Below are 230,686 nucleotides of genomic sequence, written 5' to 3' on the forward strand. Positions count from 1 at the left end.
GTTCTCCGTCGCGGCCATCAAGCCGAAGCGCGCAGGCATCACTTCAGGCGACACCTGAGCCTCCAGATGATCAAGATCTAGCTATGTAGTACTAGGTCGTGGCAGGCTGAGGTGGCAGGCTGAGGGAGTGCCGAAGCTTCCGCCGGACGAGGCGCGCCGGCTGCTGGCGACCGCCCGCGTCGCGCGCCTGGCGACCGTGGGCGAGGACGGCCGCCCGCACCTGGTCCCGGTGACCTTCGCCGTCCACCGGGGCGCCGTCTACACGGCGGTCGACCACAAGCCGAAGAGCCGCCGCGACCTGCGGCGGCTCGCCAACATCCGCGCCAACCCGCGCGTCGCGCTGCTCGCGGACCACTACGAGGACGACTGGGACCGCCTCTGGTGGGTCCGCGTGGACGGCCGCGCGGCCGTCGTCGACGACCCGGCGCGCATGGCCGAGCCCGTCGCGCTCCTCGCGGACCGCTACGCCCAGTACCGCGACCGCCCGCCCGAGGGCCCGGTCATCGCCGTCACCATCGACGCCTGGACGGGCTGGTCGGCGTCCTGAGCCGGCGGGGTCAGTCCCACGCTCCGCCGATCCGCGCCAGATCCGCCGCGTACTCGATGCGGGCCCGCCACTCGTCCGGCCAGGCGTCCAGGCCGAGGTGCGCGCCCGCGAAGGCGCCGGCCAGGCAGGCGATCGAGTCGGAGTCGCCGGAGCTGGCGGCGCCGCGCCGGATCGCCTCGACCGGCTCGTCCGGGAACAGCAGGAAGCACAGCAGCCCCGACGCGAGCGCCTCCTCCGCGACCCAGCCCGCGCCGGTGATCTCGCAGGGGTCGGACGCCCGGTCGCCCCGCGCGACGGCCTCGTCCAGGCGGTCGAGGACGGCCAGGCACTCGTCCCAGCCGCGGGCGATGAACGTCTCGGGGGCGTCCATCCCCGGCCGCTGCCACAGGTCGCCGAGCCAGCGCCCGTGGTACACCGTGCGCTGCTCGTGGCAGCGGGCCCGGAGTGCGGCGGGCAGGTCGGCGGGGGCCATGCCGTCGGCCAGCCACCGGACGGCGAACGCGGTCAGCTCGCTCGCCGCCAGCCCGGTCGGGTGGCCGTGGGTGAGGGCGGCCTGGAGCTGGGACGCTGCGGCGCGGGTCTCGTCGGTCAGTCCGGGCGCCAGGCCCACCGGAGCGACGCGCATGTTGGCGCCGCAGCCCTTGGAGCCCGCCACGGTGGCGTCCACCCAGGGCTTCCCGGCCTCCAGATCGCGGCACGCGCGCAGGCACGTGTTGCCGGGCGCGCGGTTGTTGTCGGGGCTGTTGAGCCAGTCGACGAAGCGGCGCCGCCACATCGGGGTGATCAGGTCGGGGGTGAAGGGAGGGTTCGCCAGGGCGTCGAGCAGGGCCAGGCCGACCGCGATGGCCATCTGCGTGTCGTCGGTGACGAGCGCGGGATCGCCGGTGAGCTCCGCGGGGCCGCGGTCCCCAAAGCGCCGGTGGATCTGCTTCATGGTGAGGAACTCGGTCGGCGCTCCCAGGGAGTCGCCGTACGCCAGCCCGAACATCGCCCCGCTCGCCCGCTTCATGGCGGGCATTCTTCCTCAACCAGGCTCAACCGGCACGCTGGAAGCGGCCCGGCGTCATCCCGTAGCAGCGGACGAACCACCGCGTCAGATGGCTCTGGTCGGCGAAGCCGGTGCGGGCCGCGACCTCCCCGGCCGCGACGCCCCGGGCGAGCAGCCGCCGCGCGGCGCGCAGCCGGAGCTGCCGCTGGTAGTCGCTCGGCGCCATCCCGTACGCACGCCGGAACGCCCGGTACAGCGCGAACCGGCTGCAGCCCGCCGCCTCGGCCAGCTCGTCGGCGCCGACGTCGTCCAGGTACGCCTCCTCCAGCCGCCGCCGCGCCCGCTCGGCGGCGCCGCCGGCCTCTCGCACGCCCGGACGCCGGGTGGCGGCCCGCGCGACCATCGCGCCGACCGTCGCGGTCAGCAGCTCGTCCCGCCGCAGCGCCGTCGCGCCGCCGAGGAGCGCCGCGTGCAGGCCGCGCAGGTTCCGCGCCAGCACGGGGTCGTCGACGACGGGGGAGCCGAACAGCGGGAGGCCGGCGGGCCGTCCCGCCATGTCGGCCAGGACGTCCGCGACCAGCCCGGGGCCGATGTGGACGATCCGGTACGTGAAGCCCAGCTCGTCGGCGGCGTGGCCGTCGTGCGGGTCGTCGGGGTTGAACGCGATGACCATCCCGGCCGCGCTGGTGTGCGCGCCGCCCCGGCAGCGGAACGCCTGGTAGCCGTCCTCGGTCACGCCGAAGGAGTACGTCTCGTGGCTGTGCCGGTGGTACACGTGCCGCTCGAAGTGGGCGTGCATCGCCTCCAGGGGGCGGTCGGGCGACCGCCAGTACCGGCTCCAGTCCACGTTTCCAGTGTCGCGCACGAGCGTTCAAGACGGGGACCGGTCCGCCGGGGCACCCTGTCCGGCATGCGTTTCGACACCAAGATCGGGATCGTGGTCCGGGACGACCTCGCCGCGTGGCAGCGGCTCAACGTGACCGCGTTCCTGGCCAGCGCCGTGGCGGGCGGCGTTCCCGGCGTGATCGGCGAGCCGTACGAGGACGGCTCCGGCAACCGGTACCTGGCGATGTTCCGGCAGCCCGTGCTGGTCTACGAGGCGGACACGGCCGCGATCGCGCAGGCCCACGCGCGCGCCCTCGCCCGCGGGATGGACATCGCCGTCTACATCGAGGACATGTTCAAGACCGGCCACGACGAGGCCAACCGCGCGACCGTCCGCGCCGTCACCGCCGAGGACATGCCCCTTGTCGGGTTCGCCCTGCACGGGCCGAAGAACGGAGTGGACAAGGTGCTCAAGGGGTTGCGGCTGCACCCGTGAGCCCGGCGAGGGCGGCGAGCCGCTCGCGGTGCCGGTCCGGCGCGCCGAACAGCTGCCGCGACCCCTGCGCGCGCTTGAAGTACAGGTGCGCGTCGTGCTCCCAGGTGAAGCCGATGCCGCCGTGCAGCTGGATCGCCTCGCCCGCCGTGTGGAAGTAGGCGTCCGAGCAGTACGCCTTCGCCAGCGCGGCCGCCGCCGGCAGCTCCTCCGGGCTCTCGTCGGCGGCGGCCGCCGCGTTCAGCACCGCCGACCGCGCCGACTCCACCAGCACGAACATGTCCGCGCACCGGTGCTTGACCGCCTGGAACGACCCGATCGGGCGGCCGAACTGGTGCCGGACCTTCACGTACTCCACCGTCATGTCCAGGGTCCGCTGCGCGCCGCCGAGCTGCTCGGCCGCCAGCGCGACGGCCGCGACGTCCAGCGCCCTGAGCAGCGCCTCCCGCCCGCCGACCTTCCGCGCGGGCACCGCGTCGAACTCGATCCGGGCCAGCTTCCGCGTCTGGTCGAGCGTCACGGCGGGCGTCCGGACGAGCCGCGAGACGTCCTCCACGGCGTAGAGCCCGACGCCGTCCCCGTCCCGCGCCGCGACCAGGACCACGTCGGCGATGTGCCCGTCCAGGACGAAGTCCTTGCTCCCGCTCACCGCGCCGTCCCGGTACACGGCCTTCACGTCGCCGGGGTCCCACGACCCGTCCTCGGCCACCGCCAGCGTCGCGATGGTCGAACCGTCCGCGATGCCGGGCAGCAGGTCGTGCCCGCCCTCACCGGCCTCCAGCGCCGCAGCCGCGATGATCGTCGAGAGGAAGGGAGCGCACATGACGGCCCGTCCCATCTCCTCGAACACGACGGCGAGCTCCCGCACCCCGAACCCGGCGCCGCCGTGCTCCTCGGCGATCGCGAGGCCCTGCAGCCCGAGCTGCTCGGCCATCTGCGCCCACACCTTCGGGTCGTAGCCCTCGGCCGTCTCCATGAGGCGCCGCACCTCGGCGGAGGGGGACCGGTCGGCGAAGAAGCGCCGCAAGGCGTCCCGCAGCTCCCGCTGTTCCTCGGTGACGACGAGCTTCATTCCGGCGGCCTCCCACGCGCGTCCAGTCGTACCCGGGCCATGGTGCCGCGCGCCGCCGGGCCGCCTCACCGGCGTTCCCATCCAGCGGGACGGTCAGGGCGCCCAGTCGTGCGGCCCGAGCACGTACCCCTCGCTGGTCGAGTGCAGGTGGTTGATCGACACCAGGTGGCCGAGCGCGGCCCACAGGTCCTCCTCGGGCGCCTCGACCAGCGCCCCGATCGTGTCGAAGTCGGCCGCGCCGCGCTCCTTGTCGATCTCCGCCACGGTCTCGTACACGACCAGCTCGAAGTCCGACAGCTCCTGGACGTCCCCACGTCCGACATCTCGCTCATCCATAAAGAAACCGTGCCCACTCCCACCCGCGTTCTATCTGCCGGTCGAGCTGCGCGAGCCGGAGGAACCACGATCCGTATGTGAAAGGTGGCGCTCCGCTCATAGACTCGCCCGCGAGGAAGGGAGCATAGGGAGCAGAGCATGACTGCGATGGTTCGTGAGTCTCCAGCATGTGGAGAAGGCGTTCTCCTGCAAGGTTTCCTCGCCCTCGGTACCCCGGAGGGCTTCCGAGCCCAGCTGATCGACGGAGAGATCGTCGTGACCCCACCCCCCAGAGGCGACCATGAGGCGTGGATCGCCGAAATCTCCCTGCAGATCGTGCGGGAGTCCCCTCGGCGGTTCCACTGGGCCGGCCGGAAGGGCCTGATCATCCCAGGCGGCGAGGACTGCCCGGAGATGCGCGTGGTCCCGGACATGGTCGTAGCACCTGCCGAGCGACGGATCTTCCGAGGTGCTCGCCAGTGGATGGAGGTCGAGTCCGATCAGGTCTCCATGGTCGTCGAAGTCACCTGTTCTCGGCCGGAGCTTGATCGAAGCAGCAAGCGGACCGGGTACGCGCGGGCGGGCATCCCGCTCTACCTCCTGGTGGACCGCGAGGAGGAGGCGGTGACGCTGTTCAGCGGGACGGACGGCGAGGACTACCGCCACACGGACCAGGCGCCGTTCGGCAAGTCCCTGCCCCTGCCGGAGCCGATCGGGATCGAACTGGACACCTCCGGCTTCGCCTGAGCCGCGGGTTGTCACACGGGCCGGTGGATCGTCGTCCTCCTGGGGAAGCCATCTTCGAGGAGGTCAACCATGAGAGCTGTACGCATACACAAGCGCCCTGACGTTGAGGGTGAGGGGCTGGTCCTGGAGGACGCGCCGCGCCCGTACGCGGCCACCGGTGACGTGATCGTGGAGGTGCGCGCTGCGGGGTTCGTCCCCGACGAGCTCGACTGGCCCGGAACGTGGGTCGACCGGGCCGGGCGCGACCGGACGCCCACGATCCCCGCCCACGACGTGGCGGGGGTGGTCAGCGAGGTCGCCTACGGCACCGCCGGGTTCGCCGTCGGCGACCGCGTGTTCGGCCTGACCGACTGGCACCGCGACGGCGCGGCGGCCGAGTACGTCGCCGTCGAGGCGCGCAACCTCGCGCCGATCCCCCCGTCGCTGTCCTTCACCGAGGCGGCCGCCCTGCCGCTCGCCGGGCTGACCTGCTGGCAGGCGCTGTTCGTCCACGGCGGCCTGCGCGAGGGCCAGACGGTCGTCGTGCACGGCGGGGGCGGCGGCGTGGGGAGCCTGGCCGTCCGGCTGGCCGCCGACGCGGGCGCGCACGTCATCGCCACCGGCCGGGCCCGCGCCGCCGACGTCGCGCGGCAGATGGGCGCACACGAGTTCGTCGACCTGGAGAGCGAGCGCTTCGAGGACGCCGTCGAGCCCGCCGACGTCATCTTCGACACCATCGGCGGCGACCTGCTCGCCGCCTCGGCGAGCCGGGTGAAGCCGGGCGGCGCGCTGGTCTCGGTCGCGGAGCCGCCGCGGGTCGAGCCGCCGGACGGGCGCGCCGTCTACTTCATCGTCGAACCCGACCGCGGCCAGCTCGCCGAGATCGCCGAGCGCGCGGAGGCGGGCCGGGTCCGCGCCCACGTCGGCGCCGTGTACCCGCTGGCCGAGACCCGCGAGGCGTTCGCGGCCAAGCGGCGGGGCGTCCCCGGCAAGGTGGTGATCGAGGTCTGACGCGCGGCCGGCCGCGAGCCCCGCGGCTCGCGGCCGGCGGGCGCCCGTCAGGCGTCCAGCGCGAGGAAGAAGTCCCGGACGTCGGCGGCGAACGGCTCCGGCACCTCCATCGCGGCGAAGTGGCCGCCGCGGTCGAACTCCGACCAGTGCCGGATGTCGTAGAGCCGCTCGGCCAGCGGACGCACCGACTGCGTGATGTCGTGCGCGAACACCGCCACGCCGACCGGCACCCGGCAGGGCGCGGCCTGGCCCCGCGGCGCGTCGTGGTGCAGCCGCGCCGAGGACGCCGCCGTCGCGGTCAGCCAGTACAGCGAGACGTCGGTCAGCATCCGGTCGTCGGCGACGGGGGTGGCCGGGTCGGTCCACTGCGCGAAGCGCTCGGCGATCCAGACGAGCTGGCCGACCGGCGAGTCGGTCAGCGCGTAGCCGATGGTCTGCGGGGTGAGGGCCTGCAGCGCCTGGTAGGGCGGGCGGTTCGCCATCAGCTCCCGGACCCGGTCGAGCCGGGTCTCGTCGGTCTCGGACAGCGTGACCCCGGCGTCCGGGTCGGGCCGGGTCGGCAGGTAGTTGACGTGCACGCCGGCGACGTGCTCGGGCGCCGCCGCGCCGAGCGACAGCGAGATCCCGGCCCCGAAGTCGCCGCCCTGCGCGCCGTAGCGCTCGTACCCGAGCCGGCGCATGAGCTCGGCCCAGGCCCGCGCGATGCGGGGGGCGCCCCAGCCGCGCTCGCGGGTCGGCCCGGAGAACCCGTAGCCCGGGATGGACGGGATCACCAGGTGGAAGTCGCGCGACAGCGGCTCGATCACGTCCAGGAACTCCAGGAACGACCCGGGCCAGCCGTGCGTGAGGATCAGCGCGAGCGCGTCCGGCTTCGCCGACCGGACGTGCACGAAGTGGATGTTCTGCCCGTCGATCTCGGTGGTGAAGTGCGGCAGCTCGTTGAGCTCCGCCTCGTGCTCGCGCCAGTCGTAGTCGGTGCGCCAGTACTCCGCCAGCTCCTTCGCGCGTGCCAGCGGGAAACCGTAGTCCCACCCGGCGCCCTCGACCTCGTTCGGCCACCGGGTGCGGGCGAGCCGGTCGGCCAGGTCGTCGAGGTCGGCCTGCGGGACGTCGATACGGAAGGGCTTGATCATGATCGCGGCTCCACGGATGCGAACGGTGTTATGTTGGCGTCGCCAACGTTGGTAGCGCCAACGCTAACATAACTCGTTGGGTGGGCCAACAGTTCGCTGGGCAGCCGTCATCTGGCTGAGGTCACTGAGCCGTCCAGCCGCCGTCCACGGCGAGCAGGGCACCGGTGACGAAGGCCGCCGCGTCGGAGGCGAGGAACGCCACGGCCTCGGCGACCTCCTCGGGGCGGCCGATCCGGCCGATCGGGTGGGACGGGCCGAAGGACGCGAGCATCTCGCGGCCGTTCTCCACGACGCCCTCCATGATGTCGGTGTCGATGACGCCCGGCAGGACGGCGTTCGAGCGGATGCCCTTGGGCCCGCCCTCGATGGCGAGGACGCGGGTCATCTGCGCCAGCGCGCCCTTGGAGGCGGCGTAGGCGGTCTGCGTCTCGAACGCGACGACGGAGGAGACCGACGCGATCGACACGATGGCGCCTCCGCCCGCGTCCTCCATCACGCGGAACGCCTCGCGGGCCTGGACGAAGTTCCCGCGCGCGTTGACCCGCAGGATGTCCTCGAAGTCCTCGACGGTCGTCTCGGTGACGGGCTTGTTGAGGGTGCGCCCCGCGTTGTTGACGAGGACGTCGAGGCGCCCGAACCGGTCGAGCGCCAGCCGCATGGTCGAACGGGCGAGGTCCTCGTCGGCGACGTCGCCGACCAGTACCGCCACGTCGTCGGCGGCCAGTTCCTTCACGGCGGGGGACCGGTCGGTGACGACCAGCCGGGCGCCGCGGTCGCGCAGCAGCAGGGCGGTGGCGCGGCCGATGCCGCGGGCGGCGCCGGTGACGACGGCGACGCGGCCGGTGAGATTCCAGGTTGCAGGGAGCGTCATGGCTCCGACGATGGCGGACGGGGCCGCGAACGGGCAGGCCGCGGTGTTCCTGGGAGCGGTGCACCCGGGAACGGGGCGCGCCCGCCGCCTAGCATGGCGGCATGCGTTCCGAGCTAGGCGCCTACCTCATGGCCCGGCGGGCCCAGGTCACGCCGGGCGAGGTGGGCCTGCCCGCCACCGGCCTGCGCCGGGTCCCCGGCCTGCGGCGCGAGGAGGTCGCGATGCTCGCCGGGGTCAGCGCCGACTACTACGTCCGCCTGGAGCAGGGGCGGGAGAGGTCGCCGTCGGCCCAGGTCGTCGACGCGCTCGCGGTCGCGCTGCGGCTGGCCGAGGACGGCCGGGCGCACCTGTTCCGGCTGGCCGGGCTCAGCCCGCGCGCGGGGGCCGCCGCCGCCACCGGCCACGTCGATCCGAGCCTGCTCCAGCTGATGGACGCCTGGCCCGGCAACCCGGCGATCGTCTACAACCGGGCCTACGACGTGCTCGCGTCCAACGCGCTCGCCGACGCCCTGTTCCACGACTGGGCGCACTCGCGCAACCTGATGCACGTGGTCTTCACCGACCCGGCCGCGCGCACCTTCTACCGCGACTGGCACGAGGTCGCGCGCAACAGCACGGCCGGTTTCCGGCTCGGGCACGGCGAGGCGCCCGGCGATCCGCGGATCCGCCGGGTCCTCGCCGAGCTGCTGGAGGGCAGCCCCGAGTTCGCCGCGCTGTGGGCGCGGCACGACGCGCGCGGCAAGGCGCTGGAGCGCAAGCGGTTCCATCACCATGCGGTCGGGCCGCTGACGCTGACCATGCAGACGTTCGACGTCCGGTCGAGCCCGGGGCAGGAGCTCGTCGTCTACCACGCCGAGCCCGGGTCGGCGAGCGCCGAGGCCCTCGCCCTGCTCGGGTCGCTCGCCGCGACCGGGCGTCAGCCGTAGCGCTTCAGTTCGTGGAAGAAGCCGGGGACGGTGTGCAGCGCGCCCGATGCGGCGACCTGGTCGTAGACGTACTTGGCCACCGCCAGGTCGAGGACGCCCAGGCCGAACGGCGAGAAGACCACCGGCTTGTCGGCGGGCGGGGCCGTCCGCTCCGTGAGCACGTCGTAGAGGGTGCCCGCCACGAAGTCGCGGTCGCCGACCTTCTGCTCGGCCAGGTGCGGCGACGTGTTGGCCTTCATGCAGTGCTCGACGTCGTCCACGATGTTGTACGACGACAGGATGATCTCGGGGGAGAGGTCGCGCAGCGACACGTGCAGCACGAGCGGGTTGTGCGCGAACCAGGCCGGGTCGTGGACGTGCGGCTCGCCCGCCACGGTGGCGAAGACGATCAGGTCGGACGCGCGGATCAGCGACTCGGCCGAGTCGTGGATCGTGATCTCGCCCTTCTCCGACCGCCCCAGGTACTCCTTGAACCCCTCCGCATGCTCCGCCGAGAGGTCGTGGACGCCCAGCTCGTCGAAGGTGAAGCCGTTGCCCGCCAGGTAGGTGTGGATGTAGCGGGCGATGAGGCCGGCGCCGACGAACCCGACGCGCCGGGGCCGGTCGCCGCGGGCGTCGGCGAGGGTGGCGGCGGCGAGCGCGGCGGACGCGGCGGTGCGCGCCGCGGAGATGATCGAGCTCTCCAGGCACGCGAACGGGTAGCCGGTGTCGGCGTCGTTCAGGATCAGCACGGCCGAGGCGCGCGGGATGCCGCCCGCGACGTTGCCCGGGAAGCTGGAGATCCACTTGATGCCGTGCACGCCGACGTCGCCCTTGACCGAGGCGGGCAGGGCGATGATCCGGTCGGACGGGCGGTCGGGGAACCGCAGGAAGTAGGAGTCGGGGTTGACGGTCAGCCCCTCGCCGTGCAGCCGGTAGGCCGCCTCGACCATCCGGGTGACCTGCTCCTCGCGCCCGGCGACGGCCTCGTGGACCTGCGCGCCGGAGACCACGGCGAATGCCGGAACCTGCGTCATGGTGGGAAAATCCGCCTTTTCTCGATGATCAGTCGCCGGGGAGTCCGGCCGGGCCGTCGGAGAGCAGGTCGCCGAAGTGCTCGCGCACCCAGCCCTCCGCGTAGATGGAGTCCAGGTAGCGCTCGCCGAGGTCGGGGGCGATCGCCACGGCGACCGGGTCCTCGCCGGGGTACTTGGCGTCCAGCCAGCGGGACGCGCCGGACACGACGGTGCCGGTGGAGCCGCCGAACAGGAACCCCCGGGCGGCGAGCGCGTGCACGGTCCGGATCGTGTCCGTCTCGGGGACGTGCACGACGTCGTCGATGAACGACTCGTCGATGAGGGCGGGCCTGCTGCTGGTGCCGAGGCCCGGCACCATGCGCCGCTCCGGGAGGCCGCCGAAGGTGACGGAGCCGACCGCGTCGACCGCCACGATCGTGACCGGGCGGCCGCGCTCGCGGAAGTAGCGGGCGCAGCCCATCAGGGTGCCCGTGGTGCCGGCGCCGACGAAGAGAACCTCCAGGTCAGGGAACTCGCGGTCGATCGCCGGGGCGGTCTCGCGGTAGTGCGCCATCCAGTTGTTGCGGTTGGCGTACTGGTTCAGCCAGACGTACCGCTCGTCGGACTCGCACAGGTTCCGGACGTAGGCGATCCGGCCGCCGAGGTAGCCGCCGTTGGCGTCCCGGTCGGAGACCACCCGGACCTCCGCGCCGAGCGCCCGCATGACCCGCATCGACGCGGGGTTGCAGCGCGGGTCGGTGACGCAGACGAACCGCAGGCCGCGGCTCGCGGCGATGAGGCTGAGCGCGATCCCGAGGTTGCCCGACGACGACTCGACGATCACCGACCCGGCGGTGAGCGCGCCGTCGCGCTCGGCCGCCTCGACCATCGCGGCGGCCGCCTTCAGTTTGACCGATCCGGCGAAATTGAAGCCCTCGCATTTGAGGTAGAGCGGCCGTTCGATGACATGCCGCAAATCGACGTAAAGGTCGTCGACATTGAATTCCTGCGGCGAGGTGATTATCGGCACGCGTCCACCCTCAAATGAAGAGGCAATTTCCCTCAACTTCCCCCGAGTTCGCCGCCGGGCCTCACGCCAGAGCCATGCGGAGCCTCACCGTACCCGCGAGCAAGTTGCCGTCGCAACCCCCCGATTACTCGTTGGTAGGTTGGAATGCGAGATGCTTCTGGCAGGTGCCGGACATAAGCTATGGCTCCGCTTGTATTGCTGTTACAGCGGAGTGGTTCTACATCACGGAGCGTAATGATGACTGCTCGCGGACCCGCCGCGGACCGGCTGCTGCCCACGGCCGGGCTGCCCGCCCTGGACGTGCCCGCGGCCGAGGCCGCGCGGGCCCGGGAGCTGGCCGCCCGGCACGGGATGGTCCGGGAGCTGGAGGTCGACCTGGGCGACCCGGTCGTCACGCGGGTCGAGCGGTTCGCCGCCGAGCGGGACCGCCCGGCGGTCACCGACGGGGACCGCACGCTCTCCTATGCCGAGCTGGCCGCCGAGGCCCGCCGGCTCGCCGCGCTGCTGGAGGCGGAGGGCGTGGAGCCCGGCACCGTCGTCGGCGTCGGCGGCGGCCGCCGCGCCGAGGTCATCGCCGCGTTCCTGGCGATCGAGCTGGTCGGCGCCCTGTACGTGCCGGCAGACGAGACCTGGCCCGCCGGGCGCGTCCGCGACGTCCTCGGGCAGGCGGGCGCGTCCGTGCTGGTCGCGGTGGACGGCGAGCGCGGCGCCCCGGCCCTGGCGGCGGGCGCGGCCGAGGCCGGCTGCCGGGTCGTGGACGCGGCGCGGGCGCGCGGGCTCGCGCCGTGGCCGGGCGAGCCCCGCCTGACCGGCCCCGACCAGCCCCGGTACGTGCTGTTCACCTCGGGTTCGACGGGCCGGCCGAAGGGCGCCGTGGTCGAGCACCGGGGCATGCTGAACCACCTCTGGGCGAAGATCGTCGATCTGGAGCTGACCGGCGCGGACGCCGTCGCGTTCACCGCCCCGCTCGGGTTCGACATCTCGATCTGGCAGATGCTGTGCCCGCTGCTGACCGGCGGCCGGGTCGAGGTGATCGGCGACGAGGTCGGGCACGACTCCGCCGCCTTCGCCCGCGCCGTGGACGACCGGGGCATCACGGTCGTCGAGCTCGTCCCCACCATGGTCAGGCACCTGCTCGACGACCTCGCGCCCGGCGCGTCCGGCCCCGGCGGGACGGCCCCCGGAGGGCGTCCGCTGGCCGGCCTGCGGTGGATGATCGCGACCGGCGAGGAGCTGCCGGCCGAGCTGTCGCGCCGCTGGCTGGAGGCCGTGCCGCACGCGCGGCTGCTGAACGCCTACGGCCCCACCGAGTGCTCCGACGACGTCACCCACCACACCGTGACGGCCGGCGACCTGGAGCTCCTGCGCCTCCCGATCGGCACGCCCATCGTCAACGCGCGCCTGTACGTCCTGCGCGAGGACGGGGGGTCCTGGGCGGCCTGCGACATCGGGGAGACGGGCGAGCTGTTCGTCGGCGGGGTCGTCGTCGGGCGCGGCTACCTGGGCAACGACGAGCGGACCCGCGAGGCGTTCTACCGCGACCCGTTCGACCCGGAGTCCCCGACGGGCCGCCTCTACCGGACGGGCGACGCGGTCCGGCTGCTCCCCGCGGGCGCGGGCGGCGAGGACCGGCCCACCCTGCAGTACCTCGGGCGCGTCGACCGGCAGGTCAAGATCGCCGGGGTGCGGATGGAGCTGGGCGAGATCGAGGCGGTGCTCCAGCGGCACCCCGGGGTGCGCGCCGCCGCCGTGGTCGTCCACGAGTACCCGTCCCGCTGATGGCCGCCCGGGCCGATGGCCGCCCGGTTGATGATCACGCTGGGTGACCGGTGTGGGCCGTTCCGGTTGTCAACCTTTGTCATCGGATGAGCGTCGCGACCGCCGTGGCGCGCGGCGCGGGCCCGTCGTTTTGTCACTCCCGTTAGCAACCGGACCGGTCAACTTCTACTTATGAGGGGATTGCGAGGCATGTGACAGGCTGGTTGACTGTGACCTCGCTACTCCTGAGTAGAACACGGGTCGAGGGCGGTTCCGGTCGAGCGCGGAAAGCGGCGGCGCTCTGTATTGGCGGGAACACAGGGCGTTGACTCCGGGAAAGTGCGGGCCGATCGCGTTCCCGGCGCAGGCTCGGGGTGAAAGGGGACGGGGCAAGCCCGATCAGTTCTGTGGTCATTTGTTTTGAATTTCTGCCCGCCGGCGCCCTGCCGGTTCCGGTGCCGGGCGTAAAGGAAACCCCCTTCGACCGGGAAAGTGCCGCTTGATGTCCACCGAGTACGTCCCCCTTTCGGCCGCTCAGCAGAGCGTCTGGTACGCGCAGCAGCTGGCGCCGGAAACGCCGATTCACATCGCGCAGTACATCGAGATCGAGGGACCGCTCGACCACGCCCTGTTCGACCGCGTGGCACGGCTCGGCGCGCACGAGGTGCTCGCGATGAACGCCCGGCTGGCGGAGGTCGACGGCACCGTCCGCCAGGTCCTCGACCCGGACGCCTCGGTGTCGATCCCGCTCGTGGACCTGTCCGGCGAGCCCGACCCGGACGCCGCCGCGCGCGCGTGGATCCGCGCGCGGATGGCCGAGCCGCTGCCGCTGGACGGCGAGCGGCTGTTCCGCACGGCCCTGCTGCGCCTCGCGCCGGACCTGCACCGCTGGTTCATCCGCGCGCACCACATCATCCAGGACGGCTTCTGCGGCCCGATGATCAGCCGCCGCGCCGCCGAGGTCTATACGACGCTCGCGGCCGGCGGCGAGTACGTCCCGGCCGAGCACGGCGACTACCGGGCGCTGCTCGCCGAGGAGGCGGCCTACCGGGAGTCGGAGGCGTTCGAGCGGGACCGCGCCTACTGGACCGAGCGGTTCGCCGACCGTCCGGTGGCGGTGTCGCTGGCGGACGGGACCGCCGAGCCCACCGCCGACTACCTCAGCACGACCGGTCTCGTCCCGCCGGAGGAGACCGCCGCGCTCGCCGCCGGGGCCCGGCGGCTGCGCACCGCCACGCCGGGCCTGGCGATCGCCGCGACCGCCGCGTACGTGGCGCGGATGACCGGCGCCGAGGACGTGATCCTCGGGCTCGCCGTCACCGGCCGCACGACCCGGCTGGCGAAGGAGACGCCGGCGATGATGTCGACGATCCTGCCGCTGCGGGTCCGCGTCGACCCGGGGATGACCGTGGACGGGCTGGTGCGCGCCGCGACCCGGGCGACCGCGCGGGCGCTGCGGCACCAGCGCTACCGCCGCGACGACCTCGTGCGCGACCTGAAGCTGCTCGGCGAGCGGCACCGGCTGTACGGGCCCGTCATCAACATCATGGCGTTCGACTACCGGCTGGACTTCGCGGGCCTGCCGGCGCGGATGCACGCCGTCACGACCGGACCGGTCGACGACCTGTCCATCAACGTCTACGACAACTTCGACGGCGCCGGGCTGCGCGTCGACTTCGACGCGCACCCGGACCTCTATACCGGGGACGAGGTCACCGCGCACCTGCACCGCTACCTCCGGTTCCTGCGCGAGCTCGGGGCGGCCGACCCGGCGACGCCGCTGCGCGACGTGGAACTGCTGGACGGCGCCGAGCGGGACCGCGTCCTGCGCGAGTGGAACGACACGGCGCTGCCGGTCCCGCCCGCCGCCGTCCCGGAGCTGTTCGAGGCGCAGGCCGCCCGCACCCCGGACGCGCCCGCCGTCGCGCACGCCGGCACGACCCTCACCTACCGGGAGCTGGACGAGCGCGCCGGCCGCCTCGCCCGCCGGCTGATCGCCCGCGGCGCCGGCCCCGGCGACTTCGTCGCCCTCGCCCTGCCGCGCGACGAGAACCTCGTCGTCGCGGCGCTCGCGGTGCTGAAGGCGGGCGCGGCCTACCAGCCGGTCGACCTCGCCTACCCGGCCGACCGCATCGCGTTCATGCTGGAGGACGCGTCCCCGGCGTGCGTCATCACGACCCCGGGCACCGACCTGCCCGGCGCGACGCCGCGCCTGGAACTCGACCCGTCCGCCCTCGACGCCCCGCCCGGCGGGGACACCGCGGGCGCGGCCGTGACCGACGCCGACCGGGTCCGGCCGCTGCGGCCCGGCGACGCCGCCTACGTCATCTACACCTCGGGCTCCACGGGACGCCCGAAGGGCGTCGTCGTCTCGCACGCCAGCGCCGCCGACCTGTGCGCGTGGGCGAAGCGGGACTTCGGCCCCGAGCGGCTCGCCCGCGTGCTGTTCTCCACGTCGCTGAACTTCGACGTGTCGGTGTTCGAGTGGCTGGCGCCGCTCACCATGGGCGGCTGTATAGAGGTCGTCCGCGACCTGCTGGAGGTCGCCGAGCGCGGCGGCTGGTCCGGGACGCTCGTCAGCGGCGTGCCGTCGGCGGTGTCGGCGCTGCTCGCCAACGGCGCCCCGAAGCTGGAGGCGGGCGACGTCGTCCTCGCCGGGGAGGCGCTGCCCGCCAGGCTCGTCCACGACCTGCGGGCCCTCCTGCCGGACGCCCGCATCGCCAACATCTACGGCCCGACCGAGGCGACCGTCTACGCGACGGCCTGGTTCGACGACGGCAACACCGCCGGGCACGCCCCGATCGGCCGCCCGATCGCCAACACCCGCGCCTACGTGCTGGACGCCTCGCTCCGGCCCGTCCCCGCCGGTGCGCCCGGCGAGCTGTACCTGGCCGGGGCGGGCCTGGCCCGCGGCTACCTGGACCGGTCCGCGCTCACCGCCGAGCGGTTCGTGGCCTGCCCGTTCGGGGCGCCCGGCGAGCGGATGTACCGCACCGGCGACCTCGCCCGCTGGAACGGCGCCGGGGAGCTGGAGTACCTCGGGCGCCTCGACCACCAGGTGAAGATCCGCGGGTTCCGCATCGAGCCGGGCGAGATCGAGGCGGCGCTCACCCGGCACCCCGCGGTGGGCCAGGCCGTCGTGGTGGACCGCGAGGACCAGCCGGGCGTGCCGCGGCTGATCGCGTACGCGGTCCCGGCGGGCCCCGGTGGCCGTGTCGACCCCGACGAGCTGCGCCGGTTCGCCGCCGAGACGCTGCCCGCGTACATGGTCCCGGCGGCGGTGGTGCCGCTGGACGCGCTGCCGCTGAACCCGAGCGGCAAGCTCGACCGGGCGGCGCTGCCCGCCCCCGACTTCGCGGCGCGGGCGTCGGGCCGCGCGCCGCGCACCCCCGCCGAGAAGCTGCTGGCGGACCTGTTCGCCGAGGTGCTGGGCGTCGCCCGGGTCGGCGCCGACGACGGCTTCTTCGACCTCGGCGGCGACTCGATCATCGCGATGCGGCTGGTGTCGCGGGCGCGGCGGGCGGGCCTGCTGCTGTCGCCGCGCGAGGTGTTCCGGTACCCGACCGTGGAGGCCCTCGCCCAGGTGGCGCGGCCCGCGGACGCCGAGGCGGCGGACGGCGCCGATGCCGCCGAGGAGCCCGGCGCGGGCGTGGGCGAGTTCCCCGCCACCCCGATCATGCGGTGGCTGCGGGACCTCGGCGGCCCGACCGGCGGCTTCAGCCAGAGCATCCTGCTGCGCACCCCGCCCGGTCTCGGCACCGGCCATCTGGCCCGCGCGCTGCAGGCCGTCCTCGACCACCACGACGCACTCCGGATGAGCGTCCCCGCGGGCGGAGACCCGCGGATCACTCCGCCGGGCACTGTGGACGCCGCCGCGTGCGTCCACCGGGTCGACGTCGCCGGAGCCGGCGACGCGGCCCTCGCGGACATCGTCGCGGAGCAGGCCGCCCTCGCGCGGGGGCGGCTGGACCCCGCCTCCGGGACGATGGCGCAGCTCGTCTGGTTCGACGCGGGCGAGGAGGCGCCGGGCCGGCTGCTGGTCGTGCTGCACCACCTGGTGGTGGACGGGGTGTCGTGGCGGATCCTGCTGCCCGACCTGGTCACCGCGTGGGCGGCGAGCACCACCGGAGAGCCCGTCCGGCTCGACGCTCCCGGCACGTCGTTCCGGCGCTGGGCGCTCGCGCTCGCCGAGGAGGCCGCCACCGAGCGGCGGACCGCCGAACTCGCCCTGTGGACCGAGATGCTGCGGACCGAGGACCCGCTCCTCGGCGACCGCCCCCTCGACCCCGCCCGGGACACCCGGGCCACCGCAGGCAGCCTCACCCTCGAACTGGACGAGGCGACCACCTCGGCACTGCTCACCGGCGTGCCCGCCGCGTTCCACGGCCGCGTCAACGACGTCCTGCTCGCGGGACTGGCCCTCGCCGTGGCCGAATGGCGCCGCCGCCGGGGCGCCGCCGGCTCGTCCGTCCTGGTGGACCTCGAAGGCCACGGCCGCGAGGAGCTTCCCGCCGCCCCCGGCGCCGCGGCCCTCGATGTGTCGCGCACGGTCGGCTGGTTCACCAGCATGTTCCCCGTCCGGCTCGACGCGGGCGGCGCCTCGTGGGACGAGGTCCGCGCGGGCGGCCCGGTCGCGGGCGAGGCCGTCCGCGAGGCCAAGGAGCGGCTCCGGACGCTGCCGGACAACGGCCTCGGCTACGGCCTGCTCCGCCACCTGAACGAGGAGACCGGGCGGGAGCTCGCCGCACTGCCCGCGCCGCAGATCGTGCTCAACTACCTCGGCCGGGTCGAGGACGCGGACGGCGACTGGAGCATCGCCGCCGAGGCGGGCGCCCTGGACGGCGGCGGCGACGCCGCGATGCCGCTCGCCCACACCGTGGAGGTCGACGCGGTCGCCCGCGACTCGGCCGCCGGGCCCCGGCTCTCGGCCACCTGGACGTGGGCCGGGCGGATCCTGGACGACGCGGACGCCCGCGAGCTGGCGGACGCCTGGTTCGAAGCGCTCCGGGGCATCGCCGCGCACGTCGCCGCGGGCGGGGGCGGGCACACCCCGTCCGACTTCCCGCTGATCGAGCTGACCCGGGACGAGGTCGCCGAGGTCGCCGCCGCCCATCCCGGGCTGGCCGACCTCTGGCCGCTCTCACCGCTCCAGCAGGGCTTCTACTTCCATGCGCTGCTCGACTCCGGTTCCGACGTCTATACCGCGCAGCTCGTCCTCGACTTCGAGGGCCCGCTCGACACCGCCGCCCTGCGCGCGGCGGGGCAGGGCCTCGTCGACCGGCATCCCGGGCTGAGGGCCGCGTTCGCGCAGACCGGCGACGGCACCCCGGTGCAGATCGTCCTCGGCGCTGCCGAGGCGCCCTTCACCGAGACCGACCTGTCCGGCGCGCCGGACGCGGAGGTCCAGGAGGCCATGACGGCCGAGCGGTCCCGCCCGTTCGACCTCGGACGCCCGCCGCTGCTGCGCTTCGCGCTGCTCCGGCTCGGCCCCGGCCGCCACCGGTTCCTGCTCACCGCCCACCACATCGTGCTGGACGGCTGGTCCATCCCGCTGCTGGCCGGCGAGCTCCTCGCCCTCTACACCGGGCAGGAGCCGCCGCGCACCGCCCCCTACGACGAGCACCTCGCCTGGCTGGACGCCCAGGACGGCGACGCCGCCCGCGACGCGTGGCGGACGGCCCTGGAGGGCCTCGCCGAACCGACCGTGCTGGCCCCGGCCGCCGCCGACCGGGCGCCCGTCCTGCCCGAGCACGTCGTCCTCGACCTGCCCGAGGACCTGTCGGACGGCCTGTCCGCGCAGGCCCGGCGGCACGGCCTGACCCCGAACACCGTCGTGCAGGGCCTGTGGGGGCTGCTGCTCGCGCGGCTCACCGGCCGCGACGACGTGGTGTTCGGCGCCACCGTCTCCGGACGGCCGCCCGAACTGCCCGGATCCGAGCAGATGATCGGGCTGTTCATCAACACGCTGCCGGTCCGGGTCCGCCTCGACGCCGACGAGACCCTGGTCGAGGGCCTCGGCCGCCTCCAGGACGAGCAGTCCCGGCTGTTCGCCCACCACCATCTCGGGCTGGGCGAGATCCAGCGGGCCGCGGGCACCGGCCCGCTGTTCGACACCATGACGGTGTTCGAGAACTACCCGCTCGACGCCGCGCTGCTGGAGGCGGCGTTCGACGGGGTCCGGCTGGCGGGCGCCGACCTGGTCGACGCCACCCACTACCCGCTGACCCTGCTCGCCGTGCCGGGCGAGCGGCTCCGGCTCCGGCTGGAGTACCGGCCCGACGTCTTCGAGCGCGCCACCGCCGAGCGGCTGACCGCGCTGCTGGGCGAGCTCGTCCGGACCCTCGTCACCGAGCCGGACCGCCCGGTCGGCGAGATCCAGCCGGACGGCGCCGACGAGGTGCGCGAGGTGCTGGCCGCGCTCGCCGGCACGGGAGCGCCCGCCGCGGCCCGGCGGGCCGCCGCACCCGGCGCCGCCCGCCTGGTCGCCTACGTCGTCGCCGCACCCGGCGCCGACCTCGACCCCGAGGAGCTGCGCGCCCACGTCCGGGAGAGCCTGCCGGAGTCGATGGTGCCCGCCGTGGTGGTCGTCCTGGACGAGCTGCCGCTCACCCCCAACGGGAAGGTCGACACCAAGGCGCTGCCGAAGCCGGACCTGACCGGCCCCGGCACCGCCTACCGGGCCCCGCGCGACGCCCGCGAGGCCGCCGTCGCCGAGATCGTCGGCGACCTGCTCGGGATCGCCGCGCCCGGCATCGACGACGACTTCTTCGAGCTGGGCGGGGACTCGCTCGTCGCCATGCGCGTCGCGACCCGGATCCGGCGGGCCCTCGGCGTCGAGCTGCCCGTCCGGGCCCTGTTCGAGGCGCCCACCGTCGCCGGCCTCGCCGCGCGGGTCGCCGAGCTGGAGGGCGCGGCCACCGGCCGCCCCCGGCTGGAGCCCCGCGAGCGGCCCGCCGTGCTGCCGCTGTCGTACGCGCAGCAGCGGCAGTGGTTCCTCAACCGGTTCGAGGGGCCGTCCGCGACCTACAACATGCCGGTCGCGCTGCGCATCCGCGGCCCCCTGGACGCGGACGCGCTCCGCGCCGCGATCGGCGACCTGGTGGAGCGGCACGAGACGCTCCGCACCGTCCTGCCGGACGCCGGGGGAGTACCGCGCCAGGTCGTCCTGGACCCGGCCGCCGCCCGCCCCGAGCTGGAGGTCGCCGAGACCACCGCCGCCGAGCTCCCGGCCCGGCTCGCCATGGCCGCCGGGTACGCGTTCGACATCACCGCCGAGCCGCCGCTGCGCACCCACCTGTTCCGGATCGCCGAGGACGAGCACGTCGCGCTGCTCCTCCTGCACCACGTCGGCGGCGACGGCTGGTCGATGGCGCCGCTCGCCCGCGACCTGCTCACCGCCTACGCGGCCCGCACCGGCGGCACCGCGCCGGACTGGGCGCCGCTGCCCGTCCAGTACGCCGACTACACGCTCTGGCAGCGGGACCTGCTCGGCTCGGAGGACGACCCGGACAGCCTGATCTCGCGGCAGATCGCCTACTGGCGGGACGCCCTGGCGGGGCTGCCGGAGGAACTCCCGCTGCCGACCGACCGGCCTCGCCCGGCCGAGGCGTCCTACCGGGGCGGGACGGAGCGGTTCCGGCTCGGCGGCGACGTGCGAGACGCCCTCCTCGGCATCGCACGGGAGACCGGAGCGAGCCCGTTCATGGTCGCCCAGGCGGCGTTCGCCGCACTGCTGACGCGGCTCGGCGCGGGGACGGACGTGCCGATCGGCTCGCCGATCGCGGGGCGGACGGACGAGGCGCTGGACGACCTGGTCGGCATGTTCGTGAACATGCTCGTCTTCCGCACCGACACCTCCGGGGACCCGTCGTTCCGGGAGCTGATCGGGCGCGTCAAGGAGACCGACCTCGCCGCCTACGCGCACCAGGACGTCCCGTTCGAGCGGCTCGTCGAGGTGCTGAACCCGCCGCGCCACCTGGCCCGCCACCCGCTGTTCCAGGTCGGCCTGACGTTCCAGAACAACCCCGAGGCGCGGCTGGAGATGCCCGGCTTCACCGCCGAACCGGAGCCCCTCGCGGCCGGCGCGTCCCGGTTCGACCTGCTGATGGTCCTCACCGAGCGGGAGGACGGGTTCGACGGCGAGCTGGAGTACGCCCTCGACCTGTACGACCCGGCCACCGCGCGGCGGCTCGCCGAGCGGTTCGAGCGGTACCTGTCCGCGCTGCTCGCCGACCCGGACGCGCCCATCGGCCGCGCGGACGTCCTGGCGGCGGAGGAGCGGGCGGCGATCCTCGGCGAATGGGCCGGGGGCCGCGCCGCGGCCGCGGAGCGGGCGACGATCCCGGCGCTGTTCGAGGCGCGGGCGGCGGCGCGTCCGGATGCTCCGGCGGTCACGTTCGAGGGTGTGACATGGACGTACGGCGAGGTGAACGCGAAGGCGAACCGCCTGGCGCGCAAGCTGGCCGAGCGCGGTGTCGGTCCTGAGCAGTTCGTGGCGCTGGCGCTGCCGCGTTCGGCGGATCTCGTCGTGGCGATCCTGGCGGTCTTGAAGGCGGGCGCGGCGTACGTGCCGATCGACCCGGACTATCCGGAAGACCGCATCGCGTACATGGTCGATGACGCGCGCCCCGTCCTGGCCCTCCGCCCGGAAGATCTGGACGCCGACGGCTACGACGACGCCAACCTCGATGTGGCGGTCTCACCGGACCATCCGGCGTACGTCATCTACACGTCGGGTTCGACGGGCCGTCCGAAGGGCGTGGTGATCCCGCACCAGAACGTCGTGCGGTTGCTGCGTTCGACGGAGGGGTGGTTCGGGTTCGGCCCCGACGACGTGTGGACGCTGTTCCACTCGTACGCGTTCGACTTCTCGGTCTGGGAGCTGTGGGGTTCGCTGCTCTACGGCGGGCGTCTCGTCGTCGTGCCGTACCTGACGTCGCGTTCGCCGGAGGAGTTCCTGGCGCTGCTGGCCACCGAGAAGGTGACCGTCCTCAACCAGACGCCGTCGGCGTTCTACCAGCTGATGGCCGCCGACCGGGACAACCCGGGCACCGATCTGGCGCTCCGCTACATCGTGTTCGGCGGCGAGGCACTGGAACTGGGGCGCCTTGAGGACTGGTACTCGCGGCACCCCGAGGACGCGCCGACGCTGGTCAACATGTACGGCATCACCGAGACCACGGTGCACGTCTCGTACATCGCGCTCGACCGCGCCTACGCGGCGACCGCGCCCGGCAGCGTCATCGGGACCGGCATCCCCGACCTGCGCGTCTACGTCCTCGATGAGCGCCTCCAGCCCGTCCCGCCCGGCGTGGTCGGGGAGCTGTACGTGGCGGGCGCGGGCCTGGCGCGCGGTTACCTGCACCGGCCCGGCCTGTCGGCGGAGCGGTTCGTCGCCGACCCGTACGGGGCGCCCGGCACCCGCATGTACCGGACGGGCGACGTCGGGCGGTGGCTGGACGGCGGCCGCCTCGAATACCTCGGCCGCAGCGACCAGCAGGTGCAGCTGCGCGGCTTCCGGATCGAGCTGGGCGAGGTCGAGTCGGTCCTCGCCCGCCACGACGCCGTCTCCGACGTCGCCGTGGCCGTCCGCGACGAGCGCCTCGTCGCCTACGTCGCCGGCTCGGGCGTCGACCCGTCCGACCTGCGCCGCTTCGCGGGCCGGGAGCTGCCCGACTACATGCTCCCCGCCGTGGTCGTCGAGCTGGACGCCCTCCCGCTCACCGTCAACGGCAAGCTCGACCGGGCGGCGCTGCCCGCGCCCGACTTCGCGGCGAAGGTGTCGTCCCGCACCGCGCGCACTCCGGAGGAGGAGACACTTTCCCGGTTGTTCGCGGAGGTGCTGGGTCTGGAGCGGGTCGGGATCGACGACGGGTTCTTCGATCTGGGCGGTGACTCGATCATCGCGATCCAGCTCGTCTCGCGCGCCCGCCAGTCGGGCCTGGTGATCACGCCTCGCGACGTGTTCCAGCACCAGACCGTCGAGGAGCTGGCCGCCGTCGCGCGCCCCACGGGCGAAGGCGAGCAGGTCGAGGCCGAGGCCCCCGGCAGCGGCGTCGGCCCGGTCCCGATCACGCCGATCGTGGCGTGGCTGCGCGAGCGGGTCGGCGGCGACACCGCGCTGATCCGGCGCTTCCACCAGTCGGCGCTGCTGCGCACCCCGCCGGACCTCGGCGCCGAACGGCTGACCGCCGCGCTCCAGACCCTCCTGGACCACCACGACATGCTCCGCCTCCGCCTGGACGGCTGGCAGCCCGTCGTCCGACCGCCCGGCTCGTGCGACGCGGCCGCCCTGGTCACCCGGGTGGACGTCGCGGGGATGGACGCCGACAAGCTCCAGTCCGTCATCACCGAGCAGGCCACCGCCGCCCGCGACCGCCTCGACCCGGCCGCCGGGACGGTGGCGCAGCTCGTCTGGTTCGACGCGGGCCGGGAGCAGGGCCGGCTCCTCCTCGTCCTGCACCACCTGGTCGTGGACGGGGTGTCGTGGCGGATCCTGCTGCCCGACCTGGTCACCGCGTGGGCCGGGGGAGACCTCGACCCCGTCCCGACCTCGTTCCGCCGCTGGGCGCAGAAGCTCACCGCGGCCGAGCGGGACGAGGACGAGCTGGAGGACTGGCTCGACATCGTCGACGGCCCGCCGCAGAACATCGCGAAGCGGCCGCTCGACCCCCGCGCGGACACCGCGGCCCGCGCCCGCTCGGTCACCCTCGACCTGCCCGCCGACGTCACCGGGCCGCTGCTCACCGACGTCCCGGCGTCGGTCCACGGGCGCGTCAACGACGTGCTGCTCACCGGCCTCGCGCTCGCCGTCGCGCGGTGGCGCCGGCACCGGGGCGGGCGCGGCACCGGCGTCCTGGTCGACCTGGAGGGCCACGGCCGCGAGGACGTCGTCCCCGGCGCCGACGTCTCCCGCACCGCCGGCTGGTTCACCTCCATCCACCCCGTCCGGCTGGACGCGGGCAACGCGACCGGGACCGCCGCGCTCAAGGCGGTGAAGGAGCAGCTCCGGGCCGTCCCGGACGGCGGCATCGGGTACGGCCTGCTGCGCCACGGCGGCGGCGAGGCCGCCGAGGAGCTGGCCGCCGCCCCGCCCGCGCAGATCGCCTTCAACTACCTCGGCCGCGTCGACGCCGGGGACGAGGGCGGCGACTGGACGCTCGCCGCCGAGGAGCTGCCCGCCGGGGAGGACCCCGCGATGCCGCTCGCCCACGTCCTGGAGATCAACGCCGTCACCCGCGACCGGCCCGGCGGGCCGGTGCTGTCGGCGACGTGGACGTGGCCGGGCGGGCTGCTGGAGGCGGCCGACGTCCGGGAGCTGGCCGAGGGCTGGTTCGCCGCGCTGCGCGGCCTCGCCGAGGCCGCCGCCGGGGACGCGGCCGGCTTCACCCCGTCCGACCTGCTCGTCGACCTGGACCAGGCCGAGATCGACAAGCTGCAGACCGCGTGGAGGCAGAATCGTGAACAGGGGTGACCTCGAGGACATCCTGCCGCTGTCGCCGTTGCAGCAGGGTTTCTTCTTCCACGCCCTCTTCGACGCGGGCGACGCCGACGTCTACACGGCCCAGCTCGTCCTCGACCTGGAGGGGCCCCTGGACGCGGGCGCGCTGCGCACCGCCGCCGGGACGCTGCTGCGCCGGCACGCGAACCTGCGCGCCGCGTTCTGGCACGAGGACCTGTCGCGCCCCGTCCAGGTGATCCCGCGCACGGTCGAGCTGCCGTGGGAGGAGGTCACCGCGTCCGGCGCGGAGGCCGACGCCGTCGTGGCGCGGGAGCGCGCGCGGGGCTTCGACATGACCGCGCCGCCGCTGCTGCGGTTCGTGCTCGTCCGGATGGGCCCCGAACGGTCCCGGCTGATCCTGACGAACCACCACATCCTGCTGGACGGCTGGTCGACGCCGGTCCTCGCGACCGAGCTGTTCCTGCTCTACATGCAGGGCGGCCACGACACGGGGATGCCGCGCGTCACCCCGTACAAGAACTACCTGGCGTGGCTCGCGAAGCAGGACCGCGCCGCCGCCGAGGAGGCGTGGCGCCGCGCCCTCGCCGGGGTGGACGAGCCCAGCCTCGTCGCCCCGGAGGCCGCCGGGCGGGCGCCCGAGCCCCCGCGGCCGACCGCCACCGAACTCGACGAGCGGACGACCCGCCGCCTCACCCGCGCGGCGCGCCGCCACGGCGCCACGCTGAGCACCGTCCTGCAGGGCGCCTGGGGCCTCGTCCTGGGCCGCCTGCTCGGCCGGGACGACGTCGTGTTCGGCTCGACCGTGTCCGGCCGGCCGCCGGAGCTGCCCGGCGTCGAGCAGATGATCGGCCTGTTCATCAACACGCTGCCCGTCCGCGTCCGCTACCGGATGGACGAGCCGCTCGGCGCCCTCATGGAGCGCCTGCAGGACGAGCAGACCGAACTCCTCGCCCACCACCACCTCGGCCTCACCGACATCCAGCGCGCGGCGGGCCACGGCGGGGGCGCCCTGTTCGACACGATGACGGTGCTGGAGAACTACCCGTTCGACCCGTCCTCGATGGACGGCTCCCTCAACGGCGTCCGCATCACCGGGGTCGACTCCTACGACGCGACCCACTTCCCCCTGTCGTTCGTCGCCCTGCCCGGGGAGCGGCTGTCGCTGCGCCTGCACTACCGGCCCGACGTCTACGAGCAGGCGGCGGTGGAGGCGATCCTCGCCCGGATCCGCCGCGTCCTGGAGGCGTTCGCCGAGGACTCCGGCCGCCTGATCGGCGCCGTGGACCTCGCGGGGGAGGGCGTGCGGTCCCGGCTGGAGCGCTGGAACGACACGGCGGGCGACGTCCCGTCCGGCACCCTCCCGGCGCTGTTCGAGACGCGGGCCGCCCGCACGCCGTCCGACGTGGCGCTCGTCTGCGGCGACGCGCGGCTGACCTACGCGGAGCTGAACGAGCGCGCCAACCGGCTCGCCCACGAGCTGATCGCGCGGGGGATCGGGCCGGAGGACCGCGTCGCGCTCGTCCTGCCGCGCACGCCCGAGATCGTCGTGGCGATCCTCGGCGTGCTCAAGGCGGGCGCCGCGTACGTTCCGATCGACCCCGAGTACCCGTCCGACCGCATCGACCACATGCTGTCCGACGCCCGTCCCGCCCTCACCATCACCGCCGGGGGCTTCCCGGACACGAGCGGGCGGCCCGCGCACGACCCGTCCGACGCCGAGCGGGTCCGGGCGCTGCGCCGGGACAACGCCGCCTACGTCATCTACACGTCGGGGTCCACCGGGCGGCCCAAGGGCGTGACCGTCCCGCACCTGGGCGTGCTCAACTACTTCGAGGCGCACCGGGACGCGTTCATCGACCCGGCGGTGCGGGACGCCGGCGGGCGGCGGATGCGGTTCGCGCACCTGGCGTCGTTCTCGTTCGACACGTCCTGGATGGGCCTGCTCTGGATGATGTACGGCCACGAGCTGCACCTCATCGGCGACGAGACCCGCCGCGACGTCGAGGCGTTCGCCGACTATGTGGCGCGCGCGCAGATCGACCTGGTGAACACCACCCCGTCGCACTTCACCTCGCTCCGCGAAGCGGGGCTGCTGGACGCCGACGGGCGGCACGTGCCCTCGCATCTCCTCCTCGGCGGCGAGGCCGTCGGTGAGAACCTGTGGGCCGAACTCCGCGCGACCCCCGGCGTCACCGCCCGCAACTTCTACGGGCCCACCGAGTCGACCGTCGACACCATGAACCAGCTCGTCGCGCTCAGCGAGCACCCGTCGATCGGCGGCCCCTACCGCAACACCCGCGCCTACGTGCTGGACGCCGCGCTCCAGCCCGTCCCGGCGGGGCTGCCCGGCGAGCTGTACCTGGCGGGCGCCCAGCTCGCCCGCGGCTACCTCGGCCGTCCCGCGCTGACCGCCGAGCGGTTCGTCGCCGACCCGTTCGGCGCGCCCGGCGACCGCATGTACCGGACCGGCGACCTGGCCCGGTGGCGCCCGGACGGCACCGTCGAGTACCTCGGCCGCGCCGACGACCAGGTGAAGATCCGCGGGTTCCGGGTGGAGCCCGGCGAGATCGAGAACGTCATCGCCGGATGCGCGGGCGTCGTGCACGCGGCCGTCGTCGTCCGCGAGGACCGGCCCGGCGACAAGCGCCTCGCCGCCTACGTCGTGGGACCGGACGCCGACGCCGCCGCCGTCCGCCGGTACGCGGCCGAGCGGCTCCCCGGCCACATGGTCCCGGCCGTCACCGTCCTGGACGCGCTGCCGCTGACCGTGAACGGCAAGCTCGACCGCGCCGCGCTGCCCGCCCCGGGAACCGGTACCGGCACCGGCGGGAGCCGCGCCCCGCGGACGCCGCGCGAGGAGATCCTCTGCGGGCTGTTCGCCGAGGTCCTCGGCGTGCCGCGGGTCGGCGTGGACGACGGCTTCTTCGAGCTCGGCGGCGACTCGCTCACCGCGACCCGGCTGGCCGGCCGGATCCGCTCCGCGCTCGGCGCCGAACTGCCGGTCCGGGCGCTGTTCGAGGCGCCGACCCCGGCCGGCCTCGCCGAGCGCCTCGCCGCCGCCGGGAGCGGCGGCGTCCGGCCGCCGCTGGTGCGGGCCGAGCGTCCCGAGGTCGTGCCGCTGTCGTACGCGCAGCAGCGGCTCTGGTTCCTCAACCGGTTCGAGGGGCCGTCCGCGACGTTCAACCTGCCGGTCGCGCTGCGCCTCGACGGCGCGCTCGACGTGGACGCGCTCCGCGCCGCCCTCGCCGACGTGGTGGCCCGGCACGAGCCGCTCCGCACGATCTTCCCGGACGGGTCCGGGACGGCCCGGCAGCTCGTCCTCGAACCGGCCGCCGCGCGCCCCCGCCTCGACGTCACCGAGACCTCCGAGGCGGCGCTCCCGGCGGCGCTGGCCGCCGAGGCCGGGCGCGGCTTCGACCTGTCGGTGGAACCGCCGCTGCGCGCCCGGCTGTTCGCCCTCGGCGGCGACGCGCACGTCCTGATGCTCGTCCTGCACCACATCGCCTCGGACGGCTGGTCGATGGCGCCGCTCGCCCGCGACGTGATCCTCGCCTACGCCGCCCGCGCGGAGGGCCGGGAGCCGGACTGGGCGCCGCTGCCCGTCCAGTACGCCGACTACACGCTCTGGCAGCGCGAGCTGTTCGGCTCGGAGGAGGACCCGGACAGCCTGATCTCGCGGCAGATCGCCTACTGGCGGGACGCTCTGGCGGGGCTGCCGGAGGAACTCCCGCTGCCGTCCGACCGGCCGCGCCCGGCGGAGGCGTCCTACCGCGGCGGGACGCACGCCTTCGAGCTGGACGCCGACCTGCACGCCGCGCTCCTGGCCCTCGCCCGCGAGAACGGCGCGACCCTGTTCATGGTCATGCAGGCCGCCTACGCCGCGCTGCTGACGCGCCTCGGCGCGGGGACGGACGTGCCGATCGGCTCGCCGATCGCGGGCCGGACGGACGAGGCCCTGGACGACCTGGTCGGCATGTTCGTGAACATGCTCGTCCTGCGCACCGACACCTCCGGGGACCCGTCGTTCCGGGAGCTGATCGGGCGGGTCAAGGAGACCGACCTCGCCGCCTACGCGCACCAGGACCTGCCGTTCGAGCGGCTCGTCGAGGTGCTGAACCCGGCGCGGTCGATGGCGCGGCACCCGCTGTTCCAGGTCGCCCTGTCGTTCCAGAACAACCCCGAGGCGCGGCTGGAGATGGACGGGCTCACCGGCGGCCCCGAACCCCTCGTCTCGGGCGCCGCCAAGTACGACCTGTCCCTCTACCTGGAGGAGCGGCACGGCGACGGCGGCGCGCCCGGCGGCATCGACGCCGGGCTCGAATACGCCCTCGACCTCTTCGACCCCGCCACGGCCGTCTCCATCGCGGACCGCTTCGAGCGGCTCCTCCGCGAGCTGGTCGCCGACCCCGACGCGCCCGTCACCACCGCCGAGATCCTCGACCGGGGCGAGCGCCGCACGCTGCTGCGCCGCTGGGCCGGAGGCAAGGGCGGAGACGTGGAGCGGGCGACGATCCCGGCGCTGTTCGAGGCGCGGGCGGCGGCGCGTCCGGATGCTCCGGCGGTCACGTTCGAGGGTGTGACGTGGACGTACGGCGAGGTGAACGCGAGGGCGAACCGCCTGGCGCACCGGCTCGTCGAGCGGGGCGTCGGTCCTGAGCAGTTCGTGGCGCTGGCGCTGCCGCGCTCGGCCGATCTCGTCGTGGCGATCCTGGCGGTGCTGAAGGCGGGCGCGGCGTACGTGCCGATCGACCCGGACTACCCGGAAGACCGCATCGCCTACATGGTGGAGGACGCCCGCCCCGTCCTCACCCTCGGCCCGGACGACCTCGATGCCCCCGGACGACCGGAGACGAACCCCGGCGTCGCCATCGACCCCGACCACCCGGCGTACGTCATCTACACGTCGGGTTCGACGGGCCGTCCGAAGGGCGTGGTGATCCCGCACCAGAACGTCGTGCGGTTGCTGCGTTCGACGGAGGGGTGGTTCGGGTTCGGTCCCGACGACGTGTGGACGCTGTTCCACTCGTACGCGTTCGACTTCTCAGTCTGGGAGCTGTGGGGCTCGCTGCTCTATGGCGGGCGTCTCGTCGTCGTTCCCTACCTGACCTCGCGCTCGCCTGACGACTTCCTCCGCCTGCTGGCGGCGGAGCGAGTGACCGTCCTCAACCAGACGCCGTCGGCGTTCTACCAGCTGATGGCCGCCGACCGGGACAACCCCGCAACCGATCTGGCGCTCCGCTACATCGTGTTCGGCGGCGAGGCCCTCGACCTCGGCCGCCTTGAGGACTGGTACTCCCGGCACCCCGAGGACGCGCCGACGCTGGTCAACATGTACGGCATCACCGAGACCACGGTGCACGTCTCGTACATCGCGCTCGACCGCGTCCACGCCGCCACCGCACCCGGCAGCATCATCGGCACAGGCATCCCCGACCTGCGCGTCTACGTCCTCGACCACCGCCTCCAGCCCGTCCCGCCCGGCGTGGTCGGGGAGCTGTACGTGGCGGGCGCCGGCCTGGCGCGCGGCTACCTGAACCGGCCCGGCCTGTCGGCGGAGCGGTTCGTCGCCGACCCGTACGGGGCGCCCGGCACCCGCATGTACCGGACAGGCGACCTCGGCCGCTGGCGCCGCGACGGCGTCCTGGAGTACCTCGGCCGGGCAGACCAGCAGGTGCAGTTGCGCGGCTTCAGGATCGAGCTGGGCGAGGTCCAGGCCGTCCTGACCAAGCACGAAGCGGTCAAGGACGCGGCCGTGGTGGTCCGCGACGAGCGCCTCGTCGCCTACGTCGCCGGTGACGGCATCGACGCCGCCGACCTGCGCCGCTTCGCCGGCCGGGACCTCCCCGACTACATGGTCCCGGCGGCCGTCGTCGAGCTGGACGCCCTCCCGCTGACGTCGAACGGGAAACTCGACCGGGCGGCGCTGCCCGCGCCCGATTTCTCCGCGAAGGTGTCGTCCCGCACGCCGCGCACTCCGGAGGAGGAGACCCTCTCCCGGTTGTTCGCGGAGGTGCTCGGTCTGGAGCGGGTCGGGATCGACGACGGGTTCTTCGATCTGGGCGGTGACTCGATCATCGCGATCCAGCTCGTCTCGCGCGCCCGCCAGTCCGGCCTGGTCATCACGCCTCGCGACGTGTTCCAGCACCAGACCGTCGAGGAGCTGGCCGCCGTCGCGCGCCCCACGGGCGAAGGCGAGCAGGTCGAGGCCGAGGCGCCCGGCGCGGGCATCGGACGCGTCCCCGCGACCCCGATCATGCGCTGGTTCCAGGAGCTGAACGGGCCTGTCGACGGGTACAGCCAGCGGATGCTCCTCCAGGTCCCGCCGGGCCTCGGCGTGGACGAGCTGGCCAGGGCGCTCCAGACCCTCCTCGACCACCACGACATGCTCCGCCTCCGCGTGGACGGCACCGAGTTCGAGGTCGCCGAGCCCGGCGCGGTCGACGCCGCGCCGCTCGTCCGCCGCGTGGACGTGGCGGGCCTGGACACCGGGGCGCTCCGCGCCGTCCTCGCCGAGGAGGCCGAGGAGGCGCGCCGCCGCCTCGACCCGGCCGCCGGGACGATGGCGCAGCTCGTCTGGTTCGACGCGGGCCCCGCCGCCTCCGGACGCCTCCTGCTCACCCTCCACCACCTGGTCGTGGACGGGGTGTCGTGGCGGATCCTGCTGCCCGACCTGGTCACCGCGTGGGCCGGGGGAGACCTCGACCCCGTACCGACCTCGTTCCGCCGCTGGGCGCAGCGCCTCGCCGCCGAGGCGTCCGACCCCGCCCGCACCGCCGAGCTGCCGCTCTGGGAGGACGTCCTCGCCACCCCCGACCCGGTCCTCGGCACCCGACCGCTCGACCCGGCCGCCGACACGTTCGGGACGGCGCGGCACCTCACCCTCGGCCTGCCCGCCGACGTGACCGGGCCCCTGCTCACCGAGGTCCCCGCCGCGTTCCACGGGCGCGTCAACGACGTGCTGCTCACCGGCCTCGCCCTCGCCGTCGCCGAATGGCGGCGCGAGCGCGGCACCTGCGAGGAGACCGCCGTGCTCATCGACCTCGAAGGGCACGGGCGCGAGGAGGTCGTCCCCGGCGTCGACCTGTCCCGCACCGCCGGCTGGTTCACCTCCGTCTACCCGGTGCGCCTGGACGCCGGATGGGTCGAGCCCGCCGACGTCCGCGAGGGCGGCCAGGCCGTGGGCACCGCCCTCAAGCGGGTCAAGGAGCAGCTCCGCGAGATCCCCGACAACGGCATCGGGTTCGGGCTGCTCCGCCACCTCAACCCCGCGGCGGGCGAGCGGCTGCGCGGCGCGCACCCGCAGATCGCGTTCAACTACCTCGGGCGGACCGCCGTGCCCGAGGCCACCGACTGGGGCCCGGCCGGGCCCGCCGACAACGACGCCCTCGGCACCGGGCAGGACGCGGCGCTCGGCCTCGTCCACGCCATCGAGGTCAACGCGCACACCCGCGACCTGCCGGGCGGGCCCGAGCTGTCCGCGACGTGGACGTGGGCCGGGGACCTGTTCGACGCCGCCGCGGTCGAGGACCTCGCCGGCCGCTGGTACGCGGCCCTGCGCGGCCTCGTCGCGCACGTCGTCGACGGCGCCGCCGAGGGGCCCGTCGGCGGGTTCACCCCGTCCGACCTGTCCCTGGTCGACGTCAGCCAGGACGAGATCGACGAGCTCGCCGCCGAGCTCGACGGTGAATGGGAGCTGGATTGAGCAAGTCGCAGCTTGAGGACATCCTCCCGCTGTCCCCGTTGCAGCAGGGCCTGTTCTTCCACGCCCTGTACGACTCCGGCCACGACGTGTACACCGCGCAGATCGTGCTCGACCTGCGCGGCCCCCTCGACGCCGACGCGCTCAAGGCCGCCGCGCGGACCCTGCTGCGGCGGCACGCGAACCTGCGCGCCGGGTTCCGGCAGCGCAAGGAGGGGTCGCCGGTCCAGGTCGTCCACCGCGCGGTGCGGCTGCCCTGGCAGGACGAGGACCTGTCCGCCCTGGCCTTGCCCGACCGCGAGGCCAGGGCCCGCGAACTCGCCGGCGCCGAGCGCACCCGGCCGTTCGACATGGCGAAGCCGCCGCTGCTGCGGTTCATGCTCATCAAGATGGCGGACGACCTGCACCGCATGGTGTTCACCAACCACCACATCCTGCTGGACGGCTGGTCCACGCCCGTCCTGCAGACCGAGCTGTTCGCGCTGTACCTCGCCAAGGGCGACGACACCGGCATGCCGCGCGTCGCCCCCTACAAGAACTACCTGGCGTGGCTCGCCGCCCAGGACCGGGCCGCCGCCGAGGACGCCTGGCGCCGCTCCCTCCACGGCGTCGAGGAACCCACCCTCGTCGCGCCCGGCGCGCCCGAGCCCGCCCCTGGCGACGGCACTCCCGGGCGCATCCGGACCCGTCTCACCGAGGAGCTGACCAGCGCACTCAGCGCGCGCGCCCGCGCCGAAGGCGTCACCCTCAACACGGTCTTGCAGCTTGCCTGGGGCACGCTGCTCAGCACCCTCACCGGCTCCACCGATGTCGTGTTCGGCGCCGCCGTGTCCGGCCGCCCGCCCGAGCTGCCCGGCGTCGAGCAGATGATCGGCCTGTTCATCAACACGCTGCCGATCCGCGTCCGCGTGCGCCCCGCCGACACCGTCGCCGAGGCCCTCGCCCGCCTCCAGGACGAGCAGGCCGCGCTGATGCCGCACCACCACCTCGGCCTCGCCGACATCCAGCGGCTCACCGGCGCCGGGACGCTGTTCGACACGATGACCGTCCTGGAGAACTACCCGTTCGACCCCGACGCCGCCGGCGCCGACCTCGGCGGCCTCACCCTCCACGACGTGGACGGCTACGACGCCACCCACTACCCGCTGACGTTCGCCGCCGTCCCCGGCCGCGGCCTGTCGCTGCGCATCGACCACCGGCCCGACCTGTTCACCGCCGAGGACGCCGAGCGGCTGATGCGGCGCCTGCTGCGCGTCCTGGAGGCCGTCGCGCACCGGCCCGGCCTGCCCCTCGGCCGCCTCGGCGTCCTCGACGACGAGGAGCGCGCCGACCTCCTGGAGAACTGGCAGGGCCCCCGCACCGGCCGCGCGCCCGGCACCCTCACCGGCCGCTTCGCCGAGCAGTGCGCGCGGACCCCGGACGCCGCCGCCGTCCGCGCGGGCGGCGCGTCCCTCACCTACGCCGAGCTGGACGCCCGCGCGAACCGGCTCGCGAACCGGCTGATCGCGCTCGGCGTCCGCCGCGAGTCCCGCGTCGCGATGCTGCTCGAACGGTCCGCGGACGTCGCCGTCGCGTCCCTGGCGGTGCTCAAGGCGGGCGGCGCCTACGCGCCGCTGCACCCCGACCAGCCCGCCGACCGGATCGCGTGGGCGATCGGCGAGGTCGGCGCGCCCGTCCTGCTCGTCGACGGCGCGATGCGCGACCGCGCCGCCGCCCTCGGCACCGGCGCCCGGATCATCGCCGTGGACGACCCCGAGACCGCCGCCGCGCCCGCCGCCGACCCGGCCGTGCCGTGCCACCCGGACCAGCTCGCCTGCGTGTTCTTCACCTCCGGCTCCACCGGCCTGCCCAAGGGCGTCATGGTCGTGCACCGCGACGCCGTCGACCTCGCCACGGACGGCCGGCTCCGCGGCGGCGCCCACGAGCGCGTCCTCGTCCACTCCTCGCACGCCTTCGACGCCTCCACCTACGAGCTGTGGACGCCCCTGCTGAACGGCGGCACCGCCGTCTTCGCGCCGCCCGGCCCGCTGGACGGCGCCGCCCTCGAAGAGCTCATCGCCGGCGAGGACCTCACCGCCGCCTTCCTCACCACCACCCTGTTCAACCTCGTCGCCGAGGAGCGGCCGCACGCCTTCGCGCGGCTCCGCGAGGTGCTGACCGGCGGGGAGGCGGGGTCGCCCGCCGCGATGCGCAAGGTCCTCTCCGCCTGCCCGGACACCGAGGTCGTCCACATGTACGGGCCCACCGAGGCCACCACGTACGCGACCGCCGCGCCGCAGCGCGCGCCCCTCGCCGACCCCGCCGAGCGGACGCCCGTGCTCGGCCGCCCCTACGACGATATGCGCGTGTACGTGCTGGACCAGGGGCTGCGGCCCGTCCCGCCCGGCGTCGTCGGCGAGGCGTACATCGCCGGGTCCGGGGTGGCCCGCGGCTACCTGGGGCGGCCCGCGCTCACCGCCGAGCGGTTCGTGCCCGACCCGTTCGCCGCGCCCGGCGAGCGCATGTACCGCACCGGCGACCTCGTCCGGTGGCGGCCGGACGGGAACCTGGAGTACGTCGACCGCGCCGACTTCCAGGTCAAGATCCGCGGGTTCCGGATCGAGCTGGGCGAGGTGGAGGCGGCGATCGCCGCGCACCCCGACGTCGCCAACGTCGCCGTCGTCGCCCGCGAGGAGGCCCCCGGCCACAAGGCCCTCGTCGCCTACGTCATCGCGCCCGCGCTGCCGTCCGGCGACTCCCCGAACGCCGCCGGCGCCGTGCGGGCGGCCGACGCGCTCCGCGCGTTCGTCCGGGAGCGGCTGCCGGAGTACATGGTGCCCGCCGCGTTCGTCCTGATGGACACCTTCCCGGTCGGCCCGACCGGCAAGCTCGACCGGCGGGCGCTGCCCGCCCCCGACTACTCCGGCGCCGCCGCCGGGCGCGCGCCGCGCACCCCCGACGAGGAGCGGCTGTGCGCGGTCTTCGCCGAGGTGCTCGGCCTCGACCGGGTCGCGGCCGACGCCAGCTTCTTCGACCTCGGCGGCGACAGCATCGCCGCGCTGAAGCTCGTCACCCGCGCCCGCCAGGCCGGGGTCGAGCTGACGCCCCGCGACGTGTTCACCCACCAGACCGTCGAAGCGCTCGTCAGGGCGGGCGACCCCGGCGACCGCATCGGTTTCGAGGTGCTGCTGCCGATCCGGACGACCGGGTCGCGCCCGCCGGTGTTCTTCGTCCACCCCGCGGGCGGCCTCGCCTGGCCGTACCTGCAGTTCCAGCGGTACCTCGGCCCCGACCAGCCCGCCTACGGCCTCCAGGCGCGCGCGTTCACGCGGTCCGACCTGCCCGGCTCCGTCGCGGAGATGGCCGCGGACTATCTGGAGCAGATCCGCTCCGTGCGTCCCTCGGGGCCCTACCACCTGGTCGGCTGGTCCCTCGGCGGGCTCGTCGCCTACGAGATGGCCGTCCGGCTCCAGGCCGCCGGCGAGGACGTCGGACTGCTCGCGCTCATCGACTCCTACCACGGCCAGGACCTCGCGGGCGACCAGCGGGAGATCCTGCACGAACTGCTGCAGGGCATCGGCGTCGACGCGCGGGCGCTCGCGCCGGACGGCAACCCCGACATGAAGCAGATCATGGAGATCCTCGCCGAGCGCGACGACGCCCTCGCCACCCTCGGCGAGGACGACCTGGTCAACGTCTACCGCAACTACGAGAACGGCCTCAGCCAGGCCGAGGAGTACCGGCCGGGCCGGTTCCGCGGCGACCTCGTGTTCTTCACCGCGCTCCGGGGCCGCACCGCGGAATCGCCCACCGGGCGGTCCAACTGGGGCCCCCTCGTCGACGGGGAGATCGAGGACTACCCGGTCGACGTCGAGCACCACCTGCTCCTGGAACCGGAACCGGCCGCCGAGATGGGCGCCGTCCTGGCCGCCAAGCTCGACAAACTGCACAGCGGAACGCGGGAGCACTGAAAGGAAACCCCATGTCGAATCCCTTCGAGGACCCGGACGGCACCTACCTCGTGCTCGTCAACGGCGAGGGCCAGCACTCGCTGTGGCCGTCCTTCGCCGACGTCCCCGCCGGCTGGACCGTGGCCAAGGACGCCGACACCCGGCAGGCGTGCCTGGACTACATCACCGAGAACTGGACGGACATGCGGCCGAAGAGCCTGATCGAGGCCATGGGTGAGTGACCGGGCCGGAGGGCCGCCGCCGGACGGCGCGGAACTGCGGGTCGCCTCGGTCACCGAATGGACCATGGAGATGCGGGACGCGGCCGACCTGCGCCCCGCGCCGCTGCCCGGTGTCGAGATGACGTTCACGCTGGCCGCGGTGCCGTCCGCGGACGTCAACCGCGCCCTGTACGCGGCGGTCGGCGCCCGCGTGTGCTGGACGGACCGCTTCCCGTGGTCCTACGAGCGGTGGCGCGACTGGGTGGAGCGGCCCGAGCTGTCCACGTGGATCGCGATGGCCGAGGGGACCATCGCGGGCTTCTTCGAGATCGAGGCGCAGCCGGACGGCGACACCGAGATCCACCTGGTCGGCCTCACCCCCGCGTTCGTCGGCCGCGGCTACGGCGGCTACCTCGTGGAGCAGTGCACCCGCCGCGCCTGGCAGCGCGGCGAGCTGTGGGCGCGGCACGCGGGCCCCGCCGCGCGGGTGTGGCTGCGCACCAGCAGCCTCGACCACCCGAACGCGATCGCGAACTACCGGCGCCGGGGCTTTAAGGTGGCGGCGGAGACCACCGCGCCCAAGCTCGTGCCGGATCCGCGGATCGCGCCGTGGCCGCTGCCGCACGACCCCCGGACGGCCACCCGGCGGCACGAGGAGGAGGAGTTGATCACGTGACCTGGTTCCGCTGCGCCGAGACGCGGCCGTGGGCGTCGATGCGGCTGTTCTGCCTGCCGCACGCCGGCGGGTCGGCGGTGTTCTACCGGCCGTGGGCCAAGGAGGTCAGCCCGGCCGTCGAGGTGCACGCCGTGCAGTACCCGGGCCGGGCCGACCGGATGGGGGACGCGCTCGTCACCGACGCGCACCAGCTCGCCCGCCTGATCGCGGGCGCGATGGCGCCGCTGATGGACCGGCCCGCCGCGCTGTTCGGGCACAGCATGGGCGCCGTGCTGGCCTACGAGGTGGCGCGGCTGCTCCAGGAGCGCGGCAGCGCGCCGGTGCACCTGTTCGCGTCCGGTGCGCGCCCGCCGGACGACCGCGGCGACGGCCGCCGCGTGTCCGGCCTCGACGACGACGGCGTGGTCGCCGAGATGGTCGAGCTGGGCGGCACCGACGCCGAGGCGCTGCAGGACCCGGAGCTCCGCGAGCTGGTGCTGCCGTACGTGCGCAACGACTTCGCGCTGATCGAGGACTACGCGCACCGGCCGGGGACGCGGCTCACGGTCCCGGTCACCGCGCTCGTCGGGGACTCCGACGCGCACGTCTCGCCGGAGCAGGCGCGGGGCTGGGCGCGGGCCACCGGCGGGCGCTTCGAGTTGAAGGTGCTGCCGGGCGGCCACTTCTACCTGGCCGACCAGCAGTCCGCCGTCATCGCCGAGGTGCTGCGGGCCCTGGAGGTGCCCGCGGGCTGAGGCCCGGACACTGCGGGCGGGACACGGCGGACCGGGCAGGTATGGCCGGGACACGGCGGACGGGCCGCCCCCACGGAGTCCGGGTGGGGACGGCCCGCCCTCTCACGGGAGCCGCGGGATCAGTAGACGCTCAGGCCGTAGCGGCTGAGCGGCTCGGTGACCGGCTGGAAGAAGGTCGTCCCGCCGACGGAGCAGTTGCCGCTGCCGCCGGAGGTCAGGCCGAGCGCGGTGGACCCGGAGAACAGGGAGCCGCCGCTGTCGCCGGGCTCGGCGCACACGGTGGTCCGGATGAGGCCGCTGACGCTGCCCTCCTGGTAGTTCACCGTCTGGTTGAGGGCGGTGACCCGCCCGCTGCGCAGGCCGGTGGTGCTGCCGCTGCGGTACACGGTCTGCCCCACCGCGGCGTTGCCGGCGCTGGTGATGTCGCGGGTGCCGGAGCCGTAGAGGCTGACGGTGCCCTGGGTGTCGGTCGGCGTCGAGGTGTACTGCACGACCCCGTAGTCGTTGCCCGGGAAGCTGCTGGCCACGGTGCGGCCCAGCGTCCGGCCCGAGCTGTCGGTCCAGGTCGTGCCGATGTTGGTGCAGTGCCCGGCGGTGACGAAGTAGTACGTGCTGCCGGACCGGACGTTGAAGCCCAGCGAGCAGCGCGCGCCGCCGGTGTAGATGGCCTCGCCGCCGCGGGTGAACTTCTGGAACTTCCCGGCGACCCGCTCGGTGCGGACGGCCGCGCCCTGCTTGGCGGCGGCGGCCTTCACCTTGGCGAGCTTCGCGCCCGTGACCGTGCTGTCGATGCTGAGGACGACCTGGTTGGACGCCGGCTCGACGGCCCAGGCGGTGCCCGGGACGGTCGCGTCGCGCTTGAGCGCCGCCATGACCTCGCCCAGGTCGGTGCCGCTGCGCGCCACGGTCTGCGGCACCGCGCCCGCGGCGCGGACGGACTGCGCGGCCTGCGCGGTCGTGACCGTGACGACCAGCTTGCCGCCCTTGACGTAGGAGCCGGCGGACTGGGCGCCGAGCTGGTGCGCGAGCGAGGCGGCCAGCGTGCCGGGCGCCGGGGGAGCGGCGGGCGCGGCGGGGCTGGCGGACGCGGCGGGAGCGGCCGCGAGGGTGGCGGCCACCATGCCGGCCGCGGCCGTGGTGACGGCGGCGGCGGTGACGCGCCTGTGACGGTTGTTCACTGTGCCTCCAGCGGGGGGTTTGGCGCACCCTTGTGGTGCGCCGGAGGTGTTGGACATGGTGTAAGACCGTCAAGGCGGACGAAAGACGCAGAAGGTGACTAATTACAACCGCGCGCGTTGTCACCCTGGTGGCGTGCGCGTGGTCAGTCGGGCAACGTCCGCACGCGTCCCCCGAAACCGAACGCGATTATGTTTCGGGACGGGCCGCCGCTCTGGGCCTCCCCGGCGCGGCGTTCCGCACGTACAGTCGGGATGACGGGGGATCGGGCCGACGACGCGGATCCCCCGCCCCCGGTTCCCCGGCACGGGAGTGCCCCATGGGTGTCGAGATCCGGGTGGAAGGGCTGCGCAAGTCGTTCGGCCGGCAGGTCATCTGGGAGGACGTGTCGTTCACGATCCCGGCGGGCGAGATCTCCGCGCTCCTCGGGCCGTCCGGCACCGGCAAGTCGGTGTTCCTGAAGAACCTCGTCGGGCTGCTGCGCCCCGACCGCGGCCACGTCTACGTCGGCGGCGGCGACGTGCCGCGGCTGCGCGAGCACGAGCTCTACGAGATGCGCCGCCAGTTCGGCGTGCTCTTCCAGGACGGCGCCCTGTTCGGCTCGATGAACATCTACGACAACATCGCCTTCCCGCTGCGCGAGCACACCAAGAAGGGCGAGTCGGAGATCCGCCGCATCGTGCTGGAGAAGATGGACATGGTGGGCCTCACCGGGTCGGAGGCCAAGCTGCCCGGCGAGATCTCCGGCGGCATGAAGAAGCGCGCCGGGCTCGCCCGCGCCCTCGTCCTCGACCCGCAGATCATCCTGGCGGACGAGCCGGACTCCGGCCTCGACCCCGTCCGCACCGCCTACCTCAACCAGCTGTTCGTCGACCTCAACGCCGAGCTCGGCGCCACCTTCCTCATCGTCACCCACGACATCGGCACCGCCCGCGTCCTGCCGGACAACCTCGGCCTGCTCTTCCGCCGCGGCCTGGTCATGTTCGGGCCGCGCGAGATGGTGCTGTCGAGCACGCACCCGGCGGTCCACCAGTTCTTCAACGCGCGCCGCGAGGGTCCCATCGGGATGGCGGAGGAGAAGGACGTCGCCGACGTCGCCGCCGAGCCGTACTCGCCGCCGATGCCGGCGCCGATCCAGCCGCAGCTCATGCCGAGCGACGGCCGGATGCGCCCCGCGATGCGGCGCCCCGGCGCGTGGCTGCGCGAGCACGGCATCACCCCGCCGCCGGGCTCGTTCATCGACGAGCAGGGCCGCGACTGGCTCAACGACTGGGACGCCCTGGTGGCCCAGCGCCAGTGGCACCGCTAGCGGGCCGCCGGGACCGGGTCAGCCGGAGAAGGTCCTGAGGACGACCGGGCCGAACAGCCCGGACGCGCGCTGGCCGGGGAAGACGAAGTGGGTGGGGCTCGTCTCGTCCAGGAGCGGGGCGAGGGTGCCGTAGACGGTGACCTCGACCTCGTTGCGTCCGGCGCGCAGCGCGGTGCCCAGGTCGAAGACGTACGGGGAGCAGATCCGCACGCCCGCCGCGCGCCCGTTCACCGTGACCTCGGCGGTGCCGCGGACCCGGCCGAGGTCGAGTTCGGCCGCGCCGGGCGGCGCCGGCAGGTCCAGGACGCGCCGGTGGCGGACGCCGCCGCTGTACCCGGCGAGGCCCGCGTCCTCCCAGTCGCCCAGCTCGATCGTGCCCGTCCCGGCGGTGAACGCGACCGGTCCGGCGAGCGCCGCGCCCTCGCGGTGCTCCGGGCGGGTCCGCAGCCGCAGTTCGGCGGTCCGGGCCGGCCGCGCGCCGCCCGGGAGTTCGAGGTCGAACCGCCCGGTGCCGCCGTGCGCGGCCGGGAGCGGGACGCCGTCGAGGAGGACGGCGGTGACCTCCGCCCGCGCGGTGAAGCGCATCCGCGTCGCGCCCGGCGGCACGGCGAAGCGCAGCCGCTCCGCCCTCGGCGCGGCGTCGGGGTCGGCGAAGCCCACGGGCAGGACGGTGCCGTCGGAGTCGTCGTCCTCCAGCCAGTGCGCGCCGGGCAGCGGGTGCGGGCGGCGCCGCAGGTGGAAGGCGGCGGGGTCGCCGGTCTGCGCCCGCCTGGGCACGACCGGCGCCGCGGCGCCGTCACGGGTCGCGGTCCATCCGGCGGTGCCGGACACGACCGGGCCGTCCACCAGGACCGCCGCCGCGCTCCCGCCCTCGGTGAGGACGAGGGTGAGGCGGGCGCCGGGCGCGTCCGGCAGGTCGTAGCGGGCGACGCGGGGCGCCGCCTGCTCGGCGTAGGGGTCGAAACCGCCCTGCCGGCCGATCTCCGCCCCGTCGAGCAGCACGCGGCACGGTGACGCCGACGCCACCTGGAGGACCGCCGGGCCGGTGCCGTCCGGCAATTCGGCGGCGAAGACGACCCGCGCGCCGGGACGCGCGGTCCCGCCCGCGGTGATCCACTCGGGCCGGGCGCAGCGCGCCGGGGCGGTCGCGACGGACAGGTGCCCGCGCAGCCGCACGTCCTCGTCGGGGACCAGCCGGACCTCCAGCAGGTGCTCGCCCGGCGGGAGCGGGTCGGCGGCCACCGCGAGGTAGCCGCGGTCGTCGATCGGGACCTCGGCTCCGCCGACCAGGAGCGTCTTGGCGGCGGCGAAGCCGAGCACGGGGAAGCCGCCCGGGGCGGGCACGGTCGCGCGGGTGCGCAGGACGATCTCCTGCCCGGCCGCCGCGTCGCCGAAGTCGAGGAACTCCTCGGGCACGTGCCCCTTCGGGCCGAGCACCGGCCGGTGGACGGCATCCTTGCGGATGCCGCGCGTGTCGGAGTAGACGGCGGGACGCCACTCGCCACCGGACGACCAGCGCGCGTGCGGGCCGAACGTCGCGTGTGCCGGAGCCCAGCCGGGGTCGTCGTCCGCCCGGTGCCAGAGCCGCCAGCGCTCCACGGGCGGCATCTCACCGGCGGGACGGGCGAAGTCGCCCCAGGTGTTGTCGAGCGTCGGCACCAGGTCCATGTCCCAGGTGCGGCCCAGGTCCTGCTCGGTCGCGGGACGGCGCGGGACGGCCGGCGCCGCCGGCGGCGCATCCTGCGGACGGGCCGTGCCCGGGAACACCAGCAGCGCGGCGGGCCCGTCGTCGAACGGCACGACGACCCGCGTGTCCGGGCCCGCCGAGGTCGCGGGCAGCTCCCGGGGCGGGCCGCCGAACGGGCTCACCAGGTACGCGGGGCCCGAGACGCCGCGCACCCGGACCGGCATGTCGCGGTGGTAGCGGCCCGGGTCGAAGTCGTAGGCGACGTCCAGCCAGCCGAGGTCGATGCCGCGCTCGTCGGGGCGGCCGACCGAGACGCGGGACGCCATCGACTCCGCCGCCGTCAGGAATACCACCGTCGCGCCGTCGACCTCGCGGACCAGGGCGGGGACCGGCGCCTCGACGCGCCGCGCGGGCTCCAGCACCGGGCCGAGCGCGCCGGCGTCCGGCACGGTCTCCAGCAGCGCGGCCAGCCGGGCGACGGCCTCGCCGGCCGCCGGGTCGCCGACCCCGTGCCGGGGCGGCGGGCCGACGGCCACCACCCGGCCGCCCGCCTCGATCAGCGCGACCAGCCGCCGGGCGGTCTCCCCTTCGAGGACGGTGCAGGCGGGGAGCAGGACCGTCCCGTAGGACTCGTCCGCGACGTTCAGCCGGCCGTCCGCGACGACGGCGCGCCGGACGGAGTCGTCGTCGATGACGTCGGCGTCCACGCGGAGCCGGTCGAGGGCGCCGGGCACCATCCGGAACCACGCCATGTCGCCGGTCAGCGCCCGGTACGTCTCCTGGGCGAGCGCGGCGGAGTCGTCGGCGCCGTCGAGCCGCGCGCCCGCCTGAGCGGTCGCGGTCGGGAACAGCACGGCCACGTCGCAGACGTGGCGGCCCAGCGACAGGGCCGCGCACAGCCGCGCGACCGCGTCGGCGAAGACCCGGTGGTGCCGCCAGTAGGGCTGCCGCCAGTCGGTCGAGGGCGGCGCCCACTCCCACCAGCCCGCCTTGGTCGAGTAGTAGACGGCGTGCGGGTTGTAGAGGGTCGCGCCCGCGCGCAGCCACGGCAGCAGCCAGTCGAAGGTCTCCTCCAGCGTCCCGCCCCACCCGCTGGAGTGGAACGCCTCGATCCACACCCGGTCCCGGCCGTAGAGGTGGGCCAGGGACGCGTGGATCCGGGCGTCGCCGTGGTGGTCGGAGCCGGGCGCGCCGAACCACCGGTGGGTGCGGGCGTAGTCGGCGTACAGCCGCACGCCGTCCACCGGGTGCCCGGCGCGGGCCGGGTCCTGCTGGTCGCAGCCGTGCAGCAGCCCGTGCCGCTCGTGCCACTCGGCCAGCGGCCGGAAGAACGCCTCCTCGGCCAGCTCCGCGCGGGTGAGGTGGTAGTCGCGGCGCACCTCGCCCGCCTCCGCGCCGCCGCCGTCCTTCCACAGCGCCGGCAGGTGCGGGGCCAGGTCGTAGCCGCGGCGCGCCGCGAACTCCGCCGCGAACCCCTCGGTCCAGGTCGGCAGCGCGGGCAGCTCGTCCTGGAAGGACCCGGCGATGACGCCGCCGAAGCGGTGCCCGAGCCGCCGCTCGAACTCCCCGTGGACGCGGTCGAGCAGCATCCCGCACGCCCGCGCCGACAGGTAGTCGAAGCCCCGGACGGACGTGGTGCCGTCCGGCTCCAGCCACCGCCCGGCGAACTCGGGCACCTCCCGCACCAGCCGCGCCTGGAGGTCGGCGCCGGAGAAGCCGAGCTGGTCGTAGAACCACAGCGACGTCCCGAGCCGGGCCGCGTCCTCGCACACCCCGTCGAGCAGCTCCCACCAGGCGTCGGTGAAGAACGCGGGCGCGTCGGCGTCCGAGCCGAACATCGGGCCGGACGGCGCCAGGTTGAGGATCACCAGGTTGTGCACGCCGCCCGCGGCGAAGCGCTCCAGCTGGTCGCGCAGCCGCCGCCGGTCGAGCCGCTCGCCGCTCCACCACCAGATGGGCGCGGGGGAGTACGCGCGGGGCGGCGCGTCCAGCACCGCCCGGAGCCGCTCGGGGATCACCGGGCTCATCCCTTCAGCCCGCTCGCGAAGCCCTTGATGACGTAGCGCTGCAGCACCAGGAACACCGCCAGGATCGGCAGCGAGGCCAGCACCAGGCCGGCGAACACGAGCCCGTTGTCCGAGACGTACTGGCCGACGAAGGAGAAGATCTTCACCGGCACCGTCTCGCGGGTCGAGCCGCCGAGGTACAGCAGCGGCGTGAAGAAGTCGTTCCAGATGAACACCGCGTTGAGGATCAGCACGGTGCCGGTGATCGGGCGCAGCAGCGGGAACACCACCCGGGTGAACGCCCGGACGTGGCCGGCGCCGTCGATCAGCGCGGCGTGCGCGTAGTCGGCCGGCAGCGCCCGGATGAACCCCGTGTAGAGGAAGATCGTGAAGGGCAGCTGGATCCCGGTGTAGAAGATGATCATCGCCGGGTAGGAGCCGAGCAGCCCGGCCCCGTCCACCAGCTTGAACAGCGGGATCATGCCGAGCTGGAACGGCAGCACGATGCCGAGCAGGAACAGCACGTACAGCCCGTACCCCAGCCGGGACGCCCGCCGCGACAGGAAGTAGGCGGCGAACGAGCCGATCGCGATCAGCGCCACCAGGCTCGCCACCGTGATCACCGTGCTGTTGAACAGCGCCGGGCCGAGCTCCGCGCGCGTCCAGGCCGCGGAGTAGTTGTCCAGCGCCGGGTCCGACGGCAGGGACAGCGGCGACTCGGCGACCGCCCGCTGGTCCTTGAGCGACAGCGTGACGAGGGCGTACACGGGGAACAGGAAGGCGACGGCGACCGCGATCATCACCAGTTCCAGCCCGAACGTCCGCAGCCCGTACCGCACGTTCACGCGCTCACCTCCCGGCCCCTCAGGTAGTGGATCTGCACCATCGACACGGCCGCGACGAACAGGGCCAGCACCAGCGCGATCGAGGTGCTGTAGCCGTAGTTGCCGAAGACGAACGCCTGCTTGTACAGGACGGTCGACAGCGTCTCGCTGGCGTGCCCGGGACCGCCGCTGGTGGCGGCGTAGACCTGGTCGAACAGCTTGAGGCCGCCGATCGTCGACAGCATCAGGTTGATCGTGACGGCGGGCGCGAGCATCGGCCACGTCACGTTGCGGAACCGCTGGAAGCGGCCCGCGCCGTCGATCATGGCGGCCTCGTGCAGCTCGGCGGGCACGCCCTCCAGCCCGGCCAGGAAGATCACCATGGAGTACCCGGCGAACTGCCAGATCACCATGCCCGCGACCGACCACAGCGCCAGCGACGGGTCGCCCAGCCAGTCCTGCCGCAGGGCGCCGAGCCCGACCGCGCCGAGGACGCCGTTGAGCCCCGCGCCGGGCGCCGGGTTGTAGATGTACTTCCACAGGAACGCCACCATCACCGGGCTGACCACGGCCGGGGCGAAGAACACCACGCGCAGCACGGTCCGCGACTTGATCCGCGCGTGCACGCCGAGCGCGAGCAGCAGCCCGATCCCGTTCTGGACGAACACGATCGCCACGGTCAGCAGCAGCGTGTTGACCAGGGAGCCGCGCGCGGCCTCGTCGCGGAACAGCCGCGTGAAGTTGTCCAGCCCGTTGAAGCCGCGCTCGCCGAGGCCGTTCCAGTCGGTGAAGGCGTACACGACGCCGCTGGCGCTCGGGTACAGCACCACCAGCGCGTACACGGCGAGGGCGGGCGCCGCGAACCACCACGGCGGGGACAGGAAGCGGGCGCCCCGCCGCCGGCGGCGGCCGGCCGTGCCGGGCGGCGCGGGCGGCTTCACCGGGGCGGGGCGAGTGGTCGACGTCACGGGTCAGTTCTTCCGGTAGGTCTCGTCCAGCTTCTTCAGCGCCGCGTCCACCGTCGTCTTGCCGCCCAGCAGCTCCTGGACCACCGCGAAGTGGGCGGGCTGGACCTCGGCGTTCGGCCACGCCTGGTCCATGAACGGCACGGCCTTGTTGCCGTCGATGAACGGCAGGAACGGCTCCAGCACCGGGTCGATCTTCGACGTGGAGTCGCGGCTGAGCGGCACGCACGCGACGGCCTCCGACCACCGGTTCATGTTCCGCTGCTCGCCGAGGAACTCGATGAACGCCTTGGCCTCGTCCACGTTCTTGCCGCGCGCGCTGACCCCGAGGCCGACGACGACGCCCGCCGGGATCCACACCTGGCCCGCGTCGTCGGCCCCGGGCACCGGGAACATGCCGAGGTCGGCGGCGTCGGCGGCGGACTTGCGGAAGTCGGGCAGCACGGCCGACACCTGGATCGCCATCGCGGCCTTGCCGGTGGCGACCATGGCGGTCTGCTGCTCGAACGTCGTGCCGTTGGGGTTGTCGTTGAAGTACCCGCGCTTCTGCAGCTCCAGGTACATCTCGAAGGCGTCCGCCCAGCCCGACCCGGCGAAGCTCGCCGACCCCGCCTTCATCTGCTCGTCGAACTGCGGGTTCTCGGCGTACACGGTCGACGGGACCAGCGCGTAGGTGATGAGCTGGGTGACCCACTGGGTCTGCGCGCCCAGCGCGATCGGCACCTTGCCCTTCTTCTTGATCTTCTCGCAGACGTCCAGGAACCCCGACCAGGTGGTGGGCGGCTCGACCCCGGCCTCCTGGAAGACCTTCTTGTTGTAGACGGCGCCGATGACGCTGGACCCGGCGGAGTAGATGTAGGTCTTGCCACCGTTCTGGAACGCCGGCTTCAGCCCGGCCGGGATCCGCTGCGTCCACGACTGGCCGCTCAGGTCGGCCAGCAGGCCCGCCTGGGAGATCTGCGCCATGCTCATCGCCGAGCCGTTGCCGGGGTACACCACGTGCACGTCGGGGGCGTTGCCCGCGCCGAGCTGGGTGCGCACCGAGGTCTGCACCTGGTCGGTGGGCGCGTAGGACGCGTTGAACTTGCTCTTGGTGTACTCCTTGATCAGCAGGTCGAGCGGCTTCTGCTGGTCGGCGACCCCGACCAGCCGCAGCGAGCCGCCGCCTCCGCCCGAACCGGACGTCCCGCCGCAGGCCGCCAGCGCGCCCATGGCGGCGACGCCGCCGGTCAGCCCCAGGAAGCCGCGGCGGCTGAGCCCCGTAGACGATGTCATGTGTCCTCCTCGAATCGCGGCCCTGCGCCGCGATGGATGTGCGCGGCCGGTGCCGCCGCGCGGAGCGCGGCCGCCGGATCCGCGGCGGTGAAGCGGTAGTCCCCCGAGGACACCCGGCAGCGGAGTGCTCCGGGCTCGGTGCCGAGGACCTCGACCCCGGCGGCCTCGGCCACCGGGACCCCGCCCTCGCGGACGCCGCCGGGATCGCCGGCGGGCACGTGCACGATCGCGGTGGCCCCCGGCGGCACGGCGACCTCCAGCCGCAGCTCGCCGTCCGCGCGCGCCCACGCGGTCCGGACGGTGCCGCGCACCGACTCGTAGGCGGCGCGCGCCCAGTCCAGCTCGCCGGGCCGGGGGCGGATCAGCAGCTCGCGGTAGCCGGCGGAGCCGGGTGCCTGGCCCAGCCCGGCGACGCCCTGGTAGAGCCATTCGCCGATGGAGCCGAGCGCGTAGTGGTTGAAGGAGTTCATCGCCGCGGCCTGGAAGCCGCGCTCCTCGGTGTAGCCGTCCCAGCGCTCCCAGATCGTGGTGGCGCCGTGCCGCAGCGGGTGCAGCCAGGACGGCGGGTCGGTCCGGCGCAGCAGCGCGTGCGCGAGGTCCGGCCGGCCGCACTCGTCCAGCACCGGGGCGAGCAGCCCCACGCCGAGGAACCCGGTGGTGATGCCGGGCCCCGCCGCCTCGACCAGCTCGGCCAGCCGGTGGGCGGCGGGCCTCACCAGGCCCTCCGGCAGCAGGCCGAACGCCAGCGCCAGCAGGTAGCCGGTCTGGGTGTCGCCCGCGACCCGGCCGTCCGGCGTGACGAAGTGCTCAGCGAACGCCGCGCGGACGTCGCGGGCGAGCGCGCCGTACCGCTCCTCGGCGTCGCGGCGGCCGAGGACCCCGGCCGCGCGGGCGGTGAGGCCGGCGCTGCGCGCGAAGTAGGCGGTGGCGACGACCTCGCGCGGCGTCGGCTCGGGGGCGAGCCAGTCGGCGAAGTGCGGGCCGACGCGGTGCCGCCACACCAGGTCCGGGTTGTGCCGGTGGACGTGGTCGACCCAGGCGCGCATCGCGTCGAGGTTGTCGGCGAGGAAGCGCTCGTCCCCGTACACGCGGTACAGGTGCCAGGGGACGATGACGCCGGCGTCGCCCCAGCCGGGCGCGCCCTCGTCGGCGACGCCCGCGAGCCGCGGCGCCACGTTCGGGAACGCCCCGCCGGGCGACTGCGCGCCGCGGACCTCCCGCAGCCAGCCGGCGAAGAAGGCCGCGACGTCGGCGTTGAGGCAGGCGGTCGGCAGGAACACCTGCGCGTCGGCGAGCCAGCCGAGCCGCTCGTCGCGCTGCGGGCAGTCGGTGGGGACGCTGACGAAGTTGGAGCGCTGCCCCCAGCGGATGGCCTGGTACAGGCGCTCGACGTCCGGGTCGGAGCAGGCGAACTCGCCCGCCCACGGGGTGTCGTTGTGCAGGACGACGCCGGTGATGTCGGCGGCGTCCAGTTCGGCGAGTCCGGTGACCTCTGCGTAGCGGAACCCGTGGTAGGTGAAGCGCGGCTCGAACACCGCCTCGGGGTCGTCCCCCGCGATGAGGACGTCGGTCGCGTCGGCGGTGCGCAGGTTGTCGGTGTAGAGGCCGCCGTCGTCGTCCAGGGCCTCGGCGTGCCGGATCACCACACGCGCGCCCGGGGTCAGGCCGCGGGCGTGGAGGCGGACGCGGCCGGCGAAGTTCTGGCCGAAGTCCACCAGGTGCCGGTCGGCGCCGGTGCGGGTGACGGCGCGCGCGGGCAGTTCCTCGACGGCGCGGACCGGCGGCGCCACCGCGGCGGTGAGCAGGCCGTGGTCGGTGCCGGTCACCTGCGCGGGCAGCCAACCGGTGCCACTGAACGCGGTGCCACTGGACGCGGTGCCGCCGGACGCGGGGCGGTCCCAGCCGGGGGTCTCGCGGCGCAGGTCGTGGCACTCGCCCTTCAGCAGGTCGGCGTACCGGACGGGGGAGCGGCGGGTGAGCCAGTCCCCGCCGGTGGCGACGACCTCGTGGGCGCCGTCGGCGTAGTCGAGGTGCAGCTCGGCCAGCAGCTCGGGGAAGTCCCCGTAGTGCGCGCCGAGGCGGCGCGGGTCGAAGCCGACGAAGCCGCTCCACCAGCCGTCCGCGAGCGTGCCGGCGAGGACGTTCTCGCCGGCGGTGACGAGCGCGGTCACGTCGTACACCTGGTAGTCGACGCGGTCGCGGTAGTCGGTCCAGCCCGGCGCGAGCTCGGCGTCGCCGGCGCGGCGGCCGTTCAGCCGCATCTCGTACAGGCCGCGGGCGGTGACGTAGAGGCGCGCGCGGACGGGCGCGGCGGCGGTGCGGAACGCGCGCCGCAGCCGGATCGCGGGCTGCAGGCCGTGGTCGGCGAGGGCCAGCTCGCCCTCCTCGGGCGCGTCCACCACGTCGAGGTCGCCGGTGTCGTGGGTGATCCAGGACGCCCGCCACTCCGCCGGGCCGAGCATCCCGGTCTCGAACCAGGAGGCCGCGGCGGCGGTCGCGCCGTCCGCGCCGGTGACGGCGACCTCCCAGCGGTAGCGGGTGCGCGGGCGCAGCGGCGCGCCCGCGTAGCGGACCGACACCGCGTCCGGGTCGGCGACCTCGCCGGTGTCCCACACCTGCTCCTCGCCCTCCGCGGGGCGGGCGGGGACGGTCCAGACCCGCACCCGGTACCGGGCCTGCGCGGCGCCGCGGCGGGACGAGGAGAGCCGCCACGCCAGCAGCGGCGCGGGGTCGCCGATGCCCAGCGGCTCGGCCAGGTGCGCGCAGCGAAGGCCGTGGGGCGCGAGTGCCGGGGTCGGGTCGCCGCTCATGCCTTCGCCTCCGTTCGTTTCGTTGTCATGCGGATTTAACACTTATTGATGTGAGATGGAGCGTAGAGATACCGGGATTGGGTGTCAAGATGTCAGGTAGATCACATTGCGGCACCCGCTGAGTTCCGGCGTCTGCCACGGTCAAACCGCTTGCGACAAGGGATGATCAGCTCAGTTGAGCCGCTCGCGCCTGCGGTAGATCCGGGTGCGATAACAACGTGAACGAGTGTTATAAGCCGGCGCGCCAGCGCTCGCGGGCGGTCTGCACCCGCGCGAGGTAGTCCCGGTACTCGGCCTCGTGGAACGCGGCCCGGCCCGGGTCCGGGTCGCGGACCGACGCGGGCCGCGTCCACGCCGCCGCGTCGAGCCCGTGGCCGCCCGCGAGCACCGCGCCGCGCGCCCCGGCCTCCTCCGCCGCGACCCGCAGCGGACGGCCGAGCACGTCGGCGAACAGCTCCAGCCAGCGCGCGCTGCGGGTGCCGCCGCCCGCGACCGACAGCGCGCCGCGCAGCCCGGCGGCCTCCAGGCAGTGCCGCGCCGCGTAGGCGATGCCCTCGCACGTCGCCCGCACCAGGTCGGCGGTGGTGGTCTCCAGGCTCACCCCGGTGATCTCCGCCCGCGCCGCCGGCTCGACGAACGGCGCGCGCTCCCCGGACGGGGAGAAGAACGGCAGCACCCGCACGCCGCGCGCCCCCGGCGGCGAGGCGGCCAGCAGGGCGTCCAGCTCGCGGTGGGACGCGCCCACCCGCGCCAGCACCCATTCCAGCGCCGCCGTGCCGACCATCGCGGGCATGCCGCGCAGCCACCGGTCCGGGCGGCCGGTGGCGAAGTGGAACCCGGTCGGCGCGCCGTCCAGGTCCGGTTCGTCCACCACGGCCAGGCAGGCCAGCGTCGTGCCGATGATGAGCAGCCCGTCGCCGGGCTCGGTCACCCCCGCCCCGAGCGCGCAGGCGGGCACGTCGAACGGGCCGGACGTGACCGGCGTACCGGTCGGCAGCGGGACCCCGTCGAGGGGGACGCCCCGCGGCAGCGGCGCGGCGACCGGAGCGAGCAGGCCCGCCCGGTGCGACAGCCCGCAGGCCGCGAGGGCGCCGGGATCGTAGTCGCGGGCGCGGGGGTCCAGGAACGGCACCGAGGCGTCGCTCGCGTCGGTGGCGCGCACCCCGGTGAACCGCTGGAAGACGACGTCCTTGCAGTAGGCCGCGGTGGCGGCGGAGTCGAGGGCGGCGGGCTCGTGCCGGTCCAGCCAGGCCAGCAGCGGGGCCGGGCAGCCGGGGAACAGCGCGTTGCCGGTGCGCGAGAACACCTCCGCCGCCACCCCGCTCGCCGTCCATTCGGTGACGATCGAGGCGGCGCGGCCGTCCATCCAGGAGATCGCGGGGCGGACCGGCCGGGCCCGCCCGTCCACCAGCCACACGCCGTCGCCCTGGCCGGTCACGCCGGCCGCCGCGGGCCGCCGCCGCGCGGTGAGCGCGCCGAGCACCTCGGCGGCCGCCGCGACGACCTCCTCGGTGTCCTGCTCGACCCGGGCGCCGCCGCCGCGCAGCGTGCGGGCCGGGCGCGACTCGACGGCGAGCGCGCGGCCGTCCTCGCCGAACGCCGCGGCCTTCACCACGGACGTGCCGACGTCGATCCCGACGAACATCCTCGACCTCCTCCTCTCCTCGCTCCTCCGCTCGCGGCGGGGGCCGCCCCGGGGCGGTGCGTCCCGGTCAGCCCGGGTTGAGGCAGTGCGCGAGCGGCTCGCCCCGGTGCAGCCGCCCCACCTCGGCGGCGACGATGCGGGCCGCCCGCTCGGCGACCGCGCGGGACGCGCCGCCGAGGTGCGGGGTCATCACGACGCCCGGCAGGCCGAACAGGCGCGACCCGGCGGGCGGCGGCTCGACGGCGAAGGTGTCGAGGCCGGCGCCCATGAGGTGGCCCGACTCCAGCGCGTCGCACAGCGCGTCCTCGTCCACCAGCGGGCCCCGGGCGCAGTTGACCAGCACCGAGCCGGGCGGCATCAGCGCCAGCTCGCGGGCGCCGATCATGCCGCGGTTCTCCGCGGTGAGCCGGGCGTGCAGGGAGACCACCCGGGACCGGCGGAGCAGTTCCTCCAGCCCGATGTCGCCGCCGCCCGGCAGGTACGGGTCGTAGACGCGGACGTCGGCGCCGAAGCCCGCCAGGATGCGGGCCACCCGGCCGCCGACGGCGCCGCCGCCGATCAGCCCGACGGGCGTCCCCTCCAGTTCGAGGCCGGTGGCCTCGTAGCTGTAGTAGCGCCCGCCCCATTCGCGGCGGCCCGCCAGCGCGGCGTGCGTCTCGGGGATGCGGCGCAGCACGGCGAGCATCAGCCCGACGGTGTACTCGGCGGTCGCGGTCGCGTTGCGGCCCGGCGCGTAGCAGACCCGCACGCCGCGCGCGGTGGCCGCCGCCAGGTCGACGTTGACGGGCCCGCCCCGCGCGACGGCGACGAGGCGCAGGCCGGGGGCGTTGTCGAGGACCTTCGCGGTGACGGGGGCCATCTGGGTGACGCAGGCGTCCATGCCCTCGAGCGCGCCGATCATGGTGTCCTCGTCGCCGGACGCCTCGTCCACCTCGGCCACCGGGCCGAACGGCACCTCCGGCCACGGCAGCTCCAGCCGGCGGACCTCGGCGGCTCGGCCGAGCTCGGCGTCCAGCGCGCCGGCCAGCAGGTCCGGCAGGACGAAGCGGTCTCCCGCGGCAAGAACTCTCATCGCGTCACTCTCATGGGGGGCGCTCCCGTCGGGGTCTCGGGTGTCCGGGGCGGGCCCGGGGCTGTCAGGTGGCGGCCACCTCGTAGGCGACCTTGTGCTCGTCCAGGTCGCGCAGGACCTCGGCGCTCGCGCCGTCGTCGACGATGACGCGCTCGAACGCCGACAGCGGCGCCACCCGGTGCAGCGCGACGCGGCCGAGCTTGGAGTGGTCGACGAGCAGGACGTTGCGCGCGGCGGCGTCGAGCATGGCCCGCTTGACCGACACGATGTGCTGCTCCTGGTGGTAGGCGAACCCGCCGGAGACCGCGGACGTCGACACGAAGCACAGGTCGACGTGCAGCGACGTCACGGCGTCCACGCACGGGACGCCGAGGAAGGAGTCGTGCAGCGGGTCGTACTCCCCGCCGAGCGCCATCAGCCGGATGCCGCGCTCGCGGGCGAGCAGGTTGGTGGTCTCCAGGAAGTTGGTGACGACCGTCAGCGGGGTGATGCCGCCGAGCCGGCGGGCCAGCGCCAGGGTGGTGGTGGAGTCGTCGAGCATCACCGCCATGCCGGGCTCGACCAGTTCGGCGGCCTTGGCGGCGATCGCGTCCTTGGCGGGCCGCATCGACTTCATGCGGTAGGCGACGTTGCTCTCGAACACCCCGGAGGGCTGCGCGGTGACGCCGCCCCGGTACTTGCGGACGATGCCCTGCCGCTCCAGGTCGTCGAGGTCGCGGTGGATCGTCATGAGGCTGACGCCGAACCGCTCGGCCAGGTCGCCGGCGGTGACCGAGCCCGCGGACAGCACATGGTCGGCGATGGCCCGACGGCGCGCGTCGGGGCCGCGCCGGCCGTTGATCTCCTTCGTCATGCCGCGATCCTCTCGCGGCGGCCCGCCGGGGACCGGCGATCCGCCGCCCGCATGGGCGATATCTCTGCTCGTGATCTTAACAATCACCAGCTCGGGCCGGATGAGCTTGCCGCACCGGAACCCGCCACGTCAACCCTGTCGCGACGCATCCGGACGCCCTTCAGAGTGATATCAAGCAGTTGTTACGCTGCTCTGGCGCTATAAGTTAACATCCCAGAACGATAAAAATAGGGGGAGTGCTGTGCGAAGTGGCCCGTCCGGACCGGTGTGGGTCGGCGTGGACGTCGGAACCCAGGGGGTGCGCGCGCTCGCCGTCACCGCCGAGGGGCGGGTGGCCGGCCGCGGGTCGGCCCCGCTCGCCGGGCGGCGCGACGGGGCGCGGCACGAGCAGCGGCCCGGCGACTGGTGGACCGCCGTCACCCAGGCCGTCCGGGCGGCGCTGCGCGACCGCGCCCGGGCGCGGGTGCGGGGCGTGGCGGTGTGCTCCACCTCCGGCACCGTGCTCCTCACCGACGCGGACGGGCGCCCGCTGACCGACGGCCTCATGTACGACGACGCGCGGGCGTCCGCGGAGGCCCGCGACGCGCAGGAGGCCGGGGCGGAGCTGTGGGAGCGGCTCGGGCACCGCGTCCAGCCGTCCTGGGCGCTGGCGAAGGTGCTCTGGCTGGCGCGCGACCGGCCCGGCGGCCTGGCCGGCGCCCGCCTCGCCCACCAGGCCGACCTGGTCACCGCCCGGCTGGTCGGGACGCCGGTGGCCACCGACTCCAGCCACGCCCTCAAGACCGGCTACGACCTGCTCGGCGAGCGGTGGCCGCGCGACCTGCACGAGCGGCTCGGGCTGCCCGCCGCCCTGTTCCCCGAGGTCGTCCGGCCCGGGACGGTCCTCGGCGAGGTCGGGGCGCGGGCCGCCGCCGAGACCGGGCTCGCGGCGGGCACGCCGGTGGTCGCGGGCATGACCGACGGCTGCGCCGCGCAGCTCGGCTCGGGCGCGCTGCGGGTCGGCCGGTGGAACTCGGTGCTCGGCACCACCCTGGTCCTCAAGGGCGTGTCGGACGCGCCCGTCCGCGACCCGGCCGGCGTGATGTACAGCCACCGGGCGCCGGACGGGGCCTGGCTGCCCGGCGGCGCGTCCAGCGTGGGCGGCGGCGTCCTCGCGGGCGTCGCGGACCTGCCCCGGCTGGACGCCCTCGCCGCGCGCCACGAGCCGTCGAGCGCGGTCGCCTACCCGCTGGTCTCGCAGGGCGAGCGGTTCCCGTTCCTCGCGCCGCAGGCCGCGGGCTTCATGCTCGGCACGCCCCGCGACGAGGGCGACCGGCACGCGGCGCTGCTCCAGGGCGTCGCCCTGGTCGAGCGGCTGGCGCTCGCCTACGTGCGCGGCCTCGGCGCCGCCGTCGAGGGACCGGTGACCTTCACCGGCGGCGCGGTGCGCAGCGACTACTGGAGCCGGCTGCGCGCGGACGTCCTCGGCCGCCCGGCCCGGATCCCCGAGCACGCCGACGCCGCGCTCGGCATGGCGGTCCTCGCCGCCTACGGCACCGAGCCGGGGCGCTCCCCGGCCGAGGTCGCCGAGTCGATGGTGCGGATCCGCACGGTCGTCGAGCCGCGCCCCGGCATGGCCGAGCGGTTCGCCGTCCCGTTCCGGCGGCTCGTGGACGAACTGGAGCGCCGCGGCTGGCTACCCTCCGAGTCGGCCGCCTACGCACGGGAGCACGGGTAGCGGGCATGGGGGAGAGCGGAGCATTGGGGGAGAAGGCCGTGAGCACCACCTTGTACCTCGTCCGGCACGGCGAGACCGAATGGCACGCGGAGAACCGGTACGCGGGCGTCAGCGACGTCGCGCTCACCGACACCGGCCGGGAGCAGGCCGAGCGGCTCGGCCGGTGGGCGGCCGGGGCCGGGGTGGACGTCGTGTGGGCGTCGCCGCTGCGCCGGGCGCGGGCGACGGCGGCCCCGGCGGCGGCCGCGCTCGGGCGGGCGCTCGCGATCGACGGCGACCTGGCCGAGGTCGACTTCGGCGCCGCCGAGGGCCGCACCCTCGCCGAGCTGGCGCCCGCCGAGGCGGCCGCCTTCCGCGCCGACCCGGTGCGCGGCGCGTTCCCGGGCGCCGAGGACCCGCGCAAGGCCGTGGAGCGCGGGACGGCGGTGCTGCGCCGCATCGCGTCCCGGCACTCCGGCGAGCGGGTCCTCGTCGTGACGCACAACACGCTGCTGCGGCTGACCCTGTGCGGGCTGCTCGGCATCGCGCCGTCCACCTACCGGACGGTGTTCCCGCAGGTCCGCAACTGCGCCGTCACCGAGCTGCGGGTGACCGGCGGCACCGCGGCCCTCATGTCCTACAACGTGCCCACCGGCTAGCGGTACCGGGTGGCGGACGGGAAGATGGTCCGGTGACGCTCCTTTTGACCCGTTCCGACCTCGAGGCGCTGCTCGACCCCGCCGCGTGCCTCGCCGCCCTGCGCCGCGGCTTCACCGCCGAGGCGGACGGGACGGCCGCCCACCGGACGATCGCGCGGCTGCCGGGCCAGGGCACCGCGACGGCGCTGCTGCCGGGCGTGGTCGACGGCATCCCCGCCTACACGGTGAAGGTCAACGCGAAGTTCCCCGGCAGCCGCCCCGCGCTGCGCGGCGTCGTCTGCCTGCACGACCTCGGCACGGGCGAGCTGCTGGCGCAGCTCGACTCGGCCACCGTGACCGCGTGGCGCACCGGCCTCGCCGCCGCGCTCGGCACCCACGCGCTGGCCCGCCCGGAGGCCGGGGCCGTCGCGGTCATCGGCGCGGGCGCGCAGGCCGAGCTGGTCATGCGCGGCCTGGGGGAGCTGCGGGAGGTGAGCGCCCTGACGGTGTGCGACCTGGACGCCGGCCGTGCCGCCGCCTTCGCCGAGCGGCACGGCGCCCGGCTCGGCGTCCCGGCGGGCGTGGCCGCCGACCCGCGCGACGCCGTCCGCGACGCCGGGATCGTCGTCATGGCGACCTGGGCGCGCCGCCCGATCCTGCACGCCGCCGACGTGGCGCGCGGCACCCACCTCACCTCGCTCGGCGCGGACGAGCCCGGCAAGGCCGAGCTGGGCGCCGACCTGCTGGAGGCCGCCCGGGTGGTCGTCGACGACGTCCCGCTCGCCGTCGAGATGGGCGTGCTCGCCGGAGCGGGCCTCGACGTCAAGCACGCCGCCGGGACGCTCCGCGACCTCCTGCGCGGGCAGGTGCCCGGCCGGGTGAGGAACGGCGAGGTCACCGTGTACGCGCCGGTCGGCCTGCCCTGGCAGGACCTCGCGCTGAGCTGGACGGCCTACCGCGCGGCCCGGGCCGCCGGCGCCGGCACGGAGTTCGACTTCCTCGCCTGACGGGGCGAGCACCCGCCACCGGAAGTTATTGAAACACGTTCTACTTTCTGCGTAGGCTGGGGCCGCAGTGACGCGACGGCCCGGAGGTGACGCCGGTGATCGGGGACAGGTTCCGCATCGACGGCCGGGCCGCGGTCGTCACCGGCGCGGGCCGCGGCATCGGCGCGGCCACCGCGCTCGCGCTCGCCCAGGCCGGCGCCGATGTGGCGATCTCCGCCCGCACCGAGGACCAGCTCCGCGAGGTCGCCGCCGGGATCGAGGCGGCGGGGCGCCGCGCGCTGGTCGTCCCGGCCGACCTGAGCGACCCCGAGACCGCCGCCGGCCTCGCCGGACGCGCCGCGGCGGAGTTCGGCCGCCTCGACATCGTGGTGAACAACATGGGCGGCGCCATGCCCGCGCCCTTCATGGACACCGAGCCCCGGCACCTGGAGAAGGCGTTCCGGTTCAACGTCGCCACCGCGCACGCGCTGACCCGCGCCGCCGTCCCGCACCTGCTGGAGTCGGAGGGCGGCAGCGTCGTCAACATCTCCTCCGCCGTCGGGCGGATCGCCGGCCGCGGCTACCTCGCCTACGGCAGCGCCAAGGCCGCGCTCGCCCACTACACCCGGCTCGCCGCGTTCGACCTGGCCCCGCGCGTCCGCGTCAACGCGATCGCCGTCGGCTCCGTCGCCACGTCCGCGCTCGACATCGTCATGACCGACGACGGGCTGCGCGCCGAGATGGAGCGCATGACCCCGCTGCGCCGCGTCGGCGACCCCGAGGACGTCGCCGCCGCCGTCGTCTACCTCGCCTCACCCGCCTCCGCCTACGTCACCGGCAGCCTGCTGCGCGTGGACGGCGGCATCGACGCCCCCAACCTCGACCTCCGCCTGGAGGACCTGTGACCCACCGCGTCGTCCTCCGGAGTGACCGGCGCCGGTCTCCGGCCGGCGCCGGCCCTAGAGGCCGGCCGTGTCGAGCAGCGGGACGAGCTGCTCCTCCTCCCGGTCGAGGTGCGCCTCCAGCGCGGCGGTGAGCCGCTCGACCTCGGCGAGGAGCGTCCCGGGGTCGCCGCCGTCGAGGGCGCGGCGCAGCTCCGCCAGGAGTCCCTTGATCGCCTCGTGCTCGCCGCCGAGCCGCGCCAGCACCGGCGCCAGCTCCGGGTGCCGCCGCGCCACCAGCGGGAAAAGCTGCTGATCCTCGCCCATGTGGTGGTTGCCGAGGCCCTCGCACAGCGTCAGGCAGTTGATCCGCAGCTGCGCCCCGACCCCGGCCGCTCCGGTGCCGGCGACCTCCCGGCGGATCAGCCGGAGCTCCCGCCGGAACGCGTCGTGCACCGCGACGAGCATCGCGCTCGGCGACGCCGGCCCTCCGGGCGGGCCGGCCACCGTCGCGACGAGGGCGACGACGGGCAGCGTCCGCCCCGACTTCGCCTCGTACTCCGCCCATCCGGGGTCGGCCTCGGCGGCCCGCGCGAACGCGGCGTCCCGCTCGGCGCCCTCCAGGACCACGGCGTCCGCCTCGTAGGTGAAGTCGCCGCTCTCGACCGTCACGCGCGGGTTCGCGACCAGGTTGCGGAACCACGCCGGGTGCCTCGGCGCGCCCCCGGCGGACGCGATGACGAGGACGCGCCCGTCCCCGTCCGGCAGGTAGCCGAGCGGTGTCGTGCGCCGCAGGCCCGTCCGGGCCCCGGTCGTGGTCAGCAGGAGCAGCCGCCCGTGCTCGAACATCCCGCCGACGCGGCCGCCGTTGGCGCGGAACTCCTCGATGACCTGACCATTGAAATCCATGTGTCTCCTGAACTGTTTCCGGGCATGGCGAATTCGCCATGGAAACGCCATGCGCCATGGCTGGAAGAATGGTGGATGAGGGCATGCCGGAAGCACGGGCATGCCCGTTGACGTCACGCTGCGCGCGTGCGAAAGAAGAAGGGGAGACGCGAAGAACGGAGGCGGGCCGCGTGCCCGCACCGGCCTCACTCGGAGGCCGGGAACCTCACTCGCTCGTGGCCCAAGGCCGACCCGGCAGTCACGGGCCGCACATTACCGCCACCGCCATTCCCGCGCAAGATCGCCCCAATTCGGGTGCGGAAGCGAAGCGGTCAGAGCCCTTCGCGGTGGGCGACGGCGGCGGCCTGGGTGCGGCTCGTGACGTCCAGCTTCGCGAGGATGTTGGAGACGTGCACGCTCGCCGTCTTCGGCGAGATGAACAGCTCCGCCGCGATCTCGCGGTTGTTGCGCCCCTCCGCGACGAGCTTCAGGACCTCGCGCTCGCGGGCGGTGAGGGCGGAGAGCGGCCCGCCCCCGCCGGGCCGGTCCCGCGCGGCGGGGCGGCCCGGGCCGAGCCGGGCGCGGGTGCCGAGGTCGCGCAGCGCCGCGAGCAGCGGCCGCGCCTCCAGGCGCTCGGCGGTCGCGACGGCCCTGCGCCACTCCTCGGCGGCGGCCTCGCGGTCGCCGTTCTCGGCCAGCGCCTCCGCCAGCCGCCAGCGGGAGCGCGCCACCTCGTAGACGAAGCCGCCGTCCGGGGCGCCGTAGGTGAACAGGTCGGCGGACTTCCGCCACAGGCCGGCGTCGTGGACGCCGTCCACGCGGCGCCGCTCGGCCTCGGCGCGGGCCACCCACGCCAGGCCCTCGAACCCGAGCCAGTGGCGGGGCTCTCCCTCTTCGGTGAACTCGGCGGCCCGCCGCGCCCGCCGCAGCAGGTCGTCGGCGGCCTCGGCCGACCGCCGGACGGCGTCGCCGTCGCCGGCGGCGCGGGCCCGCGCCGCCAGTTCGGCGTGGGCCCACAGGCCCGTCGCGGCGATGCGGATGAACGGCGCGCCGCCGCCGTACAGCGTGTCGGAGATGGCGTCGACATGGGCGAGGGCGTCCCGCGGTTCGCCCCGCCACAGGGCGTGCTCGGCGGCGAGGCCCCGCGCGATGTAGTTGGCCAGCTGGTCCTCGTGCCACAGCGGCGCGATCCAGGCCAGCCGCTCGTCGGCGACGGGCAGCCCCCGCGCGACCTCGACGAATAGCGCGTACGCCGAGACCTGCGCCTCGTGCGGCCGCACCACCTGGAGCGGGAACCCGGCCGCGATCCGGCCGGCCTCCGCCCAGTCCCCGGTCGTGTACCGGACGAGGTACCGCAGGGTCCGCAGGGCGCTGCCGTACATGCTCCATTCGACGCCGCCGTCCAGCGCGACCCGGACGCCCTCGTCGGTCGCCGCGGCGGCGCCCGCGAGGTCGCCGCGATCGAACACCGCGCGGGCGTACTGGAACCGGGCGCGCAGCGCCGCCTGCGGGCTGTCGCCGGCGGCGTCGGCGAGGTCGCGGGCCCGCGCGAACAGCTCGGCGACGCCGCTGTCGGCCTCGCGCGACTCCCGGTAGAGGCCGAGCGTGACCAGCAGGGCCGCCTCGGCGCCGAGCGAGCCGGCCTCGCGCGCGTACGCGGCGCCCTTCTCCGCCAGTTCCGGCATCTCGCCGTCCGGGTCGATGTAGAGCAGCGCGCGGGCGTAGGCGGACAGGGCCCAGGCGTGCTCGGTGCTCGGCGGGTGGGCGGGCAGCATCCGCACCGCCTCCCGCGCCATGCGCACCCCGTCCTCCAGCTCGTCGAGGTCGAGCATGTACCCGGCGAGGTGCTCGCGGATCACCGAGCCGAGGGCCCGGTCGTCGGGGCCCGTGGCGTCCAGGAGGCGGCGCAGCCGGTGCGCCGCGCGCCGCACCTCGCCGGCCCGCGCGGACGCCTGCGCCGCCGCCAGCGACAGCCGGACCCGGTCGGTGCCCGCGGCCTCCGCCGCCCCGGGGACGGCGTCCCACAGCTCCAGCGCCCGCTCGTAGTGCTCGAACGCCTCGGCGGGCGCGCCGAGCCGGTCGGCCTCCCGGCCCGCCCGGACGGACGCGGCGAACGCGGCGGGCAGGTCGTGCGCGGCGAGGCTGTGGTGGGCCAGCTCCGCCGCCGAGCCGCGCGTCCCGTCGGGGAGGCCGGCGAGCAGGCGGGCGAAATCGGCGTGCAGCCGGGTCCGCTCGCCCGGCAGCAGGTCGGCGTAGACGGCCTCGCGCAGCAGCGCGTGCCGGAAGGTGTAGCCCGTCCCGGACGGGAGGAGCAGCTGGTGCGACACGACCTCGCGCAGCGCCTCGCCGGCCTCCGCCTCGTCCAGCCCGGACACCCGCCGCACCAGCTCGTCGTCGATCCGCCGGCCGGCGACCGCCGCGACCCGCACGACCCGCCGCCCGCCCTCCGACAGCCGCTCCACCCGCGACAGCAGCAGGTCGGCGAGGCCGGACGGCAGCTCCGCCGAGGCGTCCCGCAGCTCCGGGCCGGCCGAGTACAGCTCGCCCGCGTAGAACGGGTTGCCCTCCGAGCGCCGGTGGACCCGCTCCACGACCTCCGCGGTCACCGGCGCCGACCCGCGCGACAGCTCCGCCAGGTACGCGGCGGTCTCGCCGGGGCCGAACGGCGGCACCTCGACGCCGGTCACGTTCGGCAGCCGCAGCAGCTCCGCCACCACCGGCCGCAGCGGGTGCCGCCGGTGCAGGTCGTCCGACCGGTAGGTGCCGACCAGGCAGACCCGCTCGTGCTGCAGGACGCGGCTGAGGAACGTCAGCAGGTGCCGGGTGGACCGGTCGGCCCAGTGCAGGTCCTCGAGGACGAGCAGCACGGGCCGCTCCCGCCCCAGCTCGCCGAGCAGCCCGAGCACCGCGCCGAACAGCCGCTGCTGGCCGAGCTCCGAGGCCGCGCCGGGGTCGCCGTCGCCGTCCGGCAGCAGGCTCTTCAGCACCGGCCGGGCGTCGAGCGCCGCGCGGACCTGCTCGGACTCCGGCGAGCCCGGCTGCGCGGCCGTCCACAGCGCGTCCGCGAGCGGCAGGTACGGCATGCTCTCGCCCAGCTCCGCGCACTGCCCGACGAGCACCGCGCGGTCCCCGGCGCGCGCGGCCCGGACCAGCGCGGACACCAGGTGCGTCTTGCCCACGCCCGCGTCGCCGCTGACCAGCACGACCCCGGCGCCGCCCGCGTCCGCGCGCTCCAGCGCGGCGGTCAGCTCCGCGAGCTCCGCCGCCCGGCCGATCAGCACCCCGCTCATACCGTCGAGTATCGCAGCGGACCGGACGTGCACGGGCCCCGGTTCCGGGGAGGGATACCGGGGCCCGCGTGACAGGGGGCTGGAGGGCGGTCAGCCGACCAGCGCCGGGGTCTTGCCGGTCTCGTGCTCGGTCTCGTCCTCGTCCACCGGCTCCGGCTCGGGCACGGGGAGCACCTTCAGGTAGGCGCGCAGCGTCTCGGCGGCGATCCGCTCCAGCGAGTAGCGGGAGCGGGCGCGGTCGGCGGCGGCGATCGAGTAGCCGTGCAGCGTCGTCTCCTCGGACAGCAGGTGCCGGACGGCGCGGCCGATCACGACCGGGCGCCCCGCCGGGACGTGCAGCCCGGTGATGTGGTCGAGGACCTCGTCGGCGTTCCCGCCGGCCGGGGTGGCGACGACGGGCACGCCGCACGCCATGGCCGCGAGCGGCACCGACGGGCACGGCTCGTGCGGCGCCAGGCAGAGCACCAGGCTCGCGGTCCGCAGCAGCTTCGGCAGGTTCTTGTGCGGCAGCCGGCCGAGGAAGATCACCCGGTCGGCGACGTGCAGCTCCTTGGCGAGCAGGCGCAGCCGGTGCACCCCCTGGTCGCTCTCCAGGTCCTCGCGCTGCGGCCCGCCGGCGACGGCGAGCTCGGCGTCCGGGACGTGCACGAGGGCGCGCAGCGCGGTGGCGACGTCCCCGGTCTCCAGGTCGTCGCACACCATCACCAGGCGCGGCCGGCCGCCGTGCGGCATGGCCGGGCCGACCTGGGAGAACAGGTCGCCGTCCACGCCGTAGGGGACGACCGAGACCGACGGGCGCGGCACGCCCATCCGCACGATCTGCCCGGCCTCCTCGGCGTGCCCGGCGAGGACGATGTCGGCGTCGCGCCCGATGGCCTTCTCCAGCCGGTCGCGGTGCGGGTGCACGCGGCGCCCGGCGCGGCGGTCGGACGCGGCCACCCCGTGGTAGCTCTGCGCGAACGGGATGCCGAGCTCGCGGGCGACGGCGCAGGCGGCGAGGCCGCCGATCCAGCCGTGCGCGTGCACGATGTCGGGGCGCCCGGCCCCGGACCAGCGGCGGCGCAGCCCGTCGGCGAAGTCGCGGAGGTGCGCGAGCAGCTCCTCGTCCGGCAGCGGGCGGGCCGGCCCGGCGTCGAGGTGGACGAGGGCGGCGCCCGGGGCGAGCCGGGTGCGGCCGCGGGCGGACGGGTCCTGCCGCCGCGCGTAGACCGTGACCTGGTTCGGCTCCCCGTCCGAGACGAGCGGGCGGGTGAGCGAACGAGCGAGATCCCGGACGTGGATGGACTGCTGGTGTTCGCCGTCGAGGTCGGAGGCGGACACCAGAGCGATGTTGAGCGTGCGATGCATGACGGATCCTCCGGGACAACACAGGGGAAGCACGGAGGTATCTGCGTCGTAGACACCTGCTCGGCCAGTTTCATTTCCACCGGCACTCACTGTCAAACCTGGCGAAACGGCACCCGGCCCGGTCCGACCCCATGAAACCACCACCGACCTGCGGCGATACTGGACCAGATGGCGGTGATACTGGACCAGATGAGTGACGAACCGATCTGGTATGTGGCCTACGGCTCGAACCTCTACCGGGAGAGGTTCCGCTGCTACCTCGCTGGCGGCCGGCCGCGCGGCGCCGCCCGCGGCTACGCCGGCTGCCGCGACCCGCGGCCCGCCCGCGCCGAGCAGTCGATCACGATCCCGGGCGGGATCTACTTCGCGCACACGTCCGTGACCTGGGGCGGCGGGATGGCCTTCTACGACCCCGCCCTGCCCGGACGCGCCGCCGCCCGCGCCTACCTGCTCACCCGCGCCCAGTTCTGCGACGTCCTGTCCCAGGAGATGCACGGCGACGCGGGCACCGACCACGACCTCACCGAGGTCCTGGCGACCGGGCGCCAGTGCCTCGGGCCCGGCCGCTACGAGACCGTCCTGAAGGTGGGCGAGCGGGCGGGCCGCCCCATGCTGACCTTCACCGCGCCCCACCCGGCGCCGCCGACCGCGCCGACCGCCGCGTACCTGGCCATGCTCGGCAACGGGCTGCGCGAGGCGCACGGCTGGCCCGCCGCCCGCGCCGCGTCCTACCTGGCCGGACGGCCCGGCGCCCGCGGCGCCTGGGCCCCCGGAGCCATCGCGGAGCTGCTCCGCCAGGTTCCCGGCGCGTAGCTCCCCGCGTGCAGGTTCCGGGCGTGCGTGTAGGTTCCGGGCATGAACGTCGGTGACATCGTTGACGATTTCGAGCTGCCCGACGAGATGGGCGAGCCCCGCACCCTGACCGGCCTGCTGGAGAAGGGCCCGGTGGTCCTGTTCTTCTATCCGGCCGCGATGACCCCCGGCTGCACCGCCGAGGCGTGCCACTTCCGCGACCTGGTCGCCGAACTCGCCGCGGCGGGCGGCCATCCGGTCGGCATCAGCGCCGACCCGGTCGGCAAGCAGAAGGAGTTCGCCGACCGGCACTCCCTCGGCTACCCGCTGCTGTCGGACCCGTCCGGCGAGGTCCGCGCCCGCTTCGGCGTCAAGCGCGGCGTGGCGCTGCTGCCCACCCGGCGCCGGACCTTCGTCATCGGGACCGACCGGCGCGTCCGCGCCGTGGTCAAGAGCGAGGTGCGGATGAACGTGCACGCCGACAAGGCCCTCGCCGCCCTCCGCGCCCTCTAGGGGCCGCGCCCTCCAAGGCCCGTAGCAGCGCCCGCTAGGCGGCCGGGTGCCGTGGGACGACCGGGAGGACGACGGCGGACGGACGGCCGGGGTCGTGGAAGATCTCCTGGTCGGCGGTGAGCATCTCGGTGGCGGTGCCGATGGGGGCGCCGGTGCCGGGGTTGCGGGCGACGCGCGGGTAGGCGCCGCTCGCGACCTGGACGCGGACGCGGTGGCCGCGGCGGAAGCGGTGCCCGGCGGGCCACAGCTCGACGGCGACCCGCCGCACCCCGTCGGCCCCGGCCTCCGGGGTGCCGGGGACGAGCCGCCGCATGCCCTCGCAGAGGTTGAGCGACACGCCGTCCGGGTCGACGTCGCAGAGCCGGACGACGAAGTCGGTGTGCTCCCGGTTCGAGCGGATGTGCAGGTCGGCGGTGACCGGGCCGATGATCTCCAGGTCGTCGTCCAGGACCTCGGAGGTGTAGGTGAGCACGTCGCGCCGGCGCTCCAGCCGCCGCTGGTCGGTGGACGGCCGGGTCTCGCCGAGCAGCGTGGGCCCGCCGAGGAACGGCGTCGGGTGGTTCGGGTCGTACCGGTAGGCGTCGGGCTCGGACTCGGGCGGGGCGGCGGTGGACAGCGCCCCGCCCGGCCGCAGGTGCCAGCGCTCCTCGCGCATGCCGGGGACGGGCCAGTCGGGGAACTCGCGCCACTCGTCCGCGCCGGTGATGTAGAGCCGGACGGGGTTCTCCCGCAGCCCGGACGGGTCGTCGAGGAGGTGGGCGCGGAACCAGGCGATGGAGTCGGCGACCGAGCCGCGCATCATCCGCTGGTCGGCGTGGAACCAGGGGCCGATCGTCAGGTAGGGGCGGCGGCCGGCGGCGCGCAGGGCCGCGTAGTCCTTCATCTGCCAGGGCAGGAAGATGTCGTACCAGCCGCCCGTCATATTCACCGGCGCCGTGACCTTCGACACGGTCGGGCTGAAGTCGCGCTTGTCCCAGAACGGGGTGTCGGGCCCGTTGACCAGGAGGTCCTGGAAGAAGCGCTGCTGGGCGCCGGTCGCGAGCCGGTCGAGCTCGGCGATCGGGCGCCCGGACAGGGTGGCGCGGCGGGCTCGGCGCGGCGACATGATGCCGGTGGTGATGCCGGACAGGGAGTTCTTCATCCGCGCGGTCAGGTCGACCCAGATCAGCGCCGACTCCAGCGCGAAGGTGCCGCCGACGTTGACCGCGTCGCGGAAGGTGGAGGCGGTGACCTGCATCGACAGGGCCTTCAGCTCGGGCCCGGCGTCGGCGGCGACGGCCCACTGCACGTAGCCGAGGTAGCTCGGGCCGTGCATGGCGAACGTCCCGCCGAACCAGGGCTGCGAGCGCAGCCACTCGATGGTGGCGAGGCCGTCCTCGCGCTCGTCGAGCGCCTCGAACACGCCGCCGGACCCGAAGCCGCCGCGGACGCTCTGCACCACCGCCTGGAAGCCGTGCGAGGCGAACGCCTGCCCGCACATCAGCCCGAACGGCCCGCGCCTGCCGTACGGGGACCGGACGAGCACGACGGGCGCCCCGTCGACGTCCACCGGGGCGTACCGGTCGGCCAGCAGCGTGACCCCGTCGGCGGCGGGGACGGCGAGGTCGCGCTCGACCGTCACCCGGTGGGGGCCGTTGCGCAGTCCCAGCGCCGTGACCCCCAGCCGGCGCATCATTCCCACCGCTACCACGCGATCGATCGTATCCGCCACATCGGCCGACCCCGCGGCCACATGTCCCCGCGATACGCCCCGGAGCCCGCCGCGCCTTCACTACGATCAAGACTCACAACTCGGCAAATCGGGATCTTACGGGCCGCATGCGGCCGGCGCGGCCGGCCCCGGCCCCGGTTGGGAGAGTTTCACACGTCATGGCTGACCTGGGCGATCTGAGCTGGACGCGCGTCATCGCCGCCGCCGTCGTGATGGCGGCGGCGCTGGCGATCGCCGTCCTCCTGCGGCTGCTGACCGGGCGGCTGACCCGGCGGGCGGGCGACACCCGGTGGGCCTGGGACGACCTCGCCGCCCGCCTGATCCGCGACCTGGCGATGCCGCTCGCGGTGCTGATCGGGCTGTGGACGGCGGCGAAGGTGCTGGAGCTGCCGCGCGGCACCCTGGACGTCATCGCCAGGATCCTCACCGCGGTGACGATCCTCGTGGTCTCGCTGGCGATGGCCCGGCTGATCGCCGCGTCGGTGACCTCGATCGCGATGGCCCGGCAGGGCGTCGCCGCGAACGTCACGATCTTCGCCAACATCACCCGGGTGATCGTGCTCGGCATCGGCGTGCTGGTGATGCTGCAGAGCATCGGGGTGTCGATCACGCCGCTGCTCGGCGCCCTGGGCGTCGGCGGTCTCGCGGTCGCGCTGGCCCTGCAGGACACGCTCGCCAACCTGTTCGCGGGCGTGCACGTCCTCGCGTCCAAGACGATCGAGCCCGGCGACTACATCAAGCTGGCCACCGGCCAGGAGGGCTACGTCGTCGACATCAACTGGCGCAACACCTCCATCCGGACGCTGTCGGACAACATCGAGGTCATCCCGAACCAGCGCTTCTCCGACACGATCCTCACCAACTACCACCGGCCCGCGCAGGACATGTCGGTCCTGGTGTACGCCAAGGTGCCCTACGAGGTCGACCTGGACGCGGTGGAGGAGATGCTGGTCAGGGTCGGCCACGAGGTCATGAACGACGTGCAGGGCGGCGTCGCCGACTCCAACGTCCTCGTGCGGTTCGACGACTTCAACGACTCCTCGGTGGGCTTCCACGTGATCCTGCGGTCCAGCGAGTTCGGCGACCAGTTCGCGATCAAGCACGAGTTCCTCAAGCGCCTGCACCGCACGCTCCGCGAGGAGGGCATCGCGCCGCCGTACTGGCACCACCGCGTGGTCGTGGACGAGCCGTCGTCCGCCCCCGCCGCGACCCGCGCCAACGGGATGGCGCGCTGACGCGTCAGGGCCGGACGATCGGCATCAGCACCTCGTCCACGACCGACGCCACGTAGGCGTCGGTGAGGGGCCCGCCGCCGATCAGGTTGTTGTAGACGATCACCGCCGGCCCGACGTTGGCGATCTGCCGGGTCGCCGCGCCGGGCCGGATCTCGCCGCGCTCGGCGGCCTCCACCAGCGCCTCGTAGAGCAGCTCCCGGACGGGCCGGGACAGCCGCTCGTGGACGACCTCGTGCACGAGCCCCTTGCCCGTGTCCGCGTCCTCCTTGAGGATCATGAACGCGGCGCCCCGGCAGGCGACCAGGGTGTCACGCGTGCAGGTCAGGATCGCGACCATGTCCTCGCGCACGCTGCCGGTGCGCGGCGCGGTCGGCGGCTCGGGCAGCACGTGCTTGAGCGCGTCGGTGATCAGCTCGTCCTTGGACTTCCACCGCCGGTACAGCGCGGCCTTGCCGGTGCGGGCGGCCGCCGCGACGCCCTCCATCGTCAGCCGCCGGTAGCCGGCCCGCTCCAGTTCGGCGAACACGGCGTCGTAGATCGCCGCTTCCAGGTCGGTGCCGCGGCGGCGGGTGGCAGGGGTCACGACCCGCTCCCCACAATAGTGAACGCAACCGTTCTCTTTTGCGCGCATCGGTGGTAGGTTCCCCACATAGTGTACGTCGCCGTTCCTTAATTCTCGGGAAGGACCGCTGTGACCGCGTCCAACGAGCGGACGGCCGCGCCCCCGGAGACCGCAACTCCGGGAAAGGCCGCCGCCTCCCATCATCGCCCAGGAGCCGTCCTCGCCGTGATCGCGGGCTGCCAGCTCATGATCGGCGTGGACAGCTCCGTCGTCACCATCGCGCTGCCGGAGGTGCAGCGCGGCCTCGGCCTGTCGACCGGGGGCCTCGCCTGGGTCCAGAACGCCTACATGCTCGCCTTCGGCGGCCTGCTGCTGCTCGGCGGCCGCGCCGGCGACGTGTTCGGCCGCCGCCGCGCGTTCACCGCCGGGATCGCGCTGTTCACCGCCGCGTCCCTGCTCGGCGGGCTGGCGGGCGCGGGCTGGTGGCTGATCGCCGCCCGCGCCGGCCAGGGCGTCGCCGCCGCCGTCGCCGCGCCGAGCGCGATGGCGCTGATCGCGCAGCACTTCAGCGGCCAGGCCCGGGTACGGGCGCTGAGCGTCTTCTCCGCCGTGACCGGAGCCGGCGCCGCGGTGGGCATGGTCGCGGGCGGGCTGCTGACCGAGGCCGGCTCCTGGCGGTGGGTGTTCTTCGTGAACGTCCCCGCCGGGCTCGTCCTGCTGCCGGCCGCGCTGCGCGTCCTCGGCGGGACCCGGCGCCGCCCCGGCCGCGCCGAATCCGGCCGCGCCGGCCATCCCGGTCTCGCCCGTCCCGGTCTCGCCCGTCCCGGTCTCGCCCGTCCCGGTCTCGCCCGTCCCGGTCTCGCCCGTCCCGGTCTCGGCCGTTTCGACCTGGGCGGGGCCGTCACGTCCACCGGCGGCCTCACCGCGCTCGTCTACGCGCTGATCCGGGCCGGGTCGGACGGGTGGGGCGACCGGCGCGCGCTCGCCGCGTTCGGCGCCGCCGCCGTGCTGCTGGCCGCCTTCGTGCTGACCGAGCGGCGCGCCCGCCGCCCGGTGATGCCGCTGTGGCTGCTGACCGGCCGCGACCGCGCCGCGTCCTACCTCGCCCAGCTCCTGCTGACCGCCGCGATGTTCGGCTCGTTCTTCTTCCTCACCCAGTACCTGCAGCAGGTCCTGCACTACGGCCCGCTGCGCGCCGGAGCGGCGTTCCTGCCGATGGTCGGCACGCAGTTCGCGGTCGTCCGGCTGGCGCCGCGGCTGATGGCGCGCGTCGGCGCCCGGCCGGTCGTCATCGCGGGCGCGCTGCTGATCGCCACCGGGCTGCTGTGGCTGTCCCGGCTGTCGCCCGGCGACGGCTACGCCGCCGGGGTGCTGGTGCCGTTCCTGCTGATGGGCGCGGGCGGCGGGATGTCGGTCATGCCGCTGAACGCGGTGATCCTCGCCAGCGTGGAGCCCGAGCACGCGGGGTCGGCGTCCGGCATCGCCCAGACGATGCTGTGGACGGGCGGCTCGCTGGGGTCGGCCGCCATGGTCACCGCCTACGGCGCGGCGTCCGGCCACGGCGTCGCGCAGGGCATGGACGCCGCGTTCGCCGCCGGCGGGCTGTTCGCCGCCGCGGCGCTCGCCGTGGCGGTGCTGGTGCTGCGCGTGCCTCCGGTGAGTCCCGGCCGGTGACTCCCGGCGCCGGTCACGCGGGCGGGGGAGCGACCTCGTCGAACCAGGCGAGGATCTCGGTGTCGCCGAACATCCGCGCCGTCTCGGCGGCCGACGGCGACCCCGCCCGCGGGTCGGCGCCCGCGTCCAGCAGGGCCCGCACGACCGCCGTCTCCCGCTTGAACACCGCGCCCGCGAGGGGCCGCTGCCCGCGGTCGTTGGCGCGCTCGGGGTCGGCGCCGCGCGCGGCGAGGGCCCGGACCGTCTCCGCATGGCCGTGGTAGGCCGCGAGCATGAGGAGCGTGTCGCCCCGCTCGTTGCACAGGTTCACCGGCGTCCCCGCGTCCACGTAGCCGATGAGCCGCCCGGTGTCACCGGCCCGCGCCAGGTCGAACATCCGGTCGGCGAACCCGTCCGCCTCCGGGAATGCGTCGGCGAGGATGCTCTCCGCCGTGAGCAGCCCGCCGAGGCTGTTCTCGCCGTAGGAGAGCCGCTTCTCCAGCGAGACCAGCGCGCCGTCCTCGGGGAACGAGGCGAACCGCACCTCGTCCGCCAGCGACTGCATGATCAGCAGCCCGCGGCCGTGCTCGGCCGACAGGTCGGGCAGCGGGACGCGCCCGGCGTCGAACCCGGTGCCCGAATCGATCACCTTGATGGTGCAGCGGCGGTCCTGGATGGTGGCGCGCACCGTGTAGCGGGCGCCGTGGTCGGCGTGCTGGATGACGTTGCTGCACGCCTCGGTCAGCATCATCTCGATGTCGTCCCGGATGTGCTCCTCGACCCCGAGTGCGGCGAGCGCCGCGTCCAGGAGCCTCCGCGTGGCCGGGACGCTCGCGGCGTCCCGGGGAAGCAGGAGATCCAGGCTGATTTCCACATCAACTCCGTCCGTCCCCCTGGATCGTGCCCTTTCGGCCACGCTCAAACATCCGGGCGGGACGGCGCGGCGGTCACTTCTGCGCGGTGGGGCGGGGCGCGTACTCGTCCACGTACTCCTGGCCCGACAGCGCCTGGATCGCGTCCATGATCTCGTCGGTGACCTGCCGGGCGGCCTTGCCGCGCGGGACGCCCTCGTCCCGGCCCCGGAAGTCCATCGGCGGGCCGACGCGCAGCGCGATCCGGCCGGGCCGGGGGACGGCCCGCCCCAGCGGCTGCACCCGGTCGGTGCCGATGATCCCGACCGGGACGACGGGCGCGCCGGTCCGCATCGCCAGCCGCGCCACCCCCGTGCGGCCCCGGTAGAGCCGCCCGTCGGGGGAGCGGGTGCCCTCGGGGTGGATCGCGAACACCCCGCCGCGCGCCAGCACCGCCGCCGCCGTGTCGAGCGCGTCCAGCGCCGCCCGCCCGCCAGACCGGTCGACCGCGATCGCCCCGACGCCGCGGAAGAACGTCGCCGTGGCGCGCCCCTTCAGCCCCTGCCCGGTGAAGTACTCGTGCTTGCCGAGGAAGTGGACCCGGCGCGGCAGGATCAGCGGCACCGCGAACGAGTCGAGGAACGCCAGGTGGTTCGCCGCGATGATCACCGGGCCCGTGCGCGGGACGTGCCGCAGGCCGCTCACCCGGGGCAGGAACGCGACGCGCATGGCGGGTCCCATGACGACGTACTTCATCAGCGGATAGACGAGGCGCTCGGGGTCCATGTCGCAGAAGGCTATGGGCCGCGCGGCCCCCGCCGCCGGTGGGTCGCGATACAAACCGGGACCCCCGGATCTTGTAGGAAACCGCAATGGCGCGCCGGTCAGCCTTCGGCGGCCGACGCGTCCAGGGCCCGGATCAGCCGGCCGACGGCCGGGGCCGCCGGGCCGCTGCGCGCGGTCAGCTCCTCGATCCGCCGCCGGTGCCGCCGCCGGTCGGTCCGCGGCAGCACCGAGCCGAGCTCGCCCGCCGCCGCGAGCGCCACCGCCGCCGCGTCGTAGCTGTTCACGTGCGCGACCGGGCGCCCCCGCAGGGCCGACGAGGCGCCGCCCCACAGCTGCTTCACCACCCGAGGGTCCTTCACGGTGATCTCCTGGCGCGGGACGAGGCCGAGCACCCGGGTGCGGCGCACCCGGATCCAGCCGTCCCGCTCCAGCTCGTCCCGGACCGCCGCGACGATCGCCTTGGCGTCCGTGCGCACCCAGTGCCGCCAGGGCCGGGGCCGGGACGCCGCGATCTGCGCCGCCACCCCGTACGGGTCGTCCCCCGGCGTCCCCGGGACGGGGCGGCGCCGCTCCTCCTGCAGCCGCCCGTCCAGGTACAGCTCGGTCAGCGCGGCGCCGCGCAGCAGGTAGCCGAGCCGCACGCCGCCGCTGGTCATCTTCCGCTTCCGCAGGTCGTACGCCAGCAGGTACATCCGCGCCGGCAGCGTCTCCGGAACCTCGACCATGGCTAGTCCTCGCTCCCGCCGCCCGGCGGGTCGTCCTCGTCCTCGTCCCCGTGCCCGGGGCCGTCCCCGGGCGTGTCCCCCTCGGGGGGTTCCGGCCGCCTGCGCGGGCGGCCGGGCCCCCGCATCCGCTGCGCCGACCCCGGCATCCGGCCCGCGTCGGCGAGCGCCCGCCGCAGCAGGAACTCGATCTGCGCGTTGGTGCTGCGCAGCTCGTCCGCCGCCCAGCGGGCCAGCGCGTCGTGCACGGCCGGGTCGAGCCGCAGCAGGATCTTCTTCCGCTCCGCCACTGCTACGCGCGGTCACTGGTAGAGGCTGCCGGTGTTGACCACCGGCTGGGCGTCCCGGTCGGCGCACAGGACGACCAGCAGGTTGCTGACCATGGCCGCCTTGCGCTCCTCGTCCAGGTCCACCACGTTCTCCTCGTCCAGCCGGTCGAGCGCGAGCTGCACCATGCCGACCGCGCCCTCCACGATCCGCTGCCGCGCCGCCACGACCGCGCCCGCCTGCTGCCGGCGCAGCATCGCCTGCGCGATCTCCGGCGCGTACGCCAGCCGGGTGATCCGGGACTCGATGATGTCCACCCCGGCGGAGGCGACCCGCTGCGCGAGCTCCTCCGACAGCTGCGCGGTGATCTCGTCGGCGTTGTCGCGCAGCGAGGTGCGGTCGGCGGCGTCGTAGGGGAAGCTGCCCGCGATGTGCCGGACGGCCGCCTCGGTCTGGAACGCGACGAACTCCACGAAGTCGTCCACCTCGAACACCGCCCGCGCGGTATCGGCGACCTGCCACACCACCACGGCCGAGATCTCGATCGGGTTCCCGTCCAGGTCGTTGACCTTGGCGAGCCCGGTCTCGTGGTTGCGGATCCGGGTGGAGACCCGGCGCCGCTCGGTCAGCGGGTTCACCCACCGCAGCCCGTCGGTGCGGACCGTCCCGGAGTAGCGCCCGAGCAGTTGGAGCACCCGCGCCTCGCCCGGCGCGACGGGCGTCAGCCCGGCCGTGAGGACCAGCCCCGCGAGCACCAGCAGGCCGCCCACGGTGCCGCCGACGGCGATGGCGGCGGCACCGCCGGCCGCCACCCCGACGGCGATCGACGCGCCGCCCACGGCCATCCACAGCAGGGCGACGCCCAGCATCAGCCAGCCGCCGCGGTCGCGCGCCGGCCGCTCCTCGATCTTCGGCCTCGGCATCTCCACCTGCGTCACCACGTCCGCCATCCCGTCCTCCTGCATCCCGTCCTCCTGCATCCCGTCCACGTGCGTCCCGCCCGCGTGCGTTCCGCTTGCACGCATTCCGCCCGCTTACCGTTCGGTTATCACCAGCATAGCAAAGTGATATCACATTTCCAGTGGACGGGGCGGCGGGGCCGCCCCGCCCCGCTCAGGGGAGCGGGACGAGGTCGGGCTCCTCGGCGTCCTCGATGACCTTGGGGACGCCCCGCAGCGTCACCAGCGCGAACACGGCCACCGCGGCGGCGAAGCCCGCGCTGCACACCAGCGCGGCGTGCATGCCGTCCACGAACGCCTCGCGGGCCGCGGTGGCGACCTGCGCGCCGAGCGCGGACGGGAGGTGCGCGGCGGCCTGCAGGGCGGCGGCCAGCGAGTCCCGCGCGGCGGCCGCGGCGGGCGCCGGGACGCCGCCGGGCAGGTCAAGGACGTTGCGGTACACGGCGGTCAGCACGCTGCCGAGGACCGCCATGCCGAGCGCGCCGCCCAGCTCGGTCGCCGTCTCGGCGATCGCCGAGGCGGAGCCCGAGCGCTCCTTCGGCACCGAGGCGAGCACGGTGTCGGCGGTGACCGTCATCGCCAGGCCCATCCCGAGGCCGGCCAGCAGCATGGACGGGAGCATCAGCCAGTACGAGGTGTGCAGGCCGATCACCAGGTAGAGGGAGAACCCGACGGCCGACAGCAGCATGCCGGCGGCGACGACGCGGGCGCGGCCGAGCGCGCCGATCAGCGGCGGGGCGAGCAGGGCGCCGCCAATCATTGCCCCGGCCGCGCCGGGCAGCCCGGCCAGGCCCGCCTTCAGCGGCGACCAGCCGAGCGCGAGCTGGAAGAACAGCGAGAAGATCAGCGACTGGGCGACCAGGGTGAACATCGCGAACATGTTGGTGGCCACGGACCCGGCGAACGCGGCGCGGCGGAACAGCCGGACGTCGATCAGCGGGTGGGCCGTCCGGGTCTGCCGGACGAGGAACGCGGCCAGCGCCGCCACCCCGATCGCCAGCGCGACGTAGACGCGGGTCTCGTCCAGGCCGTGCGCGGCGGCCTCCTTGATCGCGTACACCGCGCCGAGCACGCCGGCGACCGACAGCGGCACGCTCACCAGGTCCAGCCGGCCCGGGGCGGGGTTGCGCGACTCCGGCAGCACGACCAGCCCGGCGACCAGCACCACGGCCATGATCGGCACGTTGATCATGAAGACCGAGCCCCACCAGAAGTGGTCGAGCAGCGCGCCCGCCACGACCGGGCCGAGGCCGACGGCGAGGCCCGCGACGCCGCTGAACGCGCCGACGACCGCCGTCCGCTCCTTCGGGTCGGGGAAGGCCCGGCGGATCAGCGACAGGCCGGACGGCATCAGCGTCGCCCCCGCGACGCCGAGCAGCGCGCGGGCCGCGATCAGCAGTTCGGCGCTCGGCGCGTAGGCGGTCACCGCGGACGCCGCGGCGAACAGCGCGGTGCCCATCAGCAGCAGCTTCTTGTGCCCGATCCGGTCGCCGACGCCGCCCATGGTGATCAGCAGGCCGGCGAGGGTGAAGCCGTAGGCGTCGGCGATCCACAGGATCTGGGTGGCCGAGGGGTCCAGGTCGGCGCTGAGGTGCGGGACGGCCTGGTTCAGCGCGGTCAGGTCGATGTTCGGCACGAGCGCCGCCAGCAGGCAGATCGCGAACGTGCCCCATTTGCGGGCCGAGGTGTTCATGCCCGCAACGGTCGCGGGCGGCGCTGACCGTTCCCGCACCGTCCGCTGACGGCGGGGTGCGCGGGCCGTCAGCGCTCACCGGTCGGGCCGTCAGCGCTCACCGGTCGGGCCGTCAGCGCCGCGCCCGGCGGGCCGTCAGCGCCCGTCCGGCGTCACGTCCGCCCGGCTCCCGCGCCCGCCGGGTCCGGGCCCGCCGGGTCCGCGCCCGCCGGGTCCGGGCCGGCGAGGATCGCGGCGGCCCGGTCGCGGGGGAGGGCGGCGGCCTCCGCGAAGGCGCGCTCGAAGGCGGTGTCGCCGATCAGGCCGCGGGCCGCGGCGGCGACGCGCTCGGCGTCGGGCCCGCCCGCGGTGTGGACGCCGCGCAGCGCCTCCGCCACGCCGAGCAGCAGGGCCGCGCGCTCCCCGTCCCCGTCCGCGGCGGCCGCCCCCGCCAGCCCGGCCGCCAGGGCCGTCCGGTAGACGAAGACGGGGTGGTCGAGCGACATGTCGAGGGCCTCGCGGAACAGCGCGCGGGCCCGCCCGGTGTCGCCCTCCTCGACCGCCAGCCAGCCCAGCCCGACGAGCGCCGCGCCCCGCGCCGCGGCGGCGATGAACCGCTCCGACGCGAGGCCGGTCAGGGCCTGCTCGTACAGCCGCCGCGCCTCGGCGAGGTCGCCGCGCAGCCGCGCCACCTCGCCGAGCCCGTGGTGGCCGGCGGCGACCTTGTCGGGCGCGCCGGCCCGGCGGGCGAGCTCGATGCCGCGCTCCAGGTCGGCCCGCGCGGCCTCCGGCGTCCCGTCCTCGATCAGCACCCGCGCCCGCTGGTAGAGCAGGTCGGCGGTGTCCTCCAGCGCGCCGAGCGGCGCGAGGATCCCCAGCGCCTCGTCCAGCATCGCGAGGGCGCGGTCATGGTCGCCGCGCCAGCCGGCCGCCTGCGCGAGGGTGTCGAGCACGTTGGCGATGCCCCACTGGTCGCCGCACTCCCGGAAGAGCCGCAGCGCCTCGCCGCACCGCTCCTCCATGGTGGCGACGTCCCCGTCGTGCTGGGCGACGAACCCGTCGCTCATCGCGACCAGCGCGCGCGTCCACGGGTCGTCCCCGATCTGCCGGGTGAACACCGCGTAGTCGGTGCGCTCGGGCCCGGCGGTCAGCGCCCACAGGACGATCACGACCGGATACCGCACCGCCCGGTCGATGCCTCGCAGCAGCACCGCGGCGCGGTCGAGCCACGCCACGGCCCGCTCGCCGGAGATCCCGCCGGCGACCGCGTTGGTGACGCAGAGGACGTACTCCTCCTCCATCCCCTCCGGCGGTTCGTCGCCGAGCGCGTCGAGCAGGCCGGCCGCCAGCGCCGCGCCCTCCACCCGGCCGCGCAGCCACCAGTACCAGGACAGGGACGCCACCGTCCGCAGCGCGAGCGCGGGGTCGGCGCGCACGCTCCACCGCAGCGCCGCGTGCAGGTTCGCGTGGTCGGCGGCGAGACGCTCCAGCCACTCGCGCTGCCCGGCCCCGCGCAGGTGCGGCTCGGCGCGCCGGGCCAGCTCCGCGAAGTACCCGGCGTGCGCGCGCTCGAACCGCTCCCTCTCGCCCGCCTCGGCGAGGCGCTCGGCGCAGAACGCCCGGACCGTGTCGAGCATCCGGTACCGCGACCCGTCGCTCTGCACCAGCGACTTGTCGGCCAGCTCGACCAGCAGCTCGTCGGCGTCGTCGAGGCCGCAGACCCCGGCCGCCGCCTCCAGCGTCATTCCGCCGGAGAACACCGTCAGCCGCCGGGCGAGGGCGCGCTCGGCCCCGTCGAGGAGGTCCCAGCTCCACTCGACGACCGCGCGCAGCGTCTGGTGGCGCGGCACCGCCGCCCGGTCCCCGCGCGACAGCAGCCGGAACCGGTCGTCCAGCCGCGTCGCGACCTCGGCGACCGGCAGGGACCGCAGCCGCGCCGCCGCCAGCTCGATCGCCAGCGGAAGCCCGTCCAGCGCCCGGCAGATCCGCAGGACGTCCGCGGCGTTGCCCCCGTCCACCGAGAACCCGGGACGGACCGCCTCGGCCCGGTCGAGGAACAGCCGCACCGCCGGGTAGTCCCGCACCGCCCCGGCCGGGGCGCCGTCCGGCGGCAGCTCCAGCGGCGGCACCGGCCGCAGCGCCTCGCCGGTGATCGCGAGCGCCTCCCGGCTCGTCGCCAGCACCCGCAACCGCGGGCACGCGCTCAGCAGCCGCCGCGCGATCGGCGCGACGGCGGCCACGACGTGCTCGCAGTTGTCCAGGATGAGCAGCACGCGCCGCCCCTCCAGGGCCGTGACGAGGCGCTCCAGCGCGTCCGGCTGCGGCTCGCCGGGGGCGGGCAGCATCCCGCCCTCGCGCAGCCCGAGCGCGCCGAGCAGTGCCTTCGGCACCTCGGCCGCGACGGCCGGCGCCAGGTCGACGAAGCGGACCTCGCCGCCCTCCCGCGCCGCCGCCTCGATCGCCAGCCGCGTCTTGCCCGCGCCGCCCGGCCCGAGCAGCGTGACGAGCCGCCCGTGCGCGAGCATCTTGCGGACGCGCCGCAGCTCCTCCTCGCGCCCGACGAAGCTGGTGAGCTGCGCGGGCAGGTTCGAGCGGACCGGCTCGGGGCCGGCGGCCCCGCCGCGCAGCACGGCGAGGTGCGCCTCGGCCAGCTCCTTCGACGGGTCGGCGCCCAGCTCCTCGGCGAGCGCGCGCCGCCCGTCCTCGAACACCGCGAGCGCCTCGGCCTGCCGCCCGCCCGCGTGCAGCGCCCTGATCAGCAGCGCCCGCGCCCGCTCGCGCAGCGGCTGCGCGGCCACCAGGTCGCGCAGTGCCGCGACCACCGCCTCGGCGTCGCCGCCCTCCAGCCGCGCCTCGGCGAGGCCCTCGACGGCCGACGCCCGCGCCTCCTCCAGCCGCGCCGCCTGCGCCGCGGCGAACGGCGCGTCCACGTCCGCCAGGGCCGGGCCGCGCCACAGCCCGAGCGCCTCCTCCAGCAGCGCGGCCCGCTCCCCGGCCGCCGCCGCGCGCCGCGCGTCGGCGGTGAGCCGCTCGAACCGGTGGACGTCGACGTCCTCGCGCTCGACGGCGATCCGGTACCCGGCGGCGAGCCCCTCGACCGGCGCCGCGTCGCCGAGCGCGCGGCGCAGCCGCGACACCTGCGACTGGAGCGCGTTCGCCGCGCCGCTCGGCGGATCCTCCCCGTAGAGGCCGTCGATGAGCCGCTCCGCCGGGACGGCGCGCCCGGCGTCCAGGAGCAGCATCGCGAGCAGCGCCCGGACCCGGGGCCCGCCGATCGGCACGGCATCCCCGCCCGTCCGGGCCCCGGCATCCCCGCCCGTCCGGACCCCGGCATCCCCGCCCGTCCGGACCCCGGCATCCCCGCCCGTCCGGGCCTCGACCGCTCCAAGGATGGCGAACTGCATGCCCGGATTCTCCCGCACTACCGTGGTACTCCCGACTCTGGAGGAACGCCATGACCGAGATCCAGATCGTCACCGACTTCCTCTCCGCGCTCGAGGACTTGGACGTCGACCGCGCCCTGTCGCACGCGGCGCCCGGCATGGTCTACCAGAACGTCCCGCTGCCGCCCGCCCGCGGCCTGCCCGCCGTCGAGAAGACGCTCCGCTCCATGACCCGCTACGGGACGGGGTTCGAGGCCCGCGTCCACAACATCGCCGCGAACGGCCCGGTGGTGCTCACCGAGCGCACCGACGTCCTGGAGTGCAAGGCGTGGCGCGCCGAGTTCTGGGTCTGCGGCACCTTCGAGGTGCACGACGGCCGCATCACCCTGTGGCGCGACTACTTCGACTGGACGACGTTCCTGGCCGCGTCCGCCAAGGGCCTCGGCGGCGTCCTGCGCTCCGCCCTCGGCGCCCGCCCGCGTCCGCGCCCCACGCCGCGCTGACGCGGTTCCGGGGGAGCGGCGGCCCGGGTCGCGCACCCTAGCGCAAACTTGCCAGCATTTCCTGTCACGGTTGCTACAAGCCCTGGTCCCGTACCGTTCGCCATCATCCTCGGCATGAGACGCGCATGGACGATCGGAGCGGTGGCGGCCCTCGTCGCCGGGCTGGCCGCCGCGCCCGCCCGCGCGGACGAGAGCCCCTGGCGGACGGCGGACGCGCCGTGGGGGCTGTGGCCCGAGAGCGGCCTGAACCAGGTGGCCGCGCTTGGGCCGGGGGACGTCTGGGCGGCCGGGTTCGAGGGCCTGGCCTGCATCGACTGGTCCATCCCCGGCTTCGGCGCGGGCTCGGTGTGCAGTTCCAACGCGGTCGTCCGCCACTGGAACGGCTCCCGGTGGGAGAACCGCAACCCGCCCGGCGCCTGGAACCTGGAGATCGGGGACGTCGACGCCTCCTCTCCCGGCAACGTCTGGATCGCCGGCCGCAACGGGAACGGCGGGTACGTCGCCCGCTGGGACGGATCCCGCTGGACGCAGATCACGCTGCCCGAGGCGTGCAGGCGCGCGGAGTACCTCCAGCTCGAAGCCGTGGACGACGGCGTCTGGGCCACCAACGGCTGCATCGCCCGCTGGAAGGACGGCGCGTGGACGACGTATGACAGCACCATCGGATTCGTCCACCAGACCTTCGCGGTGAGCGACACCGAGCTGTGGGCCGGCGGCAGCCGCCTCGGCCCCTACCGGCCCATCGTCGTCCGCTGGGACGGCAAGGAGTGGGTCGACGCGGATGTCCCGGAGGGTTACACCACCCTGCTGGTGGCCGGCCCCGGCCACGTCTGGGTGCAGGGCCCGGGCAAGAGCGAGCTGATGCACCGCACCGCCGCGGGCTGGACCGCCGCCCCCAAGCCTCCGTCCGCCTACCTCCCGTACCGCCTCGGTGAGGACGGCTCCCTCTGGACCGGGACGGACCCGAGCAAACCCGGAGCCGTCTTCTACCGCTTCGACGGCGCGCAGTGGCAGACGATCCCGATGCCCGCGCGGACCGGAACCGGCTCGCGCGAGCGGGGCGGCTTCGACTACACCGCCGTCCCCGGCACGGGCACCGGCATGATCGGCGCCGGGACGGCCCCCGGCGGCGGCCCCCTGATCATGACGAACCGGCCCGCTTCCTGACGTGCGCGGGGGTACTGCGCGCGCGGTAGCCGGGCTTTCGTCCGCGCGCAGGAGTCGCGCGCGGCGGTACCCGGCTAGCGTGCGCGTATGAGCACAGCCATGTCCGGCGTCTGGCGCCGGACCAGAGGGTGGGTGGGCGCGGCCGGGCTGGCCGCGGTGCTGCTGATCAGCGCGCTGGCCGAGGAGCCGCCCGGCACCGGCCTCGACGCGCTCGGGTACGCGCTGGTCGTGGTGAGCGGCCTGGTGCCGGCCGCCGGGCGCCGCGCCCCGATCGCCGTCTTGGCCGTCACCGGACTCTGCGCCGTGGGCTACAAGGCGGTCGGCTTCGACGTGCCCGCCGTCGCGTACCTGGTCGCCGTCTACACCGCCGTGCGCTCCGGGCACCGGCTCGTCACCCTCGCGGCGAGCGTCGCGCTGCTGCTCGCGCTGCCCGTCGCGGCCATGGCCTCCCCGGCGGACGGGCCGATGAGCGAGGCGTTCGCGCAGGCGCGGGGCGTCCTGGAACTGGCCTGGCTGATCGCCGCCGGCGCCGCGGGGGAGGCGCTGCGGCAGGCCGAGCTGCGGGCCGACGAGGCCGAGCGCACCCGCGAGGAGGCCGCCCGGCTGCGCGCCACCCAGGAGCGCCTGCACATCGCGCGGGAGCTGCACGACTCCCTCACCCACCAGATCTCGGTCATCAAGGTGCAGGCCGGCGTCGCCGTCCACCTGGCCCGCAAGAACGGCGAGGAGGTGCCGGAGGCCCTGCTCGCGATCCAGGACGCGGGCCGCGAGGCGACCCGCGAGCTGCGCGCCACCCTGGAGACGCTGCGGGGCGACGCCGAGCCCGCCGCGCACGGCCTCGACCGCGTCCCGGACCTGGTCGAGCGCGCGCGGACGACGGGCCTGCGGGCGACGCTGACGATCGAGGGCCGGCGGCACGAGGTGCCCGCCGCGGTCGACCGGACCGCCTACCGGATCGTCCAGGAGTCGCTCACCAACACCGTCCGGCACGCCTCCGCCGAGACCGCGGCGGTCCGGATCGACTACCGGCCCGGCACCCTCGCCGTCCGCGTCGACGACGACGGCAAGGCCCGGCCGGGCACGGCCCCGGTGCCGGGCGTCGGGCTGCTCGGGATGCGCGAGCGCGTCACCGCCCTCGGCGGCCGGCTCCGCGCCGAGCCGCGCGACGAGGGCGGCTTCAGCGTCCAGGCCGAGTTCCCCGTGGGACGGCCGTCGTGATCCGCGTCGTGCTGTGCGACGACCAGTCGCTGCTGCGCCGGGGCTTCCGCGCGCTGCTCGACGCCGAGGACGACATCGAGGTGGTCGCCGAGGCCGCCGACGGCGCGGAGGGCCTGGAGCAGATCGCCAGGCACCTGCCCGACATCGCCCTCGTCGACATCCAGATGCCCGTCATGGACGGCATCGAGACGACCCGCCGCATCGCCGCCGACCCGGCGCTGTCCGGCGTGCACGTCGTCATCCTGACCAACTACGGCCTCCACGAGTACGTCTTCAACGCGCTCCGCGCCGGGGCGGCGGGGTTCCTCGTCAAGGACATCGAGCCGGAGGACCTCCTGCACGCGGTGCGCGTCGCCGCGCGGGGCGACGCGCTGCTCGCGCCGTCCATCACCCGGATGCTGATCAGCCGCTACGTCGCCCGGCCGCTCGACGCGGACGCCGGCACCGGGCTGGCGGAGCTGACCAACCGCGAGCGGGAGGCCGTCGCCCTGGCCGCGCACGGCCTCAGCAACGACGAGATCGCCCGGAACATGGTGATCAGCCCGCTGACCGCCAAGACCCACATCAACCGGGCGATGACGAAGCTGGGCGCGCGCGACCGCGCCCAGCTCGTCGTCCTCGCCTACGAATCCGGCCTGGTGGCCCCCGGCGGGCGCTGAGGGCTCAGACCGGCACCTCCTCACCGGCCCGCTCGGTCGGCGCCGGCACCGCCGCGCGCCGGCCCGGCATCCACCAGTTCGCCTTGCCGCACAGCTCCATCACCGCCGGGACGAGCACCATCCGGACCACGGTGGCGTCGATGAGCACCGCGACCGCCATGCCCAGGCCGATCTGCTTGACCGACACGTCCGGGCCGAGCAGCGAGGTCGTGAACACCGCGACCATGATGGCGGCCGCCGCGGTGATGACCTTGGCGGTCCGGGCCAGCCCCCGCGTCACGGCCGTGCGGGTGTCGCCGCACCGCTCGTACTCCTCCCGGATCCGCGACACCAGGAAGACCTCGTAGTCCATGGACAGCCCGAACAGCAGCGGGAACATCATCATCGGCACCCACGTCGTGACCGGCATCTCGGTCGGGAACCCGATGACCGCGCCGAGCCACCCCCACTGCACCACCGCGACCAGCACGCCGTAGGCGGCACCGATCGACAGCAGGTTCAGCACGGCCGCCTGGAGGGCGATCGTGACCGACCGGACCAGCGCGACCAGCAGCACCAGCGACAGCGCGATGACGACGCCGATCATCAGCGGCAGCCGCGCGCCGACGTCGTCGGAGAAGTCGATCGCGCCCGCGTTCGGCCCGCCGAGGTAGACCCCGTCCGGCAGGACCTCTTCCCGCAGCTCGTGCACCAGGTCCGCCGTGGCCTCGTCCTGGTAGCCGGTCTTGGGGAAGGCGATGAAGGTGGCGGCCTTCCCGTCCCGGCTGACCTCCGGCGGCGTGACGTAGGCGATGCCCTCCCGCGCGCGGACGGCCCCGGCGACGGGACCCAGGTCCGCGTTCCCGGACGCGAAGACCAGCGGCGCACCGAAGCCCGGCCCGAACCCCTCGGTGAGGATCTCGTGCGCCGCGTAGCTGCTCCGGTCGTGCGGCTGGACGCTGGCGTCCGGCAGGCTCAGCCGCATCGACAGCGCCGGAGCCGCCAGCACCAGCAGCCCCGCGCCGGCCAGCACCGCGGCGGCCAGCGGCCTGCGCTGCACCGCGCCCGCCCACCGCTCGGCGAGCGGCCGCCGCTCCCGGACCTTGCGCACCGCGCCGATCCGGCGCCCGGTGAAGCCGAGGAACGCCGGCGTCAGCGTCACCGCCGCGGCCATCGTGACCAGCACGGTCACCGACGCCGCCACGGCCACGCCGGTCATCAGCCGCTGCCCCATGGCGGTCAGCCCCAGCAGCGCGATCACGACGGTCAGCCCGGCGAACAGCACCGCGTGCCCCGCCGTGGTGATGGCCTTGACCACGGCCCCCTCCGGCTCGGCGCCGTCCGCCAAAGCCTCCTTGTAGCGGGTCACGATGAACAGCGCGTAGTCGATGCCGATGCCGAGCCCGACGAGCGCCGCGACGAGCACCGTGAAGTCCGGCGACGGCACCAGGTGCCCCACCAGCTTCATCAGGGCGATGCCGCCGGTGATCGCCATCAGCGCGGTCACGATCGGCAGGCCCATCGCGACCAGCGACCCGAACGCGATGAACAGGATCACCGCCGCCGCCACCACTCCCACGCTCTCCGCGGGCCCCTGCGGCGGCGTCTCGGCCTTCTCCGCCATGTCCCCGGCCAGCCCGAGCGCCACACCGCCGCCGGACGCGTCCTTGACCGCGTCCACCAGCGGCTTCACGTCCGACTTCGCCGGGTCGACGTCCGTCAACGGGACGGTCGTCCGCGCGATCCGCCGGTCCTCGGTCACCAGGCTCGGGTCGTCGTAGGGCGACACGACCGGGCCGGTGACGGGCGATGCGTCCAGCTTCGCGACGACCTCCTCCACCGTCCTGCGCGCGGCCGGGTCGTCGATCCCCTTCTCCGCCTTGACCGCCAGCGTGAGCGTGTCGCCCTGCCGCTCGGGGAAGTGCTTCTCGATCAGCGCCTGCGCCTTGGCGGACCCGGAGTCCCCGCCGGAGAAGTCGTTGTCGGACTGCGCCCCGTACCCGAACCCGGCGACCGCCGTGGCGATCACCCCGGCCACCCACATCAGCAGCACCAGCCGGCGGCGCCGGTAGCAGAACCGGGCGAGCCTCGCCAGAGCCCCGCCCGGGGCGGAAGCCTCGATCGGCATCATCGTCTCCTTGAGTCATCGGACGTCCAGTCCAATGCTCGAGAGCGGACGCCTCCGCGTCGTCGTCCCAGAGCGGTCACTATGCGGCTCGCCGTACTGCGCCCGATGTACTCCCGTCGCGGTACGCGCAGGACCCGGACTCAGAAAAAGACCGCACATCCAGCCGTCTGCGGCGTCAGCGCAGGACGATGCGATCGGGAAGACCGTCGATCAAACCCTCCGTCTGAAGCTTCACCAGGTCCTCCGAGAAGGCGCGGGTGATGTCGGGCCCCCTGCGGTTCCAGCCGAAGAACCGGGCGGTGTGGGTGGTCAGTTCGGTCTCGGTCATGCCGGGGGATTCGCCGATGACGCCGAGCAGCGCCAGCCGCCGTTCCCGGGGCGGCACCTCGGCGACTCTGCGGAGGACGCCGTCACCGGGTTCGCGGGGAACGGTCTCGCGTCCTCGCAAGGTGATGGTCTCGCCGTCCTGTTCGACGGCCGGATCGTGCCTCAGCAGGTCACCGAGCGCCTTGTCGAGGTTGGCGCGGATGCGCGCGCCGAGCCGTTCGACGCCCCAGACCGTCGCCGCCCTCCGGTAGAGGACGTCGCGCTGGACGGGCGCCTCGACGTCGAGTACCTCGCGGAAGATGCGCTGGAGCAGGCCGCGCGACTCCGGGACGTGCATCTCGTAGTAGTAGAGGTGCCCCTCCACACGGGCTCGGCGGTAGCGGGCCGCCCAGCCGCGTTCCTGCTCCTCGGCGGCGGGTTCCATGGTGACCCGGGGTTGCTCCGCCTCCCACGGCGGCTCGGGGCCGCTCTCGGCCGTGCTCTGCCCATCGCCGGGCTCCGGCTTCTCCGTCATCAGGGCGATGGCCGATTCGACGGCTTCGCGCAGCCGTGCCTCGGCCTCGGGCCGGTTGCGGTACCAGTCGGTCCCCCAGATGCGGTACAGCTTCCACCCGAGGCCGCGCAGCACTTCCTCCCGCAGGCGGTCGCGGTCCCTCGCCGCCTTGGACGAGTGGTACATGGCGCCGTCGCACTCGATGCCCAGGGCGAACCGGCCCGGCAGGGCTGGGTGGCGCACCGCCATGTCGATCCGGTAGCCGCCGACGCCCACCTGCGGCTGGACGTCGTATCCCCAGTCCCTCAGCACGTCGAGCACCGACTCTTCGAACGGGCTCTCGGGCGCCGCGTCGTCGGCGAGCGGTCCCTGCTCCAGGACGGCGGGTCCGTGCTCGGCGTAGTCGAGGTAGCGCTTGAAATGGTCGAGGCTCCGGTTGGTGCCCTCGCGGATCTCGGAACCGGAGATCGAGGAGATGACCTCGACACGGCGGCGGGCGCGGGTCACGGCGACGTTGAGCCGCCGCCAGCCGTTCTCCCGGTTGAGGGGCCCGAACGCCATGGTGAGCCGCCCGTCCGGGCCGCGCCCGTATCCGACGGAGATGATGACGACGTCCCGCTCGTCGCCCTGGACGGTCTCCAGATTCTTGACGAAGAACCCGTTGAGGCGATCCTCGGCGAAGAATCGTTCGAGTTCGGGATGGCCGGCGCGGGCCCGTTCCACCGCGTCCTCGATGGCGTGCGCCTGGGCGTCCGACATCGCCACCACGCCGAGGCTCAGGTGGGGCCGGGTCCGGTAGTGGTGCAGGACGCGTTCGGCGACGGCGTCCGCCTCGATGGGGTTGCGGCGGCTGCGCCCGCGCTCGTAGACGCCAGGGACCTTGGTGAAGGTGACCCCGACGTCGTCACCGGACTCGAACGCCCCGGGGAAGGTCACCAGGCCGCCGCCGTAGAACCGGCGGTTGCTGAAGGCGATGAGCCCTTCGTGCCGGCTGCGGTAGTGCCAGGACAGCGGCAGGCTGCGGATGAGGCCGCTGCCCTTGCACATGTCGAGGAGCGAATCGAAGGAGTCGGGGACGTCCTCGTCGTACTCGTCGTCGCCCGAGTCGTCGCTCTGGGCGAAGAAGTCCGTCGGTGGCAGCTGCTTCTGGTCGCCGGCCACGATGAGCGAGTCGCCGCGGTAGACGCAGTTGACCGCGTCCTGGGGGAGCACCTGCGACGCCTCGTCGAAGATGACGACGTCGAAGCGGTATCCGGGCGGCAGGAACTGGCTGACCGTCAGCGGGCTCATCATGAAGCAGGGCTTCACCAGCGGGACGATGTCGGGCGTCCGGTCGAGCAGCGTCCGCACGGGCATGTGCCTGCTCTTCTTCTCCGCCTCCCGCTGGATGACGGCGGCCTGCCCGACGTTGGGCCGGGGGCGGCGCGCGTTGCATGCCTCGATCACCTGGGCGTGGGCGTTGGCGACCAGGGCCCGGTCCAGGTCGCGGAACAGCTCGACCAGCTTGTCGCGCTCGACGGCCCGGACGGGCGTGAGCCGCGAGTCGGCGGCCATGGTCTGCTCCGCCCACGCTTCGAGGACGGCCCGTTCGGTGGCCCGCGAGAAGACCGCGCCGTCCAGCCCCTTCTCGGCGGCCCTGACGATCAGCCCGTCGAGCCCGTGGCGGCGGAGGACTTCGCGGGCGTCGCGGAAGGAGCGCCACTCGTCGGGGCCGGACCGGTCCGCGGCGAACCGGTCGGTGAGTTCGGCGAAGGCCTCGGGGGTGCCGGTGAGCCCGGCCTGCAGGGCGGGGCGCCGCGAGGCGCCGAAGAGCTGGACGAAGTCCGTGGCTGCGGCGCGGAACGCGCTCCACGCCGTGCGCAGTTCTTCATCTGGACCCGACGAAAGGAGCGCGCGGGCCGCCCGCTCCGGCATGGGCTCGTCAGATGACCGCACGCCAGCGACCCAGTCGAGCGCAGCGCCGAGAGCCGTCGGGTCCGTGTCCAGTCCGGCGTAGAGAGGGCCGAGCAGCTGCTCGTCGCCGGCCCTGCGGGCCAGGAACGCCTCGCGTTCGGCGCGCACCGCCTCCACCCGGGCGGCTATGCGGCGCGCCTGGCCGAACGTGAGCGGTCCGGAGGCGGCGAGCACCGGCTGCACGGCGGCGATGAGATCCGCTCCCACCGCCAGCGGCCCGAGGTGGGCCGTGTACCAGGCCGCGGCGTCGGCGAGGGTCCCGGTGGCGAGTCGCGGCCGCCCGCCGGGCTGGGGCGCCGGGACGAGTGTCCGCCGCCACCGGTCGAGCCGTTCGCGGACCTGATCGGCGGCGGCATGGACACCGGCGTCGGGTCGGCCGTCGGCGCAGACCTGGCGGGCGAGGGCCGGTGGGACGGAAGAGCCGCCCGCGATGTGGGCGATCTCCTCAGCGCTGTTCAGCAGCCCGCGGATGCGTGGGAAGTCGGTGTGCTCGCCTTGCCAGTAGCGGCCGAGAACCGGGCCCTTCGAGGCGGCCGCGCTGTTCAGGGCCGCCGCGGCCTCGTACCAGGCGAGGGCTTGCGGCAGCCGTTCGGCTGCCTCCTTGCTCCACTCGCCGCGGACGGTCATCCCTGCCAGAAGCCGTTTGTCATCGCGGTGGGAAGCGGAGATCTTCGCGATGCCACGGGTCTCGATGAATCGTCGGACGATGGCGGGGAAGTCCGCGACGCCGAGGATGTTCTCGGTGAACACCCGGTCGGCCGCGGCTCTGGCCCGGACGAGGGCCGTGACGTGGTGCTCGAGTTCGGCGGCCGCGCCGGCCGCGGCGATTCTGCCGTCCCGGGTCAGCCAGGCCGCCTCCGGGCGGTCCTGCTGCCGCGCGAAGTCGGTGAGCCTGCACAACGCGAGTGCCTGATCGGTGGTGTCGGGGGTCGGCATGCCGTAGACGGCGGCGATGTCCGCCAGAGGCGCCTGGACGTCGCGGAGCATGAGCGCCGTTTCCTGGAACTGAGTGGCGAGTCCGCGAAGTCGCCCCTCCGTGAGGCCGGACAGATCGAGCCCCTCGACCGGCAGTTCGGCGAGCGCCGCCTCATCAACGGTCGGCGAGATCACGAGATCGGCCGGCAGGCGGTCCCAAGCGGCGCCGATCCCGTCGGCCGCGGCTCTGAACGAGGCACGGAGACCGGCGAGGCGGGTGGTGAAGTCGGCGACCTCGATCCGCAACGCCGCCAGGTCGGGCGCGGTGAGCCACGCCTCCGGGACGTCTGGGCGGTCGGCCGTCGCGTCGAGGAGGGCGAGCAGGCGTTCGGCGGCGCCCAGTTCCGCGAGCCCCAGCGGCTCGGTGAGTCCGGTGTGCGCGGCGAGGCGGCGCTGGAGCGTTTCGGCGCGCTCGCGCAGCAGCTCGAGTCGCGTTTGCGGGTGCCCGCCTCCGGTGAGGTCCCGCCACATGAACGCGGTGCCTTCGGCGACCGGCCGCCATGCGTCGCCCAGCCGTTCGGCGGCGGTGCGGATGTCCCGGAGCCCCTCGGCGGTCAGGCCGTCCGGAAGGGCGGTCGGCAGCGGCGGGACGTCGGCCAGCGCGCTCAGCCGCCCGATCACCTCGTGCAGGGTCAGTCCGAGCGGCGGCCGGGTCTCGTTCATCGCCGCCGCGTAGGCGGACAGCTCCCTGCGGGTGCGCAGAAGGCGCTGCCGGTCCTCATTCGCCCCGGCGCGGACGGCCTTGGGACGCCGCGCGAGGGCGTCTCCGAGTGTCCTGGCGACCTCCTTGCGGCTCGCGTGGTGGCTGTGCAGCGCCAGGACGAACGCGCCGAGGCCCACGGAGTCCAGGCGGTTGCGGACCACGTCCAGCGCGGCGGCCTTCTCACTGACGAACAGGACGCTGCGCCCCTGGTGCATGAGCGCCGCGATCATGTTGGCGATGGTCTGGCTCTTCCCGGTGCCCGGCGGGCCGTCCATGATGAACGACCGGCCGTCGAGCGCCGCCGCGACGCACTGGCGCTGCGACGAGTCGGCGTCCAGGACCAGCGGCGTCAGCTCGGGCGGCTGGAGCTCGTCGATCCTGTCGGCGTCGAGGGGGTCGAAGTACAGCGCGTCGTCGGGCAGCCGTGCGGCCTCACCGAGCCCGATGGCCTGTACAAGGGGGTGGGCCAGGATCTGGTCCTCGTGGTCCAGCAGGTCCCGGTACATCGCCTCCTTGTGGGAGCGGAACGTGGCGAGCACGACGTCCTCGGTGACCTCCCAGTCCCGGTGGCCCGCGACGGCGGCGCGGACGGCGGCGAGGGTGCCGGGCAGGTCCTTCATGCCGTCGGGGTCGGGCCAGTCGAGGCCCAGCTGCCCCATCTTGACGGCCAGTGCGGGGTTGGGGGCCGCGTCCTCGCTCTGTTCCGTGACCAGCCGGAACAAGCCCGGGCCGAGCCGGTCGAGCCGCACCGGGACGAGCAGCAACGGCGCCTGGTTGAAGCCCTCCGCGCCGGGCTCGCGCCATTTGAGGAACGCCACGCCGAGCTGGAGGGTCCACAGCCCGGTGTCGTTGAACATCTGGTTGGAGTCGCGGTAGAGCCTGCGGAGCGCGGAGTCGAGTGCGGGCTGCGTGCGCTTCTGGGTGACGATGCCGGTCGTGTCCGCCGGCGTGACGAGGCCCTCGTCCTCGGTGCCGTCCTCGGTGTTGTCCTCCGGCAGCGGGGCGAACCGCAGCCCGGCGTCGAGGCTGGTGATAAGCAGCCCGGCCTGCGGGGACCGGATGGCGAGTGTGGCCGTGCGGGTGTGCCGGAAGTTCAGCAGCCGGTTCCGCCCGGTGAGGTCGATCAGGTCGTTGCGCCACTTACCCAGCACGTTCCGCAACTGGGTGCGCGGCAGCTCGTCCATCACGGAGCCCCCCATGGTCGTCCTTCTCCCCTTCGGCGGGGCCCACCGGCGAGGTCTCTGCCGGGGACCGGAGCGATTCCGGCAGCGCGCTTCCCACGACCCCTGGTTCGGGTGGTAGGCGTGAGGCCCCCTCGCGAACAGTGTGACGCTCAGGCCCGCTGAGCGGTTGACCGCTGCCGGTCAGCACGGCTGGTCTTGTGAATCTAATCGACCATCAGACTATGTGTTGAGGGCCGATCACTTGTAGAGTGAGCGCCGGTAATGGCGGTCGTCTTGTGGAGGAGGTCCCCGTGAAGCAGGGCGCCGGCCTCGCTCGACGCTCCGCCGGCCTGGTTGACCGGAGACGCTGTCCGATTACGGTCAGTCGTGTCAGGCCCCGCGCCGGGGCAGGGCCGACATCGCCTCCTGACCAGGGATATCCCTCCTTGAACCCCCTCCGACCTGGGATGACGGCACAGCGCAAGCCGTGCCTCCCGGTTCAGTGGCGAGAAACCCGCTGGGGGACCCGCATCAATTCCGCGGCGCGGCCGCCCGAGAACGCTGCCCTCGCCTCGTGCGCCCGCCTATCCTGGCCACCCGGCCGGACGTCCGGCCGGATGCCCCCGGTCAGCGTCGTCCTGGGAAGGCGGATGCCGATGAAGCCGCTCGAACCGTCCGATCCACGGATGATCGGCGGCATCGAGGTGCACGGCAGGCTCGGCCAGGGCGGGATGGGCACCGTCTACTTCGGGGTGACGCCGGACGCCGAGCAGGTCGCCGTCAAGGTGATCCGCGACGGCCTGACGGGCGACGGCATCCGGGAGAGGTTCGACCGCGAGGTGCTCGCGCTGGGGATGGTGCAGGGCCCGCGCGTCGCGGGCCTGGTGGCGGCGTCCGAGCCGGGCGCCGAGCCCCCGTGGCTGGCGATGGAGTACGTGCGGGGCGCGACCCTCAAGGAGTACCTGGACGGCCGCCCCCTGCTCACGGCGGAGATGGGCGCGGTACTGGGCGTCCTGATGGCCGAGGCGCTCACCGAGATCCACGGGGCCCGCATCCTGCACCGCGACGTGAAGCCGGGCAACGTCCTGCTCGGCCCGGACGGGCCCAAGCTCATCGACTTCGGCCTCGTCGACCTGGCGGAGGCGGAGGACGGCCTAACCCAGACCGGCATGCGGCTCGGCACGCCCGTCTTCATGCCGCCCGAGCAGGTCGAGTCGGCGAAGGGCCTCACCCCGGCGGCCGATGTGTACTCGACGGGCGCCACGCTGCTCTACGCGCTGACCGGGCACTACCCCTACGCGCTGAAGGGCGGGCACGCCCTCTACAGCGCGATCATGAACCCCGAGCAGCGGCCGGACGTGTCGGGGCTGCCCGCGTCGCTGGCGCCGGCGATCGAGGCGATGCTGGAGCACGCCCCGGAGTCCCGGCCGACCCCGGCGGAGGCGTCCGCCGAGTTCTGCCGCGTGCTGGACGCCGCCGGCCTGTCGGTGAACGACGCCCGCGTCCATTTCGCGACGCTCACCTATATCGCGCGGCCCGACGACCCGCCGTCCGACATCGATCCGCCCCGGCGCCCCGCCCGCCCGCGGCATCGGGAGCACTCGGTGCCCCGCCCGGTCGTCGCCTCGCTCGCGGACCGGCTGGCCCTCGCCTACGCCCCCGGCCCCACACTCTGACCGGCGGCCCGCACCACCGCCCGTACGCCCTCTCGTGAACGACCCGTTAGGAGCCCGCCGAGTGACCTCCTCCGCAGAGACCGCGACCCCGTACGCGCCGGGCGCGCGCATCGAGGTCCGCGACGCGGAGTGGATGGTGCGCACCTGCACCCCCACACCCCGTGACGGCTACAAGATCACCGCCGTGGGGGTCTCGGAGTTCGTCCGGGACGAGGACGCGGTCTTCTTCACCGGGATCGACGACGTCGTCCAGCTCCGTCCCGAGGACACCCAGCTCGTCGCCGACACGTCCTCGGCGTTCGCGCGCAGCCGCCTCTACCTGGAGTCGGTGCTGCGCCGCACGCCGCTGCCGCAATCCGAGCGGGGCCTGGCGCTCGCCGACCGGTTCCTCCTCGACCCGCTCACCTACCAGCAGCGGCCGGCGGAACTCGCGCTCCAGGGGCTGCGGCCGCGCATCCTGCTCGCGGACGTCGTCGGCCTCGGCAAGACCCTGGAGATCGGACTGATCCTGGCGGAGCTGATCCGCCGGGGCCGCGGCGAGCGCATCCTGGTCGTGACGCCGCAGCAGGTCCTGGAGCAGTTCCAGCACGAGCTGTGGACGCGGTTCGCGATCCCGCTCGTGCGGCTCGACTCGGTCGGCATCGAGCGGATCCAGCGCGACATCCCGGCCGGTCGCAACCCGTTCCTGTACTACAAGCGCGTCATCATCTCCGTCGACACCCTCAAGAACCAGGGCCGGTACGGGCAGCACCTGGAGAACATGCACTGGGACGCCGTCGTGATCGACGAGTCCCACAACCTCATCAACGAGGGCAACCTCCGCAACAAGCTGGCCCGCCTCCTCGCCCGCCGCACCGACGCGCTGCTGCTGGCGAGCGCGACCCCGCACAACGGCGACGCCACGTCGTTCGCCGAGCTGATCGGGCTGCTCGACCCGGCAGCCATCGCGGACCCGAAGAAGTACTCGGCGTCCGACATCGACCACCTCTACATCCGCCGGACGAAGATCAGCGACGAGGTCCGCGACCGGATCCGCGGCCGGTGGCCCGACCGCGGCCCGTCCATCTCGCTGCGAACCCCGGCAACGCCCAAGGAAGAGGCGGTCTTCGCGGAGCTGGCCGAGGTCTGGCTGCCCGGCCCCGACCGCGACGGGGGCTCCGTGGTCGACACCGACCGCCGCCTGTTCCCCTACACCCTGGCCAAGGCGTTCCTGTCGTCGCACGTGGCGCTCGGCACGACCGTCGCCAAGCGGCTGAAGAACGCGACCGAGCCGCGCGAGATCGATGCGCTGAACAACCTGGCGTTCCTGGTCGACCAGATGGGCGACGGCGACTCCGCCAAGCTCAAGGCCCTCGTGGACGAGCTGAAGAGCATCGGCGTGAAGGCCAAGGGCACGATGCGGGCGGTCGTGTTCTCCGAGAGCATCCCGACCCTGGAGTGGCTCGCCCGGACGGTCCCCGCCGAACTCGGGCTCGCCGCCGACCAGGTGCGGATCATGCACGGCGGCTTCTCCGACCAGCGGCAGCAGGAGATCGTCGAGGAGTTCTCCCTATCCGACAGCAAGGTCCGGCTGCTGTTCACCGGGGACGTGGCGTCCGAGGGCGTGAACCTGCACCGCCAGTGCCACCACCTGATCCACTACGACCTGCCGTGGAGCCTGATCCGGATCGAGCAGCGCAACGGCCGCATCGACCGGTACGGGCAGCGGCACGAGCCGCAGTTCCGCGCGATCGTCCTGACCTCGGCGACCGAGGGCGCGCTGGACGACACGACCGTCGCCGAGAAGCTCCTCAAGCGGGAGGAGGAGGCGCACCGCAGCATCGGGACGGCGGAGGCCGTCACCCGCGAGTTCACGGCGAAGAAGGAGGAGGACCGGCTCATCAAGGACCTCCTCAAGGGCAAGTCGGTGGAGGAGTCCCTCGCGGAGGCGCCGCCGGTCGACTTCATGGCCGAGCTGTTCGGCGCCGTGGAGCAGGGCGAGGCGCGCGCGGAGGTGAAGCGCGCCCGCGTCCCGAAGCTGTTCGGGTCGACGGAGGAGTTCGTCCGGGAGGCGCTGCGCACCGTCTGCCCGGCCCTGCGCGTCGACGACGACGGCGGGCTGCTGGCGTTCGAGCCGCCCTCCGACCTCGTGCACCGGCTGTCCGCGCTGCCGGCGTCCTACCTGCGCACCCACAAGATCACCGAGCGGATGAAGGTCACCTTCGACCGGGACCTCGCGCAGCGCAAGCTGGACGAGGCCCGCCGCACCAAGACCATGTGGCCGGACATCGCGTACCTGTCCGACCTGCATCCGATGGTGGAGTGGCTGGTCGACAAGGTGCAGGTGCAGCTCGTCCGCAGGCAGGCGCCCGTCATCGCCGCGAAGGTGGACGAGCCGACGTTCCTCGTCCAGGGCATCTACTCCAACGCGCTCGGCCAGCCCACGGTGGTCGACTGGATGGCGGTCAGCGGCCTGCCCGGCGCACCGGTCGTCCGGGACATGACCGAGGTCCTCACCGAGGCCGGGGTCGGCCCCACGATGATCAACACGAACCGGGCGCCGGACTTCGAGCGCCTGACGCCCCTCATCGAGCCGGCGATCCAGGCCGCGCGCCGCCACCTGGACGAGCATCGCGACCGGCACGACGACGAGGTGGCGCGGCCGCTGCGGGAGTACGACGGGCAGCTCGAACTGTGGGAGCGGGAGAGCTTGAAGAGCCTGGACGGGACGTCGCACGGCGCGAGGAAGCGGAGCCAGGTGTTCGACACCGTCGCCGATCAGAAGCGGTTGCTGGAAAGTCTGGAGACGACGGGGGAGCCCTTGCTGCGCATCCTCGCCGTGCTTGAGGGGGACTCGTGACGTACGACTCGATCGTCAACCGCGGCGACTACTTCTCGGCCCACTACCTGGCCGAGGTTCTCCCCAAGGACCTGAAGAAGAAGGACGGGCTGCTCGCCCGCTGGGCCGACGCCGAGAAGGACGGGAAGCCGACCCCGCGCACCGGCCTGCGCGGCCTCAAGCGCAGCTACTTCAAGGACCGTCCGTTCTTCGCGGACGTCCTGGAGACCGTCCGCGAGGGCAAGGACGTCCCGAAGATCGAGGAGTGGAAGAAGGCCCTCCACGAGCTGCACGGCGACATCCTCCGCGCCCTGGGCTTCAACGCCGAGCCCCGCGTCCTTACGGTCGAGCGGTCGGACAAGCAGTACGAGGTCGCCGTCGCGCACGCCGAACCGGCCGACCGTCCGAGCGTCGTCGCGATCGAGTGTGGATGGGCTCCCGACGTCGACGCCGCCCTCGACATCACCGACGCCGGACGGCTCCTCACCCCCGTCGAACTCGACCACCCGCACATGCTCCGCACGGGGGACAAGCTGGCGTCGTGGCTGTTCGCCGCCGACGAGCCGCCCCGCTACGTGCTGATCCTCGCGGGCGGCGTGGTCGTCCTGGCGGACCGGATGACCTGGGGCGAGGGACGCTACCTCGCCGTCAGCCTGGACGTCGCGCTCGGCCGCAGCACCGCCGCGACCGCCGAGATCGAGACCATCGCCGCCCTGTTCAGCGCGGACTCGCTGCTCCCGCCCGAGGAGGGCGGGTCCGAGCCCCTCGCCGAACTGCTCTCCGGCTCCCGCCAGCACGCCGTCGGCGTGTCCAAGGAGCTTCGAGAAGGACTCCGCGAATCCGTCGAGATCATCGCCAACGAGGTCCTCGACCGGATGCGGGAACAAGGCGTCCGCCCCGAAGACGTCATGGAACCGGCGGCCTTCGCCAAGGAACTCGGCCGCGAAGCCCTCCGCTACCTGTACCGGATCCTGTTCCTGCTGTACGCCGAGGCCCGCCCGGAACTCGGCATCCTCCCCACCGACGACGAGGCGTACGTCAGGGGCTACAGCATGGCCCGCCTCGGCGACCTCATCGTCCGCGACCTGGTGTCGGAGGAGTCGCGCCGCAGCGTCCACCTCTACGAGTCACTCGACCTGCTGTTCCGCATGGTCAACGAGGGCCACAACCCGCGCGGCGCGGGCCGCACGCTCGACTCCGAGGGCGAAGGACTCCGCTTCGAACCCTTGAAGTCGGACCTGTTCGACCCCGACCGCACCCGCTTCATCGGCAAGGCCGCGATCGACCTGGACGAGGACGACCCCGACTCCACACCCATCGACACCCGCCTCCGCAACGAGGCTCTGTATAAAGTGCTGCGCCTCCTCATGCTCGCCAAGGGCAAGCGAAAGGAACGCGGCGGCTTCATCTCGTACGCGCAGCTCGGCATCAATCAGTTGGGTGCGGTGTACGAGGGGCTGATGTCGTACACGGGGTTCATCGCGAAGGAGGAGCTGTACGAGGTCGCCAAGAACGGTGACCCGAAGGACGGCTCCTGGATGATTCCCGCCTCCAAGGTCGACGACTACGAGGACGCCGTCTTCGTCCGCCGCGTGGACGAGAACGGCTTCAAGACCGACGAGCGCGTCCGCTACAAGCCCGGTGCGTTCGTCTACCGGCTCGCCGGCCGTGACCGCCAGACCAGTGCGTCCTACTACACGCCTGAGTCACTGACGCAGGTCACCGTGCAGCTCGCGCTTCGCGAACGCCTCGACCAGGACGGGACGGTCACCAAGGCTCGCGAGATCCTCGACTGGACGATCTGCGAGCCCGCCCTCGGGTCCGGCGCGTTCCTCAACGAGGCCATCAACCAGGTCGCCGCCGAGTACCTCAAGAGGCGCCAGGCCGAGAAGAACCAGAGCCTCGAACCCGACCGCTACGCGGAAGAACTCCAGAAGGTCAAGGCGTACATCGCCTTGCACAACTCGTATGGGGTGGACCTCAACGAGACGGCCGTCGAACTGGCCGAGGTCTCGCTGTGGCTGAACGTTATGCACCAGGGGCTTCAAGCACCGTGGTTCGGCCTCCACCTGCGCCGGGGCAACTCGCTCATCGGCGCGGGCCGCCGCCTGTACGAGCCGCAGCATCTGAAGAAGAGGGCGTGGCTCACCACCGCTCCGAAGGACCACCCGTTCCGCGATGGCCCGATCCCCGACGGCCACATCCACCACTTCCTGCTGCCCGCCCAGGGCTGGGGAGCGGTGGCGAGCGAGAAAGAGGCCAAGAACCTCGCGCCCGAGGACGCCAAGCGCCTCGCCGACTGGCGCAAGGGGATGCTCAAGGACCCGTCCACCAAGAAGAGGCAGGGACAGAAGCTCACCCAGGTTCAGCGCCTCCAGGGCCTCGCCCGCCGCGCGGAGTACCTGTGGGAGTTGGTCATCAAGCGGTTGGAGCTGTCGGAGAGGGACATCAGCCGCCGCATCCACGTCTGGGGAGCGGACGACCTCCGCGAGCCGGGGGAGGAGATCGTCTCCCGCGAGCGGATCCTTGAAGACCTGAAGTCCCCGGGCACGCCCTTCTGGCGGCTCAAAACGTTGATGGACGCGTGGTGCGCCCTGTGGTTCTGGCCCCTGGACAAGGCCTGCGTGTTGGACGGTTCGGACGGCATCTACGAGCGGTTGAAGGGCAATGTCCTCGACAGCATGCCCCCTGCAGCCGTCGAGGTTGAGGCACCGGACCCCGACCCGGCCGGGTTCCCGCAAAACTGGGAAGCGGCATCACTCTTCGGGGAAACTCCTGTTCAGATCCCGATCAACCAGCCGAAGCCGCGGCCCAAGTCACCCCGCAAGCCTGCTCGCGTCGAGCGCCGCTCAGTGATCCCGCTCGCCGACCTGGACGACTGGCTCGACTTCGCCGAGGCCCTCCTCGGCGCACATGACATCCCGGGAGACTCCCTCGGCGCCCACTTCGCCTCACTGGGGGAGCTGGGCGAGCATGAAGACCAGCTCCCTGCCTGGATGGGCATGGACAACGAATTCAAGCTCAACGAACGCTTCCCGTGGATGAGAACCGTCGAGGAGATCGCCAGTCAGCAAGGCTTCTTCCACTGGGAACTACAGTTCGCCCAGGTCTTCAACAGGGGCGGCTTTGACCTCCAAGTAGGTAATCCTCCGTGGGTTCGCCCTCGTTGGGTAGAGGCGCCCATATTGGCTGAACTGGAACCCTGGTTCATGCTGGCAGAAAAAGCGTCTACGAGTCTATCGCAGGAGCGGAAAAATGCTTGTCTTGCGGACGATGGCGCTCGCCCGTTCTATCTAGACGAACTTACCAAAGTCGCTGCAACGCTCGACTTCCTTGGAATGGAGGCGACATATCCGCTATTGGATGGCACCCAGCCGGATTACTATCGCGCGTTTATGATCCGCACATGGGCTAATCTGCGGAGAGGTGGCAGCGCTGGACTGATTCACCCTGACACACACTTCGGAGGCATTAAAGAGGGGAGGCTTCGAGCGGCCTCCTATCGACACCTCCGCATTCATGGAAGCTTTGTTAATGCTGCTAATTGGGCCTTTGATGCGGGTAGAACACTCGAATTTGGTGTTCACATTTATGGTGACAGTCGATCCATTGGGTTCTACCACCTAAGTCAACTGTATGCGGCGAACGTGCTGTCGGAATCGCTTGATCACGATGGCGCCGGCCCGAGTCCACGCCAGAAATTTCAGGGCACTTGGGATAGGCGTCCTCACCTAGACCGCGTAATCTGGGTGGATGCGGATCTTTTGGGTCGATGGAAAAAGTTGACTGGTGCGGCGAAGCTCCCTATAGAGGAGACGCACCTGCTCTACCCTATTACGGGTTCGGAAAACGAAGCGATCCAGGTGATCGCAAGTTACCGTTGCCGACTTGCTGACCTGTCACCTTCTATTAGCCGCGGTCATGATGAGGCTCGGGCGCGCACTGCCGGAGTCATTCGCCATTGGGTTGGGCGACCAGAATCGCTGGACGAACTTGTGTTGCAAGGATCGCATATCGGTATCGCCAATCCATTCTACAAAGAACCAAAGGAGTCGTTCAAGAATGGGAAGGATTGGCGCGCATGGGATCTGCTAGAATTGCCGGAACATGCTATCCCTCGGGCTGTGTATCGACGTGCCTGCGATACGGATAGGTATCTCGCCTTGCAGGATACTTGGAACGGTCGACGCTATGCCGAGTATTATCGAGTCGCTTGGCGGCGTATGATCGATCCGAAAAGCACTGAAAGGTCTCTTTTTTCCGCTCTAATCCCGCCAGGGCCTACCCATGTGCATGTGGTACATTCCCTGGCAATTCCAGGAAATGTCGTAGCTACTGCCTTGACTGCAGGTTTCTGGGCATCTTTGCCGATTGACTATATTCTACGCATAACAGGTCGGTCGGAGCTCCAATACGCTGAGGCTAACTCGATGCCTGCAGCTAACGCAGACCATCCACTCGCCTCAGCGTTGCTTCTGCGCACGCTTCGATTGAACTGCCTAACTTCGGCCTACCGACCACTATGGGAAGAGTTGTACGACCCGCGCTGGGCTGAAGAATCATGGGCTGTGGCGTGGCCGGGACTGCCCCGTCTGTCGGTCGCTGATAATGAATGGAGCACGGCCACCGCCCTTAGGACGGAACGCGCCCGAAGGGCTGCCTTGGTCGAAATTGATGCGCTAGTCGCTGTCTGGCTGGGTATATCCGCAGAACAACTGTCCGCAATATACCAGTCACGGTATCCAATTCTGGCTGACCGAGAGGCGAATATGTGGTTCGACGCGGCTGGTCGCAGGATAGCAGCTGATCCATACGCGTACGGGGCTGGGCAAATTGGAGATGCATATCAAAAGCTAATGGCCTTTATGGATGGATCCCAAGAGGTAAGCCTTCCCGAAGGTTATGAGGAGCCGTTTCACAAGGCGGATCGAGAGACTGAGTATCGGCAGGCACACGCTGCATTCTCGGAGCGGCTGGAGCGGGCAAAGCGTGAGGGGTGGACCCCCGACAAGGGACTTGTCGGGCATGATGCAGGTTCGTGAGCTTCGAAAGGCCAACGTGCGTACGAGAGTCGCTCGACGTTGATGGTGAAATGAGTCCTTCTAAGCCGTGCGTGATACGGTCGCTCCCAGCAGTCGAAGTAGTGCCGAAACTCCATGACGAGGTCAAATGATATCGCAGCAGGCGGTTGTCAAGCTCCAAGAACTGAGAAAAGAAGCTCAGGAACAAGGTGTCCAACTCAATCGATCAGGAACCTTTGCTTCCTGGAAAGGGCGAGTGCAGTCTGTTCTGACGAGGTCGCTTGGGGTTGACCACCATCTGGTCATCGCCTTTAGCGCGGTTAAATACACTCCGGGAATGTGGACTGAAGGCAGTACGCAAACCTATTTCGACAGGAGCTTTGAAATAGGTTTGCGAGAGGCTTGCGGGTTGATTGATGCGGCCATATTTGAACTTGAAGATGCTGGCACGAGTGACGAGGCGGTGGATGAAACAGCCTTTGATCCCGATCTTTGGGCTCACGTGCAAAGGCATGTGCAGAATGAGGATTGGCAGACGGTGGCTAGTCAGACTGCGATTTTTGTCGAAGACCGTGTTCGTCAATGGTGCGGCAACCCTATGAAACCAAATGGTCAATCGCTAGTCGGAAAGGGTCTTTTTGGCAAGGTGTTCGCTGACGACGCTCAATTCAGGCTGGGCAAAGAGTCCGGTGAATGGGAGGGGTGGCGGATGCTTGGAATGGGATTCGCACAAGCTCTAGGTAATGTTGATCGACACAATATCCAGAAGCGTGATGATGCCAAGCGCTACGCTTTTGGGGTGCTGGGTACTGGAAGCCTTATCCTCACCCAGTTAAGGCACCAGCACGGCGATGACTTGAGCATATAGGTGGCGGGTGAAGGCTGTGTTATCACAGTACTTCGGGCGAAGCGGGGTAGGACTGTGGCTGGGACACGCTTGCGTCTTCGCGGGCCAAAGCATCCTGCCGAAGTTCGATGCGGGACGACGTTGCAAGTCGACCTCGGCCCGGTCGCCCTTATGGTCCAGTTCGTAAGGACGACCGTCCGCAGGTTGGAGTGCAGGTCAGGGTTTGAGGCGGGCCCAAACCCACTTGCCGCCGGACGGGTCGGGGGTGTGGCCGCACTCGGTAGCGAGGGCGGTGACGATCGGGAGTCCCCGGCCGCCGTTGTCGTCCCAGTTCTCCTCGGAGACATCCAGCGTGTCGAGCGTCAGCTCGATCAGCGGATGCACTCGTGGAACGGTCGGGCTCGCGTCCCATACGGCGATGAGGACGCCGGCGGTGTCGCGGCTGCACTGGTAGCGGATCTCCTTGCCGGGCGTTGCCGCCACGGCGTTGGTGATCAATTCCGAGGCGATTAGGAATGCATCGTCCGATATGTGGACGTAGCCCCATTTGTCGAGTCTCGGTCGCGTCAGCGTGCGAGCCAGGCCCGGTGCAGCGTTCGACGCCAACATGGGAACCAGCAGGCAGTCCGGCGTTGTGATCATTTTCGCCCGGTCCTTCCTGGGGGAGTTCACGAATCGTCCCTCCAGGATCACCGTTTGTGGCTAAGGTGGGTTGTATACGTAAACTCTCTAAACAATGGGAGGTCCTCGGTGACCGCCGCTGATGAGATCGACCCCACGTCCTCCCTGCATGCTTGGATAGCCTACGACCTGCGGGTTTACCGAAAAAGGCATGGTATGACCGGTACCCAGGTCGGGCAGATCATCGGGTACGTTCGTTCTCATGTTTCGAACCTGGAAGCGGGCCGGGTCCAGCTAGAGATGAAGCAGGCTCGGCTGCTCGACGAGGCATGGGATACCGGCGGTCATTTCGAGCGTCTGGTTACATTTGCCCGCAAAGGGCATGATCCGAACTGGTTTTTGCAGCACGGCCAGTATGAGGCTGCGTCGAGCGTCATCCGGATCTACCAGGGGCAGATCATCCCGCCGCCCCTCCAGACCGTGGACTACATGCGTGCTCTCCTTGCGGAGAGCGATGCGGAGGACGTCGAACAGGCCGTCCGGTCCCGCATGGCGCGGCAAGACGCCATCCTGTCGCGGCCGTCCCCGCCCTATGTTTGGGTGTTGATAGACGAGGACGCCGTGACTTCCGAGATCGGTGGCCGGGACGTGATGTGTGGCCAGCTCGGGCACCTGCTTGAACTTGGGAAACTGCCCAACGTGTCGGTACGGCTGATCCTCAAGGCGGTTGGTGCGCACCTGGGGCTGGATGGTCCGTTCCGCCTCATCACCGTGAAGAACCGCCAGGTCGCCTACGTCGGTGCTCGGCGGGGCGGGCGGCTGATCGAGGACGCAGCGGAAGTACAGGAACTCGCCGTAGATTACGAACGAATCGGGTTCAAGGCCCTATCTGAGGACGCCTCCCGGACCCGTATCGCTGAGATCTTGGAGGTGGCGAGTGCAGACCAATTGGCGGAAGAGCTCCCGAAGCGGGGCGATTAACGATGAGGCGTGTGTCGAGGTGGCAGGAGTGATCAGTGGTGTCGCTATCCGGGATTCGAAGGATCCCGATGGTGGGCGGCTGACCGTGAGCAGCGACCGGTTCGGATACCTGCTCCAGCAGATCAAGGCGGGAGCACTCGACCGGACCTGATGAGAACGCGGGCCGGTCTTGGAGCGACTCGCTCGCTTCAAGACCGGCCAGCTCGGGCGGGGAGCGACGGATGGAGAGGGGCGCGGGATGAGGCCGGCGTTGGCGGCCGATGAGGTTCGGGGAATCTGACGCAGTAACTCACGACGACGTTGGCGCTGGCGGACAAGTACCGGATGGGCAGTCCGCCGCCCGCACGGCCTGGGCGACCTTCGTTAGGACGGGGACCGCCTCCCGCCGAACCCGCGACGGAACGCTCCGCGCTGTCCGACGGGTACGGGTGGTCAGGTCTCCGGCGGTCGGCGGTGCCAGACCACCGCCATGCCCGCCTTGGGCAGGATCCAGTCGTCCACGCTGACACTGATGACCCGCGTGCGGTCGAGCCCCGGGGCGTAGCTGATGGACGCGGGACGAGTCGCGCCGAAGTAGTCCAGGGCGCGGATCCGCTCGATGCCGGGGACGGCCACGCTGATCGAGTACGTGGCGCCGAACGTCGGCTTCGGAACCTCGAAACTCAGCAGGTTGCCGTTGGCGAGCACCTTGGCGCTGAACGAGTACTGGACCAGGATCTGCTGGCCGTCGTCGAAATCCTCGGTCGGGATGTGGCCGACGTACTCGCGTTCGATGTCGCTGCGGGCGAAGGAGACCGGCCGCCCGCCGAATGTGGCGTCGATGAAGGTGAACCCGGCGCTCCAGTCGTCGTCGAACTCCCCCGTCGAGGGGAGCCGCCAGACCGCGCCCATGTCCTGCGCCCTCAACGCCACGTCGTACTCGTCCTTCCATCTGGCGACACGGAAGGCGAAACGCGTCCTGCGCACGTTGGTCGTGTAGTAGGCGAACTGGAAGAAGACCTCGTAGTAGTCGTGCTCCCGGCCGCCGGAGCCGCCGGGCACGAGTTCTAGGATCTCGGCGCGGACGACCAGGCTCCGCCATATCTCTTCGGACTCGAACACCCCGGTACGGAGCTTGCGGGAGATGACCCGTCCCAGTTCGGGGTTCCCCGAGCGCAGCCGCGAGGCGGTCTCGATCACGTGGTCGAGTTCCTCGGGGGACAGGCGTAGGGTCTCCACGTTCTCGCTCGCCGCCATCGACTGGGCGACCGCCAGTTTCACGTCCTCCTGCTGCTCGTCCAGCACGGTGCGCACGTGCTCGACGAACCTGTCCTCGGCGATCTGGTTCAGCAGTACCTGGAACAGGGTCAGCGTGATCCCGACCTGGAAGATCGCCACACCGACATCGGTGATGCGCAGCTTGGTCCACAGGTCGTCCTGGCCACCGCCGATGACGAGATGGTCACCGCGGACCGCGACCTCGGTCGCGTTGTGGGGCGCGAGCAGGATGAGGAGTAACCCCACCGCCGTGGCGAGCAGCCCGAGCAGCAGGCCCCGGCTGCGATAGAGATCGCCCAGTGCGTTGACCAGGTTCCTGCGCACCGGATCCTCCCGGCGCTCCCGCACTTCGCTTTCGGCACTCATGGGCGGTTCGCCTTTCGTCGGCTCCGTCGGGACCCTCGTCAGTCCGCGAGCGGCAGGTAGCGGATGACCGCGACTCCGCTCGTACGCTCCAGCTCCAGGTACCGGCCGACGTTGGAGTATCCGATGCGCTCGCCGTCCTGGACGAACAGCGCGGACTTCGCGCCGAGCCGTTCCAGGACGGGCCGTCCGCAATCCGGGTCGACACCTGCGCGCCGGCACACCTCCACGGCCGTCAGGCCCGCCTCCGCGTTGATGGCCAGCAGGCACTCCAGCGGGGAGAAGACATGTGAGGGCGGGAAGCCCAGGGTGGTGAACTCCACCAGCCGGGTCGTCTCCTCATCCCAGTTCCCTCGCGGGAGGTCAAGGTCGCGATGGGTCCCCGTCACCACGTGCCTTTCGGCGTCGTGGACGGCCGCCCGCCCCCGCCCGACCAGCTCAACGAGCCCGTCGACGCCGAACTCCCGGTAGAGGAGAGCGGCCTGCCGCGTGTGGTCGAGGTACACCGACCAGAGCTTGTCGCGTTCGGCTCCGTGCCTGCCGTAGACGAGCAGATTGCGGATCACCGGCTCCGGCAGCACGGCGAGAGAGCCGTAACAGGTGCCGAGTATCTCCGCGATCCCCTCCTCGAGTCCCATCGCGAAGACCTCGGGGTCGGTCTGCCCCGTCACCGTGTGGACGACCTCGTGCGCGAAGAGGGCCTCGCTGTACAGCGGCCGCAACCGGTCTCGGCGGAAGTAGACGCCGGTGGGGATGCCGAAGTTCTCCTCGTCCTCCCGGTCCGGGGAGAAGGCCGACCAGGTGAACCTGTTGAACGGCTCGGGGAACTCGTCGACCACCCGGAGCGGCGCGTCCGTGACCGCGAGCCCGGCCGCCGTCAGCCGCCGCTGGATGAGCGGGCTCCGGTCGTCGAGGCGCCGGGTCACCGTCTCCCACCTGCCGATCTCCGACAGATCCACCGTGGCCAGCGACTCGAGGTCGCGGGCGGCCAGCTCTGCGACGGCCTCGGCGTCGGAGCGGATGACGGCGTCGCCGCGAAGCGACGCCGCCGCGGCCTTGACCCGGCGCTGGGCGGTGTCCGCGTCGGCGGACCCGGTCAGGTCCATGACCCGCCCCAGCAGGTCGACGAAGCGTTCGACGTTGGCGAAGCGGCACTGCCGCTGGTAGATGGCCCCGTAGAGGAAGTCGGAAACTGCCGGCATCGCTGCATCGCCTCCTGGCCCCTGGGCGCCGCAGGCGCCGTACGGAAAGTCAATTGCGCGTCTCGCGGGCGACTTGCCCGGTCAGGACCTTCGCCGGTCCTCACCAAGCAAGTCGCGCCCGCTCAGCCTCCACCGCTATTGCCCATGACCCACATGGCTTCTCCCTTCTTTCGTTCCTTCACGGCGGCCCGCGATGCGTCGCACACGTTCGGTGAGCTCCGCGCAGTCGCGACGCACTCCAGCGCCGATCCCCTCGGCCGATCGCGGGTCCTCCTCCGCCTGGACCGCTTCCAGGCAGGTGAACGCCGCGGTGACCAGGGCGCCCGCGATGTCGTCCAGGACCGCCTTCAAGGCGTGCGCGCGGGCGATGTCCTCGCCGCAAGGCGAGGTGGCCGCCTCGAAGAGTGCCTTCTGAGCTTCGAACTCGACGGACTCGAACGGACGGAGGACTTCCTGGAAGGCAGAATACAATACGGCGACGCCGGGATTCTCGAAATCGTAGTAGAGCCGGTAGCGATCCTCATGGAAGGCGACACCGCGTCGCTGGAAATACGTCGTCAGCGGAGCGCCGGGATACAGCTCCAGCCGATTGGCGATGCGCCGGTGCGTCCCGATCCGGTTTCGGGCCAGGAAGGCGAGGTTGGTTCGGATCCCATCGAGTTCCGAGAGGGGCTGGAACATGATGAAGCCGGTCGAGAAATCGATGTCGAGTGCCCGTAGCAGGCGAATCGCGCGCTCGGCCTCATCGTTGGTCGTCTTCTTGGCGAACAGTGCGATGTCGGTGTCGTTCGCCGACTCGACGCCGATGAGGACGTGCCGGATCCCGACCTCGCGCAGCGTTGACAGAACTCCGTCGTCCAGCTCGTTGATGCGGCATTCGATCGAAAACTTGATCTGGTGTTCCCGCCGCCGCAGCAGCTCGGCGAATTCGAAGGCCCGCTCGCGCCCCCGGCCGTCGCCGCCGAGGAAGTCGTCGTCCACGAAGCTGATCGTGTGCACCCCATGGCCGGTGACCAGATCGGACACCTCTTCCACGATGCTCGCGGCCGAGCGCGCGCCACCGCGGAAGTCTGTGATAGCGGTTGCCGTAGTTTCCCGACTGGCAGAAAGTGCAGTGTGCCGCGCAGCCCCGGCTCGTGCTCATGGTGGCGTGGCCGTCGCGATAGCCGCCGCGTTCCGTGCCCCGGTACGGGAACGGCAGGTCGTCCAGCACCCGGACCGGTGGCCGGATGCCGGCGGACGTGACGCGGTCGGCTTGCCTGTAACACAGTCCTTTCACCTCTGAGACCGGTCCGCCCGTGTCGATCGCCTGCCAGAGTTCACCCACGAGTTCGTCACCTTCGTGCATGCAGGCGGAGTCGATCTCCGGGCAGTCGTCCAATACTCTGCTCCAGAGAGACTCCAGCCCTTGACCGCCGACGATGATGTGCGCACCGGGGCTGACGGTGCGCAATTCCCTGGCGAGAGCCATGGCGTCCGGTATCTGCCTGGTGAACAGGACTCCCAGGCCGATCAGTGACGAGCGGGCGGCGGTCTCGCGCACATCCGCCGGGACGGGGGTGGGGCACTCTTCCCGGACCTCGACCTCCACCCGCGAGCGCGCGAGCGCGGCCGCGACCGACCTCAAGCCGAGACTCTCGGCCGCCAGGTAGGCGGTTGTGTCATAAGCCGGAGAAAGGAATAATGCCCTTGGTTCGGTCATTTCGCTTATCCATCTGCGGCCATTTGCAGGGCGTATCTTGTGATGGTCCAGGCGATGCTGCTGTGAACGTGATTATAGCCGTCGGCGGCCTGCTGTCTGTACCGGTCGAGTCTGGAGGGGTACATGTAACGGTGATAGAATGCTGTCCTTTGTCCTCGGTTATTTATGGATGCCCGAAATGGGGTCGGCTCCCTTTGCCGTCTCCTTCTGGTGGACCGTGCCGGCTCCTGGCCGAGCGGGCGGCCCGGGAGCGGGCGACCTCCTGCGGAAGGCGTGCCCTGAGTGACCGCTGACGGCCAAGCTGACCTGCCCGGACTGGGCGGAACCGTCATCGGCCGTCGATAACCTGTCGCGGGTGGACGAGGGGGCGATGTAGATGAGGCCGACGTTGGCGGCCGATGAGGTTCGGCGGAATGTGACGCAGTACCTCACGACGACGTTCGCGCTGGCGGACGAGCAGGTCCGCGACGGATTGAAAAGCTTCCTCAACCATCCAGAACAGGGCATTTTCCGTGGCCCCTACCTGCGCATCCGCACTCCCTTCCGCGTCGAGCCGGACGGGTGGCGGGGGCTGCTCCAGTGGGCGCCGGCCGGGTTCGTCCCGTACCGGCATCAGGCCGCCGCGTTCCGGCGCCTGACGACGTTCAACCACAGGCCCGAGCCAACGCTGATCACGACGGGGACCGGCTCCGGCAAGACCGAGTCGTTCCTTATCCCGGTGCTCGACCATTGCCGCAGGGCCCGCGCGCAGGGCAGGACGGGTGTGAAGGCCGTCCTCCTGTACCCGATGAACGCCCTCGCCACCGACCAGGCCCAGCGGCTCAACGACTACCTCCAGCAGCCCGGCCTGGGCGACGTCACCGCGGGCCTCTACATCGGTGACACCCCGGAGACCGGCTACCCCCGCGTCTACACGCAGCGTGCGGAGATCCGGCGGTCGCGGCCCGACATCCTCATCACCAACTACAAGATGCTCGACCTCCTCCTCCAGCGCGCCGACGACCTCCAGCTCTGGGAGGACGCCGACCTCGCCTACGTCGTCGTGGACGAGTTCCACACCTACGACGGCGCTCAGGGCACCGACGTGGCGATGCTGCTCCGCCGCCTCGCGTCCGCGCTCGGGCACAGCGAACCGGGCAGGCCGCTCGGCAGGATCTGCCCGGTCGCGACGAGCGCGACGCTGGGGGAGAGCGGGGACGGCGCCGAGATCCGGCGGGTCGCCGAGGCCGTGTTCGGCGCGCCGTTCGGCCCCGACTCGGTGATCGGGGAGGACCGGCAGAGCACCGAGGAGTTCATCGAAGAAGCCGGGATCGACTACACATTGCCGTTGCCCGACCCGCAGGAACTTGCGGCCATTCGCGACCCGCACGGCGACGACGGCGCCATGGGGCAGATCATGCAGGCCGTCACGGGGCGGGACTCGCTCACCCCGCAGGAACTCGGCAGCGTACTGCGGCAGCACATCCTCACCAGCGCCGTCCTGGAAGTCCTCGACGGGAAACCCCACACGCTCGGGGAGATCCTCGAACTCCTCCCGCGCAAGGGCGCCTACAGCTGGGGCACGGCGATACGGCTGTCCCCGGTGAACGCGGCGACGGCGCTCGCGCGGTTCGTCGCCCTGCTGTCCGAAGCGCGCGACCCGCAGGACCCGAACCGCCCGTTCCTGCACGTCGAAACGCACCTGTGGGTGCGGTCCGTGACGCGGCTGCTCCGCGCGGTCGGGCCCCGGCCCGGCTTCGCCTGGTACGGGGAGGCCCCGCCGCTCGACGCGGAGACCACCATCACCGGCGGCAGCCGAGAGATGCTGCCCGCCGTGTACTGCCGCCACTGCGGACGGTCCGGATGGGCGGCCATCTCCCCGGAACGCGACCCGCAGGACCTCGTCACCGATCCGGTGCGCGTCTACCGGTCCGGTATCTCCGAAAAGCGGCTCGTCCGGCCGCTGATCACCGCGACGCGGGGCGAGGTGGAGGCGCGGGCGGCGGGAGAGAAGAGCGGCCCCAACGTCCTCGTGCTCGCGGCGAACGGCCGGCACATCCGGCCGCTGGACCCGGAGAAAGACCTGGAGAACTCCGCAAAGGCCGACTTCCGCGACGTGTTCGTCCTCGCCGACATCGCCCACAACAAGGAGAGCAACCGGGACGCCGAGAACGACCGCTGCCCCGCCTGCGGCATGGAGCAGGGCACCCGGTTCCTCGGCTCCGGGCTGGCGGCGCTCGCGTCCGTCGCGGTGACGGAGCTGTTCACCGGCGGCCAGCTCCAGAAGCAGGAACGCAAGACCCTCCTGTTCAACGACTCGGTGCAGGACGCCGCGCACCGGGCCGGGTTCGTCGCCAACCGGTCGTTCGGGTTCTCCCTCCGCCTGCTGCTGGCGTCCCAGCTGGACGACGCCGAGGGGCCGAAACCGCTGCACGAGCTGATCGCCGACACCGTCAAGGAGGCCGGCGTCCCCGAATACCTGCCCTCGGTGGTGCCGCCCGACCTGCACGACCGCGACGACGTCGACGCGCTCCTCGCCGGCGAGACCGAAGGGTCCGCGCGCACCTGGACGCTGATCGGGGAGCGGCTCGCCTTCTCGTCCGTCCTGGAATTCGGGCTCCGCTCCCGGCAGGGCCGCACGCTCGAACTCACCCGCACCGTCGCCGCCGAAGTCGCCGTCGACGACATCGACCGCATCGCCGACCTCGCCCGCGACCTCCAGCTCGCCGGACCCGCCGCGCTCACCGGCCTCCCCGGCCACGACACCTACGTCGCCTACGTTCGCGGGCTCCTGGAACGCATGCGGATGCGCGGCGCCATCAAGCACCACTGGCTCGACGCCTGGATCGACGGCGCCGGAACCAAGCGGTACATGACCATCTGGGGCAAGCGCCCCGACGGGATGCCCGCGTTCCCGCGCGGCCTGTCCGCGCCGCGGTTCGTGCTCGGCGCGCCGAAGAACGGCAGCGAGTTCGACGGGATCGCCGGGCGGCAGAGCTGGTTCCAGGACTGGACGGCCCGCTGCCTCGGCATCGAGCACGGCGCCTCCGGCCACTACCTGTCCCGGCTGCTGGACGTCCTCACCGGCGAGGACGTCATCGCCCGCCGCACCGCCGGGGACGGGGCCACCCCCGTCTACGGGCTGCGGCCCGGGCACGTCCAGGTGCGCAAACTCGACGACGACCAGGTCGAGAACGCCGGCGTGTACTGCCCCGTCTGCAACTGGCAGCAGACCGTCCACCCCGACGGCCTGCGCGAATGGGTCGAGGCGCCCTGCCCCCGCTACCGCTGCACCGGACGCCTCGACACCGACACGCGCCGCAGCGACCTGTACGAGAACGACTACTACCGCGGCCTCTACCGCAGCGCCCGCCCGTTCAGCGTCATCACCGCCGAGCACACCGGCCAGCTCACCCGGCCGCAGCGCGAGGACGTCGAACGGAGATTCCGCGACGGCACCCGCTACAGCGACCCGAACGTCCTGGCGTGCACCCCGACGCTGGAACTCGGCATCGACATCGGCGACCTGTCCGCGGTCGTCCTCGCGTCGCTGCCGCGGTCCCCGGCCAACTACGTCCAGCGGGTGGGACGCGCCGGACGCAAGAGCGGCAACGCCTTCCTGCTCACGCTCATCGGGCGCAACCCCCGCGACCGCTACTACCTGACCGACCCCACCGACATGATCGCGGGCGACATCGTCCCGCCCGGCTGCCACCTGTCCGCCGTCGAGATCCTCCAGCGCCAGTACGTCGCGCACCTCGCCGACCTCGCCGCCCGCGAACGCTTCGACGGGCTGCCGCCCATGCCGCGGCTCGCGTCCGCGCTGTTCGGCGAGTCCGGCTGGCTGACCGCGTTCCAGGACGCCGTCCTGCCCGAAGGCGACGCCCTCGCCGACGAGTTCCTCGCCCTGTTCGCCCAGGGCGACCCCGAGACCGGCGTCACCGAGGAAGCCGCCCGGCGGCTCCGCGACTTCGCCGTCACCGGCCTCAAGGACAGCATCGCCACCGCCGGCCGGATCTGGGACGAGCGGCTCGCCGACCTGCGCGCCCGCCTCGACGTCATCGACGCCGCCATCGCCGCGATGATCGACTCCGACCGGCAGCAGCGCACCCGCCGCGGCGAGCTGCGCGCCGAACGCCGCGCCGTCCAGGCCCGCATCGGCGAGATCGGCCGCGGCGACGCCCACGGCACCCTCGTCGAACTCGGGCTGCTGCCCAACTACTCGCTCATCGACACCTCCACCGCGCTGGAGGCCACCCTCACCTGGGAGGAACGCGTCGGCGACGACGCGGACGAGGCGCCCGCCCCCGCCGACCGGCAGCGCCCCGACGGCGCGCGAAGCAACAGGACGCGCGGCGACCGGCGCTTCCACAGCGAACTCCGCGAATACGAGCGCTCCGCGTCCACCGCCCTCACCGAACTCGCCCCCGGCAACCACTTCTACATCCGCGGCTACCGCCACGAGATCACCGGCCTCGACATCGGCACCCCGCAGCGGCCCGCCTACCGGCAGTGGCGCGTCTGCCAGGAATGCGGCTACGTCCGCACCACCGCCGCCGCCGAGGACCACAGCCCCTGCCCCCGCTGCGGCAACGAGCGCATCGGCGACAGCAGCGGCCTGCACACCGTCCTCGTCCCCACCCGCGTCACCGCCCACGACCTCCGCGACGACGCGCGCATCCGCGACGACCACGACGACCGGCAGCGCCGCTACTACGAGACCGCCGTCGCCGTCGACATCCCCAGCGACGAGATCGAGCCCGGCGCCTGGCGGCACGCCCGGCGCGTCTTCGGCGTCGACTTCACCCGCCGCGCCGTCATCCGCCGCTTCAACCTCGGGTCGCTGCGCATGGACCGCCCCGCCGGCGACCCGTTCGCCGGAGAGCAGCGGCGGCTGAACCCGTTCCACGTCTGCCGGACGTGCGGCGGCGCCACCGCAGGCGGGCCGCCCGACCGCGACGGCGGCCCCACCGGGACCAGCTCCGGATACGACGCGTCCCCGAGCCACCACCGCCCCTGGTGCCCGCAGCGGCGCGGCGGCGACGTCGAGCACGAACCGCTGATCCTCGCGCACGAGCTGCGCACCGAGGCGCTGCGGATCCTCGTGCCCATCGCCACCACGATGATCCCCGAGCGGACCGTCACGTTCGAGGCGGCGCTGATGGCCGGGATCGCCCGCAAGTACGGCGGCGACCCGGCCCACCTCCGGATCGCCATCGCCACCATGCCCGACCAACTGCACCACAGCGGGCACAAGCGGCGCTTCCTCGTCCTGCACGACACGCTGCCCGGCGGTACCGGCTACCTGCACCGCATGTCCACCGAGGCGGGCTTCCGCGAAGTGCTGCACGAGGCGTACGAGGTCGTGTTCAACTGCCCCTGCGCCAACGAGCAGGGCAAGGCCGCCTGCCACCGCTGCCTCCTCCGCCACGTCCGCGGCGAGGACTTCGACAAGGCCGACCGCGGCCTCGCCGTCGAGATGCTCGCCGAGCTCCTGGAGGATTGGGAGACCGCGTCCGTCGCCAGCACCGACGACATCTCCCTCGTCAACCAGGTGGAGAGCGAACTGGAGGCCCGGTTCCTCGACGCCCTGATGCGGTGGGCGCGCAGGCCCGGCAGCGGCCGCGCTCTCAGCCCCGGCCCCCGGCTCAACGACCGCCGCACCGCCGACCTGCGCATCACCTCCGGCGACGACGTCGTCCACTGGCAGGTCATCCTGCAGAACACCATCAAGGAGACCCGGCCCGACGTCTACTTCAAACGGCTCGACGGCGCGCCCCTCGAAGTCGCCGTCTACCTCGACGGCTACAACTACCACGCCGCCCCGCACGCCGGCCGGCTCGCCGACGACGCCGCCAAACGCGCCCGGCTCCGCGCCCACGGCCGCGTCGTCTTCCAGATCACCTGGGACGACGTCGAACACTGGGAGAGCGGCCTGTTCCCCGAATCGCCCGCCTGGATCCCGTACCAGGGCATCGCGCAGGGACGCGCCCGGGAGGGCTACCTCAACGGCGGCGGCGACCCCGCCGAACTCGCCGACCTGATCTGGGCCAACCCGATCCAGACGCTGCTGGCCTTCCTGTCCGACCCCGACACCGGCCGCTGGCGGCGCCGCGCCGAAGCCGCCGTCACCGGCCTCGTCATGCCCGGCGCCGAGATGCGCCGCGCCGCGCCCGACGGGATCGGCGACCTGCTCACCGCCGCCGTCCGCGGCGACGACCTGCCCCAACCCCCGCCCGGCGACCTGATGCTCGCCCGCACCGCGGATGCCTCCGGCTGCCCCCTCACCGTCGTCGGCGACCTCCGCACCCGCGCCTGGACGGCCCTCGCCGTCATCGACGACCGGACCGACGCGATCACCGCCGACGAGGACGCCCACCGCCGCCGCTGGCACGCCTGGCTGTACTGGGGGAACCTCCTCCAGTTCCTGTCGTACGGGGAAGGCGACGGCGTCCAGCTCGCACGCACCGACCTCTCCGCATTCGACCCCGCCGCGCTCGCCGTCACCGGCGGCGCGGGCCTGCTGTCGGTGCTCAGCCTGCTGCCGCCCGACGCCGACGACCTGCCGCCCGGCAGCGTCCCCGAAAGCCCCCCGGAACCCGGGCGCACCACACCCGACACGCACCCGCCGCTGGCACCCCGGGCGGGCGCGGCCCCGGCGGGCGCGTCCGGGGCGAGCGAGGTGACGGTACCGGCGAGTACCGGGGGGTCCCCACCGGACGGCGGCTCCGCGCCGGACCCCGCCTGGGCCGAGGCGCTCGACCTGCTCGACCCCGACGAGCCTCGCCTCGCCGACCTGGCGCGCTGCCTGATGGCCCACGGCGTCCCAGCCCCCGAGGTCGGCTACGAACTGGGCGACCAGGCGTGGCAGGCCGAACTGGCCTGGCCGGACGCCAAGGTCGCCGTCGTCCTCGCGGGCAACGACGACGAGGCCACAGGCCGGTACCACGCCTACGCGAGGGCAGGCTGGGAGACCCGCGCGGCGGCCTGGTGGGACTGTGACGAACTGGCGGAACGAATCAAGGCGGCGAACCCATGACCACGCAGGGCGAGGCCACGCTGCGGCTGCTCGACAAGGCCGACAAGGAGATCCAGAAGCTGCCGCGCGTCGTCAAAGGCGCGATCTACGAATTCCAGCACGACTTCCGCAAGAACCCCGACGCGCGGGGCCTGCGGCTCAAGCGGCTCCAAGGCCACGACCGGCTCTACTCCGCCCGGATCAGCGCCGAATACCGGGCACTGCTCCTGCACGCCGGCAACCGCGACTACATCCTCGTCGCCGTCCGCCACCGCAAGGACGTCTACGACAACCTCGACCGCTACCAGTACAAGATCAACGACGTGACGGGCGGGATCGAGTTCGTCGACCTCGTCAGCATCGAGGAGAACGTCACCACGCCGCCGCGCGCCGTGCCCGCGGCGGAACCGGCCGCGCCCGCGGAGGCGCCGCCGCTGTTCGCCGAGTTCACCGACGACCAGCTCCTCCAGCTCGGCGTCGCCGCCTCCCTGCTCCCGCTGATCCGGAAGATCACCACGGAGGAGGAGCTGCTCGGCCTCACCGAGCTCGCCCCGGCGCTCACCGAGGAAGTGCTCCTCGAACTGTACTTCGGCAGGACGTTCGACGAGGTCCTCGACAAGATCACCGCACCGGTCCGGGCCGAGGACGACGTCGACACCGAGGACTACGCCACCGCCCTCAGCCGCCCCGCCACCCGCGTCACCACGTCCGACACCGAACTGCGGGCCGTCCTCGAAGACGACTTCGGCCGCTGGAAGGTCTTCCTCCACCCGAGCCAGCGCAAGCTCGTCGAACGCGCCTACAAGGGCTCCGCCCGAGTCAGCGGCGGCCCCGGCACCGGCAAGACCATCGTCGCGCTCCACCGCGTCAAGCACCTCGTCGACCGGCTCCCGCCCGGCGACGACAAACCCGTCCTGCTCACCACCTACAACAAGAACCTCGCCGCCGACCTGCGCAAACGCCTCCTCGAACTCGGCGGCCCCGAGACCGTGTCCCGGGTCGACATCGTCAACATCGACAAGCTCGCCGCCGACGTCGTCGCCCGCGCCGAACCCGGCGGCAAGCGCCGCTGGATCGACGACGCCAAAGCCGTCCAGGAATGGCGCGACCTGCTCCTCGAACTCGGCGAGACCCGCTGGGACCCCGAATTCCTGCACGCCGAATGGACCCACGTCATCCTCGGCATGGCCGGCAACTCCCGCACCGACTACTTCCGCACCCGCCGCCCCGGACGCGGACGCAGCATCGGCCGCGCCCAGCGCGCCGAGATCTGGCGGCTCGTCGAGAAGTTCCGGCTCCGCCTCGACGAGAAGAACCTGTGGACCTACCGGCAGGTCGCCGAACACGCCGCCCGCCTCGAACAGGCACGCGCCGAGAAGATGCGCCGGCACCGGGAGGGCGACCTCAACATCCACCGCGAGGACGCCTCCGTCGCCCGCCTGCGCCCCCGCTACACCCACATCGTCGTCGACGAGGCGCAGGACCTCGCCGCCGCGCACTGGAAGATGCTCCGCGCCATGGTCCCCGAGGGGCCCGACGACATCTTCCTCGTCGGCGACGTCCACCAGCGGCTCTACGACAACTACGTCTCGCTGAGCGTCCTCGGCATCAACATCCGCGGGCGCCGCTCCTCCCGGCTCACGCTCAGCTACCGCACCACCCACGAGATCCTCGGCTCCGCCGTCCGGCTCCTTGGCGAGGAGTCCTGGGACGACCTCGACGGCGAAACCGACGAACTCGGCGGCTACCGCTCCGTCCTGCGCGGCTCCCGTCCCGTCCTGCACGGCGCGGCGACCTGGGAGGACGAGCAGGACCACATCGCCGCCACGGTCAGCGAGCTGATCGACGGGCCCGCGCCGTCCATCGCGATCAGCGTCCCGGAACGCGCCATGGTCGCCGAGATGGAGGCCCGCCTCGCCCGCGCGGGCATCGCCGCCGCCTCCATCGGACCCGACGGGCCGCGCGTCGACGACGTCGTCCACATCGGCACCATGCACCGCTTCAAGGGCCTCGAATACCAGCACGTGATCGTCGCCGGGGTCTCCGAGGGGCTCGTCCCGCAGTCCTACCTGCGCAGATGGGAGCAGTCGGACCCGGCCCGGTACCGGCGGGAACTCCAGCGCGCCCGGTCCCTGCTGTTCGTCGCCGCCACCCGCGCCCGCGACACCCTCCACATCACCTGGCACGGCGCACCGAGCCCGTTCCTGGGGGACCGGTGAAGATCGGCGACCGCTACACGCGCGGCAGGCCCCTCGGCGTCGGCGGCATGGGGCAGATCTTCGAGGGCACCGACGACCGCCTCAACCGCCGGGTCGCCATCAAGGTCATCCGCCCCGGCCTGCCCGACCGCTCCGCCGCCCGCCGCCGCTTCTACCGCGAGGCCCGCATCCTCGCCCGCCTCCGCCACCCCGGCATCCCCGCCCTGTACGACTTCGGCGCCCACGACGACGATCTGTTCATCGTCATGGAGCTCGTCCCGGGCGCGGTAAGCCTCCGCGACCTCATCGCCGAACGCGGCGACGACCTCCTGCCCGTCCCTTGGGCCGCCCTCATCGGCGCCCAGTTCTGCGCCGCCCTGGCCGCCGCGACCGCCGCCGCCGTCGTGCACGCGCTGCTGCCGCACGTCCGCGACCTGCCCCCACTACCGGGCTACTACACCCCGGCCCCGGACGACCCGGCCCACCTCTACGCCAAGGCCCTGTCCACCCTCACCGGCTGACCCACGAAAGGCGACGGATGTCCGAAGGAAGGCTGCTGAGCGACGCGTCCATCGGTGCGATCGCGGACCTCGCCCGCTCGACGCCCGACGTCGAACGCGTCCTCGGCGACGCCGGCATCACACTGGAGGTGCTGCCGCCGGTCCGCGACCGGGGCGCGGTGATCGTCCCCAACGTCAGGCAGCGGCTGGTCAGGACACTCAAGGCACTCGACCTGGCGGACCGCTCCACGGTGAACTCGGTACTGGCCGCCGCGGCGAAACTCTCCGAGATCTACCAGAACGCGCCGAACGCCACTCCGGGGAGGCTCGCCCGGCTGCGCGACTGCCTCGCCGCCGACGGCTACCACGTCGACAAGGCGGGCGACCCCATGGCCGCGATCCGCTCACTGGCCGACACCGCCGGGCGGGTACTCGCGGACGCGTCCGCGATCCGTGCCGAACTCACCCGCCTGGAACGCAACCTCGGCGCCGACCCCAGCCAGGACATCGGGGCGGCCAAGCGCCTGATCGAGTCGACCGCGAAGATCATCATCGTGCGGACGGGGGGCACCGTCCCTCGTAACGCGAAGGTGCCCGACCTGATCGACAGGGCGTTGACGAGCGTGGACACCTGGTCGACCAGTAAACACCGGAACATCCAAGAGATCTTGGGCAGCCTGAAGCAGGCGGCGATCGGCGTCAACAGACTGCGCAACAATGCGGGCGACGGGCACGGCGGTGTGACCGCCGTGACGGGCATCGACGACCGGGACAGCCGTCTGGCCGTCCGGGTCGCCATCGCCTGGTGCGCCTACGTCCTGGACTGCTTCGGCGACCTCCCCGCTCACTCGTCCGCGGACTGAAGCCGCCCCGACTGCCGCATGTACTCCGACCTGAGAGCGGACAGGGGGCGCACCACGTCGTCGACCGGGGTGTGCCAGAATTCCCACCCGTTCGCCGTCGTCCCCAGGACGGCCGCCGCCGCGGCGGACGGGGACTCGTAGATCTCGCCCTCGATCTCGATGAAGCCCTCCGACGTCACCAGCGCCGTCGCGTTCTCACCGTCGACTCGGCGATCGACGAGCGTCGCGCCCACCTCGAGAACACCCCGCTCGACAAGGTCGGAGAGCTGCACCCCGTGAAAGGTCCGGCGAACCGGGATCCGCGCCTGCCCGTCGGGGGACGGATAGTCGGGGGAGTAGTCCGGGTCGCCGAGAAGCGTGAACGCGTCCCGGATCACTCGCGCCATTCCGGCCTGCCTCGCCGACAGGAAGTCCTGGTATCCCATCTCCTCCCAGCCGTCCGGCAGGGCGTGCAGATACCGCTGGCGAAGGAGCTCGTCCTCGGTGAGACCGGACGCCTCGACCTCTGCGGGCCAGAAACGCGCCGGGTCGTCCTCACCGGAGCCTCTCTTCCAGTCGACCAGGGTCATGTTCGCGATGCGGTTGCTCAGCTGCGCCCCGCCGATCTGACCGGCGCGCTGCAGATGCGCCCGCGGGAACAGGTGGTGCCGCCGGATGCCGTTCTTGCTGGTCTTCGCGGGGTCGAGGACCGTGCGCACGCTCGTCCGCGAGAGGAGCACCGGCGCGTCATGGATGTTGAGAGCGGCCAGGTAGGCGGACAGGCTCGGTGACTTCGACGCCGACGTCGCCAGCTCGTTCGGCAGCCCGATGTTCCAGAAGTCGTTGGTGAGGGTGGAGTCGATGACCCGGTCGAGGGCGGCGCAGAAGGCGTCCGCGTCCCCATCGGGGAGAGCGCCGAACATGGCGAAGTCCCGCTCGGCCCGCGTCTCGAACGTGCCCGAATAGCGGGCGGTCATGTGCGCCATGAAGAACCAGCGGGCGATCACCGACTCCAGCCGTCGCGCCGGCACGGCGAAACGGCTGTGGCCGAACAGCCAGATCGCATACGTGAACAGCACGGCGTTGTCGCTCGACACCATCTTCGCGCCGCGGAAACCCGCACGCTCCAGGCACTGCAAGAAGGCATGCCAGTTCCCGAGGTCGAGGACGTGGAACTGGGCCTCGGCCAGATTCGCGAACTGCTCGTCGCGGCTCATTCCCGGCCCGCTCTTGCCGCGGAGGAGCTGGTACACCTGCTTGAGGACCGCGCGCCGGAAGGCCAGCCCGACGCTGACGCGGAGGAGCTGGTCCGGCTGCGGCCGCAGATACCAGTTGAACGCCGTTTCGCCGTTGAAGGTCGGCTGCCTCGCACTCCGGCAGAACTCCTCCAGGTCGACGCGTCCCTTCTCCCAGAAGACGCTCATCAGCGTGAGGATGAAGTCGGCCTGGTTGAGCGTCACTCCCTCGCTGTTGATCCGGACGAAGATCTCGGCGACCTGCTCCTCGTCGATCGACCGGGAGAGCTCCACCACCTTGAAGGAGTAGTTCTTGAGATCGCGGCAGCGGTCCAGCGCCTCGGTGAGGTGGTCCTGCTCCTCCTGCGCAACCTCCCGGCGCGAGGACAGGCGTTCGATGAACTTCCGGACGATGCCGTGGAACCCGGGCTCGGTCCACAGGACGCTGATGTCGGGAATGAACTCGGGATCCTTCTCGATGGCCGCGTCGGTGACCTCGAATCTGCCGTCCGCCGGACGGAACGCGATGCGGATCCGGGTCCTGTCGTAGTTCTCGCGCAGGACGTCGATGCCCTTCATGACCGCGTAGAGGGAGGTGAGCCGCTGCTGACCGTCGACGATGAGGTTGCGCGGCACGGCGTCCCCGCTGCCTATCCGCCGCGCACCCGGCTCCGCGTCGGTCTCCCAGAACAACAGGAAACCGACGGGGAAGCCCTTGTACATCGAATCGAAGAGCGACCGCACCTTGGTCGCCTTCCACACGAAGGGGCGCTGAATGTCGGGAAGGGCGACGTCTCCGCGGTCGATGGCCTCGACGAGATGGGCGACAGAGTAGTCCGTGGTCCGGAACAGCATTGCAGTCACGATCACCTACGCGTTCGATTACCGGGATGAGTCAACCCTAGGCGCAGGGGATGCCCGCCGCCGTCGCTTTGCGGAAGGGGCATGCCCGGCCGCCGGAGCATCGTCACATAAGGCGTGAATCCATCATTTACCCACATAGAGCCAGCAACCGTGTCGTATCGGTCAATCGTCGTCTTACTCGGTCGGACACGGGTGGTTCGCTACCATCTGCGCGTGCCTGCTTCAGAGTCCACCCGTCGAAGGCTGTTCGAGCGTGGTGGCGGCCGGTGCGCGATGTGCCAGCGCTCCCTGGTGATCGAGGCCACGCCCGGCGGCGCCGACTACCACATCGCCGAAGCGGCGCACATCGTCGCGGAGAAGCCCGGCGGGCCCCGGGGCGCCGTCGATCGGCCCGCCGACATCGACGGCATCGACAACCTGGTGCTCCTCTGCCCGTCCGACCACCGCATGATCGACAAAGGGGACGGGCGGCGGGTGTGGTCGCGCCGCAAGCTCCTGCAACTCAAACGCGACCACGAGTCGTGGACGGCCGTGCTCGCCAGTCGGCCATCGACTCCCGCCGCCGGCCGTCACACGCGGAGCGGGCCGCCGGGCCCGGGTGATGTCATCGTCGTGGACGGCGAACCGTACCGGCTCTGCGCCGAGCGCGCCGTCCACCGAGATGTCGCCGACCACACGGAAGGCGCCTACGAGACGGCCGTGCACTCCGGCGGGTCGGGCACCTGGTGCCAGGGGCACGTGTACGGGGAGGGCGCGACTGAAGGACATGCCTGGCTGCGCAGGTCAGACGCCCCTCCGGGGACGGACGGCCTGCGGGCCGCACTCGCCGATGAGGCAGCGCTGCTCCTCGAACTGCCCCCTCACTCCGGCCTGCCGTCCTTGCTGGGCCTGGAGATGACACCGCAGACGATCAGCCTGGTCACGGCGATGCCGTCGCCCGTGACGCTCCGCGACCGTCTCACCCGCACCCGGCCGCTGCCCTCACATGACGAGCTGACCTTGCTGGCGGGCGCACTTCCACGCCTCGGCGACGCGCTCGGGGCACTGCACGACCGCGGCCTGTCCCACAGGGCACTGAGCCCCGGAACGATCCTGATGCCGGAACCGGGCACCGCCCTGCTCCGCGACCTCGGCCTCGCCGCGACCGCGCCGCGGGCGGGGGAGAAGGACGACCTCCACCACGCGCCTGAACAGGCAGCGGGCGCCACGCCGCCCGGACCGCCCGCCGATGTCCACCGCCTGGCGCGCATCCTCTACGAGCTGATCACCGGGCGCCCCGCGGGTCGCCGCGGACGCCACGTGGCGCCCTCGGTGCTCAACCCGGCCGTCCCCGCCAGGTGCGACGGCATGTTCCTCCGGGCGCTGGACGCTGACCCCGCGCGAAGGCCTCCCGTTCGAGCCTTCGTATCGAGCCTGCGGACGGCGATCGAGACCCCCGATGGGCGGCGCTCCTCCCCGGACCGCCGGTACTGACACCCCCGACGCACAACGGCCGAAACGGAGTGGCGTGGTGCCCGACCACCAAGTCGACCTGCCAAGCGCGATCCATCTCATCTCCTCGATGCGCTTCGTCGAGAAATTGGCGGAGCGGCGGGCCCGTTACCCGTTCCTCCCCGACGTGGAGGGCATCAGGAGTGATCTCAGCGAGATGGCGCACCGGGGACCGGTTCCGGCGCGGGTGAAGAGCGGGCAGGCTGACCGGAGCGCCTTCCTCGAGATCTACATCGACGGCCGGTACGTCCTGGCCCTCTACGCCAGGGAGCGCGGGAACGGATACTCGGTCAGCAACGCCTATCCCATGAACTTCGGGCACCACGACGACATCGTCCGCGGCGCGTTGCTCATCCAGGCCCCGGCATGGATCTACCACGACCGGATCCAGGAACTGCCGTTCGACGCCGACGCCCACTGGGACCTCCTGCAAGAGCGGTGGCGGCTGCTCAACCGGGGCGGTACCGCCCCGAGGACCGCCGAGCCCACGACGCCGAAAGCGCACGAGGAGTTCCTCGACGCCCTCGACGCCGTGATCGAGAGTGGCCGCCGCGTCGAACTGGCCGCCGCCCGCACCGAAGGCATGATCTCCTACCGGCGGGTGGAGGCGTCCGCCGCGCGCCGCAGGTCCGCCCGGAGCGTCCACGACTTCCTGCTCACCGGAAGCCACCGCCCGCTCGTCGGCACCCGCCTGCACGTTCGCGGCGCGCCGGACCTGCGCGGACGCGTCGACCTTTTACGCGGCACCCTGATGACCGTCCGCTTCGAACGCCCCGTGGACCTCGACGCGATCCCCCGGGTGGGCGCCTTCACCGAATCCCCCTCGACCATCCCGTTCGACCGGCAGGCGGAGGCGGTGCGCATGCTCCGCGACGGACACTCCGCGAACCCGCACCTGCTGGACGTCCTCGCCGCGCACCGGTTCCGGCCCTTCACCCCGTATGCGGCCGAGCCCGCCCGCGCCCTCGACGACAGCCAGCGATCGGCGTTCCGCAAGGCGCTCGCGGTGCCGGACGTCGGCCTGATCCTCGGGCCACCGGGCACCGGCAAGACCCGCACGATCACCGAGATCGCCCGTGCGAGCGCGGCGAGGGGTGAACGGGTTCTCGTCACCTCCTACACCAACCGCGCCGTCGACAACGTGCTGCAGGAGTTGCCCACCGACCTGGTGGTACTGCGCGTCGGCCGGGAGGACGGCGTCACGCCCGGCTGTGAGCATCTGACACTGGAGGAACAGGCAGCGACGCTGCAGGGAGAGATCCTCCGCCGGACCGAGACGGCCTTCCGCTCCTACGCATCCGCCGAAGCGGATCAGGGCGAGGCGGCCGGCTGGTTGCGGCAACTGGACGCCTCGATCCATGCGCTGCACGAGGCGGAGGTCGACCAGCAGGAGGTCTCCGCCGCACTTCGGAGACGGTCCGACGAGCTCACCGCGCCGATGGACGAGCGGGCGCGCGACCTGAGCGCCGCCGCCGAAGAGCATCGTCGCGAACTCGCCGACCATGGTGCGTGCCTGGCCGCACTGGCCGACCGGCGCGAGCGCGCCGAGGCGAGGGCTCGCTGGCCGCTCATCGGTCCCCTGCTGCGGGGACGGGCGAACCGTCTCGCCGACGAGCATCGGCGAGGGCAACTCCATCGCGAGCACCTCGAGGCCACGCTCGACAGCGTCCTCCAGGACCGGGCGGCCGCCATCGAGGAGGCCCGGCGCATCCGCGAATCCTCGCCCGAGTTGTCGAAACTCCGCAGTGCGCTGGACGACGCGACGACCGAGGCCCATCGGCGTGCCCTGGCGGCGGCAGCGGACGCCGAAGAACTCCGGGCGCTGATCTACGGCGTCCCCGTCCCCGACCAGCCGGGCCCCGGCCTGCCCGAGCTGGACACGTTCCTTGAACTGGCCGCACGGGCCCTGGCCGTCATGCGCCGCCGCCTGGGCCTGCTGGCCGAATGGCGCGGGCATCTCGGCAGTCGTACCGAGCAGCTCTACCCGGAACTGATTCGCTACGCCGACGTGATCGGCGCGACCTGCATCGGCGCCGCCACCACCACCGCGCTCAAAGGGCTCGACTTCGCCCTCGCCATCGTCGACGAGGCCGGGCAGATCAGCACTCCCAACGTGCTCGTCCCCCTCGTGCGGGCGCGCCGCGCCGTCCTGGTCGGCGACCACAACCAGCTACCGCCCTTCGTCGACGAGCAGGTGGAGCGTTGGGCGCGACACGATCCCCGTGCGCACGGCCTCGTCACCAAGAGCGCCTTCGAGCTGCTCTTCCCCGGCGTACCCGAAGGACACCGCGAGATCCTGCGCTACCAGCGCCGCATGCCACCGGTCGTCGCGCGGTTCGTCTCCCGGCAGTTCTACAACGGTTTCCTGGAGTCGGACGTCGATCGCCCGCATCGCGACGCGCTCTTCGACTCGCCACTGGTGTTCGTCGACACCGCGGGCCTTCCCCAGCGGCGACGCCACGAACGCCGTCCCCGCCCGGACGAGCGCTGGGCCGATACCGGCTACGCCAACGACGCCGAGGCCGAGGTCATCACCGACCTCGTCGGCCACTATGACGGGAGGGTCGCCGACTGGGCGGTGATCCTCCCCTACCAAGCCCAGGTCGGGCTGGTCACCGAGATGCTCGCCGGACGCATCGCCGACGAGGAGCGGGCGGCCGCCGGAGTCGGCACCGTCGACTCGTTCCAGGGCGGCGAACGCGACCTCATCGTCTTCGGATTCACCCGCAGCAACGCCAGGGGCGCCATCGGGTTCCTGGATGAGCTCCGCCGTGCCAACGTCGCGTTCTCCCGCCCCCGCAGGCTGCTGATCCTCGTGGGCGATTCCACGACCCTCATGCGCGCGGCCGACCCGGGTTTCCGGTCCATGGCCGAAGCGCTGCTCCGCCATGTCCACCACAACGGCGATTCGCGCGACGTCCGCGAGATCCGGCCGCTGATCGCACGACAGGAGGCATGATGAGGGATCCGCTCTACGACGCCGCCCGTGCCGTGGAGGACGCGGCCGCGATGCCCGGCACGACGCCCGTCCGCCTGCATCGGATCGCGCTGCCGCTGTTCGCCGTCGAGATCGACGCGCTCATCGAGGAACGCCAGCCGTACGACCTGCTCGACCGCTTCGTCGGCCGTGCCATCGCCGAGGCCGGGCTGCGGACCGTGCCGGAGATCGCGGCCTTCCTCGGGCTGGACGAGGCGATGGTGGAACGCGTCCTGCGCTTCCTCGGTGGCGTGGGACACGTCGCCGGCCTTCCCGACGGGAGCTACGCCCTCACCGACCTCGGCGCCCGGTCCGTCCGCGACGACACCCGCTACGTGCCCAAGCGCGACAGGCAGAAGCTCTACTTCGACGGAGTGCTCGGCGGCCCCCTCCCGGCCGCGTACTACGGGCGCAAGGTCGTCGTCTGGGACAGGGCGCAGGCCACCGAACAGAAGTGGCACCGCCTGATGAGCCACGCGTGCGCCTTCCGCGAGGACGCCTTGCAGCGCCTCGCGGAGCGCCCCGACCGGCGGGACTTCAACGTCCCGGACGAACTTCGCGAGGTCGCCTTCCGCGCCCTCGACCACGCGTACCTTCCCTGCTACGTGATCCGCACCCGGACCTCGGGCGGGCCGTCCCTGCTGGCGTACTCCGCCGTCTCCGACACCCACGACGAGCATCTGGGCCGCCTCTGCCTCGGTTGGCCCGCACTGACCGGCACCCTCGACGCGGGTGACTCCAGCGACGTCCGCGCCGAGTTCGGTGGCTGGCTCGCCGAGCGCGACATCGACCCGGCCCAGCTGCGATGGACCGACGCAGGGACCCTGCGTCTCACCCTTCCCGCCACCCGCTTCAGGGCTCATACTGCGGCGGACGGCCGCAAGGGAACCTTCCCCTTGGTCCGCCTCGGCTCCTATGTGACAGCCCGCAGCCACGTACTGCAACTGTGGTGCGATGACCCCCGCCTGCGCCGCGCGGCCATCCTTGAGCGTGCGCTAAACCGCGTCACCGCGTCTAGGAAGCTCGGTGCCGCCGAGGCCGAAGACTTCCTCGCCCGTCTCAGCGTCCAGTTGGAGACGTCCCCCGTCACGCTCGATGACCTTCGCCGTCACGCCTACCACAGCGGGGAGATTCCCTTGCCCTTCTGACCGGTGACCGGTGCGACCCGCTCGGGCGCGCTGATCAGTAGTCGGGGCGGCGGGCGGTGAAGGAGCCGACGGTGAACACTCCCGCGCCGCGGGCGGCGTCCAGTGCGCGTTTGCCCTCCTGGAAGCGCGCGCCGTCCGGGCCGTCGTAGGTGAGCCAGCGGGCGCGGTCCTCGGGCGGTGTGCTGCCCCAGCACTCGACGCCGGGGTACAGGTCCTCGGCGGTCAGGACCTCGAAGCCCGCGTCGCCGATCATCGTGCGGTAGGAGTCCACGGTGCCGTGCCAGGGGATGCAGATGGCCTCCTCGACGGGCTTCATCCACCGCGCTATCTCGTCGGGCGTCCGGTACGGGCCGAAGGGGCGCTGGAGCCAGTCCACGCCCAGCAGATGCCCGCCCGGCTTGAGGACGCGGTAGGCCGCGCGGAAGAAGGCGTCCTTGTCGGGCAGGTGGCAGACCGACTCGAACCAGGTGATGCAGTCGAAGGTGGCGTCGCCCCAGGCGTGAAGGGTCTTGTAGTCCTCGTCTCCGATGGTCTCGAACGTGACCGTGGCCTCCAGGGCGGCCTCGGACGCGAGGCGGCGGGCCTGCGCGGTGAGCCACTCGTTGTTGCAGACGCCGGTCCAGTGGGCGCCGGTGATACCGCCATGTACACCGTCGCGCCGCCGACGCCCGACCCGAAGTCGAGTGCGCGGTCTCCCGGGCGGAGTCCGGCGGCGGAGACGAGGTGGCGTTCCAAATCCTGGGCGGCCTGGGCGGGGCTGAGGCCCCTCCGGTGCGCGGCCACGTCACCGTGGTGCCAGGTGGTGCCCATCAACCGCAGGTACGCAGGCCCGGCCGAGTCGTAGTAGTTCCGCACCTGCTGCTCGGTACCGTTCATACTCTTCCTCCTCGGAGGCTTGCGGGGGCCATGTCGTGGGCCGGTTCGAGCCGGACGCGGAAGTGCCGGAGGATGGGGGCCTGCCCGGTGATGCGGTAGCCGGGCACACCGCCGGGGTCGTCGGCGATCCGTGCGAGGACGTCGCCGACATGGTCGAGGTGCCCGCGGGTGTAGACCCGGCGCGGCAGCGCGAGCCGGACCAGCTCGTACGGCGCGCTGATGACGGGTTCGCCGTGCTCGTCCTCCCGGCCCAGGTACAGCGAACCCAGTTCGGCCGAGCGGATCCCGCCCTCCAGGTACAGCTGGCAGGCCAGCGCCTGGCCGGGGAAGCGGTGTGCGGGGATGTGCGGGAGCAAGCGCCCGGCATTGAGGTAGATCGCGTGCAGCCCCGGCGGCTCGACGATGCCGACGCCCGCGGCGCGGGCGCGTCCGGCCAGGTGTGCGGCGGCCTGCTCGCGGGAGGCCAGGTGGCCGGGGTCGAGCGCCTCGGCCAGCCCGAGCGCCATCATGTCCAGGTCGCGGCCCGCCAGCCCGCCGTACGTGGGGAACCCTTCGGTGGCGATCAGCAGCAGCTCGCAGCGCTGGGCGAGCGCGCTGTCGCGCAACCCCAGGAATCCTCCGATGTGGACGATCCCATCCTTCTTGGCGCTCATCAGGCAGCCGTCGGCCAGCCGGAACGCCTCCTGTGCCACCTGACGGGGCGTCCTGCCGCGGTAGGCGGCCTCCCGGCGGGTGACCAGCCAGGCGTTCTCGGCGAACCGGGCCGCGTCCAGGAACAGCGGGACGCCGTGGCGGCGGCACACCGCGGCGGTCTCGGCGAGGTTGGCCATGGAGACCGGCTGGCCGCCGCATCCGTTGTTCGTGACCGTCATCAGCACCAGGACGACGCGGGACGCCTCCGGGCCTTCCAGGACGGCCCGCAGCGCCTCGATGTCGATGTTCCCCTTGAACGGCCCGGCGCCGTCCAGGTCCCGCGCCTGCGGGCAGGGGAGGTCGCGGGCCTCACCGCCGGCGAGTTCCACATTGGCGCGGGTCGTGTCGAAGTGGGTGTTGCTGAGGGTGAGTTTGCCCGGCCCCACCAGCGTGGAGAACAGGATGCGTTCGGCGGCCCGGCCCTGGTGCACCGGCAGGATGTGCGGATAGGACGTCAGCTCCTCGACGGCGTCGCGGAAGCGGTGGAACGACGCCGACCCGGCGTAGGACTCGTCGCTCGACATCGCCGCCGCGAGCTGCCCGGACGACAGGGCTCCGGTGCCCGAATCGGTGAGGAGGTCGATGGTGACCTCCTCGGCGCGCAGCTCGAACAGGTTGTAGTGAACCCGCCGCAGCGCCGCCTCGCGCTGCGGCCGTGTCGTGCGCGGCAGGGGCTCGACGGCCTTGATCCGGTACGGCTCCATCGGCCCGGTCACCGCCCGGCCATCATCGGGCCGGGCTCACCGCTGCCGGGTGCGCCGACGGTGCTCCGGCGGACGGAGCTCCGGCGGACGGGCTGGACCCTGTACGCCTCCGAGGAGAGGTACGCCGTCACGCGGGGCGGGCACCGGTCGGCCTGGGCCAGCGTCAGGTAGGAGATCAGCCCGACGCCGGCGTCCAGTGGACGGGATGTCAGGCCCGCCAGCGCCCTGTCGAGGGGCCGCTCGTCGATGCCGTACCGGCGCAGTGCGTCCGCCGCGCGGTCCCTGGCCTGGCGGTCGTCCTGCACGTAGTCGCGCACCGGGACGTGCACGGAGTAGCCGCTGGGCCGTCCGGTGCGTGCCCGCGTGAACGAGAAGCAGGAGATGAGGGGCCGCCGCCGCAGCCGCCGCTCGGCGGCGACGAGATCGATGAACTCCGCCACCCGCCCGGGGTGGCCTCCCGGCATGGCGCGGGAGACGGCGGCGGCCTCGGCGGGGGAGAAGTCCCGATGCCTCACATAGACCTTGACCCGGGGAGCGGGCCAGTCTCCCAGGTCCAGCGCGAAGAACAGGAAGTCTTCGGGACGGTCGGCGCATCGCCGCAGCCCGGCGAACGCGTCCCCGTACCCGAGGCGGGCGAGCGCCTCGGCGACGGCGTCGGCCGCGCGTCCCGGGCCGTCCGCCGCCGGGTTGAGATAGACCTTCGCGCGGGGACGTCCGGCCGGGAACTCCAGCGCCAGCCACAGCGCGAACGGCCCGTGCGGCGCGGCGGGGAAGAAGAGGTCGGAGAGCGCGTGCAGGCGGGCGCACGACAGGACGCCGCGCACGGCCAGCCGCTCGGCCGTCCGGAGCCCGACGCGGCCGCTGCGCGCCATGTCGTCGGTGCAGCCGGGCTCCAGCAGCACCCGGGGCACCGGGGCGGCGCCGGGTGTGAAGGCCAGGGAGAACTCCACCGGCGAGTGGTCGTCGGACACGAAGCTCCGCGCGGGCGGCGGATCCAGCAGCGACAGCCGCGCGAGCGGTTCCAGCGCGGTGCCCAGCAGGCTCCGGGCCGCGTCCCCTCCGGTTCCGGACGCCTCGCACAGCGCCGCCATCTGACGCTGCGCACGCTCGCCGAACCACGGGCCGGCGCCGCCCGGCGAACGATCACTGTCCCGGGGCACGGGACCTCCCAGATCAAGGACCGGGCCGCCGCCCGGTGCGGTGTCGCGTGTCACAGGGCGACGATGTCCGAGCGGGCCGTCACACCGGTCGCGGGGCGGTCGCCCGGCGGTCACGCCCCGGTCACCTCCCGCCGGGGCCCCCGCGGAACGGCGAGATCTCGTCCACCACGGCCAGCGCGAGGCCTACGCCGTCCTCGGCGCCGTCGCCGCGGTTCCACGCCTCCGCGTACGACTCCTCGGAGAGCGCGCCGCGGACCAGCTGCTCGGTCTCGGCGTGCGCGGCCTGGAACGGGGCGAGGCCGATCATCGCGACGCCCGTCGCCGTCCGCATCCGGTGCGCGGCGCCCAGCAGCAGGGCCGAGTGCCGGTGCCGCCCGATGGCGGCGGCCGTCCACGCCAGGGCCTCCACGTCCCACACCGGCCCCCACTCGTCCTCGACGGACCGCTGCCGGACGACGGCGTCCCGCAGGAGCGGCAGGGCCAGGACGGGCTTGCCGTGCCACAGCTCGGCGAGCCCCTCGGACCACACCGCCCAGGAGGCGAGCCACTCGGCCCGCGCGGCCTCGGCCTCCGCGCGGAACACCTCGCAGGCGCGGAAGGCGATGTCCCGGGTGCCGAGGAAGACGGCGGACATGGCCCAGAACATGGTGGCCATGAGGGCGTCGCCCGGCCGGTCCGCCGCCCGGAACCCCTCCCGGGCGCGGGCCAGCAGGTGGAGCGACCCCGGGTCGCCGTGGATCAGCAGGTCGTGCATGCCTTCGAGGTAGGCCGACTCGGGGGAGCGGGGGCCGACCGCGGCGCGGCACTCCGCCATCGCGCCCGGCACCGCCTCCCGGTCCCCCTGGACGAGCACCAGGAAGGCCCGCATCGCCGCCGCGGGCGCGCGCACGGCGGCGGGCGGCCGGTCGAACCGGGCCGACAACCGCTCCAGCCAGTGGCGGCCCTCGCCGATGGTGCCGCTGAAGAACCACGACCGCGCCCGGATGAGGTTGACCGCGATCTCCAGCCCGGTGCCGGCGTGCTCGGGGGCGCCGGCGCAGAACTCCAGGGCGGCGCGCAGGTCGGGCAGCTCCCGGCTCAGCCGCCGCAGCCAGGCGACCTCGTCCGGCCCGTGGCACCCGGTGGCGGCGCGGACCGCGAGATCGCGGTAGTGCCGGCTGTGCCGGACCCGCGTCTCGTCCTCGCCGCCCAGCTCCCGGAGGCGCCGCCACCCGTAGCCCCGGATGGTCTCCAGCATGCGGTAGCGGGTCCTGCCCCCGGTGTCGCCCGCCATCACGATCGACTTGTTGACCAGGCCCGCGAGCAGATCCATCACCTCATCGCGGGCGATGCCCCCGCCCGCGCAGACCGCCTCGGCCGCCTCCAGGTCGAACGCGCCCGCGAAGACCGACAGCCGTGCCCACAGCAGCCGCTCGCCGGGGGTGCAGAGCTCGTGGCTCCAGTCGACCACGCCGCCCAGGGTGTGCCGGTAGCGTCCGCCGGTCCGCGCGCGGGGCATCGACAGCAGCCGGAAACGGTCGTCCAGGCGCGCGAGGATCTCCTCCACGCCGATGCAGCCGAGCCGCACCGCCGCCAGCTCGATGGCGAGCGGGATGCCGTCCAGGCGGCGGCACAGCTGCACGGCCGCGTCCCGGTTGCCCGCGGTGACGGCGAAGCCCGGTACGGACGCGGCGGCCCGGTCGGCGAGGAGCCGGACGGCGTCCGCGCGGTCGCCGTTCCGGTGTGCGCCGCCTTCGGTGTGGTGTGCGCCCTCTTCATCCGGGACGGCGAGGCCCGGGACGGCGAGGCCCGGGACCACGAGGACGTACTCGCCCGGCACGCCGAGCCGCTCCCGGCTCGTCGCGAGGATCCGCAGGCCGGGGGCCGCCCGCAGCAGCCGCAGCGCCAGCGCGGCGACGGCCTGGACCAGGTGCTCGCAGTTGTCCAGGACGAGCAGCAGGCACCGGTCGCGCAGATGATCCGCGACCGCGTCGGCCGGGGCGCGCGCCGACTGGTCGCGCAGGCCGAGCGACTCGGCGACCGTCCGGTCGAGCTGCTCGGCATCGGTCCGCGGCGCGAGCACGGCCAGGTCGGCGAGCCACGTCCCGTCGGGGAAGGACGCGGCGGACTCGGCCGCGACCCGCAGCGCGAGGCGCGTCTTGCCCACCCCGCCGACCCCGGTCAGCGTGACGAGCCGGGCGCCGTCGAGCGTCCGGCGGGCCTCGGCGAGCAGGCGCTCCCGTCCGACGAAGCTGGTCGTCTCGGCCGGCAGGTTCCCCGGCCTCCGGGCCCGCGGCACGGTGCCGGGGCCGGGGCCGGGGCCGGGCGCCGGGCGCAGTTCGGGGGCCGCCGCGAGGATCCGGCGGTGCAGGTCCTGCAACTCCGCCCCCGGATCGATGCCCAGCTCGTCCGCGAGCAGCGCGGTCACCGTGCGGTAGCACTCCAGCGCCTCCGCCTGCCGGCCGCACTGGTAGAGCGCCCGCATGCGCTGCGCCCAGAAGCGCTCGCGCAGCGGATGCGTCCCGATGAGGTTGCGCAGCTCCGGGAGAACGTGGGCGGCGCGGCCCAGCGCCAGGTCGGCGTCGATGCTCAGCTCGACCGCGTCAAGGCGCTGCTCGGTCAGGGCGGGGACGACGTCCTGGAGCAGGTCGGGCGGCAGGTCCGACAGCGGCTCGCCCCGCCACAGCCCCAGCGCCTGCCGCAGTAGGGCCGCCGCACGGTCGGCCGCGCCGCCCGCCTCCAGTTCCGCGCGCCCCTGCCGGACGAGCGCGCCGAACCGGTGCAGGTCCAGGGCGTCCGGCTCGACCTCGGCCATGTAACCCCGGGGATGGGTCAGCACGATCCCGGCACCGCCCTCGCCGAGCGCCCGCCGCAGGCGCATGACGTAGTTCTGCAGGGTGTTCCTCACCCGCGCCGGCGGATCCTCGCCCCACAACCGGTCCGCCAGCGTGTCGACGGGCACGACGTGACCGGCGTCCACGAGCAGGGCGGCCAGCAGCAGCCGGAGCTTGGTCGCGCCGATCGGCAGGGGGACCCCGTCCCGCCTGACCTCCAGGGGCCCGAGCACCCCGAACTCGTGCCGCACCCGCATCAGGCAATGGTAAACGATGCGCCACGATGAAGTCACTGTAAGTAATCGAAGTCTTGGCGGTGTGAACGCCGTCAACGGGTGACTCGATGTGCGCTCGGCGAGCGACGGTGCCCGCCGCCGGCGACGACGTGAATCAGATCAACCGGCGTGGTAGGCACTAGGGTGATGCCGATCCTGAACGTCGGCTGAAAGGAGCGCCGGTGCCGAACGACGCGACGGTGACCGCGGCGGACATCGCCCGCCTGGCCGCGGTGGGACGCGCGGCCGTGAGCAACTGGCGCCGGCGGCACGACGACTTCCCCCAGCCCGTCGGCGGGACGGCGGTCAGCCCGACGTTCTCCCTCACCGAGGTGGAGGACTGGCTGCGCGGCCAGGGCAAGCTCGCCGACTCGCCCGTCCGCGAACGCGTCTGGCAGACCCTCCGCGCCGCCGCGTCCGACGGTACGGACCTCGCCGACGTCCTCACGTTCGCCGGCGCGTTCCTGCTCCATCTGCGCGCGCGTCCTGGCCGCTGGGCGGAGCTGTCATCCGCCCCGGACGAGGAGATCGCGCGCGTCCTGCCCGACGAGATCGCGCCCATGCTGCCCGAGGCCGTCCGCGCGCGCGCCGACCTGACACCGCCGTCGCCCGTCCCGCTCGTCCGCGCCCTCTCCCAGCTCGTGGACGAGCTGGGAGTCGTCGACACCTTCGAGTTCCTGCGCACCCGCTACCTGGAGCACCACAGCCGCCGCGTGTACGTGACACCGGAACCGGTCGTCCGGCTGATGCTCGAACTCGGCGGGCCCGCGCGCACCGTCCTCGACCCCTCCTGCGGGACGGGCACCTACCTGCAGGCCGCCCACACGCTGTTCAAGGACATCGAGCGGCTCCTCGGCCAGGAGATCGACGACACGACCGCGCGCATGTCCGCGATCCAGCTCGCGCTGCGCGGCGCGCCCGCCGAGGTCCGCCCCGGCGACTCCCTCCTCGCCGACGCCTTCCCCGGGCGGACGGTCGACCTCGTCGTCTCCAACCCGCCGTTCAACGACCGCGGCTGGGGCTACGAGCAGCTCACGGGCGACCCGCGCTGGGAGTACGGCCTGCCGCCGCGCATGGAATCGGAGCTCGCGTGGATCCAGCACGGCCTGGCCCACGTCGAGCCAGGGGGGCATGTCGTCATGCTCCTGCCGCCTGCGGTGGCGGTCCGCCGGTCCGGACGCCGCGTCCGCGCCGAACTGCTCCGCCGAGGGACGCTCCGGGCCGTCATCGGCCTGCCCCCGGGCGCGGTGCCCAACATGGCCGTCGCGTTGACCGTGTGGGTCCTCCGACGTCCGGCCCCTGGCGACACACCCGCCGACGACGTCCTGATGGTCGACACGTCCTCCGACCCCGGCGACTTCGAGCGAACGGCCCTGGACGCCTGGCGCCGCTACGCGAAGGGCAAGTCCCCCGGGCCGGACTCCAGCGCCGTCGTGCGCATCATCGACCTGCTGGACGACGAGGTCGACCTGACCCCCGCCCGCCACCTGCCGCAGCGCAGCGCCCCGACGGCGGAAGGCTCCTTCGTGGCCGCTCGCGAACGCCTGGAGAAGCAGGCCGCCGAACTACCGCGAGCCGTCGCGGAACTGTCGTCCCTGACGCAGGCTCGCGCGCGCGCCGACGTCCCCATGACCACCATCGGTGAGCTGGCCAAGGCAGGTGTGGTGGAGATACTCCGTCCTCCCGTCAAGGTGCGGATGGACGAAGGGGACGTGCCCGTCCTGACCCTGGACGACGTCGCCCAGGGGCAGGGGCCCACCGGTAAGGCCGCCGCGGACCCCGACCACGTCGAGGTGGCCCCCGGTGACGTCGTCGTCTCGCTGTCCGCACGCCACCCCGTGGCCCGCGTCATCGCCGAGGGCGGCCCGGTGCTCGGCCCCGGCCTCGCCCTCGTGCGCGCCGACCCGTCCCGCACCGACCCCGACTTCGTCGCCGGATGGCTGCTGCTCGGCGCGCAGGGCGCCCGGCTGCGCAGCTCGACGTCCTCCGCCCGCTTCGACGTCCGCCGCGCCCGCCTGCCCCGCCTCACCCTCGACGAGCAGGCCGAACTAGGCCGGGCGTTCCGCAGGCTCACCGACCTGGAGGCCGCACTCCGCGACACCCACCGCCTCGGCGCCGACGTCCTGCGCCTCGGCCTCGAAGGGCTCGGCGCGGGCACCCTCCGCCCGCCCGGCTGACGCCGCCGCGCCCGCGCCCCCGCCGCCGGTACGCTGCCTGGACGGGCGAGCGGAGGTGGGCGTTGCGGCGGGGCGAGCTCCTCGGGGAAGGCGAGCGGTACGAGCTCGATCAGGCGATCGGGCGCGGCGGGATGGGCGAGGTGTGGCGCGCCTACGACCGGTTCCTCGACCGGCGCCTCGCCGTCAAGTTCACCCGCGTCGCGGACGAGGCCCTCGTCGGCCGGTTCGAGCAGGAGGCCCGCAGCACCGCCTGGTTCGAGCACCCCGGCGTCCCCACCGTCTACGACTTCGGCAGCCACGACGGATGCTTCTACCTGGTCATGCAGTACGTCGAGGGCACGACGATCGCCCACGTCCTCGACGCCGAGGAGAGGCTCTCCGTCTCGTGGGCGTCGATGATAGCCGCCCAGGTGTGCGCGGTGCTGAACGTCGCGCACCGCCGTCCGCTCGTCCACCGCGACCTCAAGCCCAGCAACCTGATGCTGTGCCGGGACGGGTCGGTCAAAGTCCTTGATTTCGGTGCCGCGGTGGGGCTCGGCCCAGGCGACGTACGCCGCACCACCACCGGCCTTGGCGCCCCCTACACGCCGGGCTACACGTCCATGGAGCAGGTGTACGGCAGTCCGAGCCCGCAGAGCGACCTGTACTCCCTCGGCTGCGTCCTCTACGAGATGCTCACCGGCCGCCAGGTCTTCCCCGGCACCAACGCCTACGAGGTACTGCGCCGCCATGAGGACGAGGTCCCGACCTCACCGAGAGCACTCAACCCTGCCATCCCGCCCGCACTGGACGCCCTCGTCCTGCAACTGCTCGCCAAGCAGCCGGGGGACCGCCCGGCCGACGCCGACGACGTGTACCACCGTCTCCTGCAATTCGTGTCGTCCCTGGAGCCGCTGCCGGGGATCGTCGACACGATCCCGGCGCAGCACCTGTACGCGAAGGCCGTCAGCCGCATCCGCCTCACCGGCAGAAGCCGCGACGAGCCCCAAGCGTCCCCGGAACCCGTCGAACTCCCGACCTACGACGACGTCGCCCAAGCGCGCGCGGAAGCGGGCGACCTGGCCTCCGCGGGCCGCTACACGCAGGCGGCCGAACTCCTCTCCGGCCTGACCGAACCCGCCCGTCTCGCCCTCGGCGACGACGACCCCGAGTACATGGGCCTCTGCCTGGACCTCGCCGAAGCCCTCTTCCAAGGCGGCGACTACCGCCGCGCCGTCCACGCCTACCGCGCCGCCGCCGTCATCCTGTCCGAGGTGTACGGACCGGACGCCCCCGAAGTCCTCAACTGCCGCGAGCAGGAGGCCGTCAGCCAAGCCCACCTCGGCGCCACGGGCACCGCCCTCGCCCACCTGCGCGAACTCCTGGACGACCTCACACCCGGCAGCCCCTACGACCCCCTCACGCTCCGCCTCCGCGAACGCATAGCCCGCCTCGAACTGGCCGCGGGCCGCGCAGGCGAAGCACGCAAGGAACTCACCGAACTCCTGACCGACGTCACCGCCCTGTACGGCGACGACCACCCGCAGGCCGCCGGTCTACAGGCCCTCCTCTACGACCTCAGCCAGGCAGGAACGGGCTAGGCGACCCCGAGTACGACACGTACAGGTGGTCACGCGCGCGCGTGGACGCCACGAACAGCAGGCACCGCTCCTTCTGGACGTCCTGCGCATGCGCCTTCGGGTCCTCACCCTCCGGCGTGATGGCCTTCGCCGACGGCAGCGACTTCTCGTCCGCCCCGATGACGGCGATGCACCGGAACTCCAGCCCCTTCATCTTGTGCATCGACCCGACCTGCACACCCGGCGTCTTACTGGGCACCTGGTAGGCGGTGATGCCAGCCTCCTTCAGCCGCTTCGCCGCCTTGCGCGCCACCCACACGTAACGCGCCGCGACCCCGATCGCTCCCGCCTCCACATCGGCGTCCAGCCACGCCCGCACCTGCTCGACGAGCCCGTCCAGCTCGGCGTCCATGTCCGGATACGCCCTCACCACGGGCCGCCGCCCGTGCATCGGCGACCGGTACCCGTCCAGCGTGTCGGCCGAATCGTCCAGCCCCTGCGCCGGCGACCGCCCCAGCAGGGGCACCGACCACGCCAGGATCTCCTGCGTCGTCCGATAGTTGATCTTCAGCTTGGTGCTGCGGCCCCGCACGTTGATCCCGAGGCTCGCCAGCGACACGTGGCTGTCGTAGATGCGCTGATGCGGGTCACCGACGATGAACAGATCGTCCGGGCCCTCCTTGACGAGCCGCCGCAGCAGCCGCCACTGCGCCGTGTGGATGTCCTGCGCCTCGTCGATGACCACATGGTCGTACTCGGGGCCGTCCACCAGGTCGGCGGCCTCGTTGGCCAGCTGGTGGAACGTCGACTTGCCCTCCTCCGCCAGCCCGTCCACCACATGGCCGATCGCGCGCCACACCACGGCCCGCTGCGCCTTCCCCAGCGGGACCCCGCGCCCCGCCCGCGTGCACGCGAGGTACTCCTCCTCGCTCTCCAGCCCCTGCGCCAGGACGATCTGCTCCCACTCCCGCTCCAGGAACGTCGGCGAGAACGGCGTCCCCTCCGCCGCCTCCTCCCACAGCGGCTCCAGCACGTCCGCACTCGCGATACCGGGCTTGTGATGCCGTCCGACGATCGAATACGAAAGCGAATCGACGTTCTTCACGTGGATCCGCTCGCGCACCGCGGCGTCATCGACGAGCAGATCGAGCTGCTTCTCCAACGCCTCCGAAAGGTTCCGCGTGAACGTCGTCAGCAGGACGCGCCCGCCCTTGCCCGCGAGGAACTTCGCCCGGTGCAGCGCCGTCACCGTCTTGCCCGTCCCGGCGCCGCCCGTCACCTGAGCGGGCCCGCTGTAAGAGGGCCGCAGCGCCACCCGCCGCTGCACGGGATGCAGGAAAATGCGCCACGTGTCGAACGGATGCTCGAGAATGTCGCGCAGCTCCTCGGGCCCATTGACGAAAACGACCTGCCCCGGCGTCCGCCGCATGGCCGTCACCAGATCGTCCGGGTCCACCGCCGCGGGCTTCTCCTCCGCCGGCAGGTACTTCGCGACCTCCTCCCACGCCTGCTGGACGCTCATCCCCTGCGCCAGCGCCAGCAGCGCCATGTACTGCGGCTCCGGCAGCAGCTTCTCCAGCGCCAGCAGATGCGCGTCCTCCGTCAGCAGCCGGACGAGGGGAAGCACGTCCTTGTCCACCCCGAGCCGCAGCAGGTCCTTCTCGAACACGTGCCCCAGCAGCCGGAAGACCTTCCCCTCCGCGGCCTGCTCCAGCGCCGGCGACAACTCCTCCAGCGCGACCTGGTCCCGCACCTCCAGCACACCGATCGCCTGGTTCACCGAGAACTTCCTGCTCCGCGCCCACTCGATCGCGTCATCATGAGCCATCACGGCCAGCAGGCAGTAGACGTCGCCCTTGTCCGGAGCCAGCACCACGCCGCGCCAGAACTGGTCGATCCGGATCGTCCGGATCCGCGGATCCTTGGCATTGTTGAGCTTCTCCAGATGCAGCCCCGCATGCGTGTGCTCCGCGAACTTCCCGATGGCCGCGTCCACACCCTTGCGCACCTTCGGCTCGAGCTTCGCGTACTGCGGCATGAACGAGTTCGCAATGGCCAACTGGGCCACCCCTGCACCGCCCTTTCACCCCACCTGACCCCGCGTCAGGCCTGAACATCCTAGAAGCGCCCCGCCCCCGAAAAGATTGAACCGCGTACAACCCCTCGTCCGCCTCCGGACAACCACGGAACTTCCCGCCCACCGACCAATCGCGCCCCGATAGATCTCCGACCCCCACCACACCCCGAAGCCGATCAGCGCGCCCCTGACACCGACCGCGGCCCCTTGCCCAACGGCCACAACCAGCCCGCCACCGGCGCGAGCGCCTACGCAACCTCGTCCCGCCCGCCCGCACCCAGTGAACGGCGGTGGCCAGCGCGACGGACGGCCACCCCACCCGCCTGCGTCAGCCGTCCTGGACGGCCGAGGTGCGCGATCACGGTGACACCCGATCGCTGAACCGAGGAGTCGGCAGGAGTGCCTCGGCGGAAGGTGCGTGGATCAGCACCTTCCGCCGAGGCCGGGCAGACTGCTCAGTAGGCCCGGGGAGGCCGGGAATCCGCTCGTTCTGTCCGCCCACTGTGAATACGGTGGCGGAGACCCACACACTCTGGTTGCCGCTGTCGTCGTCGGTCTTGGCCCACCAGGTATTGGTGTTACCCCACTTGTCGGTGTGGCGCTTAAGCTCGCCAGCCAGTGTCCCGGGGGTTGCCAGTCGGGCTTCGAGCCGACTCGGCCAAGGCGACGAGTGTCGAAACCAGGTTAATGCCGGTTATTGCTGCTCGGCTGGCGCGTGCCGACGAGCGGCAAGCCATCGTTCGGTGTAGGCGGTCGCCTCTTCGATGAACTGCTCCAGCCCCGCCCGATCGAAGTCCGCTTCGCCGACGAGGTGCAGAAGGACGAAGACCTCGGCGTACAGGGCGGCCCGCACGTCCTCTGGCTCGCCGTTTTCCAGCGGCGGCGCACCGACGACGCGACGGATCATGTCTTCGGCCACGAGTGGGTTGATCAGCCTCGTGTCTTCGTGGGCCTTGATCCGCGCGTCCGCCACGAGCCTGACGATCTCGCCCACGGTGTACGTCGGTGAGAACCTGCGCCGCACCGCGACACAGAACGCCCCGTAGAGCAGCGCCATGTACCCGGCCGCCGTCTCGTCGTCCTTCTGAATGGCCTCTTGCAGAGGCACCCACGCCTCGGGGCCATTCGTGAGGAACAACCGCAGGGCGAGGATGTTCTCCTCTCTGAGATGGACAGCCGAGTGATCCATTACGTGAGCAACTCGTCGGCGAGTGAGCGAGCCTTCTCCAAGAACTCATCGAGTTCGACTGAGCTGTATCGCTCTTCGCCCACCAGGGCTGCGAGAAGCACGATCTGGTGGCCGAATCGCGTGTCCGGATCGGCATCGACCATGCTGCCTCTGCCGAGCAAGTCGAGTATCATGCTCTCGGCAATCCGTGGGTCTATCAGACGGGAAGATTCATCGTCTGTTTCGCGCACCTGGGCAACAAAGTCAATGACCTCAGAGTTCTCAGCGACCTTCCCATCGTTGATGAAGCGTCGCTCAGCTGCTTGAATGAAGGCTGCGGCGACCAATGCCGTGTAACTGACATTGGCCTCGTCTGGATCGAGTTGACCTATCAATCTAAGGTGCTCGTCGCGGTTGCCCGTCAACTGGGCGCGTAGCGCTGCAACGTGCTCGTCAGTTATCGGCATGCTCTCTCCTTCGTGTTTGTCGTGCAAGATTAATGATTGAGCGGACGACCTCGGTGACGACGATTGTCGCCCCCACTGCTCCGACCACGGCATCGCCGACCTTGACGCTCTGATCAGGTGGCCCTATGTGCTCCTTGTCGGCACGTGCACCACTTAGCTGACCCGTTGGTTGCACGCGCTCCAGGTTCTTCTGGGCTGTTTCGGAGTAGGTACTCGCCGCATCCTTTGCGTCGCTGGCAGTGTTCAGGAACCTGCGCAGGCTATCGCGACCAGGAGACGGGTTGTCGGGATCACTTTCCTGATAGTCGCGGGATGCGGGGTCGTCGTCGGGTTCGCGAAGTTCGCCGCGTCCGGTTTCACCGCCTTGTGCGCCCACGGGATCGAGGTCTTCGCGGGTCGGGAGTTCCACCGGGTCCGTCGTCTGGGTTTCGTTCCGAACCAGTTCGGCGCCCGGTCGGCCGCTCTGCTCTCGTCCATATCGAGGTTCGACCTGGACCTGGCCGCTGCTGTCGGTATAAACGTCAGAAAGTATGGGATTGGGATGGGCCTCCGGACTTGTCTCATTGACCTCGTTCGGGTTCTGCTGAGTGCCGTCGTCTTCGGCTTTCTTACCACGGCCGCCGGTGTCTTCGGTGTGAGGTTCCGGCGCCCCGTGATCCTCGGCGGTCTCTTCCGACGAGGATGATGTGCTGTCGGCGGTCTGCCGCTCGCCCGTCTCGCTGGCCGAGGGCTGGGACGGGGGCTGTTCGTTGCCCTCCTCCGCCTCAGGCGGAGACATCTGGTCCTCGGCTTCTCCGTCCTCCGCCGAGGGTTGCGCCTCGGTGTCTCCTGCCTGCGCGCCGGTGCCGTCGGCGGGCGCCTCGGTGCCTTGAGAGGACTGCTCTGCCTCTGATGGCGCCCGGCTCTCGGTGGATGCGACCGGCTCCTGCCGGGGGAGTGGCGGGTGCTCTTGGTCTTGCGGACGCGGAGTCTCGGGTGCCTGGCTCCGGGCCTGCTCGGGTGCGGGCCGATCCTGATCGCGAGGAGAGTCCTTGCCGGGCGTCGTGGTGTTGAGGGGCCCCGTTTCCTGCTCGCGTTCGTCATCTCGCCTGCCCTCGCCGTTCGCGGGCGCGTGCTCGTCCTTCCGCGCCTCGCTCGTGTCCCGGCCTGCGGTGGCGGCATCCGCCTTCTGGCTGTCGGCTTCGCTCTGCGGCGGGCTGGGCCGGTCCTCGCGGTCACCGGGCTCCGAGCCGGCGGTGCCGGCGTCCTGAGCTCTGTACTGCTCTTGGTCCTGCCGGGTGCGGGCGCGGCTCTCCAGACGGGACTGCTGGCCGGATTGCCCGGGGCGGTCGGCGGGCAAGGTGTACGCCTGCGTCGAGGGTGCAGGCTTGTCTGCGGGCTCGGTGCGGGTGTCGGTCTCATCTTCGGCTTGCGGACCGTCTCGCCTACCGAGAGAAGAACCGCCGGTCCGGGCACCGGGGTCACGCGAGCGGGGTTGGTCGGTACGCGGGCTGCCCTGCCCGGAGTCTGAGGTGTTCTGGGATCCCGTGCTCTCGGCCGCGCCACCGGTCTGCGATAAGCCTTGCTTGCCTTCGCGGGGTTCGGCAATGCTCTGGGCACCACCGGTGTCCTGGGGCGCATTCTGCTGCTGGTCCTGCTGGGTACGGGCGCGGCTTTCCAGACGGGACTGCTGGCCGGGTGATCCCGGATTGTCCGGCGGTGACGTGTAGTGCCGCTCTCCGGACGTGGGCCTGTCGGCGGTCTCGGTGCGGGTGCCGGTCCCGCCGTTGTCCTCCACGCCCACGCTGGCTGGCCCTTTCCACGAGAGGGCGCGAACCGGCGCGTCATGACGGCTCGCGGGTCGTGTCCCATGACGCGCGGGGCCGACGTCCAGGGCGCAACCGGACCCTATGTAACCGTGCGCGTGCGGACTTTGCACGTGCGGAAATCGGACGTGCACGTGCCGCACCTGCGTTTCGTTTTCAAAGCGGACGGCTGAACCTGCGGATCGTCCACGGGGGACGCCACATTCGAGAGAGGCGCGGAATCGGAGGAGAGTAATCAAACAATGCGTCACTCCGCCCGGTGCTAGTGATCAGGTAGGCCGGACCATTCCTGCCATATTGGATGAAGTGGGGCCCTCATGAGGTGATTGAGGGGACGAGCCGTGCCGAGCTGAGATGACGCGGCAACGGAGAGGACGTACGGGCGCCGCCGTCTTGCGGGGAGTGGGCCGCGTGACCGAGCCCGCGCTCGAACGCTCTAGGGAACGACCACGATCTTGCCGACACCTGAGCCGTGACGGAATTCCTCTTGGGCCGCATGGATGTCGCTCAGCCGGTATGTGGCGGCGATGCGCGGTCGAAGGGTGCCCGTTCGGGCCAGTTCCGCCAGTTCTGCGAAGTGTGCGCGGGTGTGCATCGAGGAGCCGATGAGGCTGAGGTTGTGCAGGTAGAGGCGCCGCAGGTCGAACGAGACAACGGGACCGGCGACGGCGCCGGCGATGACCCATCGGGCACCGTCGTGCAGTTCCGGAAGCACCCGCTCGAGCCAGGGGCCACCCGCCACGTCGGCGACGGCGTCCAGCCCGGCGGGCGCCGCCGCACGGAGCTCGGCCTGCAGTCGGGCCGGATCCACGTCGCGGGACACGGTGACCTCCGCGCCCGCGGCGCGCACCGCTTCGGCCTTGGCGCCGCTGGTCATGGCGAGGACCCGCGCGCCACGCGCGGCGGCGAGTTGGACGAGGGCGAATCCCACGCCACCGGAGGCGCCGGTGACGAACACCGTCTCGCCCTTGGTGAGGCGGGCGCGCTCCAGCATGCCCATGGCCGTGCCGTACGCCACGGGCAGTGCGGCCAGTTCCTCATCGGACAACGGTGAGTCGCTCATGTCGTGGAGCCGGACGGCGTCGACCGCCACATAATCGGCGAAGCCTCCGTTCGCTTCGCTGCCGAGCAGCCCTACCGGTACGGCGTCCTGGCCCTCATCGGCGTAGAACGCGGGATCGACCAGCACTCGACGCCCTATCCAGGTGGCGGAGACGTCGTCGGCGACCTCGGTGACCGTGCCCGCCATGTCCCCGCCCTGCACAAGAGGGAAGTCCAGCGGACCACGCCATCCGGCCTTCGCGTCCGGACGACCGGGGAGCCCGTACGCGCCCTCTCTGGTCCAGATGTCGGTGTTGTTCAGCGCTGCGGCAGCCACATGAACGAGCACCTGGCCCGGGCCGACCTGCGGGACGGGCCAGTCCTCCCGCACCTCCAGTGCGTCCGGCCCGCCGTGCCGACGCAGAACAGCGGCGGTCATCAATGCATCGTTGCCCATACGTCCATCCTGGTTCACCACCACTTCGGGACGGACTTCCCCGAGCGAACTTGCGTAATCCCACGTCAGGCTCGATAGGTCAGAGGCCAGGGCGGCCGTCGTTCGGTTCTGAGGCATGACTTGACCGGTGGCCTCTACGGGACCAACCGGACCTCGTGTTCGTAGCCGGGGTCGATGACGACTTCTCCCTCCGCCAGCACCTGACCGCCGTGCACTGGCCGCCATGCCGCGGTGATGCCCCTGGAGGCTTCCAGTGCCAGGAGCGAGGTGAAGACCGCACGTTCCCCTTCTGGCTGGTAGGCCAACGAACCGGCGAACTCTTCTCGCAATTGTGCGTTTGGGCAGCCGTCCCGCACCATGCGGAACAGTGAGATGTTGAAACTGTGGAGTGCGCGGACGGGGAGCAGCGGACCTCGCTTGTCGACGTACAACAGCACGTCTCCCGGAATGTCGGCGGCAAGTTTCTCAAGGGAGTTGCTCCGCCAGCCGCGAGAATCATCAGACTCGATGGAGTCCAGGCGGAACGAACCTGTCGTGCTCACTGCGAGCATTCGGTAGTCATCGAAGATCCAGATCACCGGTGTGCCGTCATTTCTCACCGGAATGGTGAGGTGGCCCGCGTCCAGGAGAGTCCGAGCGAGCTCGAGCCGACGGGCTCTCAGCGTGCCCATCTTGCGCATCCAGGCCTGGGCGCTCGTTGTGACGTCCCTGGTGCGGACGTCAACGGTGTTGTCCCGTTCGAATCCGGCGAGAACATCCGCCTTGCCTGGTGCTAGTTCATGCCGCACGCCACCGTCAGTGGGATATGGGTGGCGGTGGTCGAAGCCGGAATACCTGATATCGTCGGGGATCTCATCGGGAAATGCTTCGCAGAAGTAGGTCGCCCCATCATCGGTCGAGTCTCTCGGGTCGTCCTGCTTCCAGTCCGGATCCGGCAGCCACCTCAAGCGGGCACAGGAGTCGCATATGCTCCATGGTGGTATGGCTATATACACCGTTTCTCCTTGTAGTATTCGGCCGTGGATTGCCTGAGCGTGGCGTATTCGCCCATTTTTTAGTAGTGCTACTGTTCGGGGGGTGGGCATCTCTCGGCAAGGAGTTGATGTGAGGCCGCCGGTCTGTTGGATCTGCGGGGAGTCCCCTCGGGACGATTCGTGCTCGTCGTTCACGGCCGTCCGGTTCGGGAGCGAGGCGGAGGAAGAGGTTCGGCGCGAACCGGAACGGGCAGGCTGGGTCGGTCATCCACCGGAAGTTGAGTGGTTCTGCGCCGAGCACGCCCCGCTGGCCGAAGAGCATGCGCACCTTCATTGGCGCACGGCCTTGACGCGCTTGCAGGAGCACCAGAAGTAGGCATCCATGGTCGGTGTGACTGTCGGTCCGCCCTGAGGAACATCCTGTCACGCGCTCGGCGGGGCCGCTGCCCCGGTGCGTCCGGCGGGCATGGTGTTCCGGGCAGGTGACGAGACATGGGGCGGCACCGTCACCGGGGTTGCTGGTGACGGTGCCGCGTTGGTTGGTCGTGGACGGGGGTCAGAAGATGAAGCAGTCCGCGTACTCGGCCTGCCGGGCGGAGGTGGTGGTCGCGGCGAGGACGCGGGCGCCCGCGTTGCGCGTGACCTGTGCAGCCTCGGTCGAGTGCGGGGTGGTGCTCGTGCAGGAGACCGGTGAGCTGTGGCCCGACATCAGGTAGTCGCAGCGTCCGTTGCGGTTGTCGGGGAGGCTGAGGGCGTGCCCCAGTTCGTGGGCGGCGATCCTGGGCGGGTAGAAGCCGTCGTTGACCGCTTCACGTCCCATGTAGATGACGGCCCGGCCGAAGCCGTACATGTAGGTGCGCGGCCAGCCGTTGTCGGCGTACACCTTGACGGTGGCCTGCGACCCGGTCGCGGGGACGAGCCGGATCGCGGGCACTGCCGCGTTCCATGCGGCGGCGCCCTGGTCGACGGCCGCACGGAACTCCTGGGCGCCGCTGGCGTCGTAGTAGATCGTCCGGACGGCGAGCGGGGCCGCGGCGGACGCGGGAGCGGCGGAGAGTGCGGGCACCAGGAAGGCGAGCCCCAGGGTGACGGCCAGCGCCGCCATGAACTTTCGGAACATGCGGGAACTCCTGCGGGGTGTGGGCGGGGTCAGCCGCCGATGTGCTGGTTGATCCAGGACAGCCGACGGCCGCCGGTCCGCCGGAGTCGCCGTGGCGGGCGGAGTGGGCTTCGCGGGTGGCGCAGGAAATACAGAACCGCATACCCTGGTGCGGGCGGCGGTCGCTGCTGTCACATCTCCCGGAGGGTAGTTGAGTAAACCTACTCGCTCCAGCGGATGAACGGCTTCAGAAATTCAATGTTGATTTCGAGGAGCCTAGAATCCGGCGGACTTCCTCCGGGAGCGGGAGTTCGGCCGGTCAGGGAATCGGGGCGACGTCGATGACGACGTTGCCGATCTTCTTGCCCGTTTCGACGTACCGGTAGGCCTCGACGATCTGGTCCAGCGGGTACCGCCGGTCGATGACCGGCCTGAACTGTCCCGACTCCATCAGGCCCCGCAGATGCTCCACCATTTCCTTGTTCTGCGTGGGCGGGCCGAACTTCACTCTCTTCCCGCGGAACAGCGGTGTGACGAGTGCCAGGGGGATGTTCTGCCAGCCCGGCCCCAGGTCGGACGACATGTAGTATCCGCCGGGTTTCAGCAGCCGTCGGCAGCGGCCGAACGTGCTCTTGCCGACCGCGTCGAAGACCAGGTCGTACCGCTGTTCGTCCGCGGTGAAGTCCTGGGCCGTGTAGTCGATGACCCGATCGGGCCCGAGATCGCGCACCAGTCGCAGGTTCGCCGTGTCGCAGACCGCGGTCACCGTGACGTTCATGCTTTTCAGCAGTTGCACCGCGGCAGAGCCGATGGCGCCGGTCGCACCGTGGACGAGGACGTCCTGCCCGGCCGTGACCCGCGCCGTGCGGAGGGCGGAGAGCGCATAATGCGCCCCCTCGGTGCCGGCGGCGGCCTCCCGGAACTCCACGCCGGACGGCATTGTCGTGATCATGCCGTCCGCCGGGACGGACACGTACTCGGCGTGCGTCCCGAACGCGCCCTCGTTGTATCCGAAGACCCTGTCGCCGACGGCGAAGGACGTGACACCGCCGCCGACGGCCTCGACCACTCCGGCGAACTCGGTCCCCCAGATCTTCCGGCGCGGACGGGTGAGGCCGGTGAGCAACCGCATGAAGAAGGGGTATGCGGTCCGGTAGGCGCAGTCGGTCCGGTTCACCGTCGTCGCGCGCACCTTGACGAGGACATCGCCGTCTCCGACCTGAGGTTCGTCCACCTCGGCGATTTGGACGACTTCGGGCGGGCCGTACCTGGCATGAACCGCTGCCTTCACAAATGCACTCTAATCCAGCGGGCCACAATCTGTGAGCGGTATACGAGTTCAGGATGCCCGCGGTTTTCGCAGTGGTGGTTCGGCTCGCGCGGCCCCCTCGGGCGTCCTTGCGTCTCGTGGCCGGAGCATCGATCCTGGGGGCGTGGTGTTCGACCCCCTCACCTCGAATCCCGGGCTTTGGGCGACATTCCTGCAGGCCCTTCGGGATGCGGCCGGTGCCGCAAAGGCTGCGGAGACCACCGAGGCCGATGCGCCCGGCCACCATGTCTCGGACGCCTGCGGGGAAATGCGGACGCTGGTGCACCTGGCGGAGTCGCTCCCGGACGCCGACCCGAATCTCTTCCATCAGAGCGCGCTGGGGATAGGCGGGCACTACTGTTCTCTAGGGCATGGCGTCTGGTCGAGGGTCTTCCAAGGCTGCATGCTCTACGCCGACGTGGTCGGGGGCCGCCGGCCCTACTGGGAGTACGGGGTCGGTCAATGGCTCGGCCTTCAAGCGCCACGGGGCCCATGGGATCCAGGCCCACAGCCGCCCCCTCCGGTGCTCGAACCCGGTCCCCCTCAGGGGTACCCCCAACCTGGAGGCTGGGTCGGGAGTACCCCCGAAATACTGGATCACGCGCTGCACATCGGCACGTACGTCGGTGCGGCGGCCGCGGGCGGTGTGATCGGCAACCGGGTGGACGCCGGTGTGGTCGCCGCCGTGAAACGCGCCTTCCGCGCGATGCGCAGGCGGCTTCCCGGAGGGCGGCGTGCCGGGCCGTCCATGAGCCGGGACGAGGCCATCGAGTCCGCGAGCTCCGCGGTCTACGGCCACGGCTATCTCGGCGGCACGTGCGTCCCCGTGCGCGCCGATCGGGAAGCCGATTGCTGGATCGTCCACTGCCGCGCCGTGCGTCCGGGAACGGGGGAGGACCTCATACGGGTCCGGGTACCGTTCGCCGGCAGCGCGTCCCCCAGCATCCTGCTCGTGAACCGCGGGCCCGCGTAGCCGCCGGACCGGGCGACCTGCGGCCCGCATACGTGGTGCGCCGTGTGCGGAGACGGGGGAGAATTGGCGGGTTTCCTGTTATCTCTGGTGGTTTCGGAGGTCTCCAGAGGGACCGGCGGAGACTCTCTGGAGGACGAAGATGCGTACGGGCGCGGATGTGGACGTGCTGGTCCGGGCGGCGCAGGACGGGGACCCCGGCGCCCGCGAGCGGCTGGTCGCCGACCATCTGCCGCTGCTCTACAACGTGGTCGGCTGGGCGCTCGGCGGCCACGCCGACGTCGACGACGTCGTCCAGGAGTCGGTGCTGCGCGCCCTGGGCGGGCTGGGCGCGCTGCGGGAGCCGGAGCGCTTCCGGTCGTGGCTGGTCTCCATCGCCATGAACCAGGTGCGCCGCCGCTGGTCGGCGCAGCGCGCCGGGACGCCGATGGATCCGCTGGCCCTGGCACAGGTGGCGGGGGCCGAGGAGGACTTCGCCGGGCTGGCCGTCCTGCGGCTGGAGCTGTCGGAGCAGCGCCGCGAGATCGCCGAGGCGACCCGGTGGCTGGACGCGGGGGAGCGCGAGCTGCTCGGATTGTGGTGGCTGGAGGCGTCCGGGCACCTGACGCGGCGGGAACTGGCCGAGGGGCTCGGGCTGCCGGCGGCTCACGCGGCCGTGCGGGTGCAGCGGATGAAGAAGCAGCTCGCGACGTGCCGCGCCGTGGTGCGGGTGGTGAGCGGCCGGCGGTGCGGCGGGCTCGAACCCGTCCTCGCCGAGTGGGACGGGCGGCCGTCCCCGCTGTGGCGCAAGCGGATCGCCAAGCACATCCGCGGGTGCCGCGCCTGCTCCGCCCGCCAGCGGGACCTCGCCCCGCCCGAGGCGCTGCTGGCGGGCCTGGTCATGGTGCCGATGCCCGCCGACTCCCCGCTGCACGCGGCGTTGACCGGAGCGCAGTCCCTGCTGGACGCGGGCAACGCCGCCGCAGGCGTGGGCAACGCCGCCTCCGGCGCGGGCACGACCGCGTCCGGCGCGGGCCACGCTTCGGCGGGTGCGGGCGGCGCCTCGTCCGGAGCGGGCGCTTCCTCGGCGGGTGCGGCGAAGGCGTCCGCCGGTGCCGCGCGCTGGGCGGCGGGGGCGGCGGCCGCCGGTGTCGCCGCCGCGGTCGTCTACTGGTCGCTGCCGGGGCCGGACGAGCCCGCGCGTCCCGCGCCCGACGCCGCGGTCCCGGCGCCCGTCCAGCGGACGCCCACGCGCACCCCGCCGCCCACGCCCGAGGCGGCGCCGGACAAGGCCCGGGTCACGCCGCCGCGCACCGCCACGACCGTCGAGCAGCAGGTCGTGGCGCTCGTGAACGCCAGGCGGGCGGCCGCCGGCTGCCGGCCGCTGCGCGTCTCGCCGGCGCTGCACGGGGCGGCGCAGCGGCATTCGCAGGACATGGCGTCCCGCCGCGTGCTCGACCACCGCGGCTCCGGCGGCGACGGGCCGGGGGAGCGGATCACCGCCGCCGGATTCCGGTGGAGCACGTGGGCGGAGAACATCGCCCGGGGCCAGTCGGGGCCGCCCGCCGTCGTGGACGGCTGGATGGGCAGCCCCGGCCATCGGGCCAACATCCTCAACTGCGGGCTCACGATGGTCGGGGTCGGCGTCGTGCGGGGCTCCGGGGCCCCTGGTGGACGCAGGTGTTCGCGACGCCCCGATGATCAGCGGGCGGCGCCGAACACCTGCGTCCAGTACGGCCCGCCCGACTTCACCACGCCCACGCCGATCTCGCGGAAGCTGCAGTTCAGGATGTTCGCGCGGTGCCCGGAGCTGTTCATCCAGGCCTGCATGACGCTCGCCGCGGTCGGCTGCCCCTTGGCGATGTTCTCGCCGTAGGTGGACCAGCGGTACCCGGCGGCCGTGATCCGGTCGCCGGGGCTCTTGCCGTCGGGGTTGGTGTGGTCGAAGAAGCCGCGCCGGGCCATGTCGGCGGAGTGGCCCTGCGCCGCCGCGGTCAGCTTGCTGTTGGACGTCAGCGCCCGGCACCCGTTCTTGGCGCGCTCCTTGTTCACCAGCGAGATGACCTGCGCCGCGACGCCTCCGGCCGCCGGCGCGGACGGGGCCTTCGACCGGGCGGGCGAGGAACCGGCCGGACGCGACCGCGTCGCGCGCGGGGTCGGCGTGCGCGGCTTGACGGTCTTCTTCGGCTTCTGGGTGGACCGCTTGGGGCTGGGCGTCTCGCTCGGTGACGGCTCCGCGGTGTCGAGCGGGGCGATCGGGGAGGACGAGGGGGACACCGTGGTGTCGCTCGCGGCGGGCGAGGTGCCGGAGCCGCCGTCGAACGCGCCGCTCGCCACGCCGGCGATCCCGCCGATCACCAGCACTCCCGCCGCGCCCGCGGCCGTCCACGCCGCGGCGCGCCCGGACACCGTCCGCTGCTGCCGCCGCCTCGGGCCCGGCCCGCCGGGCCTGGGGGGAAGGGGGTTGCTCATGGCGTTGCCACGTCCTCTCTCGTCGGATGTCCGTAGATACGGTGCAGACCCCCGACAGGATGGGCGATAACAGAAAAATCGAAGACGATCGTGAAATGTAGCGGCTCGCCCCAAGATCATGTGCGCCAGCCCCGGAGCCGGGCGCGCCAGGACGGCGGAGCGAGCGCGGTCCGCGCCCCGCCCGCGAGGCTCCGCCCGCGAGGCTCAGCCGGCGAGGCCCGGTCGGCGAGAATTGGACGAGTCTTGCCCTCGCGCTGCGCTGCGCTGATGTGGATACCGCCCCAAATCGGGTGAACTGAAGTGCGATGCGGCGGACTTCGCAGACGAAGGCCATGCCATGACTGCCGAATCCAGCCGACCCGTGAAGCGGTACTTCCTCGCGGCCCTCGCCGCGCTGGCCATGGTGCTGCTTCTCGGCGGCCTCGCCTCCTGCGGCGGCGAGGCGCACCAGAAGGCGTCGCGACGCAGCGGGGCGCCCTCGCCACCCCAGTCGTCGTCTCCGGCGGAGCCACCGGACGAGGGAGAGTCGCCGTCCTCCGAGTCCCGGTCAAGCGGCCTGGATCCGCGCTTCCGCACGTGCGCGCAGGCGAACGCCGCCGGGTACGGCCCGTACGTCAAGGGCGCCGACCCCGAATACGACTGGTATCAGGACCGCGACCAGGACGGGATCGACTGCGAGTTCCCCGGCGGCGGCCCGTCGGGCCCGTCGCCCGCCTCGCCGCCGACCGAGGAGCCCTCCCTCTCGGAGGAGCCGTCCGCGCCGAGCGAGACTCCGTCGGACTCAGGGCCGAGTCCGGAGCCCCCGCCGAGTGAGGAGCCGTCCGAGCCGGCCTCGCCCGGCGATACGCCATCGACGCCGGAGTCGAGCGAGGAGTCCTCGGGCCCATCCAGCGGGGAGCCCTCATAGGCGAGTCGGCCTGCCACCTGCCCCGGGGGCGGGGATCAATCGCGTGATATCGGGAAGACTGATACCGACCTGGCGACGAGCGGCCCGCTTCCGGCCCGGTGCGGATCGGAACAACCGCGACATCTAAGGTCATATAGGAGGACGACGGACGGGGCTTCTTCCACCGGCGGTGGGGGAGCCCGCTTGATTCTGGGGCGGCAGCAGTGAAGGTCAAAGAGATCATGACGAGCCCGGTGATCACTGTGGAGCGGGATGCGGCCGTGCCCGACGTCGCGGCCCTGCTGCGCGCCCGCCGGATCAGCGCCGTGCCCGTCGTCGACGGGCACGGCGCCGTGGTCGGCCTGGTCAGCGAGTACGACCTGCTGGCCCGCGAGGGGCGGACCGCCGCCGACGTGATGACCACCGGCGTCATCAGCGTCACCGAGGACACCGACGTCGAGGAGGCCCGCCACCTGCTCCTCGAGCGGCGCATCCGCCGCGTCCCGGTGCTGTCGGGCCGCGAGCTCGTCGGCATCGTCGCCCGCTCGGACGTCATGGCGCTGCTGACCACCGAATGGGCGTGCGAGGTCTGCGGCGAGGTCGTCCGCGGCGAGTACGCGCCGCCCCGCTGCCCGAAGTGCCACGCCACCGCCGACCGGTTCGAGCTCCAGGAGCCGCTCCCGGGGGCCTGAGCGTCCGCCGCCGGCATGGGCGGAGCCGGGCGGTCCTAGGAGATGGTCCGCTTGGTCATGCCCTCGGTGTCCGGGTCGAGCCCCCAGGAGAAGACGACGCCCGGATAGATGCGGATGACGTCGTCGCCGCCCTGCGGTCCTTCGGTGACCGCGGGCTCGGCGCGTCCCCGGATCTCCACCCCGCGCACCTTCCAGGGCTGGACGGACGCCAGGTCGTCCACGACGAAGGCCACCTGGTCGTTGTCGCGCAGGTTCCGGTACTTGCGGCTCTTGGCGAGGTGCCAGCCGCGGATGTCGATGGTGCCGGTCTCGGCGTTGTAGGAGAACCCGACCGGGTTGTTCTGCGGGTCGCCCTTGGGGCCGACGGTGGCGAGGCGGCCGAGGCGCTGCGTCGACAGGTATTCGCGTTCGATGTCGGTGAGGCTCATGCCGTCCAGCCTGTGACCTCAAGCAGGCTTGAGGTCAAGCGACGCGATGACGTCGCGGAGCCGGGGCGACATCAGCTCCGGCAGCTCGTCCAGGGGGAACCAGCGCGCTTCGAGGATCTCCGCGGTGTCCAGCGCGAGCAGCCCGCCGACGACCCGCGCCTCGTAGTACGCCTCGACCCGGTGCCGGAAGCCGCTCGCCAGCCGCAGCGGAGGGCCGGCGACCTCCACCTCCAGCGCGGTCTCCTCCCGCACCTCGCGGACGACCCCGTCCTCCAGCCGCTCACCGGCGTTAACGTATCCGCCGGGCAGGCCCCACGCGCGGTAGGGGGGCCACAGCCGGTGCCGCAGCAGCAGGATCCTGCCCCGCTCGTCCCGGACGATCCCGCCCGCGTACACCAGGAACGTGTGGTGGCGGAACCGCGCGACGCGCCACTGCGCGCGGCCGCTGAGCCTCCGCCAGAGCGGTGCGGCCAGCGTTCCGAAACGCGCGCGCACACCGGACGGGATCTTCATTCCCGAGATGCTAGCCGCCGCCGAGATGCGGCACCGAGCGTCGTGTGGGCCTCGTCACATGGCGCCCGAGCGGGATCCCTCGCGCGCCCGCCGTTCGTCGGACATCACAAGGACGCGCCACGGGGAGGACGCAGTGACGACCATGATGGAACGCCCGGCTTCGCGGCAGGAGCAGGCCGACGGCACGCCCGCCCGCCGCGCGCCCGTCCGCCTGCTGCGCAAGATCGCGGTCGCCGCCGCCGGGACCGCCCTGATCGTCGCGGGCGTCGTCATGCTCGTCCTGCCGGGCCCGGGCGTGGTCGCCATCCTCGCCGGCCTCGGCCTGCTCGGCACCGAGTTCCCGACCGCCCGCCGCGTCAGCACCCGCCTGAACGGCTACGCGAAGACCGCCTGGCACAAGATCCGCGCGGCGGCGGGCCGCCCCAAGGCCTGACCGCCGCCCCGCCCGGCCCGCCCCGCCCTGCTCAAGGACGGCCCGGCGTCACGGCCGGTATCCGGCGCAGGTCGTGCGGTGAGCGGGCCGGGGGTGCGTGGGGGAGGCGCGCCCCTTCCGGTGTGCGCGGCGGCGGAGGCGCCGGAGAGCCCGAGCGGTGCATGCGTGAACTCGATCAACGCGCAGATTGCCGCCGATGGCGGGGATGGTGGGTGCGGTCGGGGGTTGCGGATGGGACAAAGTGGGATTTCTCGGCATGTGGCCGTTACTGGCCGTGGCGGGGCTGGCAACGGCTTCCCTGCTGGTCGGCGGGACGATGGCGGCAGCCGCGCGCCTCACATACCGTGAACCCAATCAACCTGATATTTGCGTTTTGATGATGCGTGGCTGAATTTCGCGTTACTTTGTCGCCCGGTGGCAGCACTCGGTGAGGGGCGGGCGACATGGGGCATGGATCTCGGTGCGAAGGGTGCCATGAGGGGGCCGCGCCCTTCGGGGCTCTGGGCGGACCGGCCGGCGACCTGGCCGCGCTCGAGGACGCGGCGCTGGCGGCGGTGTCGGCCGAGGATGTGCGGGAGGTCCTGCGGCTCGCGCCGCCCGAGCTGCAGCGGGCCGTCCTCGACGTCGTCCGCCTCGGCGGACGGAAGAAGATGCCCGCCGGGGCGCCCGAGCAGGTGCTCCGCACGATGCGCCACGGCGACCGGAGCCGCAGTGGCCGGCTGCGGGCCTACCTCGCCGGAGTCTTCACCCACGGCTTCGGCAACGCCGAAGAGCTCGGCCCGGACGACTGCGTCGAGCTGCTCGATGCGGACACGGCGGGGGCCGTCCTCGCCCGGGCTCCGAGGCTGCGGGCACTGCTGGCCTGGGACGCCCCGCTCCCGTTCGTGCGCTGGGCGCTGGTGCGCGTCGTCGCGGAGGACCGCCCGCTCGCGGTGGTGGCGCTCGGCCTCCTCGCGGCGGAACCGGCGGAGCGGATGCCCGGAGTGCGGGAGATGTGGGACGCGCTCCGGGAGAAGCATCCCGCACTGCCCGGACGGCCCGCCGACGTGGCGGCGCTGCGGGCGGTCGCGGCGGGCGAACTGGAGGCGGTGCCCGAGCCGGAGCGGCTCGCCGTGGAGCTGGACGAGCTGCGCGGGCGGTTCGCGAGCGCGGCCGGCGCGGCGGAGCGCATCGCGGAGCGGCTGCGGGAGGGGCGGCGGCCGGAGGACGGCGACGTGGCCGGAGTCCAGCTCGCCGCCGCCGGTTTCGACGGGCTCGCCGCGCGGATCCTCCCGGGGGAGCGGCCGGCCGGGATCGACGAGCTCGCGAGCGCGCTCCAGGCCGCGCTTGACGCGGGACGCGGGGACGACCGGGTGAGCGCCCTGCGGCGTATCGAGGGGCCCGACGCCGTGGCCGGACTGCTGGCGGAGATCCGGGAGGCGGCGGCCGGCGGCGACGACGGCGACGGGCTCGCGGTCTTCGCCGAGCTCCTCGAAGCCCGCACGGTCGACCAGTCCCGCGCCCCGGAGCTGGCGCAGCGGGCGCGGGCGGCGCTGCCAGACCGCTGGGTGGGGCTCGTCGACCACGCACTGATGGGGCAGCTCTCGATCGCACCCGCCGAGCCCGCCGCCCCGGCGCAGCCGCCCGCGCAGGCCGAGCCGCCCGCCGCAGAGCCGGCTTCGGCCGACCTGCCCGGCGAGCCCGAGGAGCCGAAGCCGCCGAGTGTCCCCGCGAACGTGCCAGCCCCCAGGCGAGCACCCGAGACCGTCCGGGCGGACGAGTCCGAGCTCGCGGGCCTCGACGCGTACCTGCAAGCGGTCGACCCGCCGCCGCAACCGTCCGGCACCCAGCCGCAACAGTCCGGCACGCGGGCCAGGCGTCGTCGCGAGCAGGTCGTGCCGCCGCCCGCCGAGCCGCAGGCACCGGCGCCGCCGGAGCCGGGGCTCGCCGAAGGTCTGGCCGAGGCGGAGGCCGCCGCGCTGCGCGACCGGCGGTTCGGGCTGGCGGCGTGGCTGCGGCGGGCGGCGGGGCGTCCGGACGCCGAGGTGAACGCGCGCCGGTGCGCGGCGCTCGCTCCGGAGATGGGGGTGTTCGCGGGGCCGCTGTCGGCGGAGTTCGCGGACGCGGCCCGGGTGCTGGACGCCAAGGCGCTGGCCGATGACCCGGCCGGGGCGGTGCTGGCGTGGGCGGCCTCGATCCGGGCGGGCCTGGTGTATCCGGAGGCGGCGCGGCTGGCGGAGTCGCTGAACGTCGTGGTGTCGGGGCAGGCGGTCCTGCGGGAGTGCGGTGAGGCGTTCGCGCAGGCGGCGCGGGCCGGGGTGTACCTGAGCCCTGGGATGGACGGCTGGATCCGCGGTGCCGCGAGGCTCGCGCAGGCGCGCGAGGACGCGGCAGCGGAGGCCGCGCGGCTGCTGGACGAGGCGCCGCGCCGCACCATCAAGCTGGCCCGTGCGACCGAGGTGTGGAAGGCGCTGCTGCTGGCGGACGGGGAGATCCGGCGACTGCTGCGGCTCGCGGCCGAGGACGACGCGGCGCGGGCGGACGAGGTGGCGGCCGAGGTGGTCCGGCTGCGCGGCGGCGCCGCGATCGAGCGCCTCATCGAGGACACCGACCGGCGCGTCAACGCCCCGAAGAAGGGCAAGCCGATCATCGCGGGGGCGCGGCGGAAGCTGCACGAGCGGATCGACGACGCGATCGGCGCCGCCGGTCGGTGGGCGGCGGCGGTCAAGGAGCACGAGGACGCCGCGTCCGGCGACCGCGACTGGCGGGCGGGCCCGCTGCGGCAGCTCCGCGACGCCGTGAGGGGGCGGCGCGAGGAGGCCGGCGCCGCGCTCGGCGCGCTGGCGGCCGGCGCGGGCGCGGAGGCCGCGGACGCCGCCCGCCACCTGCTCGACGGCGCGTTCGCCCTGCTGGACGGAGAACGGCAGCCCGAGTCCGAGCCGCCGGCCGCGCACGTCCTCAACCGGGACCTGCTGCCGGCCGCCGGCCTCGCCCTGGACCCGCGCACCCTGGAGCCCGTGGGCGAAATCGCCCTGGCCGACCTCGTCTCCGTCGCGCACGCCGGCCCGCCCGACTGGACGGAGGTGTTCCAGGCGCGGGCCGAGCGGCTCGACCACGCGGGCACCGAGACGGTCGTGTCCGTCCTGGAGTCGATCGACGCGCACGCTGCCGCGCCGCTCCGGGCCCGGCGGGACGAGCTGGTCCGCGAGGCCCGCGCGGCCCGTGACGAGCGTGTCGAGGGGCTGCGTGACCTGGTCGCGGTGTCCCGGCGGGACGGGCTGTTGAGCGAGGGGCAAGAGCGCGAGGCCGAGGAGGCGCTGCGGCTCCTCGGCGCATCCGGCCGCAACGACTTCGACCGGATCGGCCGTGAGCTGGACGAACTGCGCGCCCGGCTGGAGCGCTGGTGCGAGGCGAGCGTCCGAGCCGCGCGCGGCTTGCTCGCCGAGGCGCGGGAGAACGGCGACCTGCGCCCGGCGGACGTCCAGCGCATCGAAGGCCACATCGACGCCCGCGACCTGACGACCGCCCGCGAGTTCATCGCGCAGCTCAAGGCCGGCAAGCAGCTCCCCGAAACGGCGGACAACCCCGACTTCGGGCGCTTCTACCCCGCGTTCCCGGACGTGTTCCACCGGCACTCCCAGCAGACCGGGAAACGCGCCCGCAAGCAGGAGACCAGCGGATACATCGAGGAGTTGAAGGACGCGCTGATCGCCGGCCGCGAGGTCAACGAGCCGGAGCTGCGCGACCTGCTCGACGGCGCGAGCCTGGACATCCCGAAGTTGCGTGAGGCGTCCCGCCGGGTCGCGGGCGAGGGCCTGCGCAAGTGGATGAACCTGCGCGAGGGCCGCAGCAAGACGGCGGGGAACCTGCGGTCGCTGATCGACGCGATCTTGAAGATGGTCGGGCTGGAGGGGACGCAGGAGGAGTCCCGCCAGGGCCCGGACCGGATGTGGATCGTGCTGGACGGCGTCCGGCACGTGGGGTCGGTCGGCGGGGCGCTGCTGCCGGCGTTCGGGTCGCAGAAGAGCCCGTCGGGCGGGCGGCTGCGGCTGCTGCTGCACTGGGGGCGTCCCGCCCCGCAGCAGCTGATCGATCTGCTGAACGGGCAACCCGAGGGCGAGACGGTGCTGGTGCTGTACTTCGGCGTGCTGTCGGCCGACGACCGCGCGCAGCTCGGGCAGGCGGCCCGCAAGCGGCCCGCGCCGGTCGCCGGGGTGCTGGACGACGCCGCAATCGGGTATCTGGCGTGCCGGCCGCAGGACTGGTCGGTCGCGGTCGCGCTGATGGCGCCGTTCACCGCCACCGACCCCTACGCGCCGATCGGCGGCGTCCCGGAGGAGATGTTCTACGGCCGGTCGCAGCAGTTGCGGCAGGTGACCGACCGGCGCGGTCCCTCGTTCGTGTTCGGCGGGCGGCAGCTCGGCAAGTCGGCGCTGCTGCGCAAGGCCGAGCGCGACCTGGCCTCCGACCCGAACCGGACGGTGATCTTCGAGACGATCCAGACGGTCGGGAAGGTCCGCTCGATCTCGCTGTGGCCGATCCTGGGCGACAAGCTCGCCAAGGCCGGCGTGGTGCGGTCCGGGCTGACCGGCCGCGACCAGGTGATCGACGCGGTCCGCGGCTGGGCGGACGCCGACCGCAACCGGCAGCTGCTCATCCTGCTGGACGAGGCCGACGCCTTCCTCAACCGGGACGCCGAGCGGGGCCGCTTCGAGGACGTCACCGCGCTGCGCGCCCTGATGGAGGACACCGGCCGCCGCGTCAAGGTGGTGTGGGCGGGCCTGCACCAGACCGCGCGGTTCCACGGCCTGCCCAACCAGCCGCTCGCGCAGCTCGGCGAGCCGATCGCGATCGGCCCGCTGGACCCCCAGGACGCCTTCGACCTGCTGGTGCGTCCGCTGGCCACGCTCGGGTTCACCTTCCCCGAGACGCTCGCCGCGCGGATGATCGCCGAGGCCAACAACGCCCCGGCGCTGGTCCAGCTGTTCGCCGGCAAGCTCCTGGCCCTGCTGCGGGAGACCCCGCGGCAGTTGCCGTACACGATCACCGCCGAGGACGTGGCCGAGGTGTGGCGCGACCAGAACCTGGTCGAGGGGTTCCGGCAGCGGTTCGACTACACCCTCACCCTCGACAAGCGCTACAAGGTCATCGCCTACACCGTGGCGCTGCACGCCTTGGCCGGCGGCGCGGAGGAGGCCCTCACCGTCCGGGAACTGCGGGAGGAGTGCACCTACTGGTGGGAGCGCGGGTTCGGCGAGTGCAGCGGCGACGACTTCCGCAGCCTGCTCGCCGAGTGCGTCAACCTCGGCGTCCTGGGCGTGGACGAGGGCCGGTACCGGCTGCGCACCCCGCACGTGCTGCGGCTGCTCGGCGGCGTCCGCGAGATCGAGGGCGTGCTGGAGGGCGCTGCCGACTTCGACGGCCCGGACGAGTTCGACGCCCACTCCTACCGCATGCCCCACCTGGACGGCCCCGACCGCGCGCCGCTGAGCATCGGGCAGATCACCGGGCTGCTGCGCCCCGGGCGGCTCGTCCACGTGGTGGCCGGGTCGGCGGCGCTGCACGCCGAGCGGGTCACGGCGTCGCTGCTGGCGATGCCGTCCGACCGGCCCGACCTGGAGATCCGCGTCGTCCGGCCGGGCGAGGGCACCTTCGACAGCGCGGTGCTGCGCGCCCGCCGCCACCCCGGCCACGACGTCATCGTGGTCGACCTGCACGCGTCGCGCGACGGCGAGCAGTTCGAGCGGCGGTTCGCCGAAGCGCGGCACGCCGTCGCCGACCCCGCCGGCGAGGGGACCCTGTCGGTCGTGCTCGTCGCCGGCCCCGCCGCCGCCCCCGGCTGGCTGCGCTGCGCGGCCGACGACGACGTCGAACTGGTCCCGCTGCGCCGCTTCGACCCGCCCGCGATCCGGCAGTGGATGCTGGAGGACTCCCTCGGCTTCCCCGACGACGCCGGACAGCGCGAACTCCTTCGCCGCACCGGCGGCTGGCCCACACTCGTCGGCCGCGTCGTCACCGCCCTCGCCGGACGCGACCCCGACCAGGCACTCGACAACGTACTGCGGCAGGTCCGCGCCAAACCCGCCGCGTTCCTCGACGACACCGGCGTGCGCGCCGACCCCTGCCTGGCCGCCGCATGGCGCGTCCTGGTCGACGAAGACGACCGCGGATCCGCCGCCGACCTCACCACCCTCCTCACCCTCTACGGCGAGGAAGGCACCCTCGAACTCACCCCCGCCGCCCTCCACGAACACGGCTACACCGCGACCGCCGACCTGGTCGAGGCCCTGCGCGTGCTCGGCGCACTGGAACCGGTGGACGACGGCCTGGCCTGCGAACCCGTCCTCACCGACGCGACGAGGCGGGCGACGGCCGGATGACCGTGACCGATCCCGCCATCACCGACGACGCGCTCGAGACGGTGCTGCGCGCGGTGGCGCGGGCGGTGCTGGAGCGGCCGTCCGCCGCCCGGCTCCCGTCCGACCCCGCCGTGCTGGTGCGCGAGCGCACGCCGCTGCTACTGGAGGCGATCGAGCGGTTCCCCGCGCTGCGCCCCAGGGCCGCCGAGCACCTGGACGGCGCCGGAGACGAGGCGCGCGCGCTGGCCGCCGTCCTGCTGCATCCCGAGGACGGCGTCGTGCGTGCCGGGCTGGGCTGGATCAGGCGCCGCGACCGGGCCGCCGAGCGCGCGGCCCGGGACGCCGAGCGCGCCGCCCGCCGCGCCGACCGGCTCCGCGACCGCATCAAGACCGTCCAGGGCCGGCTGGAGTATGCGCGCCGCGACCTGGGCGAGGCGTCCGACCGGCTCGCGGACACCCGGGAGGCGCTGACCGAGCAGGCGGACCGGGCGGAGACCCTGGCCAGGGGCCTCGCGACCGAGCGGCACCGCTGGAGCGACCCGCGCGCCCTCGCCGCCGCCCTCCTCGCCGCCCTCGAACGACCCGCGGCCGAGGACGGCGGCACGGCGCCGGCGGAGCTCCTCGGGCACCTGCGCGAGCTGGTCGACCCGGCGCCGCCGCGGGTCGCCGTCACCGCGGAGCTCGGCCTGCGGGTCGTGCCGCTCGGCGGTGACGACCACATCGGCGGGTCCTGCCTGCTCGTCGAGGCGGGCGGGACGCGGATCCTCGTCGACGCCGGCCTGCGGCCCGGCGACCGCGCCGGACCGCCGCGCGACATCGGCCGCGCGCTCGACGGGCCGCTGGACGCGGTCATCGTCACGCACGCGCACAACGACCACTGCGGCTACGTCCCCGCCCTGGTCGCACGCCGCCCGGGGCTGCGGGTGCTGGCGACGCCGGAGACCGCGGCGCTGATGCCGGTGATGTGGGCCGACACCGCCAAGGTGCTCGCGGCGCATGAGCGCGGCCGGGCCCGGTGGGGCGGCGGCGGGGAGGTCCTGTACGGGCCGCCGGAGGTCGAGGCCGCGTCCCGGCGCCGCGAGGAGCTGCCGTTCGGGGTGCCGCGCCGGATCGGCGCGCTGACCGCCGAGCTGTTCCCGGCCGGACACATCCTGGGCGCGGCCGGCGTCGTGGTGCGCGCCGGGGACCGCCGCGTCGCCGTCACGGGCGACATCTCGGGCTTCCGGCAGGAGACGGTCGGCGGCTACGCCGTCCCCGAGTCCGCCCGGTCCGCCGACCTGCTCGTGCTGGAGTCGACGTGCTGCGCCGACGACCACGACGACCGGGACATGCGGGTGGACGAGCTGGTCCGCGCGGTCGCCGAGGTCCACGCGGGCGGCGGCCGGGTGCTGATCCCCGCGTTCGCGCTCGGCCGCGCCCAGGAGGTCGCGCTGATCCTGCGGCGGCACCTGCCGGAGGTGCCGGTGCGCGTGGACGGCATGGCCGCCGACCTGGCCGCCGTGTTCGAGTCCCTGGACCCGGCGCTGCGGGTGTTCGGGGGCGCCGCCGCGGTCGCGGACCGGCCCGCCGAACTGGAGACCTTCCGGACCGGGGCCGTCATCTCCACCTCGGGCATGCTGACCGGCGGGCCCGCCGTCCAGTGGGCGAGCCGGATCCTCCCGGAACCGGGCAGCGCCCTGTTCATCTCCGGCTACCAGGACGAGGAGTCGCCCGGCCGGGCGCTGCTGGACCTCGCGGAGAAGGGCGGCGTCTTCGCGCTGCCCGGCCGCGGCCGCGAGATCACCGTTCCGGTACGCGCCCGCGTCGGCGTGATCCGCCTTTCCGCGCACGCCGACCGCCGCGGCCTGCTCGCGGTCTCCGACGAGGTCGGGGCGCGGGAGGTCATGCTCGTCCACGGCGTTCCGGGACGGCAGCGCTCGTTCGCCGAAACCCTCCGCGTCCACGGCGGGCGCCCCGTCGCGACCGGCCCCTGGGAACCGGGCGGCGGGGCCGGGCGGAAGTGATTCCTGTGATCTCTGGGGCGGTCGGGATTCCCCGCGGAATTGTTGTCACCTGATGGGCCGCACCTCGTGAGAATTCCGGATGAATCGGGATTGCAATGGCGAATTCTGACAAACGATGTTGATCAGCCTTAGGGCTTGGCGGAATGGCGGCGCGGGTATAAGCCGAGCGGAATAATTCGATACGACGCTCCGGAGTGCAGATGCGTCTGACCCGCCCCTGTCTGGCCGCTCTCGGTGCGGTGACCCTCGCCGCCACATCACTGCTGTGGTCCGGTCCCGCCGCGGCGGCCGGGACCAACTACGTCGCGCTCGGGGACTCCTACTCGTCCGGCACGGGGGCCGGAAACTACGATCCGGCGAGCGGATCGTGCAACCGCAGCGCCAACGCCTACCCGAACCTGTGGGCGGCGGCGCACTCGACCAGCTCCTACAAGTTCGTGGCCTGCTCGGGGGCCACCACCGCGACCGTGGCGAGCGGGCAGCTCGGCGCGCTCAGCTCGTCGACGACGCTCATCAGCCTCACCGCCGGCGGCAACGACGCCGGGTTCGCCGACGTCATGCAGACCTGCGTCCTGCAGTCGACCACGACGTGCCAGAACCGGGTGGCGCAGGCCGAGACCTACATGCGCGGCACGCTGCCCGGCCGGCTCGACTCGCTGTACTCCCAGATCCGCGCCAAGTCGCCGTCCGCGCGGGTGGTCGTGCTCGGCTACCCGCGCCTCTACAAGATCGTCAGCGTGTGCGTGGGGCTGAGCAACGCCAAGCGCACCGCGCTCAACCAGGCCGCCGACACCCTCGACGGCGTCATCGCCCAGGCGGCGGGGCGCGCGGGGTTCACCTGGTCGGACGTCCGGGACGAGTTCTCCGGCCACGAGCTGTGCTCGGGCGACGACTGGCTCAACGCCGTGACGATCCCGCTGGAGTCGTCGTACCACCCGACCGCGCGCGGCCACCGGCTCGGCTACCTGCCCGCGCTGACCGGCTCCGCGAGCCTGGCCCTGCGGCGGCAGGGCTGACCCGCCTCCGCCTCCGCCTTCGCCTTCGCCTTCGCCTCCGGCCCCGGCCGCCCGCCCACCCCGGCGGCCGGGGCCGCCCGCTGTCAGAATGATGTTCTGATGTGACAGAATAATGTTCTGTGAGCGAGGCGGGGCGGGACAGGATCCTGCGGGCGGCGCTGGAGGCGTTCGGCCGCGACGGGGTCGCGGGCACGACGCTGAGCGCGCTGCGGGCGGCCAGCGGGGTCAGCGTCGGCAGCTTCTACCACCACTTCTCCGGCAAGGAGCAGGTGGCGGAGGCCCTGTTCGTCGATTGCGTCTCCCTGTACCAGGACGCGTTCCTCGCCGAACTGAAGGCCCATGACAGCGCGCGCGGGGCGGTGACCGGCGTGGTGGCGTTCCATGTGCGGTGGTGCAGGGAGAACGCCGCCAGGGCCCAGTTCATGTTCACCGAGCGTCCCGCGGCGAGCGAGGCGCTGGCCGAGCGCAACCGGGCGTTCTACCGGGAGGTCCGCGCGTGGTGGCGCGTCCAGGCGCGCCATGGCGCGCTGATCGATGTGGACAGCATGACCGCGTTCGTGCTGTGGCTCGGTCCCGCGCAGGAGTTGTGCCGGCTGTGGCTCAACGGGCAGAGCCCCGAGCCGGACGGCGAGCAGGTCGAGGTGCTGAGCGAGGCCGCATGGCGGTCGGTGGGGAGCGGCAATGGTGATTGACGCGTGGATGCAGCACGGGACCGTGCGGTTCCTGCGGCACGAGATGCTGGACTCGCTGTGGCGGTGGCTGGGCCGCAAGCCCCCGGCGGAGGAGGTGCCCGTCGCGGAGACCGTCGCCGCCATGGACGCCGGGGGAGTGGACGTCGGCCTCATCAGCGCCTGGTACGGGCCGGAGGGCGACCTGGTGAGCAACGAGGAGGTCGCCTCGTTCGTCCAGCAGGCCCCGGACCGGCTCATGGGCATCGCCTCGGTCGACCTGCGCAAGCCCATGGAGGCCGTGCGCGAGCTGAGGCGGTGCGTGCGCGACCTCGGTTTCAAGGGCCTGCGCGTGGTGCCGTGGCTGTGGGAGGCGCCGCCCACCGACCGCCGCTACTACCCCCTGTTCGCCGAGTGCGTGGAACTCGGCGTCCCGTTCTGCACGCAGGTCGGGCACACCGGGCCGCTGCGCCCGAGCGAGACGGGGCGGCCGATCCCCTACATCGACCAGGTGGCGCTCGACTTCCCCGAACTGGTCATCGTCGGCGGCCACATCGGCTACCCGTGGACGGAGGAGATGGTCGCGGTCTGCCGCAAGCACCCGAACGTCTACATCGACACGTCCGCGTACACGGTCCGCAGGTACCCGCCCGAGCTGGTCCGGTACATGGCCGAGGACCGCCACCACAAGGTCATGTTCGGCACCAACTACCCGATGCTGACCGTGGAGCGTGCGCTCCGGGGCCTGGACGACCTGGGCCTGGGGGAGGCGGCCCGGGAGGCGTTCCTTTCCGGCAACGCCGCACGCGTCTTCCGCATCCAGCCATCCGCAACTTAATGATCTACAACGTAAAGGTCACCGGCGGAGCGTCCGGCAGGCCAGCAGGCCCAGCGGGACCGGTGCCCAGAACGTGACCGTGCGGAACAGCAGGACGGCGTGCAGCGCCGGGCCGGTGTCGATGCCGAGCGCGGCCAGCGCGGCGACCAGCGCGGTCTCGGTGGAGCCGACGCCGCCGGGCAGCGGGACCGCCCCGCCCGCGGCGGCGCCCACCAGGTAGGCGGCGAGGAGCGGGAGGACGTCGCCCGGGCCCGCCGCCGTGCCGGGGACGGCGAGGACGCTGAGCGCGAACGCGGCCGCGAGGGCGCAGGTCGTCCCGGCGGACGCGGCCAGGGTGACCGCCAGGTCGCGCGGACGGCGGCACAGGCCGGCGAACCCCGCGGCGGCGCGTGCGAGGGCCGCCCGTCCCGCGGCGGCGGAGCGGGCGGCGAGGCGCGCCCACAGCACGGCGGCGGGCAGCAGGACGCCGCACGCGACGAGCAGCGGGACGAGCGGGACGAGCCCGGCGGCGCGGGCGGCGTGCTCGCCGAGCGCGTCCAGCACCCGGCCGTTCCCACCGGCGGCGAGGACGGCGCCGAGCAGCAGCAGGTCGGCGGGGACGCCCGCCGCCCGCTGGACGGCGACGGCGACCGCGGCATGGGGGAGCGGCAGCCCCCGGCAGACGAGGTAGCGGGTGTTGACGGCGGCGGCGCCGAGCCCGCCCGGCGTGATCCGGTTGGCGGCGGACGCGGTGAACTGCGCGAGCGTCGTCGCGACCAGGGGCAGCGGGCGGCCCGCGGCGCCGCGCAGCGCGACCGCGGAGCAGACGTAGTGCAGCAGGCACAGCGGGACGAGGGCGGGGAGGAACTGCCAGCGCGTGTGGGCGAGCGCGGCGGCCGCGGGGCGCAGCAGGCCGAGGGCGGCAGGGACCGCGGTGGCGAGGGCGGCCAGCAGGACCCCGGCGATCGTCCAGCGGGCCCGGTGGGCCCGCCGGAGGAGGCGGAGCGGCGCGGGGCCGGCGCGAGGGCCGGCGGGCGCCGCGGGTTCGGCCCCGGCGGCGATCGTGGTCACACCCCAGTGGTCGGTGGTGGCGATGGTGCGCGTGCGACCTGCTGATACCCCGTGGGGCGGACGCTATGGAACGTTCCGCCCGGCGGGCCGGGGAAGTCGCGTGCGCGGCGGGCGGCATCCGGCCGTGCTACGGCATTCTCCCCGGCGGCACGCCGGGTTTGGTCGTCGTCCGAGATTATCTTCACACTATGATTAGGGTCCGCTACGGGAAGTGACGTCCGATTGACCGGGGAGTGTGACGACCATGACCAGCGCTCACCAGCGGCTCGGTGAACGCATCCGGGTGTTCCGGGGCACGCGGGGCGGCCGCCGGACCGTGCCCGCGACGGCCCCCGGCGACCGCGCGATCGTCCTGACCTGCAGCGACTACCTCGCCCTCGCCGAGCATCCGGCGATCACCGCCGCCATGATCGCCAGCCTGCGGGCGGCGGACGGCGCCGCGCCCGCGCCCGGCCCCTGCCTGCCCGACGACCACCCGCAGCTCGTCCTCGGGGCCCGGTTCGCCCGGCACATGGGGGCGCGGGCGGGGGTGCTGTGCCCGTCCGGCTGGGCCGCCAACACCGGGCTGCTGCAGGTGGTCGCCGGGCCCGACGTCCCGGTCTACCTGGACGTCCTCGCGCACATGTCGCTGTGGGAGGGGGCGCGAGCGGCGGGCGCGGAGCTGGCGTACTTCCGCCACAACGACCTCGACCACCTGCGCCGCCGGATCGAGGTGGGCGGCTCGGGCGTGATCGCCGTGGACGCCGTCTACAGCACCGACGGCTCGGTGTGCCCGCTGCCCGGCCTGGTGGAGGTGGCCGAGGAGCACGACTGCCTGCTGGTGGTGGACGAGTCGCACTCGCTGGGCACGCACGGCGAGCGCGGCGAGGGCCTGGTCGCGGCGTCGGGGCTCACCGGCCGCGTCGACTTCCGCACGGCGAGCCTGGCGAAGGCGCTGCCGGGGCGCGCCGGGCTGATCGCGTGCGACCGTCCGGGCTTCGCCGACTACTTCGCGCACACCGCGCTTCCGGCGGTGTTCAGCTCGACGCTGCTGCCGCACGACGTGGCGGGCCTGGCGGCGGCTCTGAAGGTGGTGCGCCGGGAGGGCCGGCGGCGCGACCGGCTCCGCGCCGTGACTGTCCGGCTGCGCGCCGGCCTCGCGGCGCTCGGCTACACCCTGGTCGAGTCCGACTCGCAGATCATCGCGCTGGAGGCGGGGTCGGAGGCCGAGGCGACGCTGCTGCGGGACGCGCTGGTCCGCCGCGACATCTTCAGTGCGGCGCTGTTCCCGCCGCCGGCGTCGGTGGGGCGCACGCTGGTGCGGCTCTCCGCCCACGCCGGCCTGACGGACGGGGACGTCGGCCGCGTCCTGGCGGCGTGCGAGGAACTGCGCCCCCAGGTGGCGGCCGCGGTGTGACGGGCCGCGCGGTATGAGGGGGGCAGGCGCTGTGACGGGTCAGGCGGCGGGCCGGTACCGGTCCTCGCGGGTCTGGGCGCCGATGTAGCGGAGCATGCTGCGCAGGGCCCAGTGGTTGACGCCGCTCGGCAGCATCCGGTAGCCCTGCCGGTTGGCGAGGGCGAGCGCGGCGAACCGGGCCTGGTCGAGCGCGGACCAGGGGATGCCGAACCGCTCCCGGACGAGCGGCGGCAGGCAGCCGAAGGTGATGAGGCGCAGCGGGCGCTCGATGACCATGCGGCCCGCGCGGTCGAGGCGGGGCCCGCCGACGGGCAGGATCGTGATGGTCTCGGAGCCGTGCTTGGCGATCTCCAGGGCGCGGGCTGCGGCGGGCGTGAGTTCGAGCGTCCGGGCGCACATGTGCCAGAACTTGGACTGGAACGCGGCGTAGTCGGCGGGGACGGGCCGCATGCTGACGCCGTACCGCGAGTACCAGGTGACGGTCTCGGCGTACATCTGCTCGTGGTCCTCGGCGGTGAGCGTGCCGGGGTGGAAGGTCTCGGCGGCCTTGAAGATCTCCCAGGTGAAGGTGGCGTGCGCCCACCAGAACGTCTCGGGTTCGAGGGCGTGGTACCGGCGGGCGTGCTCGTCGGTCCCGCCGATGCCGCGGTGCAGGTCGCGGATGCCGCGGGCGCGGGTGACGCCGTCCGGCGCGAGGATCGTCGCCCAGATCTGCGGGACGGAGCGGTGGATCCGGTCGAACGGGGCGTCGAAGAACGCCGAGTGCTCGCCGACGCCGGCGCCGATGCCGGGATGCATGAGCTGCATGAGCCCGGCCGCGGCCCCGGGGAGCAGCGAGCGCAGGTCGGCGGCGTACCGCCACAGCAGCGTCCCGGGCACGAGCGGCGCGTGCGCGACCGTCCGGGGTGAGCGGGACGAGCGGGCCCGGGCGGCGGCGACGGGCGAGGACGAGGCGGGCATCGCACCTCCAGGCCGGTGATCGCGTACCCCGAGCATAACCATTGTGAGACAAGAATCAAGCTTTGTCGCACGTATCGCGCGAAGGCCCCGGTGGTCACCGGTGGGGAAACGCGGCGGGCGGGTGCGGAGAGGCTCTCCGCACCCGCCCGGCGGGTCGATCGGGTGGGGTCAGGCGCTGGCGGGCTTGTAGACGGCGACGGCGCAGGCGCTGCCGAGGCCGATGTTGTGCTGGAGGGCGACGCGGGCGCCCTCGACCTGGCGCTTGTCGGCCTGGCCGCGCAGCTGCCAGGTCAGCTCGGCGCACTGGGCGAGGCCGGTGGCGCCGAGGGGGTGGCCCTTGGAGATCAGGCCGCCGGAGGGGTTGACGACCCACTTGCCGCCGTAGGTGGTGGCCTGGTCGTCGATGAGCTTGTGGCCCTCGCCGACCTCGGCCATGCCGAGGGCCTCGTAGGTGATGAGCTCGTTGGCGCTGAAGCAGTCGTGGAGTTCGATGACGTCGACGTCGTCGATGGAAACCTGCGCCTCGTCCATCGCCTTGCGCGCCGCGAGCTGGGAGACGCCGAACCCGACGACCTGGATGGAGGAGTTGTCCTCGAAGCTCTGCGGGGTGTCGGTGGCGATGTGGTGCCCGGCGATCTCGACGGCCCGGTCCCACAGGTCGTTCTCGTCCAGGAACCGCTCGCTGACCACGAGCGCGGCGCCGGCCCCGTCGGAGGTGGGGGAGCACTGCAGCTTGGTCAGCGGGTCGAAGATCATCGTGGCGTTCTTGACGTCGTCGAGCGTGTACTCGGTCTGGAACTGCGCGTAGGGGTTGTTGACCGAGTGCTTGTGGTTCTTCCAGCCGATCCACGCGTAGTGGTCGGGGGTGGAGCCGTACTTCTCCATGTGCTCGCGGCCGGCGTTGCCGAACATCTGCGGCATGGGCGCCTTGTCCAGCTCCCACTCGCGGCCCGCGGTCATGGAGCGCAGGTGGTGGTCGATGATGGTGACCTTGGACTCGCCGACGCCGGCGCCGAGCGAGCCCTTCTTCATCTTCTCCATGCCGAGCGCGAGCGCGCAGTCGGCGAGTCCGCCGCGGACGGCCTGGCGGGCGAGGAACAGCGCGCTGGAACCGGTCGCGCAGGCGTTCATCACGGTCATGACGGGGATGCCGGTCATGCCGGTCTCGTAGAGGGCGCGCTGGCCCATCGACCCGTACATCGAGCCCGCGTAGGCCATCTCGATCTTGTCGTAGCCGACGCCGGCGTCCGCCAGGGCGTTGCCGACGGCCTCCTTGGCCATGTCGGGGTACTCCCAGTCGCGGGAGCCGGGCTTCTCGAACTTGGTCATGCCCACGCCGACGACGAAGGTGCGGTTGGCCATCGGGCTCGCCTCCTGTAACCGAATGCTGTTCGGTGACACGATAACCCGCCGCCGCCCCGGCCGCCGGGGCGCTCTCGTTGATCGAGACGAAACCGCCGGTCAGCCCGGCATCTCGGCGGCGAGCGCGGCGGCGAACGCGTCCACGTCCGCGGCGGTGGTGTCGAACGAGCACACCCAGCGGACCTCGCCGGTCGCCTCGTCCCAGGTGTAGAAGGGGAACCGCTCGCGCAGCCGCTCGGCGGCGTCCTTCGGGATGACCGCGAAGACGGTGTTCGCCTGCACCGGCTGCGTGATCTCCACGCCGGGGACGGCGCGGGCGGCGGCCGCCAGGCGGGCGGCCATCGCGTTGGCGTGCGCGGCGTTGCGCAGCCACAGGTCGCCCTCCAGCAGCGCGACGAGCTGCGCCGACACGTACCGCATCTTCGACGCCAGCTGCATGCTCGACTTGCGCAGGTAGTCGACCCCGCGCACGGCGTCCGGGTTCAGCACGACGATCGCCTCGCCGAGCAGCAGCCCGTTCTTGGTGCCGCCGAACGACAGCACGTCGACGCCCGCGTCGGTGGTGAGGGCGCGCAGCGGGACGCCGAGGGACGCGGCGGCGTTGGCGATCCGCGCGCCGTCCATGTGCACGGTCAGGCCGCGCTCGTGCGCCGCCGCCGCGACGGCCGCGGTCTCCTCGGCGGTGTAGACGGTGCCGAGCTCGGTGGACTGCGTGATCGACACGACGGCGGGCTGCCGCCGCTGCACGTTGCCGAACCCGGTCGCGTACCGCTCGACCTGCCCGGGGGTGAGCTTGCCGTCCGGGGCGGGGACGGTGACCAGCTTCAGCCCGGCGATCTTCTCGGCGGCGCCGCACTCGTCGGTGTTGATGTGCGCCGACTCCGGGCACACGACCGAGCTCCACCGCTCCGACATCGCCTGCAGCGACACCACGTTCGCGCCCGTCCCGTTGAACACCGGGTACACCTCGGCGCGGTCGCCGAAGTGCCGCCGGACGATCTCGCGGAGCCGGCCGGTGACCGCGTCGTCGCCGTAGGCGGGCTGGTGCCCGGCGTTGACCTCGGCGAAGGCGGCGAGGACGTCGGGGTGGACGCTCGCCTGGTTGTCGCTGGCGAAGCCGCGCGCGGCGGGCGGGTTCTCGGGCGGGTGAGTCATGCGCCCATTCTCCCGGACGCCGGCGCCGCCCCGGATCGCCGGGCGGTGCGTCGGGCGAGGCTAGGCGGGGCGGTCGGTGATGTTCTGCACCGGCGCGGGCGCGGAGTCGGCCGGCTCGGCGGCGCGCAGCGCCATGCGGGCGCGCATGGCGTCGAGGTCGTCGCCGAACCTGGCCACGGTGGACTGGAGGTCGCGCCAGAGCCCGGTGCGCTGCTCCAGCTGGGCGACCTTGGTGCGCAGGTCGCCGAGGCGCCGCTCGGCGGTCTCCAGCCGGGCGCCGTGGCCGGCGGTGTCGCGGCCGGTGCGGATCAGGCTGGTGGCGACGGCGGCCAGGTCGCGCTCGGTGTCGTCCATCCGCTCGTCGATGCGCGGCAGCAGCCGGTCGTTGAGCTGCCCGACCAGGGAGTCGAGCTCGGTGCGGACGGTGCGCAGCTCGGCGTCCTGGTCGCGGACGGCCTGCTCCAGCAGCGCGATGCGCTCGACGAGGGAGGGGAGCATCCGGCCCAGCTCCGCCGACCGCTCCAGATCTCGTCCCACCTTCGCGACCAGGCCGACGCCGTCGCGAAGCCGGCGCTCCGCCTCGGCGGCGGCGCGGCGGACGAGACCCGGGATCACGGTCATGGCGCTCCCTCCAGGGGCCGGTCGGGTGGATTCTCCTTAGACTTTAGGCGAACCGGGCGTGAACATTCCGTGAAGCGAGATGTTTATTTCGGCGTCCGCGCGCGCCTGCGGCCGGACGGCGGGCGGCGCGTGCGCGGCGCCGCGGGCGGCGGCACGGCGCAGGTGCAGAGGCCCTGGCGGACGATGAGCCAGGCGCGTTCGGCGGTGTAGTCCGTGCGGCTGAGCGCCGGGCGGACGCGGTGGCAGGTCAGGCAGAGCATGTGCGGTCGATCCTCCCCGTAGTGCCGGGAGCCTCCCGCGCCCGGTGGGTCGTGCCGGCCCGCCGCCCCGCGCGCATTCCCCCCGGATGCGCGGACGGGACGGCGGGCTCCCACAGGATGGCCCTTCGTCTCCCGGCCGCCGCAACGCTAGGTGGCCTCACGTTGCATGCACGTTGCGACCGGACGCTCACGGAACGTGTCCCCATCCGGCCGTGCGGGATCCGTGGAATCGGTTGCGCGGAACCCCGCGGTGGGCGGATCCTCAGACGAGCCGAGGTTCTCTCCGGGGGAAAGGACCCGCTGTGATGCGCGATCCGGTGGCCGTCCGCCCGCCCATCGCCGAATCCTGGCGGCGCTCCCGGGACGCCGGCGTCGACATCGGCGTGGAGGCGGCGCCGCTGGTGTACGAGCGGGGCGCCCTCGCCGACGCCCGCGACGTCCACCCCCTGCAGCCGCACCTGCCGATGCTGGAGGCGCTGCTGCGGCGGGTCGCGGACGAGACCGAGCACCTGATGGTGATCACCGACGCGGACGGGCACGTGCTGTGGACGCAGGGCCCGCCGGCCGCGCGCCGGGCCGCCGACGCGATCGGGCTGACCGAGGGGTTCCGCTGGGCGGAGGACGCGGTCGGCACCAACGGGATCGGCACCGCGATCGCCACCGGGCGGCCGGAGTACGTCTACGCATCCGAGCACCTCGCGCACGTGCTGCACCGCTGGTCGTGCGCGGGCGCGCCGATCGTCGACCCCGACTCGGCGCGGGTGGTCGGGTGCATCGACGTCAGCGCGACGGTGGCGGCGCTGCATCCGGCGACGGTCGCGCTCGTGGCCGCCGCGGCGCGGCTGGCGGAGTCGCGGCTGGAGAACGAGATGCTGGTGCGCGACGAGCGGCTGCGCGAGCGGCTGCTGCCGCACCTGCGCGGGCTCGGCCCGGCGGGGCTGCTGGTCACCGCCACCGGCCGGGTGCTGGCGGCGGGCGCGGCCGGGCTGCGCGGGCTGCGGCTGGCCCCGCCCGAGCCCGGCGGGACGGTCCCGCTGCCGGACGGCCGCGTCGCGGTGGCCGAGCCGCTCGGCGAGGCGTTCCTGCTGCGGTCCGCCGACCGGGTCGGCGCGCGGGTGGTCCCCGAACGCGGCGCGCCGGCGGCGGTCCGGCCCGCCGCCGGCGACGGCCCGCTGCTGACGCTGTCGCTGCTGGGCGACGGCCAGCCGCACGCGCTGCTGGACGGGCGCCGCTTCGACCTGACGCTGCGGCACGCCGAGATCCTCGCGCTGCTGGCGCTGCATCCGCGCGGGCTGAGCGGCGACCGGCTCTCGCTGTACCTGTACGGCGACGACGGCAGCCCGGCGACGGTGCGGCCGGAGATCCACCGGCTCCGCCAGCAGTTCGGCGACATCGTCCGGGCCCGCCCGTACCGGCTCGGCTGCGCGGTCGAGGCCGACTTCCTCACGGTCCGGCGGCTGCTGGACGACGGCGACGCCGGCGCCGTGGTGCGGGTGTACGGCGGCGAGCTGCTGCCGCGCTCGGACGCGCCGGCGATCCGCGCGGAGCGCGACGAGCTGGCGGTGCGGGTGCGGCGGCAGGTGCTGGACCGCGGCGGCGCCGAGACCCTGTGGGCCTACGCGCAGACCGAGCCGGGCCGCGCCGATCTGGAGGCGCTGGAGCGGCTGCGCGCCGTGCTTCCCGCGGGCGACCCGCGGCGCGCGGCGGTCGCCTCGCGCAGCGACCGGCTGCTCAGCGGCGAGCTGTAGAGGGCGGCGCGGCGGCGGCCGGGGGCGGGCCGCCGAGGCCGGCCAGGTGCGCGCAGTCGTTGTAGCAGACGGCCCGCAGGTCCGAGCCGTCGCCGCGCCAGCGGGTGACCGAGGCGTTGGCGACCGGCTCCTTCTCGATCCGCATGATCTCCCGCTCGGTGAGGTCCTCCACCAGGTAGCGGGTCATGACGATGATCGCGTCGTGGGTGACGACGAGGACCCGGCCGCCGGCGGCGTCGGCCTCCAGGTCGCGGTAGAAGCTGCGCAGCCGCAGCGCGAGGTCGGCCCACGACTCCCCGCCGGGCGGGCGGTAGTAGAACTTGCCGAGCTGCTCCAGCCGGGCGGCCTCGGCGGGGAACCGGCGCCGGACGCCGAGGGCGGTGAGGCCCTGCAGGGCGCCCTGCTCGCGGTCGCGGAGCCGCTCGTCGATCCGCAGCCGGGGCCCGCCGGGGGCCTGCGGGGCGGCGTAGGGGGTCTGCGCGAGGGCGATCTCGGCGGTGTCGACGGTGCGCAGGTAGGGGGAGGCGTAGACGTGCGTCGGGCGCTCGTCCTCGGGGAGCGCGGCGAGCCAGCGGCCGAGCGTCGCGGCCTGCGCGCGGCCGGTGTCGGACAGGGGGATGTCGGCGTCGCGCTCGGTGATGCCGGCCTCCTCGGCGTCGGTGCCGAGGACGGCCTGGTAGGCGAGGTTGCCGGTGCTCTCACCGTGCCGGGTCAGGTTCAGCCACTGCAGCGCTCTCACGCCCGCCATGCTGCCATGCCCGGACGGGAGGCGGGTCCCGGTGCGCCGCACCCGCCCGCCCGTTCCGTGCGCCCCGCCCGTTCCGTCCGCGGCGGTGCCGTTCCGTCCGCGGCGGTGCGGTCTGCTCTACAACCGGTAGTACTCTCGTGCCGTGACCGACGTCCTGGGCACGGTGATCATCGTGGTGGCGCTGCTGACCGCCGGCTACGCGCTGGTGTCGGCGCTGCGCAACCGCGCGATGGACCTCGGGCACCTCGTCGCGCTCGGCGCCCTGGAGGCGCTGCTGGTCGCGCAGGCGGTCGTCGCGTTCGTGAAGCTGTCGGGCGGCGGGGGGCCGGACGGCACCGCCACCTTCGTCGGCTACCTGCTGGGCTCGCTGCTGATCCCGGCCGCGGGCGCCGGGTGGGGGCTGCTGGAGCGCACCCGGTGGGGCTCCGGCGTGATCGTCGTCGCCGGGGTGGCCGTGGCCGTCATGGTCGTGCGGATGAACCAGTTGTGGAGCGGTACCGGTGCCTGAGCCCGAGGGGACGCGCCCCGAGCGCACCGACCCCGCCGCGCGGACCGAGCCCGCCGGGCCCGCCGAGGCGACCGGGCCCGAGCGCGCCGGGCCCGCCGATGGCGAGGCCGCCGTCCGGCCCGGGACCCGTGCGGGCGGCGGCGCCCGCGCCGGCGCCCCCGCCCGCACGGGTGGCGGGGCCCGGCCCGGGACCGCGGGCGGGCCGGGACGGCTGCTGGTCGCCGTCTACGCGGTCTTCGCGCTCGCGGCCGGTGCGCGCGCGGCGGTGCAGATCGCCACCAGGTTCTCCGAGGCGCCACTGGCCTACGCGCTGTCGGCGTTCGCCGCGGCCGTCTACGTCCTGGCGACGGTGGCGCTGGCCCGCGGTGGCCGCACCTCGTTCCGGGTCGCCGTCGCGGCCTGCTCGACCGAGCTGGCGGGGGTGCTGGTCGTGGGCACGCTGAGCCTCGCCGACTCCGCCGCGTTCCCCGACGAGACCGTCTGGTCCGTGTACGGGCGCGGCTACGGCTTCGTCCCGCTGGTGCTGCCGGTCGTCGGCCTGTGGTGGCTGCGCCGCACCGCCCGCGCGAGTGGCGGAACCCGCGCGGACGGTGGGCGCCCTGTGGGCGGCGGCGTGTGAGCCCTCCGGCCACAGGTGTCGGGTGGTCATCGCTGCCCCTTCCGGCGGCCGTCCGCTCCTAGGCCGCGGCCGACAGCGACCGGCCGCCGATCGGGAGTGCCTGCACGGCGGCCCGCATGAGCGACTCGACCTCCTCGGACGACAGGTCGGCGGTGGGGTTGCGGAGCATCCAGCGGACCAGCTTCAGCGGCGGCGCGAACACGATGCCGTCGGCGGCGAACGGGGTGCGGACGAGGTCGCCGCCGTGCACCGCGAGCACGGGCGTCACCTTCACCGGGAACTCGGCGACGCGGGAGATCGCCAGGGCGGCGGCCTCGGCCCGCGCGGTCAGCGCGCCGACCAGCTTGGACTGGGTGCGGCCGTCGATGAACAGCCTGCCGCCGTGGTGGGAGATCTCCGCGTCGGGGTGCCACGCCTCGTTGTGGACGAGCCAGAGCCCGCCCGGCCCGATCACGAGCTGGTCGGCGGAGCCGTGGCCGGGGACGGTCCGCGCGTGCAGCACCCGGTGGCCGCGCCGCTCCAGCGTGTGGTGCAGCACCCGGTTCATGCGCTCGTCGCCGCGCAGCCCGAGCCGCCATACCCGGGACGAGTGGTACACGCGCCAATGGACGAACACGTCCGCGGACGCCACCGCGACGGCCATGATGATTCCGAAAAGAGCGTTGACGAGCAGTCCGCACAGTATGAGCGTCGCCGCGGCCAGAAATGCGCGGGTCCGCAATCTCCCTTTTCGGCCGCGCTGCCAGAGCTCCTCGTACACCGCCTGCGGCGAGCCGCCGGTGAACGCCGGCCTGTCCCTGAGGTAGATGGAGCTGCCGAACATGCCGAACCTCCCAGCACCTGCGATGACGCCATCATTATGGGGACGCCGATGCGATTTGCGCCACAGTTCGCGAGGTGACTTATATCAAACTGCGAAGTCAGTTCCGGGGCTTGAGGTCATTGCTCACCTGCTCTTTCGGCAGGGTTGGGAGGTTGGGTTGGGGGAAGAATCCCTAACGTCCCGGAGAATGCAATGAAAGGCTCGATGCAAGTATCACCGCAACGAACAGGGCCTTTTTCGGTGCAATGGATTTCCGCCGCGGCGGGCGGGCGCGGCAGACTGGGGCGATGCAGCTGAGCGCCGCCGAGAGCCTGCCCGTCCACCGCGCCGTCCCCGCGCTGCGCGCGGCGCTGGAGGGGCACGGCGCCGCGGTGCTGTCGGCGCCGCCGGGCACGGGCAAGACGACCCTGGTGCCGCTCGCCCTCGCCGGGCTCGCGCTCGGCGGGCCGCCGGCGGCCGGGAAGGTCCTGGTCCTGGAGCCGCGCCGGCTCGCCGCCCGCGCCGCCGCCCGCCGGATGGCGTGGCTCCTCGGCGAGCGCCCCGGCGGCTCGGTCGGCGTCACCGTGCGCGGGGAGCACCGCCCCGGCACCCGGGTGGACGTCGTCACGACGGGCGTGGTCCTGCAGCGCCTCCAGTCCGACCCCGAGCTGGACGGCGTCGGCACCGTGATCCTGGACGAGTGCCACGAGCGGCACCTGGACGCCGACACCGCGCTGGCGTTCCTGCTGGACGTCCGCGCCGCGCTGCGCCCCGACCTGCGGCTGGTCGCGGCGTCCGCGACGGCCGACACCGGCCCGTGGGCACGGCTCCTCGGCGGCGCGCCCGTCGTGGAGACCGAGGCCGCGCTGCACCCGGTGCAGACCGTGTGGGCGCCGCCGGAACGGCCCGTCCCGCCGCCGCACGGCCTGCGCGTCGACCCGGCGCTGCTCGCGCACGTCGCCGCGACCGTCCGCCGCGCCCTGGCCGAGCGGGACGGCGACGTGCTGTGCTTCCTGCCCGGCGTCGGGGAGATCGCCCGCGTCGCCGGGATGCTCGGCGGCGTCGAGGCCGACGTCCTGCAGATCCACGGGCAGGCGCGCCGCGCCGCGCAGGACGCCGTGCTCGCGCCCGCGCCGGGCCGCCGGGTCGTGCTCGCGACGTCGGTGGCCGAATCCAGCCTCACGGTGCCGGGCGTCCGCGTCGTGGTCGACTCCGGCCTGGCCCGCGAGCCCCGCACCGACCACGCCCGCGGGCTCGGGTCGCTCACCACCGTCCGCGCGTCCCGCGCCACCGCCGAGCAGCGCGCCGGCCGCGCCGGCCGAGAGGGCCCCGGGACGGTGTACCGGTGCTGGACGCAGGCCGAACACGACCGGCTCCCGGCCCGCCCCCGCCCGGAGATCGAGCTGGCCGACCTCACCGGTTTCGCGCTCCAGGCCGCCTGCTGGGGCGACCCCGGCGCGGCCGGGCTGGCGCTGCCCGACCCGCCGCCGCCCGCCGCGATGGACGCCGCCCGCGAGGCCCTGCACGCCCTCGGCGCCGTCGCCGGCGGCAAGGTCACCGACCGCGGCCGCCGCCTGGCCCGGATCGGCCTGCACCCCCGGCTGGCGCGCGCGCTGGTCGACGGCGCCGCCGCGGTGGGCGGCCGCGCCGCGGCCGAGGTCGTCGCGCTGCTGTCGGAGCCCCCGCCGCGCGCGGCCGGCGACGACCTGACCGCCGCGTGGCGCGCGCTGCGCCGCCGGGGCCGGCCCGCCGACGCCCACGCCGCCCGCTGGCGCGACGAGGCCGAACGGCTGCGCAGGTCGCTCGGCGACGCCCCGCCAGGCGGCCCCGGGAGCGCGCCGGCGGACGACCGCGTCGCCGGGACGGTGGTGGCGCTGGCGTTCCCCGAGCGGGTGGCGCGGGCGCGGGGCGGCGGCTACCTGATGGCGTCCGGGACGGGCGCGGCGCTCGCCGACGGGTCCGCGCTGGCCGGGGCCCGGCCGGAGTGGCTGGCGGTCGCGGCGGCCGACCGCCCGGCCGGGTCGGCGTCGGCGCGGGTGCGGCAGGCCGTGGTGATCGGCGAGGACGTGGCGCGGTCGGCGGCGGCGCCGCTGCTGGAGACGGCCGAGGAGGTCGCCTGGCGGAACGGGGACGTGGCGGCGCGGCGCGTCGAGCGGCTCGGCGCGATCGAGCTGTCCGCGCGGCCGCTGCGCGACCCCGATCCCGGCCTGGTCCGGGCCGCGCTGCTGGACGGCCTGCGCGCCGAGGGGCTCGGGCTGCTGACCTGGACGCCGGGCGCGGTGGCGCTGCGCGAGCGGCTGGCGTTCCTGCGCGGCGCGCTCGGGGAGCCGTGGCCGGCGGTCGACGACGCGGCGCTGCTGGAGCGCGTCCCCGAGTGGCTCGCGGGGGCGCGGCGCCGCAGCGACCTGGCGCGCGTCGACGTCGCGGGCGTGCTGCGCGGCCTGCTGCCCTGGGACCTGGCCAAGCGGCTGGACGAGTACGCCCCCGAACGGGTCGAGGTGCCGTCCGGGTCGCGGATCCGGGTCGACTACTCGGGGGAGCGGCCCGTGCTGGCGGTGAAGCTGCAGGAGCTGTTCGGCTGGGACGCCGCTCCGGCGCTCGCGGGCGGCCGGGTCCCGCTGGTGGTGCACCTGCTGTCCCCGGCGGGCCGGCCGGCCGCCGTCACCGCCGACCTGGCGTCGTTCTGGCGGGAGGGCTACCGGGCGGTGCGGGCCGAGCTGCGGGGCCGCTACCCCCGGCACCCCTGGCCCGAGGACCCGTCCACCGCCGTCCCGACGAAGCGGACGAAGCGGGCTAGCGGGAGCTGATCAGGACCTCGATGCCGTCCAGCACGCGGGCGAGGCCGAACTCGAACGCGCGGCTCGGCGCGGCGGGGGCGCTGTACTCCTGCCCGGCGGCGGTCCCGACCCGCGTCCCGAGCGGGTAGTCGGCCTCGTCCACGAGCGTGTCGAGCACGGGGGCGACCGACTCCCACCACTGCTCGTCGCTCATGCCGGTGCGCCGCTCGGCCTCGGCGGCGCTGACCGAGGCGCGGGCGGCGCTCTCGGCGAACCCGGTGACGAGCGCGACCACCGAGTCCATCTCCAGGTCGGTGAGGCCGAGGCCGTCCACGGCGCGCAGCTCGTACTCGTACTTGCCGAGCGTGTTCGGGCCCATGGGCGGGCGCGCCATCGTGATCTGCAGCAGCCACGGGTGCCGGTGGAACAGGGCCCAGTTGTCGCGGGCGATGTGCTCCAGCCGGGCGCGCCACGAAGGGGCGGCGGGCGGGGTCAGCTCGCCGAAGGCGCGGTCGACCATGACGTCGATCAGCTCGGCCTTGCCGGGGACGTAGGTGTAGATCGACATGGGCGAGACGCCCAGCTCGTCGGCGATGCGGCGCATGGACACCGCGTCCAGGCCCTCGGCGTCGGCCAGCGCGATCGCGGTGCGGACGATCTCCTCGGCGGTCAGCCGCGGCTTCGGCCCGCGCCTGGGCGGCGGCTGGAGGCCCCACAGCAGCTCCAGGCTGCGCTTCGGGTCGCCGCTCCCGCTGTACTCGGTCACCCGCCGATCCTCTCAGGGATGAAACTCTGTACGACGTACGTTATATTGCTCGCGATGGTAAATCCGTACGACGTACATAGTTTTGGAGGGCGCATGGCCGGACCACGGCTCGCGGTCGCCGCCGAAGGGCTGCGCAAGCGCTACGGCGACCGGGAGGCCCTCGTCGGGCTCGACCTGCGGGTGCCCGCCGGCACCGTGCACGGGCTGCTCGGCCCGAACGGCGCCGGCAAGACCACCGCCGTCCGCGTCCTGACGACGCTGGCCAGGCCGGACGGCGGTACCGCCCGGGTCGCCGGGCACGACGTCGTCCGCGACGCGGGGCGGGTGCGGCGCGGCATCGGGCTGGTCGGGCAGCACGCGGCGGTCGACGAGATCCTCGGCGGGCGGGAGAACCTCGTCATGTTCGGCCGCCTCTACCACCTGGGCGCCCGGCGGGCGCGGCAGCGGGCCGACGAGCTGCTGGAGCGCTTCGGGCTGACCGAGGCCGCCGGCAGGCCCGCGGGGCAGTACTCCGGCGGCATGCGGCGCCGCCTCGACCTGGCGGCGTCCATGATCCTCGCGCCGCCGGTGCTGTTCCTGGACGAGCCGACCACCGGCCTGGACCCGCGCGGCCGGAACGAGGTCTGGGAGGCCGTGCGCGCCCTGGTCGACGGCGGCACGACCGTCCTGCTCACCACCCAGTACCTGGAGGAGGCCGACCGGCTGGCGGACGGCGTCTCGGTGATCGACCGCGGCCGCGTCATCGCCGAGGGGACCCCCGACGAGCTGAAGAAGCGGCTCGGCGGCGACCGGATCGAGGTCGTCCTGGACGACCCGGCCGCGCTCGGCGCCGCCGCCGGGATCATCGGCCGGATCGCGGACGGGGAGGTCGACGTGGACGCCGAGGCCCTGCGCATCGGCGCCCCGGTGTCCGGCCGGGCCGCCGCGCTGACCGAGGCGGTCCGCGCCCTGGACGGCGCCGGAGTCGCGGCCGCCGACATCGGGCTGCGCCGCCCGACCCTGGACGAGGTGTTCCTGCACCTCACCGGCGAGAAGAAGACCGGCGAGAAGAAGACCGGCGAGAAGGAGGAGGTGCGCTCATGAGCGTCCAGGCCATGCGGTGGGCGGTCGCCGACGGGTGGACGCTGACCGGCCGCGCACTCGCCCACTGGCGGCGGCAGCCCGGCCAGATCGCCATGGGGCTGCTGTTCCCCGTGATGGTCGTGCTGATGATGGGCTACCTGTTCGGCGGCCAGATGGACGTCCCCGGCGGCGGCAGCTACCGCGCGTTCATCGTCCCCGGCATGTTCGCCCTGACCATGGCGTTCGGCGTCGAGGAGACGTTCGTGCGGGTCGCCGGCGACGCGGCCAAGGGGGTGACCGACCGGTTCCGCGCCATGCCGATGTCGCCGTCCGCCGCCGTGGTCGGCCGCGCCACCGCCGACATGATCCACTCGGTGGCGGCGCTGGCCGTGATGGCGGCGTGCGGCGTGCTGATCGGCTGGCGCGTCGAGGACGGCGCCGTCGCCGCCCTCGCCGGGTTCGGGCTGCTGCTGCTCCTGCGGTTCTCGCTGATCTGGCTCGGCGTCTACCTCGGCCTGTCCGCCAAGGGGCCGGAGTCGGTGGCGGCCGTGCAGATCCTGGTGTGGCCCATCGGGTTCCTGTCCAGCGCGCTCGTCGCGCCGGACACCATGCCCGGCTGGCTCGGCGCCATCGCCGAGTGGAATCCGATGTCGGCGACCGTCACCGCCTGCCGGGAGCTGTTCGGCTCACCCGTCACCGGCGACTCGTGGGCGGCGCGGCACAGCCTGCTCATGGCGCTGGTGTGGCCGCTGGTGATCGCGGCGGTGTTCGCCCCGCTGTCGGTGCGCCGCTACCGCTCCATGGGCCGCTAGGGCAGCACCGACACCCGGTGCCGCGCCAGCGGAAGCGCCGGATAGCACTCCTCGGGAAAGCGCTCCGTGCTGCGTGCCGTGCCGGGGGACGACCCCCCAACCGCGATGTCCAACGCAGCGCGGAGCCGCTTACCGGCCTCAGCGGCCTCGTAAGGCTGGACGACGCACAGTTCGGCCTGCATCGCCTGCCGCGCCGCGCCCATCAGCGCCGGGACGTCCCCGACGATCACGACCTCGGTGGGCGCGCCGCCGTAGGACAGCCGGACGGCCACGGCGTGCATCCCGGCGGTGCCGGCGCCCTCGTAGCGGAACTCGCAGACCAGGCGGTCGCCGTCCAGCGGCCCCTCCTGGATCAGCCACGCCTGGCCCGGCACCACCGCGCCCAGCGACTTCTCCCAGGGCGCGGCCGGGACGGCGCCGAGCGCGCCCGCCGCGCGGCCCGCCGCCCTGCGCCCCTCCGCCGGCCCGATCGCGGCGATCGCGGCCAGGAACGCCCGCGCGCCCGGCGTCGCCGCCGCCCGCAGGCAGCCGATCAGGTCGCCGAGCGCGGCCAGCCGCCCCTGCGCGTGCGGGGCCGCGGCCTCCAGCGCGCCGAGCTGCGCCGACGCCCACACCTCCGCCTGCAGCGGGCCGGGCAGCGCCGGCAGGGCGTCCGCCTCCCGGACGTAGGCCGCGTACACGTCGCGGAGCCCCGGCAGCATCAGCTCGGGGCCTGTCGAAGACCGGCTCGCACTCACCCCGCCAGCCTATGAGACGCGGGGGAGCGGCCCGTCCCCGCCGCCCTCCGGCCGCCGCGGCCCTACGCGGGGAGGGTCAGCAGCGTGCGCCCGCCGCCGATCGTGCGGACCTCGAACCGGCTGATCTCCTCGGGCCGCAGCGCCGTGCCGCCCTGGAGCGCCAGCCGCGGCTGGGGCGACCCGGGCAGCCCGTAGCCCTTGTCGGGGACCGACCAGCCGACGACCGTGTGCCTCTCGCCGCGCCGGTCCACCGCGACCAGTTCGCATTCCAGCGGGCCGCGGACCTTGGAGAGCTCCATCGCGATCCGGCTGCCCCACGCCTTCTGCTGCATGGCGACCGTCCCGGTGACGCCCGTGCCCGCGTCGCTGGCCGACACCTTGTGCCCGTCGCGCAGCAGAGCGGCCGTCCCGTCGTCCTGCGGCGCAGCGGCCGGTTCGCGGTCGGCGCCGAGCGTGAACCCGGTACCGAGCGCCCCGCCGAGCAGCACCACCCCGGCGGCGGCCGCCGCCAGCGCGCGCGCCGCCCGGTGCCTGCGCTGCCGCGCGTTCCGGTGCCGCAGCAGGTCGGCCACCACCGCGGGCTCCGGCGGGACGGGCGGCGCGCCCGGCGGCTCGGCGATCGGGCCGATGCCGTCCAGCGTCCGCGCGACCCCGCGCAGCGTCCCGAGCTCCTCGTGGCACGACGCGCAGGACGCCAGGTGCGCCTCGAACGCGCGGCGGTCCGGCTCCTCCAGCAGGCCGAGGGCGTAGGCGCCGACGTCGATGTGCAGCATGTCCGCGGTCAAGGCGTCACGCCCCTCTCCTCCAGTGCGACGCGAAGCGCCCTGAGCGCGTAGTAGACCCGGGACTTCACCGTGCCCACGGGGATGCCGAGATGCTTGGCGGCCTCGTTGACCGACCGGTCCCGGAAGAAGGTCTCGTTGAGGACCTCGCGGTGGGCGGGGGACAGCGCGAGGAGGGCCTCGGACACGACGACGGAGCGCAGCAGATCCTCCAACCCGTCGGGCACGCGCATGTTCTCCAGCGGGCCCTCGCCCGCCTCCTGCGGCCGTGCGTTCTTGCGGCGCTGGTCGTCGATGACGATCCGGCGTGCGACGGTCGCCAGCCACGGCAGCAGCGAGGCCGCGTTCTCGTCGAGCTGGTGCGCGCTGCGCCACGCGCGGATCATGGTCTCCTGCACGACGTCCTCGGCCCAGTGCCGGTCGCCGCCGGTCAGGCGCAGCACGAACGACAGCAGCGGGCGCCCGTAGACGCGGTACAGCTCGGTCACGATCACCTGGTCGTCCACGCCGCCGGCGGGCTGCGGGCCGCGGAACCAGCTCCAGGGTCCGGGCGGGCGTTCGCGGGTGGCCGAGGCGGCCGGCGATCTGTGGGCCATCGGGGTCTCCGGACGGGTGCGGGGGCGGACGGCGCGGTGACCATGCGTCGGGTGTCACGTCGGGAGGCAGTACGCGACCCCGGCGCCGCCCGGTTCAACCTGGGTCCGGTTCGCCCCGGATTTTCCGGGACGTCCCTTACTTGTTCGCGAGGTTCTCCTTACCTTTTGGGGCCGACGATCACCGTGGTGCGTCCAAGCGGGCGTACGGGACGGCGACATGATCCGGCCGCCGGACGGGGGCAACGCTCACTCCACATTTGGAGCGAATGCGGGCATCGGGCCCATTTGCCCACACGAGACCGAGGGGCGGGATCGGCACAGTGGAAGGAAACGGGGACGCACAGCTCAGCTACCGCCTGCTGGTGGCGGTGGACATCCAGGGATACAGCCGGCGCGACGCGCGCGAGCAGCTGCGCGCGCAGCGCGAGCTGTCGGACGCGCTCGACCGCGCCGCGCGCGGCGTCGGCCTCGACCGCGCCCGCTGGCACAAGCAGGTCGGCGGGGACGGCGAGCTCGCCGTGCTGCCGGAGGGGACCGACCCCGCGCCGGTGGCCGGCGACTTCGTCATCCTGCTGGACGAGGCGCTGCGCGAGGCCAACGACGGCGACGCCGCGGGCCGGTTCCGGCTGCGGGTGCGGCTGGCCCTGCACCACGGCACGCTGACCGCCGGGCCGTTCGGGCCCGCCGGCGACGCGCCCATCACCGTCCAGCGGCTGCTGGACGCGACGCCGCTGCGCCGGCTGCTGTCCGGCGACACCGGCCGCGACCTGGCCTACGTCGTGTCGGACTCGCTGTTCGAGGACGTCGTCCGCACCGGGTTCTGCGCGCTGCCGCCGCACGAGTTCCAGGCGGTCAAGGTGGCGGCGAAGGGCGCGACGTTCCGCGGCCACATCCACACCGGCCGCGCCGCCGGCCGGGCCGCCGGCGACGCGGGCGCGCGGGGCGGGCCGGCCTCCCGGCCCGCCCCCGGCGCGCCCGGCGACGCCCGCATCCTGACGCTGCCCCAACTCGCCGCCAGGTGATCAGGGGAGTGGGGAAGGGAACGGGGCGGCCGGGGGTTGACCCCGGAAACGGATCACATCCAGGAGGCGGACGATGGCGGACGAAGCGGCGCTGGTGAAACTGCTCAAGGGACGCGACCTCGGCGTGCTGGCCACGCTGAAGCGCGACGGGCGGCCGCAGCTGTCCAATGTCAACTACCACTTCGACGAGGCCCGCCGGCTCGTCCGCGTGTCGGTCACCGCCGACCGCGCCAAGGCCCGCAACCTGGCCCGCGACCCGCGCGCCAGCCTGCACGTCAGCGCCCCCGACGGCTGGTCCTGGGCCGTCGCCGAGGGCACCGCCGAGCTGTCCGCCGTCGCCGCCGACCGGCACGACGCGGCGGTCGAGGAGCTCATCGAGGTGTACCGCGCCATCCGCGGGGAGGAGCACCCCGACTGGGACGACTACCGGCGCGCCATGGTCGAGGACGGCCGGCTCGTCGTCCGCCTCCACGTCGAACGGCTGTACGGGCAGGCCTGACTCCGGGGCCCGGCCGGCCGAGCCCGGCCGGTCGGGCCTGACCGGTCGGGGACAGGGCCCGGGAGCACGACGGGGACGGCCTTGTGCGGCCGGAGCGCGGGTGGCTACGGTGCGGGGATGATCCAGGCCACCGCCACCACCAGCGCCGCGCCCGAAGAGGTGTTCCGGCACCTGGCCGTCCCCGAGGCGTGGGGCGCCTGGGGGAGGTTCCCCACCCCCGCCAAGCAGACGCGCAAGGGCGACACCACCACCTACGGCGTCGGGGCGGTCAAGAAGATCTGGCCCGTCAGCGAGCAGACCGTCGCCTACGAGCCGTACTCGCACTTCGCCTACGTCGCGCTGTCCGGGCTTCCGGTCCGCCGGTACCGCTCCGACATCCACCTGGAGGCCCGCGACGGCGGCACCGCCATCCGCTGGGAGGCGGTGTTCGAGCCGCTCATCCCCGGTACCGGCGCGCTGATCGCGCCGGCGCTGCGGCTGATGCTGAAGACGTTCACCCGCCGGCTGCCCGCGCACCTGGAGCACTGCCCGGACGGCTGCCCCGCCCGCCGCGCCGCCATCTGACCGGGCGGCGGTCCCGCCGCGCCGCGAGCCGGGCCCGGACCGCGACGTGAAGGGCCGGAGACCGCGCGACCCCCCGCGCGGCCTCCGGCGAAAAAGGTGCAGGCCGAGAGCACCCCGCAGTTCCCTCGGCCTGCACGAACCTGGCCCCCCTGACGGATCCGGTCAGACCGGATCCGGGCCGTACACCTCCCACAGCTCCCCGGCGAAGAACCGGCCGAAGTCGAGGAGCTTGCCCGGCCCGTCCGGGCCGGCCGTGCGGAACGTCGTGAGCTGCCGCGCGAAGTCCGTCAGCCGGATGTGCAGCACCCCCGCCGCGACGACCTCCGCGCCGTCCTCCGCGTCCGCCTCGACATGGCCGTCCAGCAGCCGCACGTAGAGCGTGGAGGTGTCCGGCCAGATCCGCGTCGGCGGCCCGTGCAGCACGTCCTTGTACCCGCTCAGCGTGCGCGGCCGGTCCTCCCCGTCGGTGTAGAACAGCCGGTACTTCATCAGCCGCCGGTCGCTCGGGCCGTCGGCGACGAACAGGTTGAACGTGCCCCGCTCGACCGGGCAGCGGCCCCCGTGCCCGTCGGCGTCGACCCACCCCTCGGCCTTCGCCTCGTGCTCGGGGTCGGCGAGGAACAGGTCGGTGTCCGCGGCCGTGATCGTCAGCCGGAACGACAGGGGGCGGCGCCCCTCCGCCCGCTCGCCGGTCCGCGGATCGGTCTCCCCGTAGGTGACGAACCCCTTCATCTCCTCGGTGAACGACAGCGACGTACGGCCCGCGACCGCGGCGGACGGTCCCCGTGACCCGCCGCGGTCCCCCGAGACCGGGCCGTACGCCGAGCCGTTCCCCGCCCCGTCCAGCGGGCCGGCTCCCCCGGCCGGCCCGGCCCCCGTGGCAGACGGGACGGTGGCGGCCGGAGCCGCCGCACGCCGTTGTGCGGTCACCCCGTCCAGCAGCCGCGTCGCCAGCCGGTCGGCGTGCGCGGCGATCGTGAGCGAGGGGTTCGGGCCCACCGGTCCCGGCATCGCCGCCCCGTCGGCGATGTAGAGGCCCGGGAACCCGAACACCTCGCCGAAGGCGTCGCAGACGCCTTCGCCCGGGTGGCTCCCCATCGGGGCGCCGCCCAGCGGATGGACGGTGACGATGCGCTTGCGGAACCACATCGGGTTGTCGGCGTAGTCGGCGCCGAGCACGTCCGCGATCCCCTGCATCGTCTTGCGGACGCGGTGGAACAGCGCCTCGCTGGTCTCGGCCGTCCAGTCGGCCGCCAGCCGGCCGCCCCTGAGGTGCAGCCGCCCGTCCGCGGTGTCGCGGCCCATGCCGAGCAGCGGCAGCGAGCTGACCGTCAGGGCGCCGTCGCCGATCAGGTCGGACAGCTCCTTGGACAGGTTCGTGTCGGGCGCGTCCTTGAAGAACTCGGTGAACCGGTTCCACAGGAACTTCACGGCACGCTCGAAGTCGTTGCCGAGGTCGAGGCTGTCGACGATCCAGTCGGTGAACCCGGGGTAGCCGCCGTCCTCGATGTAGGCGCCGCGGCCCGCGCCGGGCACGCCGTCCAGCTCGTCCGGCAGCCGGATCGCGGTGGTGATCACCGGGCCGCGGCTGGCGTTCAGCGGCCGGACCCGGTTGCGGTCCCTCGCGCGCAGCAGGAACGTCAGCAGGTCGCCGTTGCCGCTGAACCGGGTGCCGAGCGCGTCCGACAGGCCCGGGAAGGCGTCCCGCGACTTCAGCAGCAGGAACGTCGTGCCGTAGGTGCCCGCGCCGAGGATCAGCCGGTCGCAGGTGATCGTCCGGACGGGCGGGCGGCTCTTGCGCGCCGACAGGTCGGCGTGGTGGACGTAGTCGACCTCGTACCCGCCGCCGTCGCGCGGCCGGATCGCCTTCACCTCGCGGGAGGTGCGGATGTCGGCGCCGTGGTGCGCCGCCGCCGACAGGTAGGTGTGGTCGAGGCTGTTCTTGGCGCCCTCGTTGCAGCCGATGTCGCACTCGCCGCACAGCTTGCACGTGCGCCGCCCGGCGCCGTGGATGTTGCCGTAGCCGGCGTCGGCGATCGGCAGGCTCAGGCCGGGCGTGCCGCCGGGCCGGGACGCGAAGCTCACCGCGAGCGGCGGCAGCGTGATCTGCAGGCCCAGCTCGGCCGCCGCGTCCTGCATCGCGTGCGTCTTCGGGGTGTCGTCGAACGGGACCTGCTCCAGCGGGTACGGCGTCGCGCCGAGCATCTCCTCGACCGCGTCGTAGTGCGGGTCGAGGTCGGCGCGGGTGACCGGCCACGGGTGGTGGCCGCCGCCGGGCAGGTCGGTGACGAACCAGCGCTCGTCCTTGCGCAGCAGCACGTTCGCGTAGATCAGCGACCCGCCGCCGAGCCCGGACGACACCACCGAGTCGCAGCCCTTGAAGCTCCAGACGTCGAACATGCCGTACAGGCCCTCGTCCGGGTCCCAGAACGCGCGGCCCATCTCGGCGGGCGTGCGGGGGAAGCTCCCCGGCGGGTACGGCTGCCCGCGCTCCAGCAGGACGACCGACTGCCCGGCCTCCGCCAGCCGGTACGCCGCGACGGACCCCCCGAACCCGGACCCGACCACGACCGCGTCGGCGTGCTCCACCTCGCCCATTTCAGCGCTGCCGCTTCTGGGGGACGACCCCCAGACCCCCGAACCGGGGGCTGAGCGATGACCTCCGCTCCGCTGGCGCTCCGCTCCGCTCATCGCTCAGCCCGCTTTCCGCTTCAGGAAGTCCACGACCTGCGGGAACACCTCGGTGTCCGAGGCGGCGCCCATGAACGGGTCCTGGTGGCCGTAGCCGGGCAGGACGGCCAGTTCGTGCAGGCCGGGCGTGATCTTCTCGAGCGTCCGGTGGCAGACGATGTTGGAGTCGGTGAACACGTGGTTGCGGTCTCCGGTGAGGAACAGGATCGGCGTCGTGACCGTGTCGGCGCGCGACAGGTAGTCGTCCGGCAGGGCGGCGAGGCGCGGGTCGCGCGGGCGGTGCTTGATCGCCCGGCCGGCCTTCACCATCGCGTGCAGGTGCCGGTAGTAGTTGACGTTGCAGGCCCCGAACAGGTCGGGGAGCCGGCCGTGCGTGACCGGCGACATCTTCTCGTGCGTGTAGATCGGCTTGCCGCCGCCCCACATGAAGCTGAGCATGTGGCAGGCCGGCTCGTCGCAGTCGCGGTGGAAGGGCGCGACGGCCTTGGCGAGCATCCAGCCGCGCGTGAGCACTGGAGCGTGCCCGTACCTGGGGTCCAGGTGGGAGGGCCCGAGCACGTACTCCATCAGGGCCGGGCCGTAGCCGAGCTTGACCTTCGACCACCACGGGGTGCGCGGCGTGAGCGAGACGCTGTTGCAGACCAGGCTCGTGACGCCGGTGACGGTGCCGGCGAACAGCGCCATCGAGAACGAGATCGCGCCCACGCAGTGGGAGATCACGTGGACCCGGCGGTTCCCGACGTGCCGTCGCAGCTCGGCGAGCGCCGCGGGATGGTCCTCGAGCGCGATGACGTCGAGGTTGTGGCGCGCGGTCTCGGAGTTGTAGGGGAACCGGCCGCTGATGCGGAAGTCCAGCGCCCACACGTCGCCGAACCCGGCGTCGTGGAGGTGGTTCACCAGGTTGGTGTGCTCCGGCATGATGTACATGTCGCTGGAGGTCGTCAGCCCGTGCACCAGCAGGACGACGTCGTCGCAGTCGTCCCGGCGGAACCGGGTCAGGTTCAGGCCGAGGCCGTCGCCCGTCGCGAAGGGATGCACGGACACCTCGGCGTCGGCGACGCCCGCGAGCGTGAAGCGCGCGATCCGCTGCTCGTCCATGGTGCTCTCCTCCGCTTTCTGACGCCCCAACCCTGCCAAACGCGGATATCGGCGCGGCATCGTGGAGAACCCGTACTTACGGGTGCGTGCCGACCCGCTGGACCTACGGGGCGTACGTGAACTAAGAGTCCGATTTACTCAGAACGGTTCATAGCGGTCGCGACACCGACCCGCGAGGAGACGCCGATCTTGGCGAAGACGCGGGACAGGTGGGTCTCCACCGTCCGGACGCTCAGGTAGAGCCGCTCGGCGATCTGCTGGTTGCTGAGGCCCTCGGCGACCAGCAGCGCGATCTCGTGCTCGCGCGGGGACAGCCCGAACGGCAGGTCCCGGCGGCCCTTGCCGCCCTTGGCGGGCGTCCCGCCGCCGGGCACCCGGACGCCGAGCCGGCGCTGCTCGCGGGCGACCTGCGCCTGCAGCCCCTTCATCCCGCACGACTCGAAGACCTCCGCGGCGGCGCGCAGCCGGTCGCGGGCCCGGGTGCGGTCGCCCGCGGCGGCGTGCGCGAGCCCGGCGGCCAGCTCGGCGCGGCCCGCCTCCGGCCGCCGCCCGGCCTTGTGCAGCAGGTCGGCGGCCTCCGCGGCCAGCGCGGCGGACGCGGCCGGGTCGGCCGCGCGCAGCGCGTGCGCGCGGGTCAGCCGGGCCAGCCCGGCGTCGCCGGTCAGCAGCGGGTCGGTGATCGCCTCGGCGATGCCCGCCCAGTTCGCGGCGTCGGCGGCGTCGGCCTGCGCGGCGCGGACGGACGCCAGCGCCTCCGCGCAGATCAGCAGGGTGCTGAAGTCCAGGCCGAAGGTGCCGTCCCCGCACGCGGTGATCAGCGCGGTGGCGCCCTCCTCCAGCCGGCCCTCGTTGATGACGGCGAGGGCGCGGGCGACGTGCGCCATGCGCGTCCACCACTCGCCCGAGCCGGTGTCGTTGGCGACGGCCTCGTCCCCGGCCCGCAGCGCCCGCTCGTGGTCGCCCATCAGCGACGCGGTCAGGCACTGCTGGATCAGGCCGTAGGCCAGCACCTCCTGCGAGCGCAGGTCGCGGCCGACCGCGGCGGCCTCGTCGGCGACGGCGGCGGCCTCCTCCAGCCGGCCCAGCTGGGTCAGCACCCGCGACTGCCCGGCCAGCATGTAGCCGAGCACGAACGTCTGCCCGGTCGTGCGGGTGATCGACACCAGCCGCTCGGCGTGCCGCAGCGCCTCGTCGTACATGCCGAGGAACGACTCGGCGAACACCAGCCAGGCGAAGCAGTCCAGGCAGTCGGCGAACTCGGTGTCGGACGCGGCGGAGAACAGCTGGTCGGCGGCCCGCGCGTACGCCATCGCCTCCGCGATCTCGCCGCGCCCGTAGGCGACCATCGGGCGCATCGCCGCGACCGCCGCCGTGAGGCCGGGACCCCACCCCGGGGCGGTGCTGGGAATGGTCTCCAGGATGGCGTGCGAGCCGCGGGTGTCGATGCGCTGGATGCGGTCGGCGACGAGCCGGATGCGCAGCAGCACCGCCTCGGGGGTCTGCCGGTCGGTGATGCGGCGCAGCTCGTCCAGCACCAGGGCGCGGGCCTCGTGGATGCGGCCGAGCTGCCGCTCCATGATCGCGCACATGTGGACGGTGCGGGCGCGGCGGACGGTGTCGTCCGGCGGCAGCAGCCCGAGCAGGGTGCGCGCGGCCTCGCGGCCCTCCTCGGCGTGGCCGCTGAACGCCTGCACCTGGGCGAGCTCGACGAGCAGCTCGACCCGGTCGGGGTAGGTCTCGTCGGCGGTGCCGGGCATCAGGTCGAGCGCGGCCTGCAGCCAGTACGCGGCGGTGGCGGGCGCCTGCCGCGCGACGGCGCGGGCGGCCTCGACCAGCGTCCAGATCGCCTCGGCGTCGCCGAACCGCGCCGACCGCACCACGTGGTGCGCGCGCACCGCGGCGGGGGCGCCGAGCTCGGCCAGCCGCTCCGACACCCGCGAGTGCGCCGCGATCCGCCAGCCCGCGGCCGTCGAGGCGTAGGCGACGTGCCGGACCAGGGGGTGGCGGAACCGGAAGCGGCCGCCCGGCGCGGGCCGCACCACGTCGTGGCCGGTCAGCACGTCCAGGGCGGTGAGCGCGGCGTGCTGCTCCATCTCCGCGGCGACCGCCGCGAGCGCGGGCTCGAACACATCGGCGGCGACGGCGGCGCCGCGCGCCATCCGCAGCGCCTGCGGCGGCAGCGCGCTCAGCTCCACCTGCAGCGCCGCCCGCACCGCGGGCGGCACCTCGGTCAGGTTCGCGACGCCCTTCTCCCAGTCGCGGTCGAGGCCGCCGCCGGCCGCGGGAACGGTCCCGTCGGCCATCTTGGCCAGGGCCTCCAGGTAGAACGGGTTGCCGCCGCTGGCCTTGAACAGCGCCTCGCACCGGGCGCGGCCGACATCGGGGCCCAGGAACTCGCGGACCTCGCTCTGGGTGAGCGGCGTGGCCGTGACCCGCCTGCCGTGCGGGCCCGCCGCGTCCACCAGCGCCGCCAGCCGCGGCGACGCCTGCGCGGGCCGGTAGGCGACCGCGACCAGCACCCGGGCGCGCGGCGGATGCCGGACCAGGTGGTCGAGCAGCTCGATCGTCGCGTCGTCGGCCCAGTGCAGGTCGTCGAGGATCAGCACCAGCCCGGAGGGTTCGGCCAGCGCCTCCAGCAGGTGCCGGACCGTGCGGTGCAGCTGGTACCGCGCGACCTGCGACTCGGGCGAGGCGGCGGGCGGGGCTCCGGACAGGTCAGCCAGCGCGGGGAACACGGTGCCGAGCAGCCGCAGCGCGCCCGGCGGCAGGTCGAGGGAGTGCTCCTCCAGGCGGTCGTCGAGCGCGTCGACCACGGCGCCGAACGGCATCTCCTGCTCGAACTCGGCCGCGCGGCCCGCCACGAACGGCAGCTTGCGCGCGATCGCCCCGTCGGCCAGCTCGTTCAGCAGCCGGGTCTTGCCCGCCCCCGGCTCGCCCACCAGCGCGACGAACCCGTAGCCGCCCTCGGCGGCGTCGAGCGCGCGGTCGATCTCCCGCAGCGCGTCCCGTCGCCCCACGAGCGGAGCGTTGCCGGAGCCCCCGGCGTCGCGGGCCGCACGACCCTCCATGTCCACACCCCAACAGCGACAGGCGGCCGATACGCCGTGACGATGCTTCTTCGTTGCGGTCCTGAGAATTGGCGGGATTCACCCTATCGGGTAAAACGTCAATAAGGCGGGACAAACACACGCCCGCCTGCGCTCCACCCGGCTCGGGCCGGCCACCTCCGTGACCGTATGTACATAGCTATGAACGTCCCTCGCGCGCCCCATGTCAACCTGGGGGAGCCAAACCGTCCCGTGACCGTGACATCGGGGCGCGCGGGTCAGGACTCCAGGCCGAGGCGGGTGGCGGCCTCCCGCCAGCGGTCCTCGTCGCCGGACGGTTCGTAGCGGCGCAGGTCCTGCGTGGCGGCGACCAGCGCGCGCGCCTCGGCCAGCCCGCCGACCACTCCCCGTGCACGGGCCTGGGCCAGGACGTTGCCGAGGGCGGTCGCCTCGACCGGCCCGGCCACCACCGGCAGGCCGCTGGCATCGGCGGTCAGCCGGCACAGCAGCTCGTTGCGGCTGCCGCCGCCGACCAGGTGCACGACCTCGATCTCGCGCCCCGACAGCCGGGCCGCCGCGCGCAGGGTGGCGCGGTGCGCGAGGGCGAGGCTGTCCATGACGCAGCGGACGGTCTCCGCGCGCGTGGCGGGCGCGGGGAACCCGCGGCGCCGGCAGTGCTCCGCGATGCGGGCGGGCATGTCGCCGGGCGGCAGGAACTCCGGGTCGTCGGGGTCGATGAGGGAGCGCAGCCCCGGCAGCCGCGCCGCCTCGGCGAGCAGGGCGGGCAGGTCCGGGTTCCCCCAGGTCCGCAGCGACTCCTGGAGCAGCCACAGGCCCATCACGTTGCGCAGGTAGCGGACGGTCCCGTCGACGCCGCCCTCGTTGGTGAAGTTGGCGGCGCGGCTCTCCGCGGTCAGCACGGGCGCGTCCAGCTCGACGCCGACCAGGGACCAGGTGCCGCAGGAGATGTAGCCGAACCGCTCGGTGGCGGCGGGCACGGCGGCGACCGCGGAGGCGGTGTCGTGCGACCCGACCGCGGTGACCCGGAGGCCGGCGTGGCCGGTCTCGGCCACCACGTCCGGGCGGAGCGTCCCGATGGGCGCGCCCGGCTCGCGCAGCGGCGGCAGGATCTTCGCGGGCAGGTCGAGCCGGTCCAGCAGGTCCTGCGACCAGGTGCCGCCGCGGACGTCCAGCAGCCCCGTCGTCGAGGCGTTGGTGCGCTCGGCGCCGATCTCGCCCGTCAGCCAGTAGGCCAGCAGGTCTGGGACGAGCAGCAGCGTCGCCGCCCGGGACAGGTCGTCGGCCGCGAGCTGGTAGATCGTGTTGAACGGCAGGAACTGGAGCCCAGACGTCCGGTACAGCAGGTCGTCGCCCAGGTCGGCGCGGACCCGCTCCATCACGCCGTCGGTGCGGGCGTCGCGGTAGTGGACGGGGTTGCCGAGCAGCCGCCCCTCCGCGTCGAGCAGGCCGTAGTCGACCGCCCACGAGTCGATGCCGACCGACGCCAGCCCGTCCGGCGCGTCGCGCAGCCCGTCCAGGACGTTGCCGTACAGGCCGAGGATGTCCCAGTACAGGGTGCCGGCGGCGCGGACCGGCCGGTTCGGGAACCGGCGGACCTCCGCCAGGTCCAGGACGCCGGGCCCGACGCGCCCGGCCATCACCCGGCCGCTCGACGCGCCCAGGTCGACGGCCGCGAAAGTCGCTTCGCTCATCGTTCGCTCATCGGATGATCAGTACCTCCAGCGTGCGGGGCCCGTGCACGCCCTCCACCCGGGACAGCTCGATGTCGCTCGTCGCCGACGGCCCCGACACGAACGTCAGCGGGCGGGACGGGTCGAGCCGTTCGAGCGCCTCCGGGACGTCCGGGGCGACCTGCTCGGCGCGGACGACGATCAGGTGGTAGTCGGGCACGAGCGACAGCGCGCGCGGCCCCTGCGCCGCGCCGTGGTCCAGGACGATCGTGCCGGTCTCGGCGATCGCGGCGGCGCAGCCGGTGACCGCGCCCGCGAGCCCGTCCAGGGACGCGGTGGAGAAGTCGCGGACGAGCGGCGCCGCCACCGCGGACGTCCACTCCGCGGGCAGGTCGGCGGGGGCGCCGTAGGAGCCCGGCCGGGCCGCCAGCCGCTCGGCGACCGCCGCGGCGGCCCCGTCGGCGGGGACCCGCAGCACCGTCGCGCGGTAGTCGGCGACCCGCTCGGCGAACAGGTCGAGGACGCCGTCCTCGTGGTGGCGGCGCAGGTAGCCGCGGTCGATCCGGGCGTAGGAGGCCGCGACCTCGGCGGCCGGGCGGGTGGGCGCGACCCGCTCGATGCGGCGCAGGATCTCCTCGCGCGCGTTCACGCGTCCCCCTCCTCGCGGCCGCCGCCGGTCCGGGCCCACCAGGCGCGGAACGACTCCGGCGGCGGCGCGGGCGCGTCCCGCGTCTCGGTCCAGGCGCCCAGCGGCCCCGGCAGCCGCCGGATCCGGCCGCCGCGCGCCACGATCCGGCGGCTCGCCGACGCGGCGCGCTGCGCGAGCCCGAGCCGGGTGGGGGAGCGCAGCGTCCACCCGGCCGCCGTCATCGCCACCCGCTCCAGCGGATGGCGCGGCCCCTTCTCCACGGCGCGGGCCCGCAGGTGCACCAGCACCTCCGGGATGTCGATCGCGACCGGGCACGCCTCGAAGCACGCCCCGCACAGCGACGACGCGTACGGCAGGGACGCGTCCACCTCCGAGCCGATGCCCCGGATCTGCGGGGACAGGATCGCGCCGATCGGCCCCGGATACGGCGACCCGTAGGCGTGGCCGCCCGCGCGCTGGTAGACCGGGCACACGTTCAGGCACGCGGAGCAGCGGATGCAGCGCAGCGCCTGCCGGCCCACCTCGTCGGCGAGGGTGTCGGTCCGGCCGTTGTCCAGCAGGACGAGGTGGAAGTCGCGCGGGCCGTCGCCGGGGGCCGTGCCCGTCCAGGTGGAGGTGTAGGGGTTCATCCGCTCGGCGGTGGACGAGCGCGGCAGCAGCTGCAGGAAGACCTCCAGGTCCCGCCAGCTCGGCACGATCTTCTCCACGCCCATCACCGAGATCAGCGTCTCGGGGAGCGTCAGGCACATCCGCCCGTTGCCCTCCGACTCCAGCACGACGAGGGTGCCGGTGTCGGCGACGGCGAAGTTCACGCCCGACACCCCGACCTTCGCCGACAGGAACTTGGCGCGCAGGTGCCGCCGCGCCGCCTCGGCGAGCGCGGCGGGGGAGTCGGTCAGGTCCGCGGGGGCGTCCTCCATCGCGCGCAGGAAGATGTCGCGGATGTCGGAGCGGTTGCGGTGGATGGCCGGGACGAGGATGTGCGACGGCCGGTCGTCGCCGAGCTGCACGATCAGCTCGGCGAGGTCGGTCTCGTAGGCGGTGATGCCCTCCTCGGCGAGGAACTCGTTGAGGCCGATCTCCTGCGTCGCCATCGACTTGACCTTGACGACCTCGGTCTCGCCGGTCGCCTTCACCAGGTCGGCGACGATCCGGTTGGCCTCGGCGGCGTCGCGCGCCCAGTGCACGGTGCCGCCGGCCGCGGTGACCTTCTCCTCCAGCAGCGGCAGGTAGTGGCCGAGGTTCTCCAGGACGTGGTCCTTGATCTGCTTGCCGGCCTCGCGGAGCGCCTCCCAGTCGGCCAGCTCCGCGACGGCGCCGGCGCGCCGCCCCCGGATCGTGGTGGTGGCGTGCGCGAGGTTGCCGCGCAGCCGCGCGTCGGCCACCGCCTTCCGGGCGGCGTCCGGGAACGACGGCATCCCGATGTAGGTGGGCATGGCGGGGGAGGTCATGACGGGTCCTCCTCGGTGGACGCGAGGATCTCGGCGAGGTGCACCGTCCGCACCCCGGCGCGGGTGCGGGTGAGCGCGCCGCCGATGTGCATCAGGCAGGAGTTGTCGGCCGCGCACAGCGCCTCGGCCCGCGTCTCCCGCACGGCGGTGACCTTGTCGGCGCACATCGCCGCGGACACCTCGGCGTTCTTCAGCGCGAACGTCCCGCCGAAGCCGCAGCACTCGGCGGCGTCCGGCAGGTCGACCAGGTCGATGCCGCGCACCTCGCGCAGGAGCCGCAGCGGGCGGTCGCCGACGCGCAGCATCCGCAGGGAGTGGCACGTCGGGTGGTAGGTGACGCGGTGCGGGAAGTAGGCGCCGACGTCGGTCACGCCGAGGACGTCCACCAGGAACTCCGACAGCTCGTACACCCGGGACGCGACGCCGGCCGCGCGGGGCGCGAGCCTCGGATGCCAGTCGCGGATCATCGCGCCGCAGGACGCCGACGGCGTCACGACGGCGTCGTAGGGGTCGAAGGTCTCGGCGAACCCCTTCACCAGGTGCTGCGCCTGCCGCCGGTACCCGGTGTTGAGGTGCATCTGCCCGCAGCACGTCTGCGACTCGGGGAACTCGACGTCGTGGCCGAGGCGCCGCAGCAGCCGCACCATCGCCTTGCCGGTCCCCGGGTACATGGTGTCGTTGACGCAGGTGAGGAAGAGCGCGACTTTCATGCTTGCCTCCCGTGGGGGGCGACCCCCCACATCCCCCGGTTCGCTCCGCTCATCGAGAGCCTCCGGCGGCCGAACGGCTGGACTCGCGGACGACCAGCTCGGGCTGGAACATGACCTGCTGGTGGGCGTGGCCGCCCGATTCGTCGCACTCCTCCAGCAGCAGCTCGGTCGCGATGCGGCCGAGCTGGTAGGTGGGCTGCCGCACCGAGCTGAGCGGGACGGCGGCCGCGGCCGAGAACTCGATGTCGTCGTACCCGATCAGCGCGACGTCACCCGGCACCTTGATCCCCGCCTGCAGCAGCACCCGCAGCACGCCGAGGGCGAGCAGGTCGTTGGCGCAGAAGATCGCGTCGGGCAGCGGCGCGCCCGCCTCCAGCAGCCGCCGCGCCGCCTCCTGCCCGCCGCGCGCGTTCATCGCGCCGACCGCGACCTCGCGCAGCGCGTCGCGGCCGAGCCCGGCGGTGCGCAGCGCCCGCAGCGCCCCCTTGCGGCGGTCGGCGCACTGGCGCAGCACCGTCGGCCCGGTGACGAACGCCAGCGTGCGGGCGCCGGCCTCCAGCAGCTCGCCGGCCGCCAGCTCGCCGCCCGCGACGTCGTCGACGGCGACCGAGCACTGGTTGGCGCGGGGGGTCGGGTGGTCGAGCAGCACCACCGGGACGCCGCGGTCGCGCAGCCGGCCGGCGGTCTCGCCGTCGGCGCCGACCGGGGTCAGCAGCACGCCGCGGACCCGCTGCTCGGCGAACACCCGCAGGTTGCGCTGCTCCCGCTCGTCCGACTCGCCCGACGAGGACAGGATGACCGCGTAGCCGCGCTCGCTGGCGGCCTCCTCCACGCCGCGCGCCACGTCGGTGAAGAACGGGTTGGCGAGGTCGAGGACCATCAGCCCGATCGTGCTGCTGTGGCCGGCGCGCAGCGTGGACGCCGAGCCGTTGCGGACGAAGCCCAGCTCGCGGATCGCCTGCTCGACCCGCGCGCGGGTCGCCGCGGCCACCCGCTCGGGCCGGTTGAGCACATTGGACACGGTGCCGGGGGAGACCCCGGCGTGTGCCGCGACCTGCTTGATGCCGACCGTCCTGCTCGGCTCAGGACGGCCGGTGTCGTCTGTGCTCAATCCGTGTGCCCCCGGTCCGTCCGCCGCCTGTGTCGCCGCTCACTCTGGGTCATGTCATTAAAACGTGTCAACCCCGGATCCGGCCCGGCGGCCGGTCAAACCCGGGTGGCCGGGTCCGGCCGGGGGCGACTTCGAAAATCGCGAGGCGCCTTGCTCGGCAAGGGTTTTCGCACCATCTGGCGGGGTCGGCGGACGGATCCCCTCTTGACGGGTGTCCCGGCTCACATCTAGCGTCCTGCGCAACATCCCGTTAAAACGTTTTTCATCTTCCGGAAACCGACGTCCCCCGCGAGGAGGGCCGACATGAGTGCACCCGGCCGGTCGGCACCGCCGACATTGGCCCTGGTCAACGTCAGCAAATCGTTCGGCGCCGTGCGCGCCCTGCAGGGCGTGACGCTGGAGCTGCACGCGGGCGAGGTGCACGCGCTCGCCGGCGAGAACGGCGCCGGCAAGTCCACGGTCGTAAAAACGTTCGCAGGGGTGCACCGCCCCGACGCGGGCGAGGTGCGGGTGGACGGCAGGGCGGTGGCCTTCAACGGCCCGGCCGACGCGCAGGCCGCGGGGGTCGCCGTCATCTACCAGGAGCCCACGCTGTTCCCCGACCTGTCGGTCGCCGAGAACATCTTCATGGGCCGCCAGCCGCGCGCCGCGCTCGGCCGCATCGACCGGCGCACCATGCACGCGCGGGCGGCGAAGCTGTTCGAGCGGCTCGGCGTCGCGCTGGACCCGCAGCAGCCCGCCCGCGGCCTGTCGATCGCCGACCAGCAGGTCGTCGAGATCGCCAAGGCCATCTCCCGGGACGCGCGCGTGCTCATCATGGACGAGCCCACCGCCGCGCTCACCGGCCAGGAGGTCGCCCGCCTGTTCGCGGTGACCCGCACGCTGCGCGAGCAGGGCTGCGCGGTGCTGTTCATCTCGCACCGCCTGGAGGAGATCTTCGAGCTGTGCCAGCGCGTCACCACGCTGCGCGACGGCACCTACGTCGGCACCGACATGGTCGCCGACCTCACCCCCGACGACCTCGTCCGCCGGATGGTCGGCCGCGACCTCGACGCGCTCTACCCCAAGCAGGACGTGACGCCCGGCGAGGTCGCGCTGACCGTGCGCCGGCTCACCCGCGAGGGCGCCTTCACCGACGTCTCCTTCGAGGTCCGCCGCGGCGAGATCGTCGCGCTGGCCGGGCTGGTCGGCGCCGGCCGCAGCGAGGTCGCCCGCGCGATCTTCGGGGTGGACCGCTGGGACGCCGGCGCCGTCGAGGTCGAGGGCCGCGCGCTGCCGCCGGGCAGCCCCACCGCGGCGATGTCGGCGGGGCTGGCGCTGGTCCCCGAGGACCGCCGCCAGCAGGGCCTCGTCATGGACATGTCCATCGAGCGGAACATGGGCCTCACCCAGCTGAAGGCGCTGCGCCGCGCCACCGGGCGCGGCGGGCTCATCTCCCGCTCGGTCGAGCGGGACCGGGCCGCCGACTGGGCGCTGCGGCTCCAGCTCAAGTACTCCCGCCTCAGCGACGCCGTCGGCGTCCTGTCCGGCGGCAACCAGCAGAAGGTCGTGCTCGCCAAGTGGCTGGCCACCGAGCCCGCCGTGCTGATCGTGGACGAGCCGACCCGCGGCATCGACGTCGGCACCAAGGCCGAGGTGCACCGGCTGCTGTCGGAGCTGGCCGCGCAGGACCTCGCGGTGCTGATGATCTCCTCCGACCTGCCGGAGGTGCTCGGCATGGCCGACCGGATCCTCGTCATGCACGAGGGCCGGCTCACCGCCGAGATCGCCCGCGCGGACGCGACCGAGGAGAACGTGATGGCCGCCGCGACCGGCCGCGCGGGGACCGGGAGGGCGGCGTGATGACCGCAGCGAAGCAAGGATCTTCGGGCCGCCGCCCCGGGGGTCTGGGGGTCGCCCCCCGGAAGGGCAGGGCCTGATGACGGTACTCACTGAGAGCCCGGCGCGGCCGGGCGGGGCGGGCGGCTCCGCCGGCGGCGGGCGGCGCCTGGTCGAGCTGGTGCTGCGCGCCCGCGAGATGAGCATCCTCGGCGCCCTGGTCGTGCTCGTCGTCGCGACGACGATCGCGAACCCGCGGTTCCTGTCCGGGCAGGGCGTCAAGGACATCTTCCTCAACGCCTCCATCCTGGTGCTGCTCGCCGTCGGGCAGACCCTCGTGGTCGTCACCCGCAACATCGACCTGTCGGTCGGGTCCGTCGTCGGGCTCGTCGCGTTTAGCGCCGGCAAGTTCGCCGCCGGGGGAGACCGCAACGTCGTCCTCGTGCTGGTGTTCGGCGTCGCGATCGGGCTGGTCTGCGGGCTGGTCAACGGGCTGCTCGTCAGCTTCCTGAGGGTCCCGTCCCTCGTGGTCACCCTCGGCACCCTGTACGTGATCCAGGGGCTGGACTACCGCATCGCCCACGGCGAGCAGATCGGCGCCGCCGACCTGCCGTCGTCGGTGCTGAAGCTCGGCAACGACGGCATCCTCGGCGTCCCCTACCTGCCGGTCATCACTGTCCTGGTGATGCTGGCGGCCGGGTACTACCTGCGCTCCTACTCCTCGGGACGCGAGTTCTACGCGATCGGGTCCAGCCCGGAGGCCGCGCGCCTCGCGGGCGTGCGGATCCGCCGCCGCGTCCTCACGGCCTACCTGGTCAGCGGCGCGCTCGCCGGGCTGGCCGGGGTGCTCTGGCTGGCCCGTTTCGGCACCGTCGTCGCGGACGCCGCGCACGGCTGGGAGCTGAAGGTCGTCGCGGCCGTCGTCGTCGGCGGCGTCGCCATCACCGGCGGCGTCGGCACCGTGTGGGGCGCGGCCCTCGGCGGGCTGCTGCTCACCACCATCGGCAGCGTGCTGGTGGTGCTCAAGGTCAACTCGTTCTGGCAGGACGCGATCACCGGTGTCCTGCTGCTGCTGGCCATCAGCGTCGACCGGCTGCTCGCGCTGCGCGTCACCCGCGCGCTGAAACAGCGGTCGCTGGAATCGTCCGCGCACCGCGACGTCGCCGCACCGGCGGAGGCCGCACCCGCGGAGGGCGCACCGGCGGAGGGCGCCCCGGTGGAGAAGGGGGGACGGTCATGAGCCGCCTCGGAGGGCTGGTGCGGTGGGAGACCGCCGTCACCGCCCTGCTGGTCCTGGTGTTCGCGAGCGGCGCCGGGTTCTCGCCCGACTTCGCCAACAACGACAACTTGTCGTTCGCGCTGGACGACCTGTCGGAGATCGCGCTGATCGCGCTGCCGATGACGCTGCTGGTCGTGTGCGGGCAGGTGGACCTGTCGGTCGCCTCGATCCTCGGCCTGTGCAGCGCCCTCACCGGCAAGATGTGGGACGGCGGCATGGCCATCGAGACGATCATCCCGATCGTGCTCGCGGTCGGCCTGGTCTGCGGCCTGGTCAACGGGCTGCTCGTGACGAAGCTCGGGCTGCCGTCGCTCGCCGTGACGATCGGCACGATGACCCTCTACCGGGGCCTCGCGTACGTGACGCTCGGCACCGGCGCCATCTCCGAGTTCCCGACCGCCTACACCGACCTCGCGACGTCCTCGATCCCGGGCACGCCGATCCCGTACCCGATCGCGCTGTTCGCCGTGCTCGCCGTCGCCACCGGCGTCGTCCTGCACGCCACCGGCGTCGGGCGGTCGCTGTTCGCGATCGGCGCGCAGGAGGACGCCGCCTACTTCGCCGGCATCCGCGTCAAGCGCATCAAGCTGCTGCTGTTCGTGGTGTCCGGGCTGGTCGCCGGGTTCGCCGGCATCGTCTACACGCTCCGCTACGGCAGCGCCCGCGCCGACAACGGGCTCGGCCTGGAGCTCACCGTCATCGCGGCGGTGCTGCTCGGCGGCATCGACTTCGACGGCGGCAAGGGCACCCTCGGCGGCGTCATCGCGGCCGTGCTGCTCATCGGCCTGCTCCGCAACCTGCTGATGCTCAACGACGTCCCCACCGAGGTCCAGTCGATCGTCACCGGGCTGCTGCTCATCATCAGCGTCCTCACGCCGCGGCTGATCGCCGTGGTCCGCGAGGCCCAAGGCAGGCGGCGAGGCGCGCGACCCGCGGCTCCCGCCGCCACTCCCTGAACCCCTATGAGACACGTCCCCCCGCCGCGTCCCACTGCACCCCGAAAGGCATCGTGATGACCATTCGTCTGCGCGCCCCGCGCCGGCTGGCGGCCGTCGCCACGGCGAGCGTCCTGGCCCTCAGCATGGCCGCCTGCGGCGGCACCACCAAGGACGACGCCGACTCCGGCGACGCCAAGGCGGCCGGCGGCAACGCCACGGCCAACCCGAACGCGCCGCTGAAGAAGGGGCTGAAGCTGGCGTTCCTGCCCAAGCAGGTCAACAACCCCTACGAGACGATCGTCGACAACGCCGGCATCGAGGCGGCCAAGGAGTTCGGCGGGCAGGCCAAGGAGGTCGGCCCGTCCGACGCGTCCGCGTCCTCCCAGGTCTCCTACATCAACACGCTCGTCCAGCAGCGCCACGACGCGATCCTGATCGCCGCCAACGACGAGAACGCGGTGTGCGGCCCGCTCAAGCAGGCGATGGCCAAGAACATCAAGATCGTCGCCTACGACTCCGACACCAACCCCGAGTGCCGGGACGTCTTCATCAACCAGGCGAGCTCGGAGGAGATCGGCCGCAGCGAGGTCAAGCTGCTCGCCGAGCAGATCGGCCACGAGGGCGAGATCGCGATCCTGTCGGCGACGGCGAACGCCACGAACCAGAACACCTGGATCAAGTTCATGCAGGACGAGCTGAAGAAGCCCGAGTACGCCAAGATGAAGCTCGTCAAGATCGCCTACGGTGACGACGACGACCAGAAGTCCTTCCAGCAGACCCAGGGCCTGCTGCAGGCGTACCCGAACCTCAAGGGCATCATCTCGCCGACCACGGTCGGCATCGCCGCCGCGGCCCGGTACATCTCCGGCTCCAAGTACAAGGGCAAGGTCGCGCTGACCGGCCTTGGCACCCCCGACCAGATGCGCAAGTTCGTCAAGGACGGCACGGTCAAGGAGTTCGAGCTCTGGGACCCCAAGAACCTCGGCTACCTGTCCTCCTACGCGGCGGCGGCGCTGGCTTCCGGCCAGATCACCGGCGCGCAGGGTGAGAAGTTCACGGCCGGCAAGCTCGGCGAGCGCGAGATCGGCGCCAACGGCGAGGTGATCCTCGGCCCGCCCACGGTGTTCGACGCCAAGAACATCGACCAGTACCACTTCTGATCGGTACGTGACGGAACGCATGAAGCGCGTCTGCTTCCTGCTGAAGGTCAGGCAGGACCGCCTGGAGGAGTACAAGGTGCGCCACCAGGCGGTCTGGCCCGACATGCTCAACGCCCTGCGCGAAACCGGCTGGCACAACTACTCGCTGTTCCTGCGGGAGGACGGCCTCCTCGTCGGCTACCTGGAGACCGACGACTTCGAGGCCGCCCAGGAGGCGATGGCCCGCACCGAGGTCAACGCCCGGTGGCAGGCGGAGATGGCGCAGTACTTCGAGGACCTCGACGGCCGCCCCGACGAGGGGATGCGGCCGCTGACCGAGGTCTTCCATCTGGATTGAGAGGTTACTCGTGACAGACACCCGCGCGGTGAAGGACGCCCTGCGCCGCCAGCAGATCGAGACTCCCTCGTGGGCGTACGGGAACTCGGGGACCCGGTTCAAGGTCTTCGCCCAGCAGGGCGTGCCGCGCACCCCCCAGGAGAAGATCGACGACGCCGCGCAGGTGCACCGGTTCACCGGCGTCGCGCCCAGCGTGGCCGTCCACATCCCCTGGGACCGGGTGGACGACTACGCCGCGCTGGCCGCGCACGCCGAGGAGCGGGGCGTGCGGATCGGCGCGGTGAACACCAACGTGTTCCAGGACGACGACTACATGCTCGGCAGCGTCACCAACCCCGACCCGGCCATCCGCCGCAAGGCGCTCGACCACCTGCTCGAGGCGGTCGACATCATGGACCAGACCGGGTCGCGCGACCTGAAGCTGTGGTTCTCCGACGGCACCAACTACCCGGGGCAGGACGACATCCGCGCCCGCCAGGACCGGATGGCCGAGGCGCTGGCCGCCGTGTACGAGCGGCTCGGCGACGACCAGCGGTTCCTGCTGGAGTACAAGCTGTTCGAGCCCGCGTTCTACATGACCGACCTGCCGGACTGGGGCGCCTCCTACGCGCACTGCGTGAAGCTCGGCCCCAAGGCGCAGGTCGTGGTGGACACCGGGCACCACGCGCCCGGCACCAACATCGAGTTCATCGTGGCGTTCCTGCTGCGCGAGGGGAAGCTCGGCGGGTTCGACTTCAACTCGCGCTTCTACGCCGACGACGACCTGATGGTGGGCGCCGCCGACCCGTTCCAGCTGTTCCGGATCATGTACGAGGTGGTCCGCGGCGGCGGCTACGACGCCGAGACGGGCGTGGCGTTCATGCTCGACCAGTGCCACAACATCGAGCCGAAGATCCAGGGCCAGATCCGCTCGGTGATGAACGTCCAGGAGGCCACCGCGAAGGCGCTGCTGGTGGACGCCGACGCGCTGCGCGCCGCGCAGGAGTCCGGCGACGTCCTCCAGGCGAACGCGGTGTTCATGGACGCCTACAACACCGACGTCCGGCCGCTGCTCGCCGAGCTGCGCGAGGAGATGGGCCTGCACCCGGACCCGGTCGCCGCCTACAAGGCGTCCGGCTACTACGAGCGCGTCGTCGCCGAGCGCAAGGGCGGCCAGGCCGCCGGCTGGGGCGCCTGACAGGTGAAGGAGACCACACCGATGACTTCCACCCCGCCCGAGGTGGAGCAGCTGCTGGACCGCGCCAACACCCTCGGCTCGGACCCCCGCAACACCAACTACGCGGGCGGCAACGCGTCCGCGAAGGGCACGGTCACCGACCCGGTGACGGCCCGCGACGTCGAGCTGATGTGGGTGAAGGGCTCCGGCGGCGACCTCGGCACCCTCACCGAGAAGGGCCTGGCCGTGCTCCGGCTGGACCGGATGCGCGCCCTCGTGGACGTCTACCCGGGCGTCGAGCGCGAGGACGAGATGGTCGCCGCGTTCGACTTCTGCCTGCACGGCAAGGGCGGCGCGGCGCCGTCCATCGACACCGCCATGCACGGCCTCGTGGAGGCCGCGCACGTCGACCACCTGCACCCCGACTCCGGCATCGCGATCGCGACCGCCGCCGACGGCGAGGAGCTGACCCGCCGCATCTTCGGCGACCGGGTGGCGTGGGTGCCGTGGCGGCGCCCCGGCTTCCAGCTCGGCCTCGACATCGCCGAGATCAAGCGCGCCAACCCGGGGGCCATCGGGGTGATCCTCGGCGGGCACGGCATCACCGCCTGGGGCGACACGAGCGAGGAGTGCAAGGCCAACTCGCTCGACATCATCCGCACCGCCGAGGCGTACATCGCCGAGCACGGCAAGGCCGACCCGTTCGGCGAGGTGGTCCACCCGACGCTGCCGGAGGAGGAGCGGCACGCCCGCGCCGCCGCGCTGTTCCCGCTGCTGCGGGGCCTGGCGTCCACGGACCGGCCGCAGGTCGGGCACTTCACCGACAGCGAGGCCGTCCTCGACTTCGTCTCCCGGGCCGAGCACCCGCGGCTCGCCGCGCTCGGCACGTCCTGCCCGGACCACTTCCTGCGCACCAAGGTCGCGCCGATGGTCCTGGACCTGCCGCCGGACGCCCCCCTCGACGAGGCCAAGGCCCGGCTGAGGGAGCTCCACGCCGCCTACCGCGAGGAGTACGCGGCCTACTACGCGCGGCACGCCACCGCCGACTCGCCGCCGATGCGCGGCGCGGACCCGGCGATCGTGCTGGTGCCCGGCGTCGGGATGTTCTCCTTCGGCGCCAACAAGCAGACCGCGCGGGTCGCCGGCGAGTTCTACGTCAACGCGATCAACGTGATGCGGGGCGCGGAGGCGCTGTCGTCGTACGCGCCGATCGACGAGGCGGAGAAGTTCCGCATCGAGTACTGGGAGCTGGAGGAGGCCAAGCTCCGCCGGATGCCGAAGCCGAAGCCGCTCGCCACCCGCGTCGCGGTGGTCACCGGCGGCGGCTCGGGCATCGGCGCCGCCACCGCCCGCCGCCTGGCCGACGAGGGCGCCTGCGTCGTGGTCGCCGACCGGGACCTCGCCGCCGCCGAGAAGGTCGCGGCGGAGATCGGCGCCGGCGCCCTGCGCGCGCCGGACGCCGCCGTCGCGGCGGGCGTCGACGTCACCTCCGAGGACGAGATCGCCGCCGCCGTCCGCACCGCGGTCCTGGCGTTCGGCGGGGTGGACCTCGTCGTCAACAACGCCGGCCTGTCGATCTCCAAGCCGCTGCTGGAGACGTCCGCCGCCGACTGGGACCTGCAGCACGACGTCATGGCGCGCGGCTCGTTCCTGATGTCCCGCGAGACCGCCCGCGTGATGGTCGAGCAGGGCATGGGCGGCGACATCGTCTACATCGCGTCCAAGAACGGCGTGTTCGCGGGGCCGAACAACATCGCCTACGGCGCCACCAAGGCCGACCAGGCGCACCAGGTGCGGCTGCTGGCCGCCGAGCTCGGCGAGCACGGAATCCGCGTCAACGGCGTCAACCCCGACGGGGTGGTGCGCGGCTCCGGCATCTTCGCGGGCGGCTGGGGCGCCAAGCGCGCCGCCGTCTACGGCGTGGAGGAGGAGAAGCTCGGCGAGTTCTACGCCCAGCGGACGCTGCTGAAGCGCGAGGTGCTGCCCGAGCACGTCGCCGCCGCCGTCTTCGCCCTCACCGGCGGGGACCTGACCCACACCACCGGACTGCACATCCCCGTGGACGCCGGCGTCGCCGCGGCCTTCCTGCGCTGACCGCCGGCCGAGAGGGCCGGCCGATGGCCCGGACCGCGCGCCGCGGTGCTGACACCGCCGCGGCGCGTTCCACCCGTCCGGGCCACCGGCCGTCCCGTCGGGCCCGCTCCATCAAGAGGAACCCGGAAGGACCATGATGTCACCAGCCAAGACGTCCGCGCGATCCCCTCTCGCCCCTCTGGCCTTCATCACGTCCCTCAGCCTGGGCGCCGCCGCGCTCGTCGCGGTCCCGTCCGGCGCCGCGGCCGCGGCGCCCGGCGACCCGCTGGGGCTGCCGTCGCTGTCCGGCGCGCAGCGCTACGTCCTCGCCCCCTCCGGCCGCACGGTCCGCCCGGTGAAGGCCGCCGAATCGTACGGTCTGAACGCCGACCACGTGACGGCCGCGTCCGAGAAGTCGGAGAAGGAGGGCCACGACCTGGACGCCGGGTCGTCCACGACCGCCAAGGCGGACGGCGTCATGACCCGCCAGACGGGCGGCGAGGCGGGGGCGAGCTTCGGCTACCGCATGCGGGTCGCTCCCGGGCACGGCCCCGTCACCCTCCGGGTGGAGGAGGCGGGGAGCGCCACCGCCCACTACGAGGTGCTGGTGAACGGCGAGGTCGTCCACGAGCGCAAGCCCGACCCGGCGCAGGCGGGCGTGTGGAGCGGCGACAAGGCCGGGCTCGTCCACTACGACGTCGCCGTCCCGGCGCGGCTCGTCCGCTCCGCCGACGACATCAGGGTCACCTTCCGCAACACCGCCGACCCCGGGCCGGGTGCCCGCATCCACGCCGTCTGGACGATGCACCGCGCCGGACGCGCACCGGAGGCGCCTTACGGCGGAACGGTCCAGAACCCGTCCGGCGCGTTCGGGCACGGCGGCACCACGCTCACGTCCAACGAGTACGGCCGCCCCTACGTCATATACGACTTCGGCAAGGAGGTCGGCGGGCAGATCCAGGTCACGGCCGACGTCCGCAAGGGGACACCCAGGCTCGGCCTGGCGTTCAGCGAGAGCGCGCAGTACCTCACCACCGCCTCCGACTACAGCCAGGACCCGGTCGGCCTTGCCACCGAGACCCACTACCTCGACACCAAGGCCGGACGCTCCGCGATGACCGACCCGGTGATCCGGGGCGGGTTCCGCTACCTCATGGTGTTCCTGGACGGCCCCGGCGAGGTGAAGCTGTCCGACCTGCGCCTGAAGTTCACCGCCGACCCCGCCAACCCCGACCTGGACGGCTACAAGGGCGCGTTCCTGTCCAGCGACGACACCCTGAACCGGCTCTGGTACGCGGGCGCCTACACGGTGCAGATGGCGACGATCGACCCGAAGACCGGGCGCCCCTACCCCGGGCAGGAGGGGCCGGTCCGCAACGACGCGATCGTCGGCGAGGGCGACAGCGTCATCAGCGACGGCGCCAAGCGCGACCGGATGATCTGGGGCGGTGACAACGCCGTCGCGGACGCGGTGTCCTACCTGACCACCGGGCAGTCGGCGCCGTCCGCCAACGCCGTCGCCTTCATGGCCAAGGGGCAGGCGGCCAACGGCCAGATCCCCGGCCTCTACCTGACCGACGCGCTCGGCTACAACATGAACTGGGGCGAGTACGCGGCCTGGTGGGTCGACAACTACTGGACGCACTACCTCTACACCGGCGAACGCGACTTCCTCGACAAGTGGTACGGCGCGATGAAGCGGAACGTCGCGTGGCTGGAGTCGAACGCCGGCGACGACGGCCTGCTCACCATGAAGGCCGCGGGCGGGACCTGGGGCTACGGCAACGAGGACGGCGGCACCTACGTCTCGTCCCTGTACGTCAAGGTGCTCGGCCAGGCGGCGCAGGCCGCCGAGGTCAAGGGAGAGCCCGAACTCGCGAAGACCTACCGCGAGCACGCCGCCCGCACCGCCAAGGCGATCAACGACCACCTGTGGGACCCGGCCGCGGGCGCCTACAAGGTCAGCAGGTCCGACGGGAACCACCCGCAGGACGGCAACGCCATGGCGGTCGTCGCGGGCGTCGCCACCGGCGACCGCGCCGAGGCGGTGCTGAAGTTCTTCGGCGACGACCTCGCCGGCCCGCACGGCGACCTGACCGTCGACAAGCCCGGCGGCGTCGTCCCGCAGTACATCAGCCCGTTCGTGTCCGCGCAGTCGCTGCTCGCGCACTCCGCCGGGCAGGACATGACCGGCGCGATGTCGCTGCTGCGCCGGACCTGGTACCCGATGCTCGGCAAGGACCAGCCCGGCACGCTCTGGGAGAACGTCAGCCCGTCGGGCGCGCCGCAGCTCGGCTCCTACACGAGCCTGTCGCACGGGTGGGCCGCCGCGCCGACCTCGTTCCTGACCACCCGGGTCCTCGGCGTCGCCCCGACGTCGGGCGGGTTCGGGACCTTCACCGTGCTGCCGCACCCGGTGGACGGCCTGCGCTGGGCCGAGGGACGCGTCCCGACGCCGCGCGGCGATATCACCGCCGCGTGGAAGCGGCAGGGCGGGACGTTCACGCTCCGCGTCGCCGCGCCCGCCGGCTCCACCGCCACCGCCGGGGTCCCCGCGCGGGACGCCGCCGAGGTCCGCGTGGACGGGACCGTCGTCTGGCGCGAGGGCCGCGCCGTGAAGCCGGGCGTCACCGTCCGCGACGGCCTCGTGCAGGTCCCCGGACTGACCGGCACCTCCATCCTGACCGCCTCCCGCTGACCTGGAGTGATGATGGTTCCCCCCACCACCGTCCGCCGTTCCCTCGTCCGCGCCGCCGTGGCCGCCGCCCTCACGATCACCAGCACCGCCTCGCTCGCGCTCCCCGCCACCGCCGCCCCCCACCCGAAGGGCCCTTGGGAGGACGGCTCCTACACCCCGCGCCCCGGCCAGTGGCGGCCCTACGTCCTCGCCCCGTCCAGCCGTGACGTCAAGCCCGTCAAGGTCTACAAGGCCGACCCGCGGCAGGGCCGCATCGACGGCTCCCCGGAGGGCGCGCTGAAGAAGGGCGGGGCGTCGGTCCGGCTCACCGGCGCCGAGGACCGGGCCGGTTCCCCGCTGCTGATCGTCGACTTCGGCAAGGAGGTCGCCGGGCACCTGAAGGTGCGCGTGAAGGGCGCGTCGGGGAATCCGAAGCTGCGCGCCTGCTTCTCCGAGTCGGTGCAGTACATGGCTCTGGAGCCCGGCGCCAACGACGGCCAGGGCAAGATCGCGCCCGGCTGCGACACCGCCAACATCTGGAACGGCTTCCCCGGCCAGCCCTACACCGAGGACACCGACAGCCACGCCCTCCCGCTGGACGGCGTCCGGCTGCCCGGTACCGTCCGCGACGGGGAGCTGCGCGGCGGGTTCCGCTACGCGACCCTCTTCCTGGACGGCCCCGGCACCGTCGACGTCGACGCCGTCTCGCTGGACTTCACCGCCGCGCCCGACCAGCGCGACCTGGACGGCTACCGGGGCCACTTCCTCTCCAGCGACGACCTGCTCAACAAGATCTGGTACGCGGGCGCCTACACCGTGCAGATCAACACCGGCGCGTCCGACACGGCCAAGAAGTGGCCGTACGAGCCCGGCGAGGGCGACCACGCCGACGCCCCCGTCCCGCACGCCGACCCGAACACCTCCGTCATCTACGACGGCGGCAAGCGCGACCGCATCGTCTGGCAGGGCGACCTCGCCGTCCAGGCGCCCGTCGCCTACGTCAGCACCTACGACATGGGGGCCGTCGACAACTCGCTGTCGTCGCTCGCCGCGCAGCAGCTCCCGGACGGCTACATGCCCGGCGCGAGCCTGGTCGGCCAGCACAACCAGAACGAGCTGCGCACCTACGGCGAGTACGTGACCTGGTTCGTGTCCAACATGTACGACCACTGGTGGTACACCGGGGACCGCGCCTACCTCGACAAGTGGTGGCCGCAGCTCACCAGGGCGACCGCCTGGCTGGAGTCGGTGCGCGCCGGGGACGGCAAGGGCCTGATCGCGTTCCAGGAGTCCGGCTCGTGCGGCCACTACGGCTACTCCGACTGCGGCCACGAGACCTACGTCAACGCCCTCTACGCCCGCAACCTGGACCAGATGGCGGCGATGGCGAAGGCGCGCGGCGACGCGTCCGCCGCCCGGACCTACGCGGACCGGTCCGCCGAGGTGAAGAAGGCCGTCAACGAGCAGCTCTGGGACGAGGAGGCCGGCGCCTACCGGCTGTCCCGCGAGATCCCCGGCGCCTACCCGCAGGACGGCAACGTCGCCGCCGTCCTCACCGGCATCGCCGGCGGCGAGCGCGCCGGGCGGGCGCTGGCCTACCTGCGCGCCAACAACTGGACCGGCATCGGATCGCTGACGGTCTCCCAGTCCACCCCGAACGCGAGCCTGCCGCCGTTCTACGCGCCGCTGCCGAGCGGGTTCGAGGCCGACGCGCGCCTGGAGATCGGCGACGCGGCCGGTCTGGAGCTGATCCGCAACTTCTGGGGCCACCAGCTCCGGCAGGACCCGGGCTCCACGTTCTGGGAGCACATGCAGCCGGACGGCACGCCGAACCTGAAGCAGTTCTCCAGCCTCGCGCACGGCTGGGCGGCGCAGCCGACCGTCACGCTCAGCACCAGGGTCCTCGGCGTGCGGCCCGCCGCGCCGGGGTACGCCTCCTGGGCCGTGGTGCCGTTCACCGGAGACCTGGCCTGGGCCGAGGGCACCGTGCCCACCCCGCACGGCGACATCGCGGCCTCTTGGCGCAGGAGCGGCCACGGCTTCCAGCTGAAGGTCACCGCGCCGCGCGGCACCCGCGGCCGCCTGGCCGTCCCGGTCGACGCGTCCACCCGCAGGGTCACCCTCGACGGGCGGACGGTCTGGACCGCGGGCAAGGCCACCGCACGCGGCGTGTCCAGCGACGGCAGGTACGTCTACGTGGACGGGGCGCCCGCCGGGCGCCACACCCTCACGGCCAGCTAGCCCGAAAAGAGGAGAGGAATGGCAGACAACACAGCGCCGCCGCCCGTCAAGGTCGGCCTCGTCGCCGGGGGGCTCGGCGCCTACTGGCCGCAGTTCCCCGACCTGCTGCCGCAGCTGAAGCGGTCCGCCGAGCGCGTCTCGGAGCGGATGCGCGGGCTCGGCGCGGAGGTCGTCGACGTCGGCTTCATCTCCGACGCGCAGGAGGGCGCGGCGGCGGCCGAGCGGCTCCGCGCGGCCGGCTGCGACATCATCGTCGGCTTCCTCACCACCTACATGACCGCGTCGATGCTGGTCCCGGTCGCGCAGCGGGCGGACGCGCCGGTGCTGCTGATCAACCTGCAGCCGACCGAGTCGATGGACCACGCGACGTTCGACACCGGGCAGTGGCTCGCCTACTGCGGCGCCTGCCCGCTGCCGGAGATGGCCAACGCGTTCGAGCGCTGCGGCGTCCCGTTTCGGTCGGTGTCGGGGTACCTGGAGGACGAGCGGGCCTGGGCGAAGATCGGCCGCTGGGTGCGGGCCGCCGGGGTCCGCGCGGCGCTGCGCCGCGGCCGGCACGGCCTGATGGGCCACCTGTACCCGGGGATGCTGGACGTGTCCACCGACCTCACGCTCGTCAGCGCCAACCTCGGCGGGCACGTCGAGGTGCTGGAGTTCGACGACCTGCGGGTGCGGGTGGAGAAGGTCACCGACGCCGAGACCGCCGCGAAGAAGGCCGAGGCGGAGAAGATCTTCGAGCTGGACGCGTCCGTCAACGACGACGACCTGACCTGGGCGGCCCGCGTCGCGGTCGGGCTCGACCGGCTCACCGCCGACTTCGAGCTGGACAGCCTCGCCTACTACCACCGGGGCCTGGACGGCGAGATCCACGAGCGGCTCGGCGCCGGGATGATCCTCGGCGCGTCGCTGCTCACCGCGCGCGGCGTCCCGGCGGCGGGGGAGTACGAGCTGCGCACGTCCCTGGCCATGCTGATCGCCGACCGGCTCGGCGCGGGCGGCTCGTTCACCGAGCTGCAGGCGCTGGACTTCCACCGCGGCCACGTCGAGATGGGCCACGACGGCCCCGCCCACCTGGCGATCAGCGCCCGCCGCCCGCTGCTGCGCGGCCTCGGCGTCTACCACGGCAAGCGCGGCTACGGCGTGTCCGTCGAGTTCGACGTCAAGCACGGGCCCGTCACGGCGTTCGGCGTCATCCAGCGCCGCGACGGCCGGTTCGCGTTCGTCGCGTCCGAGGGCGAGACCGTGGACGGGCCGCTGCTGCAGATCGGCAACACCACCTCCCGCGTCGACTTCGGCTGCGACCCCGGCGAGTGGACCGACGCGTGGTCCGCCACCGGCATCTCCCACCACTGGGCCCTCGGCACCGGCCACATGACCGCCGACCTGAAGGCCCTGGCCGACCTCCTGGAGATCGAGTTCATCGAGGTGAGGCCCTGACCCTCACCGCACCGGATCGGGGGATCCACAACAAGAGGTGACGGCGAACGGCGCCCGTGCCCCTCCGGGCCGCGGGCTCTGTTCGGCGCGCCCGAAAACCGGAGGCAAGCCCCATGCGGCGAACATCCAGAGCGCTGCGTCCCACATCCCCACTCCTCATCCTCCCGACCTCCCTCCTCCTCGTCCTCGCCGCCGGCGCGGTCCCGGCCGCCGCCGCACCGGCCGCCGCACCGGGCGGCGCCGCCTCCGCCCGCGCGGACGCGTCCGGCCTGCGGGCCACCGGCCTGCGGACCGGCGCGCTCGACGACCCGATCGGCATCGGCGACGTCACCCCGACGCTGAGCTGGCGCCTGGACGCCTCCGGGCGCGGCGCCGCGCAGACCGCCTACCAGGTGGTCGCGGCGACGTCCCGGGACCGGCTCGGCCGCGCGGACCTGTGGGACTCCGGCAAGGTCTCCTCCGCCGCCCCGAACGCCGTCTACCGCGGCGAGGCCCTCACGTCCCGCCGCGAGGTGTGGTGGCGGGTCAGGGTCTGGGACGGCTCCGGGCACGCCTCCCCGTGGAGCGGCCCGGCCCGTTTCGAGACGGGCCTGCTGGCCGAGGACGACTGGTCGGCCAAGTGGATCGGCGACGAGCGGTGGCTGAACCGAGCGCCGACCCCGGTCACCGTCGCCCTGCCCGCCGGGACGAAGGCCCGGTACCTGCGGCTGGACGTGACGAAGCTCGGCCTGCCGATCAAGGAGGGCGGGTCGCTGCTGTCCCGGCTCCAGCTCGCCGAGATCGAGGCGCTCGACCCGTCCGGGGCGAACGTCGCGAAGGGCGCGGCGGTCACCGCGTCCGAGGTCCGCGAGTACCCCGGCAAGTGGATGCCGGAGTTCGTCACCGACGGGGCGGTCACCACCCAGAAGGCGCCGTTCGGGTACACGAGCCCCGCCTACGGCACGCAGGACCCGGGGCACCACATCTGGCTGCAGCTCGACCTGGGCGCGGCGAAGGACGTCTCGTCCGTGAAGCTGTATCCCCGGACGGACGTCATGACCGACGACGGGAAGACGCCCAACTTCCCCGTCGACTACACGGTCCAGACGGCCGGCGCGGCGGACGGGCCGTTCACCGTCGCCAAGACCGTCGAGGGCCAGGAGCCGCCGCCCGCCTACCAGACCGACCTGCCCAGGCTGCCGCTGCTCGCCCGGCAGTTCTCGCTGGGGAAGAAGGCGCGGTCGGCCCGGCTCTACATCACCGCGCTCGGCGTCTACGACGCGACGATCAACGGGCGCCCGGTGAGCGACGCCGTGCTCGAACCGCCGAACACCGACTACCGCAAGCGCGTCGAGTACGCGGCCTACGACGTCACGAAGCTGCTGCGGCGCGGCGGCAACGCCATCGGCGTCCGGCTCGGCAACGGGACCTACAACGTCACCGCGACGAGCGACCGGTACACCAAGTACACCGGCGCGCAGGGCGCGCCGAAGCTGCTCGCCCAGCTCGAGGTCACCCTCGACGACGGGACGACGCAGCGGATCGCGACCGACTCGTCCTGGCGGACCGACCTCGGGCCGACCACGTTCACGCACTGGTACGGCGGCGAGGACGAGGACGCCCGCCTCGCGCAAGAGGGCTGGGACGAGCCGTCCGCGGACCTCGGCTCCTGGCGCGCCGCCGCGGAGGCGCCCGACCCGGGCATCGCGCTGACGTCCCGAACGTCACCGGCCATCGTGCCGGTCGGCCGCCGCGAGACCGTCGAGGTGACGCAGCCGAAGAAGGGCACCTACGTCTTCGACCTGGGCGAGAACATCGCCGGATGGCCGGAGATCCGCGTCCGCGGGGCGCGCGGCACGAAGCTGACGCTCAAGCCGGGGGAGCGGCTCGGCTCGGACGGCCTCGTCGAGCAGGGCACGATGATCGCCGGCGGCGCGCAGGAGCCGCCGATCGAGGACCACTACACCCTCGCCGGGACGGGCACCGAGACCTGGCATCCCCGGTTCGTCTACCACGGCTTCCGCTATCTCCAGGTGACCGGCCTGCCGTCGAAGCCGGCCAAGGGCGCCGCCTCCGCGGTCGTACTGCGCGCGGGCAACGCCTCCGCCGGGTCGTTCGAGAGCTCCGACCTGCTGCTCAACGGCATCCACCGGATCATCGACCGGTCGATCCAGGGCAACATGTTCAGCATCCTCACCGACTGCCCGGACCGGGAGAAGCTCGGCTGGCTGGAGGAGACCCAGCTCGTCCAGGGGTCGATCACCCGCAACTACGACGTCGCCGCCTACTACCCGGCACTGCTGCGGAACATGGCCGAGGCGCAGACGGCCGACGGGCTCGTCCCCGACATCGCGCCCGAGTACGTCCAGTTCTCCGGTGGCGTCCGCGACGACCCCAACTGGGGCAGCGCCATCATCATGGCCGCCTGGCAGCACTACCGGACCTACGGCGACACCGGCCCGCTGCGCGAGTTCTACCCGAACATGCAGCGCTACCTGGACTACCTGACGTCCAAGGCGGACGGGAACCTGCTCGACTACGGCCTCGGCGACTGGGCCGCCGTCGACCAGACCACCCCGCGCGGGATCGCCGCGACCTACGGCTACCAGCGCAGCGCCGCCACGCTCGCCCGCATCGCGAAGCTCCTCGGCAAGGGCGACGATGCCGCCCGCTACGACAAGCTGGCGGGCGACATCGCCGCGGCCTTCAACGCCAAGTACCTGGACGAGTCGAAGCACACCTACGGCTCGGGCAGCCAGGCCGGGGACGCGTTCGCCCTTGACCTCGGGATCGTCCCGGACGACCAGAAGCAGGCCGTCCTGGACCACCTCGTCGCCTCCGTCAAGGCGGGCGGCCACCACCTGACCGTCGGCGAGATCGCGCTCCCGGCGGTGTTCCGGACGCTGTCGGCGGCGGGCCGCGACGACGTCATCCTCGCCGTCGCGCAGCAGGTCACCAGCCCCAGCTACGGCTACCAGGTCGTGCACGGCGCGACCTCGCTCACCGAGTACTGGGACGGCCCGACCGGGTACGGCTCGCAGAACCACTTCATGCTCGGCGCGATCGACGAGTGGTTCGGCGCCGGGCTCGCCGGGATCCGGCAGGCCGGCGAGTCGGTCGCCTTCGGCGACCTCGTCATCAGGCCCGCCGTCGTCGGAGACCTGACCCGCGCCGCGTCGACCTACGAGACGCCGCGCGGCAAGGTGTCCAGCGCGTGGCGCCGCTCCGGGCACGACCTGCGGCTGGACGTCACCGTCCCGCCCGGTGACCCGGCGCGCGTCGAGGTGCCGCTGCTCGGGGCGTCCGGCGCGAAGGCCCCGGCCGGGGCCAAGCCGCTCGGCGTCCAGGACGGCCGGGCCGTGTACGAGGTCGGGTCGGGCTCCTGGACGTTCACCGTCCGCACGGCCGACGCCGTGCGGCAGGACCGGACGCAGCTCGCGATCGAGCCGCCGTTCGGCGCGGACATCCCGGTGATCGACGGCAAGCCCACGCAGGCCCGGTTCCGTGTCACGAACCTGGAGCGGCACGCCGTCACCGTCCCGGTGAAGGCCGCCGCCTCGGACGGCTTCACCGCCACCGCCGGCGGGCGGGTCGCGATCCCGGCGGGCGGTTCCGTCGAGGTCCCGGTCACGCTGGAGAACACCGGCTCCGGGAAGGACGGGACCGTCACGGTCACCGTCGACGACGAGAGCGTCCGGGCACCGCTGCACGTCACGTCCAACGTCGTCCGCACCGCCGCGATGTCGGCGTCGAGCACGCACAGCGGCTCGTCGCCCGCCTGGACCAACGACGGAGGCACCGACTCCGGCGTCTGGCTGAACGGCACAGGCGGCTGGAACGACGACACCGCCGGGGCGTTCCCCGACACCCTCACCGCCACCTGGGACGAGCCGCAGCGCATCGGCCGGGTGAAGGTCTTCACGCTGGACTCGCCGAAGTACCCGGCCGCCAGGACCGGCCTGCGCGACTTCGACGTCCAGGCCCGGGTGGACGGCTCATGGACGACGGTCGCGACCGTCGCCGGCAGCACCGCCGGGACGGTCGAGAAGACCTTCGCGCCCGTCTCCGCGACCGCGCTCCGCCTCGTCGTGCACGACTCCAACGATCACAGCTACAGCCGAGTCATCGAGCTGGAGGGCTACGCCTCATGATCCGTTCCAAGACCCGGCTGCTCGCCGCGCCGGCGGCCGCGCTGATGGCGCTGTCGGGGCTCGCGGCCGTCGACGCGGCCGCGGACGCGCCGTCGTACGGCCCGGCCGTACCGGTGCTGACCCGCGGCACCTTCGCGGACCCCCCGGCGTCCGTGCGGCCCAAGTACCGCTGGTGGCAGCCGCTCGCCTACACCGATGACAAGGAGCTCGGCCGCGAGCTCGACCAGATCAAGAAGGCGGGCGGCGGCGGAGCCGAGGTCGCCCCGTTCAGCGTGGAGGGCGCCGGCAACAACACGCCGGAGTTCCTGAAGACCTACGGCTGGGGCACCCCGCTGTGGGCGGAGAAGACCCGGACGATGCTGGCGCAGGCCAAGTCCAAGGGGCTCGGCCTGGACTTCACCATCGGCCCCCGCTGGCCCGCGATCGTCCCCAACGTCGCCGACGTCAACCACCCGAGCGCCCAGCAGCAGATCGTCTTCTCCCACGAGTTCCACAAGGGCGGCACCAGCAGGTCCGGCGCGCTGCCGACGAACTTCGACACCGCGCCGCCCGCCGGGGCGAAGCGGACGCTCATCGCCGCGCTCGTCGCCAAGTGCGAGGACGCGGGCTGCGCGTCCGCCGGCGCGCCGCGGCTGCTGGACCGCGCGAGCGTCACCGACGTCACCTCGAAGGTGGACGCGCAGGGCGCGCTCACCGTCGACTTCCCCGGTGACGACAAGAGCACGTACGCGCTGATCGCGTTCTACCAGACGCCCAGCGGGCAGTCCCTGTCCGGCTACACCGCGACCGGCACCAATTACGCCCTCGACCCGTTCAGCAAGGCCGGGGCGAAGGCGACCACCGACTTCTACGACGAGCACATCCTCACCCCCGACGTGCGGAAGCTCCTCGCGCAGATGGGCGAGAGCGACCTGTTCGAGGACTCGCTCGAAGTCGGCAAGACGCAGAAGTGGACGTCCGAGATGGTCGCCCAGTGGACCAAGCTGCGCGGCTACTCCCCGGTCGAGGTGCTGCCCGCCCTCGCCGGCGCCGGCGACCAGGGCATCACCGAGCGGCCGTTCTTCGACTTCGGCGGCGGCGTCGGTACCCGCGTCCGGACCGACTACCGGCAGACCCTCAGCGACCTGTACATCCGCAACCGGCTCGACGTCCTGCGCGAGTGGGGCCACCGGCACCACATCAGCACCCGCATCCAGCCCTACGGCATCCCCGTCGACGTCTCGGAGGCCGCGTCGCACATCGACGTGCCCGAGGGCGAGTCGCTGGCGTTCGGGCAGTCGGTCGGCGCCTACAGCAACGTGCAGGACTACCGCGTCGTCGCCACGGGCGCGCACATGTCCGGGCAGCCGGTGGTGTCCGACGAGTGCTGCGCGTTCTCCGGCTCGGTGTGGGGCTCCACGGCCGGCGCCGGGACGGACGCCTCGAACCTGCAGGCGGTCTACCGGGGCTTCGCCGGCGGTGTGAACCAGGTCGTCTGGCACGGCCTGCCCTACCTGAGCAGGGGACCCGAAGGCGCCGGGCCGCAGTCGGCCTGGCCCGGCATGACCTACGGCGGCAACACCTCCTACTCGGAGGCGTGGGGCGACAAGGGCGGCCCCAACTGGGCCGACTACCGCGCGGTCAACGACAACCTGGCCCGGATGCAGCTCGTCCTGCGGCAGGGCAAGCCCCGCTTCGACCTCGCCGTGTACTGGCAGGACTTCGGCATGAACGGCACCGGCACCACCGGGAGCGGCGCCAACAAGCTGATCCAGAGCTCCTCGGCGCTGGCGTCGGCCGGCTACACCTACGAGTACCTCAGCCCGGCGCACCTGCGGCGCAAGGACGCCACCTACTCCCACGGCGCCCTGTTCGGCGACGGCTCCGCCTACCGGGCGGTCCTGCTGAACGACCAGAAGACGATGCCGGTCGACGCCGCCGAGAAGCTGCTGCGGCTGGCACGCCAGGGCCTGCCCGTCGTGATCGCCGGGGACGTTCCGAGCACGGTGCCCGGCGCGGCCGACCCGGCGCGCGAGGACGCGCGGCTGAAGTCGGTGGTCTCCGAGCTCCTCCGGCAGCGCGGCGTGGTGCGAGTGGCGAGCGAGGCGGACGCGCCGAAGGCGCTGCGGAACCTCCAGGTCACTCCGGCCGCCACCCCGCAGGACGGCTCGGGTGCGCTCCTCGACGTGCGCCGCCAGGACGGCTCCACCAACTACTACTACCTCTACAACCAGACGAACACCGCGACCGCGCAGAAGGTCACCCTGACCGGCGACGGCGTCCCCTACCGGCTCGACACCTGGACCGGCGAGATCACCCCGATCACGGACTACGAGGCCGGGCACGGCACCGTCACCGTCCCCGTCCGGGTGGCCGGTAACGACGCCACCGTCATCGCGGTCACGCCGCGCCGCGACGCCACCTTCCCCGGCCGTCCGGGACGCCCGGGGAACCGGCCCGAGCACGGCAAGGACGTCCCGCAGCCGGTGCGGCTCGGCGAGTGGTCGCTGTCGGTGGACTCGTGGGGACCGGGAGCCTCCGGCCTGCCCGGTGACACCGCGCACAAGGCCCTCGGCCCGGTCACGGTCAAGGCCGGGGCGGACGGCGCGCTGCCGGCCTGGTCGGCGATCACCCCGGCCAACGGCCACCCGGTGGACCTCAAGGACGTCTCCGGCGTCGGCACCTACACCGCGCACGTCACCCTCGACGACGACTGGAAGGGCATCGACGCGGCCGAACTCGACCTCGGGACACCGGTCGACACCGTCCGCGTGAACGTCAACGGGCACGACCTGCCCGCGCTGAACCAGGCGGACCTGCGGCACGTCCAGGTGGGCCGCCACCTGCGGCCGGGGAACAACACGATCACCGTGCGGGTCGCGTCCACGCTGCTCAACGCGGTCCGCGTCGCGCCCGGCACCGGGGCCTCGTCGCGGGCGCCGATGGACTACGGGCTGTTCGGCCCCGTCACCCTCACCGCGGCGGGCGGCGACCGGCCGGTGCTGACCGCCGAGGCCCTGGAGCCGGAGCTGCCGCTGGCCGACGGCGGCTACAACCGCGCGAACGTGCTGGTCACCAACGCCTCCGGGCGCGCGGCGGACGTCACGGTCACCGCGTCCTCCGCGGAAGGGATCACGGCGAAGCCGGAGCACGGCCGCGTCAAGGTGCCCGCCCGCGGCTCCGTGACGGTGCCCGTCGAGCTGCGCGACAAGGGCGTGGCGTCCGGCACGAGCGCCCTGAAGGTGACCGTGCGCAGCGACGCCGGACCGTCCGCCGCCACGGCCGTCACGCTGCGGCATTCCGGCGACCTCGCCCTCAACCCGGGCGGCGCGCCCTTCCCGCGGGTGGTCGCCACGGCGAGCCAGGACCGCTATCCGGCCAAGCTCGCGGTGGACGGCTCGCCCGACACCTTCTGGGTCTCGTGGGGACGCGCCGCGGGCCAGGGCCCCACGCCCGCTGAGCCGGCGTACTTCGGGATCGACTTCGGCGCCCCCGTCCGGTTCGGCTCGGTCGTCGTGGGCGGGCGCTCCAACTACGGCGCGCGCGACTACGCCGTCCAGGTGTCCTCGGACGGCCGGACCTGGCGCACCGTGGCCACCGCCACCGACACGCCGAAGGAGGGCGGGACGACGACCTTCCCCGAGGTCACCGCCCGGCACGTGCGCATCGCCGTCAGCAGGAGCTGGGACGGCATCGGCGCGAACGTCCAGATGAGCGGGTTCTCCGTCCGGCCCACCGCCTCACCTTCCGTTCCGACCACCGCTGGGAGCCCGCGATGAACGAGTTGTCCAGAAGAAGGTTCGTGCAGGCCGGCGGCATCGCCGCGGCGGCGGTCACGGCGGGCGGCGCGGTCGCCGCGCCCGCGGCCGCGGCCCCCGCACCGCCGGGGAAGGGCGAGCCGCTGCGGCCCGCCGACCTCCAGGTCGGCCACCTGCCGTCACCGCTCGGGATCGACGCCGAGAAGCCGACGCTGAGCTGGCGGTTCGCCGCCGGGCCGCGCAACGCCGTGCAGACGGCCTACCAGGTGCGGGTCGCCACCTCGGACGCGCGCCTCGCCCGCCCGGACCTGTGGGACTCCGGCAAGGTCGCCGGCGCCGCCGTGTCCGCCGTCTACGCCGGACGGCCGCTGAAGTCCCGCGAGCGGGCGTCGTGGCAGGTCCGGGTGTGGGACGGGCACGGCCGCGCCTCGGCGTGGAGCAAGCCGTCCCACTTCGAGATGGGCCTGCTCGCCGCGGCGGACTGGACGGCCCAGTGGATCGGGAACCCGGCGTGGTCCACCGATCCCGAGCCGTCGCCCGCGGCGGTCACGTTCGAGGCCAGGTCCGCCCGCTACGTCCGGCTGGACGTGACGCGGCTCGGCCTGCCGATCAAGGAGGGCTGGCCGTACAAGGTGTCGCGGCTCCAGCTCGCCGAGATCCAGGTGCTGGACGGCGCGTCCGGCGCCAACGTCGCGCTGCACGCGGCCGTGACCGCCTCCGAGAGCTACACGGTCGGCGGCCAGTGGGAGCCGAAGGCCGTCACGGACGGCTCCCTCACCAGCGACGCCGCACCCTTCGGCTACACCAGCATGGAGCGGCAGGATCAGGACCTCGCCGAGCCCATCTGGATCCAGATCGACCTCGGTGAGGAGAAGCGGTTCGACCGCGTCCTGCTCTACCCGCGCACGGACGTGACCACCGACGACGGGAAGACGGCCAACTTCCCGGAGGACTTCACCGTCCGGACGTCCGCCGACGGCAAGGCGTTCGACACCGCCGCCACGGTCGAGGGCCAGGAGGCGCCTCCGCCGCTGCACCGGCAGCCTGAAGCGCTGCCCGTCTTCACGCGCGAGTTCGAGCTCGGCAAGCGCGTCCGCGCGGCACGCCTCTACGCGACGGCCCTCGGCGTCCTGGACGTCACGGTGAACGGGCGCCCCGTCAGCGACGCCGTCCTCGAACCGCCGTACAGCGCGTACAAGGAGCGGATCGTCTACTCCACCTACGACGTGACCGGGCTGCTCCGCCGCGGCGGCAACCGCGTGCAGGTGGAGCTGGGCACCGGCATGGCGCACGTCCCGCCCACCCCCGGCCGCTACGAGAAGCTCACCCGGTCGGACGGCAAGCCGACGTTCCTCGGCCAGCTGGAGATCACCTACACCGACGGGTCGCGCGAGGTCATCGCGTCCGACACCTCCTGGCGCACCGCCCTCGGCGCCACCACCTTCACCAACTGGTACGGCGGCGAGGATCACGACGCGCGCCGCACCCCGCGGGACTGGGCGGACGCGGTGCGGGTCGCCGCGCCCACCGCCCGGCTCGCCGCCCGCACCGCCCCGCCGATCGTCCCGGTGGGCACCTTCCGCACCAAGAAGATCACGCAGCCGAAGGACGGCGTGTACGTCATCGACCTCGGTACGAACTTCGCGGGCTGGCCGAAGCTGCGCGTCAGCGGACCGGCCGGGACGAAGGTCACGATGCGTCCGGGCGAGCTGCTCAACGAGGACGGGACCGTCAGCCAGCACACCACCGGCTCGCCCATCTGGGACGCCTACACCCTGTCGGGTGAGGGCACCGAGACGTGGCACCCGCGGTTCGTCTACCACGGCTTCCGCTACCTGCAGCTCGAAGGGCTGCCGTCCGCGCCGGACGAGGACACGGTCACCGGGATCGTGCTGCGGGCGGGCAACGCGAACGCGGGCTCGTTCACCAGCTCGCACGGCCTCCTCAACGACATCCACCGGATCATCGACCGGGCCGTGCAGAGCAACATGTACTCCGTCCTCACCGACTGCCCGCACCGGGAGAAGCTCGGCTGGCTGGAGCAGGCCAACCTGGTGTTCCCCGCCGTCGCCCGCAACTACGACGTCGCCGCCTACTACGGCGCGATCGTCCGCGACATCGCCGAGGCGCAGACGGCGGACGGCCTCGTCCCCGACATCGCGCCCGAGTTCACGGTGTTCTCCGGCGGGTTCAGGGACGACCCCAACTGGGGCAACGTCATCGTCTTCGCGCCCTGGCAGATGTACCGCGCCTACGGCGACACGGCCACGCTCCGCACCTACTACCCGAACATGGTGCGGTACGTCGACTACCTGTCCGGCAAGGCGGACGGGCACCTCCTCGACTACGGCCTGGGCGACTGGATCACCTTCGACAACAGCACGCCCACCGGCGTGACCGCCACGTTCGGCTACCACCGCGCCGTGACCGCCCTTGCCCGCATCGCGAGGGTCATCGGCAAGGACGACGACGCGGCGAAGTACGAGGCCCTGGCCGGGCAGATCGGCGACGCGTTCAACGCCAAGTACCTGACGGGCGACACCTACGGCTCCGGCAGCCAGGCGTGCGACGCGCTCGCCCTGGACATGGGCGTCGTCCCCGACGACAAGAAGGACGCCGTACTCGCCCACCTAGTGAAGAGCATCGAGGCGAAGGGCTACCACCTCACCGTCGGCGAGATCGCGCTGCCGTCGGTCTTCCACGTCCTGTCGGCGGCCGGACGCGACGACGTCATCCACGCGTTCGCGACGCAGACCGGCAACCCGAGCTACGGCTACCAGGTCGTGCACGGCGCCACCTCGCTGACCGAGAACTGGGACGGGCCCACCTCCGGGAACTCGCAGAACCACTTCATGCTCGGCGCCATCGACGAGTGGTTCCACGCGGGGCTCGCGGGCCTCGGCCAGACGGACGACTCGATCGCCTTCGAGACGCTGCTCGTCCGCCCGTCCGTCGTCGGCGACGTCACGAGCGCCGCCGCCACCTACGAGACGCCGCGCGGGCACGCCGCGGCGTCCTGGCGGCGCACCGGCAGGAAGCTCCGCCTGGACGTCACCGTCCCGCCCACGACCAAGGCGCGGGTGGAGTTCCCGGTGGCCGGCGGCGCCGGACGGCCGGAGGCGCCCCCGGACGCCCGCTGGATCGGCGCGGAGAACGGCCGCGCCGTCTTCGAGATCGGCTCCGGCGACTGGACCTTCGAAGGGCGGACCTCATGAGCGGGATGAGCAGGCGCCGGTTCCTCGAAGCGGCGGCGGCCGGGGCGGCGGGCGCGGTCGTCCTCGGCCCGGCCGGCACGGCCGCGGCGCGGGCCGCCGCGGGACCGCCCGCGGGAGGGCCGCCCGCGCCGCGCACGCCGTCCGGGCTGCTGACCGCCCTGCTGCCGGACGGGCTCGGCGTCGCGGCCGAGAAGCCACGGCTGAGCTGGCAGGTCGCCGACCTCGGGCCGGGCACGCGGCAGACCCACTACCGGGTCCAGTTCGCGACGACCCCCGAGCGGCTGGAGCGCGGCCCGTACGTGTGGGACAGCGGACAGGTCGCGTCCGAAGCGTCCGTGGCCGTGCCTTACGGCGGCCCGGCCCTGGCGCCGGGGACGGCGTACTGGTGGCGCGTCCGCACGTTCGACGGCCCCAAGGCGTCCCGCTGGTCCGAGCCCGCGCTGCTGGCCACGGGCCTGGACGAGTGGGCGGCCGACCCCATCTGGGTACCGGCCGCGCAGGCGCCCGGCGACGGCGTCCTCACCGCCCGGGTCCAGATCACCTCCGTCGCGGCGAGCCTGTGGTTCCGGGCGTCCGGGGCGAGCGCCAACTACCTGTGGCAGCTCCGCGCCGGAACGCCGGGCGTGCTCAAGAAGCACGTGTGCGTCGACGGCTCCTACCAGGTGCTGGAGGAGAAGCGGCTCGCCGTCCCCATCGAGACCGGCCGCTGGTACGAGGTGGCCGTCGAGATGTCGGGCGCCACGTTCCGGACGTCCATCGACGGCACCGAGGTCGACACCACCGCCGACGCGACGTACCGGACGGGCACCGTCGGGATGCGCAACGGCTCCACCGAGGCGAACGTGTGGGACCGCATCACGTTCACGGGCCCCGACGGCAAGGCGGTCTTCGACGAGGACTTCACCGAAGGCCGTGGCACGTTCGGCGCCGGGACCGTCGCCGGCGGCGCGCTGACCCTCGCCAAGGGCCAGTCGACGCTGTCCTCGGCGGGCTCGCCCGACGACGACTGGGCGCTGCTCCGCACCGAGGTCACCCCGAAGGCCGGGCGGATCGCCGCCGCCGTGCTGCACGTCGCCGCCCAGTCGCCCACGCCGATCCGCCAGTACCCGGCGAAGGTGTGGGTGAACGGCGAGGTCGCGGGCTTCGCGTCCATGCCGAGCGGCGCCGGCGCGCCGCGCTACCACTCGTTCGACGTGACGCGGCTGCTGCGGCCGGGGCGGCGCAACGCGCTCGCCGCGCTCGCCTTCACCACCCAGGACAAGCGGTTCCAGGCGCAGCTCGTCGTCACCTACGCCGACGGGACGACGTCCGTGCACGGCAGCGGCGGCGGCTGGAAGGCGCGCCGCCAGGCGGGACTGCTGCCCGACGCCGGGACGATCGGCACCGGCTACTACATCGGCCGCCAGGAGTACTGGGACATGCGGCGGGAGCCGGCCGGCTGGACGAGCCCCGGCTTCGACGACTCCGGCTGGGCACCCGCGCTGGTCAGGCCCGCCATCGACGGTTTGGAACCCGCGCTGGTCGAACCCGTCGGGCTGCACGACGTCCGGCCCGCGTCCGTGCGCCGGACCGCGCCGGGCACCTGGCTGGTCGACCTCGGCCGGGAGATCGCCGGCGGCCTGCGGCTGTCGGTGCGCGGCAGGGCCGGGCAGACCGTCGAGGTGCGGCTCGGCGAGGAGCTGAACGCCGACGGGACGGTCCGGTACGCGCTCCGCGCCGGCGTCACCTACCAGGAGACCTGGACCCTCCGCGACGGCCACCAGACCATCGAGCACTGGGGCTACCGGGGCTTCCGCTACGCGCAGCTCATCTGCGACGACGACCTCGACCTCAGCGGAGCCGTCACGGGGCGCGCCTGGCGCGCGCCCTGGCGCGACGACGACGCCGCGTTCTCCAGCTCCAGCCGCGACCTCGACCGCGTGTACGAGATGTGCCGCTACTCGATCCAGGCGACGCGCGGCGACCTCTACGTCGACACCCCGACCCGCGAACGCGGGCCCTACGAGGGCGACGCGCTCATCAACCAGGCGTCCGAGTACGCGGTGCAGCGGTCGTTCGCGCTGGCCCGCGCGTCCGACGCCTACCTGGCGCGCAACCACACCTGGCCGACCGAGTACAGGCTGATGAACGTGATGTCGGCCTGGGAGGACTACCTCCACACCGGCGACCCCGAGCAGCTCGCCGCCGACTACGCCCTCCTGGCGTCCAAGCACCTGACGGCCTACCTCGGCGCGGACGGGCTCGTCCACAAGGACCCCGGGTCGTCCAGCAACGACCTCGGCGACCTGGTCGACTGGCCGGCCTCCAACCGGGACGGGTACGTGTTCACCGAGGTCAACACCGTCGTGAACGCGTGCCAGTACGCCGCGTTCGCCGCCATGGCGAAGATCGCCACGGTGCTCGGCAAGGCCGCCGACGCGAAGACGTGGCAGGGGCGCGCCGACACGCTGGCCGCCGCGATGCGCGAGAAGCTCCTCGACGCGTCCGCCGGGCGCTTCGCCGACGGCGCCGGCACCGCCCACAGCGCGCAGCACGCCACCGCCTTCCCCGTCGCGCTCGGCGTCGCGGGACCCGGCACCGTGCCGGACGCCGTCGTCCGCGCACTGGGGAAGACCCTGGCGGACGGCGGCATGAAGGTCAGCGTCTACGGCGCCCAGTTCCTGCTGGACGCCCTGTTCGCCACCGGGCGGGCCGAGGCGGCGATCGGCCTCATGACCGCCAAGGGCCTCAGCTCCTGGCTGCACATGATGGACGACCTCGGCGCCACCATCGTCGCCGAGGCGTGGGACCCGTCCCTGAAGTCCAACATGACGTTCTCGCACGCCTGGGGCTCGGCGCCGGCGAACGCGATCCCGCGCCACGTCCTCGGCGTGCGGATCACCGCGCCGGGCGCCGCCGAGATCGAAGTCCGGCCCCGTCCCGGCGGCCTGACCCGGATCTCCGGGCGCGTCCCCACCATCCGCGGCCCCGTCTCGGTCGCGCTCGACCGGGAGAAGCGGTACCGCCTCGACGTGGACGTGCCGCCCAACACCGCCGCCCGCGTCGTCGTCGAGCTCGGCGACGGCGACCCGCGCGACTACCACGTCACCGGACCCCACGCCCGCGCCCCCCGCACCGAGGGCCGCGACGCCACCGGCCGGCTCCTCACCATCGGCCCGGTCGGCTCCGGCCGCACGACACTCATCAGGAGGAAGTAAGTGAACGACCGCAACGGACAGGGGATCACACGCCGGCGCGCGCTGCAGCTCGGCACCGCCGCCGCCGTCGCGGCGGGCGCGGCCCCTGTCCTCGGGGGCGCCCCGGCCGCCGCGGCGGCACCGGCGCCAGGGCCGGCGCAGGGGCCGGGCGCCGGCGGGTTCGCCCGGCCCGGCGCCGCGGTGCGGCCGCGGTTCCGCTGGTGGTGGCCGGACGGGCTGGTCGACCCCGCCGAGATCCGGCGCGAGGTCGACCAGATCGCCGCCGCCGGGTTCGGCGGCGCCGAGATCGTCGCCGTGCACCACAGCATCCGCGACAAGTCCGTGCTGGACCCGGCGGGCCACGGCTGGGGCACCCCGGCCTGGAACGCCGGCGTGGAAGCCGCCCTCGACCAGGCGGCCAGGCGGGGCATCACGGTCGACCTCACGATCGGCCCGGCCTGGCCCGCCGCCGTCCCGACGATCACGCCGGACGACGAGGCCGCCGTGCAGGAGCTCGCCTACGGGACGGCCGCCGTCGCGGGCGGCGCCACCCACGACGGCCCGCTCCCCGAACCGGTGGCCGAGCCGGAGGACGGCGTGACCAAGCGGCACCTCGTCGCCGTCCACGCCGTCCGGGTCGACCCGGCGAACGAGACCCGCAAGGAGACCGGCCTCGACCCGGCGTCCTTCACCGACCTGACCGGGCGGGCCGCGGGGGAGCGGATCACCTGGACGGCCCCGGACGGCGGCGACTGGCTGCTGTTCGCCTACTGGCGGCGCGGCAGCGGGCAGCGCCCCGAGTCCGGCCCGCACTCGGCGCCGGACGCCTGCGTCGTCGACCACTTCAGCCGGGCCGGCACCCGCGCCGTCACCGCGTTCTGGGAGGCGCGGCTGCTCACCAAGGACATCCGCAAGCTGATCAAGCGGGCGGGCGGGACGCTGTTCGAGGACTCGATCGAGCTGGAGACCAAGGCGCTCAACTGGACGCCGGACCTGTCCGCCGAGTTCCGGCGGCGGCGCGGCTACGACCTCATGCCGTACCTGCCGGTGGTCGTCCGCCTCAAGGAGAACACCATGTTCGCCTACGACGCGGAGACCACGTCCCGCGTCCGGCACGACTTCTGGCTGACCGTCTCCGACCTGTTCAACGAGTACCACTTCGAGGCGCTCGCCAAGTGGGCGCACTCGATCGGCCTGGAGTACCGGGCGCAGCCGTACGGGCTGGAGACCGACGCGATCCGCACCGCCGCGATCCTGGACGTCCCCGAAGGCGAGTCGCTCGGGTTCAAGAACCTGGACGACTACCGGGCCCTCGCCGGCGGCCGGGACATGGGCGGACGGAAGATCCTCTCCTGCGAAGCGGGGGCCTACCAGGGCGGCGCCTACAACACCACCTGGGACAAGCTCCTGCGCACCATGGGCGGCGCCTACGCGGCCGGGCTCAACCAGACCGTCCTGCACGGCTTCTCCTACGCGACCGCGCCCGGCGCGGCCTGGCCCGGGTTCGCCGGGTTCACCCCCTACAACGGCGGCATCGGGTTCTCCGAGTCGTGGGGGCCGCGCCAGCCGACGTGGCGGCACGTCCCCGACATCGCCGGGTACCTGGCGCGCATCCACCAGACCATGCAGGCGGGCAAGAGCCGTGTCGACGTCGCCGTGTTCCGGCAGAAGGGCTACACCAAGACCGGCATCGGGGCCGGATGGTTCACCAAGGACGGCGTCCCGCTGGGCTGGACGCACCAGCTCATCAGCGCGCCGCTGCTCGACCTGCCGTCCGCGACCGTGTCCGGCGGGCGGCTCGCCCCCGGCGGCCCCGCCTACAAGGTGCTGTTCGTCGAGGGCGACCGGTTCTCCGGCAAGGAGTGCACGCTGCCGCTCGCCACGGCCCGCACCATGCTGAAGCTGACGAAGGCCGGCCTCCCGCTGGTCTTCCTCGGCGACTGGTCCGCGCCCAGCGTGCCCGGCCTCGCGCGGGACGGCGAGAACGAGGAGCTGCGCGCCGTCGTCAAGGAGCTGCTCGCGCAGCCGCGCGTCCGCAACGCCGCCGAGGAGGCGGACGTCCCCGCGGCGCTGGAGGACCTCGGCCTGCGGCCCACCGTCAGCTACGCGCAGGCGTCCACGCTCCTCACCGCGCACCGGCAGGACGGCCGCACCGACTACTTCTACCTGTGCAACGGCAAGCACGCCGAGACGGTGAAGCCGCCGGTGGAGGCGATCGACCACGAGGTCACCTTCACCCGCTCCGACCCCAAGGCCGTCCCGCACCGGCTGAACCTGTGGACGGGCGAGACCGAGCGGATCGCGGTCTACCGCGAGGACGGCGACAAGGTCACGATCCGGGTGGCGCTCCAGCCCTCCGAGGCCACCGTGATCATGCTGGCGCGCGGCGGGCACGCCCCGTCCGCCACGGTGTCCGAGGCGGAGCTGCGGGTCGACGGGCAGCGCCTGGTCGCCCGCGCCACCACCGCCGGCACCTACGCCACGACCCTGCCCGGGGGCCGCACGGTCCGGACGGCGATCGGCGCGGTGCCCGCGCCGGTGGCCCTCACGTCCTGGCAGCTCCGGGTCGAGGACATGACCCCGGACGGCGTGCGGCGCCACGACCTCTCGCTCGACGAGCTGAAGCCGTGGCCGGAGATCCCCGAACTCGCGGACGTCTCCGGCATCGGCACCTACACCACCACGGTGACCTGGAAGGGCGGGAGCGGGGCGCTGCTGGACCTCGGCGAGGTCTTCGACACCTGCCGGGTCACGGTCAACGGGCACCGGCTCCCGCCGGTGTCCGTGCTCGTCCCGGTCGTGGACGTGGGCCCCCACCTGCGGCGCGGCGCCAACACGATCGAGGTGGAGGTCGCGACGACGCTGAACAACCGGCTCCGCGTCTCAGACCCCGGCGTGTACGGCGGCGCGTCCCGGCAGGACTACGGGCTGATCGGCCCGGTCCGCCTCGTCCCCTACGGGGAGGCGGAGGTCCGCACCCGCTGACCGCTCAGCGAGCGGACCCGACCTGAAAGGAGTGCGGGAGGGCGTTGGCCCGCCCTCCCGCACGTACGAACCCCTCATCCCCGTCCCGTCAAGACCGGAATCGCGAGGAATCCATGCACACCAGCGTATCCAGGCGCACCGCGGCCTCCAGAGGGCGCCGCGGCGCCGCCGCCGTCGCGCTCGGGCTGTCCGCCCTGATGGCGACCCAGGCGGCGCCGCTGGGCACCGCCTACGCCAAGCCGGGGCCCGACGCCGCCCCGTGGGAGCGGTACAACCTCTCCCCGTCCTCCCGGACCCTCCACCCCGCGTCCGTCTACCGGACGACCGGCGGTGTGCAGGACGCGGCCGCCGTGCTGAAGGGCGGCACGACCACGCTCAGCGGCGCCGGGGCGTCCGTCACGTTCGACTTCGGCAAGGAGGTCGGCGGCCTCACCACGCTGCGCTTCGCCGGATCCGATGGCCCGCAGAAGGTCGGCGTCGCGTTCGCCGAGTCGTCCACCTACGTCGACACCACCAGCGACGCCTCCACCGGCGGCCCCCGCAGCCGGGACGGTGCCCTGTCCGTGGACGTCGACGGCGCGACCGCCTACACCACGCCTCCGGAGCTGCTGCGCGGCGGCTTCCGCTACCTGACGGTCTTCCTGGAGTCGGCCGGGCGGGTCGACCTGGACGCGGTGTCCCTGCACTTCACCGCCGCGCCCAAGATGAAGGACCCGTCCCGCTACGCCAACTACTTCCATTCGAGCGACGACCTGCTCAACCGCATCTGGTACGCGGGCGCCTACACCGTCCAGCTCAACACCATCTCCCCGAAGAGCGGCCGGGTCTGGGAGGCGCCGGCGGCGCTGTGGGACAACACCGGCGACATCGGCGTGGGCGACACGATCCTGGTGGACGGCGCCAAGCGCGACCGGACGGTCTGGCCCGGCGACCTCGGCATCGAGATCCCGGCGGCCTATGCCGCGTTCGCCGACACCGAGTCCGCCCGCAACGCGCTCACCACCGTCTACCAGCACCAGCGCGACACCGGCGAGCTGCCGTACGCGGGGCCCGAGCTGGACAAGTACGGCTCGGACACCTACCACCTGTGGACCCTCGCGGCGAGCTGGGACTACTACCAGTACACGGGGGACACGCGCTGGCTGTCGGGCGTCTGGGACCGGTACAAGAAGGGCGTCGACTTCATCACGGGGAAGATGGACGACAAGGGCCTGGTGTCCATCACCGGCACGTCCGACTCCGTCCGGATCCTGGCCAAGGGCGAGAACCTCAGCGCCAACGTGCTGATGTGGCGCGTCCTCGACACCGGCTCGCACCTCGCCAAGGCGCAGGGCGACAACGCCCTCGCCGCGTCCTACGCGGAGCGGGCGGCGGCGCTGCGCACCGCCATCGACGCGAACTTCTGGGACGACGACGCGGGCGCGTACAAGTTCTACCCGGACTCGCCGATCCACCCGCAGGCGGGCAACTCCCTCGCGGTCTGGTACGGCCTCGCCGACCAGGGCAAGGCGCGCCGGATCAGCGCGTCCCTCAAGGGCAACTGGAACGAGATCGCCGCGACCGCGCCCGAGAACAAGGGCAATCCGGGCGTCTTCTCCGGCTCGATGGAGGTCAACGCCCACTTCGCCGCCGGAGGCCGGGCCGCCGACCAGGCCGGAGTGGACATCATCCGGCGCCAGTGGGGCTACATGCTCGACCACCCAGAGGGCACGCGCAGCACCTTCTGGGAGTCGTTCCGCAACCCCGAGGACGGGTGCGCCTTCTGCAGCTCCTACGTGAGCCTCGCGCACGCCTGGGCGACCGGCCCGACCCCGGCGCTCACGTTCTCCGTCCTCGGGCTGAACCCCACCGGGACGGGCGGGCGCTCGTTCGACTTCGTCCCGCACCCCGCCGACCTCACGTTCGCGGAGGGCCGGATCACCACGCCCTCCGGCGCGGTCACCGCGTCCTGGAAGGTCTCCGGCGGCTCCTACACCGCGCACCTGAAGGCCCCGGGCCGGGCCGTGGGACGTGCGGGCGTGCCCACCTTCGGTGCCCGCGTCAAGGTGCACGTGGACGGCCGCCTCGTCTGGGACGGCAGCAGGGCCCGGGCGAAGGGCGTCCGCTCGGACGGCGAGTACGTCTACATCGAGGGCCTGCGCGGCTCCCACACGCTGCGGAGCGATCGGGCATGACGGCCTCCTCCACCCGCCCCGTTCTCCATGGGGGGCGGGTAGAGGGGCTCGACCCGGCCGGCTTGCCCATGGTCAGGGAAATTGATAGTCAGAACCTGTGACGACTACGCCAGAGAGCACCGGCCCCGAGGCTGCCGACCTGGGCATGCTGGCGGGCCGGCTCATGCGGGCCCTGCAGGACGAGCTGTTCCAGCGGCTGGCCGAGCAGGGCCATCCGGACGTCCGGCCGCGGCACGGCACCGTCCTCGCCTTCCTCGGCCCCGAGGGGCTCCGCGCGACCGAGCTGTCGGCCCGGTCCGGCCAGCACAAGCAGATCATCGGCACGATCGTGGACGAGCTGGCCGCGCTCGGCTACGTCCGCCGCGAACCCGACCCCGACGACCGGCGCGCCAAGCGGATCGTCCCGACCGAGCGGGGACTGGACGAGATCGCCAAGGCCCGCGCCATCCTCGCCGGCATCGAGGACCGGCACCGCCGCGCCCTCGGGGACGCCGCCTTCACCGCCTTCAAGGACGCCTTCCAGCGCGTCACCCGCGACCAGGGCCACTGGCGCGAGCACGGCGCGTGATGTTCGGCCGCCGGTCTGGCGGGCACCATCGCACGGCACACACCATGGGCGAGGGGGGACGGTCACCGTGACGGTACCGAAGGTCGACCTCATCGACGGGGCCGCGATGCCGCAGCTCGGCTTCGGCGTGTTCCAGGTCGGCGACGACGAGGCCGAACGCGCGGTCGCGACGGCGCTGGAGCACGGCTACCGCAGCATCGACACGGCGAGCGCGTACCGGAACGAGGAGGGCGTCGGGCGCGCCCTGCGCGCCTCGGGCCTGCCCCGCGACGAGCTGTTCGTCACCACGAAGCTGTGGAACAGCGAGCAGGGCCACGACAACGCGCTGCGCGCCTGCGAGGCGAGCCTGTCCCGGCTGGGCCTCGACCGCATCGACCTGTACCTGATCCACTGGCCCATGCCGGGCCGCGGGCTCTACCTGGAGACGTGGCGGGCGCTGGAGAAGCTGAAGTCGGACGGGCGGGTCCGCTCGATCGGCGTCTCCAACTTCACCGTGGACACGCTGCGGCACCTCCTCGAGGAGACCGAC

149 protein-coding genes and 2 pseudogenes (1 of these 151 cut by a window edge) are annotated in these 230,686 nt (G+C 73.2%); 79 read left to right on the plus strand and 72 right to left on the minus strand.

Annotation, left to right across the window (positions count from 1 at the left end; all coding sequences use genetic code 11):
• The first annotated feature begins 127 nt into the window (after window positions 1–127).
• The gene (locus CHF16_RS06050; protein ID WP_089324919.1) at window positions 128–547 is read left to right on the plus strand and encodes a TIGR03668 family PPOX class F420-dependent oxidoreductase; all 420 of its coding nucleotides are present in this window, start codon (window positions 128–130) and stop codon (window positions 545–547) included.
• Between the two features lie 10 nt (window positions 548–557).
• Here CHF16_RS06050 and CHF16_RS06055 read toward each other — a convergent pair whose 3' ends face one another.
• Window positions 558–1,556, minus strand: coding sequence for an ADP-ribosylglycohydrolase family protein (locus CHF16_RS06055; RefSeq protein WP_245868248.1), 999 nt, complete (start codon window positions 1,554–1,556; stop codon window positions 558–560).
• 25 nt (window positions 1,557–1,581) lie between these two features.
• Window positions 1,582–2,382 (minus strand): AraC family transcriptional regulator, encoded by an 801-nt coding sequence (locus CHF16_RS06060; RefSeq protein ID WP_245868249.1) that lies wholly within the window; start codon window positions 2,380–2,382, stop codon window positions 1,582–1,584.
• 63 nt (window positions 2,383–2,445) lie between these two features.
• On the opposite strand from CHF16_RS06060, the gene CHF16_RS06065 reads away from it, so the two are divergent.
• Entirely contained in the window at window positions 2,446–2,856 is a 411-nt protein-coding gene (locus CHF16_RS06065) for a DUF2000 domain-containing protein (protein ID WP_089324920.1), read from the plus strand.
• On the opposite strand, the gene CHF16_RS06070 is transcribed toward CHF16_RS06065, so the two are convergent.
• Together CHF16_RS06070 and CHF16_RS06075 are read right to left on the minus strand one after the other, a co-directional pair.
• Window positions 2,831–3,925 (minus strand): acyl-CoA dehydrogenase family protein, encoded by a 1,095-nt coding sequence (locus tag CHF16_RS06070; RefSeq protein ID WP_089324921.1) that lies wholly within the window; start codon window positions 3,923–3,925, stop codon window positions 2,831–2,833. The two genes, CHF16_RS06065 and CHF16_RS06070, sit on opposite strands and share 26 nt — an antisense overlap.
• 93 nt (window positions 3,926–4,018) lie before the next feature.
• Window positions 4,019–4,261 carry a hypothetical protein gene (locus CHF16_RS06075; protein WP_089324922.1) on the minus strand — a complete coding sequence of 81 codons (243 nt, stop codon included), beginning with the start codon at window positions 4,259–4,261 and terminating at the stop codon, window positions 4,019–4,021.
• A 147-nt stretch (window positions 4,262–4,408) separates the two neighbouring features.
• Between CHF16_RS06075 and CHF16_RS06080 the strand changes: the two genes are divergently transcribed.
• The gene (locus tag CHF16_RS06080; protein ID WP_281259328.1) at window positions 4,409–4,987 is read left to right on the plus strand and encodes a Uma2 family endonuclease; all 579 of its coding nucleotides are present in this window, start codon (window positions 4,409–4,411) and stop codon (window positions 4,985–4,987) included.
• A gap of 69 nt (window positions 4,988–5,056) precedes the next feature.
• The gene (locus CHF16_RS06085) at window positions 5,057–5,977 is read left to right on the plus strand and encodes an NADP-dependent oxidoreductase (RefSeq protein ID WP_089324924.1); all 921 of its coding nucleotides are present in this window, start codon (window positions 5,057–5,059) and stop codon (window positions 5,975–5,977) included.
• Window positions 5,978–6,024: 47 nt separating this feature from the next.
• On the opposite strand, the gene CHF16_RS06090 is transcribed toward CHF16_RS06085, so the two are convergent.
• Together CHF16_RS06090 and CHF16_RS06095 are read right to left on the minus strand one after the other, a co-directional pair.
• Window positions 6,025–7,110, minus strand: a complete 1,086-nt coding sequence (locus CHF16_RS06090; protein ID WP_089324925.1) for an epoxide hydrolase family protein — start codon at window positions 7,108–7,110, stop codon at window positions 6,025–6,027.
• A gap of 121 nt (window positions 7,111–7,231) precedes the next feature.
• Window positions 7,232–7,981, minus strand: a complete 750-nt coding sequence (locus tag CHF16_RS06095) for an SDR family NAD(P)-dependent oxidoreductase (RefSeq protein ID WP_089324926.1) — start codon at window positions 7,979–7,981, stop codon at window positions 7,232–7,234.
• Window positions 7,982–8,082: 101 nt separating this feature from the next.
• On the opposite strand from CHF16_RS06095, the gene CHF16_RS06100 reads away from it, so the two are divergent.
• Window positions 8,083–8,907 (plus strand): helix-turn-helix transcriptional regulator, encoded by an 825-nt coding sequence (locus CHF16_RS06100; protein WP_089324927.1) that lies wholly within the window; start codon window positions 8,083–8,085, stop codon window positions 8,905–8,907.
• On the opposite strand, the gene sbnB is transcribed toward CHF16_RS06100, so the two are convergent.
• Together sbnB and sbnA are read right to left on the minus strand one after the other, a co-directional pair.
• On the minus strand, window positions 8,898–9,923 hold the full coding sequence (gene sbnB / locus CHF16_RS06105) for a 2,3-diaminopropionate biosynthesis protein SbnB (protein ID WP_089324928.1): 1,026 nt from the start codon (window positions 9,921–9,923) through the stop codon (window positions 8,898–8,900). The genes CHF16_RS06100 and sbnB overlap by 10 nt on opposite strands.
• Window positions 9,924–9,951: 28 nt before the next feature.
• Entirely contained in the window at window positions 9,952–10,932 is a 981-nt protein-coding gene (gene sbnA / locus CHF16_RS06110; protein WP_089324929.1) for a 2,3-diaminopropionate biosynthesis protein SbnA, read from the minus strand.
• Between the two features lie 237 nt (window positions 10,933–11,169).
• On the opposite strand from sbnA, the gene CHF16_RS06115 reads away from it, so the two are divergent.
• From CHF16_RS06115 to CHF16_RS06145, 7 genes are all read left to right on the plus strand, one after another.
• Window positions 11,170–12,711 (plus strand): amino acid adenylation domain-containing protein, encoded by a 1,542-nt coding sequence (locus CHF16_RS06115; protein ID WP_089325082.1) that lies wholly within the window; start codon window positions 11,170–11,172, stop codon window positions 12,709–12,711.
• A gap of 481 nt (window positions 12,712–13,192) precedes the next feature.
• Window positions 13,193–24,163, plus strand: a complete 10,971-nt coding sequence (locus CHF16_RS06120; RefSeq protein ID WP_089324930.1) for a non-ribosomal peptide synthetase — start codon at window positions 13,193–13,195, stop codon at window positions 24,161–24,163.
• A complete protein-coding gene (locus CHF16_RS06125; protein ID WP_089324931.1) occupies window positions 24,150–31,853 on the plus strand; it encodes a non-ribosomal peptide synthetase in 7,704 nt (2,567 codons plus the stop codon). The genes CHF16_RS06120 and CHF16_RS06125 overlap by 14 nt, the downstream gene beginning before the upstream one ends.
• Window positions 31,850–35,800: an amino acid adenylation domain-containing protein gene (locus tag CHF16_RS06130; RefSeq protein ID WP_245868251.1), complete on the plus strand. Its 3,951-nt coding sequence runs from the start codon at window positions 31,850–31,852 to the stop codon at window positions 35,798–35,800. Before CHF16_RS06125 ends, CHF16_RS06130 begins: the two co-directional genes overlap by 4 nt.
• 11 nt (window positions 35,801–35,811) lie before the next feature.
• On the plus strand, window positions 35,812–36,021 hold the full coding sequence (locus tag CHF16_RS06135) for an MbtH family protein (protein WP_089324933.1): 210 nt from the start codon (window positions 35,812–35,814) through the stop codon (window positions 36,019–36,021).
• A complete protein-coding gene (locus CHF16_RS06140) occupies window positions 36,014–36,676 on the plus strand; it encodes a GNAT family N-acetyltransferase (RefSeq protein ID WP_245868252.1) in 663 nt (220 codons plus the stop codon). Before CHF16_RS06135 ends, CHF16_RS06140 begins: the two co-directional genes overlap by 8 nt.
• Entirely contained in the window at window positions 36,673–37,410 is a 738-nt protein-coding gene (locus CHF16_RS06145) for a thioesterase II family protein (RefSeq protein WP_179271409.1), read from the plus strand. The genes CHF16_RS06140 and CHF16_RS06145 overlap by 4 nt, the downstream gene beginning before the upstream one ends.
• Window positions 37,411–37,529: 119 nt before the next feature.
• Here the strand turns inward: CHF16_RS06145 and CHF16_RS06150 are convergent, their stop codons facing one another.
• Window positions 37,530–38,588: a S1 family peptidase gene (locus CHF16_RS06150; protein ID WP_245868253.1), complete on the minus strand. Its 1,059-nt coding sequence runs from the start codon at window positions 38,586–38,588 to the stop codon at window positions 37,530–37,532.
• Between the two features lie 317 nt (window positions 38,589–38,905).
• Here CHF16_RS06150 and CHF16_RS06155 point away from each other — a divergent pair, with 317 nt between their 5' ends.
• Window positions 38,906–39,895 (plus strand): ABC transporter ATP-binding protein, encoded by a 990-nt coding sequence (locus tag CHF16_RS06155; RefSeq protein ID WP_089324935.1) that lies wholly within the window; start codon window positions 38,906–38,908, stop codon window positions 39,893–39,895.
• An 18-nt stretch (window positions 39,896–39,913) separates the two neighbouring features.
• On the opposite strand, the gene CHF16_RS06160 is transcribed toward CHF16_RS06155, so the two are convergent.
• The 8 genes from CHF16_RS06160 to CHF16_RS06195 form a co-directional block, all read right to left on the minus strand.
• On the minus strand, window positions 39,914–43,609 hold the full coding sequence (locus CHF16_RS06160) for a glycosyl hydrolase (protein WP_089324936.1): 3,696 nt from the start codon (window positions 43,607–43,609) through the stop codon (window positions 39,914–39,916).
• Complete coding sequence (locus CHF16_RS06165) at window positions 43,606–44,433, minus strand: carbohydrate ABC transporter permease (RefSeq protein WP_245868254.1); 828 nt, start codon at window positions 44,431–44,433, stop codon at window positions 43,606–43,608. The genes CHF16_RS06160 and CHF16_RS06165 overlap by 4 nt, the downstream gene beginning before the upstream one ends.
• Window positions 44,430–45,380 (minus strand): carbohydrate ABC transporter permease, encoded by a 951-nt coding sequence (locus CHF16_RS06170; protein ID WP_245868255.1) that lies wholly within the window; start codon window positions 45,378–45,380, stop codon window positions 44,430–44,432. The genes CHF16_RS06165 and CHF16_RS06170 overlap by 4 nt, the downstream gene beginning before the upstream one ends.
• A 3-nt stretch (window positions 45,381–45,383) precedes the next feature.
• Entirely contained in the window at window positions 45,384–46,652 is a 1,269-nt protein-coding gene (locus tag CHF16_RS06175; RefSeq protein WP_089324938.1) for an ABC transporter substrate-binding protein, read from the minus strand.
• Window positions 46,649–49,462 carry an alpha-L-rhamnosidase gene (locus CHF16_RS06180; RefSeq protein ID WP_089324939.1) on the minus strand — a complete coding sequence of 938 codons (2,814 nt, stop codon included), beginning with the start codon at window positions 49,460–49,462 and terminating at the stop codon, window positions 46,649–46,651. The genes CHF16_RS06175 and CHF16_RS06180 overlap by 4 nt, the downstream gene beginning before the upstream one ends.
• Before the next feature lie 229 nt (window positions 49,463–49,691).
• Complete coding sequence (locus CHF16_RS06185; RefSeq protein ID WP_089324940.1) at window positions 49,692–51,107, minus strand: FGGY family carbohydrate kinase; 1,416 nt, start codon at window positions 51,105–51,107, stop codon at window positions 49,692–49,694.
• Window positions 51,108–51,174: 67 nt separating this feature from the next.
• Complete coding sequence (locus tag CHF16_RS06190) at window positions 51,175–52,179, minus strand: 2-hydroxyacid dehydrogenase (protein ID WP_089324941.1); 1,005 nt, start codon at window positions 52,177–52,179, stop codon at window positions 51,175–51,177.
• 64 nt (window positions 52,180–52,243) lie between these two features.
• Window positions 52,244–53,032: a DeoR/GlpR family DNA-binding transcription regulator gene (locus tag CHF16_RS06195; RefSeq protein WP_089324942.1), complete on the minus strand. Its 789-nt coding sequence runs from the start codon at window positions 53,030–53,032 to the stop codon at window positions 52,244–52,246.
• Between the two features lie 277 nt (window positions 53,033–53,309).
• On the opposite strand from CHF16_RS06195, the gene CHF16_RS06200 reads away from it, so the two are divergent.
• The 4 genes from CHF16_RS06200 (at window position 53,310) to CHF16_RS06215 (ending at window position 57,257) form a co-directional block, all read left to right on the plus strand.
• Window positions 53,310–54,749 carry an FGGY-family carbohydrate kinase gene (locus CHF16_RS06200; protein ID WP_245868256.1) on the plus strand — a complete coding sequence of 480 codons (1,440 nt, stop codon included), beginning with the start codon at window positions 53,310–53,312 and terminating at the stop codon, window positions 54,747–54,749.
• A gap of 38 nt (window positions 54,750–54,787) precedes the next feature.
• Window positions 54,788–55,387, plus strand: a complete 600-nt coding sequence (locus CHF16_RS06205; RefSeq protein ID WP_089324944.1) for a histidine phosphatase family protein — start codon at window positions 54,788–54,790, stop codon at window positions 55,385–55,387.
• Between the two features lie 32 nt (window positions 55,388–55,419).
• Window positions 55,420–56,373, plus strand: coding sequence for an ornithine cyclodeaminase family protein (locus tag CHF16_RS06210; RefSeq protein ID WP_089324945.1), 954 nt, complete (start codon window positions 55,420–55,422; stop codon window positions 56,371–56,373).
• Between the two features lie 95 nt (window positions 56,374–56,468).
• Window positions 56,469–57,257: an SDR family oxidoreductase gene (locus tag CHF16_RS06215; RefSeq protein ID WP_089324946.1), complete on the plus strand. Its 789-nt coding sequence runs from the start codon at window positions 56,469–56,471 to the stop codon at window positions 57,255–57,257.
• 54 nt (window positions 57,258–57,311) lie between these two features.
• Here CHF16_RS06215 and CHF16_RS06220 read toward each other — a convergent pair whose 3' ends face one another.
• From CHF16_RS06220 to CHF16_RS06230, 3 genes are all read right to left on the minus strand, one after another.
• Window positions 57,312–58,142, minus strand: coding sequence for a nitroreductase/quinone reductase family protein (locus tag CHF16_RS06220; protein WP_089324947.1), 831 nt, complete (start codon window positions 58,140–58,142; stop codon window positions 57,312–57,314).
• 311 nt (window positions 58,143–58,453) lie between these two features.
• Window positions 58,454–61,411, minus strand: a complete 2,958-nt coding sequence (locus CHF16_RS41810; protein WP_089324948.1) for a helix-turn-helix transcriptional regulator — start codon at window positions 61,409–61,411, stop codon at window positions 58,454–58,456.
• Between the two features lie 90 nt (window positions 61,412–61,501).
• Entirely contained in the window at window positions 61,502–62,758 is a 1,257-nt protein-coding gene (locus tag CHF16_RS06230) for a glycosyltransferase (protein ID WP_089324949.1), read from the minus strand.
• Window positions 62,759–62,947: 189 nt separating this feature from the next.
• Here CHF16_RS06230 and CHF16_RS06235 point away from each other — a divergent pair, with 189 nt between their 5' ends.
• On the plus strand, window positions 62,948–63,571 hold the full coding sequence (locus tag CHF16_RS06235; protein ID WP_218826539.1) for a histone deacetylase: 624 nt from the start codon (window positions 62,948–62,950) through the stop codon (window positions 63,569–63,571).
• Window positions 63,572–63,613: 42 nt separating this feature from the next.
• Window positions 63,614–64,063, plus strand: a complete 450-nt coding sequence (locus CHF16_RS06240) for a peroxiredoxin (RefSeq protein WP_089324951.1) — start codon at window positions 63,614–63,616, stop codon at window positions 64,061–64,063.
• A 34-nt stretch (window positions 64,064–64,097) separates the two neighbouring features.
• On the opposite strand, the gene CHF16_RS06245 is transcribed toward CHF16_RS06240, so the two are convergent.
• The gene (locus CHF16_RS06245; RefSeq protein ID WP_342750076.1) at window positions 64,098–65,753 is read right to left on the minus strand and encodes a CocE/NonD family hydrolase; all 1,656 of its coding nucleotides are present in this window, start codon (window positions 65,751–65,753) and stop codon (window positions 64,098–64,100) included.
• A gap of 179 nt (window positions 65,754–65,932) precedes the next feature.
• On the opposite strand from CHF16_RS06245, the gene CHF16_RS06250 reads away from it, so the two are divergent.
• The gene (locus CHF16_RS06250) at window positions 65,933–67,009 is read left to right on the plus strand and encodes a mechanosensitive ion channel family protein (protein WP_089324953.1); all 1,077 of its coding nucleotides are present in this window, start codon (window positions 65,933–65,935) and stop codon (window positions 67,007–67,009) included.
• Window positions 67,010–67,013: 4 nt separating this feature from the next.
• Here the strand turns inward: CHF16_RS06250 and CHF16_RS06255 are convergent, their stop codons facing one another.
• Window positions 67,014–67,592, minus strand: a complete 579-nt coding sequence (locus tag CHF16_RS06255; RefSeq protein ID WP_218826540.1) for a TetR-like C-terminal domain-containing protein — start codon at window positions 67,590–67,592, stop codon at window positions 67,014–67,016.
• Window positions 67,593–67,700: 108 nt separating this feature from the next.
• On the opposite strand from CHF16_RS06255, the gene CHF16_RS06260 reads away from it, so the two are divergent.
• Window positions 67,701–69,245, plus strand: a complete 1,545-nt coding sequence (locus tag CHF16_RS06260; RefSeq protein WP_245868257.1) for an MFS transporter — start codon at window positions 67,701–67,703, stop codon at window positions 69,243–69,245.
• Between the two features lie 13 nt (window positions 69,246–69,258).
• Here CHF16_RS06260 and CHF16_RS42135 read toward each other — a convergent pair whose 3' ends face one another.
• From CHF16_RS42135 to CHF16_RS06300, 7 genes are all read right to left on the minus strand, one after another.
• The gene (locus CHF16_RS42135; RefSeq protein ID WP_425427476.1) at window positions 69,259–70,098 is read right to left on the minus strand and encodes an ATP-binding protein; all 840 of its coding nucleotides are present in this window, start codon (window positions 70,096–70,098) and stop codon (window positions 69,259–69,261) included.
• Between the two features lie 73 nt (window positions 70,099–70,171).
• Entirely contained in the window at window positions 70,172–70,861 is a 690-nt protein-coding gene (locus CHF16_RS06275) for a lysophospholipid acyltransferase family protein (protein WP_089324955.1), read from the minus strand.
• Window positions 70,862–70,959: 98 nt separating this feature from the next.
• Complete coding sequence (locus CHF16_RS06280; protein WP_089324956.1) at window positions 70,960–71,586, minus strand: GOLPH3/VPS74 family protein; 627 nt, start codon at window positions 71,584–71,586, stop codon at window positions 70,960–70,962.
• A 2-nt stretch (window positions 71,587–71,588) separates the two neighbouring features.
• Window positions 71,589–71,873, minus strand: coding sequence for a type II toxin-antitoxin system antitoxin (locus tag CHF16_RS06285; protein ID WP_089324957.1), 285 nt, complete (start codon window positions 71,871–71,873; stop codon window positions 71,589–71,591).
• Window positions 71,874–71,885: 12 nt separating this feature from the next.
• Entirely contained in the window at window positions 71,886–72,800 is a 915-nt protein-coding gene (locus CHF16_RS06290) for an SPFH domain-containing protein (RefSeq protein WP_089325088.1), read from the minus strand.
• A gap of 163 nt (window positions 72,801–72,963) precedes the next feature.
• Entirely contained in the window at window positions 72,964–74,502 is a 1,539-nt protein-coding gene (locus CHF16_RS06295; protein ID WP_089324958.1) for an MFS transporter, read from the minus strand.
• A gap of 152 nt (window positions 74,503–74,654) precedes the next feature.
• Window positions 74,655–77,885 (minus strand): AfsR/SARP family transcriptional regulator, encoded by a 3,231-nt coding sequence (locus CHF16_RS06300; RefSeq protein ID WP_089324959.1) that lies wholly within the window; start codon window positions 77,883–77,885, stop codon window positions 74,655–74,657.
• A 50-nt stretch (window positions 77,886–77,935) separates the two neighbouring features.
• On the opposite strand from CHF16_RS06300, the gene CHF16_RS06305 reads away from it, so the two are divergent.
• From CHF16_RS06305 to CHF16_RS06320, 4 genes are all read left to right on the plus strand, one after another.
• Window positions 77,936–78,367 (plus strand): limonene-1,2-epoxide hydrolase family protein, encoded by a 432-nt coding sequence (locus CHF16_RS06305; protein WP_089324960.1) that lies wholly within the window; start codon window positions 77,936–77,938, stop codon window positions 78,365–78,367.
• 114 nt (window positions 78,368–78,481) lie between these two features.
• Entirely contained in the window at window positions 78,482–79,534 is a 1,053-nt protein-coding gene (locus CHF16_RS06310; RefSeq protein WP_143227891.1) for a hypothetical protein, read from the plus strand.
• Between the two features lie 87 nt (window positions 79,535–79,621).
• Window positions 79,622–80,752 carry a sensor histidine kinase gene (locus tag CHF16_RS06315; RefSeq protein WP_089324962.1) on the plus strand — a complete coding sequence of 377 codons (1,131 nt, stop codon included), beginning with the start codon at window positions 79,622–79,624 and terminating at the stop codon, window positions 80,750–80,752.
• Complete coding sequence (locus CHF16_RS06320) at window positions 80,749–81,411, plus strand: response regulator (protein WP_089324963.1); 663 nt, start codon at window positions 80,749–80,751, stop codon at window positions 81,409–81,411. Before CHF16_RS06315 ends, CHF16_RS06320 begins: the two co-directional genes overlap by 4 nt.
• A 4-nt stretch (window positions 81,412–81,415) precedes the next feature.
• On the opposite strand, the gene CHF16_RS06325 is transcribed toward CHF16_RS06320, so the two are convergent.
• Window positions 81,416–83,518: an MMPL family transporter gene (locus CHF16_RS06325; protein WP_179271410.1), complete on the minus strand. Its 2,103-nt coding sequence runs from the start codon at window positions 83,516–83,518 to the stop codon at window positions 81,416–81,418.
• Between the two features lie 175 nt (window positions 83,519–83,693).
• On the minus strand, window positions 83,694–89,168 hold the full coding sequence (locus CHF16_RS06330; protein WP_089324965.1) for a DUF3320 domain-containing protein: 5,475 nt from the start codon (window positions 89,166–89,168) through the stop codon (window positions 83,694–83,696).
• Between the two features lie 620 nt (window positions 89,169–89,788).
• On the opposite strand from CHF16_RS06330, the gene CHF16_RS06335 reads away from it, so the two are divergent.
• The 4 genes from CHF16_RS06335 to CHF16_RS06350 all read left to right on the plus strand — a co-directional run bounded on the left by CHF16_RS06335 (window position 89,789) and on the right by CHF16_RS06350 (window position 99,515).
• Entirely contained in the window at window positions 89,789–90,808 is a 1,020-nt protein-coding gene (locus tag CHF16_RS06335) for a serine/threonine-protein kinase (RefSeq protein WP_179271411.1), read from the plus strand.
• Window positions 90,809–90,869: 61 nt separating this feature from the next.
• Entirely contained in the window at window positions 90,870–93,647 is a 2,778-nt protein-coding gene (locus CHF16_RS06340; RefSeq protein WP_245868258.1) for a DEAD/DEAH box helicase, read from the plus strand.
• Window positions 93,644–98,668 carry a class I SAM-dependent DNA methyltransferase gene (locus tag CHF16_RS41240; RefSeq protein WP_089324967.1) on the plus strand — a complete coding sequence of 1,675 codons (5,025 nt, stop codon included), beginning with the start codon at window positions 93,644–93,646 and terminating at the stop codon, window positions 98,666–98,668. The genes CHF16_RS06340 and CHF16_RS41240 overlap by 4 nt, the downstream gene beginning before the upstream one ends.
• A 127-nt stretch (window positions 98,669–98,795) precedes the next feature.
• The gene (locus tag CHF16_RS06350) at window positions 98,796–99,515 is read left to right on the plus strand and encodes a TIGR02391 family protein (protein WP_218826541.1); all 720 of its coding nucleotides are present in this window, start codon (window positions 98,796–98,798) and stop codon (window positions 99,513–99,515) included.
• 195 nt (window positions 99,516–99,710) lie between these two features.
• Here the strand turns inward: CHF16_RS06350 and CHF16_RS39285 are convergent, their stop codons facing one another.
• Window positions 99,711–100,187, minus strand: a complete 477-nt coding sequence (locus CHF16_RS39285) for an ATP-binding protein (protein ID WP_143227892.1) — start codon at window positions 100,185–100,187, stop codon at window positions 99,711–99,713.
• 57 nt (window positions 100,188–100,244) lie between these two features.
• On the opposite strand from CHF16_RS39285, the gene CHF16_RS06360 reads away from it, so the two are divergent.
• Together CHF16_RS06360 and CHF16_RS06365 are read left to right on the plus strand one after the other, a co-directional pair.
• Window positions 100,245–101,096, plus strand: coding sequence for a helix-turn-helix domain-containing protein (locus CHF16_RS06360; RefSeq protein ID WP_089324970.1), 852 nt, complete (start codon window positions 100,245–100,247; stop codon window positions 101,094–101,096).
• A gap of 19 nt (window positions 101,097–101,115) precedes the next feature.
• On the plus strand, window positions 101,116–101,247 hold the full coding sequence (locus tag CHF16_RS06365; RefSeq protein ID WP_342750077.1) for a DUF397 domain-containing protein: 132 nt from the start codon (window positions 101,116–101,118) through the stop codon (window positions 101,245–101,247).
• A 281-nt stretch (window positions 101,248–101,528) separates the two neighbouring features.
• Here CHF16_RS06365 and CHF16_RS06370 read toward each other — a convergent pair whose 3' ends face one another.
• The 4 genes and pseudogenes from CHF16_RS06370 to CHF16_RS42140 all read right to left on the minus strand — a co-directional run.
• Window positions 101,529–102,719, minus strand: coding sequence for a hypothetical protein (locus tag CHF16_RS06370; protein WP_143227893.1), 1,191 nt, complete (start codon window positions 102,717–102,719; stop codon window positions 101,529–101,531).
• A gap of 38 nt (window positions 102,720–102,757) precedes the next feature.
• Window positions 102,758–103,918 (minus strand): hypothetical protein, encoded by a 1,161-nt coding sequence (locus CHF16_RS06375; RefSeq protein ID WP_089324973.1) that lies wholly within the window; start codon window positions 103,916–103,918, stop codon window positions 102,758–102,760.
• Between the two features lie 135 nt (window positions 103,919–104,053).
• Window positions 104,054–104,995, minus strand: coding sequence for a B12-binding domain-containing radical SAM protein (locus CHF16_RS06380; protein WP_089324974.1), 942 nt, complete (start codon window positions 104,993–104,995; stop codon window positions 104,054–104,056).
• A gap of 253 nt (window positions 104,996–105,248) precedes the next feature.
• Window positions 105,249–105,620 (minus strand): annotated as a pseudogene (locus CHF16_RS42140) (cobalamin B12-binding domain-containing protein); the annotation flags it as partial.
• A gap of 415 nt (window positions 105,621–106,035) precedes the next feature.
• On the opposite strand from CHF16_RS42140, the gene CHF16_RS06390 reads away from it, so the two are divergent.
• The 4 genes from CHF16_RS06390 to CHF16_RS06405 are packed head-to-tail and all read left to right on the plus strand — an operon-like array spanning window position 106,036 to window position 116,178.
• Window positions 106,036–112,638: a DEAD/DEAH box helicase gene (locus CHF16_RS06390; RefSeq protein ID WP_245868259.1), complete on the plus strand. Its 6,603-nt coding sequence runs from the start codon at window positions 106,036–106,038 to the stop codon at window positions 112,636–112,638.
• Window positions 112,635–114,836: a UvrD-helicase domain-containing protein gene (locus CHF16_RS06395; RefSeq protein WP_089324976.1), complete on the plus strand. Its 2,202-nt coding sequence runs from the start codon at window positions 112,635–112,637 to the stop codon at window positions 114,834–114,836. Before CHF16_RS06390 ends, CHF16_RS06395 begins: the two co-directional genes overlap by 4 nt.
• On the plus strand, window positions 114,833–115,336 hold the full coding sequence (locus CHF16_RS06400) for a protein kinase domain-containing protein (protein WP_218826542.1): 504 nt from the start codon (window positions 114,833–114,835) through the stop codon (window positions 115,334–115,336). Before CHF16_RS06395 ends, CHF16_RS06400 begins: the two co-directional genes overlap by 4 nt.
• 17 nt (window positions 115,337–115,353) lie before the next feature.
• Window positions 115,354–116,178 carry an abortive infection family protein gene (locus CHF16_RS06405; RefSeq protein WP_089324977.1) on the plus strand — a complete coding sequence of 275 codons (825 nt, stop codon included), beginning with the start codon at window positions 115,354–115,356 and terminating at the stop codon, window positions 116,176–116,178.
• Here CHF16_RS06405 and CHF16_RS06410 read toward each other — a convergent pair.
• Window positions 116,160–118,247: a GmrSD restriction endonuclease domain-containing protein gene (locus CHF16_RS06410; RefSeq protein WP_089324978.1), complete on the minus strand. Its 2,088-nt coding sequence runs from the start codon at window positions 118,245–118,247 to the stop codon at window positions 116,160–116,162. The two genes, CHF16_RS06405 and CHF16_RS06410, sit on opposite strands and share 19 nt — an antisense overlap.
• 222 nt (window positions 118,248–118,469) lie before the next feature.
• Here CHF16_RS06410 and CHF16_RS06415 point away from each other — a divergent pair, with 222 nt between their 5' ends.
• Genes CHF16_RS06415 through CHF16_RS06425 form a run of 3 tightly spaced genes read left to right on the plus strand, consistent with a single transcriptional unit; the run spans window position 118,470 to window position 123,872 of the window.
• Window positions 118,470–119,729 carry an HNH endonuclease gene (locus CHF16_RS06415; RefSeq protein WP_143227895.1) on the plus strand — a complete coding sequence of 420 codons (1,260 nt, stop codon included), beginning with the start codon at window positions 118,470–118,472 and terminating at the stop codon, window positions 119,727–119,729.
• 37 nt (window positions 119,730–119,766) lie between these two features.
• Window positions 119,767–122,706, plus strand: a complete 2,940-nt coding sequence (locus CHF16_RS06420; protein WP_179271414.1) for an AAA domain-containing protein — start codon at window positions 119,767–119,769, stop codon at window positions 122,704–122,706.
• A complete protein-coding gene (locus tag CHF16_RS06425) occupies window positions 122,706–123,872 on the plus strand; it encodes a hypothetical protein (protein ID WP_089324981.1) in 1,167 nt (388 codons plus the stop codon). Before CHF16_RS06420 ends, CHF16_RS06425 begins: the two co-directional genes overlap by 1 nt.
• Before the next feature lie 34 nt (window positions 123,873–123,906).
• Here the strand turns inward: CHF16_RS06425 and CHF16_RS06430 are convergent, their stop codons facing one another.
• The 4 genes from CHF16_RS06430 to CHF16_RS06445 all read right to left on the minus strand — a co-directional run bounded on the left by CHF16_RS06430 (window position 123,907) and on the right by CHF16_RS06445 (window position 130,375).
• Window positions 123,907–124,509, minus strand: coding sequence for a class I SAM-dependent methyltransferase (locus CHF16_RS06430; protein WP_089324982.1), 603 nt, complete (start codon window positions 124,507–124,509; stop codon window positions 123,907–123,909).
• A 235-nt stretch (window positions 124,510–124,744) separates the two neighbouring features.
• The gene (locus CHF16_RS06435) at window positions 124,745–126,157 is read right to left on the minus strand and encodes a tryptophanase (protein WP_218826543.1); all 1,413 of its coding nucleotides are present in this window, start codon (window positions 126,155–126,157) and stop codon (window positions 124,745–124,747) included.
• The gene (locus tag CHF16_RS06440) at window positions 126,154–127,305 is read right to left on the minus strand and encodes a tryptophan dimethylallyltransferase family protein (RefSeq protein ID WP_218826544.1); all 1,152 of its coding nucleotides are present in this window, start codon (window positions 127,303–127,305) and stop codon (window positions 126,154–126,156) included. Before CHF16_RS06440 ends, CHF16_RS06435 begins: the two co-directional genes overlap by 4 nt.
• A gap of 121 nt (window positions 127,306–127,426) precedes the next feature.
• A complete protein-coding gene (locus CHF16_RS06445) occupies window positions 127,427–130,375 on the minus strand; it encodes an AfsR/SARP family transcriptional regulator (RefSeq protein ID WP_281259326.1) in 2,949 nt (982 codons plus the stop codon).
• A 200-nt stretch (window positions 130,376–130,575) separates the two neighbouring features.
• On the opposite strand from CHF16_RS06445, the gene CHF16_RS06450 reads away from it, so the two are divergent.
• Together CHF16_RS06450 and CHF16_RS06455 are read left to right on the plus strand one after the other, a co-directional pair.
• On the plus strand, window positions 130,576–132,570 hold the full coding sequence (locus tag CHF16_RS06450; RefSeq protein ID WP_089324984.1) for an N-6 DNA methylase: 1,995 nt from the start codon (window positions 130,576–130,578) through the stop codon (window positions 132,568–132,570).
• A gap of 62 nt (window positions 132,571–132,632) precedes the next feature.
• On the plus strand, window positions 132,633–134,150 hold the full coding sequence (locus tag CHF16_RS06455) for a serine/threonine-protein kinase (protein ID WP_089324985.1): 1,518 nt from the start codon (window positions 132,633–132,635) through the stop codon (window positions 134,148–134,150).
• Here the strand turns inward: CHF16_RS06455 and CHF16_RS06460 are convergent.
• The 8 genes from CHF16_RS06460 to CHF16_RS06500 all read right to left on the minus strand — a co-directional run bounded on the left by CHF16_RS06460 (window position 134,128) and on the right by CHF16_RS06500 (window position 144,508).
• A complete protein-coding gene (locus tag CHF16_RS06460) occupies window positions 134,128–136,197 on the minus strand; it encodes a UvrD-helicase domain-containing protein (RefSeq protein WP_089324986.1) in 2,070 nt (689 codons plus the stop codon). The two genes, CHF16_RS06455 and CHF16_RS06460, sit on opposite strands and share 23 nt — an antisense overlap.
• A gap of 703 nt (window positions 136,198–136,900) precedes the next feature.
• Window positions 136,901–137,395, minus strand: a complete 495-nt coding sequence (locus CHF16_RS06465) for a hypothetical protein (RefSeq protein WP_089324987.1) — start codon at window positions 137,393–137,395, stop codon at window positions 136,901–136,903.
• Window positions 137,395–137,841, minus strand: coding sequence for a hypothetical protein (locus CHF16_RS06470; protein ID WP_089324988.1), 447 nt, complete (start codon window positions 137,839–137,841; stop codon window positions 137,395–137,397). The genes CHF16_RS06465 and CHF16_RS06470 overlap by 1 nt, the downstream gene beginning before the upstream one ends.
• Window positions 137,828–139,624, minus strand: coding sequence for a hypothetical protein (locus tag CHF16_RS39295; RefSeq protein WP_143227896.1), 1,797 nt, complete (start codon window positions 139,622–139,624; stop codon window positions 137,828–137,830). The genes CHF16_RS06470 and CHF16_RS39295 overlap by 14 nt, the downstream gene beginning before the upstream one ends.
• A gap of 458 nt (window positions 139,625–140,082) precedes the next feature.
• Entirely contained in the window at window positions 140,083–141,144 is a 1,062-nt protein-coding gene (locus tag CHF16_RS06485; RefSeq protein ID WP_218826545.1) for a zinc-binding dehydrogenase, read from the minus strand.
• 134 nt (window positions 141,145–141,278) lie between these two features.
• On the minus strand, window positions 141,279–142,139 hold the full coding sequence (locus CHF16_RS06490; protein ID WP_218826546.1) for a hypothetical protein: 861 nt from the start codon (window positions 142,137–142,139) through the stop codon (window positions 141,279–141,281).
• Between the two features lie 535 nt (window positions 142,140–142,674).
• On the minus strand, window positions 142,675–143,238 hold the full coding sequence (locus CHF16_RS06495) for a snapalysin family zinc-dependent metalloprotease (RefSeq protein ID WP_089324992.1): 564 nt from the start codon (window positions 143,236–143,238) through the stop codon (window positions 142,675–142,677).
• Window positions 143,239–143,536: 298 nt separating this feature from the next.
• Window positions 143,537–144,508 (minus strand): NAD(P)-dependent alcohol dehydrogenase, encoded by a 972-nt coding sequence (locus CHF16_RS06500; RefSeq protein WP_089324993.1) that lies wholly within the window; start codon window positions 144,506–144,508, stop codon window positions 143,537–143,539.
• 142 nt (window positions 144,509–144,650) lie between these two features.
• On the opposite strand from CHF16_RS06500, the gene CHF16_RS06505 reads away from it, so the two are divergent.
• Together CHF16_RS06505 and CHF16_RS06510 are read left to right on the plus strand one after the other, a co-directional pair.
• Window positions 144,651–145,499 carry a hypothetical protein gene (locus tag CHF16_RS06505; protein WP_089324994.1) on the plus strand — a complete coding sequence of 283 codons (849 nt, stop codon included), beginning with the start codon at window positions 144,651–144,653 and terminating at the stop codon, window positions 145,497–145,499.
• 139 nt (window positions 145,500–145,638) lie between these two features.
• Window positions 145,639–147,075: pseudogene (locus CHF16_RS06510) on the plus strand (sigma-70 family RNA polymerase sigma factor); the annotation flags it as partial.
• Window positions 147,076–147,176: 101 nt separating this feature from the next.
• Here CHF16_RS06510 and CHF16_RS41255 read toward each other — a convergent pair.
• A complete protein-coding gene (locus tag CHF16_RS41255) occupies window positions 147,177–147,947 on the minus strand; it encodes a CAP domain-containing protein (RefSeq protein WP_245868261.1) in 771 nt (256 codons plus the stop codon).
• 337 nt (window positions 147,948–148,284) lie between these two features.
• Here CHF16_RS41255 and CHF16_RS06520 point away from each other — a divergent pair, with 337 nt between their 5' ends.
• Together CHF16_RS06520 and CHF16_RS06525 are read left to right on the plus strand one after the other, a co-directional pair.
• Window positions 148,285–148,854, plus strand: a complete 570-nt coding sequence (locus tag CHF16_RS06520; RefSeq protein ID WP_089324996.1) for an excalibur calcium-binding domain-containing protein — start codon at window positions 148,285–148,287, stop codon at window positions 148,852–148,854.
• Window positions 148,855–149,075: 221 nt separating this feature from the next.
• Window positions 149,076–149,525 carry a CBS domain-containing protein gene (locus CHF16_RS06525; protein ID WP_218826548.1) on the plus strand — a complete coding sequence of 150 codons (450 nt, stop codon included), beginning with the start codon at window positions 149,076–149,078 and terminating at the stop codon, window positions 149,523–149,525.
• Window positions 149,526–149,560: 35 nt separating this feature from the next.
• Here the strand turns inward: CHF16_RS06525 and CHF16_RS06530 are convergent, their stop codons facing one another.
• Together CHF16_RS06530 and CHF16_RS06535 are read right to left on the minus strand one after the other, a co-directional pair.
• A complete protein-coding gene (locus CHF16_RS06530; RefSeq protein WP_089324998.1) occupies window positions 149,561–149,953 on the minus strand; it encodes a PPOX class F420-dependent oxidoreductase in 393 nt (130 codons plus the stop codon).
• An 18-nt stretch (window positions 149,954–149,971) separates the two neighbouring features.
• On the minus strand, window positions 149,972–150,466 hold the full coding sequence (locus CHF16_RS06535) for an NUDIX domain-containing protein (RefSeq protein ID WP_089324999.1): 495 nt from the start codon (window positions 150,464–150,466) through the stop codon (window positions 149,972–149,974).
• A gap of 142 nt (window positions 150,467–150,608) precedes the next feature.
• Between CHF16_RS06535 and CHF16_RS06540 the strand changes: the two genes are divergently transcribed.
• The 7 genes from CHF16_RS06540 (at window position 150,609) to CHF16_RS06565 (ending at window position 161,762) form a co-directional block, all read left to right on the plus strand.
• Window positions 150,609–150,899, plus strand: coding sequence for a PGPGW domain-containing protein (locus tag CHF16_RS06540; protein ID WP_179271421.1), 291 nt, complete (start codon window positions 150,609–150,611; stop codon window positions 150,897–150,899).
• A gap of 196 nt (window positions 150,900–151,095) precedes the next feature.
• Window positions 151,096–151,290, plus strand: a complete 195-nt coding sequence (locus CHF16_RS39300) for a hypothetical protein (protein WP_143227897.1) — start codon at window positions 151,096–151,098, stop codon at window positions 151,288–151,290.
• A 52-nt stretch (window positions 151,291–151,342) separates the two neighbouring features.
• A complete protein-coding gene (locus tag CHF16_RS06545; protein ID WP_089325001.1) occupies window positions 151,343–157,258 on the plus strand; it encodes a hypothetical protein in 5,916 nt (1,971 codons plus the stop codon).
• Entirely contained in the window at window positions 157,255–159,240 is a 1,986-nt protein-coding gene (locus CHF16_RS06550; protein WP_089325002.1) for an MBL fold metallo-hydrolase, read from the plus strand. The genes CHF16_RS06545 and CHF16_RS06550 overlap by 4 nt, the downstream gene beginning before the upstream one ends.
• Before the next feature lie 200 nt (window positions 159,241–159,440).
• Window positions 159,441–160,256 (plus strand): SGNH/GDSL hydrolase family protein, encoded by an 816-nt coding sequence (locus CHF16_RS06555; protein WP_089325094.1) that lies wholly within the window; start codon window positions 159,441–159,443, stop codon window positions 160,254–160,256.
• Window positions 160,257–160,375: 119 nt separating this feature from the next.
• A complete protein-coding gene (locus tag CHF16_RS06560; RefSeq protein WP_089325095.1) occupies window positions 160,376–160,948 on the plus strand; it encodes a TetR/AcrR family transcriptional regulator in 573 nt (190 codons plus the stop codon).
• The gene (locus CHF16_RS06565; RefSeq protein WP_089325003.1) at window positions 160,938–161,762 is read left to right on the plus strand and encodes an amidohydrolase family protein; all 825 of its coding nucleotides are present in this window, start codon (window positions 160,938–160,940) and stop codon (window positions 161,760–161,762) included. The genes CHF16_RS06560 and CHF16_RS06565 overlap by 11 nt, the downstream gene beginning before the upstream one ends.
• 18 nt (window positions 161,763–161,780) lie before the next feature.
• On the opposite strand, the gene CHF16_RS06570 is transcribed toward CHF16_RS06565, so the two are convergent.
• Window positions 161,781–162,812, minus strand: coding sequence for a lysylphosphatidylglycerol synthase transmembrane domain-containing protein (locus CHF16_RS06570; protein ID WP_179271415.1), 1,032 nt, complete (start codon window positions 162,810–162,812; stop codon window positions 161,781–161,783).
• Window positions 162,813–163,056: 244 nt separating this feature from the next.
• Here CHF16_RS06570 and cqsA point away from each other — a divergent pair, with 244 nt between their 5' ends.
• The gene (gene cqsA / locus CHF16_RS06575; RefSeq protein WP_089325005.1) at window positions 163,057–164,208 is read left to right on the plus strand and encodes an alpha-hydroxyketone-type quorum-sensing autoinducer synthase; all 1,152 of its coding nucleotides are present in this window, start codon (window positions 163,057–163,059) and stop codon (window positions 164,206–164,208) included.
• A 39-nt stretch (window positions 164,209–164,247) separates the two neighbouring features.
• Here the strand turns inward: cqsA and CHF16_RS06580 are convergent, their stop codons facing one another.
• From CHF16_RS06580 to CHF16_RS40135, 5 genes are all read right to left on the minus strand, one after another.
• On the minus strand, window positions 164,248–165,168 hold the full coding sequence (locus tag CHF16_RS06580) for an oxygenase MpaB family protein (protein WP_089325006.1): 921 nt from the start codon (window positions 165,166–165,168) through the stop codon (window positions 164,248–164,250).
• 168 nt (window positions 165,169–165,336) lie between these two features.
• On the minus strand, window positions 165,337–166,530 hold the full coding sequence (locus CHF16_RS06585; RefSeq protein ID WP_089325007.1) for a thiolase C-terminal domain-containing protein: 1,194 nt from the start codon (window positions 166,528–166,530) through the stop codon (window positions 165,337–165,339).
• A 99-nt stretch (window positions 166,531–166,629) separates the two neighbouring features.
• Window positions 166,630–167,685, minus strand: a complete 1,056-nt coding sequence (locus tag CHF16_RS06590; protein WP_089325008.1) for a threonine aldolase family protein — start codon at window positions 167,683–167,685, stop codon at window positions 166,630–166,632.
• Between the two features lie 60 nt (window positions 167,686–167,745).
• Window positions 167,746–168,306 carry a hypothetical protein gene (locus CHF16_RS40130; protein WP_089325009.1) on the minus strand — a complete coding sequence of 187 codons (561 nt, stop codon included), beginning with the start codon at window positions 168,304–168,306 and terminating at the stop codon, window positions 167,746–167,748.
• An 83-nt stretch (window positions 168,307–168,389) separates the two neighbouring features.
• Window positions 168,390–168,566 (minus strand): hypothetical protein, encoded by a 177-nt coding sequence (locus CHF16_RS40135; protein ID WP_179271416.1) that lies wholly within the window; start codon window positions 168,564–168,566, stop codon window positions 168,390–168,392.
• 305 nt (window positions 168,567–168,871) lie between these two features.
• On the opposite strand from CHF16_RS40135, the gene CHF16_RS06600 reads away from it, so the two are divergent.
• The gene (locus CHF16_RS06600) at window positions 168,872–170,314 is read left to right on the plus strand and encodes a helix-turn-helix domain-containing protein (protein ID WP_089325010.1); all 1,443 of its coding nucleotides are present in this window, start codon (window positions 168,872–168,874) and stop codon (window positions 170,312–170,314) included.
• Here the strand turns inward: CHF16_RS06600 and CHF16_RS06605 are convergent.
• Complete coding sequence (locus CHF16_RS06605; RefSeq protein ID WP_089325096.1) at window positions 170,298–171,062, minus strand: histidine phosphatase family protein; 765 nt, start codon at window positions 171,060–171,062, stop codon at window positions 170,298–170,300. The genes CHF16_RS06600 and CHF16_RS06605 overlap by 17 nt on opposite strands.
• Before the next feature lie 142 nt (window positions 171,063–171,204).
• Here CHF16_RS06605 and CHF16_RS06610 point away from each other — a divergent pair, with 142 nt between their 5' ends.
• Both CHF16_RS06610 and CHF16_RS06615 read left to right on the plus strand, forming a co-directional pair.
• On the plus strand, window positions 171,205–171,570 hold the full coding sequence (locus CHF16_RS06610) for a hypothetical protein (RefSeq protein WP_089325011.1): 366 nt from the start codon (window positions 171,205–171,207) through the stop codon (window positions 171,568–171,570).
• A gap of 211 nt (window positions 171,571–171,781) precedes the next feature.
• On the plus strand, window positions 171,782–172,189 hold the full coding sequence (locus tag CHF16_RS06615) for a hypothetical protein (protein ID WP_089325097.1): 408 nt from the start codon (window positions 171,782–171,784) through the stop codon (window positions 172,187–172,189).
• A 58-nt stretch (window positions 172,190–172,247) separates the two neighbouring features.
• Here CHF16_RS06615 and CHF16_RS06620 read toward each other — a convergent pair whose 3' ends face one another.
• Complete coding sequence (locus tag CHF16_RS06620; protein ID WP_245868262.1) at window positions 172,248–173,012, minus strand: NERD domain-containing protein; 765 nt, start codon at window positions 173,010–173,012, stop codon at window positions 172,248–172,250.
• Window positions 173,013–173,299: 287 nt separating this feature from the next.
• Here CHF16_RS06620 and hrpB point away from each other — a divergent pair, with 287 nt between their 5' ends.
• Entirely contained in the window at window positions 173,300–175,798 is a 2,499-nt protein-coding gene (gene hrpB / locus CHF16_RS06625) for an ATP-dependent helicase HrpB (RefSeq protein ID WP_089325099.1), read from the plus strand.
• Here the strand turns inward: hrpB and CHF16_RS06630 are convergent.
• Complete coding sequence (locus tag CHF16_RS06630) at window positions 175,785–176,534, minus strand: TetR/AcrR family transcriptional regulator (protein WP_089325012.1); 750 nt, start codon at window positions 176,532–176,534, stop codon at window positions 175,785–175,787. The genes hrpB and CHF16_RS06630 overlap by 14 nt on opposite strands.
• A gap of 93 nt (window positions 176,535–176,627) precedes the next feature.
• On the opposite strand from CHF16_RS06630, the gene CHF16_RS06635 reads away from it, so the two are divergent.
• A complete protein-coding gene (locus CHF16_RS06635) occupies window positions 176,628–177,617 on the plus strand; it encodes an ATP-binding cassette domain-containing protein (RefSeq protein WP_089325013.1) in 990 nt (329 codons plus the stop codon).
• Complete coding sequence (locus CHF16_RS06640; protein ID WP_089325014.1) at window positions 177,614–178,408, plus strand: ABC transporter permease; 795 nt, start codon at window positions 177,614–177,616, stop codon at window positions 178,406–178,408. The genes CHF16_RS06635 and CHF16_RS06640 overlap by 4 nt, the downstream gene beginning before the upstream one ends.
• On the opposite strand, the gene CHF16_RS06645 is transcribed toward CHF16_RS06640, so the two are convergent.
• From CHF16_RS06645 to CHF16_RS06655, 3 genes are all read right to left on the minus strand, one after another.
• Window positions 178,405–179,145 carry a hypothetical protein gene (locus CHF16_RS06645; RefSeq protein WP_089325015.1) on the minus strand — a complete coding sequence of 247 codons (741 nt, stop codon included), beginning with the start codon at window positions 179,143–179,145 and terminating at the stop codon, window positions 178,405–178,407. The two genes, CHF16_RS06640 and CHF16_RS06645, sit on opposite strands and share 4 nt — an antisense overlap.
• 62 nt (window positions 179,146–179,207) lie before the next feature.
• Complete coding sequence (locus tag CHF16_RS06650; RefSeq protein WP_089325016.1) at window positions 179,208–179,930, minus strand: anti-sigma factor family protein; 723 nt, start codon at window positions 179,928–179,930, stop codon at window positions 179,208–179,210.
• Window positions 179,927–180,523 (minus strand): sigma-70 family RNA polymerase sigma factor, encoded by a 597-nt coding sequence (locus tag CHF16_RS06655; protein ID WP_245868263.1) that lies wholly within the window; start codon window positions 180,521–180,523, stop codon window positions 179,927–179,929. Before CHF16_RS06655 ends, CHF16_RS06650 begins: the two co-directional genes overlap by 4 nt.
• A gap of 320 nt (window positions 180,524–180,843) precedes the next feature.
• Between CHF16_RS06655 and CHF16_RS06660 the strand changes: the two genes are divergently transcribed.
• The 3 genes from CHF16_RS06660 to CHF16_RS06670 all read left to right on the plus strand — a co-directional run bounded on the left by CHF16_RS06660 (window position 180,844) and on the right by CHF16_RS06670 (window position 182,608).
• Window positions 180,844–181,545, plus strand: coding sequence for a hypothetical protein (locus CHF16_RS06660; protein WP_218826549.1), 702 nt, complete (start codon window positions 180,844–180,846; stop codon window positions 181,543–181,545).
• 73 nt (window positions 181,546–181,618) lie between these two features.
• The gene (locus CHF16_RS06665) at window positions 181,619–182,044 is read left to right on the plus strand and encodes a PPOX class F420-dependent oxidoreductase (RefSeq protein ID WP_089325017.1); all 426 of its coding nucleotides are present in this window, start codon (window positions 181,619–181,621) and stop codon (window positions 182,042–182,044) included.
• Window positions 182,045–182,161: 117 nt separating this feature from the next.
• Window positions 182,162–182,608, plus strand: coding sequence for an SRPBCC family protein (locus CHF16_RS06670; protein ID WP_089325018.1), 447 nt, complete (start codon window positions 182,162–182,164; stop codon window positions 182,606–182,608).
• Window positions 182,609–182,770: 162 nt separating this feature from the next.
• Here CHF16_RS06670 and CHF16_RS06675 read toward each other — a convergent pair whose 3' ends face one another.
• The 8 genes from CHF16_RS06675 to CHF16_RS06710 all read right to left on the minus strand — a co-directional run bounded on the left by CHF16_RS06675 (window position 182,771) and on the right by CHF16_RS06710 (window position 195,056).
• Window positions 182,771–185,206: a GMC oxidoreductase gene (locus tag CHF16_RS06675; protein WP_089325019.1), complete on the minus strand. Its 2,436-nt coding sequence runs from the start codon at window positions 185,204–185,206 to the stop codon at window positions 182,771–182,773.
• A 96-nt stretch (window positions 185,207–185,302) separates the two neighbouring features.
• On the minus strand, window positions 185,303–186,397 hold the full coding sequence (locus CHF16_RS06680) for an alpha/beta hydrolase (protein WP_089325020.1): 1,095 nt from the start codon (window positions 186,395–186,397) through the stop codon (window positions 185,303–185,305).
• Window positions 186,398–186,531: 134 nt separating this feature from the next.
• A complete protein-coding gene (locus CHF16_RS06685) occupies window positions 186,532–189,465 on the minus strand; it encodes a helix-turn-helix transcriptional regulator (protein ID WP_089325021.1) in 2,934 nt (977 codons plus the stop codon).
• Between the two features lie 257 nt (window positions 189,466–189,722).
• The gene (locus CHF16_RS06690; RefSeq protein ID WP_089325022.1) at window positions 189,723–191,156 is read right to left on the minus strand and encodes a rhamnulokinase; all 1,434 of its coding nucleotides are present in this window, start codon (window positions 191,154–191,156) and stop codon (window positions 189,723–189,725) included.
• A gap of 7 nt (window positions 191,157–191,163) precedes the next feature.
• Window positions 191,164–191,784 carry a LutC/YkgG family protein gene (locus CHF16_RS06695; protein ID WP_089325023.1) on the minus strand — a complete coding sequence of 207 codons (621 nt, stop codon included), beginning with the start codon at window positions 191,782–191,784 and terminating at the stop codon, window positions 191,164–191,166.
• Window positions 191,781–193,235 carry a LutB/LldF family L-lactate oxidation iron-sulfur protein gene (locus CHF16_RS06700; protein ID WP_089325024.1) on the minus strand — a complete coding sequence of 485 codons (1,455 nt, stop codon included), beginning with the start codon at window positions 193,233–193,235 and terminating at the stop codon, window positions 191,781–191,783. Before CHF16_RS06700 ends, CHF16_RS06695 begins: the two co-directional genes overlap by 4 nt.
• Window positions 193,232–193,945 carry a (Fe-S)-binding protein gene (locus CHF16_RS06705; RefSeq protein ID WP_089325025.1) on the minus strand — a complete coding sequence of 238 codons (714 nt, stop codon included), beginning with the start codon at window positions 193,943–193,945 and terminating at the stop codon, window positions 193,232–193,234. Before CHF16_RS06705 ends, CHF16_RS06700 begins: the two co-directional genes overlap by 4 nt.
• Before the next feature lie 49 nt (window positions 193,946–193,994).
• Window positions 193,995–195,056, minus strand: coding sequence for a LacI family DNA-binding transcriptional regulator (locus tag CHF16_RS06710; protein WP_089325026.1), 1,062 nt, complete (start codon window positions 195,054–195,056; stop codon window positions 193,995–193,997).
• A 303-nt stretch (window positions 195,057–195,359) separates the two neighbouring features.
• On the opposite strand from CHF16_RS06710, the gene CHF16_RS06715 reads away from it, so the two are divergent.
• The 18 genes from CHF16_RS06715 to CHF16_RS06800 form a co-directional block, all read left to right on the plus strand.
• A complete protein-coding gene (locus CHF16_RS06715; protein WP_089325027.1) occupies window positions 195,360–196,898 on the plus strand; it encodes a sugar ABC transporter ATP-binding protein in 1,539 nt (512 codons plus the stop codon).
• Window positions 196,899–196,974: 76 nt separating this feature from the next.
• Window positions 196,975–198,114 (plus strand): ABC transporter permease, encoded by a 1,140-nt coding sequence (locus tag CHF16_RS06720; protein WP_089325028.1) that lies wholly within the window; start codon window positions 196,975–196,977, stop codon window positions 198,112–198,114.
• The gene (locus CHF16_RS06725) at window positions 198,111–199,109 is read left to right on the plus strand and encodes an ABC transporter permease (protein WP_089325029.1); all 999 of its coding nucleotides are present in this window, start codon (window positions 198,111–198,113) and stop codon (window positions 199,107–199,109) included. The genes CHF16_RS06720 and CHF16_RS06725 overlap by 4 nt, the downstream gene beginning before the upstream one ends.
• A 56-nt stretch (window positions 199,110–199,165) precedes the next feature.
• Window positions 199,166–200,251 (plus strand): rhamnose ABC transporter substrate-binding protein, encoded by a 1,086-nt coding sequence (rhaS, locus tag CHF16_RS06730; protein WP_089325030.1) that lies wholly within the window; start codon window positions 199,166–199,168, stop codon window positions 200,249–200,251.
• 19 nt (window positions 200,252–200,270) lie between these two features.
• A complete protein-coding gene (locus CHF16_RS06735; RefSeq protein ID WP_089325031.1) occupies window positions 200,271–200,588 on the plus strand; it encodes an L-rhamnose mutarotase in 318 nt (105 codons plus the stop codon).
• Between the two features lie 10 nt (window positions 200,589–200,598).
• Window positions 200,599–201,765, plus strand: coding sequence for an L-rhamnose isomerase (gene rhaI / locus CHF16_RS06740; RefSeq protein ID WP_089325032.1), 1,167 nt, complete (start codon window positions 200,599–200,601; stop codon window positions 201,763–201,765).
• 21 nt (window positions 201,766–201,786) lie between these two features.
• Entirely contained in the window at window positions 201,787–203,838 is a 2,052-nt protein-coding gene (locus CHF16_RS06745; RefSeq protein ID WP_089325033.1) for a bifunctional aldolase/short-chain dehydrogenase, read from the plus strand.
• A gap of 133 nt (window positions 203,839–203,971) precedes the next feature.
• Window positions 203,972–206,515 (plus strand): alpha-L-rhamnosidase-related protein, encoded by a 2,544-nt coding sequence (locus tag CHF16_RS06750; protein WP_089325034.1) that lies wholly within the window; start codon window positions 203,972–203,974, stop codon window positions 206,513–206,515.
• 9 nt (window positions 206,516–206,524) lie between these two features.
• Entirely contained in the window at window positions 206,525–208,735 is a 2,211-nt protein-coding gene (locus CHF16_RS06755) for an alpha-L-rhamnosidase-related protein (protein ID WP_089325035.1), read from the plus strand.
• Window positions 208,736–208,753: 18 nt separating this feature from the next.
• On the plus strand, window positions 208,754–210,172 hold the full coding sequence (locus tag CHF16_RS06760; protein ID WP_089325036.1) for an L-fucose/L-arabinose isomerase family protein: 1,419 nt from the start codon (window positions 208,754–208,756) through the stop codon (window positions 210,170–210,172).
• Between the two features lie 113 nt (window positions 210,173–210,285).
• Window positions 210,286–214,302 (plus strand): family 78 glycoside hydrolase catalytic domain, encoded by a 4,017-nt coding sequence (locus CHF16_RS06765; protein ID WP_089325037.1) that lies wholly within the window; start codon window positions 210,286–210,288, stop codon window positions 214,300–214,302.
• Window positions 214,299–218,060 (plus strand): glycosyl hydrolase, encoded by a 3,762-nt coding sequence (locus tag CHF16_RS06770; RefSeq protein ID WP_089325038.1) that lies wholly within the window; start codon window positions 214,299–214,301, stop codon window positions 218,058–218,060. The genes CHF16_RS06765 and CHF16_RS06770 overlap by 4 nt, the downstream gene beginning before the upstream one ends.
• Complete coding sequence (locus CHF16_RS06775) at window positions 218,057–221,254, plus strand: family 78 glycoside hydrolase catalytic domain (RefSeq protein ID WP_089325039.1); 3,198 nt, start codon at window positions 218,057–218,059, stop codon at window positions 221,252–221,254. Before CHF16_RS06770 ends, CHF16_RS06775 begins: the two co-directional genes overlap by 4 nt.
• Window positions 221,251–224,451, plus strand: a complete 3,201-nt coding sequence (locus CHF16_RS06780; RefSeq protein ID WP_218826550.1) for a family 78 glycoside hydrolase catalytic domain — start codon at window positions 221,251–221,253, stop codon at window positions 224,449–224,451. Before CHF16_RS06775 ends, CHF16_RS06780 begins: the two co-directional genes overlap by 4 nt.
• Window positions 224,452–227,415, plus strand: a complete 2,964-nt coding sequence (locus tag CHF16_RS06785; RefSeq protein WP_089325040.1) for a glycosyl hydrolase — start codon at window positions 224,452–224,454, stop codon at window positions 227,413–227,415.
• Between the two features lie 113 nt (window positions 227,416–227,528).
• Window positions 227,529–229,589: an alpha-L-rhamnosidase-related protein gene (locus tag CHF16_RS06790; protein WP_089325041.1), complete on the plus strand. Its 2,061-nt coding sequence runs from the start codon at window positions 227,529–227,531 to the stop codon at window positions 229,587–229,589.
• 97 nt (window positions 229,590–229,686) lie between these two features.
• Window positions 229,687–230,157, plus strand: coding sequence for a MarR family winged helix-turn-helix transcriptional regulator (locus CHF16_RS06795; RefSeq protein ID WP_245868265.1), 471 nt, complete (start codon window positions 229,687–229,689; stop codon window positions 230,155–230,157).
• Window positions 230,158–230,263: 106 nt separating this feature from the next.
• On the plus strand, window positions 230,264–230,686 hold the 5' portion of the coding sequence (locus tag CHF16_RS06800) for an aldo/keto reductase (RefSeq protein WP_089325102.1). Its footprint extends 369 nt past the window's final position; the window shows 423 of its 792 coding nt (coding positions 1–423); it begins with the start codon at window positions 230,264–230,266; its stop codon lies off the right edge, out of view.

This window comes from Actinomadura meyerae (assembly GCF_900188445.1).
GTDB lineage: Bacteria > Actinomycetota > Actinomycetes > Streptosporangiales > Streptosporangiaceae > Spirillospora > Spirillospora meyerae.

Excerpts from the sequence above, each read along its gene's own strand:
- CHF16_RS06620 (WP_245868262.1), bottom strand. The coding sequence starts at position 173,012 with ATGTTCGGCAGCTCCATCTACCTCAGGGACAGGCCGGCGTTCACCGGC.
- CHF16_RS06375 (WP_089324973.1), bottom strand. The coding sequence starts at position 103,918 with ATGCCGGCAGTTTCCGACTTCCTCTACGGGGCCATCTACCAGCGGCAG.
- CHF16_RS06115 (WP_089325082.1), top strand. The coding sequence starts at position 11,170 with ATGACTGCTCGCGGACCCGCCGCGGACCGGCTGCTGCCCACGGCCGGG.
- CHF16_RS06765 (WP_089325037.1), top strand. The coding sequence starts at position 210,286 with ATGCGGCGAACATCCAGAGCGCTGCGTCCCACATCCCCACTCCTCATC.
- CHF16_RS06685 (WP_089325021.1), bottom strand. The coding sequence starts at position 189,465 with ATGGAGGGTCGTGCGGCCCGCGACGCCGGGGGCTCCGGCAACGCTCCG.
- CHF16_RS06250 (WP_089324953.1), top strand. The coding sequence starts at position 65,933 with ATGGCTGACCTGGGCGATCTGAGCTGGACGCGCGTCATCGCCGCCGCC.
- CHF16_RS06065 (WP_089324920.1), top strand. The coding sequence starts at position 2,446 with ATGCGTTTCGACACCAAGATCGGGATCGTGGTCCGGGACGACCTCGCC.
- CHF16_RS06600 (WP_089325010.1), top strand. The coding sequence starts at position 168,872 with ATGCGCGATCCGGTGGCCGTCCGCCCGCCCATCGCCGAATCCTGGCGG.
- CHF16_RS41255 (WP_245868261.1), bottom strand. The coding sequence starts at position 147,947 with ATGAGCAACCCCCTTCCCCCCAGGCCCGGCGGGCCGGGCCCGAGGCGG.
- CHF16_RS06325 (WP_179271410.1), bottom strand. The coding sequence starts at position 83,518 with ATGCCGATCGAGGCTTCCGCCCCGGGCGGGGCTCTGGCGAGGCTCGCC.
- rhaS (WP_089325030.1), top strand. The coding sequence starts at position 199,166 with ATGACCATTCGTCTGCGCGCCCCGCGCCGGCTGGCGGCCGTCGCCACG.
- CHF16_RS06135 (WP_089324933.1), top strand. The coding sequence starts at position 35,812 with ATGTCGAATCCCTTCGAGGACCCGGACGGCACCTACCTCGTGCTCGTC.
- CHF16_RS06725 (WP_089325029.1), top strand. The coding sequence starts at position 198,111 with ATGAGCCGCCTCGGAGGGCTGGTGCGGTGGGAGACCGCCGTCACCGCC.
- CHF16_RS06070 (WP_089324921.1), bottom strand. The coding sequence starts at position 3,925 with ATGAAGCTCGTCGTCACCGAGGAACAGCGGGAGCTGCGGGACGCCTTG.
- CHF16_RS06755 (WP_089325035.1), top strand. The coding sequence starts at position 206,525 with ATGATGGTTCCCCCCACCACCGTCCGCCGTTCCCTCGTCCGCGCCGCC.
- CHF16_RS06160 (WP_089324936.1), bottom strand. The coding sequence starts at position 43,609 with ATGAGCCCGGTGATCCCCGAGCGGCTCCGGGCGGTGCTGGACGCGCCG.
- CHF16_RS06780 (WP_218826550.1), top strand. The coding sequence starts at position 221,251 with ATGAGCGGGATGAGCAGGCGCCGGTTCCTCGAAGCGGCGGCGGCCGGG.
- CHF16_RS06185 (WP_089324940.1), bottom strand. The coding sequence starts at position 51,107 with ATGTTCGTCGGGATCGACGTCGGCACGTCCGTGGTGAAGGCCGCGGCG.
- CHF16_RS06445 (WP_281259326.1), bottom strand. The coding sequence starts at position 130,375 with ATGCGGGTGCGGCACGAGTTCGGGGTGCTCGGGCCCCTGGAGGTCAGG.
- CHF16_RS06690 (WP_089325022.1), bottom strand. The coding sequence starts at position 191,156 with ATGAGCGAAGCGACTTTCGCGGCCGTCGACCTGGGCGCGTCGAGCGGC.
- CHF16_RS06300 (WP_089324959.1), bottom strand. The coding sequence starts at position 77,885 with ATGCAGTTCGCCATCCTTGGAGCGGTCGAGGCCCGGACGGGCGGGGAT.
- CHF16_RS06520 (WP_089324996.1), top strand. The coding sequence starts at position 148,285 with ATGACTGCCGAATCCAGCCGACCCGTGAAGCGGTACTTCCTCGCGGCC.
- CHF16_RS40135 (WP_179271416.1), bottom strand. The coding sequence starts at position 168,566 with ATGCTCTGCCTGACCTGCCACCGCGTCCGCCCGGCGCTCAGCCGCACG.
- cqsA (WP_089325005.1), top strand. The coding sequence starts at position 163,057 with ATGACCAGCGCTCACCAGCGGCTCGGTGAACGCATCCGGGTGTTCCGG.
- CHF16_RS06470 (WP_089324988.1), bottom strand. The coding sequence starts at position 137,841 with ATGCCGATAACTGACGAGCACGTTGCAGCGCTACGCGCCCAGTTGACG.
- CHF16_RS39300 (WP_143227897.1), top strand. The coding sequence starts at position 151,096 with ATGGCGGGGATGGTGGGTGCGGTCGGGGGTTGCGGATGGGACAAAGTG.
- CHF16_RS06085 (WP_089324924.1), top strand. The coding sequence starts at position 5,057 with ATGAGAGCTGTACGCATACACAAGCGCCCTGACGTTGAGGGTGAGGGG.
- CHF16_RS06705 (WP_089325025.1), bottom strand. The coding sequence starts at position 193,945 with ATGAAAGTCGCGCTCTTCCTCACCTGCGTCAACGACACCATGTACCCG.
- CHF16_RS06770 (WP_089325038.1), top strand. The coding sequence starts at position 214,299 with ATGATCCGTTCCAAGACCCGGCTGCTCGCCGCGCCGGCGGCCGCGCTG.
- CHF16_RS06485 (WP_218826545.1), bottom strand. The coding sequence starts at position 141,144 with ATGGGCAACGATGCATTGATGACCGCCGCTGTTCTGCGTCGGCACGGC.
- CHF16_RS06670 (WP_089325018.1), top strand. The coding sequence starts at position 182,162 with ATGATCCAGGCCACCGCCACCACCAGCGCCGCGCCCGAAGAGGTGTTC.
- CHF16_RS06750 (WP_089325034.1), top strand. The coding sequence starts at position 203,972 with ATGATGTCACCAGCCAAGACGTCCGCGCGATCCCCTCTCGCCCCTCTG.
- CHF16_RS06545 (WP_089325001.1), top strand. The coding sequence starts at position 151,343 with ATGGGGCATGGATCTCGGTGCGAAGGGTGCCATGAGGGGGCCGCGCCC.
- CHF16_RS06605 (WP_089325096.1), bottom strand. The coding sequence starts at position 171,062 with ATGGCGGGCGTGAGAGCGCTGCAGTGGCTGAACCTGACCCGGCACGGT.
- CHF16_RS06675 (WP_089325019.1), bottom strand. The coding sequence starts at position 185,206 with ATGGGCGAGGTGGAGCACGCCGACGCGGTCGTGGTCGGGTCCGGGTTC.
- CHF16_RS06080 (WP_281259328.1), top strand. The coding sequence starts at position 4,409 with ATGGTTCGTGAGTCTCCAGCATGTGGAGAAGGCGTTCTCCTGCAAGGT.
- CHF16_RS06680 (WP_089325020.1), bottom strand. The coding sequence starts at position 186,397 with ATGGACGAGCAGCGGATCGCGCGCTTCACGCTCGCGGGCGTCGCCGAC.
- CHF16_RS06180 (WP_089324939.1), bottom strand. The coding sequence starts at position 49,462 with ATGAGCGGCGACCCGACCCCGGCACTCGCGCCCCACGGCCTTCGCTGC.
- CHF16_RS06220 (WP_089324947.1), bottom strand. The coding sequence starts at position 58,142 with ATGGATTTCAATGGTCAGGTCATCGAGGAGTTCCGCGCCAACGGCGGC.
- CHF16_RS06590 (WP_089325008.1), bottom strand. The coding sequence starts at position 167,685 with ATGACTCACCCGCCCGAGAACCCGCCCGCCGCGCGCGGCTTCGCCAGC.
- CHF16_RS06535 (WP_089324999.1), bottom strand. The coding sequence starts at position 150,466 with ATGAAGATCCCGTCCGGTGTGCGCGCGCGTTTCGGAACGCTGGCCGCA.
- CHF16_RS06640 (WP_089325014.1), top strand. The coding sequence starts at position 177,614 with ATGAGCGTCCAGGCCATGCGGTGGGCGGTCGCCGACGGGTGGACGCTG.
- CHF16_RS06715 (WP_089325027.1), top strand. The coding sequence starts at position 195,360 with ATGAGTGCACCCGGCCGGTCGGCACCGCCGACATTGGCCCTGGTCAAC.
- CHF16_RS06540 (WP_179271421.1), top strand. The coding sequence starts at position 150,609 with ATGATGGAACGCCCGGCTTCGCGGCAGGAGCAGGCCGACGGCACGCCC.
- CHF16_RS06525 (WP_218826548.1), top strand. The coding sequence starts at position 149,076 with ATGACGAGCCCGGTGATCACTGTGGAGCGGGATGCGGCCGTGCCCGAC.
- CHF16_RS06495 (WP_089324992.1), bottom strand. The coding sequence starts at position 143,238 with ATGTTCCGAAAGTTCATGGCGGCGCTGGCCGTCACCCTGGGGCTCGCC.
- CHF16_RS06550 (WP_089325002.1), top strand. The coding sequence starts at position 157,255 with ATGACCGTGACCGATCCCGCCATCACCGACGACGCGCTCGAGACGGTG.
- CHF16_RS06195 (WP_089324942.1), bottom strand. The coding sequence starts at position 53,032 with ATGACGAAGGAGATCAACGGCCGGCGCGGCCCCGACGCGCGCCGTCGG.
- CHF16_RS06760 (WP_089325036.1), top strand. The coding sequence starts at position 208,754 with ATGGCAGACAACACAGCGCCGCCGCCCGTCAAGGTCGGCCTCGTCGCC.
- CHF16_RS06275 (WP_089324955.1), bottom strand. The coding sequence starts at position 70,861 with ATGGACCCCGAGCGCCTCGTCTATCCGCTGATGAAGTACGTCGTCATG.
- CHF16_RS06310 (WP_143227891.1), top strand. The coding sequence starts at position 78,482 with ATGAGACGCGCATGGACGATCGGAGCGGTGGCGGCCCTCGTCGCCGGG.
- CHF16_RS06585 (WP_089325007.1), bottom strand. The coding sequence starts at position 166,530 with ATGGCCAACCGCACCTTCGTCGTCGGCGTGGGCATGACCAAGTTCGAG.
- CHF16_RS06330 (WP_089324965.1), bottom strand. The coding sequence starts at position 89,168 with ATGGGGGGCTCCGTGATGGACGAGCTGCCGCGCACCCAGTTGCGGAAC.
- CHF16_RS06370 (WP_143227893.1), bottom strand. The coding sequence starts at position 102,719 with ATGAGTGCCGAAAGCGAAGTGCGGGAGCGCCGGGAGGATCCGGTGCGC.
- CHF16_RS06655 (WP_245868263.1), bottom strand. The coding sequence starts at position 180,523 with ATGGCCCACAGATCGCCGGCCGCCTCGGCCACCCGCGAACGCCCGCCC.
- CHF16_RS06395 (WP_089324976.1), top strand. The coding sequence starts at position 112,635 with ATGACCACGCAGGGCGAGGCCACGCTGCGGCTGCTCGACAAGGCCGAC.
- CHF16_RS06155 (WP_089324935.1), top strand. The coding sequence starts at position 38,906 with ATGGGTGTCGAGATCCGGGTGGAAGGGCTGCGCAAGTCGTTCGGCCGG.
- CHF16_RS06405 (WP_089324977.1), top strand. The coding sequence starts at position 115,354 with ATGTCCGAAGGAAGGCTGCTGAGCGACGCGTCCATCGGTGCGATCGCG.
- CHF16_RS06665 (WP_089325017.1), top strand. The coding sequence starts at position 181,619 with ATGGCGGACGAAGCGGCGCTGGTGAAACTGCTCAAGGGACGCGACCTC.
- CHF16_RS40130 (WP_089325009.1), bottom strand. The coding sequence starts at position 168,306 with ATGACCGTGATCCCGGGTCTCGTCCGCCGCGCCGCCGCCGAGGCGGAG.
- CHF16_RS06075 (WP_089324922.1), bottom strand. The coding sequence starts at position 4,261 with ATGGATGAGCGAGATGTCGGACGTGGGGACGTCCAGGAGCTGTCGGAC.
- CHF16_RS06465 (WP_089324987.1), bottom strand. The coding sequence starts at position 137,395 with ATGGATCACTCGGCTGTCCATCTCAGAGAGGAGAACATCCTCGCCCTG.
- CHF16_RS06580 (WP_089325006.1), bottom strand. The coding sequence starts at position 165,168 with ATGCCCGCCTCGTCCTCGCCCGTCGCCGCCGCCCGGGCCCGCTCGTCC.
- CHF16_RS06565 (WP_089325003.1), top strand. The coding sequence starts at position 160,938 with ATGGTGATTGACGCGTGGATGCAGCACGGGACCGTGCGGTTCCTGCGG.
- sbnB (WP_089324928.1), bottom strand. The coding sequence starts at position 9,923 with ATGACGCAGGTTCCGGCATTCGCCGTGGTCTCCGGCGCGCAGGTCCAC.
- CHF16_RS06055 (WP_245868248.1), bottom strand. The coding sequence starts at position 1,556 with ATGAAGCGGGCGAGCGGGGCGATGTTCGGGCTGGCGTACGGCGACTCC.
- CHF16_RS06735 (WP_089325031.1), top strand. The coding sequence starts at position 200,271 with ATGAAGCGCGTCTGCTTCCTGCTGAAGGTCAGGCAGGACCGCCTGGAG.
- CHF16_RS06410 (WP_089324978.1), bottom strand. The coding sequence starts at position 118,247 with ATGCTGTTCCGGACCACGGACTACTCTGTCGCCCATCTCGTCGAGGCC.
- CHF16_RS06290 (WP_089325088.1), bottom strand. The coding sequence starts at position 72,800 with ATGGCGGACGTGGTGACGCAGGTGGAGATGCCGAGGCCGAAGATCGAG.
- CHF16_RS06230 (WP_089324949.1), bottom strand. The coding sequence starts at position 62,758 with ATGCATCGCACGCTCAACATCGCTCTGGTGTCCGCCTCCGACCTCGAC.
- CHF16_RS06190 (WP_089324941.1), bottom strand. The coding sequence starts at position 52,179 with ATGAGAGTTCTTGCCGCGGGAGACCGCTTCGTCCTGCCGGACCTGCTG.
- CHF16_RS06095 (WP_089324926.1), bottom strand. The coding sequence starts at position 7,981 with ATGACGCTCCCTGCAACCTGGAATCTCACCGGCCGCGTCGCCGTCGTC.
- hrpB (WP_089325099.1), top strand. The coding sequence starts at position 173,300 with ATGCAGCTGAGCGCCGCCGAGAGCCTGCCCGTCCACCGCGCCGTCCCC.
- CHF16_RS06350 (WP_218826541.1), top strand. The coding sequence starts at position 98,796 with ATGATATCGCAGCAGGCGGTTGTCAAGCTCCAAGAACTGAGAAAAGAA.
- CHF16_RS06090 (WP_089324925.1), bottom strand. The coding sequence starts at position 7,110 with ATGATCAAGCCCTTCCGTATCGACGTCCCGCAGGCCGACCTCGACGAC.
- CHF16_RS06240 (WP_089324951.1), top strand. The coding sequence starts at position 63,614 with ATGAACGTCGGTGACATCGTTGACGATTTCGAGCTGCCCGACGAGATG.
- CHF16_RS06775 (WP_089325039.1), top strand. The coding sequence starts at position 218,057 with ATGAACGAGTTGTCCAGAAGAAGGTTCGTGCAGGCCGGCGGCATCGCC.
- CHF16_RS06700 (WP_089325024.1), bottom strand. The coding sequence starts at position 193,235 with ATGACCTCCCCCGCCATGCCCACCTACATCGGGATGCCGTCGTTCCCG.
- CHF16_RS06720 (WP_089325028.1), top strand. The coding sequence starts at position 196,975 with ATGACGGTACTCACTGAGAGCCCGGCGCGGCCGGGCGGGGCGGGCGGC.
- CHF16_RS06555 (WP_089325094.1), top strand. The coding sequence starts at position 159,441 with ATGCGTCTGACCCGCCCCTGTCTGGCCGCTCTCGGTGCGGTGACCCTC.
- CHF16_RS06745 (WP_089325033.1), top strand. The coding sequence starts at position 201,787 with ATGACTTCCACCCCGCCCGAGGTGGAGCAGCTGCTGGACCGCGCCAAC.
- CHF16_RS06280 (WP_089324956.1), bottom strand. The coding sequence starts at position 71,586 with ATGGTCGAGGTTCCGGAGACGCTGCCGGCGCGGATGTACCTGCTGGCG.
- CHF16_RS06175 (WP_089324938.1), bottom strand. The coding sequence starts at position 46,652 with ATGACATCGTCTACGGGGCTCAGCCGCCGCGGCTTCCTGGGGCTGACC.
- CHF16_RS41810 (WP_089324948.1), bottom strand. The coding sequence starts at position 61,411 with ATGAGCGGGGTGCTGATCGGCCGGGCGGCGGAGCTCGCGGAGCTGACC.
- CHF16_RS06530 (WP_089324998.1), bottom strand. The coding sequence starts at position 149,953 with ATGAGCCTCACCGACATCGAACGCGAATACCTGTCGACGCAGCGCCTC.
- CHF16_RS06235 (WP_218826539.1), top strand. The coding sequence starts at position 62,948 with ATGAGTGACGAACCGATCTGGTATGTGGCCTACGGCTCGAACCTCTAC.
- CHF16_RS06100 (WP_089324927.1), top strand. The coding sequence starts at position 8,083 with ATGCGTTCCGAGCTAGGCGCCTACCTCATGGCCCGGCGGGCCCAGGTC.
- CHF16_RS06305 (WP_089324960.1), top strand. The coding sequence starts at position 77,936 with ATGACCGAGATCCAGATCGTCACCGACTTCCTCTCCGCGCTCGAGGAC.
- CHF16_RS06335 (WP_179271411.1), top strand. The coding sequence starts at position 89,789 with ATGAAGCCGCTCGAACCGTCCGATCCACGGATGATCGGCGGCATCGAG.
- CHF16_RS06635 (WP_089325013.1), top strand. The coding sequence starts at position 176,628 with ATGGCCGGACCACGGCTCGCGGTCGCCGCCGAAGGGCTGCGCAAGCGC.
- CHF16_RS06315 (WP_089324962.1), top strand. The coding sequence starts at position 79,622 with ATGAGCACAGCCATGTCCGGCGTCTGGCGCCGGACCAGAGGGTGGGTG.
- CHF16_RS06295 (WP_089324958.1), bottom strand. The coding sequence starts at position 74,502 with ATGAACACCTCGGCCCGCAAATGGGGCACGTTCGCGATCTGCCTGCTG.
- CHF16_RS06120 (WP_089324930.1), top strand. The coding sequence starts at position 13,193 with ATGTCCACCGAGTACGTCCCCCTTTCGGCCGCTCAGCAGAGCGTCTGG.
- CHF16_RS06425 (WP_089324981.1), top strand. The coding sequence starts at position 122,706 with ATGAGGGATCCGCTCTACGACGCCGCCCGTGCCGTGGAGGACGCGGCC.
- CHF16_RS06790 (WP_089325041.1), top strand. The coding sequence starts at position 227,529 with ATGCACACCAGCGTATCCAGGCGCACCGCGGCCTCCAGAGGGCGCCGC.